The 230686-nt window shown below is 52.5% G+C and carries 192 protein-coding genes and 1 pseudogene (2 of these 193 cut by a window edge); 71 read left to right on the top strand and 122 right to left on the bottom strand.

Annotation, left to right across the window (positions count from 1 at the left end):
* Positions 1 to 1487 carry the 5' portion of an assimilatory sulfite reductase (NADPH) flavoprotein subunit gene (locus ATY27_RS03130; RefSeq protein WP_208932706.1) on the bottom strand. 325 nt of this gene lie to the left of the window's left edge, so only the first 1487 of its 1812 coding nucleotides appear in the window; its start codon is at positions 1485 to 1487; its stop codon lies beyond the left edge, outside the window.
* Positions 1488 to 1803: 316 nt separating this feature from the next.
* Here ATY27_RS03130 and ATY27_RS03125 point away from each other — a divergent pair, with 316 nt between their 5' ends.
* Both ATY27_RS03125 and ATY27_RS03120 read left to right on the top strand, forming a co-directional pair.
* Positions 1804 to 2619 carry a DUF2884 family protein gene (locus tag ATY27_RS03125; RefSeq protein ID WP_208932705.1) on the top strand — a complete coding sequence of 272 codons (816 nt, stop codon included), beginning with the start codon at positions 1804 to 1806 and terminating at the stop codon, positions 2617 to 2619.
* Between the two features lie 145 nt (positions 2620 to 2764).
* Entirely contained in the window at positions 2765 to 3112 is a 348-nt protein-coding gene (locus ATY27_RS03120) for a RidA family protein (protein ID WP_208932704.1), read from the top strand.
* A 12-nt stretch (positions 3113 to 3124) separates the two neighbouring features.
* On the opposite strand, the gene ATY27_RS03115 is transcribed toward ATY27_RS03120, so the two are convergent.
* The 5 genes from ATY27_RS03115 to ATY27_RS03095 all read right to left on the bottom strand — a co-directional run bounded on the left by ATY27_RS03115 (position 3125) and on the right by ATY27_RS03095 (position 6697).
* Positions 3125 to 3718: an ankyrin repeat domain-containing protein gene (locus ATY27_RS03115; RefSeq protein ID WP_244151400.1), complete on the bottom strand. Its 594-nt coding sequence runs from the start codon at positions 3716 to 3718 to the stop codon at positions 3125 to 3127.
* A 142-nt stretch (positions 3719 to 3860) separates the two neighbouring features.
* Positions 3861 to 5381, bottom strand: a complete 1521-nt coding sequence (locus ATY27_RS03110; protein ID WP_208932703.1) for a catalase — start codon at positions 5379 to 5381, stop codon at positions 3861 to 3863.
* 106 nt (positions 5382 to 5487) lie between these two features.
* The gene (locus ATY27_RS03105; protein ID WP_244151430.1) at positions 5488 to 6243 is read right to left on the bottom strand and encodes an alpha/beta hydrolase-fold protein; all 756 of its coding nucleotides are present in this window, start codon (positions 6241 to 6243) and stop codon (positions 5488 to 5490) included.
* A 31-nt stretch (positions 6244 to 6274) separates the two neighbouring features.
* Positions 6275 to 6427, bottom strand: coding sequence for a hypothetical protein (locus ATY27_RS03100; protein ID WP_208932701.1), 153 nt, complete (start codon positions 6425 to 6427; stop codon positions 6275 to 6277).
* Positions 6428 to 6436: 9 nt separating this feature from the next.
* Positions 6437 to 6697, bottom strand: a complete 261-nt coding sequence (locus tag ATY27_RS03095) for an accessory factor UbiK family protein (protein WP_208932700.1) — start codon at positions 6695 to 6697, stop codon at positions 6437 to 6439.
* A gap of 252 nt (positions 6698 to 6949) precedes the next feature.
* Here ATY27_RS03095 and rep point away from each other — a divergent pair, with 252 nt between their 5' ends.
* Positions 6950 to 8965 carry a DNA helicase Rep gene (gene rep / locus ATY27_RS03090; RefSeq protein ID WP_208932699.1) on the top strand — a complete coding sequence of 672 codons (2016 nt, stop codon included), beginning with the start codon at positions 6950 to 6952 and terminating at the stop codon, positions 8963 to 8965.
* Here rep and ATY27_RS03085 read toward each other — a convergent pair.
* Together ATY27_RS03085 and ATY27_RS03080 are read right to left on the bottom strand one after the other, a co-directional pair.
* Positions 8939 to 11536 carry a diguanylate cyclase gene (locus tag ATY27_RS03085; protein WP_208932698.1) on the bottom strand — a complete coding sequence of 866 codons (2598 nt, stop codon included), beginning with the start codon at positions 11534 to 11536 and terminating at the stop codon, positions 8939 to 8941. The genes rep and ATY27_RS03085 overlap by 27 nt on opposite strands.
* A gap of 292 nt (positions 11537 to 11828) precedes the next feature.
* Positions 11829 to 12227 (bottom strand): cytochrome c5 family protein, encoded by a 399-nt coding sequence (locus ATY27_RS03080; protein ID WP_208932697.1) that lies wholly within the window; start codon positions 12225 to 12227, stop codon positions 11829 to 11831.
* A gap of 555 nt (positions 12228 to 12782) precedes the next feature.
* Between ATY27_RS03080 and polA the strand changes: the two genes are divergently transcribed.
* Together polA and ATY27_RS03070 are read left to right on the top strand one after the other, a co-directional pair.
* On the top strand, positions 12783 to 15578 hold the full coding sequence (gene polA / locus ATY27_RS03075) for a DNA polymerase I (protein ID WP_208932696.1): 2796 nt from the start codon (positions 12783 to 12785) through the stop codon (positions 15576 to 15578).
* 66 nt (positions 15579 to 15644) lie between these two features.
* Positions 15645 to 15974, top strand: coding sequence for a hypothetical protein (locus tag ATY27_RS03070; protein ID WP_208932695.1), 330 nt, complete (start codon positions 15645 to 15647; stop codon positions 15972 to 15974).
* A 414-nt stretch (positions 15975 to 16388) separates the two neighbouring features.
* Here the strand turns inward: ATY27_RS03070 and yihA are convergent, their stop codons facing one another.
* The gene (gene yihA / locus ATY27_RS03065; protein ID WP_208932694.1) at positions 16389 to 17030 is read right to left on the bottom strand and encodes a ribosome biogenesis GTP-binding protein YihA/YsxC; all 642 of its coding nucleotides are present in this window, start codon (positions 17028 to 17030) and stop codon (positions 16389 to 16391) included.
* Between the two features lie 171 nt (positions 17031 to 17201).
* On the opposite strand from yihA, the gene ATY27_RS03060 reads away from it, so the two are divergent.
* The 3 genes from ATY27_RS03060 to ATY27_RS03050 all read left to right on the top strand — a co-directional run bounded on the left by ATY27_RS03060 (position 17202) and on the right by ATY27_RS03050 (position 19571).
* Positions 17202 to 17828, top strand: coding sequence for a c-type cytochrome (locus ATY27_RS03060; protein ID WP_208932693.1), 627 nt, complete (start codon positions 17202 to 17204; stop codon positions 17826 to 17828).
* Positions 17829 to 18524: 696 nt separating this feature from the next.
* On the top strand, positions 18525 to 19094 hold the full coding sequence (gene yihI / locus ATY27_RS03055) for a Der GTPase-activating protein YihI (protein ID WP_208932692.1): 570 nt from the start codon (positions 18525 to 18527) through the stop codon (positions 19092 to 19094).
* Between the two features lie 6 nt (positions 19095 to 19100).
* A complete protein-coding gene (locus ATY27_RS03050) occupies positions 19101 to 19571 on the top strand; it encodes a DUF2489 domain-containing protein (RefSeq protein WP_208932691.1) in 471 nt (156 codons plus the stop codon).
* A gap of 70 nt (positions 19572 to 19641) precedes the next feature.
* Here the strand turns inward: ATY27_RS03050 and ATY27_RS03045 are convergent, their stop codons facing one another.
* Complete coding sequence (locus ATY27_RS03045; RefSeq protein WP_208932690.1) at positions 19642 to 20922, bottom strand: amidohydrolase family protein; 1281 nt, start codon at positions 20920 to 20922, stop codon at positions 19642 to 19644.
* Positions 20923 to 21041: 119 nt separating this feature from the next.
* Between ATY27_RS03045 and hemN the strand changes: the two genes are divergently transcribed.
* Complete coding sequence (gene hemN, locus ATY27_RS03040) at positions 21042 to 22403, top strand: oxygen-independent coproporphyrinogen III oxidase (protein WP_244151399.1); 1362 nt, start codon at positions 21042 to 21044, stop codon at positions 22401 to 22403.
* A 21-nt stretch (positions 22404 to 22424) separates the two neighbouring features.
* Here hemN and ATY27_RS03035 read toward each other — a convergent pair whose 3' ends face one another.
* Positions 22425 to 22952 (bottom strand): DUF1285 domain-containing protein, encoded by a 528-nt coding sequence (locus ATY27_RS03035; protein WP_208932689.1) that lies wholly within the window; start codon positions 22950 to 22952, stop codon positions 22425 to 22427.
* A gap of 93 nt (positions 22953 to 23045) precedes the next feature.
* Between ATY27_RS03035 and ATY27_RS03030 the strand changes: the two genes are divergently transcribed.
* The 3 genes from ATY27_RS03030 (at position 23046) to ATY27_RS03020 (ending at position 28784) form a co-directional block, all read left to right on the top strand.
* Positions 23046 to 23894 (top strand): mechanosensitive ion channel domain-containing protein, encoded by an 849-nt coding sequence (locus tag ATY27_RS03030; RefSeq protein ID WP_208932688.1) that lies wholly within the window; start codon positions 23046 to 23048, stop codon positions 23892 to 23894.
* Positions 23891 to 24631: a DUF481 domain-containing protein gene (locus tag ATY27_RS03025; protein WP_208932687.1), complete on the top strand. Its 741-nt coding sequence runs from the start codon at positions 23891 to 23893 to the stop codon at positions 24629 to 24631. Before ATY27_RS03030 ends, ATY27_RS03025 begins: the two co-directional genes overlap by 4 nt.
* A 193-nt stretch (positions 24632 to 24824) precedes the next feature.
* Positions 24825 to 28784: a PAS domain S-box protein gene (locus ATY27_RS03020; protein WP_208932686.1), complete on the top strand. Its 3960-nt coding sequence runs from the start codon at positions 24825 to 24827 to the stop codon at positions 28782 to 28784.
* A gap of 29 nt (positions 28785 to 28813) precedes the next feature.
* Here ATY27_RS03020 and ATY27_RS03015 read toward each other — a convergent pair whose 3' ends face one another.
* The 9 genes from ATY27_RS03015 to ATY27_RS02975 all read right to left on the bottom strand — a co-directional run bounded on the left by ATY27_RS03015 (position 28814) and on the right by ATY27_RS02975 (position 38013).
* Positions 28814 to 31093: a M14 family zinc carboxypeptidase gene (locus tag ATY27_RS03015; protein WP_208932685.1), complete on the bottom strand. Its 2280-nt coding sequence runs from the start codon at positions 31091 to 31093 to the stop codon at positions 28814 to 28816.
* A gap of 60 nt (positions 31094 to 31153) precedes the next feature.
* Complete coding sequence (locus ATY27_RS03010; RefSeq protein WP_208932684.1) at positions 31154 to 31750, bottom strand: response regulator transcription factor; 597 nt, start codon at positions 31748 to 31750, stop codon at positions 31154 to 31156.
* Positions 31731 to 32813, bottom strand: a complete 1083-nt coding sequence (locus tag ATY27_RS03005; protein WP_208932683.1) for a sensor histidine kinase — start codon at positions 32811 to 32813, stop codon at positions 31731 to 31733. Before ATY27_RS03005 ends, ATY27_RS03010 begins: the two co-directional genes overlap by 20 nt.
* A gap of 385 nt (positions 32814 to 33198) precedes the next feature.
* Positions 33199 to 33618 (bottom strand): MarR family transcriptional regulator, encoded by a 420-nt coding sequence (locus tag ATY27_RS03000; protein ID WP_208932682.1) that lies wholly within the window; start codon positions 33616 to 33618, stop codon positions 33199 to 33201.
* Between the two features lie 215 nt (positions 33619 to 33833).
* Entirely contained in the window at positions 33834 to 34709 is an 876-nt protein-coding gene (locus ATY27_RS02995) for a transporter substrate-binding domain-containing protein (protein WP_208932681.1), read from the bottom strand.
* 56 nt (positions 34710 to 34765) lie between these two features.
* On the bottom strand, positions 34766 to 36019 hold the full coding sequence (locus ATY27_RS02990; protein WP_208932680.1) for an ATP-binding protein: 1254 nt from the start codon (positions 36017 to 36019) through the stop codon (positions 34766 to 34768).
* On the bottom strand, positions 36016 to 36720 hold the full coding sequence (locus ATY27_RS02985) for a response regulator transcription factor (protein ID WP_208932679.1): 705 nt from the start codon (positions 36718 to 36720) through the stop codon (positions 36016 to 36018). Before ATY27_RS02985 ends, ATY27_RS02990 begins: the two co-directional genes overlap by 4 nt.
* The gene (locus ATY27_RS02980) at positions 36720 to 37097 is read right to left on the bottom strand and encodes a DUF3019 domain-containing protein (protein ID WP_208932678.1); all 378 of its coding nucleotides are present in this window, start codon (positions 37095 to 37097) and stop codon (positions 36720 to 36722) included. The genes ATY27_RS02985 and ATY27_RS02980 overlap by 1 nt, the downstream gene beginning before the upstream one ends.
* Positions 37098 to 37266: 169 nt before the next feature.
* Entirely contained in the window at positions 37267 to 38013 is a 747-nt protein-coding gene (locus ATY27_RS02975) for a sporulation protein (protein WP_208932677.1), read from the bottom strand.
* A gap of 153 nt (positions 38014 to 38166) precedes the next feature.
* Between ATY27_RS02975 and ATY27_RS02970 the strand changes: the two genes are divergently transcribed.
* A complete protein-coding gene (locus ATY27_RS02970) occupies positions 38167 to 38526 on the top strand; it encodes a hypothetical protein (protein ID WP_208932676.1) in 360 nt (119 codons plus the stop codon).
* 26 nt (positions 38527 to 38552) lie between these two features.
* On the opposite strand, the gene sbcC is transcribed toward ATY27_RS02970, so the two are convergent.
* The 4 genes from sbcC to ATY27_RS02950 all read right to left on the bottom strand — a co-directional run bounded on the left by sbcC (position 38553) and on the right by ATY27_RS02950 (position 44951).
* Positions 38553 to 41891: an exonuclease subunit SbcC gene (sbcC, locus tag ATY27_RS02965; RefSeq protein ID WP_208932675.1), complete on the bottom strand. Its 3339-nt coding sequence runs from the start codon at positions 41889 to 41891 to the stop codon at positions 38553 to 38555.
* Entirely contained in the window at positions 41891 to 43159 is a 1269-nt protein-coding gene (sbcD, locus tag ATY27_RS02960; protein WP_208932674.1) for an exonuclease subunit SbcD, read from the bottom strand. Before sbcD ends, sbcC begins: the two co-directional genes overlap by 1 nt.
* Positions 43160 to 43213: 54 nt before the next feature.
* Positions 43214 to 44098, bottom strand: coding sequence for a CPBP family intramembrane glutamic endopeptidase (locus ATY27_RS02955; protein ID WP_208932673.1), 885 nt, complete (start codon positions 44096 to 44098; stop codon positions 43214 to 43216).
* A gap of 61 nt (positions 44099 to 44159) precedes the next feature.
* Positions 44160 to 44951, bottom strand: a complete 792-nt coding sequence (locus tag ATY27_RS02950) for a thioesterase family protein (protein ID WP_208932672.1) — start codon at positions 44949 to 44951, stop codon at positions 44160 to 44162.
* Between the two features lie 90 nt (positions 44952 to 45041).
* Here ATY27_RS02950 and ATY27_RS02945 point away from each other — a divergent pair, with 90 nt between their 5' ends.
* A complete protein-coding gene (locus ATY27_RS02945) occupies positions 45042 to 45389 on the top strand; it encodes a putative quinol monooxygenase (protein WP_208932671.1) in 348 nt (115 codons plus the stop codon).
* A 29-nt stretch (positions 45390 to 45418) separates the two neighbouring features.
* Here ATY27_RS02945 and ATY27_RS02940 read toward each other — a convergent pair whose 3' ends face one another.
* Entirely contained in the window at positions 45419 to 46039 is a 621-nt protein-coding gene (locus tag ATY27_RS02940; RefSeq protein ID WP_208932670.1) for a glutathione S-transferase family protein, read from the bottom strand.
* A gap of 138 nt (positions 46040 to 46177) precedes the next feature.
* Complete coding sequence (locus ATY27_RS02935; RefSeq protein ID WP_208932669.1) at positions 46178 to 46831, bottom strand: NAD(P)H-binding protein; 654 nt, start codon at positions 46829 to 46831, stop codon at positions 46178 to 46180.
* A 154-nt stretch (positions 46832 to 46985) separates the two neighbouring features.
* Between ATY27_RS02935 and ATY27_RS02930 the strand changes: the two genes are divergently transcribed.
* The 5 genes from ATY27_RS02930 to ATY27_RS02910 all read left to right on the top strand — a co-directional run bounded on the left by ATY27_RS02930 (position 46986) and on the right by ATY27_RS02910 (position 51104).
* Positions 46986 to 47870, top strand: coding sequence for a LysR family transcriptional regulator (locus ATY27_RS02930; RefSeq protein ID WP_208932668.1), 885 nt, complete (start codon positions 46986 to 46988; stop codon positions 47868 to 47870).
* A 69-nt stretch (positions 47871 to 47939) separates the two neighbouring features.
* Positions 47940 to 48446, top strand: coding sequence for a DUF2059 domain-containing protein (locus ATY27_RS02925; protein ID WP_208932667.1), 507 nt, complete (start codon positions 47940 to 47942; stop codon positions 48444 to 48446).
* An 80-nt stretch (positions 48447 to 48526) separates the two neighbouring features.
* Positions 48527 to 49270, top strand: a complete 744-nt coding sequence (locus tag ATY27_RS02920) for a transporter substrate-binding domain-containing protein (protein ID WP_208932666.1) — start codon at positions 48527 to 48529, stop codon at positions 49268 to 49270.
* Between the two features lie 71 nt (positions 49271 to 49341).
* Entirely contained in the window at positions 49342 to 50022 is a 681-nt protein-coding gene (locus tag ATY27_RS02915; RefSeq protein WP_208932665.1) for a glutathione S-transferase family protein, read from the top strand.
* Positions 50019 to 51104, top strand: a complete 1086-nt coding sequence (locus tag ATY27_RS02910) for an acyltransferase (protein ID WP_208932664.1) — start codon at positions 50019 to 50021, stop codon at positions 51102 to 51104. Before ATY27_RS02915 ends, ATY27_RS02910 begins: the two co-directional genes overlap by 4 nt.
* 59 nt (positions 51105 to 51163) lie before the next feature.
* Here the strand turns inward: ATY27_RS02910 and ATY27_RS02905 are convergent, their stop codons facing one another.
* Both ATY27_RS02905 and ATY27_RS02900 read right to left on the bottom strand, forming a co-directional pair.
* Positions 51164 to 52039, bottom strand: coding sequence for a DMT family transporter (locus ATY27_RS02905; RefSeq protein WP_244151398.1), 876 nt, complete (start codon positions 52037 to 52039; stop codon positions 51164 to 51166).
* Between the two features lie 123 nt (positions 52040 to 52162).
* Entirely contained in the window at positions 52163 to 54865 is a 2703-nt protein-coding gene (locus ATY27_RS02900) for a choice-of-anchor B family protein (protein ID WP_208932663.1), read from the bottom strand.
* 87 nt (positions 54866 to 54952) lie between these two features.
* Between ATY27_RS02900 and ATY27_RS02895 the strand changes: the two genes are divergently transcribed.
* Both ATY27_RS02895 and ATY27_RS02890 read left to right on the top strand, forming a co-directional pair.
* The gene (locus ATY27_RS02895) at positions 54953 to 55702 is read left to right on the top strand and encodes an MbnP family copper-binding protein (protein WP_208932662.1); all 750 of its coding nucleotides are present in this window, start codon (positions 54953 to 54955) and stop codon (positions 55700 to 55702) included.
* A gap of 35 nt (positions 55703 to 55737) precedes the next feature.
* Positions 55738 to 56862: an MbnH family di-heme enzyme gene (locus ATY27_RS02890; RefSeq protein ID WP_244151397.1), complete on the top strand. Its 1125-nt coding sequence runs from the start codon at positions 55738 to 55740 to the stop codon at positions 56860 to 56862.
* Between the two features lie 24 nt (positions 56863 to 56886).
* Here ATY27_RS02890 and ATY27_RS02885 read toward each other — a convergent pair whose 3' ends face one another.
* The 8 genes from ATY27_RS02885 to ATY27_RS02850 all read right to left on the bottom strand — a co-directional run bounded on the left by ATY27_RS02885 (position 56887) and on the right by ATY27_RS02850 (position 67599).
* Positions 56887 to 58326, bottom strand: a complete 1440-nt coding sequence (locus ATY27_RS02885; protein WP_208932660.1) for a sugar porter family MFS transporter — start codon at positions 58324 to 58326, stop codon at positions 56887 to 56889.
* Between the two features lie 100 nt (positions 58327 to 58426).
* Positions 58427 to 59515 carry a FecR domain-containing protein gene (locus ATY27_RS02880; RefSeq protein WP_208932659.1) on the bottom strand — a complete coding sequence of 363 codons (1089 nt, stop codon included), beginning with the start codon at positions 59513 to 59515 and terminating at the stop codon, positions 58427 to 58429.
* Positions 59508 to 60083, bottom strand: a complete 576-nt coding sequence (locus tag ATY27_RS02875; RefSeq protein ID WP_208932658.1) for an RNA polymerase sigma factor — start codon at positions 60081 to 60083, stop codon at positions 59508 to 59510. The genes ATY27_RS02880 and ATY27_RS02875 overlap by 8 nt, the downstream gene beginning before the upstream one ends.
* Before the next feature lie 133 nt (positions 60084 to 60216).
* Positions 60217 to 60921: a DUF6445 family protein gene (locus ATY27_RS02870; RefSeq protein ID WP_208932657.1), complete on the bottom strand. Its 705-nt coding sequence runs from the start codon at positions 60919 to 60921 to the stop codon at positions 60217 to 60219.
* 4 nt (positions 60922 to 60925) lie between these two features.
* Positions 60926 to 61654: a SapC family protein gene (locus ATY27_RS02865; protein ID WP_208932656.1), complete on the bottom strand. Its 729-nt coding sequence runs from the start codon at positions 61652 to 61654 to the stop codon at positions 60926 to 60928.
* 18 nt (positions 61655 to 61672) lie between these two features.
* Complete coding sequence (locus ATY27_RS02860; RefSeq protein ID WP_208932655.1) at positions 61673 to 63271, bottom strand: tryptophan halogenase family protein; 1599 nt, start codon at positions 63269 to 63271, stop codon at positions 61673 to 61675.
* 133 nt (positions 63272 to 63404) lie between these two features.
* Positions 63405 to 66602 carry a TonB-dependent receptor gene (locus ATY27_RS02855; protein ID WP_208932654.1) on the bottom strand — a complete coding sequence of 1066 codons (3198 nt, stop codon included), beginning with the start codon at positions 66600 to 66602 and terminating at the stop codon, positions 63405 to 63407.
* 454 nt (positions 66603 to 67056) lie between these two features.
* Complete coding sequence (locus ATY27_RS02850; protein ID WP_208932653.1) at positions 67057 to 67599, bottom strand: lipocalin-like domain-containing protein; 543 nt, start codon at positions 67597 to 67599, stop codon at positions 67057 to 67059.
* Positions 67600 to 67759: 160 nt separating this feature from the next.
* Between ATY27_RS02850 and ATY27_RS02845 the strand changes: the two genes are divergently transcribed.
* The 5 genes from ATY27_RS02845 to ATY27_RS02825 all read left to right on the top strand — a co-directional run bounded on the left by ATY27_RS02845 (position 67760) and on the right by ATY27_RS02825 (position 72082).
* Complete coding sequence (locus ATY27_RS02845) at positions 67760 to 68623, top strand: LysR substrate-binding domain-containing protein (protein WP_208932652.1); 864 nt, start codon at positions 67760 to 67762, stop codon at positions 68621 to 68623.
* 46 nt (positions 68624 to 68669) lie between these two features.
* Complete coding sequence (locus tag ATY27_RS02840; RefSeq protein WP_208932651.1) at positions 68670 to 68951, top strand: response regulator; 282 nt, start codon at positions 68670 to 68672, stop codon at positions 68949 to 68951.
* A gap of 294 nt (positions 68952 to 69245) precedes the next feature.
* A complete protein-coding gene (locus ATY27_RS02835) occupies positions 69246 to 69590 on the top strand; it encodes a winged helix-turn-helix domain-containing protein (protein WP_208932650.1) in 345 nt (114 codons plus the stop codon).
* Positions 69587 to 70957 carry an ATP-binding protein gene (locus ATY27_RS02830; protein WP_208932649.1) on the top strand — a complete coding sequence of 457 codons (1371 nt, stop codon included), beginning with the start codon at positions 69587 to 69589 and terminating at the stop codon, positions 70955 to 70957. The genes ATY27_RS02835 and ATY27_RS02830 overlap by 4 nt, the downstream gene beginning before the upstream one ends.
* Before the next feature lie 42 nt (positions 70958 to 70999).
* Positions 71000 to 72082, top strand: a complete 1083-nt coding sequence (locus tag ATY27_RS02825) for a hypothetical protein (RefSeq protein ID WP_208932648.1) — start codon at positions 71000 to 71002, stop codon at positions 72080 to 72082.
* A gap of 67 nt (positions 72083 to 72149) precedes the next feature.
* Here ATY27_RS02825 and ATY27_RS02820 read toward each other — a convergent pair whose 3' ends face one another.
* The 9 genes from ATY27_RS02820 to merR form a co-directional block, all read right to left on the bottom strand.
* Positions 72150 to 82307, bottom strand: coding sequence for a cadherin-like beta sandwich domain-containing protein (locus ATY27_RS02820; protein WP_208932647.1), 10158 nt, complete (start codon positions 82305 to 82307; stop codon positions 72150 to 72152).
* A 350-nt stretch (positions 82308 to 82657) separates the two neighbouring features.
* Positions 82658 to 83467 (bottom strand): LytTR family DNA-binding domain-containing protein, encoded by an 810-nt coding sequence (locus ATY27_RS02815; protein ID WP_208932646.1) that lies wholly within the window; start codon positions 83465 to 83467, stop codon positions 82658 to 82660.
* Positions 83464 to 84534: a histidine kinase gene (locus ATY27_RS02810; protein ID WP_244151396.1), complete on the bottom strand. Its 1071-nt coding sequence runs from the start codon at positions 84532 to 84534 to the stop codon at positions 83464 to 83466. The genes ATY27_RS02815 and ATY27_RS02810 overlap by 4 nt, the downstream gene beginning before the upstream one ends.
* A 66-nt stretch (positions 84535 to 84600) precedes the next feature.
* On the bottom strand, positions 84601 to 87261 hold the full coding sequence (locus ATY27_RS02805) for a glycoside hydrolase family 3 protein (RefSeq protein WP_208932645.1): 2661 nt from the start codon (positions 87259 to 87261) through the stop codon (positions 84601 to 84603).
* A 109-nt stretch (positions 87262 to 87370) separates the two neighbouring features.
* Complete coding sequence (locus ATY27_RS02800; protein WP_208932644.1) at positions 87371 to 90073, bottom strand: TonB-dependent receptor; 2703 nt, start codon at positions 90071 to 90073, stop codon at positions 87371 to 87373.
* Between the two features lie 922 nt (positions 90074 to 90995).
* A complete protein-coding gene (gene merA / locus ATY27_RS02795) occupies positions 90996 to 92648 on the bottom strand; it encodes a mercury(II) reductase (RefSeq protein ID WP_208932643.1) in 1653 nt (550 codons plus the stop codon).
* A 111-nt stretch (positions 92649 to 92759) separates the two neighbouring features.
* Complete coding sequence (gene merP / locus ATY27_RS02790) at positions 92760 to 93035, bottom strand: mercury resistance system periplasmic binding protein MerP (protein ID WP_208933394.1); 276 nt, start codon at positions 93033 to 93035, stop codon at positions 92760 to 92762.
* Positions 93036 to 93087: 52 nt separating this feature from the next.
* Positions 93088 to 93435 carry a mercuric transporter MerT family protein gene (locus ATY27_RS02785; RefSeq protein WP_208932642.1) on the bottom strand — a complete coding sequence of 116 codons (348 nt, stop codon included), beginning with the start codon at positions 93433 to 93435 and terminating at the stop codon, positions 93088 to 93090.
* Between the two features lie 79 nt (positions 93436 to 93514).
* A complete protein-coding gene (merR, locus tag ATY27_RS02780) occupies positions 93515 to 93919 on the bottom strand; it encodes an Hg(II)-responsive transcriptional regulator (protein ID WP_208932641.1) in 405 nt (134 codons plus the stop codon).
* Positions 93920 to 94682: 763 nt separating this feature from the next.
* Between merR and ATY27_RS02775 the strand changes: the two genes are divergently transcribed.
* Genes ATY27_RS02775 through ATY27_RS02760 form a run of 4 tightly spaced genes read left to right on the top strand, consistent with a single transcriptional unit; the run spans position 94683 to position 101233 of the window.
* Positions 94683 to 96041 (top strand): TolC family protein, encoded by a 1359-nt coding sequence (locus ATY27_RS02775; protein WP_208932640.1) that lies wholly within the window; start codon positions 94683 to 94685, stop codon positions 96039 to 96041.
* Entirely contained in the window at positions 96038 to 97663 is a 1626-nt protein-coding gene (locus tag ATY27_RS02770; RefSeq protein WP_208932639.1) for an efflux RND transporter periplasmic adaptor subunit, read from the top strand. Before ATY27_RS02775 ends, ATY27_RS02770 begins: the two co-directional genes overlap by 4 nt.
* Positions 97660 to 100881, top strand: coding sequence for an efflux RND transporter permease subunit (locus tag ATY27_RS02765; RefSeq protein WP_208932638.1), 3222 nt, complete (start codon positions 97660 to 97662; stop codon positions 100879 to 100881). The genes ATY27_RS02770 and ATY27_RS02765 overlap by 4 nt, the downstream gene beginning before the upstream one ends.
* Before the next feature lie 16 nt (positions 100882 to 100897).
* Positions 100898 to 101233, top strand: a complete 336-nt coding sequence (locus ATY27_RS02760) for a copper-binding protein (RefSeq protein ID WP_208932637.1) — start codon at positions 100898 to 100900, stop codon at positions 101231 to 101233.
* A gap of 127 nt (positions 101234 to 101360) precedes the next feature.
* Here ATY27_RS02760 and ATY27_RS02755 read toward each other — a convergent pair whose 3' ends face one another.
* The 7 genes from ATY27_RS02755 to ATY27_RS02725 all read right to left on the bottom strand — a co-directional run bounded on the left by ATY27_RS02755 (position 101361) and on the right by ATY27_RS02725 (position 109200).
* The gene (locus tag ATY27_RS02755) at positions 101361 to 101714 is read right to left on the bottom strand and encodes a copper resistance protein CopC (protein ID WP_208932636.1); all 354 of its coding nucleotides are present in this window, start codon (positions 101712 to 101714) and stop codon (positions 101361 to 101363) included.
* Positions 101715 to 101761: 47 nt separating this feature from the next.
* Complete coding sequence (locus ATY27_RS02750) at positions 101762 to 104878, bottom strand: CusA/CzcA family heavy metal efflux RND transporter (protein WP_208932635.1); 3117 nt, start codon at positions 104876 to 104878, stop codon at positions 101762 to 101764.
* 9 nt (positions 104879 to 104887) lie between these two features.
* On the bottom strand, positions 104888 to 106132 hold the full coding sequence (locus tag ATY27_RS02745) for an efflux RND transporter periplasmic adaptor subunit (RefSeq protein ID WP_208932634.1): 1245 nt from the start codon (positions 106130 to 106132) through the stop codon (positions 104888 to 104890).
* Between the two features lie 4 nt (positions 106133 to 106136).
* Positions 106137 to 107414: a TolC family protein gene (locus tag ATY27_RS02740; protein ID WP_208932633.1), complete on the bottom strand. Its 1278-nt coding sequence runs from the start codon at positions 107412 to 107414 to the stop codon at positions 106137 to 106139.
* A gap of 51 nt (positions 107415 to 107465) precedes the next feature.
* The gene (locus ATY27_RS02735; protein ID WP_208932632.1) at positions 107466 to 107780 is read right to left on the bottom strand and encodes a hypothetical protein; all 315 of its coding nucleotides are present in this window, start codon (positions 107778 to 107780) and stop codon (positions 107466 to 107468) included.
* A 47-nt stretch (positions 107781 to 107827) separates the two neighbouring features.
* Positions 107828 to 108712 carry a cation transporter gene (locus ATY27_RS02730; protein ID WP_208932631.1) on the bottom strand — a complete coding sequence of 295 codons (885 nt, stop codon included), beginning with the start codon at positions 108710 to 108712 and terminating at the stop codon, positions 107828 to 107830.
* Positions 108713 to 108780: 68 nt separating this feature from the next.
* Positions 108781 to 109200: a Cd(II)/Pb(II)-responsive transcriptional regulator gene (locus ATY27_RS02725; protein WP_208932630.1), complete on the bottom strand. Its 420-nt coding sequence runs from the start codon at positions 109198 to 109200 to the stop codon at positions 108781 to 108783.
* Between the two features lie 90 nt (positions 109201 to 109290).
* On the opposite strand from ATY27_RS02725, the gene ATY27_RS02720 reads away from it, so the two are divergent.
* A complete protein-coding gene (locus ATY27_RS02720) occupies positions 109291 to 109653 on the top strand; it encodes a DUF3703 domain-containing protein (protein WP_208932629.1) in 363 nt (120 codons plus the stop codon).
* Positions 109654 to 109774: 121 nt separating this feature from the next.
* On the opposite strand, the gene ATY27_RS02715 is transcribed toward ATY27_RS02720, so the two are convergent.
* The 8 genes from ATY27_RS02715 to ATY27_RS02680 all read right to left on the bottom strand — a co-directional run bounded on the left by ATY27_RS02715 (position 109775) and on the right by ATY27_RS02680 (position 116964).
* Entirely contained in the window at positions 109775 to 110002 is a 228-nt protein-coding gene (locus tag ATY27_RS02715; protein ID WP_208932628.1) for a hypothetical protein, read from the bottom strand.
* A 58-nt stretch (positions 110003 to 110060) separates the two neighbouring features.
* Positions 110061 to 112301 carry a S8 family peptidase gene (locus ATY27_RS02710; protein WP_208932627.1) on the bottom strand — a complete coding sequence of 747 codons (2241 nt, stop codon included), beginning with the start codon at positions 112299 to 112301 and terminating at the stop codon, positions 110061 to 110063.
* Between the two features lie 152 nt (positions 112302 to 112453).
* The gene (locus ATY27_RS02705; protein ID WP_208932626.1) at positions 112454 to 112717 is read right to left on the bottom strand and encodes a hypothetical protein; all 264 of its coding nucleotides are present in this window, start codon (positions 112715 to 112717) and stop codon (positions 112454 to 112456) included.
* Between the two features lie 26 nt (positions 112718 to 112743).
* A complete protein-coding gene (locus tag ATY27_RS02700) occupies positions 112744 to 114333 on the bottom strand; it encodes an IS66 family transposase (RefSeq protein ID WP_208932625.1) in 1590 nt (529 codons plus the stop codon).
* A gap of 21 nt (positions 114334 to 114354) precedes the next feature.
* Entirely contained in the window at positions 114355 to 114705 is a 351-nt protein-coding gene (gene tnpB / locus ATY27_RS02695) for an IS66 family insertion sequence element accessory protein TnpB (RefSeq protein ID WP_208932624.1), read from the bottom strand.
* Complete coding sequence (locus ATY27_RS02690) at positions 114705 to 114977, bottom strand: IS66 family insertion sequence element accessory protein TnpB (RefSeq protein WP_244151395.1); 273 nt, start codon at positions 114975 to 114977, stop codon at positions 114705 to 114707. Before ATY27_RS02690 ends, tnpB begins: the two co-directional genes overlap by 1 nt.
* Before the next feature lie 262 nt (positions 114978 to 115239).
* Positions 115240 to 116235: an ATP-binding protein gene (locus ATY27_RS02685; RefSeq protein WP_208932623.1), complete on the bottom strand. Its 996-nt coding sequence runs from the start codon at positions 116233 to 116235 to the stop codon at positions 115240 to 115242.
* A 186-nt stretch (positions 116236 to 116421) separates the two neighbouring features.
* Positions 116422 to 116964, bottom strand: coding sequence for a recombinase family protein (locus ATY27_RS02680; RefSeq protein WP_208932622.1), 543 nt, complete (start codon positions 116962 to 116964; stop codon positions 116422 to 116424).
* Between the two features lie 354 nt (positions 116965 to 117318).
* Here ATY27_RS02680 and ATY27_RS02675 point away from each other — a divergent pair, with 354 nt between their 5' ends.
* The 4 genes from ATY27_RS02675 (at position 117319) to ATY27_RS02660 (ending at position 123028) form a co-directional block, all read left to right on the top strand.
* The gene (locus tag ATY27_RS02675; RefSeq protein ID WP_208932621.1) at positions 117319 to 117510 is read left to right on the top strand and encodes a type II toxin-antitoxin system RelB/DinJ family antitoxin; all 192 of its coding nucleotides are present in this window, start codon (positions 117319 to 117321) and stop codon (positions 117508 to 117510) included.
* Between the two features lie 62 nt (positions 117511 to 117572).
* Complete coding sequence (locus ATY27_RS02670; protein WP_208932620.1) at positions 117573 to 118982, top strand: Shedu immune nuclease family protein; 1410 nt, start codon at positions 117573 to 117575, stop codon at positions 118980 to 118982.
* Positions 118983 to 119087: 105 nt separating this feature from the next.
* Entirely contained in the window at positions 119088 to 121226 is a 2139-nt protein-coding gene (locus tag ATY27_RS02665; protein WP_208932619.1) for an AAA family ATPase, read from the top strand.
* A 2-nt stretch (positions 121227 to 121228) separates the two neighbouring features.
* Positions 121229 to 123028 (top strand): ATP-dependent helicase, encoded by a 1800-nt coding sequence (locus ATY27_RS02660; RefSeq protein WP_208932618.1) that lies wholly within the window; start codon positions 121229 to 121231, stop codon positions 123026 to 123028.
* 112 nt (positions 123029 to 123140) lie between these two features.
* Here ATY27_RS02660 and ATY27_RS02655 read toward each other — a convergent pair.
* From ATY27_RS02655 to ATY27_RS02635, 5 genes and pseudogenes are all read right to left on the bottom strand, one after another.
* Positions 123141 to 123368, bottom strand: a pseudogene (locus tag ATY27_RS02655) (DUF1016 domain-containing protein); the annotation flags it as partial.
* 315 nt (positions 123369 to 123683) lie between these two features.
* A complete protein-coding gene (locus ATY27_RS02650; protein WP_208932617.1) occupies positions 123684 to 125552 on the bottom strand; it encodes a hypothetical protein in 1869 nt (622 codons plus the stop codon).
* Between the two features lie 44 nt (positions 125553 to 125596).
* The gene (locus ATY27_RS02645; RefSeq protein WP_208932616.1) at positions 125597 to 127252 is read right to left on the bottom strand and encodes a phosphoethanolamine--lipid A transferase; all 1656 of its coding nucleotides are present in this window, start codon (positions 127250 to 127252) and stop codon (positions 125597 to 125599) included.
* Positions 127245 to 127970: a phosphatase PAP2 family protein gene (locus tag ATY27_RS02640; protein WP_208932615.1), complete on the bottom strand. Its 726-nt coding sequence runs from the start codon at positions 127968 to 127970 to the stop codon at positions 127245 to 127247. The genes ATY27_RS02645 and ATY27_RS02640 overlap by 8 nt, the downstream gene beginning before the upstream one ends.
* 128 nt (positions 127971 to 128098) lie before the next feature.
* The gene (locus tag ATY27_RS02635) at positions 128099 to 130075 is read right to left on the bottom strand and encodes an LTA synthase family protein (RefSeq protein ID WP_244151393.1); all 1977 of its coding nucleotides are present in this window, start codon (positions 130073 to 130075) and stop codon (positions 128099 to 128101) included.
* A 100-nt stretch (positions 130076 to 130175) separates the two neighbouring features.
* Here ATY27_RS02635 and ATY27_RS02630 point away from each other — a divergent pair, with 100 nt between their 5' ends.
* Genes ATY27_RS02630 through ATY27_RS02620 form a run of 3 tightly spaced genes read left to right on the top strand, consistent with a single transcriptional unit; the run spans position 130176 to position 132600 of the window.
* Complete coding sequence (locus ATY27_RS02630; RefSeq protein ID WP_208932614.1) at positions 130176 to 130532, top strand: diacylglycerol kinase; 357 nt, start codon at positions 130176 to 130178, stop codon at positions 130530 to 130532.
* Positions 130533 to 130547: 15 nt separating this feature from the next.
* Positions 130548 to 131216 carry a response regulator transcription factor gene (locus tag ATY27_RS02625; RefSeq protein WP_208932613.1) on the top strand — a complete coding sequence of 223 codons (669 nt, stop codon included), beginning with the start codon at positions 130548 to 130550 and terminating at the stop codon, positions 131214 to 131216.
* Positions 131206 to 132600: an ATP-binding protein gene (locus ATY27_RS02620; RefSeq protein WP_208932612.1), complete on the top strand. Its 1395-nt coding sequence runs from the start codon at positions 131206 to 131208 to the stop codon at positions 132598 to 132600. The genes ATY27_RS02625 and ATY27_RS02620 overlap by 11 nt, the downstream gene beginning before the upstream one ends.
* A 394-nt stretch (positions 132601 to 132994) precedes the next feature.
* On the opposite strand, the gene ATY27_RS02615 is transcribed toward ATY27_RS02620, so the two are convergent.
* Both ATY27_RS02615 and ATY27_RS02610 read right to left on the bottom strand, forming a co-directional pair.
* On the bottom strand, positions 132995 to 133363 hold the full coding sequence (locus tag ATY27_RS02615; RefSeq protein WP_208932611.1) for a hypothetical protein: 369 nt from the start codon (positions 133361 to 133363) through the stop codon (positions 132995 to 132997).
* Between the two features lie 9 nt (positions 133364 to 133372).
* Positions 133373 to 133879 carry a hypothetical protein gene (locus ATY27_RS02610; protein WP_208932610.1) on the bottom strand — a complete coding sequence of 169 codons (507 nt, stop codon included), beginning with the start codon at positions 133877 to 133879 and terminating at the stop codon, positions 133373 to 133375.
* Positions 133880 to 133959: 80 nt separating this feature from the next.
* Between ATY27_RS02610 and ATY27_RS02605 the strand changes: the two genes are divergently transcribed.
* Entirely contained in the window at positions 133960 to 134193 is a 234-nt protein-coding gene (locus ATY27_RS02605; RefSeq protein ID WP_208932609.1) for a helix-turn-helix transcriptional regulator, read from the top strand.
* On the opposite strand, the gene ATY27_RS02600 is transcribed toward ATY27_RS02605, so the two are convergent.
* The 8 genes from ATY27_RS02600 to ATY27_RS02565 all read right to left on the bottom strand — a co-directional run bounded on the left by ATY27_RS02600 (position 134190) and on the right by ATY27_RS02565 (position 144480).
* Positions 134190 to 134486: a hypothetical protein gene (locus ATY27_RS02600; RefSeq protein ID WP_208932608.1), complete on the bottom strand. Its 297-nt coding sequence runs from the start codon at positions 134484 to 134486 to the stop codon at positions 134190 to 134192. The genes ATY27_RS02605 and ATY27_RS02600 overlap by 4 nt on opposite strands.
* Positions 134487 to 134788: 302 nt before the next feature.
* Complete coding sequence (locus ATY27_RS02595; protein ID WP_208932607.1) at positions 134789 to 135235, bottom strand: hypothetical protein; 447 nt, start codon at positions 135233 to 135235, stop codon at positions 134789 to 134791.
* Between the two features lie 48 nt (positions 135236 to 135283).
* On the bottom strand, positions 135284 to 137446 hold the full coding sequence (locus tag ATY27_RS02590) for a hypothetical protein (RefSeq protein ID WP_208932606.1): 2163 nt from the start codon (positions 137444 to 137446) through the stop codon (positions 135284 to 135286).
* Positions 137439 to 139151: a tyrosine-type recombinase/integrase gene (locus ATY27_RS02585; RefSeq protein WP_208932605.1), complete on the bottom strand. Its 1713-nt coding sequence runs from the start codon at positions 139149 to 139151 to the stop codon at positions 137439 to 137441. The genes ATY27_RS02590 and ATY27_RS02585 overlap by 8 nt, the downstream gene beginning before the upstream one ends.
* A gap of 441 nt (positions 139152 to 139592) precedes the next feature.
* On the bottom strand, positions 139593 to 140813 hold the full coding sequence (locus tag ATY27_RS02580) for a site-specific integrase (protein ID WP_208932604.1): 1221 nt from the start codon (positions 140811 to 140813) through the stop codon (positions 139593 to 139595).
* A 389-nt stretch (positions 140814 to 141202) separates the two neighbouring features.
* Positions 141203 to 141883: a single-stranded DNA-binding protein gene (gene ssb, locus ATY27_RS02575; RefSeq protein ID WP_208932603.1), complete on the bottom strand. Its 681-nt coding sequence runs from the start codon at positions 141881 to 141883 to the stop codon at positions 141203 to 141205.
* 14 nt (positions 141884 to 141897) lie between these two features.
* Positions 141898 to 143256, bottom strand: coding sequence for an MFS transporter (locus ATY27_RS02570; RefSeq protein ID WP_208932602.1), 1359 nt, complete (start codon positions 143254 to 143256; stop codon positions 141898 to 141900).
* A gap of 87 nt (positions 143257 to 143343) precedes the next feature.
* Positions 143344 to 144480 (bottom strand): GGDEF domain-containing protein, encoded by a 1137-nt coding sequence (locus ATY27_RS02565; protein ID WP_208932601.1) that lies wholly within the window; start codon positions 144478 to 144480, stop codon positions 143344 to 143346.
* 248 nt (positions 144481 to 144728) lie between these two features.
* Here ATY27_RS02565 and uvrA point away from each other — a divergent pair, with 248 nt between their 5' ends.
* Both uvrA and ATY27_RS02555 read left to right on the top strand, forming a co-directional pair.
* Complete coding sequence (uvrA, locus tag ATY27_RS02560) at positions 144729 to 147560, top strand: excinuclease ABC subunit UvrA (RefSeq protein ID WP_208932600.1); 2832 nt, start codon at positions 144729 to 144731, stop codon at positions 147558 to 147560.
* Between the two features lie 176 nt (positions 147561 to 147736).
* Positions 147737 to 149851 (top strand): hypothetical protein, encoded by a 2115-nt coding sequence (locus ATY27_RS02555; RefSeq protein ID WP_208932599.1) that lies wholly within the window; start codon positions 147737 to 147739, stop codon positions 149849 to 149851.
* Positions 149852 to 149940: 89 nt separating this feature from the next.
* Here ATY27_RS02555 and ATY27_RS02550 read toward each other — a convergent pair whose 3' ends face one another.
* Positions 149941 to 150657 (bottom strand): LytTR family DNA-binding domain-containing protein, encoded by a 717-nt coding sequence (locus ATY27_RS02550; protein WP_208932598.1) that lies wholly within the window; start codon positions 150655 to 150657, stop codon positions 149941 to 149943.
* Positions 150654 to 152201: a sensor histidine kinase gene (locus ATY27_RS02545; RefSeq protein WP_208932597.1), complete on the bottom strand. Its 1548-nt coding sequence runs from the start codon at positions 152199 to 152201 to the stop codon at positions 150654 to 150656. Before ATY27_RS02545 ends, ATY27_RS02550 begins: the two co-directional genes overlap by 4 nt.
* 216 nt (positions 152202 to 152417) lie before the next feature.
* Here ATY27_RS02545 and ATY27_RS02540 point away from each other — a divergent pair, with 216 nt between their 5' ends.
* The 3 genes from ATY27_RS02540 (at position 152418) to ATY27_RS02530 (ending at position 156881) form a co-directional block, all read left to right on the top strand.
* Entirely contained in the window at positions 152418 to 153287 is an 870-nt protein-coding gene (locus ATY27_RS02540) for an ATP-binding cassette domain-containing protein (protein ID WP_208932596.1), read from the top strand.
* Positions 153284 to 156547, top strand: coding sequence for a M1 family aminopeptidase (locus tag ATY27_RS02535; RefSeq protein WP_208932595.1), 3264 nt, complete (start codon positions 153284 to 153286; stop codon positions 156545 to 156547). Before ATY27_RS02540 ends, ATY27_RS02535 begins: the two co-directional genes overlap by 4 nt.
* A gap of 88 nt (positions 156548 to 156635) precedes the next feature.
* On the top strand, positions 156636 to 156881 hold the full coding sequence (locus ATY27_RS02530) for a ribosome alternative rescue factor ArfA (RefSeq protein WP_208932594.1): 246 nt from the start codon (positions 156636 to 156638) through the stop codon (positions 156879 to 156881).
* On the opposite strand, the gene ATY27_RS02525 is transcribed toward ATY27_RS02530, so the two are convergent.
* From ATY27_RS02525 to ATY27_RS02510, 4 genes are all read right to left on the bottom strand, one after another.
* A complete protein-coding gene (locus ATY27_RS02525; protein ID WP_208932593.1) occupies positions 156843 to 157424 on the bottom strand; it encodes a hypothetical protein in 582 nt (193 codons plus the stop codon). The genes ATY27_RS02530 and ATY27_RS02525 overlap by 39 nt on opposite strands.
* Complete coding sequence (locus tag ATY27_RS02520; RefSeq protein WP_208932592.1) at positions 157421 to 160039, bottom strand: M1 family metallopeptidase; 2619 nt, start codon at positions 160037 to 160039, stop codon at positions 157421 to 157423. The genes ATY27_RS02525 and ATY27_RS02520 overlap by 4 nt, the downstream gene beginning before the upstream one ends.
* Positions 160040 to 160233: 194 nt before the next feature.
* Positions 160234 to 160917: a DsbA family oxidoreductase gene (locus ATY27_RS02515; RefSeq protein ID WP_208932591.1), complete on the bottom strand. Its 684-nt coding sequence runs from the start codon at positions 160915 to 160917 to the stop codon at positions 160234 to 160236.
* Complete coding sequence (locus ATY27_RS02510) at positions 160914 to 161876, bottom strand: M14 family metallocarboxypeptidase (RefSeq protein WP_208932590.1); 963 nt, start codon at positions 161874 to 161876, stop codon at positions 160914 to 160916. The genes ATY27_RS02515 and ATY27_RS02510 overlap by 4 nt, the downstream gene beginning before the upstream one ends.
* Positions 161877 to 162156: 280 nt before the next feature.
* Here ATY27_RS02510 and ATY27_RS02505 point away from each other — a divergent pair, with 280 nt between their 5' ends.
* Positions 162157 to 162561 (top strand): hypothetical protein, encoded by a 405-nt coding sequence (locus tag ATY27_RS02505; protein WP_208932589.1) that lies wholly within the window; start codon positions 162157 to 162159, stop codon positions 162559 to 162561.
* A gap of 7 nt (positions 162562 to 162568) precedes the next feature.
* Positions 162569 to 162883, top strand: a complete 315-nt coding sequence (locus ATY27_RS02500) for a helix-turn-helix transcriptional regulator (RefSeq protein WP_208932588.1) — start codon at positions 162569 to 162571, stop codon at positions 162881 to 162883.
* A gap of 21 nt (positions 162884 to 162904) precedes the next feature.
* Here ATY27_RS02500 and ATY27_RS02495 read toward each other — a convergent pair whose 3' ends face one another.
* Positions 162905 to 163213, bottom strand: coding sequence for a hypothetical protein (locus tag ATY27_RS02495; RefSeq protein WP_208932587.1), 309 nt, complete (start codon positions 163211 to 163213; stop codon positions 162905 to 162907).
* 110 nt (positions 163214 to 163323) lie between these two features.
* Here ATY27_RS02495 and ATY27_RS02490 point away from each other — a divergent pair, with 110 nt between their 5' ends.
* The 3 genes from ATY27_RS02490 to ATY27_RS02480 all read left to right on the top strand — a co-directional run bounded on the left by ATY27_RS02490 (position 163324) and on the right by ATY27_RS02480 (position 165497).
* Positions 163324 to 163674, top strand: coding sequence for a hypothetical protein (locus ATY27_RS02490; protein WP_208932586.1), 351 nt, complete (start codon positions 163324 to 163326; stop codon positions 163672 to 163674).
* 48 nt (positions 163675 to 163722) lie between these two features.
* Positions 163723 to 164592 (top strand): hypothetical protein, encoded by an 870-nt coding sequence (locus tag ATY27_RS02485; protein WP_208932585.1) that lies wholly within the window; start codon positions 163723 to 163725, stop codon positions 164590 to 164592.
* Positions 164593 to 164837: 245 nt separating this feature from the next.
* A complete protein-coding gene (locus tag ATY27_RS02480; protein WP_208932584.1) occupies positions 164838 to 165497 on the top strand; it encodes a transporter substrate-binding domain-containing protein in 660 nt (219 codons plus the stop codon).
* Between the two features lie 35 nt (positions 165498 to 165532).
* Here ATY27_RS02480 and ATY27_RS02475 read toward each other — a convergent pair whose 3' ends face one another.
* Together ATY27_RS02475 and ATY27_RS02470 are read right to left on the bottom strand one after the other, a co-directional pair.
* Positions 165533 to 167158, bottom strand: coding sequence for a HAMP domain-containing methyl-accepting chemotaxis protein (locus ATY27_RS02475; protein ID WP_208932583.1), 1626 nt, complete (start codon positions 167156 to 167158; stop codon positions 165533 to 165535).
* Between the two features lie 185 nt (positions 167159 to 167343).
* Positions 167344 to 168771 carry a diguanylate cyclase gene (locus tag ATY27_RS02470; RefSeq protein WP_208932582.1) on the bottom strand — a complete coding sequence of 476 codons (1428 nt, stop codon included), beginning with the start codon at positions 168769 to 168771 and terminating at the stop codon, positions 167344 to 167346.
* Positions 168772 to 168935: 164 nt separating this feature from the next.
* Here ATY27_RS02470 and ATY27_RS02465 point away from each other — a divergent pair, with 164 nt between their 5' ends.
* On the top strand, positions 168936 to 169166 hold the full coding sequence (locus ATY27_RS02465) for a hypothetical protein (protein ID WP_208932581.1): 231 nt from the start codon (positions 168936 to 168938) through the stop codon (positions 169164 to 169166).
* A 26-nt stretch (positions 169167 to 169192) separates the two neighbouring features.
* Here ATY27_RS02465 and ATY27_RS02460 read toward each other — a convergent pair whose 3' ends face one another.
* Entirely contained in the window at positions 169193 to 170428 is a 1236-nt protein-coding gene (locus ATY27_RS02460; protein ID WP_208932580.1) for an MFS transporter, read from the bottom strand.
* Positions 170429 to 170543: 115 nt separating this feature from the next.
* On the bottom strand, positions 170544 to 171059 hold the full coding sequence (locus ATY27_RS02455) for a DUF1993 domain-containing protein (RefSeq protein WP_208932579.1): 516 nt from the start codon (positions 171057 to 171059) through the stop codon (positions 170544 to 170546).
* Between the two features lie 158 nt (positions 171060 to 171217).
* Between ATY27_RS02455 and ATY27_RS02450 the strand changes: the two genes are divergently transcribed.
* Positions 171218 to 171844: a LysE family transporter gene (locus ATY27_RS02450; RefSeq protein ID WP_208932578.1), complete on the top strand. Its 627-nt coding sequence runs from the start codon at positions 171218 to 171220 to the stop codon at positions 171842 to 171844.
* 78 nt (positions 171845 to 171922) lie between these two features.
* Here the strand turns inward: ATY27_RS02450 and ATY27_RS02445 are convergent, their stop codons facing one another.
* The 3 genes from ATY27_RS02445 to yjeH all read right to left on the bottom strand — a co-directional run bounded on the left by ATY27_RS02445 (position 171923) and on the right by yjeH (position 175978).
* On the bottom strand, positions 171923 to 173842 hold the full coding sequence (locus ATY27_RS02445) for a S9 family peptidase (protein WP_208932577.1): 1920 nt from the start codon (positions 173840 to 173842) through the stop codon (positions 171923 to 171925).
* 200 nt (positions 173843 to 174042) lie between these two features.
* Positions 174043 to 174600, bottom strand: coding sequence for a porin family protein (locus ATY27_RS02440; RefSeq protein ID WP_208932576.1), 558 nt, complete (start codon positions 174598 to 174600; stop codon positions 174043 to 174045).
* Positions 174601 to 174730: 130 nt separating this feature from the next.
* The gene (yjeH, locus tag ATY27_RS02435; protein WP_208932575.1) at positions 174731 to 175978 is read right to left on the bottom strand and encodes an L-methionine/branched-chain amino acid transporter; all 1248 of its coding nucleotides are present in this window, start codon (positions 175976 to 175978) and stop codon (positions 174731 to 174733) included.
* Positions 175979 to 176096: 118 nt separating this feature from the next.
* On the opposite strand from yjeH, the gene ATY27_RS02430 reads away from it, so the two are divergent.
* Entirely contained in the window at positions 176097 to 176549 is a 453-nt protein-coding gene (locus ATY27_RS02430; RefSeq protein WP_208932574.1) for an Lrp/AsnC family transcriptional regulator, read from the top strand.
* Between the two features lie 61 nt (positions 176550 to 176610).
* On the opposite strand, the gene ATY27_RS02425 is transcribed toward ATY27_RS02430, so the two are convergent.
* Together ATY27_RS02425 and ATY27_RS02420 are read right to left on the bottom strand one after the other, a co-directional pair.
* Positions 176611 to 178326, bottom strand: coding sequence for a hypothetical protein (locus ATY27_RS02425; RefSeq protein WP_208932573.1), 1716 nt, complete (start codon positions 178324 to 178326; stop codon positions 176611 to 176613).
* 65 nt (positions 178327 to 178391) lie between these two features.
* Positions 178392 to 180017, bottom strand: coding sequence for an NAD(P)/FAD-dependent oxidoreductase (locus ATY27_RS02420; protein ID WP_208932572.1), 1626 nt, complete (start codon positions 180015 to 180017; stop codon positions 178392 to 178394).
* Between the two features lie 190 nt (positions 180018 to 180207).
* Here ATY27_RS02420 and fdxA point away from each other — a divergent pair, with 190 nt between their 5' ends.
* Positions 180208 to 180531: a ferredoxin FdxA gene (gene fdxA, locus ATY27_RS02415; RefSeq protein ID WP_208932571.1), complete on the top strand. Its 324-nt coding sequence runs from the start codon at positions 180208 to 180210 to the stop codon at positions 180529 to 180531.
* 22 nt (positions 180532 to 180553) lie between these two features.
* On the opposite strand, the gene ATY27_RS02410 is transcribed toward fdxA, so the two are convergent.
* From ATY27_RS02410 to ATY27_RS02395, 4 genes are all read right to left on the bottom strand, one after another.
* Positions 180554 to 181474 carry an ABC transporter ATP-binding protein gene (locus ATY27_RS02410; protein ID WP_208932570.1) on the bottom strand — a complete coding sequence of 307 codons (921 nt, stop codon included), beginning with the start codon at positions 181472 to 181474 and terminating at the stop codon, positions 180554 to 180556.
* On the bottom strand, positions 181471 to 182301 hold the full coding sequence (locus ATY27_RS02405; protein WP_208932569.1) for an ABC transporter permease subunit: 831 nt from the start codon (positions 182299 to 182301) through the stop codon (positions 181471 to 181473). The genes ATY27_RS02410 and ATY27_RS02405 overlap by 4 nt, the downstream gene beginning before the upstream one ends.
* Positions 182302 to 182445: 144 nt before the next feature.
* A complete protein-coding gene (locus ATY27_RS02400) occupies positions 182446 to 182649 on the bottom strand; it encodes a hypothetical protein (protein ID WP_208932568.1) in 204 nt (67 codons plus the stop codon).
* A gap of 94 nt (positions 182650 to 182743) precedes the next feature.
* Complete coding sequence (locus ATY27_RS02395) at positions 182744 to 184084, bottom strand: FAD-binding oxidoreductase (protein WP_208932567.1); 1341 nt, start codon at positions 184082 to 184084, stop codon at positions 182744 to 182746.
* A gap of 77 nt (positions 184085 to 184161) precedes the next feature.
* Between ATY27_RS02395 and ATY27_RS02390 the strand changes: the two genes are divergently transcribed.
* Complete coding sequence (locus ATY27_RS02390) at positions 184162 to 184746, top strand: GNAT family N-acetyltransferase (RefSeq protein ID WP_208932566.1); 585 nt, start codon at positions 184162 to 184164, stop codon at positions 184744 to 184746.
* A 252-nt stretch (positions 184747 to 184998) separates the two neighbouring features.
* Here the strand turns inward: ATY27_RS02390 and ATY27_RS02385 are convergent, their stop codons facing one another.
* Entirely contained in the window at positions 184999 to 185952 is a 954-nt protein-coding gene (locus tag ATY27_RS02385) for a LysR family transcriptional regulator (protein WP_208932565.1), read from the bottom strand.
* 155 nt (positions 185953 to 186107) lie between these two features.
* On the opposite strand from ATY27_RS02385, the gene ATY27_RS02380 reads away from it, so the two are divergent.
* The 4 genes from ATY27_RS02380 (at position 186108) to ATY27_RS02365 (ending at position 192164) form a co-directional block, all read left to right on the top strand.
* Positions 186108 to 186254, top strand: coding sequence for a hypothetical protein (locus tag ATY27_RS02380; protein ID WP_208932564.1), 147 nt, complete (start codon positions 186108 to 186110; stop codon positions 186252 to 186254).
* A gap of 237 nt (positions 186255 to 186491) precedes the next feature.
* Complete coding sequence (locus tag ATY27_RS02375) at positions 186492 to 189371, top strand: TonB-dependent receptor (protein ID WP_208932563.1); 2880 nt, start codon at positions 186492 to 186494, stop codon at positions 189369 to 189371.
* A gap of 478 nt (positions 189372 to 189849) precedes the next feature.
* Positions 189850 to 190866, top strand: a complete 1017-nt coding sequence (locus tag ATY27_RS02370) for a 2-oxoglutarate and iron-dependent oxygenase domain-containing protein (RefSeq protein WP_208932562.1) — start codon at positions 189850 to 189852, stop codon at positions 190864 to 190866.
* A gap of 134 nt (positions 190867 to 191000) precedes the next feature.
* Positions 191001 to 192164, top strand: coding sequence for a PLP-dependent aspartate aminotransferase family protein (locus tag ATY27_RS02365; protein ID WP_208932561.1), 1164 nt, complete (start codon positions 191001 to 191003; stop codon positions 192162 to 192164).
* Positions 192165 to 192201: 37 nt separating this feature from the next.
* Here the strand turns inward: ATY27_RS02365 and ATY27_RS02360 are convergent, their stop codons facing one another.
* Positions 192202 to 192861 (bottom strand): hypothetical protein, encoded by a 660-nt coding sequence (locus ATY27_RS02360; protein WP_208932560.1) that lies wholly within the window; start codon positions 192859 to 192861, stop codon positions 192202 to 192204.
* Between the two features lie 153 nt (positions 192862 to 193014).
* On the opposite strand from ATY27_RS02360, the gene ATY27_RS02355 reads away from it, so the two are divergent.
* On the top strand, positions 193015 to 194859 hold the full coding sequence (locus ATY27_RS02355; RefSeq protein WP_208932559.1) for a M2 family metallopeptidase: 1845 nt from the start codon (positions 193015 to 193017) through the stop codon (positions 194857 to 194859).
* Between the two features lie 142 nt (positions 194860 to 195001).
* On the opposite strand, the gene ATY27_RS02350 is transcribed toward ATY27_RS02355, so the two are convergent.
* Complete coding sequence (locus ATY27_RS02350) at positions 195002 to 195508, bottom strand: hypothetical protein (protein ID WP_208932558.1); 507 nt, start codon at positions 195506 to 195508, stop codon at positions 195002 to 195004.
* Between the two features lie 312 nt (positions 195509 to 195820).
* Here ATY27_RS02350 and ATY27_RS02345 point away from each other — a divergent pair, with 312 nt between their 5' ends.
* Both ATY27_RS02345 and ATY27_RS02340 read left to right on the top strand, forming a co-directional pair.
* Positions 195821 to 197206: a sensor histidine kinase gene (locus ATY27_RS02345; RefSeq protein WP_208932557.1), complete on the top strand. Its 1386-nt coding sequence runs from the start codon at positions 195821 to 195823 to the stop codon at positions 197204 to 197206.
* Between the two features lie 3 nt (positions 197207 to 197209).
* Positions 197210 to 198604: a sigma-54 dependent transcriptional regulator gene (locus tag ATY27_RS02340; RefSeq protein WP_208932556.1), complete on the top strand. Its 1395-nt coding sequence runs from the start codon at positions 197210 to 197212 to the stop codon at positions 198602 to 198604.
* A gap of 2 nt (positions 198605 to 198606) precedes the next feature.
* On the opposite strand, the gene ATY27_RS02335 is transcribed toward ATY27_RS02340, so the two are convergent.
* A complete protein-coding gene (locus ATY27_RS02335) occupies positions 198607 to 199026 on the bottom strand; it encodes a VanZ family protein (RefSeq protein ID WP_208932555.1) in 420 nt (139 codons plus the stop codon).
* 131 nt (positions 199027 to 199157) lie between these two features.
* Here ATY27_RS02335 and ATY27_RS02330 point away from each other — a divergent pair, with 131 nt between their 5' ends.
* A complete protein-coding gene (locus ATY27_RS02330; protein WP_208932554.1) occupies positions 199158 to 199376 on the top strand; it encodes a hypothetical protein in 219 nt (72 codons plus the stop codon).
* On the opposite strand, the gene ATY27_RS02325 is transcribed toward ATY27_RS02330, so the two are convergent.
* The 17 genes from ATY27_RS02325 to mioC form a co-directional block, all read right to left on the bottom strand.
* Positions 199339 to 200229 carry a TraB/GumN family protein gene (locus tag ATY27_RS02325; RefSeq protein ID WP_208932553.1) on the bottom strand — a complete coding sequence of 297 codons (891 nt, stop codon included), beginning with the start codon at positions 200227 to 200229 and terminating at the stop codon, positions 199339 to 199341. The genes ATY27_RS02330 and ATY27_RS02325 overlap by 38 nt on opposite strands.
* A gap of 60 nt (positions 200230 to 200289) precedes the next feature.
* The gene (gene glmU / locus ATY27_RS02320; protein WP_208932552.1) at positions 200290 to 201654 is read right to left on the bottom strand and encodes a bifunctional UDP-N-acetylglucosamine diphosphorylase/glucosamine-1-phosphate N-acetyltransferase GlmU; all 1365 of its coding nucleotides are present in this window, start codon (positions 201652 to 201654) and stop codon (positions 200290 to 200292) included.
* 98 nt (positions 201655 to 201752) lie between these two features.
* Positions 201753 to 202265 (bottom strand): hypothetical protein, encoded by a 513-nt coding sequence (locus tag ATY27_RS02315; RefSeq protein WP_208932551.1) that lies wholly within the window; start codon positions 202263 to 202265, stop codon positions 201753 to 201755.
* A 119-nt stretch (positions 202266 to 202384) separates the two neighbouring features.
* Positions 202385 to 202801, bottom strand: a complete 417-nt coding sequence (locus ATY27_RS02310; RefSeq protein WP_208932550.1) for a F0F1 ATP synthase subunit epsilon — start codon at positions 202799 to 202801, stop codon at positions 202385 to 202387.
* A gap of 23 nt (positions 202802 to 202824) precedes the next feature.
* Positions 202825 to 204210 (bottom strand): F0F1 ATP synthase subunit beta, encoded by a 1386-nt coding sequence (gene atpD / locus ATY27_RS02305; RefSeq protein WP_208932549.1) that lies wholly within the window; start codon positions 204208 to 204210, stop codon positions 202825 to 202827.
* A 38-nt stretch (positions 204211 to 204248) separates the two neighbouring features.
* Complete coding sequence (gene atpG / locus ATY27_RS02300; protein ID WP_208932548.1) at positions 204249 to 205109, bottom strand: F0F1 ATP synthase subunit gamma; 861 nt, start codon at positions 205107 to 205109, stop codon at positions 204249 to 204251.
* 55 nt (positions 205110 to 205164) lie between these two features.
* Complete coding sequence (gene atpA, locus ATY27_RS02295) at positions 205165 to 206706, bottom strand: F0F1 ATP synthase subunit alpha (protein ID WP_208932547.1); 1542 nt, start codon at positions 206704 to 206706, stop codon at positions 205165 to 205167.
* 14 nt (positions 206707 to 206720) lie between these two features.
* Positions 206721 to 207254 carry a F0F1 ATP synthase subunit delta gene (gene atpH, locus ATY27_RS02290; RefSeq protein ID WP_208932546.1) on the bottom strand — a complete coding sequence of 178 codons (534 nt, stop codon included), beginning with the start codon at positions 207252 to 207254 and terminating at the stop codon, positions 206721 to 206723.
* 12 nt (positions 207255 to 207266) lie between these two features.
* A complete protein-coding gene (atpF, locus tag ATY27_RS02285) occupies positions 207267 to 207737 on the bottom strand; it encodes a F0F1 ATP synthase subunit B (protein ID WP_208932545.1) in 471 nt (156 codons plus the stop codon).
* Between the two features lie 49 nt (positions 207738 to 207786).
* Positions 207787 to 208020 (bottom strand): F0F1 ATP synthase subunit C, encoded by a 234-nt coding sequence (atpE, locus tag ATY27_RS02280; protein ID WP_208932544.1) that lies wholly within the window; start codon positions 208018 to 208020, stop codon positions 207787 to 207789.
* A gap of 52 nt (positions 208021 to 208072) precedes the next feature.
* Positions 208073 to 208864: a F0F1 ATP synthase subunit A gene (gene atpB / locus ATY27_RS02275; protein WP_208932543.1), complete on the bottom strand. Its 792-nt coding sequence runs from the start codon at positions 208862 to 208864 to the stop codon at positions 208073 to 208075.
* Between the two features lie 2 nt (positions 208865 to 208866).
* Positions 208867 to 209340: an ATP synthase subunit I gene (locus ATY27_RS02270; RefSeq protein ID WP_208932542.1), complete on the bottom strand. Its 474-nt coding sequence runs from the start codon at positions 209338 to 209340 to the stop codon at positions 208867 to 208869.
* A 47-nt stretch (positions 209341 to 209387) separates the two neighbouring features.
* Positions 209388 to 210275 carry a ParB/RepB/Spo0J family partition protein gene (locus tag ATY27_RS02265; RefSeq protein ID WP_208932541.1) on the bottom strand — a complete coding sequence of 296 codons (888 nt, stop codon included), beginning with the start codon at positions 210273 to 210275 and terminating at the stop codon, positions 209388 to 209390.
* A 20-nt stretch (positions 210276 to 210295) separates the two neighbouring features.
* Entirely contained in the window at positions 210296 to 211090 is a 795-nt protein-coding gene (locus ATY27_RS02260) for a ParA family protein (RefSeq protein ID WP_208932540.1), read from the bottom strand.
* Between the two features lie 19 nt (positions 211091 to 211109).
* Positions 211110 to 211727 carry a 16S rRNA (guanine(527)-N(7))-methyltransferase RsmG gene (gene rsmG, locus ATY27_RS02255; RefSeq protein WP_208932539.1) on the bottom strand — a complete coding sequence of 206 codons (618 nt, stop codon included), beginning with the start codon at positions 211725 to 211727 and terminating at the stop codon, positions 211110 to 211112.
* Between the two features lie 13 nt (positions 211728 to 211740).
* The gene (gene mnmG, locus ATY27_RS02250) at positions 211741 to 213630 is read right to left on the bottom strand and encodes a tRNA uridine-5-carboxymethylaminomethyl(34) synthesis enzyme MnmG (RefSeq protein ID WP_208932538.1); all 1890 of its coding nucleotides are present in this window, start codon (positions 213628 to 213630) and stop codon (positions 211741 to 211743) included.
* Positions 213631 to 214224: 594 nt separating this feature from the next.
* The gene (gene mioC, locus ATY27_RS02245) at positions 214225 to 214677 is read right to left on the bottom strand and encodes an FMN-binding protein MioC (RefSeq protein WP_208932537.1); all 453 of its coding nucleotides are present in this window, start codon (positions 214675 to 214677) and stop codon (positions 214225 to 214227) included.
* Between the two features lie 167 nt (positions 214678 to 214844).
* On the opposite strand from mioC, the gene ATY27_RS02240 reads away from it, so the two are divergent.
* From ATY27_RS02240 to ATY27_RS02220, 5 genes are all read left to right on the top strand, one after another.
* The gene (locus tag ATY27_RS02240; protein ID WP_208932536.1) at positions 214845 to 216698 is read left to right on the top strand and encodes a DEAD/DEAH box helicase; all 1854 of its coding nucleotides are present in this window, start codon (positions 214845 to 214847) and stop codon (positions 216696 to 216698) included.
* A 129-nt stretch (positions 216699 to 216827) separates the two neighbouring features.
* Complete coding sequence (gene trxC / locus ATY27_RS02235) at positions 216828 to 217271, top strand: thioredoxin TrxC (protein ID WP_208932535.1); 444 nt, start codon at positions 216828 to 216830, stop codon at positions 217269 to 217271.
* Positions 217272 to 217334: 63 nt separating this feature from the next.
* Positions 217335 to 217871: a YbhB/YbcL family Raf kinase inhibitor-like protein gene (locus tag ATY27_RS02230; RefSeq protein WP_208932534.1), complete on the top strand. Its 537-nt coding sequence runs from the start codon at positions 217335 to 217337 to the stop codon at positions 217869 to 217871.
* Positions 217872 to 217961: 90 nt separating this feature from the next.
* Complete coding sequence (locus ATY27_RS02225; RefSeq protein ID WP_208932533.1) at positions 217962 to 218453, top strand: YbhB/YbcL family Raf kinase inhibitor-like protein; 492 nt, start codon at positions 217962 to 217964, stop codon at positions 218451 to 218453.
* A gap of 116 nt (positions 218454 to 218569) precedes the next feature.
* Positions 218570 to 219907, top strand: coding sequence for an IS4 family transposase (locus ATY27_RS02220; RefSeq protein WP_208931129.1), 1338 nt, complete (start codon positions 218570 to 218572; stop codon positions 219905 to 219907).
* Between the two features lie 32 nt (positions 219908 to 219939).
* Here ATY27_RS02220 and mnmE read toward each other — a convergent pair whose 3' ends face one another.
* From mnmE to rpmH, 5 genes are all read right to left on the bottom strand, one after another.
* On the bottom strand, positions 219940 to 221304 hold the full coding sequence (mnmE, locus tag ATY27_RS02215; RefSeq protein ID WP_208932532.1) for a tRNA uridine-5-carboxymethylaminomethyl(34) synthesis GTPase MnmE: 1365 nt from the start codon (positions 221302 to 221304) through the stop codon (positions 219940 to 219942).
* Positions 221305 to 221380: 76 nt separating this feature from the next.
* On the bottom strand, positions 221381 to 223021 hold the full coding sequence (yidC, locus tag ATY27_RS02210; protein ID WP_208932531.1) for a membrane protein insertase YidC: 1641 nt from the start codon (positions 223019 to 223021) through the stop codon (positions 221381 to 221383).
* Positions 223022 to 223029: 8 nt separating this feature from the next.
* Positions 223030 to 223287, bottom strand: a complete 258-nt coding sequence (gene yidD / locus ATY27_RS02205; RefSeq protein ID WP_208932530.1) for a membrane protein insertion efficiency factor YidD — start codon at positions 223285 to 223287, stop codon at positions 223030 to 223032.
* A complete protein-coding gene (gene rnpA / locus ATY27_RS02200; RefSeq protein WP_208932529.1) occupies positions 223239 to 223610 on the bottom strand; it encodes a ribonuclease P protein component in 372 nt (123 codons plus the stop codon). The genes yidD and rnpA overlap by 49 nt, the downstream gene beginning before the upstream one ends.
* 20 nt (positions 223611 to 223630) lie before the next feature.
* Positions 223631 to 223768: a 50S ribosomal protein L34 gene (rpmH, locus tag ATY27_RS02195; RefSeq protein WP_084164225.1), complete on the bottom strand. Its 138-nt coding sequence runs from the start codon at positions 223766 to 223768 to the stop codon at positions 223631 to 223633.
* Between the two features lie 437 nt (positions 223769 to 224205).
* On the opposite strand from rpmH, the gene dnaA reads away from it, so the two are divergent.
* From dnaA to gyrB, 4 genes are read left to right on the top strand one after another with little or no spacing between them, the layout of a single operon-like run.
* On the top strand, positions 224206 to 225576 hold the full coding sequence (dnaA, locus tag ATY27_RS02190; RefSeq protein ID WP_208933391.1) for a chromosomal replication initiator protein DnaA: 1371 nt from the start codon (positions 224206 to 224208) through the stop codon (positions 225574 to 225576).
* Between the two features lie 12 nt (positions 225577 to 225588).
* Positions 225589 to 226692, top strand: a complete 1104-nt coding sequence (dnaN, locus tag ATY27_RS02185) for a DNA polymerase III subunit beta (RefSeq protein ID WP_208932528.1) — start codon at positions 225589 to 225591, stop codon at positions 226690 to 226692.
* A gap of 3 nt (positions 226693 to 226695) precedes the next feature.
* Complete coding sequence (recF, locus tag ATY27_RS02180; protein WP_208932527.1) at positions 226696 to 227808, top strand: DNA replication/repair protein RecF; 1113 nt, start codon at positions 226696 to 226698, stop codon at positions 227806 to 227808.
* Positions 227792 to 230209, top strand: a complete 2418-nt coding sequence (gyrB, locus tag ATY27_RS02175) for a DNA topoisomerase (ATP-hydrolyzing) subunit B (protein ID WP_208933390.1) — start codon at positions 227792 to 227794, stop codon at positions 230207 to 230209. Before recF ends, gyrB begins: the two co-directional genes overlap by 17 nt.
* Positions 230210 to 230313: 104 nt before the next feature.
* Here gyrB and ATY27_RS02170 read toward each other — a convergent pair whose 3' ends face one another.
* Positions 230314 to 230686: the final stretch of a transporter substrate-binding domain-containing protein gene (locus ATY27_RS02170; protein ID WP_208932526.1), read on the bottom strand. It continues 515 nt past the right edge of the window; only the last 373 of its 888 coding nucleotides appear in the window; its start codon lies beyond the right edge, outside the window; the stop codon is at positions 230314 to 230316.

Below are 230686 nucleotides of genomic sequence, written 5' to 3'. Positions count from 1 at the left end.
AAATGTGGGTTACCGAAGAATAACCAGCTCTGACCGGTGGCACCGGCGTTGTCGCGTTCCTGCAAAAAGGCGCGAAACGGCGCAATCCCAGTGCCCGGGCCAATCATAATGACTGGCGTGTCATGGTCCGGCAGACGGAAGTTGTCATTGTGCTCAACAAAGACCCGCACCTTGCCACCTTCTTCCAGTCGCTCGGCGAGGAAACCGGAAGCGCCACCTAAATGCGTCTGACCAAAGGCATCAAACCGCACCACACCAACAGTTAGATGCACTTCTTCGCCGACTTCAGCCTGACTGGAGGCAATCGAATACAAGCGTGGCTGCACTTTACGCAGGCAATCGACTAAGGCTTGCGCGGTTAACTGGGCTGGATGCTGCAGGATCACGTCGGCGGTCTGGCGCTCGGCCAGATAAGCGCGTAATGCCGTTTTGTCGGCTGCCAGTTGCTGCAGTTCGCTATTGCCGGTTGCGGCGGCATATTTCTCGACAAAAGACGGGTAGGCTTGCGTAAGTTCTAATTCACGTTGCAGCGCATCCTGTAGCGTCAGCGTTTGACCGCCAAGGCTGACTTCGGCATCGCTTACGGTGCCGGTCGCTTGCAGCACGGCATCAACCAGTGCCGGGTCGTTATCAAAAAACACACCCAATGCATCGCCTGGCTGATAAGTCAGGCCGGTGTCGGCTAATGAAATTTCGATATGACGCACATCTTTGGTGGAATTGCGCGCGGTGATTTTCTGGTTGGCCGCGAGTTCTGCCGTGGCCGGATGTTGTTTGTCGTAAGGGCTGTGACTACCGGCGGTTGCCGTGCTGCCAGGCCAGGCAATCACCTGGGCACTGCCAGCGCCAGCAGCTTTTAACAACGGGCTGAATACTTCTAATGCCCCTTGCTGCCAGGTCGCGGCGGCTTCGGCGTAATCGACATCTAAATCAGCGCGGGCAAACAGTCGTTTCGCGCCAAGCGCTTCGAGCTGCTCATCAAAATCCTGCGCTGTTTTACAGAAAAACTCATAGCTGGTGTCACCAAGGCCCAGCACAGCGTATTGCAGCTCCGGCAGTTTTGGCGCTTTTTTACCAAACAGGAATTTATGGAAACTCACCGCCGATTCCGGTGGTTCGCCTTCACCATAAGTCGAAGTGACGATGATCAGGAATTTTTCTTTGGCCAAGGCATTGGTTTTGTAAGAAGCGATGTCCTGCAACTGTACCGCCACACCCTGCGCCTCGGCCGCCGCTTTGATTTTGCTGGCGACGCCTTTGGCATTGCCGGTTTGTGAGGCATATAAAATAGTCAGCACTGCAGCCTGTTGCGGTGCTGTAGCAGCGCTGGCCACGGCAGTGCCGGAAGCGAGCTGGGCGGCCGCTGCCAGATAACCACTGACCCAGGCTTGCTGGATTGGATTGAGCTGGCTGACCAGTTTCTGTAAATCCTGAACTTGCTGCGCACTAAGCGGGCTGGCTGGTGCGATCAGTGAAGTAAACGGCATAACGACACCTGTACTATCAAAATTGTCGTTATTTTATCCATATAGACGGCTAAACAATAAAGAATTGATCTGCAACTCTTATGCAAATTAGTTATATACCAATACTGTCTGGCGATAGTGAGAATTTAGCTAAATATTAGTGAAAAATGCCAACCCAATATAGCCTCCGCTACAGCATCTAAAAATATTATTCAAACAAATCAACATGATAATCTTTGGCACAGCCTTTGCGATGTCCAGGTATCTGTAACAGTCAGCATAGGTTCAGCCGGACCAGGCCTGACGTCATCACCCACAATGAAGAAGGAATGGACTTATGAAACTGTTAATTGCTGCTACTTTATTCAGCTCAATCGCGATGGCACACGAATCTGATCAGAACTGCTCACTGGAATTACACGACGATTTATTAGTGCAACGCGCTGATGTGCAGCTGTTGCGTAGTGACAATCCGCTGTGGCGCATCAGCGATCAAGGGCAACTCTGGATCAACAATCAGTCAGTCGATACCGATGCGTCTACCGCCGTGTTATTACAACAGTATCAGGCCGGCCTGCGTGACAATGCAGAACAAACCGTGACGCTGGTCGCCGACGCCGTGTCGATGGCTTCCGAAGCGCTGACCCGTGTGATGGCCCAATTTGAAGTCGACAACGGTGAAGCCCAGGCCAATATCGACCGTGCCCTGAACAAGATGCGCACCAACCTTGATCAGATTTTGCTGCGCAGCGACAACAGTATCCGCATCAACGGCAGCAAACTGGCAGGCATCGACAACGGTTTTGACGACGAAATGTCCAAAGCCATTGAAGAATCAGTGGCCGAAATCACCGGCAATGCGCTGATGCTGGTGGGCAAAGCGATGAGCAGCGGTGAAGGCAATTTTGAACAACGAATGGAAGCCTTCGGTCAGAAAATGGAAAAATTTGGCGACGAACTGGAAGCGGATATGAATGTCCGCGGCGAACAACTGGAAGCCCGTGGCCAGCAAATCTGCAGCTCGCTGCAACAGTTAGATGGTCTGGAAGCGCAAATTCAGGCCAAAGTACCGGCGATGCAGCAGTTTGATTTAATTCAGGTTTCAACCAAAGAAGACCGGGCTGACACCGACAAAACTAACAGCGCTGAATAAGGTTTATTTCCCACGAGAGTTTGCTGAAACCTCTCAACACCCGTTGCCCCGCCCAAAGCGGGGCTTTTTTTACGCTTGCCAGTACCGCAACCAACTGCTAAAACAGCGCAACTTCAGCGGACAGCAACTATAGCGAAGAGCAATCATGATCCAGCGTATTTTACCGGGAACCCGTTATTCCGAAGCCGTGATCGCCGGCGGTTTTATTTTTTGCGCCGGCATGGTGCCAAACGATACCAGCCTGAATATTCAGGGTCAGACTGCCGATGTGCTGGCACAAATTGATGCCTTACTGGCGGACTGCGGCGCCAGCAAAGCGGATATCGTCGACGCCACTATTTATCTGGCCGATATGGCGGACTATACCGGCATGAATCAGGCCTGGGATGGCTGGGTTGCCACCGGTCAGGCTCCGGCGCGTGCCACGGTCGAAGCACGCCTGGCCGATCCGGCCTGGAAAATCGAAATCAAAGTTACCGCATTTCGCGGTTAAGCCAAGCTGCGCTTAGGGCTGACCGGCGCCAGAGCTCGAAGCGTGCTTTGCTTCAGCTGACTGCAACTGAGTTGCCAGCGCTTTAAATTTCTCACTCTGGCCAAATTTCTCCGCGAACTGTGCTGCCGTCATCTGACTTTTGTCGGTGATGGCGTCTGTTGCTTTTGCGGTATTCGCTTGGTCACAATCAATGGCATATAACTGCCTGGCAATGCCCCATTCGGCTTTGATCATCGCCCCCATTAAAGCGGTATGGCCTCTTTTGTCACGAATACAGGCATCTGCTCCAGCCTTCAGTAATAAGTCCACGGCACTAGCCTGGCCCTGATAAGCCGCAATCATCAGCGCGGTATAACTGCCATCATTGGGCATATCGACCGGAACGCCAGCTTGTAAGAACTCTTTTAATACCGCCGTTTCACCGCTACGCGCGGCAGCAAAAAAATAGCGGCTTAATTCGGCCAGCGTGGCTTCCTGCTGCTCGGTCACGCGCTGTTCTGCGGCCTTCGCTGGTGCCATCTGCGTTGGAGGCTGCAACGGATCCGCTGCCACATCGGCGAACATCAACACGAATAATGCTGCGATCAGCTGTCGCTTTGTTTTCATCTGAAATCTCCCGGAGCTGTTCTGACCAAAAAATGCCTGCGAAGCCCAACCCTAATTGCAGGAAGGAGCCAAAGGGCCCCGCAGGACTTAAACACTCAGAAGGCCCCGCCACCCCTGCCTGTGACGGGACCTGACCATTGGCTTACAGCGTTGCCGCCAGCGCTTTCACAGTCTTGATATCGCCTCTGACCGCTTTGGTCAGCGCAGTGCCGTAATTCACATCGGCCTTGTAAAAATGCGCCAGCATTTTGTGTTTGGTGCTGCTGTCGCGCACTGCGCCTAAATCACCGGCCAGATTACGTACCAGGTTCTGCTGCGCGGTTTTGTCCAGCTGCCGGTAGAACTCGCCGGCCTGACTGAAATTGTCAGTCTTGGCGATAATTTGCTGCTGCACAGTACCCGACAGCGGCGTCGCCACAGCGCGGGCCGCTGCCAGTGCTGGTTTTGGCTCGATGCTGCTCGGCTCGTAGTTCACATTCGATTTGGTGTTGCCATAGTTCATCGCGCCATCCTGATTGTTGCTGTTGACGGCAACCAATGGCCGGTTGATTGGCAATTGCTGATGGTTGGCGCCAAGCCGGTACATTTGCGTGTCGCTGTAACTGAAGATGCGGCCTTGCAGCAGACGGTCTTCCGACGGCTCAATGCCCGGCACTAAATTGGCTGGCGCAAATGCGGCCTGTTCAGTTTCCTGAAAGAAGTTATCCGGCATCCGGTTCAGCGTCATGGTGCCGACTTTAGTCTCTGCCACACCGGGCCACACTTTGGTCGCGTCCAGCGGGTTAAAACTGAAGTCGTCCAGCTGTTCCGGCTGCAGCGTTTGCACATACAGGTCCCATTTCGGGAAATTGCCGGCGTTGATTTCTTTGTATAAATCACGCGTCAGGTGGTTAAAGTCCATGCTCTGCACTTTAGCGACCTGATCTGCATTCAGGCTCTTGATGCCTTGCTGTGATTTCCAGTGAAACTTCACATAAGTCGTCTCGCCTTTGGCATTGATGAATTTAAAGGCATGCACACCAAAACCATCCATTTCGCGGTAGCTGGCCGGCGTGCCGAGGTCGGAATAGACCTGGGTCAGCATATGGGTCGACGCCGGGTCTTGCGACATAAAATCAAACACGCGGTTCGGATCCTGCATGTTGTCAACCGGTGACGGTTTCAGTGAATGCACCATGTCCGGAAACTTGATCGCATCACGGATAAAAAACACCGGCAGGTTATTCCCGACTAAATCCCAGTTACCTTGATCGGTATAAAACTTGGTGGCAAAACCACGTGGATCGCGCAGCGTTTCCGGGCTGTGGTTACCATGGATCACGGTCGAGAACCGCACAAACACCGGCGTTTTTTTCCCGGCTTCAGCAAACAGACTGGCGATGGTTAAATCCGGAATGGCCTGAGTGACGACAAACTCGCCGTGGGCGCCGGTACCGCGGGCGTGGACGACACGCTCCGGGATCCGCTCACGGGCAAAGCGTTGTAATTTCTGGATTAAATGCACGTCTTGCAGCAAGGTGCTGCCGTTTGGACCTGCCGTGATGGAATTCTGGTTGTCACCGACTGCTGCGCCATTGTCTTTGGTCAGGGTTTGCGCCTGGAGGGTGAAACTACCGCTTATCTGAGTGAGTATCGCTATCGCGACTAACGTTTTTTTGTACATGTTGTTGTCCTCTGTCTGAGTCAGCTCATTCCTGCCTGCTCAGCTTAGGGACACTCAATGAATTAAAAAAATGATATAAATAAATATATGCAATCGTTAAATATGATTAATTGTCAGTCGATGCCTTAGTTGTTGCGGGAAAAAAGTGCAGCAGCACATCGTCCAACAAAGGCTGCCAGTTGTGCCAGTTATGGCCAAAACGCACTTCCTGATAAGCCACCGCATAACCTTTTTTCTGCAATAACTGATGGAATTTCCGGCCGGCACCAAGGTTGTCGTTGAGGGTGCCAAAAGACAACGACATCTTCAGCGGCAGCAACGGCTGTTGTTGATAGAGTTTGGTCAGTACCGCCAGATGGTCTTTATTGCCGGGCGATTGCATCGCCAGGTTACCAAACTGATTGGGCAGCAACAGGCCAAAACAAGCGGCATTAATAGCGCCAAAGGACAGGCCGAGGATCACCCGGTCCGTTCGTGCGGTCGATGGCTGATATTGGGTTTGTATGGCGGGCAGCAAAGTATCGCGGAAAAACGCCGCATACTGTTGATTGCACATAAATTGCTGGTGCCGCCGGTTGACGGATAAATCCGCCGGATCGCGCGCATCCACCAACACCAGCAACAAGGGTCGGATCTTGTTTTCATGACGCAATTGCTGGATCAGCTCAGGCAGTTGGCCCGGATCGGCATACCAGGCGCCGTCGGTGACATAAAGCACCGGATCACCAGGCTGGTAACCGGGGCTAGGTATCACCTGATATTGCAGGTCGTATTGCAGTTGCGGGCTGTGGATCCGCTGCCAGTCTGCCGTGGCAGCAAGGCCAGGCACTGACCAACCGGCCAGCAGGCTATAGGAAAGCACCAAAGCCAGCGCCACAGCCCCTCGGGCCAGCTTAGATTTTACAGGCGCCGCCGGCACAATCGTCTTCGTCCGGTAACGCTTCTGCCGCAGCGGCAGCTGCGTCTGCTGCTGCCAGTTTTGCCGCGTTGTTTTCTGCTGCAGCATCAAAATCCAGATGATCTAAATCCAGGTCAAAATCGTCCACGATAGCTCCTTATTCAGTTTTATCAGTGGCTTGAGCAGCCAGCAGTTGTTGCACCTGCAATTCCAGCACTTCGAGTTTTTCACGGGTGCGCAATAACACCTGGCGCTGCACGTCAAATTCTTCCCGTGACACAAAATCCAGCGAACTCAGTTTGGCCTGCAGCACTGCTTTGACCTTGGCTTCGACGTCATCGGCCACTTCACGGAATTTCGGTGGAATAGAGGCGCCAATCTGGCGCGCAATGTCTTCAATTTTTTTCGGATCCAGCATGTCAGACTCCCTGAACTGAGGTCGTGATTGAAGCCTCAGTGTAAGGGCTGTACATGGCGCTGGCGACTGTTTTTTCAAGGCTGGCCCGCTGAATTAAAATGCCGGATCTTCTGATGCTGTCTGCTTTGGGCTACACTAGCGCACTCTTATGCGACAAGGTACGCGACCAGCTGCGCGACCACCAAAGCGCCATCTGCCTGCTACGAGCGGCGCCTGACCGGACCACCCGGCTTTTTGTGACTGAAAACTCTGATGAAACTGAATACGCAACAAAATGACGCGGTGAAATATATCGCCGGACCTTGTCTGGTACTCGCGGGCGCCGGCTCGGGGAAGACCCGGGTGATCACCAATAAAATTGCCTATCTGATTGAAGAGTGCGAGATGCCGGCCCGGCATATCGCTGCGGTGACTTTTACCAACAAAGCCGCCCGTGAAATGAAAGAGCGGATTGGGCATACACTCGACCGGACCAAATTGCGTGGCCTGACCGTGTCGACCTTCCACACGCTGGGCCTTGAGATCATCAAAAAAGAACACAAAGCCATTGGTTATAAAGCCAATTTCACGTTGTTCGATGATCAGGACAGCATGGCACTGCTGAAAGAACTGACCGAAAACGAACTACTCGGCGACAAAGATTTGCTGCGCGCGCTGCAAAGCAAAATCTCCAGCTGGAAGAACGATTTAATGCTGCCGCAGCAAGCGCTGGCCCGCGCAACCGACGCGCAGTCGATTAGTTTTGCCAACATCTATGCGCAATATGCCCAGCAACTGCGCGCTTACAACGCACTGGATTTTGACGACCTGATCATGGTGCCGACTTTGTTGTTTGCGTCCAATGTCGAAGTACGGACGCGCTGGCAACAGAAGATCCACTATTTACTGGTCGATGAATATCAGGACACCAACACCAGTCAGTACGAACTGGTGAAATGGCTGGTTGGCGAACGCCAGCGCTTTACCGTGGTCGGTGACGATGACCAGTCGATTTACTCCTGGCGTGGCGCCAAACCGCAGAATCTGGTGTTGCTTGGCAAAGATTTCCCCAATCTGCGGGTGATTAAACTGGAACAGAATTACCGTTCCTGCGAGCGCATTCTGAAGGCCGCCAATATTCTGATCGCCAACAACCCGCACGAATATGACAAAGCGCTGTTCAGCGAGCTGGGCTATGGCGTGCCACTGAAAGTGTTGCCGACGCGCAACGAAGAAGACGAAGCGGAAAAAGTGGTGGCAGAAATCATTTCGCACCGGTTTTTAAACCGCAGCCAGTACCGCGACTATGCCATTTTGTATCGCGGCAACCACCAGGCCCGGGTGTTTGAAAAAGCGCTGATGACCAACCGCATTCCTTACAAAATTTCCGGCGGCACGTCGTTTTTTTCCCGTAGTGAAATCAAAGACATCATGGCGTACCTGCGCCTGCTGGTGAATCAGGATGACGACAATGCGCTGCTACGGATCATCAACACGCCCAAACGCGAAATCGGCGCTGCGACGCTGGAGAAAATCGGCAGTCTGGCCAATCAGCTGCATATCAGCTTGTTTGACGCCTGCTGTGCGCCAGAACTGTCGGACGAATTATCCGCGAAAAGCCTCGCTTGTGTGCGCCATTTTGCCAACTGGATAGTCGCGCTGGCCGACAATGCGATCCGGGCAGAGCCGGCCGAAGCGGTGCGGGACTTGATCCGCCAAAGCCAGTACGAAGCTTATTTGTTTGAAACCAGTGCCAGTACGAAAGCGGCAGAAATGGCGCTGAAAAACGTCAACGAGCTGTTTCGCTGGATCACCGAGATGCTCAAAGGCGACGAAGAACACGAGCCAATGACACTGGCAGAAGTCGTCACCAAACTGACACTACGTGACATGATGGAGCGACAGGAGCAACAGGATGACGCCGACCAGGTGCAGCTGCTGACCTTACACGCCTCCAAGGGCCTGGAGTTTCCTTATGTCTTTATGGTGGGGATGGAAGAGGGTATTTTGCCGCACCAGACCAGCGTTGATGAAGACAACGTCGAAGAAGAGCGCCGGCTGGCTTATGTGGGTATCACCCGCGCCCAGCGCGAACTGATTTTTACCTATGCCCGCGAACGGCGGCAATATGGTGAAGTGATCAAACCAGAACCAAGCCGTTTTCTCGATGAATTACCACAGGATGATTTGGAGTGGGCGAAAGCGGCACCGGTGAAAACTGAAGAACAGCGCCAGCAAACCGGCCTGGCGCATCTGGACCGTTTACGCCAGTTGCTGAAGAAAGACTGATTCTTGCTGCTGCGCTGGCTGCAACTGTTTCACCAGTTGGCCTTGCAGGTAACAACAACCGGCATTGACCAGCAGTTCACGCACAGCATGATCGTCGATACCGTCGGCGATCATGCGGAATTTATAGTTTTGCGCCAGCGTGATCAGCAAGTCAAGCAACTGACGTTTCTGGCTCTGACGCAGCAGACTGCGGCAAAAACTGGCTTCCAAGCGCACAAAATCAAACGGATAACCGGTCAGCAAGCCAAGCGGCATCATATCGGCGCCGAAATTTTCCAGCGTCAGCCGCACTCCTAACCTTTTCAGATTATGCAGATAACTCAGCGCGGTGTTATTCAGCTTCATCAGTTCAAATTCGGCAAATCCCAGGCTCAACCGATGCAGCACTTGTGGTCGGGCGGCAAGCAGCTTCTGCAAACGATCAAACTGCACCGGATGGGTCAGGTGCTGCACACACAGTGGCAGACAAATCACCGCCGGTTGCGGCTGGCTACTGAGTAAATCCAGAATCTGTTGTAACAGCTGCAGCTCGATTTGTGCCAGCACGCCCGCCTGCGCGGCTTGCTGACAGAAATCCTGCTGCAACCCTAACTGCGGGTGCTGCCATTGCATCCGGGCGGCATAACCCAGCGTATGGTGTTTTTCGCTGCATACGATGGGGTCGTAGGCCACCGAAAATTGTTGTTCAGTCACGGCCTGATGCAGTGCCTGTTCCAGTGATAACTCCTGCAATAACTGCTGACGCATCGATTCAGTAAAAATGACAAACCGGTTGCGACCGAGCGATTTTGCCTGATACATCGCTGCATCGGCATCACGCAGCATGCCGTCGGCATTGGTGTAACTGGCATCATAATGCGCAATGCCGATCGAGGCGCCGGAGTACAGACTTTGACCCTGTAATTCCATCGGCTGACGTACGGCTTCAATAATCCGGTCAGCAACATCTTCTGCATCAGCTTCTTGCTGTAACTGCGTCAACAACACAACAAATTCGTCACCGCCTAACCGTGCGACTAAATCATGCTCACGCACGGTCAGTAATAAACGTTTGCTGATCTCAATCAGGAAGGCGTCGCCGGCATGGTGGCCCATGGTGTCATTGATCAGCTTAAACCGATCTAAATCGATGAATAACAGCGCAAATTTGAGATTCGATTCGCGATTACGCAGCGCAAACTTTTGTTTTAACTGCAGCATAAACATCTGCCGGTTGGCGAGCCCGGTCAGCGCATCATGATTGGCTTCGTGGAATAACTTTTCTTCGGCTTTTTTCCGTTCTTCTACCTGCAGGCGCAAAAACAAATTGGTCTGACGCAGTTCACGTGTGCGTTCAAAGATCTTGCGTTCCAGATCTTCCTGATGCAGTTTTTGTTGTTCGATGTTCAGGCGACGCTGAATCGCCACAGCGATGTGTTGCGAGACAAAACGCAGAATATTCAGCTCGTTATCACCATAAATATAATCCTGGTGATAGGACTGCACGGCGATCACGCCTAAAGCCTGTTGCTCCATCAATAAAGGCGCGCCTAACCAGCTGGTGGCGTGAGGCAGCGGACTACCACCATTGTCTTGCACCAGGCGGATCACTTCGCCCTGCGCCACTAACAAGTCAGACAGCTCTTTGTTGATGAGGCGAGCTTCGCCAACCCGCAGCACATATTCGGTGAAGCCTTTGCGTAGCGGCCGTTCCGTTGCTGGCGGACAATATTGGTCCACGTAGAATGGGAAACTCAGCGTCTTGCCGCTTTCATCCAGCAGGGCGATATAGCAGTTGTCGGCTGGCATCAGGCCGCTGAGGATTTGGTGTACTTGCCGGTAAAATGCCGTCATATCCGGCTCAGTAGCCGTCAGTTCGGAGATCTTATACAACGCCGCCTGCAACTTTTCGGCATTGCTGCGCTCGCGGATCTCACGCTGCAATGACAGATTGGTATTTTGTAACTGACGGGTACGTTCACGTACCGTTTGTTCCAGCAACTCACGGCTTTTCACCCGATCAATGGCTGTCACAGTGTGCATGGCAATTTCAGTCAGCAAATCGACGTCATGCTGTTCATAGAGCCGGCCGTCTTCATAAAGCTGCACGGCCATCACGCCGATCACTAATTGACCCCGGCGCAATGGCACGCCCAACCAATGGTGGCTGGGTGTGCCCTGAGATTCGATATCGCCGGCGGCGATCAACTGGCGGAATTTATTGGCGTCACACAGCAGTGGCTGACCGGTCCGGCAGACATAGCCGGTCATGCCTTTGGCAAAATCGGCCGGGTCGAGCTGTCCGGCATCCAGCGAATCCATTTCATCGGCGTAATATTCAACCTGAAACCGGCCACTGGGCTGATCTATTAACACAACAAAGAAGTTATCTGCTGCAAGATGTTGATTTACAAGACTATGAATTTTTGGATAGAACTGAGCCATATCGGTCAGTGTGCTGGCCAGCTCTGACAAATTCAGCAACGCCTGCTGCACAGCATAGGCAAGCTGGTATTTCTTTAACAGAGATGTCAGGCGACGAATTTGGCCGGAATGCTGCCGGTTCGTAGCGTGTGGAGTTAATTCCTTCAACGGACGCTCTTTTTTTCGTTATTGATCCGGTGGTCGGATCTTTATACAGAACCGGTCCTATTATGCACAAAGATTAAACAGAGGAAAGAGCGCACTGGCGATTTCTGGCTGGATTTTTAGACGTTTTTGTTATTGTTGACGACATGTTGGCGATAACCGGCGTTTGCGTAAATCATATGCAAACGACAGATCGGAATTAACAAGATTTTTACTGACGTCGATTTGACCTGATCAGGCCGCAGATCAGACGAAAAAAAACCGCCGGACGGCGGTTTTTTTCGTTACGGATGGGTTACAGACCTTCCGTCATGAATTTGATGGCATTCATAATATCATCGTCTGAACAATCACCACAGGTACCGCGTGGTGGCATCGCACGGATCCCGTCAATCGCATGTTTGTGCAGCGTTTCCAGCCCTTGCGCCAAACGAGGTTTCCAGGCTGCCGCATCACCTTTTTTCGGAGCGTCTAACGCGCCGGTGGCGTGACAGGCAAAACAAGCGCCCTGATAGACCTGCTCACCAGTGCGTGGACCTGTTGGTTTCGCCGCTACCGGCTCTGAACCTGCCAGATACACCTGACCAACTGGGGCAATGCGCGATTTTAATTCTTCCAGGTTTTTGTCTTCCGCTGGTGTTTGCGCCAGTACGGCAAAACTCAGCATGGCCACAGCAACAGTGATTTTTTTCATTGATCGGGGTCCCCGGGGATTAAATGCCTTACAAATTTCAGGGCATTATAGCGTTGCGCTGACAGAATGTGAAAGCCCTGCAACCGAACATCTGTCGCATCAGTGTGATCTATAACAAAAAACCGGATCAAGGTCCGGATCTTTGCGGATCCCTAATCGAACGCATCGAAAACTGACTCCCAAATCAAGCAAATTATTTTTGATTTTTCCGCTTTGCATTCGCTGTGGTTGTGGTAGTCTATTTTCCCGTTGCCTGCTTTGTGTCTCTAATTTTGACACTAACACGTACCCAGTCAACGAGGTGGAAAAATCTGTTTTCCACAATCAGGAAGTAAAGAATAATAACAAGGGCCCGGTTGTTTCCCCCTTAGTTTTTTCTTAAAAAACATCACTTTACCTTCACATTGTCGATTTTAATCGACGGTGTAAATTCGCATATCAAGAATTTTTTCACAGACATATTCACAAGATATCCACAAGAGCGTGTTAGTGTTTTGACTGGTTGTCTGGTAACGCTTATGGCATTCTTGGCAAAATTTTCCCGGAGTCCCTGCTATGCCGCAGATCCCTGCTGATCCTCTGATCCTGGTCGATGGTTCTTCTTACCTGTTTCGTGCTTACCATTCGCCACCACATCTGACTAATTCCCGCGGCGAAGCCACCGGCGCCATTTATGGTGTCGTTAACATGTTAAAAAGCTTATTGCGTCAGTACAATCCGACACAAATGGCCGTGGTGTTTGATGCCAAAGGCCCAACCTTCCGCAATGAAATGTATGCCGATTACAAAGCACACCGCCCACCGATGCCGGACGATCTGCGCAGTCAGATTGAACCGTTGCATCAGATCATCCGGGCGATGGGATTACCACTATTATGCATTTCCGGTGTCGAAGCTGATGACGTGATTGGTACGCTCGCTGCAACGGCCAGCGCACAGGGCCGGCACGTGTTAATTTCCACCGGCGACAAAGACATGGCACAGCTGGTTAACGCCCATGTCACGCTGATCAATACCATGACCGACACTATTCTGGATCCGGATGGCGTCAAAGAAAAATTTGGCGTCGGTCCTGAGCTGATCATCGATTTTCTGGCGTTGATGGGCGACAAAGCCGACAACATTCCGGGCTTACCCGGTGTCGGAGAAAAAACCGCACAAGCAATGTTGCAAGGCATTGGCAGCATTGCCGAGCTTTACCAACGGCTGGATGACATTGCCGCACTAGGTTTTCGCGGCAGTAAAACTATCGCCGAAAAAATGCGTGAACATCAGGCGCAGCTTGAACTGTCTTATCAGCTGGCAACGATCAAAATCGACGTCGATTTGCCGCAGGCATTTCACGAATTGCATGTGCAGCCTGCCAATCTGGCATTACTGGCCGAGCTGTTTGCCACCTGTGAATTTAAACGTTGGCACAGCGAAATACTGACCCAGCAAAAACATGCAGGCGCTGAGGCTCCGGCTGTCGCTGCCGCAGCAAGCAGCGACAGCCGCGCGGTAGTTGAGACAACCGCCGCCCCTGTCTCTGCCATAGACCGCAGTCAGTACCAGACTATCCTGACCGATAGCGATTTCCGTCAATTGCTGTCTACGCTGCAAAACGCGACTTTAGTTGCCTTTGATACTGAAACCACCAGCCTCGATTATATGCAGGCCGAATTGGTCGGCATGTCATTTGCCATCGCGCCGGGCCAGGCCTGGTATCTGCCGGTCGGACATGATTATCTCGGTGCACCGGAGCAGTTGCCGCGCGATGCGGTGCTGGCCACGTTGAAAACCTGGCTGGAAGATCCGCAGGCCGCCAAAGTGGGCCAGAATCTGAAATATGATAAAAGCGTACTGGCCCGCTATGACATTGAGTTAAATGGTATTTTATTCGATACCATGCTCGAGTCCTATACGCTGAACAGTGTCTCTGGCCGTCACGACATGGATAGTCTATCCGAGCGTCACCTGCAGCATCAGCCAATATCCTTTGAAGACATTGCCGGTAAAGGCAGTAAGCAGCTGACGTTTAATCAGATTGAGCTGGAAAAAGCTGCTGAATATGCCGCTGAAGATGCGGACGTCACTTTGCAGCTGCATTTAGCCATGTGGCCGTTATTGCAGCAGGCTGAAGGCCCGGCGAAAGTATTCCGTGACATTGAGATGCCCCTGCTCAGCGTCTTATCTCGCATGGAACGCAATGGCGTTTTGATTGACGCCGCTTTACTGGGAAAACAAAGTGAATTTCTGGCCGGGCGGATCAGTGAACTGGAGATCCAGGCGCATCAGGCCGCTGGCAAAGTATTTAACTTGTCATCGCCAAAACAACTGCAGGAAATTCTGTTTGATGAACAGAAACTGCCGGTACTGAAAAAAACGCCGGGCGGCGTACCATCGACCGCCGAAGATGTGTTGGTCGAACTGGCACAACAATATGAATTACCGCGGGTTATTATTCAGCATCGCAGTCTGATTAAGCTGAAATCCACTTATACCGATAAATTGCCGCAAAGCATTAATCCGCAAACCGGACGGGTACACACGTCTTATCATCAGGCGGTGGCGGCAACTGGTCGTCTGAGCTCAACCGAGCCCAATCTGCAGAATATTCCGATCCGCACCGAAGAAGGCCGCCGCATTCGGCAGGCTTTTATCGCCCCGGCTGGCAAGAAAATTCTGGCGATTGACTATTCACAAATTGAACTGCGCATCATGGCGCACCTGTCACAGGACAAAGCACTGCTGGATGCTTTTGCGCAGGGCCGCGATATTCACCGCGCGACCGCTGCAGAAGTATTTGGTGTCAGTCTGGATGAGGTAACGACTGAACAACGTCGCCGCGCCAAAGCGGTCAACTTTGGCCTGATTTACGGCATGTCCGCGTTTGGCCTGGCACAGCAACTCGATATCAGCCGCGGCGAAGCGCAACATTATGTTGATACCTATTTTGCCCGTTTCCCCGGCGTACTGGACTATATGGAACGCACCCGCGAGCAAGCGCATGCACTGGGTTATGTTGAAACCCTGTTTGGCCGGCGTTTATATCTGCCGGAGATCCAGAGTAAAAATATGGGCCGGCGCAAAGGTGCTGAGCGTGCGGCGATCAACGCGCCGATGCAAGGTACTGCCGCCGATATTATTAAACGCGCCATGCTCAGTGTGGACGCTTATCTGCAACAACAGGATCCAGCAGAGATCCTGATGATCATGCAAGTGCACGATGAACTGGTGTTTGAAGTCAGTGCAGCGACGCTGGCGGATCACCAGAGCCGACTGGTGCAACTGATGCAAGACGCAGTTCAACTGGACGTGCCATTGCTGGCTGAAGCCGGTTCTGGCGATAACTGGGATCAGGCACATTAAAAACCTGGAAAATTTCGGCGCGGTGCTGAACTTTTCTGCAAGCGGTCACTCTGATTAACGGTGAACATGTCCCGTTCCTGGTACGACACCCATTTAGCCCTGGCGATTGCCGGGGCTTTTTTTACCTTATCCCACTTACCCAGCCAAGAAACTACAAGACAACCGTCGACGGGAAGTATCAAAGAAAGCCGCGCAATAAGCAGGCCGGCACAGGCCAACAGCCAACAACCAACAACCAACAACCAACAGCCAACAGCCAACAGCCAACAGCCAACATTTTGTTTGCCCGCAGCTAAAAGGTTGTTTAATTACGTAAATTCAGCAAAAGACGAAAAAACAAGCAATAATTGTAATTTTATTACGAAATGCGCTTGCTTTTTAAACCGTCATGAGTAGAATCAAAGGCGTAGGGTACAGAGGTAAGATGTTCTATCTTTCGGTGGTTTCAAGCATTAGTGATTGATTCTACATAGAAAGTAGGCTTATTTAGCCGCCCCACTGCTTGCAGTGGGGCGTTTTTTTTTGTCTTTTTCTGAAAATTTATTAGATATTTTAGAGCAAATACTTCAAACAATGGAAAATTGCTGTATAATGGCCCTGTCTTCTTCGTAAGACACCCTGTTGATTTGAAATTTATTAAATAGCTTCTCCCCGTTTGCTATGCCGGCTGTTCTCTGAACCGCCGGTTTTTTCTTTTTGGGGCAAACGAAAAAGTCGTCAGTACCGTACCGGTCTGACGACAACAATTGAAATAGACATTCAAAGCAGAAGCATCAACCTAAAGCCGGTCGATGCTGTGTACAGAAATAATCAGCGGGTTACGTCAGTTGACGTGCTTTCCACCGGCTCATCACTGAACCAACGATCTAGCACTTGTTCCAGCTCAGTTAAGCCAAACTTATTTAACGAACTAAAGGCTTCAACCGTCACATCGCCCATAAATGCCATTGAAGCGTCCCGCACTTCAAGTAAGGTCTTTTTGCGGGGACCCGGGCTTAATTTGTCGGCCTTCGTTAATAAGATCAATACCGACAATCCGGATTGCACCGCCCAATGCACCAGCTGTTGGTCCAAATCTTTCAGCGGGTGACGGATGTCCATCAGCACGACTATGCCTTTCAGACTTTTCCGCTTAATCAGATACTCACTGAGCGACTTCTGCCATTTTTCTTTGACTTCCAGTGGGACTTTGGCAAATCCATAGCCTGGTAAATCGATCAGCCGTTTGTTGTCGGCTAAATGAAAAGTGTTGATCAGCTGGGTCCGGCCTGGCGTTTTACTGGTCCGGGCTAAACTATTTTGCCGGGTCAGCGTATTCAGTGCACTGGACTTCCCTGCATTTGATCGTCCTGCGAACGCCACTTCGATGCCTGAATCGTCCGGCAAGGCCCGAATATCGGGGGCACTGGTCAGAAATCGTGTTTGCTGGTAGTTAAATATTGCTTTGTACACTTCATACTCCGGACTTAAATTTGGCTATAGTTTAGCGGAAATCAATAATCTGCATAAGTATTGGGATTTTCTAACTGCGGGTTTCGTGTAAAATAGGCATAAAAAATAGGGTTATTATCTTCTAAGCCTGCTGCAGTTGGGCAGGGTCACGCAGAACAGAGACAATTAAACATGAGAAAAATTGCAATTCCAGTCATGCTTTTATTAGGGTTGGCCGGCCAGGCTGCTGCGGTTGAAGGCAACGTCGAAGCAGGTAAAGCAAAATCTGCCACCTGCGCTGCTTGTCATGGACCAGATGGTAACAGCCCAACCGATATGTATCCGAAAATTGCCGGGCAACATGCCGGCTATCTGTATAAACAATTGAAAGAATTTAAACAGGGCGCCGCCACAGGTGGTAAAGAAGGCCGCAACAATGCTGTGATGGCTGGCATGGTAGCAGCTTTGTCTGATGAAGATATGAAAGATCTGGCAGCCTATTTTGCATCACAAACGATGAAATCAGGCACAACACCAGAAGACGTGGTAGAGGCCGGACAGAAATTGTTCCGCGCTGGTGACATGCAGCGTGGTATTCCAGCTTGTATCGCCTGTCACGGCCCACGCGGTGTAGGTCACAGTCTGGCGGGATTCCCGAAAATTTCGTTCCAGCACGCCGCGTACATCAAAACACAGCTTGAAAGTTTCCGTGCCGGCACGCGCGCAAATGACCTCAATGGCATGATGCGCGACACTGCACACAAACTGACTGACAAAGACATTGAAGTGTTGTCAAAATACCTCGGCGGTCTGCATTAATCACAGACGTCCTGCCAAAAAGAAAACCGGAGCTTGCTCCGGTTTTTTTGTATTCAGGCATCGGGAATAATATGTTGCCTGAGCGCCAGAGATGCGTACCCGTGCTGATTTGTGAGATATATCTCACAACCCGTGTAAGACATCCGCCTGAAACTATGCAGATAAAATAGGGAAGTCATCGCAAAAATAATGTCAAACATCTGAATTTATTTGACATTAATTTTTGGTTCAGTTTTTTTCTGATTTTTTTTTAAACACAGGCTTGCCATTCTGCTCAATCGGAGTAAATTAAACCCCGTTACTTTTGGTAACAATAAGACAAAACGGAAGTTTTGCATGGAAAGCAGCTGTGCTTTAGTACATTTTAAATGGCATCATCACTGATGTCGGCGTTCTTAACGCGAGCCCCACGGAAGACGAAAAAAGTATTAGGACGATCGCGAATAACAATTTTTGCACGGAAGCGACGCAACAATATACGGAAACTGACCAGACAGGGTGTCTAATACGGTTAGGACGACATAACAAAATTCAGTGCTGCTTGCACAACTTTTCAGACGGCGATGACTTAAAGTGATCGCCGTTTTGTTTTTTTACGGTCCGATTTGCAATGTTCCCGCCGAGATCACCGATAAAGCCATAGGCTTTGTGGCAAAAACTGGTTAAAATACGCGCCCTTTTCTACAGGTACACACCATGACACGCATCAAAAAGTCCCGCACCAGCGGTCAGATTGGCAATCGCCACAAACCCGCAGCCGAAGCACGGCAAACGCGCGAGCGTCCGGTCGAGACCAAGAAAAAAGGTGCTGGTTTAAAATCCGGTAGCCGCAATGCCCCGCAGCCGGAGAAATCACAACACAGCGGTCCGGCCAATAAAGATCCGCGCCATGGCAGCAAAAAGCCCATCGAGCTGCATGTGAATGAAGCCGAACAAAAACTGCTTCAACAAACGCCAGATTTCAAACCCAAAGCCCAACTGGCTAAAGTCAAAGTCATTGCTTTGGCGCCGGAACAGGAACTCGCGGAACTGGAACAGGATGAAAAGTTGCTGGATCTGGTCGAACGCGTCGAAAACGGCGAAATTCTGACTGGTAAAGATGCCAAATACTTCAATGCGAAAACTGCCCGTCATGCTGAATTACTGACGTTGCTGGGTCTGGATGAAGACGAAGAATCAGACGAGACTGATACCGCTGAAGAAGATGCGGATCCGCTGGCAGAGTTTGAGCGTACTGACTGGCGTAAAGATTTACTGGGCGAGTAACATAAAATGACTATCTGGTGGGGTTTGCTGGGCCTCGGTGTGCTGATTGTCAGCGCACTGGCGTTTTATCTCGGACGTTTATTGTCGCAACTGCAAAAACAAAAATTGCAGCAGCAACAAGCCAAAGCAGAGCACCAACGCAAGCAGGCCGAACATCAGCAGTATCTGCTAGACAGTATTGTGTTGATTGGCCAGGCGACGCTGGAAGATCAATGTGAACTGTCGGAAGCTGGTTTGCGGATTTGGGTGTTGCTGGAGAACCTACAGCCGGAACTGGCACAAGCCTGCCGTTACCCCGGCCTATTTGCGATGTACGACTGCGTCAAGGCGATGCCAACGCACGAAGCCCGCAAAGAACTCGACAAAAAAGAGCTACGCCGGCTTGATCATCTCCGCCAGCAAACCGAAATACAGCTGGCAGAGTCGATTAAACAAGATATCCGCCAGTTACTGGAAATTCTAAAATCAGTGCACTGAGACAGAAGCCGCAATTCTGCGGCTTTTTGGTTTGTACTACCAATCCCTTCTGTACTACCCACGCCATCCGTTACTGTTTATAAACTTTACCGGCTTTCATCACAAAACTGACTTTACCCATCACACTGATGTCCTGCAGCGGATTGCCCGGCACGGCGATGATATCGGCCATTTTGCCAGCTTTCAGACTGCCCAGGCTCTGCTCCATTTGCAGCAAACGTGCACCTTCGATAGTCGCACTCAGAATGGCCTGATGCGCCGACATGCCGCCTTCGGTCATATAAACAAATTCGCGCCAGTTATCGCCATGCATGCCGACACCGGCATCAGTACCAAAGGCGATTTTGACGCCGGCCTTCTGCGCTTTGCTGAACGTGGCCTGGATCAAAGGCCCGATAGTCGCCGCTTTTAACCGCACCATTTCCGGGAAATAGCCTGGTTCTTTCGCTTTTTCGGCGACAAACTTACCGGCGCTGATAGTCGGTACAAAATAAGTGCCGTGCTGTTTCATCAGCTTGATGGTGTTGTCATCCATAAAAGTGCCGTGTTCGATCGACGTCACGCCGGCTTTAATGGCTCGCTCCATGCCTTCTTTACCGTGCGCATGCACCGCAATGGTAAAACCATAGTCTTTGGCGGTGCTGACAATAGCTGCCAGTTCTTCGTCGCTGAACTGTGCGTTCATACCACTTTTCGCCACGCTGAGCACACCACCGGTTGCGGTGATTTTGATCAGATCTGCGCCTTCTTTGTAGCGTTGCCTTACCGCTTTACGCGCATCGTCCGGACCATTAATCACACCATCATCCGGGCCTGGGTCACCCATCCGCAAGTAAGCCACGCCATTGGTCGGATCGGCATGGCCACCGGTGGTGGCAATAGATTTGCCTGCAGTGAAAATACGCGGCCCATTGGCATAACCGGCATTAATTGCCTTACGCAGCGCGGTACTGATCAGGTGGCTGTCGCCCAATTCCCGCACTGTGGTAAAGCCGGCCAGCAGCGTTTTTTCGGCATAAGTCGCACCGCGTAACGCCACATCTGCTTCGTTCATCGTGAAGCCTTCGCTATAAGCACCCGGGCTACTTTGGTAAGAAAAATGCGTATGCATATCCATCAGGCCCGGCAACACCGTTTGCTTGGATAAATCAATCAGGGTGTCCGTGGCAGCAGGCTGGCGAAAACCGGCTTCGATGGCTTTGATCTGGTCGTTTTCAATCACCAGCGTTTGTTTTTGCAGAATTTGTTCGCCTTCCGCTGTGATCACAGTGCCGGCGTGGATCAACGTTGCCGCGTGGCCCGTCAGCGGTAACAGACCGGCCAGCAGCATTGCAGTGGTTATTTTGTTCATTGTTGTTCCCGGGTTATGAGGCTTTGCCTCTTATTGAAAGTCCAATCTGTTGTGTTGGATCAATATGCACTTCAACACAGTCTTTATACTGACGCCATTTCCCCTGTGGCAGATGCGATATGATGACGACATTCCGGGACGAAGCCCTGATCAAAAAATACAACGTCAAAGGCCCCCGTTACACCTCTTACCCCACCGCGTTGTTACTGCGCAGCGGCTTTGCGCCAGAGCGCGCTTTGCAGGCACTGGCAGACACCGGGCCGGCACTGAGCCTCTATCTGCATGTACCGTTTTGTCGGGAGCTTTGTTATTACTGCGGTTGCAACAAAGTGATCAGCCGCGATCAAAGCAAAGCCGACCGTTACCTCGACGCCTTAGCCACCGAGATGGCCTTGTATCAAAGCGCCTGTGCGGCGAAACAAGTGCACCAGCTGCATTTTGGCGGCGGGACCCCGACTTATCTGGATGAAGCGCAGCTGCGCCGGCTGATGCAGTTGCTGCATCAGCATTTCCAGTTCCTGCCAGAGGCTGAGCTTAGCATCGAAATTGATCCCCGCAGTTGTGATGTCGAAAAGCTCAGACTGTTGCGTGAACTGGGCTTTAGCCGCGTCAGTTTTGGCGTGCAGGATTTTGATCTGCAAGTGCAGCAAACAATTAACCGGATCCAGCCCTATAGCATGGTCGAAACCCTGGTCAATGCGGCCCGTGAGCTGCAATTCCGCTCAGTGAATCTGGACCTGGTGTATGGTTTGCCACATCAGGCCACTGAGACTTTCAGCCAAACGCTGGCGCAAGTGGTCACTTTGGATCCGGACCGCGTCTCGTTATTCAGCTACGCGCATTTGCCGGAACGATTCGCCGCACAACGTAAAATTCCCGATGCCGCTTTGCCGGGCGCCACCGAAAAACTCGGGTTACTGGCGCTGGCGATGGACCACCTGCAACAAGCTGGTTTTGTTGCCATCGGCATGGACCATTTCGCCAAAGCCTCAGATCCGCTGACCAAAGCACAGCAGGCACATCAGCTGACCCGTAATTTTCAGGGTTATAGTGTCGATGCCTGCGATGCGTTACTGGGTCTTGGCGTTTCCGCCATTAGTCAGGTCGGCAATGTGATCTGGCAACAACAAAAAGAGTTGAAACACTATTATCAGGCGCTGGAACAACAGCAGAAACTCGCCATTGATAAAGGCCTGACGTTAAGCCGGGATGACCAAATCCGCGCCGATCTGATCGCCCGCATCATGTGCAATTTTGTGCTGGATAGCGCCGCCCTGGCGCAGCAATGGCAGATAAATTTTCAGGATTATTTCGCCGGCTCGCTGGCCCAGCTGGCGCCTTGTCTTGACGATGGTTTGGTGCGTTGGCAAGGCGATGTACTGGAAGTGACAGAGCGCGGCCGGCCCTGGGTGCGGATCATTGCTGCGGCTTTTGATGCTTATTTACTGGGGCAGCAGCAGAGTTATTCCAAGGTTATTTAAACGCGCTTTAATACAACAGTTTCAGCCCAACCGGAACGGGTAAGTGCCACTGTGCAGCCAATACTGGCAGAGACCATCGACGGTTTGTTCCTGTGCCTGCTCTGCCAGCCGGTAATATAAAGTCCGGCTGAATTTGGCGCGTAAGCCGCGTTTTAGTTGCAGATAAGGCAGTAACTGGCCGTTGCCGGCTTCTGGTTGCAACAGCACCGGAAAGTCCGGCCCGGCGATAAAACTCTGCTGCAAATTGCTGGTCAGTTGCAGCCGGCCATCCTCCAGCCATTCGGCATCGACCAATAAAAATGGTGCATCGTCGACTTCGATCTGCACTTGCTCCGCCGGCGTCGTCAGCAGATATCGCCCGTCAACACAACTCAGCACCGCCGCAAACAGCCGCACCAGTTCTGGTCGCTGAATAGGGCTGCCATGGAAATACCAGCTGCCATCGCGATCAATGCGGATCGGCACAGGCCCGCAAAAAGCGGGGTGCCACTGCTCCAGCGGGTAGTCCGTCAGAGCGCCAAGTTGCTGTTGTAATGCAAATAAGTCCATGCTCATCCCACAAAAATGCGTCGGCCAAAGCCGGTCAATGATGTTAGCATATTGTACGACCCCGTCGTCACAGACCCTCATGAGGATGCAGCTATGCAACAAGAAGTGCAGGTGATTACGCAGAGTTTAACTTTTCTGCAGAAGAATCAGGATTTGATCATCGGTTTTGGCCTGAAACTGCTGGTCGCTATTTTCATCTTTTATATTGGCCGCTGGGTGGCACTTGGTGTATCGCGCCTCGTTGGCAAAGCGTTGCTGCTCCGTCATGTCGACCGCGCTGTCGTGTCGTTTTTATCCAGTATCGTGTACGCGGCAGTGCTGATCGCCTTTACGCTGATGGCGCTGTCACAATTAGGTATTCAGACGGCGTCGTTCCTGGCCATTCTTGGTGCCGCCGGCCTGGCTGTGGCATTGGCGCTGCAAGGCTCATTATCAAATTTTGCCTCGGGCGTGCTGATCATCGTATTCCGGCCGTTTAAATCCGGTGATTTGGTCGAAGTAGCCGGCATCAGCGGCGTGGTAGAACGCATTGATATTTTTCAGACTATTTTCAAAACCGGTGACAACAAAAAAATCATCGTGCCGAATTCGCAAATTACCGGTGGGGCCATCGTCAATTATTCCGCCGAAAAACGCCGCCGTATCGATTTAACTATCAGCATCAGCTACGACTCCGATCTGCGTCTGGCCAAACAAATCCTGCATGACATCCTGCAGGCCGACAGCCGGGTGTTAAAGGACCCGGAAGCGGTGATCGCCGTCGGTGCACTGGCAGACTCCTCAGTCCAGCTAATCGTCCGCCCCTGGGTCGAAGCCGCCGATTATTGGGCGGTGTATTGGGATTCGCTGGAACAAATCAAATTACAGTTCGATGCTGCCGGTATCGAAATTCCTTATCCGCAAATGTCTTTGCATATGAAACCTCACAAGGATGAAGCATGAAATATCCGCTAATGCTGGCTGCGCTGGCAGCAACCTCTCTGTCCGTTCAGGCGGCTGACGACACCAAACTGGGCTGGAGTACCTCGGCTGAATTAGGTGCGATCACTACGTCCGGCAATACCAAGGGCACCTCGGTAACGGGTAAAATCGACGCCAAACAAGAAATGGTGCAGTGGAGCAATGAATATGTGCTCAGCGCCTTTTTTAAAGAAGATGAAAAAACCGATGTGAACGGCAACCGCTTTAGTGAAAAATCGGCCGAACGTTATTTTGCGTCGGGCAAAGCTGGTTACAAACTTGATACTGATCACGCCAAACTGTTTATTTTTGGCTCACATACCGAAGACGACTTTGGTGCCTACACCAGCTACAGTCTGATCTCGGCCGGTTATGGCGACCGCTTGTATCAAGGCGATGGCATCAGTATTGATGCCGAGATCGGTCCTGGTTATTACAGCGGCAAAACCAGCGGTGATATCACCGAAAAAGGCGCTCTGGTGCGTACCGCCGGCAGTCTGGACTGGGTCATTTCAGACAGCGCGACCTTCCGCCAGTTGCTGAGCCTTGAAGCTGGTTCTGACAACAAAAGAACGCAGTCTGAAACCTCGGTCAGTGCCCGCATTAATGGCAGCATGCAAATGAAAGCAGCGTTTACCGTACAGCACGACTCTGATGTGCCGGTCGGTAAAAAGAACACTGACACACAAACCTCGCTGACTTTGGTGTATTCGTTCTGATTATCTGAGCGCTATGCCAGGGCAAGACGCCTGCTGTTGGCGTCTTGCCGTACCTGATTTGCCGAACGACGGGCTTCGGCTATGCTTCATCAATAGACCTTGCCAGCCAGATCCAGCATTCGGTGCCGGAACTATGTATTGGCACAGCCCTGCCCGGGTGCTGTGTGGGTTGTTATGACAGGGAAGACCACTGATGGCATATTCAGCAACGCAAACCGAACGCGCAAACCGCCGTTTTGAGTCAGCGCTTTTACTGATAATAATTATTGATCTGGTTGTGGTGGGCCTGTGGTGGTTTAGCCAGGATCCGACATTCAGCGCCAGCTACCTGTCAGTCGCACAAGCCGCAGCGTTGCACACGACGCTCGGCTGGTTGCTACCGCTATTCGCCATCCTGCTGCCACTGACCTTGTTCTGGCAACTGCGTGACAAAGCCCAATTCGCCCAACAGATGCAGAACAAGCTGGCCAGTACTTTTGACGAAGCTGCTGTAGGTCTGGCGCACGTGGCCGTTTCCGGCCATTTTATTCAGGTTAATCAGCGTTTTGCTCAAATGCTGCAATACGAACCTGCCGATCTGGCTGGCAGCACTTTTCAGGATCTGACCCACCCCGACGATCTGGCTGACGATTTACAGCAATGTGATGCGCTGGTCCGGGGCGAGCGTGAAAGCTTCGAGATGGAAAAGCGCTATCGGCGGCGTGATGGTCTGTTTATCTGGGCTCACTTGTCCGTCTCATTTCACCGCAGCCCGGATCCTCAGCAGTGTTATTTTGTCTCGGTGGTCGAAGATATCAACGCGCGCAAACAGGCACTGATGGCACTGCAGGCCAGTATGGCGCAAGTGCAGTTGCTGCTGGATGCCACCGGCGACGCTATTATTGGCGTTAATCGCAATGCTGAAATTACCTTTGTAAATCAGGCAGCTCAGCAGCAGCTTGGTTATGCCAATATCAGCCAGCTGATTGGCTTACCACTGCAAACCCTGGTCAGCAAGCAAAAAGCCGCGTTGGCACTGTGGCGTGAGATCCATAAGGCGCTGGAACAACCGCAACAAATCAGTGGCGAAGCTGACCTGTTTATCAATCTGCAGGGCGACACCTTGCCGACAGCCTATCGTGCCATTCCGGTACCGCGTTCGCAGGACGGCACTGTGTTAGTCATTTGCTGGCAGAACATTCGCGAACGCAAGCAACAGCAAATGAAACAACAGGCGCAGAGTTATTTGCTGCACCGTTTGTTGGACGATGCGGCACTGCCAGATCTGCTGACTGAACTGGTGAAATTTATCGAACAACAACTGCCGCATCTGCGCGGCTCGATTTTATTGGCCGATTTACCCAATCAGGTGATGCGGGTGGCCGCAGGTCCCAGCCTGCCGGCAGATTACAATAACAAAGTCGACGGATTGCCGATCCGCTATGGCAATGGTTCCTGTGGCACTGCAGCAGCCACCGGCCAGCCGGTGTATGTGGCCGACGTACACAACGATATGTTATGGCTGAATTTTCAGGATCTGGTGGCGCCGTATGACTGGCTGCAGGCGTGCTGGTCCACCCCATTTTTTGATACGCAGCGGCAATTGTTGGGCACTTTTGGCATTTATCTGGCAGAAAAACGTGACCCAACCCCGGAAGAGCGTGATTTAATCCAGTTTACCGCCAGTCTGGCCGCGTTTCTGGTGGAGCGCAGTGACGCCAAAGCCCGGCTTGAGCTGTTTTCCAAAGCGATTGAACAAAGCCCGGTCGGCGTTGTGATCTGCGGTGTAAATGGCGATATTCAGTATTTTAATCAACGTTTTATCAAGCTCAGCTCTATCCCTGCGGCGTTACTGGACGAGTTACCGCCGCTGAAAACCATTTTGCCAGATGACCAGCAGGGGTGGCTCGACAGTGTGTTACCGCAGTTAAAAGCCGGCCATCAGAAAGTCAGCCGGCAGGATCAGCGCCAGTTACCGGACAATACCGCACTCTGGCTGGAAAGCTCGTTATATGCCATCGTCGACCGCAAAGATCAGGTCACCCATGTGTTGCTTGAGCTCGAAGACATCACGATGCAAAAGCAAGCCGAGCAACACTGGATAGAAAGCGAATTAAGATTTCGTACTCTGCTTGATAATACGCCGGAGATCTCAGTACAGGGTTATGAGGCCGACGGTACAACCTTTTACTGGAACAAAGCCAGTGAAGTGTTATATGGCTACAGCAAAGAAGAAGCGCTGGGCAAAAGTTTGCTCGACCTGATTATCCCAGCCCCAATGCGACAAGATGTCAGCACAGCGGTCAGGGCAATGGCAGAATCCGGTGTGCCATTACCTGCTGGTGAGCTGATGCTGCAACGCAAAGGCGGCGAACCTGTACAGGTGTTTTCTGGCCACGCCGTGGTACAGCTGCCGGGCCGGCCGTCGCAAATCTTCTGTATGGATATCGATTTATCAGTGCGCAAACAGCAGGAAGCCAACTTACGCCTGGCTGATGCCGTATTTAACAGTAGCCGCGAAGGCATTCTGATCACCGATATCGATGAAGTGATTATCTCAGTGAACCCGGCGTTGGTCAGGTTATTTGGCTACAGCGACACCGAACTGATAGGTCAAAGACCCGCCATTTTGCGCTCAGGGCAACACAGCGACGAATTTTATCAACAGATGTGGCAACAACTGCGCGAGCAGAACTATTGGCAAGGCGAAGTCTTTAACAAACATAAAGACGGCAGCGTACTACCTGTACAGCTCAGTATCAGTGCGGTGTTTAATGAAACGCAGCAAATCAGCCATTATGCGGCAGTCTTCACGGACTTATCTGAGATCCGCGCCACTGAAGCCGAAATGATGTTTCTCAGTGAACACGATGAACTGACGCATTTACCTAATCGGCAACTGTTCCTGCAAATGGTCGATCAGGCACTGAAAATCGCGCGCCGTGATCAGCTGTTTTGCGCGGTGCTGGTATTGGATCTGGACCACTTTAAAGACGTCAACGATTCGTACGGCCATCGATATGGCGACGAATTGCTGTTGCAGGTGGCCAGCAGACTGAAACAGAAAGTACGGGATATCGATGTGGTCGCCCGGCTGGGCGGTGACGAATTTGCCATTTTACTGACTTCGTTACTGCAGGCTGAAGACGCGGCAGTGGTTGCGAACAAACTGATCCAGCATATGGGCGCACCATGGAACCTCAGCGACGACGTGGAGATCACGCTCGGTGCCAGTATTGGCATCGCGGTATTCCCGGATCATGGCGACAACACTACAGTGTTATTGCAGGGTGCTGATGCGGCGCTGTACAAAGCCAAAGCGGCAGGGCGCAATACTTTTACCTTCTATTCAGATGCTTACACGCTGGCAGCGCGAGATCGGCTGACCGTAGAAGCGCAGTTGCGCAAGGCGATCAAAGCCGGTCATTTACGCGTATTTTACCAGCCGCAGGTCGATATTCTCAGCGGCCGGATCATGGGCGCAGAAGCGCTGGTGCGTTGGTTTGACCCGGAACAAGGCATGATTTCGCCGATGCGCTTTATTCCGATCGCCGAAGCCTGTGGGCTGATCAATGAGATTGGTGAGTTTGTGCTGACAGAGACCTGCCGGCAGGGTCAACAGTGGCTGGAAGCCGGCTTGCCGAAATTGACCTTGGCCGTCAACGTGTCACCCGCCCAATTCAAACGTTTTGATATGCGTAAACAAGTCACCCAAGTGCTGAATGACACCGGATTTCCGCCGCGTTGTTTAGAACTGGAACTGACCGAAAGCGCCCTGATGGAAAATCAGGAAACGGTGGTGCAGGTGCTGGATGAGTTGCGCGGTCTTGGCATCCGCCTGGCAATCGACGACTTTGGTACTGGTTATTCGTCGCTGGCTTATTTAAAACGCTTCCCGCTCGACGTGTTAAAGATTGATAAAAAGTTTATCGACGATATTCCGCATAGCAAAGACGATATGGCGATCGCCACCGCGATCATCGGTATCGCTCACTCACTCGGCTTTAAAGTACTGGCGGAAGGCGTAGAAACCGCACAGCAGCTGGAATTCCTGAAGCAACAACGTTGTGATCAGTATCAGGGCTATTTCTGCAGCCCGCCGATCCCGGCCGATAAGTTTCAGGTCTTACTGGAACAACAACAAAGCAAACAAAATATCCACCTGGTGTCCTGAACGACAGCAGGTGGATACCGGGCAACGATTCAGCGCCGGCGTTGCCAGCCGCACCACAGTAAAAAGCTCAGCAAACTCAGGCCAAAACTGCCTCCGGAGGACTGACTGGCCGCCGGTTCCGCTGGTGTAACGACCACTGGGGCTGTCACACTGATATTGATTGTTTTCTGCACTTGCTGCCCGGCACTGTCAGTCGCCAGCGCCACGACGGGATAGGTGCCGGCCGCACTGAAGGTTACGCTGACACTGTTGCCGCTGAGCGTCTGGTTATTCACCGTCCATTGCACACTGCTGATCGCGCCGTTGGCGCTGCTGGCAGTCGCATTCAGGTTACAGCTCAGCGCCTGACAACTGTGGGTAAGTTCCATCACAGGTTCAGCATAAACCTGCAGCGTTTTACTACGTGATTTTGCCGGTGGCGGCGCTGATATATCCGCTTTCACGGTCAGTGCCGGTGTATAGCTGCCTGGGGCCGGGAAGGTAAACACCGGGTTGGTGTCGTTGCTGCTGGCGGTTGCAGTGAACAACCAGCTGAATTGCAGCGATGCTGCGGCATCCCGCACTGTGGTGTTGCGGAACTGGCAACGCAGGAACTGACATTCCACGCTGAAATCCGGCTCTGGCAATACCAGTTCCACCGGCGCGGTCACAGTAAAATACTGCGCATACACAGGTCCGGTATTGCCGGCGCTGTCTTTGGCGCGCAGGTACAGCGTATGGCGGCCTTCACTGAGGTTGGTTACATCCAGCAAATGGTTGATGTTTTCACTGGCGCTGTCGTATTTGCCATCGGCAGCTTCGATCGCGACAGTATTTGCCCCAGACACCTCCGGCCACTGATCGAGTGTCATTTCAACCCGGCTGATTGGCTGACTGGCCACGCCGCCACTAAAACCGCTGGACTGATTGTCGCGGGCCACTGCTTTGAGCTGCAGCAACTGATTACGCGGAATATTGCCCGCCGAGGTATTCAGACTGAGTTGCGTCAGATCCGGCCCGGCCGGCAGCAGATAGGGGGCGGTGTTGACCCGAAGCGCGTAATACAAGGCTCGCAGGTTGTCCGGCAACACGTTCGCTTCGTAGTTGGCGCAGCTTTCAAAAAACGCCGTGCCAATCTCAAAGGTGATCGCTGCCACGCCAAGTTCGCCATAACTGACCCCATCACTGGTGCCATCGGTTGGGTACAAACCAATCGACTGGGTCGGCACATAGCCATTAAACCAAGCGAGCCGGTGGCCAAGTGCTTTTAACGCTGTGCCGTTGGGCGCTGGTGTTTCTGTATCGCCCCAGGGCCACAACACCAGCTCACTGAAACTGTGGATGTCGAGATGAATACCGGCCGTGTCAGCTGGGGCAGCATCAGTGCGCGCTGGCCCGCGTTGATCCGGATACAGACTGCGCGCATAAGCCTGCAGCGCCTGCACTTCCGGTTCGGAACCGGCACTGACTCCGCGATAGGTCAAATCACAGCTGTTGGCACTGCTGCCGTTGGGAATACTGAACCAGCCAAAACTGAAGTTCCGGTTCAGATCAACACCAAAAGTACTGCTGTTACAGGCTGTGTCATTGATGTTTTTACGCCAGGACACGCCGGTTTCAGCAATTTTCCGGCCTTCCGGATTGGTCTGCAGCACCAGGTGCACTTCATTTTGCTGCAGCATCCAGTCCACATCGGCATCGCTGCCGGCTTTGCTCAGCAAGTCTTTGGCAAACGCCAGTGTCAGTGCCGCCGTGGCATATTCGCGGGCATGAATAGCGCTGTTGATCAACAGTTTGGCTTTATTGACCGGGCCGGCTTTGCGGTTGCTGATCTTCAGTACATACAGGTCGTAGCCGTTGTTATTTTTGCTCTGGGACCAGCCGCTACCAATCTTCTGCCAGCTGGCATAATCGGGATAGTCCCGCACCAGCTGTTCGGCCTGACTGTAGGTTGCTTCGACTGTGGCATAGCAGGGGAAACCTGGGATCGTCGTGGCGCTGTCCGCTAAGGCCTGCGGCTGAATGGCGCTTTGTTGTTGCTGCCAGACATATGCCGGGGTGATAGACACCGCATGCGGTGCCAGCCGGGCTTGCGCCTGCGCATCCAGTTGCAGGATCAGCGTGCTGTCCTGCCAGCGACCGGCCAGCAAGGCATCATGCAAGCTGATTGCAGCGAGCCGCGCCTGCGCCGGGTTGGCAAACCGCACCTGCATGGCGTTGTCATGACTGAGTTGCTGTAAATTGGCCAGCTGTGACACTGACTGATGTGGACTGGCGGCCAGACCGCTGATCAGGCTGGCAGCAACAACAGATACCGATGACAACAACATAACGCGCCCCTTGCCGATAATTTAACCTGAAGTTAACACGTTGTCAGGCGCTTGGAAATCTCAGAGCCAGCCTTTTTGCTGCGCGATGCGCGCCGCCTCGACCCGGTTCACTGCGTTGAGCTTGGCCATCGCTTCAGACAGATAATTGCGCACAGTACCCTCGGCGATAAATAACAGCGTGGCAATTTCGGCGGTGGATTTGCCTTCGCCAGCCAGACGCAGCGCACGGCGTTCTTTGTCGCTGAGCGGATCCTGCTCCCCCAGCGCCAGCAGCGCCAGTTCACTATCGATCACCCGCTTGCCGGCCAGCACTTTATCGATGGCGGCCAGCAAATCGTCGACCGGCGCGTCTTTGAGTAAAAACCCGCTGACGCCACAATCCAGGGCCCTGCGCACGTAACCACTGCGGCCAAAAGTGGTGATCACAATCACTTTGATTTTACTTTGTTGCTGCTGCAACCAGGCGGCCAGTTCCAGCCCGCTGCGGCCCGGCATTTCGATGTCGGTCAGCAACACGTCAAAATGTTCTGCTTTCAGTAATTTCAGCGCACTGTCGCCATCGGCGGCTTCCACCAGTTCATGGCTGCTCGACAGGCGCAATAAAGACGCCAGCGCCCCGCGCACCATCGCCTGATCTTCAGCCAGTAAAATTCGCATGTTCAGTTCCTTTTGGCAGCCAAATCTGTAACTTACAGCCGGCATCCAGTTGATAATCCAGTTTTGCCTGCAAGGCGTTCAACCGCTCAGTAACCCCGGTCAGGCCATTGCCAAAACCAAAACTTTTTACTTCGCCGTTGTCGGCCACTTCCATCAGCCAGCCGCCATCCTGCTCGCGAAAGCTGATGCGGCAACTATCGCCTTTACTGTGACGCAAGATATTAGTGACCAGCTCGGTCAGCACCAGGATCAGCGCCGATTCTTCCCGCGCCGCCAGTTTCGGTACTTCGCCGTCCAATGTCACGGCGAACCCATGTTCACGCAGGCGCTGCGCCAGATTGCTGACTTCAGCCAGCAAGCCCTTATGTTTATAACCGGAAACGGTCTGGCGCACCTGCGACAATGAATCGCGCGCCACCTGCGCCAGTTCAGTCAGATGCTGAGCCGCATCCTCAGCTTTACCGGCTTTGAGCAGAGCCTTCGCCAGATCGGCCTTCAGCACAATACTGGACAAACTGTGGCCCATAATGTCATGTAAATCGCGGGCGATACGCTCGCGCTCCACCATTTGTGCCAGCTGCGTGATCTCTTCCTGACTGCGTTGCTGCTGGCGTAAACGAATTTGCCGTTGTCGCTCCAGTAAACCAAAACTGGCCACCGCCACCAGTAACAAGCCGCCATACAATAAGAAATACGGCCCTTTAAAACCCTGCCAGCTATTCAGTGCCACCATGATCAGCAGTACCGCAGTCACCGCGGCAATCGCCTGACGCAACGGCCAGGCAAAACCAAGGAAAAAACCGATATAAGCAAATAACGAAATACTGCCGGGATTCAGCGGCGTTACACCGACCGACAACGTCAGCATCGCCAGCACCGGCCAATGCATCTGCCGGGTCGGCACCCGGTACGCCCAGAAATAGCACCAGATAAAGACCAGCAAAACGGCCACCGCCACCGCAATTTGCCAGGGTTCCAGCGGCAGATAAAATAACGGTACCAGATAAAACACCAGGTTCACCAGATACACCCAGCTCCACTTGCCATCCAATTGCACCGACATCCCCCGCCTCCCGAGATCGCACCGCATAGATTGATGGCCCCAGCTTAACGCAGACGTTACTCCGGCAACAGCCTGGTCTGTCAGCGGAAAGGGATGACATTTGTCATAGCCGGCGGGTCAACACAGGGTATTCAGTATCGTATCGCCGAAGCCGTTCCAGGTTGAATTTGCCCGGCGGTCGACAATGTACGGCGACGCTTCGCTTGCCGCTACCGACTATCCTGGTCGAAAGGTTGATGTACAGTGAATATTCAAAGCTTTCCATTTTTGCAGCTGGGGCTATCTGTGGATGTCCGGCATTACACGTAATAACATCATCGACAGTGCCATTGCCAAACAATGGCACTGTCCTGGACTTTGAGTTACATCAGTCATGGCGTGACGATCAGAGTCGAAGCAGCAATTCACTCAGTGTTTCTTGCTGACGCGATGTCAGTGGTGCGACAAACTGACTGGCAAAAAAATGGCACGTTTGTGCAGCTTCAGAATAAATCTGCTGACCGGTGTCTGTGAGCTGAACCAGACTGACACGGGCGTCGCGCGGATTGAGCGCTTTTTCCACCAAATGAATTTTCTCCATCGGTTGCAACAAGCGGGTGATCCCTGAGGCGCTCAGGCTTACGGCGCCAGCCAGCTCGATCCGGCTGAGACGTTGCTGTGGTGCTTCATGCAGGCGGTGTAAAATACAAAATTCAGTGAAACTGATACCATGCACACTCAGTTGCAGATCGGCTTTTTTCACCATTTCAGACCAGAGCAAAGCACTTTGCAGCACCAGCCCGAGTGCAGTATTTGTTGTTTCCATTGATTTTTCTGTAATTCCCGATTATCCGACAAGATGCAATATTGCATGATCAATACTTGACTTGTCAACCATCAATCATGCATTAATAACGCTTTAGAATAGGCCTGAATCTTTTGCCGCGCCCGTTGGGCTGCAGGTCAGTAATATCGGTTTAACCGCAGAAACTCAAAAACAATCAGTTACAACGTGGCTTTTGTGTGAAGGGCTGCAATGCATTACTTAACCGTCACGTCCGCCGGTAGCAACGGATTTTCTAACGTGATGCGGCTGCGTTGTTCCAGCTGTAAATGCTGTAACGCCGCGCCGAAGTAACGCTGGAACAACTTGTCGAAACTGCCGTCCCGCTCGGCTTGTTGCAGGCCTTGCAGCAGCGCTGCTGCCAGTGCTTGGTTGTCTTTGGCGACGTAAAACCAGGTGGCGGTTGGGTAGACCAGCAGCAGGTGCGGGTCGATCATCAGATCGGGGTTAGGATGTTTGTGCAGCTCCTCGGCGATTTCCAGCACTGATAGCGGGAAGTAGTCAATGCGTCCGCGTTGCAGCATGCCGTACAGGCCATTGGCGTCACTGCTGGTAGCAACGAGCAGGCCGTTGTGGCGCAGGATCTGGGTATCACTCCAGGTCAGGAACTGGCCGGCACTGAGTCGGCTTAAATGTTGTTTGCTGTGAATACCCCGCAATATGTCGGGGCTGTGGCGGTTGATCAGTGCGACGCGCCAGCCGTTGTAACCGCGCAGAATAGGAAAAGGTACGCCGCGATAACGTGCCAGCCGCTCGCGGCTGACGCTGCCAAACAGCACATCAATGCCTTGGTGGGCGTTCATCAGATCAAAAGCGCGTTGTTTCGGTAAATCGAGGCCGGATGCCTGCAGTTCATAGGTCTGACCGTTGGCGTAACTCAGTGCCAGTTGCAGTAATTCGGTGTAATAATCCCGGCGCGTGTGGCCGCCGTACAGCACTTTCTGCACAGCCTGCTGTGTTGGCCCAGACTGCGCTGTATCAGCGTTGCCGGCAGCAGCCACACCAGGCATCGCGATGCCGCAGAGCAGCAGGCATGTGCGCGCAAACCGGGGCAGATGGATACTGAACAACATTGCCTCCTGCCGGTGCATCCAGCGATGCGGACCAGGCTGACCAAGAACCAGCGTTATTATGTCGCAGCGACTGTGTCAGCACCAGTGTCGCTCGCCGTATCGCCAGTGGTATCTGCGCTGCCCACCGGCAATTGCAGCCGGGCAATGGCGCCGCCACCGGGCCGCTCCAGCTGCAGCAGTTCACCGCCATGCTGATGGGCCACCCGACGTACGATGGCCAGGCCAATGCCGTGATGGGACACCAGATCGTCGCTCGGTGCACCGCGATGCCAGCCGGCGCCGTCGTCGCTGATGTCAATCAGACAGTCGGCGCCGTCGAGGCGTAATTCCACCCACACCTGCTGCTGACAATACCGCAGCGCATTACTGAGTAAATTCGACAACGCTCGGCTTAACAACTTGCGGTCGGCCTGGATGGTCAGCCGGATGTCGCCTTTAAGCTCCAGCTGATGCTCAGTATTGGCGCGGAATTTATCCAGCAGTTCCGCCAGCAAGACTGCCAGTTCCACCTGACTAAGCTCTAAATCGGCGCGAAAATCCTGCTGCGCCAGTCGCAGATAATCATAAATATTGTCTTCAATTTCCTGCAGATTGCGTTGCACCTGGGCGTACTGGCCATCGTTCATCTGCCGCTCCAGCCCCAGCATGATAAAACGCAGCCGCGCCAGCGGCGTTTTGATGTCATGGCAGACAGTGTCGGCCATTTCCCGTTGCAGCATATTCAGGTTGGCGATGGTCTGGTTCATCCGGGTCAGCGACCGCGCCAGCGGCTGCAGATAGGATTGTTTGCTCAGGCGAAAATCCGGCAGATGGCCGAGTTTGATTTCCTGCAGCGCACTGACGCGCAGCGTTTCGACGTCTTTAAACACATTCCGGCTGAACCAGAACAGTGCCAGTAGCAGCAGCACCAGAAATACGTGTACCAAATCGATACTGAAATCTGCGCCTTGCGGCATATTGAGCTGACTTAAACACATCAGGTCGCCATTGGTCATTTCGGCGCACAATGACGCTTTGCCCTCGCCGTCACGTAGCACTTCAATGGCATAGCTGACACCGGGCTGCGGTTGCCACAGCGTTTTGGGGATCAGTACATACAGACTGCCGGCGCAGTCATCATCCAGGCTTAACCGGCAATGCAGCTGATGGTCGGCCTGACTGTGCTGATAGACGTTATGCAACATGGTCTGGGCGGCGACAGTCATGTCATCGCGCTGATACACCCAGCTGTACAGCTGGTTCAGGCTGAAAAACAGCAGCAGCACCACCAGTACCACACCGAGGTAAAAGCGTAATAAAGTCGCGCTCATGACGACTCTCCGGCGTCGCTGGCACAGCTGATACTGTAGCCCTGTCCCCAGACATTGCGGATATTCCAGCGCGGGTCGACTTGCTGCAGCTTTTTCCGCAGTCGTGACGCGCGGCCATCAATAGTGCGATCCGCACCGTCATATTCACGGTTCAGCTGTTCGCGAAACAACCGCTCACGGCACACCGCCAGCGGAAAATGCTCAACCAGGCTGATCAGCAGCTGCAATTCGGCATTGGTCAGGCTTAACGTTTCGCCAGCCAGTACGACCTGACCCGCCAGTTTGTCGATGCGTAAATTGGCATGCTGCAACAGTGGATTGGCCACCACGTTTTGTTGCGGCAACGGCAGAAACACGCGGATCTTGGCCAGCAGCACCCGCGGATCGATCGGTTTAAGCAAATAATCCTGCGCACCCAGCTCCAGGCCCTGCAACTGCGAAGCGACTGTGGTTTGCGCCGTCATAAACAAAATCGGCCCTTTAAACTGGCTACGAATTTGTTGAACCAGCTCAAAACCGCTGCTGCCTGGCAACATCACGTCGCAAATAATCAGGTCAAAGCCTTGACTGGCCAGCAGTTTTTTTGCTTTTAACGTATTGCTGCAACTGACCACTGTGTAGGCTTCGCTGTGCAGATAATCCGCCACCAGCCTGGCCAGTTCCTGATCATCTTCGACCAGCAGGATATGTTGTGTGCCCATCACATGCCCCACCGGCTGCGTTTCAGCAGCTGATCACCGGCGTTTAAATCAATGGTCAGCACTTTGACCTGGCGCTGTGCCAGCACCGTGGGGCTGTTAACAGCGCGCAGCACAAACTGGCTGTTTTTATGCAGTTGTAACGGCAGCTCCTGTGAAAATACTGCCGGTCCACACAACAGCGGTGTGTCGGGCTGATCTGATAAGTACAGGCAGGACGGGCTGGCTTGTTGCCAGCGCACTTTGAGCGTGACGGCGCAGTTGTGGTTTTTCTGCTGCACACACAGCAGTGGCGTCAGCACAAATTCAGCAGCACAGGCCGAGCCGGCTGACAGCCACAGCGCCGGCAATAACAGGATAAACAGCAGCGGGACACGCATCTGTCAGGAACTCCCCACAAGCACAGAGCAACAATCAGCGAATGTTATTAGTTGTACCGGTGAATACATTACTGTGCAAGAGGGCGGCGCGGGGGCGGGCAGAAGAGCCGGCAACAGCACAGACACTACCGGCAGGCAGCGTCTGGCTGGCTGGTCTGAAAATCAGCGATTAACCGAGGATGTTGCGTAGCGTCTGTTGGACCTGTGCGACGCTGGCATGCGGTGCTAAACGCAACGTGCGATAGCTGTCGCCGCGGAAACTGCGGTCGACTTCGACTAGCACCAGCGTGTCAGCACCATCCGGAATAAAAGATAATTCGACTTCTTTAATGCCGGACAGCCACTGCCGCGGCCGGAATTCAAACTCCTGATAACAACCGCTTTGGCTACGCTTGCCCGGTACTTGCAGATAACCTTTTTCTACATCGACTTTTTGCAGCTGATATCCCAGCTCCAGCATGGCACTGATGCAATTGAGTACCAAAGGCGAGGCGTCAATGCGCAATAAATCGTTATCCGATGGGTCGAGCGCCATCGCAATATCGGCCTCGGTACACAACCAGACTTTACCGACAGTGTGATGCGGCAGATGCGTCACCGGCAGCTCGGCACTCAGACGTAAATCAAACGGCAGCTGGTGCCGGGCACCGGCTTCGACCAACATCGATTCACTGAGACGAAAACGTTGCAGACAAAAATTCTGATAATGCTCGCCATTGTCGGTTTTCACTTTCACCCGGGTCATCAGTGCCAGGCTGAAGCCATTGATTTGCTGCGCGACCGCACCGCCCTGGATCAGGATCTGACCACTCAGGCTGCCACCCGGCACACACTGATTATTGGCCAGCTGCGTATCAATTTTACAGGCGCCGATCCCGGCAGAGGCAAGTAGTTGTTTTAACATCATATAATCCATTTACACCTGAAGAGTTCATCACTGCAGTTTATTTATGGCCGCAGTCATGCTTTCACAAGTTGCGAATGAGCTTTATTTGTTAACAGATTTTACTTTTAAGGCAGATTGCAGTACAAGACTGGAAGTTTCCCGCTGTCGCCTGAGGTATTTCAGATGTTACCGTCACAGCTTTATGAAAGTTTGCCCTACTTGTATCTGGCGGCCGGCGTAGCCTGTTTTGCCTTGTTGCCGCACCCGATTGGGGCCTGGGCCGGCGTTTTGCTGATCAACGCCGGCGCACTGGTCTGGATCATGCGGGCCGAACGGCGCCGGCTCAATCATAAATCCGGCGGGGACGGCGTATGGCATATACCGTTCTGGTTGTATGAGCTGCAGCCATTTGTTTATTTTGGCGGCGGGACTTTTCTGTTTTTCCGTTTCGACAACGAATTTTTGTATCCGTCAGCCTTTATCCTGTGCCTGTGTGGCCTGCTGATTTGGCGGTTACGTTACCAGAGTCGGTTTAAAGAATAACCATGCAACACTGCCGGCGTTGGCTGTCACCACAGCGCCGGCAATTCAATCCGGCTCCAGCCGGAACCCGCTTGTTTGTGCACTTTAATTTGCACCGGAATGCGTTCCTTCAGTGCTTCAACATGGCTGATGATGCCAATCATTTTGCCGCCTGATTGCAGCTGATCGAGCGCCGCCAGCGCGCTTTCCAGCGTGTCGGGATCGAGCGTACCAAAGCCTTCATCGAGGAATAACGACTCCAGCCGGGTTTTATGGCAAACCAGTTCCGACAACGCCAACGCCAGTGCCAGACTGACCAGAAAACTTTCACCACCGGACAGAGTTTTAGTGTCGCGCGCACTGTCGGCCTGCCAGCTGTCCAGCACCTGTAGTTCCAGTTCGCTGTCAGCTTTACGCGCCAGCTGGTAACGGCTGTGTAGTTGTTGCAACTGCCGGTTCGCCAATTGTACTAACTGCGCCAGCGTCAAGCCCTGGGCAAACCGGCGGTATTTAGCGCCATCAGCCGAGCCAATCAGACTATTCAGCTGTTGCCAGTCCTGGTACAGCGCTTGCTGCGCCTGAATTTTTTGATATAACCCGGCCTGTTGCTGCGCCAGTTCCTGCTGTTGTTTCAGCTGCTGATTCAGCTCGCCCAGTTGCTGCAGCTGCTGTTGCTGTGCTTCAGTCGCAGTGCTAATCAGCCCCGCCAGATCAGCGTGCGCGGCATCCGCCGGCTCTGCCCCGCGTAGCTCTTGTTCCTGTTGTTGCGCTTGTTGTAATAAAGCGCTGGCCTCGGTGCGTGCCTGCTGGATCTGCTGTTGTTGCGTTTCCAGTTCGGCTTTTTGCGCTTCGCTGAGCTGCGCCATCAGATACGCCATTTCGCTGGCAACACCAGCCTGTTGCGCCTGTGCAAGCCAGTCCTGTTGCAACTGCGCACTTTGTTGCTGCCATTTACTCAGCTGCTGTTGTTGCATGGCGGCGCTCGTTTGCAACCGCTCAATCTGCTGTGCCTGCTGCTGACATAACTGCAGGCTTTGTGGCTGCGGTGGTTCGCTGCTGTAAGACAGCTCTGGCAGGATCACGGCCTGTAGTTGTTGCCATGCGGCAAGCTGCTGCGACGCCTGTTGCAGCTGTTGCTGTGTCTGCTGATTTTGCTGTTGCGCCCGCTGTTGCTGCTGCTGTAGCTGCCGGATCCACTGCAGTTGCGCGGCGCCTTGTTGCAACGCCTGTTGCAGCAGGGCCTCTTCGCCAGCACAGCCCAGTGCGCCAGCCAGTTGCTGTAACAGCGTTTGCTGACTGTTCTGTAGTTGTTCGACCTGCGTCGTCAGCTGTTGTTGTTGCTGTTGCAGAGTCCGGTACTGCTGGCGTTGTAACTCCAGCGCGCCTTGTAACTGCTGCAGCTGTTGCTGCGCCTGTTGTATTTCCGTTTGTTTAACGAGCTGCTGCGCCTGCAGCTGTTGTGCGCTGCTGGCCTGTTGCTGTAACACCTGGATCTGTTGCCGTAATTGCGCGACCGCGTCATCGAACAAAGAACTTTGCCCCTGGGCAAACCAATGCTGCTGCTCGTCGTTCAGGCTGGCCTGCAGCTCGCTCAGCTGTTGCTGCATCTGTTGCTGCTGGTGTTGCAACGCCTCCAGCCGCGCCGTCAGCGCTGCGCCTTCATTACTGAGTTGTTCCAATTGCTGGCGCAGGACAAGCACTTGCTGCTGCTGCGTGGACGGCTCAACGTGCTGATAATGCGTGACCGCTGGATGTTCAGCGCTGCCACAGAGCGGGCAGGCTTCACCGGCTTTTAACGCCTGCCGGTATTCACTGAGTTCTTTAATCAGTTGCTGCTGTGCCAGAATGGTTTCTTTATCGTTGAGGCTGGCCTGTAACTCTTTGTACTGCAAACGTTTTTGGCTGCGAAGCTGCTGCAGTTCCGCCTGTTCAGTCTGGCCGGCCTGTAGCTGCTGTTGTAGTTGCCAGCCCTGTGTGGCCTGCCGGGCGGCAGTTTGCAGTTGCTGTAATTGCGGATGCAGCTGATTTAGCTGTTGCTGCAATTGTTGAGGCGCCAGCAGCACGAGCTCGGCGGCCAGTTGCTGCGCCTGCTGTTGCGCGCTGGCAAGCTGCGCCTCTAAGGCAGGTAATGTCGTTTTGTGTTGCTCAGCTAGTGTCACGCAAGCCTGCAGCTGTTGTTCCAGCACGGGCTGCTGCTGTCGCAGCGCATCCAGTTGCTGTTGCTGCTGTTGCCAGCTGGTGAATCCGGCCTGGTGCTGCGCCAGTTGTGCCGCCAGCACGGTCGGATCCGGTTGCTGGCTCAGCTGCAGTGTCAGTTGCTGTAACTCAGTATCACTGTGCTGTAGCTGTTGTTGCAGGCTCTGGCTTTGCTGCTCACTGTCGGCCAGCCCCAAGGCCCGCCCGGCAGCGAATAACGGATACAGCTGCGCTAACCCGCTGTTGCTGCCAGCCAATTCCTGTTCCGCCTGAGTGCGTTGCTCGCGCAGTTGCAGTAGCTGCTGATAACCCGGCCGCAGCTGCAATACCTGTTGGTGCAGCTCCAGCTTGGCCAGCCCTACTTTGCCGGCTTCCGCCTGCGCATCTGCAGCGGCCAGCTGTGCCGCAGCGCTTTGCTGCAGTCCCTGGCTTTGCGCCAACTGGTGTTGCCACTGCTGCGCCTGCCGCAATGCTTCGAGACGCTGCGCGCTGTGTTGACTGTCCGCCTGCAGCTGTTGTTGCTGGGTTTCCAGCGTCGCTAGCTGTTCGGCAGACAACAAAGCGATGCCTTGCAGCTGCGCCTGTAAAATCTCCTGCTGTTGTTTCAGCGTGCGGCATTGCTCAAACACTTGTACCGATAACTGCCCGTAAATCTCAGTACCGGTCAGCTCTTCTAACAGCTCGGCGCGTTCATTGGCACTGGCATTTAAAAACGCGGCGAAATTACCCTGCGATAACAACATCGAGCGAGTAAATCGAGCGAAATCCAGGCCAGTCAGCTGCTCAGTTAATTTGAGTTTTTCATTGGATTTATCGGTCAGGATCTCACCGTCGGCACGCGCCAGTTCGACCTTTGCCGCCTGCAGGTTGCCATCCAAAGCGCCGCGCGACCGGCGCTGACTCCAGAAAGCACGGTACTGCTGGTCATGCACCGAAAATTCCACTTCGGCCATACATTCAGCCGTGTGGCGGCTCATCAGCTCGTTACTGGTCTGACTCAGCACTTTTAAGCGCGGCGTCTGATGATACAGCGCCAGACAAATCGCATCGAGCAGGGTACTTTTGCCGGCGCCGGTTGGGCCTGTGATGGCAAACAGGTTACTTTGCGCAAAAGCCGGATCGCGAAAATCGATAAACCACTCGCCACGCAGCGAATTGAGATTTTGTAAACGTACTGACAGGATCCGCATCAGACCGGCTCTCCCGTTGTGCTAACCACAGCATCTGCTTGTTGTAACAGTGCCAGCGCTTCCTGATGCAGCTGCTGCAGGCGCGTCTGCAACTCTGCCGTGATGTCTTCCTGTACCAAGCGGGCGGCAAACACATCGGCCGGCGTCAGCTCCTGCAGGCTCAGGCCACTGCCGGCGATAGTGGCTACATCGGCTGGCCGCTGCCGGCGCAAGCGCAATAAGTCGACCGGTAACAGCGCCAGTAATTGCTCCAGCTGCACCTGCACATCGGATAACAGCGCACTGTCGCCGGTCAGCACTAATTCCAGCCACAACCGCTGGCCGTCGGATAAGTTCTGTAATGCCGGCGCCAATAAAGCCGGCAGGCTGACCAGGTCCGATTTCAGCGACAGCAGCGGCTGAAAACCGGGTAAAGGCAGCGCTTCGACGCTGATATCCGCGGCGCCCAACGTAACTTCCAGGCAATATTTCTGCTGACGCGCTTCGTCAAAACTGAGCGCCAGCGGCGCACCGCTGTAGCGGATATGTTCAGTGCCACCTACTTTTTGCGCCTGATGAATATGACCAAGCGCCACGTAGGCAAAAGGCGGAAAACCACTGGCCGGAAACGCATCCAGCGTGCCGATATAAATCTCGCGCACCGACTCGCTGCTGCTGGCGCCAACCGTGGTTAAATGCCCAGTAGCGAGCAGCGGCAATGGCGTATCGGGCGATAACTCAGTGGCAAGTGTTTGCGCCGCCTGATACAGCTCCTGATACACCACACTGATTTGTTGTTGTAATTGCAGCTGTTTTTCACCGGCTTCAACACCGGCGCTGCTGCGAAAATCATCGCGCTGCGACAGATCCCGCGGCCGCAGAAAAGGCACTGCCGCCAGCACTGCGCCTGGCTTGCCGTCGCGATTTTTTAACACCAGCAGATGTTGCGACGGATCGCACTGATAACCGGGGATCACATGGGTATTGAGACAGCGCAGCAATTCGGCACTTTCTTTTAATACGGCGACTGAATCGTGATTGCCGCCAAGCACCACCAGCTGTACGCCAAGCGGCTGCAGATCAACAATCAGCTGATGATATAACTCGCGGGCATAACTGGGCGGGGTGGTGGTGTCAAAAATGTCACCGGCTACCAGCAACACATCAATTTGCCGTGCCTGGATGGTGTCACACAGCCAGCGGAAAAAAGCACGGTGCTCGGCTTCACGGCTTTTGCCGATAAAAAACTGGCCTAAATGCCAGTCAGAGGTATGCAGAATGCGAAGCATAAACCGGAAGATCCCTGTCAGTAGCGCGGCAAAAGTCTGATGATACCTGAGGCTCTAGCCATCGCGCAGCATCGGATACGTCAGCAGGGAAAAATGCAGCAGATTGACGGTAAAATGCGTCAGTACTGCCACTTCGATCCGGCCGCTGCGCTGGTAGGCCCAGCCGTAACCAACACTGGCGACTGCCGCGACACAGGCATAAGCCCAGCCGCCGGCAAGATGGACCAGACCAAACAACAGGCTGATCAGCGAGATGGCCAGCCAGGCGGCAGCACCTTCGCGAACTCCACGCCCTAGCAAAGCATCCCGCAGCGGCCGTTGCAACAGACCGCGGAACAAGGCTTCTTCGGCCACACAAGTCAGCAGCAGATTACAGGCGATAAAACTGAGCCAAAACTCCGGCAGTTTCGGCGCAGGCTGCACCAGACCAAAACCCAGCGCCAGACCCAAGGCCGCGATCACCGTCAGCGGCAAAACCGGCCAGAAACCACGCTGGTAGCGCAGCCACAAATCGCCTTGTTGCTGACTGGGCCACAACGCCAGCAACAGGCAAAAACCAGCCCAACCTTTGTCAAAATTGGCATAAAGCGTGTAAGGAATGGCGTCGGGCGTCAGTTGCTGCGCATCAACTAATAATGGGTTCTGAATGCCGGGCAGCCAGTGCAAAGCGGTCGCCAGCGCGAGCAGCACCAGCAGCACCCAGCCAGCGCCGCTGAGCCAACGCGGCGCACTGCCAAGCACCAGCCACAGCGCCAGCGCGGCTTGCAGCAACAATACAGCAGCTGCGCTGAGTGAGACCAGCCCGGCTTGCCAGGCCAGCCCTAACGCCAAGAAGGCAAACCCTAAAGGTCCCAGCGGCAGCGCACCGGCTGCCAGCCGGACCCGGAGTCCAAGCGTCAACATCGCCAGTGCCAACGCGATAAATGCAAACAGCGTCATGATATTCCTCCGTGAAAAACGCTGCCAAGCTTAACAAATTCAGCAATTTAGGGCGTGATTTTCAGGCGAACACCGTCACCGTTTGCCGGCTGATAGCGATTAACGAGCCATCCGGTGCCCAGCATTTGGCTTCGATATGGTGATAACCGTCGGCGCCATGTTCGATGTTGGCCAGATAAGACCACCAGTCACTGCCGCTGAATGTCTGGGTTTGTGGCAATAATTCCAGTGTCCAGGTCAGCGAACTGGCTGGTGCTGGTCCTGGCATCAGCCCAAGGCTAACTGGCGGCCAGGCGTCGACCAGCGCCAGCAGTTCCGGTACACCAACCTGCGCCGAAAATTCACCGCGAAAGCGGATCTGGCCACCGAGGGTACGGCTTTTGCCGCCACTGAACGGCGCATTGCCTTGTTGGATCTGATAATCAAAATGCCGGGTAAATTCCGGCGCCATCTCGCTGTCTGGCAAGCGGATCCCGGGCGTTTGCCAGTCGGGTGCACGCGGGGCCGCCACCTGCAGGGCCGACTGACGCGGCGCGCCAAAGCTGGCCAGTGCGACCAAAACGATCTGGCCTTGCTGCTGGATCTCGACCTGCGCCTGCACCACAGATTTCCCCTGCCGTAGAATCCGCCGGCGCAGCACCGCCTCACCACTGTTCAGCGGCGCAACAAAAGACACTGAGACGGAGCGCAGCGGAATAGCTGCCGGGATCGCGCCTTGCAGATGCGCCATGCCCAGCGCGGCCGCCATGCCACCAAAGACAGCGCGGCCCTGACCCCAATGCGCCGGCACCTCAATCACCCGCTCGTCGGCCGCATCAGCGGCGAATTGTTGCATCACATCAGCAAACTTCATGGTAAATTCCCCCGCTTTTCCCAGACCCCTGGTCTATCCCAAATTTTCGGGCACCAGCCTGCATTGATTAGTCCCGATAAGGAACCCTTCATGTCAAAAAAAGTCTATTGTCTCGCCCAATTCCAGCCAAAGGCTGGCAAAGCAGCTGAGTTATTTCGCGTCTTACAGGGCTTAGAACCCAACACACTGCGGGAAGATGGCTGTCTGCAATATCGTGTGACACGGCAGATCAGCTCCGACTTTGCGCCAGGCTCCGGTTTCCCCATCGTCTTTAACGAAATCTGGGCTGACATGGCGGCGTTTGAAGCACATTGTCAGCGCGCTGAGATCCAGCAATTTTTTCAGACCTATTGCCTGGCTGAAGATGGTCTCGCTGCAGACTGGAACGTTTGTGTCTACAGTGACGAGCCAGAACAGTACGACGCGCCGGCATTGTAACAACCGGCGCATGGTCGACTTAACCGGCGTTATTGGCCAGCAAGCAGCGCCTGATCTAAAGCGCGGGCGCGTTGCACGGCAGGCCGGGCCGAAAACCGTTCCAGGTAGGCGGCAATTTCCGGCGTGGCTTCAATAATGCCAAAGCGCGTCATCCAGCCCAGTGCAGTGCCCCACAGGCAATCCGCAGCAGTAAAGCGCTCGCCGAGGAACCAGGGGCCAACACTTAACTGCGAGCGCAGCCATTGTTCCACTGCGGCCACATCGCCATACGGGCTCATGCCGCGCTGACCAGAGTCACGCTTTAGTGCTTTGTCGATCATCGCCGGCTCAAAACTGCTGCCATAAAATGCCAGCGCGCGCAGGTAAGACCCACGCAGTGGCTCACCTACCGCCGGACTTAAGCCCGCCTCAGGTTTAAGTTCCGCCAGAAACTGGTAAATCGCGACTTGTTCAGTCACGACTACGCCATCGGCGATCAAAGTTGGCACTTTGCCCAGTGGATTGGCGGCCATTAGGGCCGGACTTTTTTCCGGCGCTTTAAAATCGACCAGTTCAAATTCTGCCGCTAAACCCAGCTCTTCCAGCAGGATCCGTACGCCAGCCGAACGGCTTTGCGGGTTATGGAATAATTTCAGTTGTGGGTTTTGCATCGGACACTCCATTGGCTAGCACTTTGCTCAGGACAGTCAGCATGCCGCAGTGGCGTGACAAAAAACAGAGTGATCAGGGTCAGCCGATGGCAATTTTCACCCGGCTTGTGACCCTGCTGCTGGAATACCTGCCCGAACTTAATACGCCACACTAAAGCGCCGACCGGTGTGCGCCGGCTGCTCGGCTTCATTCAGCATCGCCACCGCATAGTCACCGGTAGAGATCCGGCTGTGGCCTTCTGTATCGGTCAGCAGCATGTCGCCACCCAGACGGAACTGACCGCTGGCAGCGCCTGGAAAAATTTCGGCCGCCGGTGATAAATAACTCCAGGCCAATCCGGTTTCGCTGCGCAATTGTTGTAAAGCGGCATAAGCGCCTTCTGCTGTACCACGATAGGCCGCCGGAAAGTTCGGGCTGTCCAGCAACTTGCTGCCATCCGGCAATTGCAAAGATGCCGCGCCACCGACCAACAGAAAGCGCTCCACTGCACTTTGTTTGACGGCCTGCAGTATGCTGGCGAAACCACGCTGGTAGTAGCCGGACACGTCGGCATCACTATGACCACTGAACGCGCTGATCACTAAAGGTTGCTGCTGCAACCAAGGCAGCAGCGCCTGGCTGTCCAGCACGTCGACACTCACCACTTCAAGTTGCTGCGGATATTGCTGCTGTAACGCGGCCAGTTTGCTGGTATCCCGCACCAAGGCCCGAACCTGATGACCGCGCTGTAATGCTTCTGCAGTTAACGCACTGCCGATAAATCCACTGGCACCAATAATGACGATTTGCATGATTCCACTCCGATAATTGCGACTGAGTTTGGCTGGCACCCGCTGGTGCTCACCGTGATGGACGCTATTATCGGCAGTTGATTAATGATGAAAAATAGCTCAATCTGCAATTCACTGTCATGATTATCAAAACAATCACATGGCAGGATCACAGATGCTGGATTTAAACAGTCTGCAACTGGTGCAGGCGTTGGCCCATAGTGGCAGTTTCACCGCAGCGGCCGAACGCCTGGGCTGTACCAAAACCAAAATCAGTTTACAAATCAAAACGCTGGAACAACAGCTTGGTGTGGCGTTGTTTCGCCGCACTACACGGCAGGTCAGTCTGACCGCAGCCGGCGAGCAACTGGTGGCGCAATGTTTGCCGTTATTTGATCAGCTGCAACTTGAATTACAGCAGCTGCAGCACCCTGACACCGCCTTAAGTGGCAAGCTGGTCCTGACTGCACCGGAAGATTATGCCAATCAGATTCTGTTACCGGTACTGCTGGAATTCAGCCAGCAACATCCGGCACTGCAGATTGAACTGCGTAGCAGCGATCAGGTGCGGGATTTAGTCCGCGAAGGCATAGATTTGGCGATCCGCGGCGGCTGGCTGCGCGATTCCAGTTTAAAAGCGCACAAACTGGGTAACTTTGATCAGTGGCTGGTGGCCACACCACAATATCTGGCGCAGCACGCGCCGATAAAGCAACCGGAAGATCTCAGCTCCCATTCACTGATTGCGTTTAATCAGTTACGCACCCCATTGCACTGGTCCATGCGCAAGGCCGACCAGCTGGCCGAGCTGCAGTTTCACAGCCGCTTTACTGTCAGTTCAACCGCCAGTATTCAGGCGTTGTTATTAAACCATGCCGGATTGGGTATTTTAACGGATTACACGGCGCAACCACTGATCGCAACCGGGCAGTTGGTGCACTTGCTGCCGGACTGGCATTTACCTGCCGGCGGCATCTATGCAGTCTATCCGCCTGGCCCGCACCGACCGTTAAAAGTGCGGCGTTTTGTCGAACTGTTACAACAGCGGCTGCAACGCTGATCGATAGTTGCAAATTTGTTAAGCTTCCAGCAAAGTAACAGCTGCAACCAACCGATAAGGGAAAGTCGAATGCGTATGAAATTATTCAGCTGTGCCGCAGCCCTGTTATTCAGTCTGCAGGTACAGGCAGAACCCGCCACCCGCGCCACCATTGAAAAGTTCCTGCAGGTCACTGAAGCTGCCAACATGATGGATCAGGCCTATCAAAACATGGATCAGATGACAGCACAGATGTTGGCCAGCAGTGGCCTTGATATCACCAAAGATCCACAAGTCCAACAGGATATGCAGGAAATGAATGCACTGGTCCGTGCGGAGCTGTCATGGGACAAGATGGAAGAGCCTCTTATCGCCTTGTATGGCAATGTATTCAGTGACGCGGAACTGCAGGACATTATTGAGTTTTATCAGTCGGCCGCCGGTCAGAAAATGCTGAAGCGCCAGCCGGAGCTGATGCAGGGCACCATGGTGATGATGCAGCAGCAGATGCAAACTCTGATGCCGAAAATAAAAGCATTAACTGAAAAACAATCCGCTGCGCGCAAAGCGGCACAACAAAAAACGACTCAGCAATAATTGGTAAAGCGGCCGTGGTCATTCACGGCACACTGAACTAGGCTTGTTTCATTGCTCCCTCTGCGCTGCCGGAGCCAGCCATGAAACATATTTGCAGCGTCCTGCTGCTCTGCCTGAGCAGTTGTTTGTCTGCCCATCCGGTGATTATTGAAACCAGTTTGTGGCCCGGCTTTACCAATGCCGACGGCTCTGGCGCTTATTTTGCGCTGGCCAGGTTGGTATTACCGGCAGCGGACTATCCGCTGGTGATCCGGCATAATCATCTGGGCCGGGCCTGGCTCGCCGTGCAACGTGGCCAGGCGGATTTATCTTTTGGCCTGACCGAGGCGGATATTCAGGCCTTTGCGCTGGAATCATCCAGTCGGCCTTATGATGCGGATACACTGTTGGCAGTATTTCAGCCCACCCGGCTACACCTGACCGACCTGACTACACCCCGGCTGTCGTCTCTGCATCTGGGCTGGGAAAAATCATACAATTACGGCGCGGTGCTGAAGATCAGTAATCAGGGCTATGAAGTAGACAGTCCGGCGCACGCCATTCAATTGTTAGTGGCCGGCCGGATTGATGTTTATCTGGCCGAGCGTGGCGATCTGGCCACGCCAGAATTACAACAGCAACTGCAAAAATCCGGTTTGCAGCAACAATGGCTGGCCACAGTGCCGGTGTATGCCGGTTTCAGTCCGTCCGATAAAGGCCGGCAGTTAAAACAGTTGTGGGATCAGCGGATCCAACAGCTGGAGAAAAGCGGCGAATTGCAGCGTTTTTATCAGAGCTATCCGCTGTTACAGCTACCACCGCCTTCATCCCCGCCACCACGCTGAGTGGTGGGCTTGAATCCGTCATGCCCGCAGCGTATGTTAATCGGCTGTATCAGCCTGCGCAGGATCAAACCATGTATCAACTCTTTATCGCCGACAAAAACTATTCATCCTGGAGCCTGCGTCCTTGGTTGTTGCTGACCGAACTTGGTATCGCATTTACTGAGCAACAAAGCCGCTTTGACGGCCCGGACAATCAGCTGAAATTCCGCGGTTTTGCACCGAACGGCAAAGTGCCGTGTCTGCATCATGACGGTCAGGTGATTTGGGAATCGCTGGCGATTATCGAATATCTGGCCGAGCGGCACCCGGGCGTCTGGCCGGCGGACAGCAAAGCGCGCGCCTTTGCGCGGTGTGCCGCCAGTGAAATGCACGCCGGCTTCAGTACCTTACGCGGTACCTGCCCGATGAGCGTGGGTATCCGGGTAAAACTGCACCAGATCAGCCCGGCGCTACAAGCCGATTTAGATCGGATCAGCGAATTGTGGCAACAAGGATTACAGCAATTTGGTGGCCCATTTCTGGCCGGTAGTGCTTTTAGCGCTGTCGATGCGTTTTTCGCGCCAGTGGCATTTCGGGTGCAAAGTTACGGCTTGCCATTACCCGCTGCGGCCCAGGCTTATGTCGACCGGTTGCTGCAGTTACCAGGCATGTTGGTCTGGCAACAAGCTGCATTGGCCGATCCGTACCGCGAAGCGTCGCACGAAGCAGGGCCACTACGACATGGAGTTTTAACCGCAGACTTGCGATTATGAACAGGCAGCTATCGCTGTATCTGGACATATTTCGGTTTACCGCAGCAGCCCTGGTATTTTTGTCACACTTGCCGCACTTTGTTGACGGTTATTTCTGGCAGCTGGCGGGTTTTGGCCATGAGGCCGTGGTGTTCTTTTTTGTCCTGTCTGGTTTTGTCATCGCCTTTGTCTGCACAGAAAAACAAGAATCGGCCTTTGACTATGTCATCAACAGAACGGTGCGAATTTATTCAGTGGCCGTGCCGGCCATTCTGCTGACTTTCATGATCTATGCCTTTATTCAGGCCTACAACCCGGCCAGTATTGCCGATCTGCAACCTTCGTTCTCCAGCCTGCCGCAAACCCTGTTCAGCGCCCTGACATTCACCAATCAAAGCTGGATCCCGACGCGTATCCTCATCGATATGCCTTATTGGTCAATGGGATACGAAGTATTGTATTACCTGTTCTTTGGCGTGGTGTTTTACATGACTGGTTGGCGTCGCTGGTGCTATCTGTTGCCAATTCTGCTGTTGATGGGATTCAGTATTTTGTTGTATTTGCCAGTCTGGCTGGCCGGCGTCTGGTGCTTCCGGATGAAAGACCGGTTGCAATTGAGCCTGCCTGTCGCCGTGACCGGATATGGTTTATCGGTGGTCGCTATTGCGATAGGGTCAACCGATGGATGGGAGCACAGCTTCAACCTGACGGCAAATATTACCGGCCAATGGCTGCAACAAGGTTTGCTGCTGGAAACTGCACAACATTTTTTCACCGATTATTTTTTAACGCTGTGCATCGTTCTCCACATTTTGTGTGCGAACAACATCTGCAAATCCGTCGACTTTAATTTATCAGCCCGGGTGCAGCGCTGGATCAGGGAAATATCAGCCCATACCTTTTCGCTGTACCTGTTGCATATGCCATTGTTATATCTGGTGAAAGCGGTATTTCCGGCGACAGAACAGCTTGCAGCCGCAATTGTGGCGGCCGTATTGTTGGTCCCCACGGTGATCTGGCTCATCAGCCGGCAAATTGAATCGGCCAGAGCCGCGCAGCGCAATTGGCTGGGTCGTCAGCTGACGCGGGTGTGGCAACGTTAAGTTTGTGTAGTCCGGGAGAGCGGAGTTTTGTTAAGCGCCAAGACTCCGTCGCGTCTTACTTAACTGCGCTGTTGCTGCCAAATCAGATACAAGCCACTGAGCATAATCACCGCCGCCCCCAGCATCATGCTGGCGGTGGGCCAGACTTGCCACAGCACGATATCAAAGCCTAAACCCCACACCAGCGCAGTGTATTCAAAAGGTGCAATCACCGAAGGCGGTGCCAGCCGGAACGCTTCAGTAATAAACACCTGGCCGATAGCGCCGGTGATGCCAATCGCCAGAAAATACGGCCACAGCGCCCATTGCAGCGGCTGCCAGTCTGGCAGCGCCAGCAAACCGGCGCCGATGCCAATCATCGTCATCAACCAGAACACCATATTGCCGGCATAATCCGATTTTGCCAGCACCCGCACCGTGATCGCCGAAATGGCGTAACACAAGGCCGACAGCAGCGCCATCAGCGCGCCGAGGCTCAACAGCCCGTCACCAGATGGCTTTAACATATAAATCACTGCCGCCAGGCCCACCACAATTGCCACCCACTGCCGGCTGTTGACCTTGTCTTTCAGCCACCAGACCGACAGCAACGTGATGATCAGCGGCGCAGCAAAGAAAATGCTGTAAGTGTCTGCCAGCGACAACAAACTGACCGCATGGATAAAAGACGCCAGCATCACAATGCCCAGCACGGCGCGCAGCAGATGCAATGACCAGCGCGCCTGCAACAAATGCTGTAGCCGGCCTGTGGTGGCGAGCCAAACCACAATAAAAGGCCAGGCACAGGCGGCGCGGAAAAAGGTGATTTGCATGGCGCTGTAGTGTTCGGTCAGCGTTTTCATCGCCGCGTCCATGCCGGAAAACATCAGCACCGCCAGTAACATGGCCAGAATGCCTTTAATTGGATGGTCCTGCGGTTGCGTAGAATGAGACAAAGCGATACTCCGGCAAAAAACGCAAGCGTATCACAGTGGTTATCTGTAGACATTAAGCGCTATCGCCCGGCGCGCTCAGTCCGCGAAAAAAGCAGCTGAGCGACCGGCGCTTTGATGGAAGGGTTAACTGCGGCGTCTGAACAACGCCAGTAACAACACGGCAAAACCCAGCGCCCCGCCGGAACCACCAGAACTGCTGGTATTCACCGGCGTCGTGGTGACAGTACCTTTCACTTTAACCGAAAAGGTCACCACAGTGCCCAAACCGCGACTATCCATCACGCTGACGCTGAATTGCAGATCAGCATCGCGATTGGGCGCAATAAAGCTGGCACTGTCGGTCGTCGCATTGCTCAGGGTCACACTATCGCCACTGACCTGAGTCCAGCTGTAAGTCAGCGCATCGCCATCCGGATCTGTCCCTTCCGCTTTTAATGTGACCTGCGCGCCGGCATTCACTTCGGTTGGGAAGCCAACTTTCACTTCCGGCTTACGGTTTTGTTCGTTGTCGCGAATTTTCACCAGCAAGCTGGCGCGATCGGTAACGACAGTGCCGCTTAATTGCAAAGTCAGCTGCTCTTCGTTTTCCAGCAGGCTGTCATCAATCGGCGTCAGTGTGATCGATTTATCCGCTGTATCACCATCGGCCCAGCTCAGTTCGCCGCTGCTTTGCTGAATGTCCATACCGGCTTTGGCACTGTCGTCTTTGAGTTGATAACTGACAGTCAGCGCGCCACTGCTACCGGCAAAGCGGCCAATTTTCACGCTGACCGGGCCACCATTTTCTTCCAGCGTCACTGTGCTGAGCTGAAAACCCGCCGCACCTTGTTGTGCTGCAGCGCTGCCGACCGTCACCTGATGATAAGACGGCGCCCCCAACGTCAGACCGTTTTGCGGGTCAAATAAACGCACAAAATAACTGGCATGCGCCGCCCACTGGGTATTGCCGGCGACAAGGATCTCCTTGTCGGCATGATCGTCGGCCGCCCAACTGAGCCGGCCTTTGCCAAGCTGTGTGGTCTGACTGATGCCAAAGCCATTTAACGTCTCCCAGCCGACACTGACAGCGCCGCTGCCGGCCGGCCGGCGTACCTTGAGTACGGCCGCTTCACCGGCTTTCAGACTGCTGGCGGCAGCGGCAAAGCTAACCTGACCGGCGGCGCTTTGTTTGGTCTGATCACGCAGCACAAACAAGCCACTGTTAATATCTGCGGAGATCACCAGGCCTGAGGGCAAGTATGGATAAGTGCCCCACACGCCATTAAACGCTGCGTTGTCGCTGGATGGGAACGAATCAAAAAAGCCGGCTTCAACCGGATTGGCCGGGTTGGTGATATCCAGAATTGTGGTACCACGCTGATAATTCGAAATGTAATAACGGTTGCCGCGGGTATAACCATTGTGGTCGATAGCGCCGGTCGGCCCGGTCCATTCTTTGACAATCACCGGTTGTTTCAGGTTGTCGACATTCATCACCCGCACTGTGGTATTGAGGCCGTGGTCACGCTCGTCCAGTTCATCGTGAATAAACACAAAACGTTTGTCTTCACTCCACCAGCCGGAGTGCACATAGCTCGCTTGCGGATAAGTTAAATCTGCCAGTGCACCAGCCCCGGTCAGGGTGGTGATATCCCATAACCGCACCGATTGTTCGTTAAAGTCCATCAACACAGTACAGCTGTTGCGCTGACAGCCCTGCTGCGCGCGGTTGTCGTCGACCACCATCGATGCCGCATCGTGGGTGTAGTCGCTGCGCAGGCCATTGCTATGCAGATAATACGGCGTTAGCGCTTCCGGATTTTTCAGGCCATAAGTGGTAAAAGCACCGCCGACGGCTTTTTGGCCAACGATGTGTAACGTTGGTTCCAAACCATCCAAAGCGGAATTGGTGGTGTAATCGACATGGCTGATATAGACGTTATGTGCTGAAGTGACGGCTTTGTCGGCAGCCACCAAACGTACCGAGCCCGGTAACTGATTTAAATCCAGGATCTGAACATTGTCCGACCCCTCCGAACTGACATAAGCATAAGCCCGCCAGCGCGCCAGGCTGTTGTCGTAAAACTGCAGCACTTTGATATCACGCCAGGACGTGCGGCTGCCGGCAATAGCACCGACTTCCTTTGGTGCCGCCGGATCAGCCAGGCTAAACACGGCGGTGCCATTATCCAGGCCAATAATGGCGTATTCAGTGCCGGTATTCAGGTCAGTATGGCCCCAGATATCATTGGCGGCGCCTGGTTTCAGGCTAATATCCGCCAACGCGACATGGCTGACTAAATCAATGTTTTTACACGGATAAATACCAGCTTTACCATCGACACAAGGCGTCGGTCCCTGACTTTGCTGCAATTGTTGCTGCGTCTGTTCCAGTGCAGCGCTGTCGGCAAATCGCTGCGAAAAGCCGTCATTGACCACCACAAAGCCCTGCAGTTGCAGCTGGCCGATATAAGCTTCCGGTACGCCAGTCAGAATAGTGTTATTGATGCCGGGCGCCTGGTCGAGAAAATGGTCAAATTTGTTATAACCGCCAAGCACCGGCACTAATTTGCTGGTCAGATAAAATAAATCGTCGGCATCCTGAATGGCGTAACGACCTTCAGCCACTAACACCCGGTCGCCTTTACTGGCTTGCTGCACGGCATAGCTGATGGTCTGACAGGCCCGTACCGGGCTGTCACAACGCCCTGCATCCTTGCCGGTTGGCGCGACAAAACGGGCGCGGTCATGTTCAGCATGGCTGAAGGCCGCTGCGCTGAATAGCAAACTGGCAGCCAAGGTAAACTGACTGAACTTAAACGGGCAAAAAGTGAGACGATGCGACATGGTTCTTACTCCGGCCAAACGGGTAAAAGCGTTGCGTTTTACCAAGGTTTTGTTACTGTGACAGCAAAGCTATATATAAATACGAAAATGCAAAACAGTAAACAAATTATTAATTATTGTGCAGTTTTTCTGCTGTGCTTCCTTGCCGGTTGCCAACCGCAACGCCCGGCACCACTGCAATTACAGCTGCAGTGGCAAGGACAGCCGCTGCGCTGTGATTCCAACCTGACGCTGAACGGCCAGACTTTTCAGCTGGCGCAGTTACAGCTGTTTTTAAGCGATTTCAGCCAGACTAAGCCCATCGCGCTGACGCCCGGCCCTTATAGCAATGACCAGCTGGTATTACTCGGCATCGACTGCCAGAGCAATGATGCCGGTCAGTGGCAAATTCCGCTGGCAACAGCCTTAACGCCAGGTCCGATCCGCTTCACGTTGGGGGTGCCGGCCTCCCTGAATCATCAAAACCCGTTGCAGGCACAAGCGCCACTGCAACAAACCGACATGCACTGGAGCTGGCAACACGGCTATAAATTCCTGCGGCTGGATTTAACCGGCGCCGCCAACTGGTCGCTGCATCTGGGTTCGACCGGCTGCAGCGGCCCCAGCGTCATGCGTGCTCCAACCACCCCTTGCCAGCAGCCCAATCTGGTGCAGGTCAACTTGCAGTATAGCGGGCAGCAGCAGTTGGTCCTTGACCTCGCACCGTTGCTGCAGGATTTTGGGGCAAACGGGGAGAATTCCTGTATGTCAGACCCGCAGACCAAGAGTTGCCGGCAGTTACTGCCGCGGCTTGGTGTTGGCAGCAGCGCAGTGGCAGGCTTATGGCAATTACGCTAAGACTGTTTAGGTTGATGCAATGCGCAGCCTTGCTGATGCTGCTGAGCAGCTGCACGCCGGCGCCACAGCCATATCAGTGGTCATTGCCTGAGGGCTTTCCCAAACCGGCAGTACCGGCAGACAATCCGATGTCCGCCGCCAAAGCTGAACTGGGCCGCTATTTATTTTATGACAAAGCCCTATCCGGTAACGGTCAGCAAAGTTGTGCCAGTTGCCATCAACAGGCCTTTGCCTTTGCTGAACCTCAGGCCGTTTCAGCAGGCAGCACCGGCGAGCGTCACCGGCGCAATGCCTTAGCTTTGGTCAACGTGGCCTATAACAAAACGCTGACCTGGGCGCATCCGGACCTGCAACAGATAGAGCAGCAGCTGCTGATCCCAATGTTTGGCGATCAGCCGATAGAACTCGGCATCAGCGGCCATCAACCACAAGTGCTGCAGCAGCTACAACGTGAACCTTATCCGGCTTTGTTCGAAGCCGCTTTTGGTGATGAAACAGTCGATTTTCAGCGCGTCACCCAGGCTTTAGCCAGCTTTGTCCGCAGTCTGGTGTCCTTGCAGGCGCCCTTTGACCGTTATGCCTATCAGGGTGATGACAGCGCCTTAACGCCGCAGCAAATCAACGGCATGAATCTGTTTTTCTCGGAACGGCTGGAGTGTCATCATTGTCACGGCGGTTTTAACTTCACCCAGTCCACCAGCCATGAAAAGCAGCCGCTGGACCGGCGGCCTTTTCACAACACCGGCTTATATTTCACCGGCCGCCAGCAGGTGGCAGGGCAGGGTTATCCGGATAAAGACCGTGGTCTGGCTGAACTGACCATGCAACAGAGCGATGATGGCCGCTTTCGTGCGCCGACGCTGCGCAACATCGCTTTGACTGCACCTTATATGCACGACGGCAGTGTTGCGACACTGGAGCAAGTGCTGGATTTGTATCAGCAAGGTGGGCGCAACACCACACTAGGGCCATGGCAAGGCGATGGCCGTTTACATCCGGCCAAAAGTAATTTTGTTAAAGGTTTTGATTTAACCGCAGAAGAACGCGCCGCTGTGTTGGCCTTTTTACACAGCCTGACCGACCCGCACTTTATCAGCAATCCGGCGTATGCCGACCCTTGGCCGGCATCACCAGCGGCAGGCTCCAGGTCCCAACCCTGACGCCGGCCTGACCCTGCCACTGCGTTACATCTCTTCGAGTTGCTTGCCACGTGTTTCGCGGACAAAACGCATGACAAAAAACAGACTAATCAGCGCCGATAACGCATAAAAACCATAAGCCCCGGCGAGGCCCACCGAGCCCAATAAGATTGGGAACGTCATCGTAATCGCAAAGTTCGCCAGCCACTGCGCACTCGCCGCCACGGCCAGTGCCGCACCACGAATGCGGTTATTAAACATTTCGCCAAGTAAAACCCAAACCACCGGCCCCCAGCTGATGCCAAAAAACACCACAAACAGATTGGCCGTGATCAGTGCCAGCAACCCGGTTTGGTCGGTCAGTTGCAGCTTCCCGGCCGCATCGAGGCCGGCGGTACCAAAGATAATCGTCAGTACAGCCAGACTGATAAACATGCCAAGACTACCCACCAGCAACAAAGGCCGGCGGCCGACTTTATCAATCAGTGCAATGGCGACAAAAGTGGAAACTATATTGGTAGTGCCGGCTAACACATTGATAAATAAAGATTGAGACTCATCAAAACCGGCGGCCTGCCATAATTCCGCACCGTAATAAAACACCACATTAATGCCGACGAATTGCTGAAACACCGATAAAGCAATGCCAACCCAAATTACCGGCTGCAGCTTGCGGCTACCGGCGATAAGAAAATCAGCCAGACCCGGTTTGGTTTCACCAGCCAATGAATGCTGCACCATAGCGATTTGCGTCGCTTCGCTGCCCGGACAAATCCGGCTGAATACTTGTTGCGCCTGCAGCAGCCGGCCTTGCGCCACCAGATAACGCGGCGATTCCGGAATAAAAAACACGCCAAGTAAAAACAACAACGACGGTAATAACTCCATCCAGAACATCCAGCGCCAGGCCGGCAATCCGAGCCAGAACAGTGCTTCAGCACTACCGGCGCTGGCGGCGATCAGATAATTGCTGACAAAAGCGGCAAACAGGCCCAGTACTATCGCCAGTTGCTGCAAAGTCGCCAACCGCCCCCGGTAGGCCGGTGGTGCCACTTCAGAGATATAGGCCGGCGCCAGCACCGACGCCGCGCCAATGCCAAGCCCGCCTAATAACCGGTACCAGATAAACGCGGTCGCGCTATTGGCATCGCCTGAACCCCAGGCGCTGATGGCGAATACCAGCGCCGTGATCAGCATCACCGGTTTACGGCCATATCGATCCGCCGCCGGCCCTGCCAATAAAGCGCCCAGCGCACAGCCTAATAACACCGACGCCACGTTAAAACCGGTGGCGACCGCATCCGACTGAAAGGCTTTGCTGAGTGCGGTGACTGTGCCGTTGATCACGCCAGAGTCAAAACCAAACAGGAAACCGCCAATTGCGGCTACGGCGGAGATAAAAGTGATATACAGCAGCGTGCCGCCGGAACTGGCAGGGGGCACAACAATCGGGCGCGACGGCGCGCCAGTGACGGATAACGTCATCGGGTAGGTTCCTTATCAAGCGATTGAAGACAGCGGTGTGGAGGCTGATACCAGACTGCCTTCCGACAGTCCGGTATCAGGGTTTGTTCACGTTTGCGGTTTAACCAGCGTATTTCAGCAGAATTTTGTCACGACTCAGCCGCTCATGGCTGATGTTAAAATTACTGCGGAAGATCTCCAGTAGCCCATTCACATCACCCGTTTTAAACATACCGGCGACATGGATAGTTTTCAGCTTGGCATCATCGGCCAGCTCAAACTGAATATCGGTATAGCGGCTGATTTCGGCCAATGCATCCTGCAGGTTTTCACCGCGGAAAATCAGGTTGCCGGAGCGCCACGACAAACTGGCAGCCAGTTCCACCGCGTCGATTTTCTGCACCTGTTCGCGCGCTTTGCCACGAGGGTCCAAATCAACCCGCTCTCCTTTGGAAATGGCCAAAGCGGTTTGTGGCAACCGTTTTGCCAGTGCCTGCGGCGTAGGTATGTCGACACCGGCATTGCTGCCGACCAATACTTTGCCGTCAGTGACAATCAGTTCAACATGATCCTGGCGTAAATCAACGTTAAACGCCGTACCGACCGCCTGAATGATCTTGCCTCCGGCAATGACACTGAGTGGCCGTGACGTATCATGCGCGACATCGATATTGATTTCACCGCGTTGCAGCTCGATGACCCGGGCGCCGGCGCTGTAACGCACCACAACAAAACTATTGGTATTCAGCACCAGCTTGCTGTGGTCGGGTAATTCAATGGTATTGTTTTCACCAACGCGCGTCTGATAAGTCGCCTCCATCGCCACCACGGCGGATGCCGGTGCTGTGCTGAGCTGATTCAGGTCCCCCCGATAGAACAAAGCCCCGAGCAGCAGTACAGCAGCCGCCGAAGCCGCCATCGCCAGACCCGTCAGTGGCCGGCGTTGTTGGCTGATTTTCGGCTCTACCGCCGGAAACAGCGCCGATAACCGACTTAGTGCATCCATTTTGTCCCATAACTTGGCGACTTCAAACAGCGTTTGCTGGTTTAACGCAGACGCGGCCAGCCATTGCTGTAACGCCTGCTTTTCTTCAGTTTGCAGTTCCCGGTCAATCCGGGCGATCCATTCACAGGCCTGTTCCAGACGCTGCGCCTCCAGCACTGATTGCTGGCGTTTCGACTGCAGATGGATCTGGTGAATATTACTCATAGGATCCTCCTCTTGATTGTCGCTTCGCGTGTTGCTGGCCCTGTCCGGTTTCGCCACCCGTTGCTTTACGCATAAACAGCGTGCAACTTTTTAAGCCGGTGGCGATATGTTTTTCAACTGTGCTTTCACTGATCCGTAAATTGGCGGCAATTTCCCGCTGCGAATAGCCATAGACCTTTTTCAGCACAAATACTTTGCGGCACTGCAACGGCAGTTGCCGTACCGCTTCACAAAAATGGCCAAACTCGCTGCCCGACAAGACCTGGTCATACACTTCATCCCGGCAGTTGTCTGATAATAGCTGGTCCAGCAGTTCAGCATCTTCAACGTGGTCCACATGGCGTACATTGGCCTGTTTGTGGTAATCCAGCGCCAGATTGCGCGCCACGGTAAACATAAAAGATTTCGGTGAGCTGATTTGCGTTTTATCTTCAATCTGGCAAATCCGCACATAAGTTTCCTGCACGATATCTTCGATTTCGTGCGGCGGCACTATTCTGGACACCGCGCGGTAAATGCCACGCCGCGATGCCAGATAGATCTTGTAAAACAATGAATCGTTTGACATTTTTCCCCGTTTTTTCTGTTTTTTTATTGGTTATCAGGCCAAAATTTGCAGTTGTTGTTCTATGCAACGAATCTGCTTATCAGCTACAGACGAAACAGCCGGGGAAAATCCGCCAGTGCGACCGTAAATATTTTTAAAATAACTGCAAAAAACTACTGATGGTCAGCCGGCCCTGCGCCGGATCGGCGGCGGAAGCAGCCAACTCCCTGATATTTCCTGAATGTAACAGGTTACCCGGATAAATCACCGCCCGGTTAAAACAGGCTTCAACCTCACCGATTTGCTGAAACAACGCAGAACTGCCGTGCATATAACGCGGTGCTTCATGCAGCCGGGCTGCCATGGCTTGTTGTTTTAACACCGGGCCATAACTCTGCAGCCGTTCGGCGCTGATCCGCTCAAACCCACTATAACGATGGCGATAAAAGGCCGTACCGCCCTGCCTGGCATCACACAAATAATGCACCATCGCCAGCTGATGCGGTTCCACCGTATCAAAATGCGGCAACATTTGAATAGGCTTCAGCTGCTCAGCAGGTTTACAGGCCAGCGAAAACGCCGAACTGAGCACTCGCAGATGCTGCGCCTGTGGCGCATACACTTGCTGCAGCAGGGGCAACAGGTTTTGCAGCGCATCCTGATACGACTGCGGTGTCGGCGCCCGCACGCCCGGATAAAAATTGGCCGGATCGGCCTGATAAACGCCGTGCTGTGCCTGCTGCCATAACCAGTCACAGGCCGGAAATAAATGGTCTATCACCAATAACGGCGTCTGCTCAGTGCCAATCAGCTGACAATGGACGCTGGGCTTTAGTTTTAGCTGTGCTTCGGACTGCATTCGTTTACCCAGCCAACTGCTGATTTTTACGCGCGATTAAGCCGTAGATTTGTGCCGCTGAACCGAGAATGGCGTAGATCGCCGCCAAATGGCCCTGTTGATGCAACTGCACCACCTGCTCCGGCGTCAGCGCCGCCAGCTTGTCAGCATCAATGGTGTAGAGACCGTTCAGCCGGGTCGTGCTTTGGTCGGCAAAAGTGATATCAAGCGACATCGGCTGTAACAACTGGCATTGCAGCAACACCTCAATCAGCGCATCGCGTTGTTGCTCGCCTTGCAGTAACTGCACCAACCGCTGTTTCGCCTGCCGGTAGAACTCGGTCTCGCTGCCATCGGCTAAAAACAACGGCTCGGCGCCCGCCGGTAATGACTGGTTCTGACCGGTGGCTGGACTCTCCATATCTATACAGACCACATAATCGTCGGTATCCGGCGTCGCCTTGCCAACAAAAAACGGCTGACGCTGGATTTGCAGCGGCAGATACAAACCCAACCAGCGGCCTTGCTGCAGCAGTAAATTTTCGTTCGCCGCAAAGCCGGTTAATGCCGCCAGCACAAACTGACCGGTCTCACCACTTTTCGCCAGCACCAGCGGCAACTGCGTGGCGACATGGGTCAGCTCGGCTGGCACCACCGGGATCAGATTCTGCCCGGCGGCATGAATATCCACCTGCTCAGGTAACACACACAGCTGTTGATGCCGGGCCGGTTCTATTGCAACTAAATGAGCCATGACTTGCTTTCCTGCTACTCAGATGGTTTGAAAACCATACTGACGAATTTTGTTGATAAGCTCGCGGTGCGTCGGTAACAACGTCAGCGCCTGATCGATCATTTTGCGGTTTTGCTGCAACTGCGCTGTGGCAAAATCCCAGTTAGTCAGCTGATGGCGCAGGCGGCTGGTATCACTGCGAAACCCCATGCCATACAACACATACTGATAACTGGCGGCCGGGAACACCTCATTATTGCTGGTGAAATCCAAATCGCCCGGCGCCCGGTGCGCCCACAGCTGCATCAGATCCTTTAGGCTTTGCGGAATAGTCGCCGGGTCGCGATTGTCACGCCAGAAGGCGCTGTCAGTGCGCTGACTCAGAATGTAATGCAGCTTCAGAAAATCGATGATTTTGTCCCAGCGGTACAAAAAGGTTTCGTTAAAACGCCGCGCCACGATGTCCATCACACCGCGGGTGGCAGGCAGCTGTTCCGCAATCATCTGGGCCGACAATTCCACCAGCACCAGTGCCGAGGCTTCCAGCGGTTCGAGAAAACCGGCCGACAAGCCGACCGCAACACAGTTGTTCTGCCAGAAGTGCTGGCGATGACCACTGACAATCGGGATCTTGCGCACCGCAAGTTCCGCGATTTTTGGCCCGACATAAGCCGCTAAAGTGTCACGTGCCTGTTGTTCGCTGCAATAGCGGCTGGCATAGACATACCCCACACCCCTGCGGTGCTGCAGACCGATATCCCAAATCCAGCCGCAATCCTGCGCGGTCGAAATGGTATGCGAAGCGATCGGCGCATCGGGACTGTCGTAAGGCACCTGCACGGCGAGCGCCGTATCGATAAACAGCACATCGTCACAGCGCTTAAACGGCACCTGATAATGCTCGCCCAGCAACAGCGATTTAAAGCCGGTGCAATCGACAAATAAATCACCGGCGATCGGGCCATGGTTCTGAGTCTGGACGGCAGCGATATCCCCGTTGTCAGCGCTTTGCACGGCGATCACATCATCCTGAATATGTTCCACGCCCAGTTTTTCGATACAGTGGCGCTGCAAGAACAAGCCAAACTTGCCGGAATCGAGGTGATAGGCATAATTGGCGACGGCAGCATATTCGGCATGCCGGATAGTTTTCGGCGCCAGCCCCTGCTCACAAATGGCTTCCTGATAACATAAGTCGTTCGAAAAGGAACTGAGCGGGCCGGCCAAATCTGTGGCGGTTTTGCCCTGCAGCCAATAAGCCGCCATATCCGCTTTGCCAAAACCCTGCGGCAGCACCAGCGGATGATAATAGAAATCATCAGTCGCGCCATTGACCCAACGGGCAAATTTGGCGCCTTGTTTAAAAGTGGCGTCACATTCACGGATAAATTCGGTTTCACTGATGCCAAGTGCCAGCAATGTGCTGCGCATCGTTGGCCAGGTGCCTTCGCCGACACCAATCGGCGGTACACCCGGTGATTCGATCAAAACCACTCTGATCGCACCGGCCTGACAATTATGTTTGGCCGCAATGCGGCCGGCGGTCAGCCAACCGGCATTGCCTCCGCCGACGATCACGACAGTCTGGATCGGTTGCTCTGCCGTGTTGTTGTTTTTATGTTGAGGCTGAGATTGCATGAGGGACTTCCTGCTTTGCATCGCAAAAAAGGAGTCAGCCAAGCATGCGCTGACTCCGCAAAGAGCACAGTCACAGCCCCGGGATCGGCAGTGACTGCGTATCAACTAAGTACAAATTACACAATAATCGCGATTAGAACGAACCACGCACCCCAAAGGCGACACGCCGGCCGCTGTCTTCAATCAACAGCAGCTGGTTAGCAAAACGACCGCGTTTGTGCACGTATTCATTGGTCAGGTTGATGCCTTCAATGACAACGGCCAAATCCGGCGTGATGTCATAGCTGGCACTGGCGTCAATCTGCGCATAGTCTTCAACAATGACCACACCGTCGCCGTTGCTTTGAGTCAGCGACTGCACAAAAGCATCACGCCAGTTGTACGCGATACGTGCCTGCAACGGGCCTTGTTCATAAAACGCCACCAGGTTGTAGGAATCACTGAGACCGGTTAACGCAAACACCTGATTGATGTCCGCCGGATCCAGTTCGGCATTACTGTCGACCAGTGTGGCGTTCGCCATCACGCCAAAACCCGACTCAAAGGTATGTTGCAGCGCCAGTTCAAAACCGTCGACAATCGCCGATTCGCCGTTACTTGGCAGCGTGTTGCTAAAGACTGCCGTGCTGTCGGCACTGTCCGGCGCGCCTGAATTGGTGCCGGTCGACGGATCGGTCAGCAAGCCGCCATTTGCCAGCGTGAAGGTTTTGTCTTCAGTGATGTTGATGATGAAGTTCGACACGTTTTTGCGGAAATAACCGCCCGATAAATAACTGGCATCGCTGTAATACCATTCCAACGACAGGTCGAGGTTAGTCGCGCTGAACGGTTGCAGTTCCGGGTTACCCGAAGTGGAAGTTAAGTCACCGCCTTGCCGGGTGGTGCCAATCACCGTGACTGGTGACATGCTTTCCAGCGTTGGCCGGGTCAAAGTTTGAGACGCAGCAAAGCGGCCGACCAGGTCGTCAGAGATATCCAGTTTGACGCTGAAGTTTGGCAGAATGGCTTCGTAGCTTGAGCTTTCTTTGATCGGCTGGGCAGCGCCGAACTGTGCCAGCATCTCGGTTTCATCGAGGATACGCAGACCGCTGACCGGCGCATCGGTACCGTCCACATCGACACTGGTACGCTCATAACGCACACCGGCAGTGCTGGTTAACGGCATACCGGCTAACGTGCCTTCAAAATCCAGTTCCAGATACAAAGACGCCGTATCCTCACCCACTTCAAACGACTTGTTGCGTTTAACCGCATCAAAGCTAATCGGCTTGCCGATTGAAGCCGCATATTGTTCGAGGAAAGCGAAGTTGGCTTCACCGTCATGCGCCAGCCAGGAGGTTGGCATCCGGCCACTGCCGCTGACGCCGCTTAAGAAATCGCTGCCGGCATTAAAGACATATTGCGGGAATCCGGCCATATTCGGCACATCCGGATAACCACAGAACGTACAGTGAATGCCAACGCCTTCGTTATCCCAACGCTCCAGGCTCTTGGTTTCGGTCGAATACATAGCGCCAAATTTCACTTTGGTTAAACCGCTGGCGGCATCTTCATTCCAAACGCTGTCCCAGCGCAGCTGATTCAGATCATCTTCCACCGCCCAGCCGCGGCGCAACATCACGTGGGCCCGGCTGTTTTTCGGATCCAGATGATTCGACACGCCATCCGGTTTTACACCCGGTTGGTAAGCCGTGCCGTTTAGTTCCTGCTGACCGCTGTAGATGTTCGGATTCGCGCCGGCAAATTCGCTGGCGTAAGGCAGGATGTTGTCGTCAAGCTGGAAACGGACGCGGTTGGCATAACCAATCAAGGACAGCTGATCCCCGCGGCCATTGTTCGGTTCACGCTCAGCGCTGGAATGGCTGAAATCGAATTTCATATTCAGATTGTTGCTAACGTCCCAATCGGCATTCAGGCCAATCGACAGCGTGTCGGTCAGGCGGTCAAACTTCTTCGCGTGCATGTCGGTAGCCAGACCCACTTCCTGATACAGGTCAACTACAGTGCCGTTCGCATCGACAACCGGCCCTTTGGCGCCGCCAAACCCAGTGATATTCGGCGCGGTAAACCAATGGCCGTATGAGGTGGTATCGGCTTCGACGTCAAAATCGGAATAAAGCGCATCTGCGGTCAGTTCCAGATTGTCGGCCGGTGCGTACTGCAACACCAGATTGGCGTTGGTGCGGCTACGCTCTTCAAAAGTGACTTTATGGTCGTAGTTACGCGGTGAAAAAATATTGCCGCTGTAAGCTGCACCGCTTTGCGTGACCGGATTTGGCACGCCAACGTTTTCCAGCCAGCCGTCAATTTGCGCCTGATTCAGCCGCGTGTCGCGCTGCTGATGCGACACGGCCAGCAAAGCACCAACCGAGCCGTCTAAAAAGGTATCGCTGATCAGGCCAGAGACCTGTGGCGAGGTTTTTTCGCTGTTTTCTTCGTAGACGCCTTTGATACTGCCGGCGACTTTAAAACCACCGATGGCAAAAGGCCGCGCGGTATTGACGTTGACGGTCGAACCAATACCACCGGATTGCTGCGTTGCCGTGGAGGTTTTATGCACATCAAGGCTACGGACTAATTCCGCCGCAATAGTGTCAAAACTAAAAGCGCGGCTTTGGTTTTCCGACGCCATTTGCCGGCCATTGACCAGCACTGTATTAAATTCCGGGCCAAAACCACGTACGGTGATCAGCTGGCCTTCGCCACCGGAACGGTCAATCGACACGCCGGTGATGCGCTGCAGCGATTCTGCCAGGTTAGTATCCGGGAACTTACCAATGTCTTCCGCGGAAATGGAATCGACCACACCGCCAGCTTCGCGTTTGGAATCCATCGCCCGGCCAAGTGCACCACGGATGCCGCGCACTTCAATGACTTCTGTTTTTGTCTCTTCTTTGTCCTGTACGGCAAAAGCCGGTGATACCGCCATTGTGCTGACCACTGCCATCACTGCTGTTGCCACTTTGTTTTTCTTATAATTCGCCATGTCGTCATTACTCTCGAAAGTCGGATCTATCAAAATAGATACCTGCCCACTTTCGCTAATCACCGGCTTCAAACCGGTCCCCTGCAACAGAATGCGCAGGGCTTCGTCGAGGTTGTACTGACCACGGAGCGGATTGGTCACTTTGCCTGCCATCTTGTCGATGGGAAACAGCAAGGTAATGTCAGCCTGTTCAGCAAAACTGATTAGCGAGAGATCGGCTCTTTGTTCCGGAATATTGAAAGCAATCTCAGACGGCTTTTCATCGGCCAGCGCTGCAGCAGATAAGTTGCAGACCAGCAACAATGACAACAAAGGCCGTCGCGTGCGTCGATATCCCCCCCGCATGTGCTTACGCCATGCAGAGAACCAAGACGACAGAGCGCGAATTTTCCGCCATATCCTTTTAAACAAGCTGTGAAACAATTGGTGTGTCCTCTCCCCGGTCCAAGTCGATCTTTTTGTTTTTATTATGTTTTTATTGTGTGCTTTTTTATGGATGCAAGGTCAGGTTGATTTGCATGCTGCACTGACAATCAGGCTTCGACAACGCCTGCACCAGACCGGTGACAGTGTTGCACCAGAATGACAATTTCCCATCAAACCTGAATTACCGGGAAGTTTCAAGCAAGGAACTAGCAGGGATCTGGCAAGGGGGAGGTTGAAACCAAGCTGGCAGCGCTGCAGCACTCTCTGCAGTATGGCCTGCCGCGGTGGCTACACAGCATAAAAAAACGCAAGCCCGGTCGGCGCGGGCTTGCGCTATTGCCCACTTAAAGCAAAGACTGCTTCAGCAGCTGGTTTATGGCAAACGCCGCCACACCGAGTAGGCAATGGTGCCATTGCCGGATGCTGCTGCAGGTACTGCGTAACTCAGCACATTGTTTTTCAGCGTGAAATCACGCACCTGGGTGGTGTGATTCCAGTTTGGATAAGACGCCGCTTCGATATGAAACACCAGCTGCTGTGCTGTTGGATCCAGACTGATAGTGCCGAAATGGGTACTCGAGCCAATCACTGCATCTTTAAATTCTTCAGCACTTGCACTGGCTTTGCTGCCAGCGAATTTCTTCCGCTTAGGATGGAAAATTTGCAGCGAATAGCGGCCATTGGCATCGATAAGCAGCAAACCGTCAGGATGTTCGGTGTAAGTGGTAACACGTCGGCCGTCGGCCAGCGTCTCCCAGGCCGAGTCCATTTGCCAGCTGCCGACTAACGGATGCGGCTCAGGCGCAGCCATGGCGCCGGCTGAGGCTATGATCGTCGTCAGGGCCGTGACAGCGAGAATGCGGGATAATACTGATTTGGCGGTCGAGGATTTGATGATCGCAAATTTGGTGAACATAGAGAGCTCCGGAAACAGTAACAACACCAGTCAGGCGCTGGTTCGCAGCGGCACTATAAAACTGCACCATCAAGCGGAAAAACGATTAATCTGCCAGCTCAGTGTTGAGGTAAACTCAACACCAGCGACAGTGGTCAACGCAGCTCGGGCGGACTTTGATGTGAAATTACCTTCTCTGCATAATTTGTATGTATTTTCCGTGGCGGCGCAACAACACAGTTTCCGTCAGGCGGCTGCCAAGCTTTATGTCACGCCGGGCGCAGTCAGCCGGCAGGTGCGGGCACTTGAAGCAGAACTGGGTGTATCGTTGTTTCAGCGCGTCAACCAACGTGTAGTCCTGACGGCCGCTGGCCAGCAATTCCAATTGCAGTTGCAACAAGCCTTTGCGCTGATCGCCACTGCAAGCGCCGAAGTTCAGATGAATGCCACTCGTGAATCAGCCACACTGCGCCTGACCGTTTTGCCATCGGTGTATCAGTATTTCCTGGCAGAGCGTTTGCCACAATTTCGGCAGTTACACCCGGAGATAAAAGTGACAGTGGTGCCGACGATGGCTGTTTTGGATCTTGCTGAAAAACAACTGGATTTTGGTATCCGCAACGGCCATGGCCATTGGCCGGGACTGATGGCGCAGGCGCTGCAAACCGAAACTTTATTCCCGGTAGTCGCAACTTCTTTGTGCCAGGCAGAGCCGGTAACCACACTGCTGCACACCCAACCGCTGCTGAATCCCTATGATGACTGGGCCCGCTGGTTCCGTCAGGCCGGTCTGACATTGCCGCAACAACCGGATGCTGCCAGTTTTCCGGATAAATCAGCCTTGCTGGACGCGGTACTGGCACAACAAGGCATCGCACTGTTGCCTGAACTGCTGTGCCGCGACTTGCTGGCCAGCGGCCAGTTAAGCCGAATTCCGGGACCGGCGATCCCGGCGTCCCGTGCCTACTACCTGGTCTGGCCGCAGCGGCCTTTGTCCGCTGAAGCTACTTTGTTTCGCGATTGGTTGCTCGGTTTGTTTGTGTAGGGGCTGTTTTGGCTTTGCTTAAGGTTGGCATGGCTATAATGCTGGCATGCACATACTTATCATTGAAGACGATCTGGATTTAGGCTTTGCGTTGCAACAGGCGCTGAAAGCCGAGGGCATTAGCAGTGTCTGGTTGCGTCGATTTGCCGACGCGCCCTGCATCGCCGCCGATCTGGACTACGATTGCGTCCTGCTTGACGTCGCGCTGCCCGACGGCTGCGGACTGGATCTGCTCGCCCGCTGGCGCAGTAGCGGATTGACGTTACCCATCATCATGATCACCGCCCGTTCCGGCCTCGATGACAGGCTAGCTCGGAGCACCATATAGCTTAATGAGCGAACAGCAGAGCTGCCTGCAATTGCCTCAGGCAAGGCGACACGGCGAAGGAATAGTGGTGCTCTTTCGAGCTGTGGCAACGTCGCATGAGACAATTGCAGGCGCTCCCGTACGGGCGATAGCAGAATGGCCGGATGCGGCGTTAAATTTTCTCGCTTTAGAATCACTAAAGCTTCGAAAATCTGCCTTGCCTGCGGCCATTCTGCTTATCGCTGCTGCCGCTTCATTAAGCTATATGGTGCTCTAGACGGCGGCGCCGACGACTTTATTATCAAACCTTTTGCCATGGCCGAGCTGCTGTCGCGGGTCCGGGCGGTATTACGCCGCTACGCCCAGCAAGCCAGCGCGTTATGGAGCATCGGCCAGTTACAAATCGACCCGCGCGCGCACAGAGTCTTATTGGCTGGTGAGGAGCTTGATTTGTTGCGGCGGGAATTTCAGCTACTGCTGGAACTGGCGCGTGAACCCGGCACTGTGGTGCCAAAGGGCGTGTTAGCACAGCGGCTGGAACCGCTGGGTGATGCACTTACCTTTAGTTTGCTCGAAGTCCACATCTCCAATCTGCGCCGGAAAATCGGCGCGCAACGTGTCCGCACTGTTCGGGGTGTGGGCTATATGTTGGTGCCATGATTAAGTCCACTACACAGAATCGTCCGACCCTGGTCCGGCGCGTGATCCTGACACTTTCCGCGGCAGCGGTGCTGGTCTGGCTGGTGTTAATGGCTTTTTATTACTGGCAGGAAAGTGGCCCGCAGACCGTTGATGCGCGTCAGCGCCAACGTGGCGAAGCGGTGTTGATGGTGCTGAGTCAGATTAAAGATCCAGCGCAGGCGCAGCAAGCCGTGGCGCTGTATACGGCGCTGTTTAACAGCCTGTATCAGCGGGCCGGTCTGCCACAGCGGTTTTTAGTCCAGCTGACCGACCGCCAGGAACAACCGCTGTTTAGTTCGATGCCGGCAAGCGAACTCATATTATCCGGCGAGAGCGGTGACGTGGTCACGGGCACTCTGAACGGTACGCGTTATCAGCTGTTTCGTGGCGAAACGTCCGACTGGAGATTGTTACTGGGCGAACCGGCGGCGCCCGCTGGTCTATTGCTGGCGCGCATCAGCAGCAACCTGACCGTCTCGGTGTTGATTGCATTACCGCTTTTTCTGCTGCCGGTCTGGTTTGCGGTCACCCGCGGCCTGCGTCCGCTGCGCCGGCTGTCCGATGCCATAGCAGCACGGGGCCCGGATGATCTGACGCCGTTGGCGCTGGATGTGACTTATGCCGAACTGACTCCGTTGACTCATGCCCTGGACCGTCTGTTCAGCCAGTTAAGGGCCAGGATCGCGCGCGAGCACGGCTTTGTGCAGGACGCCGCCCACGAACTCAGAACACCAATCGCCGTGATCGCCGCGCAGGCTCATGTGATGCAGCGGGCGGAAGATGCGCAAACGCGCGGTGAGGCCGCGACGCATCTGGACGCGGCGATCGCGCGAATGTCTCACCTGATCGAACAACTGCTGGATTTGGCCCGCATCGACGCCAGTCTGATGACAACCGCGCCTTTGCTGGATGTTGCACAGTTACTGCGCCAGGAGCTGGCCAATGCCGCGCCGGCCGCAATGGCACGACAAATTGAATTATCGCTTGAGGCGCCGGATCAGTTAAGCCTCCGGCTGGACCCACAGGCGCTGTTGTCGATTGTACAAAATCTGCTGTCAAACGCGCTGCGCTATACCCAGGATGGCGGCGAGGTCGCCGTTGACCTGTCGGAACAGCAGGGCAAGCTGCGCCTGGCGGTCGCCGACAACGGCCCTGGTATTGCGCCGGCTGAGCAGGCGCTGGTGTTTGAACGGTTTTATCGGGTCGCTGGCACAGACGTGGCCGGGTCCGGTCTTGGCCTGGCGATAGTGACGGCGGCAGTGGCGCGTTTGCGCGGTGCTGTCCGGCTGGAGCGTGGCCTGCACGGACGTGGCTGCAGCTTCATCATTGAGATCCCTGTGGGCTGATGCAGCTCGAACTTTACCTCATATTTATCCGGAGTGATCCTTATGCACAACCCAATATCACCACTAACCCACACAACAACGCGCCCATCCTTTGGCAAAACGCTGCTGAAATGGAGCGGAATCATCTTTCTTACCTTGTTGCTGTTAGCCGGATTGCTGGTCAGCACCTTTTACTGGACCGCACTGCGTACTGAGCAGCCGGTTGGCTTTCAGGCGGTGCGTGCCGTTGATGCCGACGGTAAGCCATTTGGGCTGGGGATTTGGTATCCGACCACAGCAGCCACCTCTGCCAGCTGGACCGGCAGCTTTTTGATGCAGGTCGCAACTAATGGCCCCGTCGCCGGGACTGATTTACCGCTGGTGGTCATTTCCCACGGCACCGGCGGAGGCATTCCCAGCCATGCCGATTTAGCCATGGCGCTGGCCGCCGCTGGCTACGTGGTTGCCGCGCCGATGCATAGCGATAACCATCTCGACATGAGTTCAGTTGGCACCCCGGCCTATTTTACCGGCCGCAGCCAGCAGCTGCGCTCGACCATCGACTTTATACTGAACCAGTGGCCAGGCCATGCGCAGGTTGACGCCAACCGGGTCGGCGCTTTTGGCTTTTCCATTGGTGCCTTTACGGTGCTGACCACCGCAGGTGCCAAACCGGATCTGCGTGGTGTCGCGCAATATTGTAAAGATCACAGCGAATTTGTCTGCGACATGCTGTGCCAGTCCAACTCTTTCCTGCTGGGCCCAGATCTGCCGGCCGGTTTTGATAACTTTGCCCAAGATCAGCGGATTAAAGCCATCGTTGTCGCCGCACCGGGTCTCGGTTTTACTTTCAGCGGCAAAGACGCGCTGGCCAACGTCAGTGCGCCGCTGCAGCTATGGCAAGGGGATCAAGATATCAACGTACCGGACGCGACCAACGCCAAACTGATCCGTGATGTGCTGGGTAACCGCGTTGAGTTTCACTCTGTGGCCAATGCGGCGCATCTGTCATTTCTGGTGCCCTGCGGTGTGCTGAAAATGCTGACAGTCTGCACAGATCCGGCGGGCTTTGACCGGCAGGAGTTTCATAACACCATGAACCCGCTTGTGGTGGCATTTTTTAATAAACAGCTGGCAAAACCATAAACAGGATCGACGGTGCAGGCGCTGGACAACCCCAGCCTCCTGCACCTGATACTGTATCAGGTCATGTTCAGAACTGATAACTCAGCCGTAGCGTCATCAAATCTACGTCATTGTCCTGCACCTGAGTCCGTTGCCAGCGTGCTGACAGGCTCAGCTCATTGGTCAGCTGGTAACCGGCCGACACGGCATAATATAAATCGGTGCCATCAAATTTGCTGTTCAACACAGTTCCGCCCATCGCACTGCTGATCTCGGACTGCCAGTTCAGCACCCCGGCAGCAACATCCAGTTGCCACTGTTCCTGCTGCAAGACGGTAAAACGGCCGCCGGCGCCAACCGCCTCTCCCAACACTGGGCTGACTTGTTTGATCAGTTCATGGTAACTGGCCGGCGTCAGGCTACTTTGACTGATGTCGGCACTGGCCTCACCAAAATCCCAATAACTCAGCTCGACGGCGATAGCATCGGTGATCTGGTAACCAGCTCCCAGGCCAAATGCACTGTCTTTTTGGTCCAGGCCCACTAAAGTACCGCCGCTGAGCTTCGCCTTGATATCTGCAGCACTGCGATCGGCTTTGGCCTGACCGGCCTCGACAAATCCGTACCAGTCACTGGCTTGTGCTGCGGCCGGTAACCACATTAACAATACCAATGTTGCTATACCGCGCCGCCACGCCGCGACCATTAGCAAGCCCAACCACAACATGCCCATCGCCCCCCCGCTTGATTTATTGTTCACAATCACATCCTTATATGCCTTGACTGTAATCACTACTTGCCCCTGCGCCTGCATCCCCTGACTATCAGCGATGACATACCCCACAGTATCAGTGCCTTCAAAGCCCGTTTTTGGCTGATAACGCAGTGACTTATCAGACTGAATAGTGACAGTTCCCTGTTGCGCGCTGGCCGATAATACCGTCAGCACATCCCCATCCGGATCCGAATCATTTGCTAGTACCGCGATTGTGACCGCGGTTTTATCATCGGTCGACGCGACGTCGTTTACCGCAACAGGTCCGTTATTCGGCAACACTGTCACTGTCAGCTCACTGCTACCAGTGCCACCTTTGCCATCTGTGACACTGTAGGTCACCCGATCTATGCCGGAGAACTGTGGCGCTGGCGTATATCGGAGCTGTTGGTCGGCCATAATTTCGACCTGACCAAATTGGGCACTGACCTGACTTACTTTCAATACATCGCCATCGGCATCGCTGTCATTGGTCAGCACTTTCACTTCCACCGCAATACCGATACGGGTGGTGACTGCATCAGGCTTCGCCACGGGCAGACTGTTGCCATTGTTGCGGATACTGACGCCACTTGGGTCGACAATAGTGCCGTTTGCGATGCCATCAGCATCATTCGGGCCGCCATCCTGTACCGACACCTGCACACACCAATGTCCTTCAGTCAACCCTGCGCTCCAGCGGGTATCGCCAGGAGGTGGACAGAAACCACGTTCACCGGCACTGGACGAAACAAAGTTCCGGCTATTGCTGACAAAATCAACCCAACCAGTCACTACATTGTATTTCCGGTAGATTGCATTGGCCGGCACCGGCAGCCGTTGTGGCAGTACCAGTTGATAGGTTTGACCAGGTACTGGCAGACCGTAGGCGATAAAGTCAAAGATACCGCCAATATTCGCCGCTGCGGTGTCAGTTTCCACCTCAGTTTGCAGCAACTGCAGACCACCGGTCTGGCTCAGCACGGAATCCTGACCGCGGCGCAAACAAACACCCGGTGAACCTTCAGCTAGGAAACTGACCTGCTGCTTGCCTTCTTCCGGTACCACGTTGCAATCGGCAATCACATCGAGATAGTCGGCTATACCATCGCCGTCGGTGTCGGCAAAACCTTCTTCATTATCCGGAATTAAGTCGCCGTCAGTATCGATGGCGGTCAAGCCTGGTAATGCATCGACCACGACAATGTACATCTGATCGGTGGTAGTCAGAGCCGGCGCACCGTTGTCCGTTGCTGACATGCTCACCATGTAAACACCGGTCGCCTGTGAGGCCGGATCAAACTGCAGTTCATCACCATCGATGTCTGCGCCATTCAGACCCGCAGCACTCCACTGCAGACTCAGCACATCTGGTGCGTTCTGATCAGCCACTGTGGCTTTCACGGTCACAACACCCTGGTTTTTCGCCACGATTAAGCGGTTTTCATCATTCTGGCTGACTGCCAACTGTACGGTCGGTGCAATATTGCCTTCGCTGATGCTGACCTGCATAACGGCCTGACTACCCAGATTCAGCGTTGGATCCAACGCGATCTGAATATTTTCAGTGCCTTCGGTCTGCGCATCCTCAAACACGCTGAACTGAATCACCCCAGTAGTCCCGCTGGCTATCTCGACCACTCCCGCAGTTAGCGAATGGTCATTGCCATTGGCTGAACCCGCTACTGTAAATGGCACCTGCACCGGATAAGTTGGCGCCGGACCATTCAGTAACACCTGCACTGTGACGTCGCTGCCTTCGGTGACCACCGCATCTTTGCTCAGCGAGACCAGTGGTTTCACTCTGACACGCTGACCTTTGGTCGCCTTATTGCCCTGACTGTCCGTGGCCTGCCAGTAAGCAATATGCTCGCCCGGCGCAAAGAACGTTTGGCCATCAACCAACGACACCGGCAACGTCAGGCCGTTCCGGTCCACTGCTGTTGCCACCCCCAAATTAACTTTGGTGTACAACGCAGTCGCGTTCACTTCCACATCAGCAGGCAGGGTTATGACCGGCAAATTACCACCGGCAGTACCGCTAATTTGCAACCGGACTTCCGCCGAAGCACGCCCTTGCTGTCCATCAGAGACGCTATACCGCAGGTCGACTTGTCCCAGATATCCTACCGGCGCCTGATAAATCAGGCCGGCACTGCTGAAAGTGACGGTACCGGTACTGGCAGTCGCACCATCAATGGTCAGGCGGTCGCCATCGACATCAGTGTCGTTACTCAGCACAGTCAGGGTATAGCGATCGGTATCCAGTCGCGCCACACTGAAACTATCTGCAACTGCCATCGGATTATCATTGACCGGTGTAATGGTCAGACTGACGGTCGCGGTGGCAGAGCTGAATTCTGCATCGCTGGCGACAAAACTGAAGCTGTCGCTACCGTGATAATCCGTAGCCGGCACATAACGGTAACCTGCGCCTTCGGCAATCAGACTGCCATGAGCTGGTTGTTGGGTGATGGCAATTTTCAGCAGATCCCCCTCAGCATCAGAGGTTTGCAGAGTAATTGCTGCTGGCTCATCTTCACGTAACGTCATTTCAGAGTTTTGTGCGACCGGCGCAGTATTGCCGTTCAGTACTTCTATATTAAACGCTGCCAATGCCGCGCTGGCAGTGCCATCCGACACCCGGATCACAATGCCGTTGGTGATCCCCACATCAGTAAGGGTTGGCGTGCCGGTCAGTTGGCCCGTCACAGGGTTAAAGGTCGCCCAGGCCGGTTTGTTGCTGATACTGAAGGCAAGAGTGGTGCCGACATCAATATCTGCAGCCACTGGTGTGAAGTTGTACAACACCCCCTGAGTGACTTTGGTTGCCGGTGTGCCGCTGATTGTCGGCGTGTCGTTGACATTGGCAACAGTGATACTGAATGCCGGTAATGCGGCGCTTAAAGCACCATCACTGACACTAATCACAATACCGTTATGACTGCCGACATCGCTGTTACCCGGTGTACCGGTCAATGCCCCTGTGGCCGTATTAAAGGTCGCCCAGCTGGGTTTATTGCTGATATTGAATACCAGCGTGGTGCCAACATCCACATCCGCCGCGACCGGGATAAAGCTATAAGCAATATCCTGGGTGGCCGTGGTTGCAGGCGTGCCGCTGATGGTCGGCGCGTCATTGCTATCTACCACACTGATGTTAAACGCAGCCAACGCCGTAGTTGTGATGCCATCACTGACGCTGATCACAATATTGCTGTAACTGCCAATATCGCTGTTTGTCGGTGTGCCGGTTAACGCACCAGTGGCTGTATTGAAGGTCGCCCAGGCCGGTTTGTTGCTGATACTGAAGACCAGGGTAGTCCCGACATCCACATCTGCTGCCGTCGGCACAAAGCTATACAGCACATCCTGCGTTGCCGTGGTTGGCGGCGTGCCGCTGATCGTCGGCGCATCGTTCACATTGGCAACAGTGATATTGAATGCCGCTAATGCGGCGCTTAAAGCACCGTCGCTGACACTTATGACAATACCGCTGTGACTACCCACATCACTGTTACCCGGTGTGCCGGTTAACGCGCCCGTCGCGGTATCAAAAGTCGCCCAGCTGGGTTTATTGCTGATGCTGAATACCAGCGTGGTGCCGACATCCACATCCGCCGCGACCGGGATAAAGCTATAAGCAATATCCTGGGTGGCGGTGGTTGCAGGCGTACCGCTGATGGTCGGCGCGTCGTTGCTGTTTGCAACGCTGATGTCAAACGCAGCCAGCGCAGTGGTTGTGATGCCATCACTGACGCTGATCACAATATTGCTGTAACTGCCAATATCGCTGTTTGTCGGTGTGCCGGTTAAGGCGCCAGTGACGGTATTGAAGGTCGCCCAGGCCGGTTTATTGCTGATACTGAAGGTCAGGGTAGTCCCGACATCCACATCTGCTGCCGTCGGCACAAAGCTATACAGCACATCCTGCGTTGCCGTGGTTGGCGGCGTGCCGCTGATCGTCGGCGCATCGTTCACATTGGCAACAGTGATATTGAATGCCGCTAATGCGGCGCTTAAAGCACCGTCGCTGACACTTATGACAATACCGCTGTGACTACCCACATCACTGTTACCCGGTGTACCGGTTAACGCGCCCGTCGCGGTATCAAAAGTCGCCCAGCTGGGTTTATTGCTGATGCTGAATACCAGCGTGGTGCCGACATCCACATCATCCGCGACCGGGATAAAGCTATAAGCAATATCCTGGGTGGCGGTGGTTGCAGGCGTACCGCTGATGGTCGGCGCGTCGTTGCTGTTGCCGACAAGGATGCTAAATGCAGCCAGAGCATTGGTGACTACACCATCACTGACACTGATCACGATATTGCTGTAACTGCCAATATCGCTGTTTGTCGGTGTACCTGTTAAGGCGCCGGTGGCTGTATTAAACGTGGCCCAGGCCGGTTTGTTGCTGATACTGAAGACCAGGGTAGTCCCGACATCAACATCTGCTGCCGTCGGCACAAAGCTATACAGCACATCCTGCGTTGCCGTGGTTGGCGGTGTGCCGCTGATAGTCGGCGCATCGTTCACATTGGTGACATTGATGCTGAATGCCGGCAATGCCGAGCTTAATCCACCGTCGCTGACACTTATGACAATACCACTATGACTACCCACATCACTGTTACCTGGCGTACCGGTTAATGCACCGGTTGCGGTATCAAAAGTCGCCCAGCTGGGTTTATTGCTGATGGAGAACGTCAGGATTGACCCGGCGAATGGATCTGATGCTGATGGAGTAAAGCTGTAAGCTGCGTCTTGCATGACGCTATTCGCCGGAGTACCGCTAATCACCGGCGCTTCATTCACATTCGTCACTACGATGGTATAGGTTTTGGTTGTGCTGTCTGCGGCTGTGACGACCACAGTAATAGTGTTGGTGCCAACCGTCAGGGCAATAGCTCCGGATGCCGCGCCACTGCTGACAGACACGCCGTTTACAGTCACTGTTGCTGTACTGTCTGCCGTAGTCGGAGTAATCGTGATGCTGCTGGTGGCGTTACTGACCGACGCTGTATAGCTGGTGGTCCCTGCCGCAAAACCTGGGCTTAAACTGCCGCTGCTTGGTGTTAAGCCGGACAGGTCGGCATTACTGCTTAACGCCCGGGTCACAGTCACTGTATAGGTTTTGGTGGTGGAGCCGTCTTCGGCAGTGACAACAACAGTCACCGTATTAGCACCAACATTAAGCGCAATAGCACCGGATGCGGCACCACTGGTCACTGTCGAGCCGTTGACAGTGACTGTCGAAGCGCTGTCGGCGGTGGTTGGGGTGATGGTGATACTGCTGGTGGCATTACTGACTGACGCCGTATAGCTGGTGGTCCCTGCCGCAAAGGCTGGGCTTAAGCTGCCACTGCTTGGTGTTAAGCCGGAAAGGTCAGCATTACTGCTTAGAGCCCGGGTCACAGTCACTGTGTAGGTTTTGGTGGTAGTGCCGTCTTCGGCAGTGACAACAACAGTCACCGTATTCGCACCAACATTAAGCGCAATAGCACCAGATGCGGCGCCGCTGCTTACTGTCGAGCCATTCACCGTCACCGTTGCGGTGCTATCAGCCGTGGTTGGAGTGATAGTGATACTGCTGATGGCATTACTGACTGACGCCGTATAGCTGGTGGTGCCTGCCGCAAAGCCTGGGCTTAAACTGCCACTGCTTGGTGTTAAGCCGGCAAGGTCAGCATTGCTGCTGGCCGCCCGTGTCACTGTCAGCGTATATGTCTTGGTGGTGGTGCCATCTTCGGCAGTCACCACGACTGTCACTGTATTCGCACCAACATTGAGCGCAATGGCACCGGACGCCGCACCACTGCTCACAGTCACTCCGTTCACGGTAATTGTTGCAGTACTGTCTGCGCTGGTCGGGGTGATCGTGATACTGCTTGTCGCGTTACTGACCGACGCCGTATAGCTGGTGGTCCCTGCCGCAAAGCCCGGGCTTAAGCTGCCACTGCTTGGGGTGAAGCCGGCAAGATCGGCATTGCTACTGGCCGCGCGGGTGACGGTCACTGTGTAAGTCTTCGTCGTGGTGCCATCTTCCGCAGTCACTACCACAGTGACAGTATTGGCACCCACAGTCAGGGCAATAGCGCCGGACGCGGCACCGCTGCTCACAGTCGCACCGTTGACGGTCACAGTTGCAGTGCTGTCTGCTGTTGTTGGGGTGATGGTGATACTGCTGGTGGCGTTACTGACCGACGCCGTATAACTGGTGGTGCCTGCCGCAAAAGCCGGGCTTAAGCTGCCGCTGCTTGGTGTTAAACCCGCCAGGTCGGCATTGCTGCTGGCCGCACGGGTCACCGTCACTGTGTAAGTTTTGGTGGTAGTGCCGTCTTCAGCAGTCACCACCACAGTCACCGTATTAGTACCAACATTAAGCGCAAGAGAACCGGATGCGGCGCCACTGGTCACAGCCACGCCATTCACCGTCACGGTTGACGCACTGTCTGCTGTCGTCGGGGTGATGGTGATGCTGCTGGTGGCATTACTGACCGATGCCGTATAGCTGGTGGTGCCGGCTGAAAAGCCTGGGCTTAAGCTGCCGCTGCTTGGCGTTAAGCCCGACAAGTCGGCATTTGTACTGACCGATCTGGTGACAGTGACAGTGTACGTTTTGGTCGTAGTGCCATCTTGCGCCGTCACAACGACGGTCACGGCATTGGCACCGACATTGAGCGCAATAGCACCAGACGCCGCACCACTGCTGACAGTCACGCCGTTGACGGTCACTGTGGCTGAACTGTCTGCGGTAGTCGGGGTAATGGTGATACTGCTGGTCGCATTATTGACTGACGCCGTGTAGCTGGTCGTTCCCGCAGCAAAACCAGGGCTTAAACTACCGCTGCTTGGTGTTAAACCCGACAAGTCAGCATTGCTGCTGGCCGCCCGGGTCACTGTCACTGTGTAGGTTTTGGTGGTGCTGCCGTCTTCAGCAGTGACGACCACAGTCACGGTATTGGCACCAACATTAAGCGCAATTGCGCCGGATGCCACACCACTGCTGACGGACACACCATTCACCGTTACCGTCGCAGCACTGTCTGCCGTGGTTGCTGTGGTGGTGATGCTGGTGGTCGCGTTGCCGACCGAAGCGGTATAGCTGATAGTACCCGCGGCAAAACCAGGTGATAAAGTGCCGGAACTCAGGCCTAAAGCCGATAAATTTGCATTTGTGCTAAGCGCTGTAGTGGTGAAGGTTTCAGTCGTACCAGCACCAGTCCCATTGGCATTTAAGGCGTATGCCGCAACACTATACTGGCTGCCTGCAGTCAGCCCGGAAAGCCCGATCGAATAAGCGCCGGTGGTACCACTGGTTGTGCTCTTAAACACTGTGGTGCCATTCACTTCGGCATAGGTTGGGGTCGGATCGGCCGTGGTTAACGCATAGACCACCCCCCGTTCCGTCACCGCTGAACCCGCATCAGAGGTCACATCACCGCCAACGGTCGCAGTTGTTTTGGTAATGCTGGACGCGGCTGTCGTTGTCACCGTTGGCGCGTTATTGACGGCAAACTCCACATTGGCCAGCATGCCAGACACACTGACAAATTTGACGCTGTTACCATCTACGGTGCTGCCGGTGTAATAACCGACACCATCCAACGCGGTTGTAGTCCAGGTTGCACCTTCATCATCGGAATCAATCAGATATGCCGGGTAGCCGCTATCTGCCACATCATTCAGCACGCCCACAATATGGCCATTGACATAACGGAGTGCCCCCTGATTCCAGTCTGCAACAATTTGGCTGCCACCGGGAGCGCCGGAAATCAACGCTTTGGCACTGTAACTGGCTGGATTGGTTGGTGTGGTAGTTGAGGTACTGAAAAAGGTATAAGTACTGCTGGCATAACTGGTACCGGTCACGACATATTTACTGCCGGTCCAGACAACATCATTGTAATAATAATTGCTGCCCGGCAGCACCGGGGTATTGTCAGTCCAGGTGATGCCGTCCGGCGAGGTATAGACCACCCCTAAGTAACTGTTATTGTCGTAGCCAACGGCAAAAAAAGTACCATTTTCATACTTCACGCGGAAAAACCAGGTATCCAGTGTCTCGACGACGGTCAGACTGGACAGGTTTGAACCGCGCCAGAATTTCCACTGATTGCTCGCGTCATGACCAGACACCAAATAATTGCCGCCCTGATACAACACAGAATAATACACATTGCCCGCATGGGTACCGGCATTGGTCCAGCTGCTGCCATCGGCGGAAGTTGCGATAACCTTTTCACCGACCGCAACATACTGGCTGCCATTCCATATCACATCATTAAAGGATTTAGTGCCGGTGCGGGTCGCCAATGCGCTGAGTGTTGGCCAACTGGACGAAGTTGCAGAGACCGCAGAAGAGTCATTTCCCTGAGCGCCCACTAATGAAAAACCGCCAGTACCGTTGGTGGCAATGCTGTTATAACTGCCTGTAACAAAATGGTAGGTCAGGCCGTCGTCAGACACCGCCAGGCCTTCATTACCCCATTGAAAATATTTGCCATTCAGTAAATCAGCACCCTGCGCCACGATAGAGGCCGTCGGAGCCACCATCGTATAAGTGCTGGCATTGGTCGAGCGGATAATAGTGCCGTAGCCATAAGTTCCGCCGGAACCAAATAACAGGTAGTTGGTACCGTCGTGATAACCGCGGAACATTTGATTGGGCGAGCCCAATACAGTGGTCGAACTATCCGGTTTGGTCACCGACGTCGAGGTGATTTCAGTCCAGGTCGCGGCATCTGTTGACGTTTCTACCCGGGTTCCTGCGTAAAAGGCGTAAAAGCGATCATTCAGGAAATAAGCGCCGTTGGTGGTGAAATCAAGCCCAGTGCTGATACTCCAGGAATTCGAAGCACCGGTGGATGAACGATAAAATGTAGAAAACGCTGAAGCAGGACGTGCCGCAATAACCAGCAAACCATTACCAGAGGTTATCGTCATCAGGTCATCCGTGGCATTGCCGACGTTCATCGTCACAGCCGACCAGGTCGTGCCATCGGTTGATGTGATCACAGCCCTGTTGCCACCAGCCGCATATAGCTTGCCGGAATACGCTTCCATCGCGTACAAATTCTGCGACGTGCCAGACGTTTGTTGGGTCCAGGTCACCGCATCAGGTGAGGTATAAATAGCTCCCGCGCCACCCGCCACTACAAACCGGCTGTTGAAATAAATCACCCGTCGCGGGCTGGTGATATTGATTGCCGAGCTGTAGGACCAGGCCTCGGCATCCGTTGACGTGTAAACCTTGCCGTAGCTTGATATTGCAACATATTTCCCGCCGCCATAGGTCACATTCGCAATCGAGGTGCCATAAGGAATGCCGGTCACTTCGGTGACTGTTGGTGCTGCGGCCTGGGCAGTGGACATTCCGCAAGCACAAATTCCGAGCAGCAATGCGAACAGCCATCGGCTGACAAAGTGGGTGATCTGTTGGGTCATAATGCGAAAATCCTGCAGGAACTCATGGAAAAACAAAGACATTTGTCACTCTCCTTGTCTGAAATTTGACTGCCGTTGCGCGGCAAATGCAAAAAAACACATCGAAGAAATCGGGTCTGGCGCTACCAGTATAAAAGGCTGTTAAAAAAACAGGAAAAATTTCCAGCTAAATATTTGGCACAACAGAGAATCGTCGCAATACGCCAGCTTGGTAAACAGTAGAAGCTTATTGGCTGTAACCGGATTAATTGCGTTCAACAGCGCAGTTATTCCGTTTAACGCCGGGTTGATAACGCACTTTTACTGCAGCCGTTAACGCCCGGAAATAACTACATCAATCAGGTTTTTTGAATTGAAAAGGTTGTGATACACAGACTGTCTGCCTGATTTCACTATAGCGACAGTCGCTCTTTGATAGTGCGTGCATAGGTCCGACTGACCTTCAGCACTTTTGAGTTAACCAGTACAGCATTGTATTCTGAATTACATAAAGGCTGCATTTTTACAATGTAATTCAGATTCACGACGGTCGATTTATGGATACGCACAAACACATCAGGCAAACGTTCGTTAATCAGGCTCTTTAACCGGGTCCGCATCACATGCGTTTCGCTGTGGGTATGCACACACATATAGTCGCCGGCGGCGTCTATCCACAGAATATCCTGATAAGGGATCAACTGGATTGGACTGCGGCCGTCTTGGATCACCAGTTTTTGTCTTTCAATACAATACTTTGTTTCGATTTCAGCTTGATCACCGGCAGTCACTGCAGTCCCCGCTGTGGCGGTACTGATTTGCACCACCGCGTCCAGCAACTGTTCTTTACCGGCGGAGCCGTCACGGGCGCGAACCCGCGCAATGGCATCGGCCAGCCGTTCCTGTTTAACCGGTTTAAGCAGGTAGTCCAGCGCCCGCACTTCAAACGCCTGCACCGCATGCTGATGGAAGGCGGTGACGAACACGATCGCCGGGCATAACTCGGGCTGCAGCTGCCGGATCAGATCAAAGCCACTTTGCTCTGGCATTTCAATATCCAGAAAAATCAGCGCCGGCTGATGCTGTGCAATGAGCACCAGTGCTTCGCGCACTGAACCAGCTTCAGCAACCACCTCAACATCGGCAAAACCCTGCAAGCGCAGCCGTAGCCCTTCAATCGCGGCCGGTTCGTCATCAACAATCAACGTGCGTAGGGTGTTCATCCAGCCTCCGGTTTTTGTTCTGCCCCGGGTTGTAGCGGGATGCGGATATGGATCCAGGCGCCTTGTTCCGGCCTGTTACCAAACTGAAACAGACTCTGGCCGGGATACAACAGCGCCAGCCGCGCTTCACAGTTCTGCAAACCGATGCCAGGGGAAGCGTCAGGGCTAAAACCACTGCCATTATCCAGCATCGCAATCACCAGAAAATCATCCTGCCGGCTGAAACTGACACTGACGGCATAATGTTGCTGTGCTTGTTGCATGCCATGTTTCAGCGAATTTTCTGCCAGCGGCTGTAACAGTAACGACGGCATCAGCAGCGGTCTGACGTCGTCATCGGCGCTGACAGTGACGGTCAGTTTATCGCGAAACCGGCACTGCTCGACGGCAAAATAGGTTTGCAGAATGTCGATTTCTTCTGCCACAGTGACCTTGGCCAGCGGGTCGGTATACAGACTGTAACGCAACAGATCGCAGAGTTTTTCCAACATCGACACCGCATGTTGATTGTCCTGCCGCAAAATCAACGTACAGATCGCATTGATGCTGTTAAACATAAAATGCGGGTTCAGCTGATAACGCAGCATTTTCAGCTGCGCTTCTTTGGCAAGATCCATCGCCTCTGCGGCTTTTTGTCGTTGCTCCATAGTTTCAAATGTCGCTTTGTAGGCAAAATATAACGCGGTCCAGGTCAGTAAAATCGTTAAAGACGCAGAGTGCCAGGTGCCGACATCAAACCAGGTCATTGTCTGCCAGACCTGGCCGTACAACCACTGTAAGGTTAGCCACTTCCACTGGGTCCAGACCAGACATCCAAGCAGTAATACGCCCAGGTGCGAGTAGATTTTCTGTCGGGTGCTTTGCTGGCTTAAACGGCGATAACAGACCCGCAGCAGCAGGGTCAGGCCAAAACCAAAGCAGGTATCCAGCAACAAATGCGGCACGTTGACCTGCCAGGGTTCCTGGCTGGGGATTTTAATCATCAACTCGGTCAGCACGGCGTACACCGCCCAGCCACCGCATTGGCACAGCCAGAATAATTGATTGCGTGTGAAGGTTTTAACCACTGTGAAACCCCGGAATAAAACGGCAGCGAATTACGCTGCCGCTTTCAAACTCTGAATGATACGGCGTCAACGAGCCGGCGGCCGTGACCATGATTTTAAGGCGGCAGGTTTCAGTCCCACCTGCGCCGGGGCGCAACCCAGCCGAACCACTTTATCGTCAGCCTGACTGCCCTCGGCCAGCACCACATCAGCCACCGCCAGACTCAGACGGCCACTGGCGCTGAACACCACGGCATCCTGCAACGGCTGAGTAAGCGCTGGTTTTGCCGCACAATCCAAAGCCACTTCGACCTGTTGCCAAAGACCCGGGCTGAACCTCGCCAGTGTCTCGCTCAGGCTCAACTGGCGCTGGCAAACCCCGGCGGCATCACACAACACCGCCAGCTGCAGATTGGCCGGCACCTGCTGGTCCAGCCGCATATTCAAACGCAGCACCTTGGCAGTCGCATAATCTTTGGCAGCAGCCGACTTACGAAAACGCAGGCTGGCCTTGGCACTTTGCGCCGCGTCCCAGCGTAGTTGCCGCGCATCTTCCTGATAGGACAAATTAACCGACTGCATCGCCAGGCTTTTGCCATCGTTGCTGACGCCAAAAGGCGTAGTGACTGTCACGGCGCTGCCGCTGCTGTCGGTCAGGGCAAAAGCCAAACCCGGCGCCAGATTGCGCAAAAACAACGGGATTTGTCCGCCGGTGTTTGTTGCAGTGGTTACTGCAGAACTTTGCTCAGGCAACAGTGCCAGTTCGCTGTGGTCTGCGTAGGTTAACCCATAGCCATAAGCAAACAAAGGGTCGTAAACGGTATCGCCCTGATTCAATACAAACTGTTGATCAGTGCGCGGCCAGGAAAAGCTCAGTTTGCCATGGAAGTCAGATTGCACCTGGCCCTTCGCGTCACGCAGCAGCACATCGGCCACGCCCTGACCTTCGGAGCCCGGTAACCAGGCTGCGACAAAAGCGTCGGAGGCATTCAGTTCCGGATTCACCCACAGCGGCCGGCCGCTTAAAAACACCGTCACTACCGGGATACCCTGTTGTTTTAGCTTACGCAGCAAAACGAGGTCCCGTTTATCACCATGCTGATATTCCAGCTGCTGAATATCACCAAACCACTCGGCGTAAGGGCTTTCGCCAATCACCACGACCGCCACATCAGGCTTGTGCCGGTAATCGCCATCGACGGCCAGCTCCACTTTTCCGCCCGCCGCTTCAACCTGCTGACGAATGCCCTGATATACCGAAGTGGCATTGGGGAAATCGTCGTTACTGTTGTCAGTGCCCTGCCAGGACACACTCCAGCCGCCGGCCTGTTTGGCGATATTTTCGGCGCCATCGCCGGCGACTAAGATGCGGCTTTTCGGCGACAGCGGCAGTAGTTGCTGGTTATTTTTCAGCAAGACCAGTGACTTACGTACCGCTTCCCGCGCCAGTGCCTTGTGTGCTTCGCTGTTAAAATCGTTTGGCTTAGACTCAGCGCGACTGGACGGCTTGTCGCGTTGCAGCAGGCCCCAGCGAATTTTGGCGCGTAAAAAACGCCGCACCGCGTCGTCAATCCGGCTTTGTGGGATCAGGCCCTGTTCCACCTGACGGATGGTATTGTGGTAAAAGGCTTCAAAGTGTTCCGGCACCATCAACACATCGACACCGGCATTAATAGCGCCGGCGCACTGGGTTAAATCGCAGCCTTCAACAAAAGTGTGACCGTTCCAGTCACTGACGACAAAACCGTCAAATCCCATCTGTGTTTTCAGCACGTCGGTCAGCAGATACTGATGGCCATGCAGCCGTTTGCCGTTCCAGCTGTTAAACGACACCATCACGGACTGCACACCGGCCGCGATCGCGGTTTTGTAACCGGCGGCATGAATATCCCGCAGGCCCTGCTCGTCAATCAGCGTGTCACCCCGATCGACGCCTTTTGCCGTGCCACCGTCACCGACAAAATGTTTGGCGGTAGCGATCCGGCCGGCGCCCTGTAAAAAATCCCGGGCCAAAGTGCCCTGCAGGCCTGCCACCATCTGACCGGCATAAGCCTGCACTATCGCCGGATCTTCAGAGTAACTTTCGTAGGTGCGGCCCCAGCGGTCATCGCGCACCACGGCAACAGTCGGCGCAAAGCTCCATTCGATACCGGTCGCAGCCACTTCTTTGGCGGTTGCCACGCCGATACGGTGAATGAGTTCAGGGTCGCGGGCAGCGCCGAGGCCAATATTGTGCGGGAATAACGTCGCGCCAAACACATTACTGTGGCCATGCATGGCATCAGTGCCCCAGATCGCCGGAATACGGCTGCCATCCAGGCTGGCGTCTACGGACGCTTCGTACATCTCATCAGCATATTTCAGCCAGACCGACACCGGCGCACGTTTTTTGCCATACGGCGCGGTGTTGCCGCCATTGAGGTAAGAGCCAAAACCATATTTGCGCATCTGCGCGACGGACAGATAACCAATTTCCGGCTGGATCATCTGCGCTACTTTTTGTCCCAACGTCATCCGCGCCAGGATTTGATCAAGCAAATGCTCCAGCTGCGGGTCACGCGGCAAGCCGGTGTTGACATAAGGCCACGCAACTTTTGGCAAGCCGGCGGCGCTTGTACCAGTGTTGACGCTGCTGGCCGCCAAACCAGCCTGAAGGTCGGCAGCAAGCGCAGTCGTGGAGACAGTCGCAGCTAACAGCAACAGGCTGGCACTATAAAGAGAGAGTCGGGGAGATGGGGTCAAGCGCATATAAAAATCCTTCGTGATCACAACATCAATCGCTGGCAGATAAAAAGAAACCGCTCGCCAAAGGTGAGCGGTTCACAGCCAGGACAGTCAGCTTCAAATACGTTTAATGTCAGAAATTAAACCCGGCCCGCACACCGTAATAACGCGGCATGCCAAAGCTGCCTTTCGGGAAGCCTTTGCCGGTGTTACTCCAGTGCTGCACCAGTTCATCGGTGGCATTGCTGATAAACACCTCGGCATACCAGGCCTGACCGACCGGCTCGTATTTGAGAGAGGCATTGGCCGAGGTATAAGCGTCGCGGCGGTCATCGATATACCGCGTTGCGTCCGCTGACACCGCAAACTGCATGTCGTCCAGATGGCGGTCGACGTTCCAGATGGTGTTGTAGGATTTGTCTTTCCAGCTCAGGTTAAACCAGCCATGGATAAAGCCGAAGCGGCCCAAATCCACGCTGTGGGTGTAACTTAAATTGGCGGTGAGCTCAGGCACCATCGCCAGCTGATTGCCTTTGAGGTTGGTGCTCAGCAGGCGGTTGTTCGGGTCAATCGACTGCTCATACGACAGCTTAAACAGATACTCCGGGTCGTAATCCCATTTGGTGATCCAGTCTTCGGTGATGCGGGCGTCGGTCCAGGTGACATAACCGTTGATACGGCCACTTGGGTACGGTTTCCAGTCAAACTCCAGCTCAATGCCTTTGATGGTCGAACCCGGCACGTTTTGCGTGTAATAGGCGATCACCGGCATATTGCGGTAATCCAGCAATGGCTTGCCGTCCGGCCCCAATACCGGGCTGCCGTCCGGGTTTTCCACCGCGGCCAGCCGCTCTACGTTGCCGATAGAACCGACGGATGCATATTGCATGTCGGTGTAATCGGTATAAAAGAATACCGCCTGTAAATTCAGCGAGTTATCCAGCAGGCTGGTTTTAGCGCCCAGCTCATAAGTCAGTACTTGTTCCGGGTCAAACTGAGTTTCAAAACGCTGCACCTGGCCGGTTCTGTCATTGACTACTTCAAACACGTCACCGATGCCGCCGGCTTTAAAGCCTGAAGCGACATAGCCGTACAACATAGTGTCAGCGCTCAGGTCGTAATCCAGCCCCAGCCGGAAATCGTGGTTACGCCAACTGCCTTTATTGTCATTGGCAAAAGACGATTTATAAATCGCAGGATTTTCAAAGGCATTGGTTGGCAAACCTGATAACTGCGTGCGGTTAAACCAACCCGGTGCGCAGCCGTCGGCATTGGAGCAGCGCAGTGTGCGGCCACCTTTGTCCTGTTTGGTCTCGTCACTGAAACGATAACCCAGGGTCAGATGCGTCGCCGGAGTCAGGTTGTAAGTGGCCTGACCAAAAGCGGCCAGCGCGTCGGTGGAGCGATCCGGCTGGTCCCAGAACGCTTTATCGTCCATCGGGTTATCGTAATAGCCAAAGGTGACGGTTTTTTCGTGGAACAGGTTCACCCCGGCGATCCAGACTAAATCGCCACGTTCATCCGACTGCAACTGCAATTCGGTCGAATACGAGCGCGCGCCGGTGCCGTCGAGGAAAAACATCGCGCCGTCCCAGACATCCAGCCCAACTTCGGTATCCTGCGCCGACTGACGCTGCATATCTTCATAACCGGCCAGCCAGACCAGATCCAGTTCGTCGGTCAGTTCATAGTTCAGCGTGTTACGCAGGTAAGTGATATCCAGTTCCAGTTTGCCCGGCACGTTCACCACGGCCTGATAGGTGTTGTCACTGGGTAAAAAGCTGGCGCAGTCGCCACCGAGCTCTGCGGGTCTGCCGCGTAATTTGTCGCAGTTCACCATGTCGACCGAGCCGGCACTGTCATTTTTGTAATACTGAAATACCGTATGGTTGGTGAAACGACCGGTCGACGGTTGCCATAAAGTACTGACACGGAACGAATGTTCGTTGGCGTTATTGTAAAAGTCGCTTTTGTTGGCCGGTGTTAAAGCCCGCACTTTTTGCGCATTCGGATTCGTCCCGGCGGCATCGATCCACCAGTTTTCGCGTTGGGTTAAGGTCTGGCCGACGCCCGAATAAGAATTTTCAGCAATGACTTCGCCGTCCAGCACGCCAGCCGGTAAGTAACGGGTGTCATACTGATTCGGGTCCCAGTAACCTTCGACATAAGAATCGCGTTTGAGCGTTTTGCCAGAAAAACGCACGGCAAAGTCATCAGTCAGCCCCAGGTTGAACATGCCGCCAAAGCTTTTGGCATTAAATTTACCCAGTTCGGTATTGGCGTTGCCATAGGTACTGCCAATTTCCGGTTTGGCCGACAGCACATTGATACTGCCCACGGTCGAATTGCGGCCAAACAGCGTGCCCTGCGGGCCGCGCAAGGCTTCCACCCGCTCGACGTCGTACATCAGCGCCAGCGCGCCCTGCATCCGCGGTGAATAGATACCGTCCAGATGCACACCGACGGCCGGATCGCCAAGCTCAGTAATATTGGTTGAGCGGATACCGCGCATCGTGATCACCGGCGCCGCCTGCTCTGAGGCCACCGAGATATCCAGCCCTGGCACTAAATCGGCGATATCCACCACACTGTTGACGCCATGCTGCTGCCGCTGGGCATCGCTGATGGCGGAAATCGCCACCGGTGTTTCCATCAGTTTGGTTTTGCGTTTGGTCGCTGTGACTGAAATGACTTCCAGTTCAGTGGTGCTGTTGGCTTTTGTAGCTGCGGTACTGCTTTGAGCGCTGCCAGCCGTACCTTGTTGGACGGCTGCCTGTTGTGCCAGTGCCGGAAAGGCGCAAGCCATCGCGATCGCAAGCGCGTTACGTTTAAACATGTTCTACCCCTGTCTGTGTGTTTTTGCTTTTGTTTTAGTGGCAAATCGGACTGCTGGCTGTTGCCACAGGCGGTACCTTAAAGCTGGGGTAGGAACGAGAGATAGACAGATTCGACAAGGCGAGCCGGCGGCACTACAACCCGAAGACCTGTACAAATCTCAGAGACAAAAAGTGACGAAAATCTGGTAAAACCAGCATACAGGGCAGATTTAATCAGATCAGACAGTCGCGGTGATGGTGCAGTGATAGTTCCAGCCCGCATCACAATGCTATGGAATAAAAAAACGCAGGGAATTCCTGCGTTTTTTTATTTGGCATTGAGACCGGATCAGAAGGGTAGTACAAACCTTTCCGAAGAAAATAACGTTAGAACCACCGTCAATACTGGGTTTCGGCCACTTTTGAGGGCTCGGCCCACAAAAAGTATCACCTATCGGGCTTTAACACGGTTTTACGTTATAAATTGCCTAAATCGATTGTAGCCGTACAACGAACTCTTTTTAACTGCTTGGTTTGAAACAAAAAATCTATATGTTATTTTTTTGTTTCAAATATCCAAATCGAACTGCCCTTCATTGTGGCCTATTTTTACGCTCATGTGAGTTGTGCCAGTTAACTTTTTGCACTGAACGCCCTTGCTCCTTGCGAGTACACATTCAAGCCACCGAGCAACGAAAACGCAGCAATAGAACAAAACTTTTATTATGTTACATAGGTTTATTGCAAGTTGGTTACCTTCAGTCTCACTTCTAATCGCCGCTAAAGGTGAAACAAAATGCCATAAGCAAACCTATTGGGATCGAGTGTTCATTGTCACTTGAGAATGTTCTGATTGATGACAAGGTAATGAACGTATTATTTATAGGGCCAAAACAACCTGGTGGCTATAGAAGTGAAGTGCATTATACAGCGGAGTCAATTTCATCCAGCACAGCAGGACAACTCATTCACATCTTTGTGAAAGGTTTGGGCGCAGAGCTTGATCCCTTCAACCATGGTCAAATATGGAAACAACTGGTCAGCTAACTCAGTGATAGTCATCCGATTGCGGATAGCTAGAGCTGCAGTTTGGATCATTTCTCCGCCTTCATGGGCCAAAAGTTGTGCACCAATCAGTCTTCCTGTGGTCTTTTCAATCACCAGCTTGATAAAGCCGTCAGTTTCAAAATTGGCCAGTGCTCTGGGTACATTTTTCATGTCGAGTACCCGGCTGTCCGTGTGAATCCCCTGCTGTCTGGCCTCAACTTCAGTCAGTCCGACGGTTGCAACCTGCGGATCGGTAAAAATGACCGCAGGCATCGAGGATAGATCAAGTTTACTCTCGCCACCGGTCATATTCATTCCTGCGCGGCTACCAGCAGCCGCAGCGACATACACAAACTGCGGCATAGTGGAACAATCACCTGCGGCATAAATCCCTGGAACGCTTGTTTCCATCAGCTCGTTAACGATGATCGCACCGTTTTTGTCTGTCCGGATCTCAACTGCATCGAGGTTAAGACTGGCCGTATTTGGATGACGCCCTGTGGATATTAAAAGCTTGTCACAGCTTAAAGTACCTGCATTGGTTTTCAAGGTAAACTGCCGTCCGTCATGAGAAACGTTTGACGCCTCGGTATGGGTTAGAACCCTGATACCTTCATTCTCAAAGCAGTCTGTTAATTTTTCGCCGAGTAACGGCTCATCGCGATAAAGAAGCGTATGTCTGGCCAAAAGGGTAACATCACTGCCTAAACGGCGATAAGCCTGAGCAATTTCCAGCGCAACGACAGAAGATCCAATGATGACCAGATGTTGTGGTCGTTCTGTCGCAAACAGCGCCTCAGTAGAAGTCCAGTACGGGGTTTCGCTCAGACCTTCAATAGGCGGGATGGTCGGGCTCGAACCGGTAGCAATGAGCACCTTGTCGGCGTGTATTTCTTGCTGGGAGCCATCACTTTGGCTGACGATCAAAGTGTTCGCGTTTTTGAAAGTAGCCCAACCTTTGATCAAACTCAGTGCCGGATTGATATCCAGAATATTTTGGTATTTTGCCACGCGCAATTCTTCGACAAGCGTTGTTTGCTGCTCCGTCAATAGTGCGCGATTAAGCTGTGGCGAATGATTTACCAATCCGGTAAAAGGGTTGTTTCGTTGTTGCTGCGCCAGTTGTGCGGCGCGGATCAGGATCTTAGACGGGACACAGCCGACATTGACACAGCAGCCGCCAATAACATCCGCACCTTCGATAAGCGTAACCTTAGCTCCTCCGTCAGCAGCTTTAATCGCACAGGCAAACGCACCAGAGCCACTGCCAATGATCACCACCTGTTGTGGGCTGATATTTTCTGTATTGCTGGTTTTTGTGTTGTCAAAACAAGTTTGAGGTTCTGGTTTGACTTGTGCGGCATAACCCAGAGTTTCAACCGTCTTGACGAGATCCGCGACACTTACCTTCCCGTTTGTGGTGATCGCTGCGCTGGCGTTTGCATAGGAGATCTCAACGTAATTCACGCCTTCGGTCGCATCGAGCGCATCTTTGATATGGGCGACACAGCTTGGGCAAGTCATCCCTTTTATCGATAGCAAGATCATTTTCGTTCCTCAATAGCGAAGAGGTATTTTCTGTGATTGTTAATTATCGTAACCAATGCGCTCAGCTTATTGCCGAAACAGGGGCCGTAATCGTATGTGTATTTCCGCGCTTTACTCTTTGACCGTTGACGGATAACCCGCGTTAGTGGTGGCTTCAGTCAGTGCTTTCACCGTGGTTTTTTCGGTATCGAAGGTGACTACTGCTAACTTGGTGTCAAAGGTAACTTCAGCTTTACTGACGCCCTCTACATTTTGTAAGGCTTTTTTGACCGTAAACGGACAAGTGACGCAGTTCATGGTTGGAACTTCCAACGTAACCGTTTTCGTTTCGGCTATAGCGCTCAGGCTGGTCAACGTTAGCAAAAACAACAAGGTGATTTTCTTCATCATTCTCTCCAATAACGTATAAAACGTTAATAAAATTGAGGGTAAAAAGTATTCAGGCGAACCAGACAATCCAATAATTGCTGGTGACTAACATTAATGCTGTGAGTGCTGATAACCAAAAGATCACCTGCCGACGTTTTCGCACTAGGGGAACTGCACAGACTGTTCCTGGAGCGCACATGTCAATAGGTCGATAGACCTTCCAGCCAGCAAATCCAAACGAAGTTAAAACCAGCAGAATAAAAATAGGGCGATAAGGTTCTAACATGGTCAAATGACCAATCCAGGAACCACTCACCCCAAGTAGCAACAAAACGAAAGGACCGGCACAACAAACGCCTGCACCAATGGCCGCAACTATTCCACCGATAACGGGGAGATTTGACTCTTTTATGGACACGTTTTACTCCTACGATTAGAGCTATCGGTGTCAGTGTAGATGCCGTACCATAGTACGGAGTCAAGCCCAATCGGTGGGTTTAGTTGTTATGTGGTTGCAGGGATTCGATAATGGGGCAATGGGTCTGATCCGGATTGGATGCGCATTGGTTCAGCAAATGATGAAGAACAAGTTCCAGACTCTGCAGATCTGCGATCTTTGAGCGGACATTGGCAAGCTTGAGTGTGGCCACGTCTTGGACGCCCTGACAGGGAGTATCATTCAGTGTGAGCAGATGATGGATTTCTTCCAGTGTGAACCCTAACTCCTGCGCCCGCTTGATAAATCGAAGCCGATTCAGGGTAGTGACAGGATACCGGCGAAACCCCTGTGTCGGTTTACCAGGCTGTTCAACAAGACCACGGCGTTCGTAGTAACGGATAGTTTCAACGTTAACGACAGCTGCATTGGCTAATTGGCCGATTGTATACAAAATGACATCCATTTACCGTACCTACATACGGTTTACTATAATCCAAAATAGACTCACGCAAAAAATTTTCGTATGTGTTGCTATTTGTCACGCACGGGGCGAGCGGCTAGCCCACACAGACCCTCAGACGATTATTCATCAATCTCCTGTCCAACCACTTCGGCCGAAAGTCGGTGAAGGTTTAAATGGTATAGCTTCGAACACAATTTTTCAGTCGAAACGAGATTTCGTTCTTGTTTTTTAGATTGAGAAAGGAAGATTGCAATCACCAATGTCGAAATACTGTTCAAATGTGCGGTGATGTTTGCTACCCTAATAAAATGCACAAAAAATTGCTTGCTTATTTACTTTGCTTATTCGTTGCCTTTCAGGGCAGCGTGAGTGCGCATGTCTTTCAGAAGCCATGCCCCATGAGCGATATGAGCAGCGTTTCCATATCGTCCGACTCTACTACTCAATCAAAATCTGATTGCTGCAACGATGACGAAACTTTTGAAGAAACTGGCCAGCTTTGCAAGTCGGACAAACGGTGTGCTTTCTCAAGTACTCTGATTACTCCGCCGCAGAGCTCGCATATGCCATTCACATTCGCATCGGATCACGTGCCGATGCTGATAACTCATTTCGCTTCGTTTGAGCCCTCGGGTGTCTGGCGACCTCCATCCTTTAGCTAATTCCGTGTAAATACGATGTAACTGAAAGCCTTGTTAAGGTTCGCAGTTCTTTTGCCGTGCGCAACCAACCGCATGGCATTCATGACACATGGAGTTAGACAATGCATTCACGCCCCTCTTTGGGAGGCTCGCCGCTTCCTGTTCGCGGTAAACATCGTGACTGGCTGCACAAGCTCGGCACTCTGATCACGGTCGTTGTTTTAGTTGGCATGGCCAACTTTGTATCAGCGCAACAATCGTCCCATCCCCTCACATTGGATGCTGCTTTAACTGCTGCGCAATCTCGTTCAGCGTCACTGCAAGCTCAGGATGCCGCGACCCGTGCTGCACGGGAAATGGCTGTTTCTGCCGGTCGTCTGCCAGATCCTGAGCTGCGTTTGTCCGTGGACAATCTCCCTATTGAGGGGCCGATGCGCTACCAAATCGCAAACGACTTCATGACCATGCGCTCCGTTAGCCTGATGCAAACCTTTACGGGCATTGAAAAACGCCAGGCACGCGCCACACGTTACGAGCGCGAAGCCGATGCAGCAACCGCCCTGAAGTCCTGGCAGAAGACCAGATTACTCGCTCAAACCGCAGGCGCATGGTTCGATCGCTATTTCCAAGAACAAGTACAAGAACTTTTACTGCGTCAACATGAGGATGCTCAAAAAGTCAGCACAGCGATTGAATCAGCCTATCGCAGCGGGCGCAGCAGCCAGGCAGATGTGCTTGCTGCGCGTACTTCGCTTGCACAAATTGACGAGCGATTACATCTCGCGGATGCAGAGCTTGCGACGACCCGGGCGCAACTGAACCGCTGGGTGGGTGATATAGGCGAGCGGCCACTGGGTCTCTTGCCCAAAATCAGCCATACCCGACAGGCAGAGCACCATGACATCGACCGGCATTCTGACATCGCCGTGATCACTGCCCGCGAACGGGTGGCTCAAGCCGAGGCTGATGTTGCAGCACAAGAAAAAAACGCTGACTGGAGCTGGTCATTAATGTACAGCAAACGCGGTAGCCAATTCGGTGACATGGTGTCGTTAGGCGTTTCTATTCCACTGCAATGGGATCAGACCAATAAACAAGACCGTGAGTATTCAGCAAAAATGCAGTTGGTGGAGCAATTGAGGTTTGAACGCGAAGAGATGCGGCGTGAACTTCTGTTCGATTTACAGCAGCTACTCGCCAATTGGCGCGGCAACATAAATCGCCTTGCCGACTACGACAGAACCTTGATCCCACTGGCAGCAGAACGCGTTCAAGCGCTGGAAGCCGATTTTCGAAGTGGCAAAGCACCACTGTCTGCAGTCCTTGAAGCCCAGCGCATGGTGACGGATACCCGTCTGGAACGGCTGCGTATCGAAAAACAGACGGCCGCCTGGTGGGCCGAACTTGAGTTCCTGTTCTCTCAGGAGCAACTGACATCCGACCATCCGTTAAATCACCTGAACCCGGAGCAATCACCATGAACAAAAAAATCCCGATGCTTGGGCTACTGGTTATTGTTGTGCTTATAGGAAGCGGTTTTGGTCTCTACCAACTGGGGCTTTATAACGGGATGGCACATGCGCCAAACCCTGCCAGCACTGAAAGCGAGGGCGCACCAGCAACAGCCGTCATCGACCCGTCAGGCTGGGGTATCCCTGAGGGCAGCGCCGCCACAAAACGACATATTGAAACGGGACTTAAGGCCGGTGATGTTGATCCAATCACCGGTCGAAAAATCCTTCATTATCACGACCCCATGGTCCCCGGGAAAAAATTCGAAGCCCCCGGCAAGTCACCCTTTATGGACATGATGCTGGTTCCCGCCTATGCCGGCGCCGAAGGGACCGACACCGGCACACTATCAGTCAGTGCCCGCACTTTGCAGAATCTGGGGATACGGACAACCAAAGTCATATCCGGGCAATTAGCACCCGATGTATCAGCTGCCGGTATCGTAGCCTGGAACGAGTACAGTCAAATCATCGTGCAGGCTCGCGCCACTGGCTTTGTGGAGAAGTTGCATGTGCGTGCTGCGCTGGACCGGGTGAAAAAAGGGCAACCGCTACTGGAGCTGTATGTGCCGGACTGGATTGCGGTGCAGGAAGACTACCTCACAGCCAGGCAGTTACAAGGGAGCGGGCTGGAGACGCTTGCTCATTCCGCACGGCAGCGGATGCGACAATCAGGGATGAGTGAGATGCAAATTGCCATGGTTGAGCGCAGCGGACAAGTACAAGCCCGCGTGACCCTGACAGCACCAGTGTCCGGCGTAGTCACAGATCTGATGGTTCGTGAGGGCAGTACCGTGATGACTGGGGATCCGCTGATGGGGATCAACGACCTATCCTCGGTCTGGGTGCAGGCCGAAGTGCCGGAGAGTCAGGCAACGCAGGTTCTTACAGGCGCTCAGGTCATTGCAAAGACCGCGGCTTGGCCCAGTGAGGTATTCCGCGGCGAGGTGCAGTCTTTGTTACCTGAGGTCAGTCCAACAACGCGTACCCGTAAGGCACGCATGTTACTTGTGAACACCAAAGAGGAACTGGTACCCGGCATGTTCGTGCAGATGCAACTCAGCACAGGCGGAGCGCGTGAAGCCTTACTGGTACCCAGTGAAGCGCTGGTTCGCACCGGGAAACGCACACTGGTGATGCTCGTCGACAACGGCGCATTTCGTCCGGTAGAAGTACAAGTAGGACGCGAACAGCATGGCCAAACCGAGGTCCTGTCTGGCCTTCTTTTGGGCCAGGAGGTCGTGGTGTCCGGACAGTTTCTTATTGACTCCGAAGCCAGCCTCAAAGGCATGGAGGCACGATTGTCTTCGGATAAGGAGTCTGCGCCTGTGGACGCCAGCGCCATGCCGCAGCTCTACCACACCACCGCGCGTGTGGAAGCTGTATCCGGTAGCACGGTGACGCTGACACATCCTGATATTCCTGCGCTGAAATGGCCGGGAATGACAATGGATTTTTTACTGGCACCGGATGTGTCGCACAAGCTATTTGCCGGGGATGAGATCCGCATCGAGTTTATCATCCGCGAGGGCGACACACCGCAAATTGTGCGCTGGCAACCGAATAACGCAGCCCAGGGAGATGTACAATGATTGCCCGTCTGATCTATTGGTCTATCCACAACCGTTTTCTCGTGCTGATCGCAACCCTACTGTTGGCAGCCTGGGGCGTGCTGTCGCTGATCCGTACACCGCTGGATGCGTTGCCTGATCTGTCTGACACTCAGGTCATCATTCGCACCACCTGGCCAGGACAGGCGCCGCAACTGGTCGAAAATCAGGTTACCTATCCACTCACCACCACAATGCTGTCGGTACCGGGTGCCCGGGTCGTGCGCGGCTACTCGTTTTTCGGGGACAGTTATGTGTATGTGTTGTTTAAGGATGGTACCGATCTTTATTGGGCCCGCTCTCGTGTACTGGAATACCTCAGCCAGGTCCAATCGCGCTTGCCCTCCGGCGCGACGTCAGCACTGGGGCCGGATGCAACCGGCGTCGGCTGGATTTACCAATATGCACTCATCGACAAAACGGGTCAGCAGGATTTATCCCAACTGCGTAGCCTGCAAGACTGGTTTCTGAAATTCGAGCTAAAAACGGTGCCCGGCGTGGCGGAAGTAGCGACCATAGGGGGGATGGTGCGCCAATACCAGGTGGTTCTGGATCCGGATAAGCTGGCTGCTTATCGTATTCCTCACAATCAAGTGATTGAGGCCATCCGCCGCGCCAATCAGGAAGCAGGTGGTTCAGTGCTTGAAATGGGCGAAGCCGAGTTTATGGTGCGTGCGTCCGGATACCTGCAAACGCTGGACGACTTTCGGGCAATACCGCTCCTGACCAGCGATGCCGGAATTTCAGTGCTGTTGAGCGATGTCGCTTTAGTTCAGATTGGCCCTGAAATGCGACGTGGTGTTGGCGAACTGGACGGTGAAGGTGAAGCGGTCGGTGGCGTGATTGTAATGCGTTCAGGCGAGAATGCGCTTGCGACCATCAAAGCCGTCAAAGAAAAGCTCACGAGCCTGAAAACGAGTTTGCCGGAAGGCGTCGAGATAGTGCCAACCTATGACCGCTCTGGCCTCATCGGGCGCGCGATCGAAAACCTGAGCCACAAGCTGGTTGAGGAATTTATCGTTGTGACCATCGTTTGCGCGCTGTTCCTGTTTCACCTGCGTTCAGCGCTGGTCGCCATCATTTCTCTGCCTTTGGGGATCCTCGCGGCATTCATCGTCATGCATTGGCAAGGTGTCAACGCCAACATCATGTCATTAGGCGGTATCGCCATCGCTATCGGCGCTATGGTTGACGCCGCTGTGGTGATGATTGAAAACGCTCATAAGCACCTGGAAAAATGGAAGCATGACCATCCAGATGACCAACTTCACGGCGATGCCCGCTGGCAGGTGATTGGCGATGCAGCTGCCGAGGTGGGGCCAGCCCTGTTTTTTTCCTTGCTGATCATCACCCTGTCGTTTGTGCCAGTCTTTGCACTGGAAGCACAAGAAGGCCGGTTGTTCTCGCCGCTGGCCTTTACCAAGACCTACGCCATGGCGGCAAGCGCAGGCTTAGCGGTGACGCTGATCCCCGTGCTGATGGGCTACCTGATCCGGGGGCGCATTCCGGACGAGCAGAAAAACCCGCTCAACCGCCTCATGATCGCCCTTTACCGACCGTTGCTGAACATCGTACTTCGTTTCCCCAAAACTGCCATTGGCGCTGCTGTCTTGCTGTTCTTTGTGAGCCTTTGGCCCTTGCAACATCTGGGCAGCGAGTTCATGCCTCCCCTTGACGAGGGGGATTTGCTCTATATGCCAACCGCACTGCCTGGCCTGTCGGTGAGCAAAGCAAGCCAGTTACTGCAACAAACCGATCGGCTGATCAAGGCAGTGCCCGAAGTGGCCACTGTGTACGGTAAGGCAGGCAATGCGGTGACGGCCACGGATCCTGCACCCATCGAGATGTTTGAAACCGTCATTCAGTTCAAACCCAGAAGCGAATGGCGACCAGGCATGACTCCCGAGAAGCTTGTTGAAGAGCTGGACAATACCGTGCGGGTCCCGGGGTTGACCAATATCTGGATCCCGCCCATTCGTAACCGGCTGGATATGCTGGCCACAGGCATCAAGAGCCCGGTTGGCGTGAAGGTACTGGGCAGTGACCTGACGGTCATCAACCGGCTCACCGGCGAAATCGAGCGCGCCATCAAGCAAGTACCCGGGGTTACCAGCGCGTTTGCCGAGCGCCTCACCGGCGGGCGTTATATCAATGTCAACATTCAGCGGGAACATGCGGCCCGTTACGGACTGAACATCGCCGACGTGCAATCGGTGGTGGCAAGTACTGTGGGCGGGATGAACATCGGCGAAACTATTGAGGGTTTGCAGCGGTATCCGATCAACGTGCGTTATCCACGTGAGGTGCGTGATTCGCTCGACAGGCTACGTCAATTGCCAATCGTGACCCAACGTGGTCAACAGCTGATATTGGATGATGTGGCCGACATTCACATCGACGATGGTCCTCCGATGCTGCGTAGCGAGAACGCTCGTTTGGCTGGTTTCGTCTATGTTGACCTGCGCGGTCGTGATCTGGGCTCGGCGGTGCACGACATGCAGCAAGTGGTTGCTGCTCAGGTAAAGTTACCGCCTGGTTATTCGGTGTCGTGGTCCGGGCAATTTGAGTTTCTGGAGCGTGCCACCGCCAAGCTCAAGCTGGTGGTACCATTCACACTGCTCATCATTTTTATCTTGCTGTACCTGACCTTCAAGCACTTCGGTGAAGCCTTCTTGCTGATGGCAACACTGCCATTTGCGTTGGTGGGTGGCATCTGGTTGTTGTATGGACTGGGCTACAACCTGTCAGTTGCGGTCGTCGTGGGCTTTATCGCACTCGCCGGCGTCGCGGCCGAATTCGGCGTGATTATGCTGCTTTACCTCAAACAGGCCTGGACGGCACGTATCGCAGAGCACCTGACCAGCGAAGCAGACTTACTCGACGCCATCCGTGAAGGCGCAGTCCAGCGCGTACGCCCCAAGGCGATGACGGTCGCGGTGATCCTGGCTGGCCTGTTACCCATCATGTGGGGTGGTGGTACCGGCAGTGAAGTGATGCAGCGTATTGCGGCGCCCATGGTCGGGGGCATGGTCACGGCGCCGCTCTTGTCGATGTTTGTGATCCCGGCAGCCTACTATCTGATGCACCGGCGTCGGCGGAAGCCGCATGCAGTTGAGCCTTCTCTTCAAGAGCGCAATCACCTTGATACAAAACCCCGATCTCTGGATTTACCAGAAACCGGTATGCCACCTTCACAATAACTGGAGAACATTGAACATGAAGACACGATTAACTCACTTATTTGCAGCCATGCTTGTATTGTCGCCAGCTGTAGCAACTGCACAGTCAAAGGCGATGGAGGACATGCCGATGGAGACGGTCCCGGCCACTCAAACAGTCCATGTAGCAAAAGGCAAAGTAACTAAAGTTGATATGACTGCCGGTGTCGTCACTCTGACCCATGACCCAATCCAAAGCCTGAATTGGCCCGCGATGACCATGGGATTCAAGGTTAAAGATAAAAGATTACTGGACAAGCTCGTTATCGGAAAGATTGTAATTGTTGAACTTGCCCACGTGGATAAAACGTACGTTATTACGAATGTTAAGTAAAATTTCGCTTTCTGATACAGAGCAGACGAGAGCTGTGCTCGTCTGCTCATTTGAGCGAAGTGGTCTCTGAAACGTGCGCGACGGTACAAGGTCACGGCGTAACAGCAGTACCTGGAACCGCCGCAAATTATTTCACAGTGAAGCTAACTTTATTGGTTATCTCGTGTAAATCCCGTCCTTTTACCATATAACTGATCGTGTATTGGCCTGCCGGTAAACAAGGCAGCTGAACACGATGCTCCCAATTCGTAGTCGTCCTTGGCTGAAACCCGACGTCAATAGGTGTCCCTTTCGCATCTGAAAGCATGAACTGCTTTAGTTTATGCTTTTGCGTGAATCGGACATAGAACGTATCCGGACATGTTGGAAACACGTCGCCATCAGCAGGAGAGACTTTCCGGGTGATGGGGTGCGCGTAGGTAATATTTGGCCACAACACTAAAGCCATGGTAACTATCAACAGCAGTTTGATAAGACGCATACATCCTCCTTTGAGGATAAAACGCAGCTTTCGCTGCGTTCATTAGGTTACTTGTTAGACCGGATAAGCCGACATAACGCGGGCAATACCACCAGGGTAAGCAAGGTTGACGAAATAATGCCGCCAATCACCACTGTTGCCAGTGGCCGCTGAATTTCCGCACCGGTCCCAGTGTTAAATGCCATGGGCACAAAACCAAGACTTGCCACCAACGCCGTCATCAGTACCGGTCTTAAGCGGGATAAAGCGCCATTTTCAATTGCCTGACGCCATCGCTGACCTTCCTCCTGCAGCTGCTTAATAAAACTCACCAGCACGATACCGTTCAGTACAGCGATCCCCGACAGCGCAATAAAGCCAACGGCCGCAGAAATAGACATAGGCATATCACGCAGCACTAAGGCAAAAACACCGCCGGTCAATGCCAGTGGCACACCACTGAACACCACCAATGAATCCCGCCAGGAATTTAACGCGCTATACAGAAGGGCGAATATCAACAGCAGCGTCAACGGCACAACAATGGATAGTCGTTCCGATGCAGACTGCAGTTGCTTGAAGGTGCCGCCATAATCCACCCAATAGCCATCAGGCAGGGCAACATCGGCCATCACCTTTTGCACATCCTGGATAAAACTGCTGATATCCCGGCCATCAACGTTGGCGGTGACCACCACATTACGTTTGCCACTTTCCCGGTTGATTTGGTTTGGACCCACAATTTCATTGATCCGCGCAATTTCACCGAGTGGGACATAACGCAGCTCCGCCGAATCATCGACCGGCAAGGCCACAGGGATTTGCGCCAGTGCCGATGGATCTTCCCGCAGCGATTCCGGTAAGCGCATCAATAATTTAAAGCGCCTGTCGCCTTCATACATCAGGCCCAGTTCCCGACCGCCAATGGCGGTCTGAATCACCTGCTGCATCATCGCGACATCCATACCCACCAATGCCAAATGGTCACGCTCCGGCTCAATCGAAATCATCGGTAAACCACTGGCTTGCTCCATCCGGGCATCAACCGCCCCCGGTACATCGGCAAGCACAGCAGCTACTTTCGCGCCGACGGCATTCAGTGCATCCAGATCATCACCGTAAATCCGAATGGCTACATCGGCTCTGACCCCGGCGATGAGCTCGTTAAAGCGCATCTGAATAGGCTGCGTGAACTCGTAATTGTTGCCGGGGACTTTTTCCACGATAGCCCGGATACGCCGCTCTACATCCGCTTTGGTGTCCGAAGGCTCTGGCCACTGGCTACGCTCTTTGAGCATGATGAAGGTATCTGCGACATTCGGTGGCATCGGATCGGTCGCTATCTCCGGAGTGCCAATTTTAGAAAATACCCGTTCCACTTCAGGCACCTGTGCAATTTTTGCTTCCAGCGCCAATTGCATCTGTACGGATTGCGCGAGGCCGGTGCCGGGAATACGCATGGCATGCATCGCAATATCCCCTTCATCGAGCTGGGGTAAAAACTCACTGCCCATTCTGGAGGCCTGCCACACAGAGCCACCGACCAGGAGCAGGGCTGTAATGGCAACAAGCAACGGCTGACCCAATGCAAATTTCAGCATCGGATGGTACAAGCGACGCACGGCAATCATCAGGCGGTTTTCTTTCTCAGAGATAGGACCACTGACAAACAAACCGATGGCCGCTGGTACAAAGGTCAGAGCCAGGATCATGGCACCCAATAATGCAGCAATCACCGTGAAAGCCATTGGCTCGAACATTTTGCCCTCGACACCACTGAGCGCAAAAATCGGCAGATACACCAGCATGATGATAAAGACACCAAACATTGCGGGCGTGATCACCTCTTTCGTGGCGTGATAGACAATCTCCAGCCGTTCAGACAGCGTCAGTAACCGGCCATGATGATGCTGGGCCATGCCTAAGCGGCGAAGACAGTTTTCAACCACGATCACCGCACCATCGACAATCAGGCCAAAGTCAATCGCGCCAAGACTCATCAGATTGCCGCTCATTTTATTGGCTGCCATGCCAGAGATAGCAAACAGCATACTCAAGGGGATCACCAGTGCCGTGATAATAGCGGCGCGGATGTTACCCAAAAATAAAAACAGCACGACAATCACCAGCACCGCGCCTTCAAACAGATTGCGCTTCACCGTATCGATGGTTTTATCAACCAACACCTCCCGGTTGTAGCTGATTTCCGTTTGCACGCCTTTGGGTAACCGCTGATTAATATCTGCAAGCTTCTGGGCAACATCCTGTGACACGGTTCGGCTGTTTTGGCCAAGCAACATCATCACCGTACCAAGGACCACTTCCTGTCCGTCCTGCGTTGCGGCACCGGTGCGAAGCTGTTTGCCGATAGCCACCTGCGCGACGTCTTTGACCCGGACCGGGGCATCATCGCGTTTGGCCACGACCAGCTCTTCAATCTCGGCAATGGATTGCAGCTGACCTGGTGAGCGGATCAACCATTGTTCCCCATTGCGTTCAATGTAGCCTGCACCGATATTGGCATTGTTGCGCTCTAACGCATCTGCAAGATCATCCAGCGTCAGCTTAAACGCCAGTAATTTGACCAGATCAGGGGCAACCTGATACTCGCGGACAAAACCACCAATGGTATTGATTTCCGTCACGCCTTTGACTTTCAGCAGCTGGGGTTTGATCACCCAATCCTGAATGGTTCGCAGATCTTCAGCGGTATAAGGCTTGCCATCTGTGTTCAGTGCCTCGCCGGTGGCTTTGACAGTATAGGAAAAAATCTCGCCAAGCCCTGAGACAATAGGCCCCATTTCCGGCTCGATGGATGGTGGAATATCCTGACGAGCCATCTGTAACCGCTCGCCCACTTGCTGTCTGGCCCAATAAATATCTGTGCCTTCTTCAAAGACGACGGTCACCTGAGACAAACCATAGCGGGATAACGAGCGGGTGTATTCCAGCTGTGGCAGACCCGCCATCGCGGTTTCGACCGGATAGGTGATGCGCTGTTCAGATTCCAACGGCGAATAACCAGGCGCAGCCGTATTGATTTGGATCTGCACATTGGTAATGTCGGGAACCGCATCAACCGGCAGTCGTAATGTCTGCCAAACGCCCACGCCGAGGATCAGCAGTCCGAAGACCATCATCATCCACGGGCGACTGAGCGATAGTCGCAATATATTCTGGATCATGGTTGGCTCCTAGTGTTCATGGCTGGCGCCAGACTTCAGGATGTCGGCTTTGATTAAAAAACTATTCTGGGTGACGACCTCAACTTGTTCTTCCAGACCTGACAACACCTCGATAAAGCTGTCGTCACTGGCACCAAATTCCGGCATTCGCACTTCATAAATATCGCCAACCCGGATGAACACAACGGTTTCACCGTTAAATTCCTGCAGGGCTGATTTCTTCACGATTTGGCGTGCTTCCACCGAGGCCACTTCCACATCAGCTTTAACGTGCATGCCCGGACGCCAGTACCCGTTGTCATTGCGCACAACGGCACGGGCCCTGGCGATATGGCCACCGGTCATTTGTGGTGCAATATATTCAATCTGGCTGGACGTTTGCTCTTCGCCATGAACATCACGCACGACCACCGGATTGCCCCGCGCCATTTTGGCGGTATCCCCCGGAAAGGCCGACATTTCGACATACACGGTGGATAAATCACTGATCTCCACTAACGCCTGGTCCGATACCTTTTCTCCGGGATTCACAAACCGGTTAGTAACTTCACCGTCCGACAACGCCTTAATACTGTAATTTTTTAATGTCGCTGCGTTTTGTACCGTGGCCACAACCTGACCCGCTTTGACCTTGTCGCCAATTCGCACCGCCACACTTTGCACGACGCCCGGATAGACCGCACTGAGCCTGCTTTGCTGCTCAGGGATCACCGATACCACACCAAACAAATGCGCCTGAGTGCGAATACGACCTGAAGTCACAGGCTCGCTGATTAAACCGGATTCTTTTGCCACATCCGCTTCAAGTTCAGTACGTCCCTCGTAGGACTCAAAGTGCCAGGTATGATTTTGGCCTTTGGCACTGAATGCAACTTCCACTTCAAATGAATGCGGCTCTGCGACCGGCTCCTGACTGACCAACATGTCACCACGTGGGCGCAAAGTCAGCACATCCCGACGACCTCCCAGACGCTCCAGTGTCAGTCCGGCCTGATAAGTCTCGGGAGCCAGAGGCTCTCCATTATCAGATGCAAACAAACGAAACTCTGGTTTGCCGCCGTTTTCACTGAGCACAACTTCCAGTGTCAGCGAGCCTTTTTCCAGTAAATGCCCGCCATTGGGGCCTTTTTTCTCTTCGGTTTGTGCGTGTTCGTCAGCATGATCATGCTCTTCGCTGGCTTGTAACGGGCCACAAAACCCGGTGAATGCCGTTAATAGTAAAGCCGTCGATATAAAACGGATGTAATTCATCATATTGTTATTCCTTCATGCGGGATGGTAATGCAGCAGGTCCGTTGACCACTAAAGGCATTCCCACCAGACGTTCGAGTTCGACTAACTGACGGTGAAACTGGGCCTGAGCGTCAATCATGTTGCGTTTGGCGCTAAGCAAATCTTCATGGGCAGAGAGCAAATCAGTCATATCAAAGATGCCGGTCTCATACCCTTTAAGTGTGCTTTGCACGACCGACTCCGCCGCCGGAAGAATGGCCTGTTGCTGATCATGGATTTGCTCTGAAAGCAGGGTTAATTGCTGATATAACCGGCCCGTAGAGAGCTGCAATTGCTGACGACTGAGCTTTAACTGATGCGCTGAACGCTCTGAAGTCACCCTCGCTGCTTCAATCTCACCGGCATTGGGGTTTGAAAGTGCCAGAGGCATGCTGACACTGAGCACAAACGCATTCTCATTCAGCTGCTCGTTACGGCGCACCCCAGCCCCGACTGTAAGGTCGGTTTGTCCATTGGCGATCGCCAGATTTTGCAGCGTGCCCGCCAAACGCTCCTGTGTCAGATAGAACCCAAGTTGTGGCGAGCTATCAAGTGCTGCCAACATCTCATTGAGGGATGGCAGCATCGGCAACACTGCCAACTGCCCCTGCACCGTATCGAAATCCGGTTCATTGGACCAATTGGCGGCTAACTGGCGTACTGCAACCTGCAGTTCGGCTTTGAGCGCTTTTAAATCCATCTGGCTTTTGAGCACCCGACTTTTCAGCCGCAATACATCAGCGTCAGTGACCAGTCCTGCCCGTGACCGCTCTGTAGCAACCTGCAGTGCGTTTTGTTCCATCACCAGGCGTTCAGCGGTCCAGCTGCGCACCGTCTGCAATTCCAACACATCCAGATAGTCGGTCATGGTTTTGGCCAGAACATCCACCCGGTCGAGTTCGTATTGCGCCTGTGTCAGTGCTTTACCTAGACTTGCGCTCTCCAAACGGCGCTGACGCTTGTCGCCAAGTTCAATAAGCTGACTCAATGTCAGCGTGAGCTCTGCGCTTTTAACGCCACTGAGGCTGCCATTTCCAAGGACGTTCTCCACAGAAACACCAAGCTCAGGGTTTGGTTTAAGACCAGCTTGTAGGGTTTTAGCTTCATCAATCCGAAGCTGATAAGGATAAAGTTGCAGTTGTGGACTGCTCGTTAAAGTTCTTTCTAACGCTGTAGTGATCGCAAGCTCTTGCGCCGTCACCGAAAAAGATGCGACACACAGCAATGCCAAGGCAACAGCGCCTTTGCAATAAGGGCGAGACATAGAAATTCTCCGTCAAATGTAAAATCACGTTGTTAACTAAAAACAATGATCTCAGGCATTTGGCGGGGGCACAGCAGGGGCATACGTCATGCTGAAGGCTTCAGCACGCGAAAACGGGACGATGGTCTGAACAACGGACTCCGCCGCTGCGCTTGTCATATAAGCGACAAAACACAGCACATGTGCATGAGGCTCATGTGGGTCGTCAACATCATTGACGGCTTCATTGGCGTGGGACGTTTGATGTTCATTGTGTTGGTGCGCAGCGTTATCCCCGAAAGAAATCAGATTATGATGTTCTGTAGGCAAATGCACGACGATGCTGTCACAGGCTACAAAAGCATGATTAAGCATAATCGTGAGCATAAACCACAATATCCATCGGGAATATTTAGACACAGCAAACCTTTATGTTAAGCGCGTAGCGCTAATATACGTCTTGCACCATCAAGGACAATTATCCCAATGATACCGCCAATCACTAAATCCGGATAGCCCGATCCCGTCCAGGCGACTAAGCCACCGGCAACAATCACCCCGATGTTCGCCAGAACATCATTGGTCGAGAATATTTTGGTCGCTTTCATATGCGCACCGTCACTGCGTGACTGTGAGATGAGATAAAGACATAAAGTGTTAGCTATAAGCGCCACACTCGCCATCACAATCATCAGCGTCGACATGGGTTCAGTGCCAGCCCAAAACCGTCGTGCTACTTCGAACAACACACCGGCTGCAAGCAACACCTGCAACCAACCAGAAAGATGGGCGGCCCTGACTTTTTTGGTGGCGCTGAGGCCAACAGCCAGCAAGGCAACGCTGTAGACGGCGGCATCGGCCAGCATATCTAACGAGTCGGCAATAAGACCGGTGGATTGTGCCCAGACTCCGACAATAAGTTCAGTAACGAACATCACGGCATTAATTGCCAACAATCGCTGCAATAGCTTACGTTCGTCTGCATCGGCTTTGCTGTTATCAGCAGACACTGTTGGGTCGGCCTGAAACGGCGCTGAGCTTTGCAGTACTGCACCTAAATTTAATGTTTCCAGACGTTGGGTGATGGCGTCCGTGCTTCCTTGATGCACCACATCAAGCTGCCGGTCTTGCAGGAAAAACTGCAATTGTTGAACCTGTGGCAAAGCGCCAAGCGCCATTCGAATAAGATTTTCTTCTGAAGGGCAGTCCATCTTGCGAATGTGGTAGCTGGTTTTGTGGTGCAAATCTGATGCAGAACACTCAGGTAATTGAGCATTTTCAGAGGCTTGCACCTGGGCTTTACATTGGCAATCTGACATAGTGGCCTCACTTTGAACAAGATACCGCCATTAAAAACTATAAAGCCACTTTAAGGTCAACAGTTTTTTCACCGATGTTGTACACAATCACTGGCACATGGATGCACCAGATTTTTCAGGATCTCGCAGTCTTTGGCCTGATGGTCATCCTGGCAAAGCTCTCGTAACGCCTGTAAATCCGCTTTTAATTGATGAAGTTGGGTTAATTGCGTGTCTAAATTCCCCAATTGCTCATCGATCAGCGTATTGACCTGCCCGCAAGGTTGGCTGGGATCTTCACGAAACTTCAGGAGTTGCCGGACCAACGACAGACTCATATCAAAGGCCCGGCAATGCCGAATAAATTGTAAATCTTCGAGATGGCGCTGCTGATAGGTCCGATATCCGGAGGTGGTTCTTGCTGGAGCGGCTAACAATCCCTGTTTTTCATAAAATCGGATGGTTTCCGTTTCACATCCGGCCAGCGCCGCCAGTTCACCAATTTTCATTGCCTTTCACCAACTCTAAAGTTACTTTAAGCATTGAATGTATCATAATGCAGCCAGCAGAAACTGCATTTTAATTGACCAGGGATAGTGATGGAACCAAAGGTATTGCTCGCCTATTTTGAATACCTGGCGCTGGCCGACCAAGCTCGCAAGTCAAAGGACTATGAGAGAAGCTTTACGTACCTGGAGTACGCCCACATCCTTGGTCAACAAGACGTTTTGTGTCATTTGCATGTGCGTTTGCAGATGCTCTGGTTGGCCCTTTGTACCGCAGACTGGCGCGAACTGGCAGGCCAAAGCTATCGGTTGTTGTTAACACCTTTTGGTCACCTGTTTAATCGATTGCCGCTTGGCAATACTGGGCGTTCGAACGTCAGTGCCTTTAAGCCGATGGCCATACCGGAAGAGCTCAGAGAAATATTAACGCTTGTAGGGAAAAAGCAGGACTCGTAGTCCTCACCCTGTGCGCGTAAATACACTTGAGCTATTCCTGATTCATTTGCGACGATGACTAAAAATTACTGAGTCGTCTTTCTACTGGCACCTAAAGTGAGCCGAGTACGATGACTGGTACTTATTCATTCCACTTTTTGCCCGCTTGATCATAATGGTTGCCATCGATGTTTTTGGAGTAAGTATTGCCATTGTAATCCTCCCAATCGCCATAATGGAGAGGGTCAGATCTAGGGTTATCTAACCAATCAATCTGTTTCTTGTCGTCCGAATTTGCTTGTGCAGATGTAAGTAGCCAAAAGAAAACCTTTAGAATCAACGTCAGGAACAATGTTATATATTTCATCATGAATTCCCCCATAAACCTCTGGTAGCCTGGCTACGAGCAGACTGATATCGCCGAAGGCCTACTCGATAACAACTTCCACACCAATCATGTTCGCAATAGGCGTGTATAAATCTACATCGACATCAGGCGCATGAATAGAAATAATCAGAGAGTACCTTACCCGCTGACCATATCTTTCAAGTGCAGGCCTTGTTTTCCACCAACCAAGTGAAGGATAAACAGCTAAAACGCCCCGACTCGCCAACTCTGCCGCGCTGCCCACCCAAATATCTGAATGCAATGAGCCTTTATGTCTGTTCTTCTTTCCTATTAACCAGTTAGCGTCTGTATCGTTACTAACAATTCGATCTTCATCATCTCTGGCTGCTGCATTTATCCGGGAGCGAAATGCGTCCTCGCTCTCGGTCGGCCGCTTCACATCGAAACGAAGGCCATGTGATTCATATCTGTATCGAGAGGTAACACCTCTAGCAGACGGGTTGGGCTCAATAAAATAAGACAGTGTCACCCTCATTTCGACTTGCGTTTCTCCAAGCGCCTCCAATTCGGCTAATGGCCATGGCAAACGATGCAAATTCATATCGCGCAGCTTGGGTTCTTCTCCCTTTTCCCGCCTAAATGGCTGCAAAAACTCCTGACAAATCATTGTCAACGAGCTATCAGCGCTCCACATGGCCCTGTCGATGCTAGGCTCTCCAAAGCCGCAATGCCTTACCAATTGTGTTGTTTGTGCTTTCGTGGGTTCACCCCGAGGAGGAAGAAACATACGTTTCATCGCATCGGTCCACTTGGCAGAATGCACAATTAAGCCCCGAATACTCTCAGTCCATAGCTCTGGGTACCGGGCCATTAATTGTGCGGCCATGCGTGCGCAAAGAGCAGAAGCCGCGCTTGTTGCATTGCTCGTTGTGAACAGACGTTCTGTTGGGTTTGCATGAGTCGTCAGGAGGCTTAAGCTGCTCATCCAAAAAGCGCCTAAAGCATCTTTTGCCGCGTTACCTCCTTCGAACATCACATCAGGCTTTAACGGCCAATGAGGTTCCCATGTCTGGGAAGTCGTGCTGAAAGGACTTAAACCACCTATTTCTGCAATAGGGGAATAATGCAGCGCATCTGCTTCAGTGATCCTTACGAGGTTGGTCATCGCACCGACAGTTAGTGCATTCCAGGCTTGTGCAGGGTCATGAATACCGTCAGTTGTATTACTATCAGGATATGTTATCCACGCATTTGGGTCTCTGATATTGCCTGCCGACACAACAAACAGTTTTGGAGTCTCACCTTGTGCATCACCATCATAAGCAAGTCGATCAATAGTTGCTGACCAGGCCGAAGGGCGCCCACGATCACGGTTATCTCTGGCTGTAATCGCCATGCTGAATACTCGCTTTCGATGTGGTGCAGTGATAGCTGGGCGATCTACCGCTTCGGAAGTCAAGTAACCATGAAGATGCGCGTCTCCACCGTTGGCGCCGTTTTCATGTAGTAGTTTAACGGACTCCAAACGATATGGGATAGAAACCGGCCCGTGCTCTGATAGCACATCCGTCAAATTTCCGAATAGGGCAAGTCCTGCCATTTCAGTACCATGCCCTTCCGCATCATCCACTCCCCAAGCCGGCTCCACAGTGTGCCTATCGTCGTTGGATAAAGCATGTTGTAGTAGTGGATGTCCATTGTTAACACCGGTATCAAACAAACAGACATGTGGAGCATCGGCGCCATCTGCAGGAAGTGTTAAACGTCCATTGAGTTCAGCCGCCCATTCGGGTTGCTCTTGCGGAGTCAGTTGATCAAAGAACTCTGCGGTTTCCTTAGCACGACGTAACTCAGCGATGCTGTTTAAAGTCATCATTGAGCGCTTCATCTGGCCGACAGAGCCATATACCAACAATACGGAACGCTCTGGAAAGTGAAGCACTCCAGGCGCATTGCGAAAACCTAGTCCGGCCGCCATACCTTTAAATTGATCTACTATCCCTTGCCTGTCACCTCTGGTTGGCAACCAAACTTCCCACCATAGATGCTCATCATCTCTCGTCGGCATAGAATCTGGAGTATCAGTCCATAGGGCCTGTAATGTCGCAGCACGAATTTCAGAAATAGCATTGATCAATTTGCTATGAGCAGGACCGCTCTTTTTATCGTTATTTTCGTCCAAATAATCGGTGATAAGTTTCTCGAAAAACTCCAACTTTCCATCTGGAACAAACACAGTAGCGAAAGTTTTGTTGTTGTCTTGTCTGACATTCCGCAGTTCTATGCCAGAGCGCTCTCTGGCAAGAGATTCAAAGGCCAACTCAACATCAGGAAAGCTTTCAAACTCAATTTGCAGACCGATGCCTTCTCCAACACCCGCCTCTCGCTGTAGAGCAGCCGCTTCGGCCAGTACGGGAGTCAGTTGATGGGTAACCGTTCACTCTACGGCGTATTGACTGGTCAGATTAACAGCTAAACACTTTTCACTACATTGACCATTGCAGGCGGCACTTTCCATTGTTTTTTGTCTTCGCTGACGATCACCACTGATTTTTTGTTGAGTTTGATAAGGGTTCCGAACACCCGGCCTTCCGGTGCCATAAAGTTCACCTGTTGACCTAAGCGAAGCTGACTGAGCATCAGCATATCGTTGCGAGCCCGCAGATAGTCTATCCGCAGGCAGATTTGCTCGTTTAAATCTAACAGTTCGTCTAAAGACAGGTCGTCAATGTGCATGCGGCCTCCGACTTGGTTTTTGGCTGTTATTCTACCGCAGCATCGGTTTGGGTAAACAGCTCTGAGCGCAGTAGTGAGCCTGCAAACCGCTCTTTCCATAATCTCGGCGTCAGTTCGTGCACCTTGCTTGCGGGATGGTGGTTGATGCGCAGCAGCACGTCCGTCAGGTAGTCATAGACATTGATATCATGCAATTTGCAGGTGCTGACCAGGCCTTGGATGACGCCTACATGCTCAGCGCCAAGTTCCGTCCAGCAGAACAACCAGTTTTTTCGCCCCATCGGAATGGGGCGCAGCGCCCGTTCCAGGTGATTGGTGTCTATCGGGACATCGGGGTCTTCTAAGAAYACTCGAAGCGCGGTTTCTTTACTTCGCACATAGTTGATAGCTTTAAGCAGCGGGTCTTTGGGTAAAAACCTCTTGGTTTCAATCAACTGCAAGCTCCAGTCGAAGAAGCCATCGACCACAGGCTTGCTATGAAGTAGCCGGTATTCGCGCTTCTTCTCGCCGCTGAGTTTTTGTTGTTTGATATTTTCTTCAACTTGATACAGCTTCGCGATTTGGCCAATGGCCTCTGCGGCAAGCTCAGGCATGTCTTTTTCGGCTTCAATAAACTGCCGGCGACTGTGCACCCAGCATTGTGCGTGAATGAGCTCATCGTTGGCTTTGGCATAACTGGCATAGGCGCTGTAACCATCACTGATTAACGTACCTTTGAAGCGGGATTTCAGTACCGTTTCAATATGTTGCCGGCCTCGGCTGGTCGAGAAGGTAAAGGCGATTTCATCTTTATCGCCATACACAGGCCAGAAGTAGCTCTGTTTGAGTTTACCGGGCCCGGCTTTACCAGCCTTAATCGGCGTTTCATCCATTGCCAGCACTTTACTTTCAAGGATGCTGGCCAGCTGCGCATCGGCGATTGGGTACAGTAAATCAATAGCGCGGCGCACCACATTGGTCAGTGTTGTGCGGCTCAACATGATACCCGCATCTGTTAAACGCTGATGCTGACGGTACAATGGCAAGTGATACTGGAATTTATCAACCAGTAAACCTGTGAGCAAACTGACATCGGCAATGCTTTTATCCAGCACATTAAATGGCGCAGGACACGGCAATATCGCCTCACTGTCTTTTTTCTTCAGCACCTGCCGGTCAAACCGCAGCACCACGAAGCTCGCTGGACGCTGCGATAACCGGAAGGTGCTTTTGGTGCCAATCACTTCATACTGGTCCGCATCTGCACCCTTCAATTCATCCGGGATGATGGTGATGATTTTTACCGGCACCTTGTCGCTAAAGCGCAGGCCGCTGTCGTTCACACAATCATCCGGCCGCTGTTTCTGGTTTTTCTTGCGGATGTAGGTGATGTGTTCGTTTTCGCCTTCAGGCTCAGTGATGAGAGCCGATGTGTCCCCCAGCAAACTGAGCTGCGCGGCGTCAATCTGCGGGCGCTTTTCACTTTTTTGACCAAACAACTGATTTTCAAACCAGGCGACACGGCGCTTCAGGGCGTCGTTTTCTTCTTGCAGCAACGCTTTCTCGCTGGTGAGTTTCACCAGCGCTTCGGCTTGGGCTGCAAGAGCTGCGGATGAGATATCGGTGCTTGTTTTCATGGCGGCAATGCTACTAAAAAGTCATTGTTTTTGATGCAGATAACGCTTCGATTGTTTGTGTGTAAGCACCGTGATCCCGTCAATGATCATGTGCAGGCCGCTGGTACTGAGTGGACACTGCCCATCGACATGCGACTTCACTGGGAATTGGCCTTGCTCGAGTCGCTTGGCCCAGATGCAATAGCCAGAAGGCTCGAAGTACAGCACCTTCATCTGGGTTTTGCGCTGGTTAACGAAGACAAAATAATGGCCACTTTGCGGTTCAAGTTTCAGTTGATTACGTACCTGTGCAATTAAGCCTTTAAAGGATTTACGCATATCCACCGCGCGGGTACAGAGCCAGATTTTTTGTTGGGAAGCAGCAGTAAACATCAGAGCTGATTCAATTTAAGTTCAACACCGTTACCCAAACTCAGCACGATAGTCCAGCGGGCGGAGCCTGTGGGTTGCGTCAGCGTTGATAAATCAATAAATTGGGTGGGTGAAGTGTGTCGCTGATCAGTCTCAAATTGCTGGCGCCATTTGCAAAAACTGACGTAACCCAGGTCATGTGTTTTACAAAACTGCGCGGCACTTTGTCCAGACGCCCGCCATAACTCAACAAAATGTTGCCACTGCGCGGCGCTGCGATGACTTCTTGCCATGATCGTTCTCCTGTGAAATTCAGGAGTTCAGATTATCGCGCGGGAATTGAGGCAGGAAGACGGCGGAGAATGGACGGTTACGTTGATGGAGCTTTTCAAGCAAGCCTCCACCGTGCGAGTTTCTGTCTTTGGCTGGGATATCAGAGACGCCGCCTCCTGTGGGTGGCGATTTGAAACTTTCTACGCGAGCACTATTTTGGAATATAAAATGCGGGTGGTTGTTCTGTTCCCTTTCCGCCATGGAATGTCCTTTTCGTTTTTATTAACCGATTTTATTTAGTCGATTGGATAGTTTCCTGCGCTCTTCAATGGCCTGAGCAACATCTTTTTCTGAAATCGTTTCGACCCGTTCAATCAGAGCAGTTTTAAGCACCTCATCAGCTGCCCGAGTCAACTCTGCATAGCTCAACCCTAAAGCCTTGTAAGCCAAACGTTTCCAAGAGGTATTTTTGATTGCCATGCGACATAAACGGGACTTAAGCACGCTGGCAATACGAGCCTCATCAGGTAGTTCGTAATGCAACAAATCATCGAAACGACGGAACAGCGCACTATCCAAAATGTCCGGATGGTTAGTAGCGCCGATGATCAGACTGTGTGAGTCATCCTGCTCTATCATTTGCAGAAAGCTGTTGAGTATACGCCGTACTTCACCAACGTCATTTGCCAAACCACGTTGAGAACCAATAGCATCAAATTCATCGAAAAAGTAGACACCACGGGCATGATGGGTGGATTCAAAAATCTGCCGCAGCTTTGAAGCTGTCTCGCCCATAAATTTGGTGATTAACCCATCCAAACGAACCTGAAACAAAGGTAAACCAAGCTCACCAGCAAGCACGGATGCAGTCATCGTCTTGCCTGTGCCAGGAGGGCCTACCAACAACAGTTTACGTCTCGGGGACAAACCATGCGATAAGATTTCCGCAGCATGACGCTGCTCACGAATAATCCGCTCCAACTGTTGGGTCAGTTCGCCATTCAGTACCATATCGCCCAACCGTGATTTGGGATAACTCACAGATAACAGATTAGCCAGCTCGCCTTTTGGCCTACTGATAGGTACGGCTTTATTATCCGAGGTTACAGCACGGCGGGATTTTGCCTGATCAACTAACAAACGCAACTCTTCGGCAAGCTTACCGTGGCCGCGCTTTGCTTCATGAGCCGCCACTTGCATGGCAACGGAATAAAAACGATTTTCGTCGCCCTCCAAATGTGACTGGAGCAGCGCTTTTAATTGGTCAGCACTTGCCATAATGTAGTCCTCCTCGCTATGAGGTTATTGTATCTTGTTGAGCAAGCAATCACGATAAAAAACACTAAGCCGTCGTTCGCCATCAACAGACTAGACACTACCCAGCTACTTTTGGTTACTGTTTTCATACTCTACCGGTGATAGCAGACTATTGGAACCACGCTTCCATTTTCGGATCATTCATAATCATCCGCAAATTTTGTAAACGGTGGATCGACCAATAGAAAGCTCGCGTGATATTTCCGTCGCAGATTTGCCTGCAGCCCTCATATCAATAACTTTGGCTTTATCGATTTTTGGCTTCCGACCAAACTTAACGCCCCGGGCTTTTGCTTCCTGCCGTCCTTCATTGGTCCGCTCCAAAATACGATGCCGCTCTGCCTGGGCAACAGCTGACAGAATCGTGACAACCATTCTGCCCATTTCGCCTTCTGTGTTGATCCCGTCATCAATGAAACGAACACCTACCCCCATGTTGTCGAATTCCTTGATGAGATTGATCATGTCTGCGGTGTCACGACCCAACCGGTCGAGTTTTTTGACAAGTACCTGATCGCCTTTCTCCACCTTCATTAACAGCGTTTGCAACCCCTCTCGTTTGAGGTGACTGCCAGATTCTTTATCGCTGAAGATCCTATATGGTTCAACACCATGCTCAGCCAAAGCCTTCAGTTGAATATCGAGGGACTGCTGACTGGTTGAAACGCGAGCATAACCAAAAAGTCGCATCTGAGTGTCTCCTAAATCGAATAGTAGACAAACTGTCTACTAACTACATGATTGACGATTTAATAGACAGTATAAGAGGTGGATTTTAAAGTGTCTACTAATTTATGACTTTTGAGACAATAAAAAATGGCCAGTGTCAAGCTAACCTAACGCCGCGCGCAGGCCAGGAGCGAAGAGACTGCCGGAGGCATCAGGGATCAAAGCCGCATGGCCGCAACTCGTAAGAGGCGCGGGGCAACGCCCGCGAGCCCGACGGCGCCACGCCGGGATGCTTTACTGTTCACAACAAAATGTAAGTGACGCAATAGGACTTATGGGCCACAATGTAGCTACATCTATTGTGAGCACTCAACAATGGCGAGTAACGACGTCGTTCGTGCCCGGATTGACGGGCAGATTAAAGAAACCGCAACTGTTGTTCTGGCAGAAATGGGGTTATCAATTTCGGACGCGATTCGAATGCTGCTGACCAGAATCGCGGCAGATAAAGTACTTCCCTTTGACATCAATCGAGTGTCGTCCGATTCTGATGGAAAGACACTATAAGGTTGTGCGGAAGCCAAGGCCCGCAAATCGATTTTCTGAACAGTAGGGATCAAGAATCGTTCATGGCATCTATCAGACCTTCAGCATTCAATCAACGGGAACGTTTGGACGGCGGCCCCTTCCTTATCATCGAAGCAGCCGAACCGGAAGGTGAAGGCATTAACGTTTTCTTCACTGATATTCCCGCAGCGGAGCGCAAGCCAGATTCACCGATAGCGTTACTGCTCAATGTCTGTCCCGACAGAATGACCATTTGGCCTCTTAATGTTCGAGAAGATCGGGATGATTACCTGCAACCTAAATACGGCACCCTTGAACGCATCGTCGTCGCTCGGCCTGTAATCGAGCCCTACATACTGCCAGAGACCACTGACGATGTCGTCGGGCTTCTTGAGCAGCTGCCGGATGGGTTTGCCAAAGATTTTCGATTCGGTTTGGGGCTACTGTGGGAATACCGACAAATTTGCGAAACAGCCGCCAGCTTAGAGAACGTAAGCATACTCATTGTCCACCAAGGAAATGACGCGAAAATTGATTCGCCGTTCTTTATTCTTGGCATAAAAAGATTTCATGAATTAAGAAAAGAATTAAATCGCATCGCGTCTCGCCATCAGCGAGACGCGCGCAAGGACAAGCAATTTCATGTCTACCAGACCTTATTACATGCTGCGGATTCAGCACAATTTCCCGCTCTTAAGAAGAGCGTGAGACCTGATGCACTAACGGAAATGACCGATGGTGGGCGGCAGCATGTGACGCTTTCCAAGCGTGATCGGCGCGCCGCTGTTCGCATGGTTCAAGACAATATGAAAGCATTGGCGGTATCTGAGCCGCACACGCTGCTGGCATTAAAGAATGATATTGAGCTCATCACACTGAATCAATTGATTGAGCGATACCAAGACATGCTTGGAAAAGGACTGGCGGAAAGCAAGTGGCAAAGCTTCTTTCTGGAAAATCCTTTCATACTTAGTCTTGCATTTGCCGTTCCAGCAATGCTGGTTCAGGGGCAAGCTTATGCAGGTGGCAAACGACTTAACGGGTCCGGCGGAAAATTTTCAGATTTTCTGTGCGCATCCGCTTCAACGGGAAATCTTGGCCTCATTGAGATAAAAAAGCCGCAAACCGAACTGCTAGGCAAATCGCCCTATCGTGGAGATGACGTTTTTGGTCCATCGACAGAATTGGGTGGGGCGATTGCTCAAATTCTCGATCAGCGTTTCAAATTGCAGAGTGAGCTACCCGTCATAAAAAATAACATGAACAGATACGATCTCCACAGTTATGCGGTTCGCTGCATAGTTGTCGCTGGTATGACGCCACAAGAGCATCACCAAAGAAAGTCATTCGAGCTCGTTCGAAATGCGTTTGCAGAGATCGTGATCGTGACTTTCGACGAACTACTTGCAAGGCTAACCGAGATTAAAAATGCGCTCCAACCTATTCCTACCGTAGACACGGTGCTGTTCTGAAACCAACTGACAGTTGACCTTCCCGTAGTTGGGATCAATGACTGTATTGTTCCACCAATCCATCAGCCAATCGGCCTGTGGATTTCAACAACAAGATTGAATCAAATGCATATATCCAAGCTCAGTCTGGTCAACTACAGAAACTTTCCCAACACGAAGCTGCTGTTCAAGAAGGGTATCAACACTGTCATCGGCGAAAATGGATCTGGCAAAACCAATCTCTTTCGCGCAATCAGATTGCTGCTTGATGACAACATGATTCGCTCTGCCTACCGGCTGGAGCAAGCCGACTTTCATCGCGGCCTAGGGCGCTGGCAGGGGCATTGGATCATCATCAGTCTTGAATTCGAGGAAATCTCTGCGGATGAATCAGTGCAGGCGCTCTTCCGACATGGGACGGGCGTAATTGAGGAAGAGGCAAACGGCAAGGCCACTTACAACCTGATCTTTCGTCCGAAGAAGGAAATCAGACTGCGACTTTCTCAATTAAACGATGGCGATCAGGCAGGCCTCGACGCTATCTTGAATCCGGTCACCATCGACGACTATGAGACGATTTTCACGGGTCGGAGTGAAGCCGACTTCAACGACAAGGCCTTCTATAAGGATGTGGTCGGCGACTTCGAGAATGTTCGATTCAATGAAGAGGTTGAATTTCGTGTTATCGGCGCGAAGATTCCGAATGTGCTGTCCGTCTCCAAAGAAATCTCTTTCACTTTCATCCAGGCGCTACGGGACGTCGTCTCGGAATTTCACAATAACCGGACCAATCCGCTCTTTTCGCTTCTGAAGGGCAAGAGCGGCGATATCGACCCCGTGGCGTTCCAGGCCATCACCGATGGGGTAAAGGCATTGAATGACTCCATCGAAGCGTTGCCGGACGTGCAGGTCGTCCGGACGGATATCAGAGACACTATCAAAGATGCGGCAGGCGAGGCGTATTCGCCGTCTTCTCTTTCTATCAAGTCGGATCTGCCGGACGAAGCTGACAAGTTGTTCCAGTCGCTCAAGCTGTTCGTTGGCGAATCGGGGGAGAGCCACGAAGGGCCGATCCACGAGCTGAGTCTTGGTGGAGCGAACCTGATATTCCTCACGTTGAAACTGCTTGAATTCAAGTATCAAAAGGCTAAACAGTCGATCGCCAACTTTCTGCTGATCGAAGAGCCGGAAGCTCACATCCACACTCACATTCAGAAAACACTGTTCGACAAGCTCAAATACGACGACACACAGATCATTTATTCGACCCATTCGACGCACATCTCTGAGGTCAGCAATGTTCAGAACGTGAACATCCTCGGCAGAGAAGGTGGTCGTTGCGAGGCCTACCAGCCTGCAATTGGCCTGAACCCAGAAGAGATTGGCAACATTCAACGCTACTTGGATGCTGTCCGAAGCAACTTGTTGTTTGCCAAGAGCATCCTCCTCGTGGAGGGCGATGCCGAAGAAATTCTCGTCCCAATTCTGGTCAAGAACGTGTTGGGTCTAAGCCTAGACGAACTCGGCATCAGCTTGATTAATATTCGTAGCACCGGTTTCCAGAACGTCGCGGTTCTCTTCCACGATGACCGAATTCGGAAGCGATGCAGCATTGTCACGGATCTTGATAAGGCCATCATTGACACAACGCCGACGGTGGGAGACTCTGAGGGGCTGCTCCGACGCAAGAGCAAGTATCAGGCATCCCAGGAAAGAGGGATCGCCAGGAAAGCGTTATTGGAAGATACCTTCAAAGACAACACTTGGGTTTCTCCTTTCTTTGCTCCCCATACATTCGAGGTCGACTTCGTTGCCGCCGGCAATGCGCGTAAGGTCGTCGGTATCCTTTCTGATGTCTACAAGGATGCTCCAACCATCGCGACGGCCAAGGCGGAGCTTGAATCAGCGGACATCGCGTTGTTTGGTCAGCGCGCATTGACCATGGCGGATAACTACGGCAAGGGATGGTTTGCCATCTTGTTGGGAAAGAAGATCGATCCGCAGACCGCCATCCCAAAGTACATCTTGGACGCAATCGCTTTTGCGCATCCGGTAGTCACTAAGGAAGTCTGGTTTAACGTGCTGAGCTACCGCGTGAACTACATCGACGCAGAGGATGTCTTCACTGCATCTGCCGTCTTCGACGACTTTAGGGCCAAGCTGCTGGCATTCCGAAATGGAGACATCGATTTCGTCGGTATCCGGAACGAGATGCTTGCCACGTTCCCCCATGACCGCATCAACGACGTTCTCGCGGTTTTCTGATCATGTTCATGTGGAACAAAGATGATCTGAATCCCGAGCAGGAAGCGGCCATTCTGAAGCCAGGGAGCGTCTTTCTCATCGCTTGCCCTGGTAGCGGGAAAACACGCACACTGACCTACAAAATTGCCTATGAGTTGTCCAGGCTGAAATCGAACAAGCAGTTCGTCGTTGCCATCACTTATACGCACCGTGCCGCCGACGAAATCCACGAGCGCATTGAAAGTCTCGGGGTGGATACATCCAGACTATGGATAGGAACAATACATTCGTTCTGTCTTGAGTGGATATTGAAACCGTACGGCATCTATCACGAAGCGTTGGATCGAGGCTTCCGTGTGATCGATCAACATGAGCGCGAGAAAATCTTAGAGGCCCTGTGCAAGCCATACCAAAAGCCCAAAATAACGTTCTGGGATTGTGAGTTTTATTACACCGAAACTGGCTACGTGCTCTCCTGCCCACAAGATTGGAAGCATCCCGGTCTTCACGTCATATTGGGCAAGTATTTTGAGATTCTGCACGAAAGTCGACAGCTAGACTTTGAGCTCATTCTCTATTATGCGCACCAACTAATCGCACGTCATCCTGCGATCAGCACTCTTCTGGCACAGTTGTTCTCTTTCGTGCTGATCGACGAGTATCAGGACACCAAGCGAATTCAGTATTCGATCATCACTGCTATTCTGAGAGCTGGTCAAGGTACGACCAAGGCTTTTATTGTAGGAGATCCTAACCAAGCGATTTATCAATCGCTTGGCGGATATCCGATTGCCTTCGAGGATTTCAAGGCAATGGCCAATATCGATTTGGAAGAACTCGAACTGTCGCGGAACTATCGTTCCTCCGACCGCATCATTGACTACTTCGGAAACTACAACGTCTACAACACGCGCATTGAAGCCGCATCCGAGGACAAGGCGTACCCAAGCCTTATTTCATTCAACGACACAGTAAGCAAAAATGATCTAGACGCTGAGTTGATCCGGCTCATCCGTTTCAACATTGAGACTATGGGCATCTCACCTCACGAGGTGTGCATTCTCGCGCCACAGTGGACACATCTTGCAAGCATTACGCGTCGTTTGGTCGCCAGCATGCCCGAGTATTCATTCGACGGCCCCGGTATGGTTCCCTTTGCACGGGACACAGAGAATTTCTGGTACAGGCTTTCTAAGATTGCACTTACTCAGGCATCGCCTGGAATGTATGTGCGCAGACTGCGATGGGCTGGGGAAATTCTGAATGACTTGGAGGCGGCCGGGGCAAGCGTGTCAAATCTCACGCGGCGGTCCCTATTGAGGGAATGCAACGCAATCAAGATCGATGAAACAGATGGTCTTACCTACTTGAGCGCATTCTTCGATCAGCTGTTTGCAAATTTAGTTATCGACTTTCGCCTTTTCACACTGCTTCAAGAGCATCATGTTGCGTTCTTCGACAGTTCGCAAGCCCGGGTAAATCGATTGAAGAGTGAAGGCAGCGAATTTATAGGGGATATTGAGACATTCAGGAAGGTATTCCAGCAAAGGACTGGAATCACCATCTCGACGATTCATGGCGTCAAGGGGGCTGAGTTCGACGCTGTGATCGCTTATGCATTATTAGAGGATATGGTGCCGCATTTCAATGATCCGAATGGCCAAGAAAGTGCAATGAAATTGCTGTATGTCATCGGTTCGCGCGCACGAAAGAACCTGCATCTTATTTCGGAAAGAGATCGAGTTCGCCAGTATTCTGGCGAAGAGTACCAAGTAACTCACAAGCTCGCCGCTTGCAGTTTTGGATACGATCAAATTCCATAGAGATCACGGGTAACGCCGCCGCGCATCCCAAAAGGATGCCTTGCAGCGTTATTCATCGTTTGGCCGAATCACCTGCGTGCTGCTCGATGTGCGACTGCAATCGGCGAGTCGCCTATTGTAGCCGCTCCACCAGAACGCCCCTCGGCTACAATGCAGTCAGATACTCGGCGACGTGGATGCCCGACTTATCCAATTCCAGCAGCTCGATCTGCTCGGACTTCTTGCCAGTGCAAAGAGTGATGCCCAGCGGCGAAGCTTCCCCAGGCTCCCATTCCTGCTTGTCGAGCCAAAGGAGATAGAGCTCCATCTACCCTTTGTACACCGCCTTGAATTCACCGACTGTAAAACGTCAACTCAATTTACCGCCAGTTGCACTTTCATGTAACCACCAGTTTCAGCAATCATCCAGTTAATTGAGCGTCACCTATGAGCGAATTGCAGATGTTCAGATCAGGCGCTCTTGAATAAACGAATCTCTGCTTTGCTTTAATTTGCAGACATTCGTTTTTTCGTGAGCTTTGAGTTTGACACGTTCGTCAATTTTCAGGTGCTGTACAAACGCCAGCCAGGCTGGCGAAATCTGAGCATTATTGCAACGATTTGAGAGAGTGCTTAATTATGCTGCTAATGAAGTTGTGATGGTCGTATTACTACTTCAGAACCGTTGCTCTACCTTCAGTTGCAGCTCGTAAGAGTTGACATCATTTCCAGCTCCAACAGGCTTGGCCAAATCCAAGTGAATGACGTTGTCATTGGCTGAGCGGGCAGAATAAAAACGCGCCCCTATGCCAACGGCTCCTAACCAGGATTGCTGACTATTTGGGGTTATTAAGTCAAAACGATGTTCTGTGGTTGTATCAATCGGGACAAATGGGTTACTGACTTTGCCTCCTGAAATCCGTCCAGCATCGGCAAAAGCCACAAAGCCAACATCCACCAGTTGATAAAGAGTTATTTGCGGATACCAGCGCAGTTCGGCAGTGGCCAACGCTCTGCGTAAGCCATGCTGGTACTGCACCGGATAGCCACGGATACCGCCATCGGTGCGAACCCCATCTTCACTGCCAAGCGCCAGTGGGTCGTCAAGATAGTTCTGCTTGCGCTGGTCATATCTCAGGTGACTGTAGATTGCCCAGCGTGGGGTCAGGCGATAAACATCCTCTATTTCCAAACGGAGTTCGGTCTGATTACCACTATCTGCACCAGTTTGCAAAGATAGTCGACTATTCAGTAGCGTGAGGTGGTTCTGATCACCAAAACCTTTACTTGCCTGCCACTCAAAGTGATACCCAAGTTGTTTCTCCGGTGCAAGATCGGACGTTTGTACACCTAAACGGACCTGATGGCGCCAACCCAGATGAATATCTTCAGTGTGATTAATCAAAAATACATCCGACAGCGTTTTGTATTGATGCTCCATGTATTCAAATCCAACCCATGGATATTGGTAGAGCCGGTTTTGAGGTAACGCCGCACTCTGATGCAAAGGATCTTCCATAAAACGATGACTATCTTCGGTATACCCTAGCAATAAACGCCAACTGGTCTGATCGCTAAAGGATAGCAGCCGACCGTAAGACAACTCGGTTTGTTTTTGCTCCGTGCGGAACTGATTTTCCAGTGCATTATTATGAAAAATTTGTTCAAGCCGGTCGTAACGCATCCAGCCTAAACGCCACATTAGTTCGGTATCATCCTTATAAAACGGATGTTCAAGCTGGAACGCCTGTCTAGAACCATCATCATTATCGACCCATTCAAGCCAGGCATAGCTGTGCTCCAGGCCATTGATTTCAAACAACGACAACGGAATTTCATTCCTGAACTCATAGCCGGTTCGCAGGTAATTGGACTGATACTTCAAGCTGGTCCTGACACCAAGGCCCAACAGATTTTCTTCTTTAAAACCGAAAGAGTATTTATTGCTACCGCCACTTCGACCAAATCCTAAGGTCGGCAACAAGCTCCAGGTGTCCCAGGTCTCAACCTGCACATTGCGACTGCCATCGGCATTACATTCCGGCAGAACCTTGATCCGGCTATCACGCAGGTAGCTTTTATGTCGCAACAATCGCTCTGCTTCGAGCAGATCAGTCGCACTGACTTGCTCGCCCGTGTTAAAAGGTAATTCACGCTCCAGCACCCATGGTTTTGAATTGATATGGATCCAGTTGGCAAAGCGGTGCAGCCAAAATGTGTCAGGATCAGTCTCGTCAAAAATCGGGTTCACACGAAAATCAATTTGTCCTACTTGCAGGGTCGAAGGCCAGTCGGGGCGAGTTACGGTGGTTTCATCTGATTGCTTTGAGGGGACTGACATCCCACACAGATCTGCCAGTGTCACTTCCTGTTGGTCTTTGTCTGGTTGGGCACTATTATTAACAAAATCTGTCGCTACTGCAGCCCCCGTGGTTTCAGCGCTTAACGCAGTACCTGGCAGGCCCAAGAGAAGGCACATCAGCATGACGTGCTGTGCTTGGCGCTTGGTATCGCTATTGACCATTGTGAACTGTCCGATTGTCATATCCCACCGCCGTTGGTTGTTTGCTGCCATGCTATCTGTGTACGCTAATCGCTGATTCTGCAACCGCTGAACATATCGAGTGATTGTTGGTAAAGGCTGGTTTTTACAGAAAAAATACCAAGCAGGCTGTGAAACAGATAATCATGGCTGAGCTGTTTATCACGGGATTGCGCTAAACAATCGGCGTTTAATTTGGTGATCGCCTGATAACCACTACTCATCCACCAGATTAACGGAATGTGGGTTTGTTCCTCAGGTGCCATAAAATAAGGCAACCCGTGTAGATACACGCCATTTTCCCCCAGGGACTCGCCGTGATCGGACATATACAGCATGGCGGCATTGTAATCTTCCTGCTGCTGGAGCTGTGCGATGATGGTCGCTAGCAACCGGTCCGTTGCAACGATACTATTGTCGTAAGCGTTGATTATTTCAGCGCGGTCACAAAGCTGTAGCTGTTTGTCCTGGCACTCAGGGGCAAAAACTTTATCTGACCCAGCACTTCGTTTGAAGTATTCAGGGCCGTGGCTCCCCAATTGATGAATAACAATAATGCGGTCACCATCGGACTTACTTGTGAGTGCACGGGCAAGCCCATCTAGTAAAACATCATCAAGGCACTGACCATCTTTACAGCGGGCGTCGGGCTGTTGAAACAAAAACTCCGACGGGATCCGGTCGCAGACACCTTTACAGCCTGAATTGTTATCGAACCAGCTAGCAGTAATACCCGTCGCTTGTAGGATATCCAAAATATTACTACTGGCTTTTGCTGTTGCCTCATCGTAGTTATCGTGGGTCATCACTGAAAACATGCAGGGGACAGAATGTGCGGTAGCGGTCCCGCATGAACTCACCTGACTAAAACTCATCACAGGGAGTTTACTGAGCAAAGGGTTGGTTGCACGTGGATAACCATTGAGCTGGAAATGATCGGCCCGGGCAGTTTCCCCAACCACCAATACCAATAGCTTTGGCCGGCCTGTTGACTGCTGACGCGTCGCATCACTGGCCAGCACATGAAATTCATGCGGCACTTGCGCTTTGACTGATTTCGCCGCCAGAGAGATACCGGCAATGATCGGGCTGACAGGCAAAGCCAGATGTTTTACCGCTCTGAAATTTCGAAAAAAGGAAGCAAGCTCGGCGTATTGTGTTGCGCCTACGGCAGTCAGTGTGACAATGAATAGCGTGCAAGCAACCAAAAGGTGCTGCCAATACATCCTGCGCGATAAACGTTGCACACGCACCAGGCTGACGAGCAGTAAAGGAAAAAGCATCCACTGCAACAAGTGAAGCACAAGTCCGCCGCTGAGCAGTCCGCGGGCTTCCGCTGGATCGGTTTCAATGGCGTTTTGCAGCATATCTTTGTCAATAAGCACACCAAAAGCCTGATTAAAATACAGGCTCAAGCTGCCAGCTAAAAATAGTAACAACACAACCGGCTTCAGCATACGGCCGTGCGCAATCAACAGCAGTAACATCAGATTGAGCAGAAACACCAAAAAAATCAGTGTCAATTGCAAACCGGCTTGACCAAGAATATGTGCCTGCAGTGCAGTATAAAAGGGACCATTGAGCATCAACGTCATGCTTGCAGCCGCGACCAGCATCAATAGGAACGGATGCCAGCTTTGTGCCGGGCGTTGGATATCCGGCACTACGAGGCTGGGATAATAGCGGCGTAAGTATTTATACATAATGCTGTTCCTGAGAGGTTTCGTACGATGGAGTCATGCGATTTGGATAAGTCAGATACACTAGGCTACTGACAACCCAGCAGAGCCAAAGCGTGGTCAAGTCGTGTGAGAGAAAATGTGCGCCACGCAGTTGCTGCGTAACACCAAGTAATAAACCAAGCAGTAAACCGGTAGTGAGGCCAATGCGAGCCTTTCTTGGGCACACCGGCAAAAAGTAAAAGTACAAGGCAACCCAGGCATAGCCCACACTGGCGTGGCCGGCCGGGAAACATTGTGTAGGATGCATGGCGGCGGGTCTGTCTGCAAACACACCAATAAATGGCAAATTGCCGCCAAATTGTTGCAGGTCCCAAGGGCATTCAGCCGGCAGCATACGCTTAAGCAGGGCGACGATAGAAAAACTCAGCAGCAAACTGACAACTAGTTTGGTCAAGGCAATGGTGCGTTCAGAGCTGCTCTTGCGGGATAACTGTTGGTATAGCCAAAAACCCAGCAAATTAGCGAGGATGATGTTATTGAGAAGGCGGCTGCCGCTATGTAACACATCACTAAGCAACCAATGGTTAGTTAATCGCCATTGGCCGCCTTCGAGTTCAAAAATGGCAGAAGCCAGCACAAAGTCGAACCCGGCCCCATAAAAAATGCCAAAACCAACGGCAAAAAATGCGGTCGGCATCACAATATGATTTAACAAGTCCCGGAATTGAATTTGCTGCATGCCCTGACAAGATGTTGTGTTCAGATACATGCAGCCTAAACAGTGATACTTAAGATTGACTTAAGTTGAACATTTTTTTGACAGCCATCTGTCGCAAACGAATTAGTGTCCAGGGCTCAATCATGTGCTCACTGGCATTTGACACTGCTGCTGTATTTCCGCTCCCGGTAGAGGTAGGACGGCAGCTGCACATGGGCTAAAGCCTTTTGCTGCTTCAACTCGTCAGCCGCGCCGGATTTGAGGTTTAGCTGCCGCGTTATCTTATCGTAATGACCAATCAGCGCCGTGTCATTTGGCCGTAAAATGGTCAAATCTTCGTCTGTCATCAAGGCAAACAAATTATCGAACTGGATAAGCGCTCGTCCTGGGCTTGCTGGATCCGCAATAAAGTCCCTGCCATCCATCGGATGACAGGCAGAAACACCTGCAAGGCTCAGCAAAGTGGGCGCCAAATCAATTTGACTTGCCAGAGGCTCTATCACGCCAGCATTGATTTGCCCTCCGAGGATAAGCCCAGGAATATGGAATTTCTCCACAGGGATCAAATTACTGCCGTAGACTCGGTTGTCATGGTCTGCAACGACCAAAAACACTGTATCCTGCCAATATGCACTCGCTTTCGCTTTATCAAAGAATTGACCCATCGCCCAATCCGCGTATTTGACGGCGTTGTTTGCCGTTGACTTGGGTTCCTCGTGCAATTCAATCCGTCCGTCCGGAAACTCAAAAGGTTCATGGTTGGTTGAGGTAAAGATCAGACTGAAAAATGGCTGGCCTTTAGCATGCATCTGTATTAACTGTTGATGTGCAGTATTAAACAAATCCTCATCACTGGCTCCCCAGCTACCAACAAACTGCGGTGCTTTCATCCGTGGCAAATCGACGACATCGCTAAAACCATTACCGGTGAAGAAACTGCGCATATTGTCAAAATGGGCTTCCCCACCATACACAAACTGCGTCTGATAACCTTGTTGCTGTAAGACCGATGCCAGCGTGGCAAAGCCATTCTGACTATTGGATAGTTTCACCACACTCTGCGCCGGCGTGGGCATAAAACCCGCGACCACCGCCTCAATACCTCTGACTGAACGAGTCCCGGTGGCGTATAAATTATTAAACCAAATACCATCGGCTTTCAGTTTTTCAAGATGCGGTGTGACTGGTACACCGCCAAGTGACTCCACAAAAGTCGCCCCTAAACTTTCTTGCAGCACAATAACTATATTCAGTGGCTTTTGCCGGCTGACTTGCGCTTGCTGCCAGTGCAATGTCGGATATTCCGGATTGGTGTACTGGTAGTCTTTCAGCCATGGCCAGTCGCGTGTTTGTGCAACCATCGCATCTTCTGGCAGTTTACCGTAGACCTCAGTGCTTCTGGCTTCATGCTTGAGGCTGTAGATGGCGTACAGGACCGAATAGCCAGAGTTGATCACCAGTGAATTGACCATGGCATCCGCGGTGATGGCAAACATGGCCGGATTGGCAGGACGATGCTGGGTAGTCGAGCGGATCCCGGCAAAAACGATAAAGACTGCCAGAGGCCAGATTAATGTATGCAGGTTGACCGGCCATAGTTGCAGATCCGCATCAGCAACCCGCAGTAAGCGCCGAAATAGCAGGGCAAGACCTACTGTAATCGCAATCCCAAGGACCAAGGGTAATCTGAAACCATGCCATAAGGTCGAAAACACTTCTTTAGGGTATTTCAGGTATTCAACGTAAAGACGATTGGGCCTGATATCGTATTGCAGTAAAAAAGACGGCGTGGAGAGTTCAAGAAAGACAACGGCAATTAAGACCACCAGACTCCAGCCATAGGTAAAACGGAACCAACTGCGTTTGAGCGGCGGCCAGGCCAGAAACAGCGACAGTAGTACCGGGATAGCCGCCAATAAGCACATTAAAATGAAGTCGGCTCGAACCCCTTGCAACATAATCATACCGAATGACTGCGTCGGCTCCACCCGCTCATATTGCCATAGCACCAATGCGAGACGACTGACGCTTAAACTGAATAATCCAATCCAAATCATCCGGACCAGGTGCACATAAGGCCCCCAGATAGAAGCACTCATCAATTTGTTAAAAACACCATGCTGCATTCATTTCGTCCTTTTTTCACCACGATAGGTAGCCTAAACACCCAAACTTAAGATTCCCTTAAGGCTAGTGATTTAACATAGAATAAACGGAGTTAAAAATATGAAAAATCATCATCAGGGCTGGCGCAGACTTATCAGTGCGGCCAATTATTCAAAACAGGGTTTTATCAGCAGTTGGCACTCTGAGGCTGCGATCAGACAAGAACTGATGGCATTGCTGGTGTTGCTGCCATTTGCTTTTTGGGTTGATGTCAGCGCGGTTGAAAGAGCACTGTTAGTGTTAAGCCTAATGCTAGTATTGGTCGTTGAACTCCTGAACACAGGACTAGAAGCCGTTGTTGACCGGATTGGCTCCGAGTATCACGAGCTTAGTGGCAAGGCAAAAGATATAGGCTCAGCAGCAGTATTAACCATGCTTGTCACAGCGCTCTTAGTCTGGAGCATTATCCTGATCTAAATTGGAGTCAGCTTTATGCGTATTTTATTGGTCGAAGATGATCAGTTGCTTGCGCAAGGTCTGATCGTTGCGCTTGAACGATTGCACTATCGCGTAGAGCATTGCATCTCTGGGAAGCAGGCTTTGCAGGCTGCTCAAAACAGTACATTTGATGTCATGATCCTCGATCTTGGCTTGCCTGATGGGGTCGCACTGCCGGTGATTAGAACCCTCAGGTCCGCACAACTATCACTGCCAATATTGGTACTGACCGCGTGGGATCATCTGGAAACCAAAATTGAAGCGCTGGATGCCGGAGCTGACGATTATGTGCTTAAACCCTGTGATGTCAGAGAAATTGAAGCGCGCTTGCGGGTCATTCTTAGACGGCATCAGCAGCGACATCAGGATATTCTGATGAGTCATGAACTTTTGTTAGACATCCAGCGACATAGCTGCACCTTTAAAGATAAGCCCGTCCACCTGACCAGTCGTGAGTTTTTGCTACTCAAAGAGCTGATGTTACATCAGGGAAAAATTGTCTCCAAGCAGCATTTGGAGGAAATCAACACAGGTTGGAATGGTGATAACGAGGGCAACTCGTTGGAAGTCCATATTCACAATATTCGAAAGAAAACCGCCGCTTATGTGATTAAAACAATCCGCGGTTTTGGTTACACACTGAAGAATCACGATGAAAATTAAAAGTTTGCGGCGCATGCTGCTTCTGAGCATTAACGGCGTCATTTTGCTGTTGATGAGCGTGACCGGCGTCAGTACTTTTTATAGCACTCACCACGAATTGGATGAGTTATTTGATGCGCAGCTTGCCCAGTATGCAAGGTTGGTCCGTCACTTGTTACTCGAAAGAACAGTTGCTACCTCCGTTTCAAATACCGTTATTGAAGTGCCGCGGATTATTGAAGATGGAATCGAGCGCACTTCTGCACAGGAGCGCCACCCAGAAGGGCACAAATATGAGAGTAAAATTGCTGTCCAGGTATGGAGTCAGGACGGGCAGCTACTGTTGCGCTCTGCGAATGCCGGCACGCATCCATTGCAACCAATGGAAGTCGGTTATCATGTTGTCAATTTTGATGGCTATGAATGGGTTGGCTTTAGCTTATTTGCTGAAGACTTAAAGGTCTGGGTATTTACAGCACAACGTGAGGATGTTCGTGGTGAACTCAGCTTTCATCTAACCATTGATCAGTTATTACCACTTAGTTTTGCTGTAATTCCCATTTTTATACTGGTGTGGCTGACAGTCTATTTGGGAACAAGGCCAATCAACGAATTATCCGAAAGACTTGCCGGCAGTGATCCTGCTGATTTAAAGCCTGTAAAAATGGAATTACCCAGAGAGCTGCAGCCTATTCAGCATGCGGTGAATACTTTGCTGGGTGAACTCAAATCTTACATAGCACAAGAAAAACGGTTTATCGCCGATGCATCCCATGAACTTCGAACGCCCCTTAGCATTCTTCAGCTTCACACAGATAACTTAGCCAAATCGCAATCAATGGATGAGATTATGTTGGCAAATGAAGCTATACAAAAAAGTACTAAACGCCTGTCACATTTGGTTTTCCAACTGATGGAGATGCAGAAGCTAGAGCATTTAAGTCATCTGGACAAAAGGCAGATACCGTTGTTAGGAATGATTTCCGATGCAATGGCACAAATCGATGGCAAACACCTTGATAATGTCTGCTGGGATATTCACGTTGGCTCAGAAGTCATATTGTTTGTTGAACCCGCCCTATTTCAGTGCGTCTTGCGCAATCTGCTGGACAATGCAGCAAAATATGCCCGTCCAAATAGCGTGGTCCAGGTGGTATATTCGGAAATGATCACGCAAAACAAACTGACCATTACTAATCAGTTCCCCGATAATTCGAAGCCTGAACTAAAGAGATTAGGAGAGCGTTTTTTCCGGCATGCAGCTCATCAGGATATCGCCGGGTCTGGTCTTGGGTTATCCATAGTACGAAAAGTAGTAGAACTCCATCGAATGAATTTGGCATGGCATATCAGTGATGATAATTACTTCAGCGTTGTGTTAGAAATCCCTGAAAATGTCGTTTAGTTGACGAGTGGTGGGAGTATAGTGGTCTACTCATTCAGGCCTTTTTTTCATATCTGACTTTATAAATACAGGATGCTCGCTGTTTTAACGTTCTGGCAATACGCCGATCTCTCAAGTTTTCGAACGCTGCAGTTCACTTTCAGAGGCAATCATATCCGCTTTCTGTGAAAAGCTGCGATTCGACCATCTCTATTACCATCGTCAGCGATTGGCACTTAGCCGCCTATGGTGGGCTGACGATAAGATTGCTTAGCCTACTGGTAAGGACACGCTTCTTGCTCTGGTTTAAAGCTGTTGCAGGATATAACTGCTATCGCCTTTCGTTCATTTATTGAACTAACCACTAATAGATCTGATAACGCCATGAATCGTAGTCAGCTTATTGATAAACGGATTAACTACAAGAAGATGCCAATTTCAAGTCAACATACGTAAGTCCCGCACAGCACCTGGGACACACAAAAATCAACTTCTGCTGCGGCAGCACCGACAGTCCGTGACCAAGTAATTCAATGAGGTCAATGATCCCTGACTCTGGCGAAATGTCGGCATCTGCTGATTTCAGCAGTATGGTTCTAGTCCCGAACTCCTCCAGATAGCAACACCATCCGTCAGAGAAATCACCGCTCAGTGACGTTTTGGTTACTACCACTGGTCGATCGTTTGCCAGACCATATGAATATGCCAGTCGACTGATATCAATCAACACCAGTCCGTTTAATCCCTTACGTTCATGCGCAGGAACCGCAGTGTAGATATCCATGTGAAGTCCTCACGAATCCAGACGGGGCCCACCGGTATTGGCAACCCACCACTCGCAAAACTCACGCACTGGGTGCGTATAGTCGTCCGGCGCATTCACTAAAAACCACTCCAACACGTGCCGGCAGATCTCGTGGAACCAGTAATTTCCCCAAAAATACGAAAATTCACGCTCGAACCCGGGGTCTCGGTGATGGATTAAAAAGGCCGAGATCCCAGCAAACAAATATTCCGCGCTTGCGAGTGGGCAGATGACCCGCGGTGTTCCAATGTAATCAAACGATAGGGAATACCCAAATAATAACATCGCCGGAATACATCCAAGGTGCGCCAAATGCTGGCAGAATGCCTGCTGTTCGACGGTTTCGAGTGGAAAAAAACCGATCTCACCTTGTTTTGTATATGGGTACAGAAACCGGTTGTGGGACCGATCTTGTTTAATCCCCCGAGCGATTTCATGTAACTGGTCTTCTGACACCAGATTTCCGAGCCAACAGAGCTGCGTTTTTAATTCCATGATTGTATCCACCACATCACTTTGTTCGATGTTCCTGCTCTGTAGTTTTGTGTATCATCCGTTCATCACAGGAGAACAATATGATCCGCTACTACCTACGTCGCTGCATGGACGATTACGAGTTCAAAAACGACACAACACTCACGATCATCCAACTGGCAGAGGCGACAGGGATCCACAGAGCCACTCTGTCAAAAATGTTGCACGAGCGTGGCAGTAACCTGACGACAGATGTCATCGACCGGCTGTGCACATTTTTCGACGTTCCAGTCCAGCAACTGATGGAACATGTTAAATCCGAGCCGGACCACTAATCACACCAAGAACCAATACAGCGCTCCAGGTGATGCCGCAGCTCATGAGCGATCTGCTCCGTTGAAAACGAATCCAATCGCTGTTCACAACAAATGGATTTCCGCATCCAGGCGATCAGGGCCTCACGGTTAGTGCGCTCTTCACCTGTGCCACAGGCCATAATCAGCTGCCGCCCACATGGGTCAATGTTCAGTGCAGCTAACAGTGACTCAACAACGTTCTGAATACGCCGCGAGAGTTTTTGACGTTCTTGCATGTTGATGAACATGCTCATGGTCGTGATTTCTGTCATTTGTACGCTCCCCTCAGAGCAAGTTTCAAATGAATGTCCGTCATCAATTGATGTTCAACACCACGATTGCCTCCTGCACATTACACAACTCACGCTACTCAAAGCGGTTGAGAGTGAAGGTCAGCTATTCGTTACTGTTGAATGCGGATATGTTTGTGTTCGGGGGGGCTCTGGGTTTCATAGATGGTGCTCCTAGTCAGTACCATCCATGGTGTTCAAAACGTTATCGGTCTGAGGTCTCTTGGCACGTCGCCTCCTCATAAAGGTAGATCAAAATAGACGCATGTCAATTATAATCGACATTATTTTGCTATTTTGACGTTATTCCTCTTTCTGACAGCATGTTTGACGCTCTCAGGCATTGGATCCTCCAACCTCTGAGCGTTAAAACCCATTGCGACAACGTTGTGAGTATATTGAACAAACCGCAGCTCATACTGTCTCAACTTTTCTTGCAGCGCGGCATTTTGCGCTTCGAGTAACAAGCACTTTTGTTCTAACTCCGTCGTCTCCAAACGACGAGCAGGCTTTACAGCGGTTTGAGCCCCACGCATTTTTTGTAATGCCTGCTTTGCTGCGCGATATGCTTCTTTTATTTGTGGATGTTTACAAAGCGTCTGATAGGGCATCCCACAGACGCTCTCTAAATCCTGCCAGCTGAACCGATCGCCTAAAGCGCCACTTGCATACGTGTTACAAAGATGTACCAGTTTTCCGACCACGGCCTTGGTTAATTTTACGGTTGGCATAGAGCCTCCTGAATACCGGCGCAACGCGCCGGTAATTGCACCAGTGGATTAAAACGCTTCACATCTGTCGCGACCATTGGGGAAAATCGTTACGATTTGCCCCACTTCATACTGGTCATCTTGCTCAATCGCCAAGGCTGCCTCACACCCAGCAAGAAACCGTTGATGGTGAGCTAACCAGACATGAGCATTCGTCAGTCCATCGTCTACATCAAACTGTGCAGTCTCGATCTGCAACTCCGCCTGCGCTTTCATCTCGGTAATTTGTGCAACTTCTGCCGGGTTACCCTTTTGCCTCCTGTAATGCTTACACTTGTTGAGGCAGGCATAGTGTTTGCCACAGGGCTCCTGAGTATAATCATGCCTACATCGTCCGATACTCATGAAATGGCTTGAGCCCCTCGACTCCAGTTCGGCCATCAACTCATCCGGCTCCAGCAGTGGAAACCGGCTGATCAATCCAACCACCTGTGCAGCATCCAACTCGCTATTCTTCGCCTCGTATTTTGGCGCAAACTTGCTCTGGAACTCATGCAACCCCCTTGCAGCCTCTACCGCGTGCTGCTCAGACGAGGAATGGTCATACCATTGATTGTCGCGCACGCCCGCTCGCAAGAAAAATTTGGCAATATCTTCCTGTGAGAACTGTGCTGACTGCTGCATAATGGTATTGAGCAGGTGACGGAATTGATGTGTTCGGATACCACCTGGTTCGAGATTCAAACCATCAAACTGATAACGCTCAAAGATGGTCTGGATCCGTTTTTCCTGCTTCGACAGCCGGCTGATATAGTTCCGTCCACGAAAGCCATCCTGGATCTGAGTGCCTGCCAGGGGGAGCGGGAACATTTTAAGGGAGCCCCTGCTGTGCTCGAACTTAAACTGTAGCGTGAGCAGCTCCCAAAAATGGACCGACTGGGCTTGCGGACCAAACCCAGCGGCCATGTTCCCTAATTCCTGCCGATATGCGCGAGCCACCCCATGGTGAATATCCCGAATACAAAAAGTGGTTTTTTTCGATGCCGAGCTGACATGCCGTACAATACCCAGTCGTTCCAACTGCGTGATGAGATTGGACGTTTTATCAAAATTGAAATGAGCCGCCAGTTCTGTCGCAAGCACAATGTCGTCATCATCAAAGCCGTCCAGAGCAGGCCAACGGGATTCGTTCAGCAGCATCGAGCAATAGTATCGGGCTTCGCTACTCAGGATCTTCAGTCGTTCAACCGCCAAGAACGCCGTATCTGTCAAACTGGCTGGGATGATCTTGGAATCCCAAACAAATCGTTTTCGCGCTAACACCCCCATCCGCAACATTTTGCCGGTACGGCCGTCAAATGTTATCTCAAGAGGGGCTTCGTCGAATTCGTCTTTGCTCGGAATACATCCCACATGCAAACCACAAAACTCATCCATACGAAGACCTGTGCACAGGAGAATAGCCCCCATACATACCAGCATTTTATCAGCCTGCTCCAGCTCATCATAATGCTGCCACAGGGCCGCCAAATGAGTGAGATAGGCAGATTTGGGGAGCTGCTCGGCTTCTAGTACAGTCGTTTTTTTGCGGACATGCCGTTGCTCTGTTGTCCCTGTGTTCTGGGGGCGAGGTATTGGATTGTGCCATTCAAACACCATGCAGAGTTCAAACAAATTGAGCTTTGCAGCAATGGCCCCCAGATGCTCGCCGGTTCGATACAGTGTTGACTGCTGCTCACCCCGATCCATGGCCATCTTCAACGCAAGGTCAAAGTGGAGCCCATTAATTTGATGGATCGCCGTCAGCTGGTATTGAGAGAACACGACATCCAGGTATCGGAATGCACGCATCCAAATCATATGCGCACCATGGGTGATCGGACTGGAGAGATGATTCAAAACAACCGTTCCTTTAACGAGGTCCAACAGCGGTTGAGAAAAAGGCTGCTGTGCCTCCACAGCGGCTTTTTGTTTCTTCCCTAATCCATTGAACTTCGTGAACAAAATATTGCTTTTGTGCGAGGCTTGTCTGGCCGATTGGGTCGACTCGTAAGCCGAGATCTCCCAGACATCCTGGCTCCAATCAACCGTTGGAAAGACATGGTTAATTTGTTGCTTCGCGTAGTGAACAAACTTCTCATAACGCGCCACATCGTTGTCATTTGGTGACCACAGTTGTTTAAGCTCTGCAGAAATGACGTCTACTTTCAATAAGGCGTTTGATTTACTCATGGCGAGCCTCCAATGTGTTCACTAATTCTTCGCATGCTTTGATGTGCGGTGCATTAAAGAGCTCTGGAGGTGCATCATCGCCAAACCAGATTTTCACGTCGGTTTTCATGCTATCCAAAACTTCCCGATGACGTTTGGAATCATTACACGCTTCGAATTTCGGACAGACATAACAAGCATTCGGTGGGGTCAAATCACATGGTGCCCCCTTGGCACACATCCCAATGCCAACCAAACGACGCAATTTGTCGGGTCCAAACACGGTGTTGGGGACCGTTTTGTCGATCAAGGTATTGAGGCTGATTTGGCCTCTGAAGTAGGACAAAATGTCCTTAAATTGCTCCTGAAAAACCAGATCGAGTTTTTGTGCAAATGACATCCCCAGCTGGTAATACACCATCACATGTTGAAGATCTTCATGATCCAAAAGCTCCGCCAACTCTACGATTGGAACGCCAAGTGCAGCGGCCTTGGTTGCAAATGTTTTGCGTAATCGACGCGGCGTGATTTTGATGTCAAAGGGGGTTTTACCTTCTCTGGCCCGCGCCACGTTAATCACACCAAACAACTTTCTCAACATGGGGATGACAGATTCTGACCCGAGCGTTTGAACATAGGGCCGGTGCACTTTGCCGTCCTGATATCTTCGCTTCAATCTCACCCGTGAAATTTCAAAGATAGGCTGTTGAGCAAACGGCAGGAGCTGGTGACCAAAGTCAGCGCACATCGCGAACGACTTTGCGCGCTCTGCTTCTTTGTAACGGATGAACTTCTCCAACATTTCGCCAAGAAATGTCGGTAACTGACGGGATTTGAACCTGGAGCGTGGTAATTCATGCCGTTTCTTCACTGACGGAACGTTCAGCACATAGGTTCGTGTTCCGGTCTGTTCATCAACGTTGACTAAAAAATCTGAGTTCATCAGCAAAACCAGTTGCTTACTGCGAAGCCCGAGAGTGATAAACAACCACACACTGAGCAGCCCCCGATAGCAGTCGTGATCGACGTCAATACGACATTCACGCAACACCTGATTCAATGCTTCAAGCTCCTGAGCTCTGAGCGGACTCCGATGAGGGAAATAACTGAGAATATCTGCGCCTTTTAGATTTCCGCGGAATCTGAACACTCCCAGAGCTTGTGCGGTCTGGTAGTCGAATGAAGATAACCCCATCACATAACTGCGTCGGTACCAGTAGCGCAGGGCATTGAGGGCATGCTCATCCCGTTGAGTGCGGTTGAGATAGATGTATTCAACGAGTTGGTCACTCAAGAGATCGGTCAGTGATTCCTCATCCAAATCTCTCCAACTACATTGTGAGAGGAATCGGGAAACAGCATCGAAAGTATTCCTGATAGTCAAAGGTGATTTGCCAGGTAACTCTCGGGCAAAGAAATGTTTAAGGTTGTTCAGCAATTCGTCAGGGATCAAGTGTGACACTTGTTGGCTGCCAGCTTCTTCATCCGTCGGCGTGGTCTCAAAGAGGTCGCTTTGTTGATGTTCGGGTAGAGATTTAAACGTGATCTCTAACCGCTTGAAGTTGAGGGATACAGGAGCAGTTTCGCCGATGTTCCAAGCATCTCCGGATGTAATAATCGGCCGTAGTCTGGATTCGACAACGGGGATATTAAACGGTTTGTATGGACGGCGTTCAATGAAGGGTAAATGGCGACTTTTGCGGTCGATACGATCGAATTGCATCATAGTTACTTCTCTCAGCAATTAGACCACCAATGACATTCGAAAGAATGCCATACAAGACGATGAGCATATTTATGGATGCCCAAACGGCCTGGTAGTCTAGGAATTACCAGACGAACCAAAGTTCGAATGGCTTTTTTCGCTCCACCAGTCTTTCAACCGGTTTAGCGACCCTCGTGAACCATCTAAGGTTCGCGTGCCAAGAGTTGCGTGATGCACACTCTATACGTCTAAAATTAACAGGAGCGTATTGCCCTAGTTCAGTGTTACTGACTATTGATTACGGGGACCGATAAATCCCGACAACCAGCCAGCGTCCTACACTTTCGCTTTTGATTGATAACCCTGTGTATTTAACAATACACGACCATTTTTATTCTGTCATTCCGGACAGAACATACATCATATTTTCGTCGATGGAAAAAAACAAGTAAGTCGGGCGACTCACTTGTCATATTTAACCATAAGATGCTCATGGACTTTTAGCAAGGCCAAGTGCGCAGAAAAAATAATTTGTTTTGCCGTATAGAGTTCATGCTGATTGCTAGTCGGCGACCAACCACCCATGTAACGGAGAACTTGCTTCCAATTTTCCTCGGCCTCTTTACCGCCTTTATCGCTTTCACCGCCTTTTAGAACTCTCAACAATTCTTCCATCATTGAGTACCGGAATCGGTGAGCCTGGATTTTTGAAAAGACAGGTTTTGCAGCATTGCCGACAGACTCTATCCGCGACAATATTTTGTAAAGTCCCCCGATACTTAATGGTGCTGGAGATTTATCAGAGTTAAGGAACAGAAAGGCGGCAGCACGCTGCGCTGCGCGTCCCCGGAATCGTCGACCATTACGGATATATTGATCAATTCTTTCCGCCAATTTTTCAGAGATCGGCAGCTTTCTTGAGGTCGTTTTGGCTTCCGGCGGACGACTACGTGGATCTTCATCGAGGTACACGTTTTGGTTTACGACGAGAAAATGCAGCATCCCGAATTGAATATCTAACTCTTTGACCACCGCATTACAACGCAAAGACAGCAACTCGCCAACCCGGATCCCGGTTTGGAACAGTATGTTGATGATTAACCAATTTCGCTCCCGAACTCGTTGTTGAAATGGATTTTTTTCATTCAATGGGTGGATCAACTCCAGCATCGCTAACCGCTCAGGATGTGAGAATCCCTCCCTTCTATATGGAGGCATTCTTACATGGTTACTCATCAAAAAATCGCGCAAATCGTAGAGCCAAGCCTGTACCCGCATAATGTACTTATCTCTCTCACGGCGCTGATTACCGAAAGTCCGCATCAGAAACGATAAGAATTTCAGGATCTCTCGACATCGGTCCCTGAACATATCTGCACTCACATACAAATCGTCCTTGGTCGGAGTTGCCCGATAGCGCATCTTAATCAGTAGTGCTTGCTGTTCAAAGTCCTCCAATCCTTCTCCTGACTTGACCCGATCCAACAAATCGATTTTTTGATCTTGTGCCCAATTCAAGAGTTTCACCACGGTACTCGCTCGGCGAGTCTTCGTGTTGTATGACTGGTTATGGATCTGGGCAAAATAAAGATTGGGCAACAATGGCGGGAGCCCTGCATCATCATTGATCAGAACCTGCCGCTCGCCATTTTCCAACACCACACTGTCAAGGACATATGCCATCTCGGTACCTCCTGATGCGCCTGTCAGGACTTTAGCACTATCGGATGAAAAGTCAAAAATACAATTAAAACATGAACATACTTTTATTATGTTACACAGGTTTTTGATGAAATCCTGAAAAGGGCAAGGCAAACGGTTGAAACAACGGTGTAGAACAGGGATGAAAAACGGAGAGGACTTTTATAATAATGCAGGACTTTTTGAGCAAAAATCCGCAAAAAAGGCGGTCAAAATTATACGTTATAAAATAAAAGGTAACGCTACCACGATTGTTAGCAAAATGTTTGGTTATACTTTTTAAAACATAACGTAGCAGGTAAGTGATTGATTTATCTGCTTACCTGCGTTAACCATTTTGGTTTTACGTTATAATATTATAAAGGTTGGAGTCAGAACGGAATATCGTCATCAAAATCGATTGGCGGTTCCATCGGGCCACGTTGCTGGCCAAAACCGCCTTGTTGTGGCTGGTTAAAACCTTGTTGTGGCTGATTGTAGGCCGGTTGTGCCGGCGCCTGGTTATAGGCTGGCGCTGCGGCAGCCGGAGCTGGCTGGTTAAAGCCTTGTTGGGCTGCAGCCGGTGCACGGTTATACCCCTGTTGCGCCGCCGGAGCTGCCTGTGGTGCGCGATTTTGTGGTGCCTGGTAAGCTTGTGCCGGAGCAGCCATGCCGCCCATTGCCGCGCCTGCGCCCATACCTGGTGCGCCACCCATTTGAGCACTTTGGCCTTCGCCACGGCCGTCTAACATTTGCAGTTCGTTGGCGATAATTTCAGTGGTGAAACGCTCAACGCCCTGCTGATCCTGCCACTTACGCGTACGCAGACGACCTTCAATATAAACTTTGCTGCCTTTACGCAGGTATTCACCGGCGATCTCGGCTAGACGCTGATAGATCACCACACGGTGCCATTCGGTCTGTTCTTTTTTCTCATTGGTTTGTTTGTCAGTCCAGGACTCAGAAGTTGCAATGGTGATATTGGCCACTGCACCGCCGGTTGGCATGTAACGAACTTCAGGATCTGCACCTAAGTTACCGATCAAAATGACTTTATTAATTCCACGCGCCATGCGCATTCTCCTGATTAACTGTGACGACTCAGCAGCGCTTCGACCTGTTTCGGGTCAAAACCGGCGGAGCTGACTTTTAAATAACAGCGTTGTTCGTTGACGACCACTGTCGCTTCCAGCACACCGTTGAGGCTGCTGAGCTGGCTGACCAGCGTTTTGGCGGTGGCGTCATCGACGTCACCAACCAGATAAGATAAGCGTTGGGCCCGCTGCGGGACTTGCATGCGGCGAGCCAGAAAAAGCCATATTAAACCAATTCCGCCAGCGAGGGCAAACACGCTTGCTGCACCAAACTGGCCGGAAATAATGCCACCGAGCACACCGCCTAAAAAGGCGCCAAAAAACTGCAAACTGGCATAAATGCCCATCGCGGTGCCTTTCTGACCGGCCGGTGCAATCCGTGACACCAGCGCTGGCATACTGGCTTCCAGATAGTTAAACCCAGTGAAAAAAACCAGCAGCGCAATCGCCAGCGACCACAACCCGCCATTAATCATTAACAATAAACTTACAATCAGCAAGCCAATCGCGAATAAAAAATAACCTTTTTCCTGTTGCCGCCGCATCGACAAGATCATCAGCGGCACCATCAGCACAAATGCCGCGACAAATACCGGCAAATACACCTGCCAGTGTTCTGGCGCAGCCAGGCCATCGGCCTGCAATTGTGAGGGCAGTACGACAAAAATCGCCGTCAGCAATAAATGCAAAACCAGCACACCCAGATTCAGTAAACGCAGCTGTGGATGGCGGAACAATTCCAGAATAAAACCAGGCCGGGCCAGCGCTTCACTGTCGATGGCCTGTTGCTGCGTTTTCGGCACTATGGTCAGGACGATCACGATGCCGGCCAGCGCCAGCGCGGCAGTAAACCAGAAAATGGCACTGAGCCCACCGACGGCGGCAATGGCCGGGCCGGCAATCATCGACACCGCAAAAGACAAGCCAATGGTCGCGCCGATCACTGCCATCACTTTCGGTCTTTGTTCTTCCCGCGTGACGTCGGCCGCCAATGCCAGCACGGCGCCGGAAATAGCGCCCATGCCCTGCAAAATACGTCCGATGGTGACGCCATACACAGAATCAGCCAGCGCAGCAACCACAGAGCCCACGGCAAACATCGTCAGGCCGAGTAACATCACCGGGATACGGCCGATCCGATCCGACAACCAGCCCATCGGGATCTGCAAAATGGCCTGGGTCAGGCCATAAGCACCAATGGCGAGGCCGATCCAGAACGGCGAAAAGCCGATAAGGTCTTTGCCATAGATAGCAAACACCGGGATCAGCATAAATAATCCCAACATACGGAACGCAAATACCAGCGCCAGCGAAATCGCGGCCCGCCGTTCCAGTGCGGTTAAATTTTGCATCAGTGATGGATCTCAAATCGATTCAGACAGCGCCAGCGGCAGAGAAAAGCGTGGCGACAAAAGAGTGGACGATTGTAACACAGGCGTTTAGCTGTCGGCAGCAATGCCGGCGAATTCGATACGGTCGCGGCCATTCTGTTTGGCACGGTACAACGCCTGATCCGCCAGCCGTAACTGGCGGCCAAAATCATAATCCGGACCAAACACGCTGACGCCAATACTGATCGTCAGCTGATAATCTTCCGGCATCGACGCCGGCCACTCCAGCTGACGGATACCATCTAACAAACGCTGAGCGGTGACTGCCGCCATGTCGCGATTCGCGGCCGGTAAAAAAACCAGGAACTCTTCACCACCAAACCGCGCCAGCACATCGCTTTGGCGCAGCATGGTCTTGATTGCCAGCGCCGTTTGCACCAGTACCAAATCACCGCCGTCATGACCAAATTGATCATTGACCCGCTTAAAGTGATCCAGATCGAGCATCAACAATGCAGCCGGCTGCTGGTGCCGCTGTAAATAAGCCAGACTGCTATTAACAGCTTCCGTCAGGCCACGCCGGTTTAGCTGACCGGTCAGCGGGTCCAACACCGCTTCCGCTTTTAAACGTTGTTGGGTTTCTTCCAGATAACCGGTAATGACAAATAGACCGTAGGCCGCCATGATGCCGGGCCACAACACCTGAGATACCAAATAGCCGGACAAGATCCAGTCTTCGTGGATCTCAACAGTGACGGTTCGTAACACACAAACCAGAAACCAACACAACATCACCACGGCAAAGCCCTGATCCGACACGGTACGGTTGGGCTTCTGATACCAGAACAGCCAGGCGATCGGCAACGCGACAATCGCCGTGATCAGCGTCATAAAGTGCAACGAGGTATATTCCATCTGCTGCAGATTCAGCCAGGTATAAATACCGGCCTGCAGCAGGATCATCAGCACTAACAACGGCCATGGCACCGTTTTATTGCAACGACTGAAAGCAAAAGCCAGCAATAACCAGAAGTTGGTTGCCGCTGCCAGACTGGAAATCAATAACAACAACGGCTGCATTGGCCACAAATAAAATAACCAGCTCAATGCATCACAGCCAACAGCGAGCTGAAACAAGCGTAAACTGCGCACATCAGCCTGTGGTGGATCGACCCGCGTGCTGGCAATTAAAATCACCAGAGCCAGCTGCATCATGGCTAAGGTGTAAATCTGTTCTGTCGTCATATCTGTCGTTGAACTACCTGCAGAAAAAAGCGTTAACAATTCACCTTAGGCGCAGGGCCCGACAAAAGCAACAGAGCGCGCCTCTTTGTGCGGTCCGACTTGCTGAAAGGGTTGTATTTATATACAGTGTTCTGACAAATAACAGTGTCTGGTCTGATCCGACCGGCCGCTGCGCGCATAGCCGTCTGACCATCCCGGATCAGTGGCTGTGCTGACCGGCTTTGACTGCACTTTTGCCTGAGAATCTTATGCACAAAATTGACATCCGCGGCGCCCGTACTCACAACCTGAAGAATATTTCGCTGGAGATCCCGCGCGACAAACTGATTGTGATCACCGGCTTGTCCGGTTCGGGTAAATCGTCATTGGCCTTTGATACACTGTACGCCGAAGGCCAGCGTCGTTATGTCGAGTCGTTATCGGCGTACGCCCGCCAGTTCCTCAGCCTGATGGAAAAACCGGATGTGGATCATATCGAAGGCCTGTCGCCGGCTATTTCGATTGAACAGAAATCGACGTCACACAACCCGCGTTCGACCGTCGGCACTATCACCGAAATCTACGACTATCTGCGGCTGTTATTTGCCCGCGTCGGTGAGCCGCGCTGTCCGACCCACGATCTGCCGCTGGCCGCGCAAACCATCAGCGAGATGGTCGACAAAGTGGTGTCATTCCCCGAAGGCAGCAAACTGATGGTGCTGGCGCCTGTGGTGCAAGAACGTAAAGGCGAACACGTCAAAACGCTGGAAACCTTAGCGGCCCAGGGTTATATCCGCGCCCGCATCAATGGCGAAGTCTGTGATTTATCCGATCCGCCAAAACTCGACTTACACAAAAAACACACCATCGAAGTGGTGATTGACCGGATCAAAGTACGCGACGACATCAAACAACGCCTGGCCGAAAGTTTCGAGACGGCGCTGGAGTTATCCGGCGGTATCGCCAAAGTGGCGTCGATGGACGACCCATCGGCTGAAGAGCTGATTTTCTCCGCCAATTTCGCCTGTCCAACCTGTGGTTATTCGATGGCTGAACTCGAGCCGCGACTGTTTTCCTTTAACAATCCGGCCGGTGCCTGCACCGCCTGTGACGGCCTGGGTGTGAAACAATATTTCGACGCCAATAAAGTCATTGTTGATGCGGCGCTAAGTCTGGCCGGCGGCGCTATTCGCGGCTGGGATAAACGCAATTTCTATTATTTCCAGATGTTGAAGTCACTGGCCGAGCATTATGGTTTTGATGTTGACGCGCCTTTTAGCAGCCTCAAAGCAGAACAGCAACAGGCCATTCTGAGTGGCAGTGGACGTAAAGAGATTGAATTCAAATACTTAAACGATCGTGGCGACATAGTTCTGCGCAAACATCCGTTTGAAGGCATTTTGCCGAATATGGAGCGGCGTTATCACGAAACCGAATCCAATGCGGTGCGCGAAGAGCTGGCGAAATACCTCGCCACCACCACTTGCCCGGTCTGTGAAGGCTCACGCCTGCGGGAAGAAGCACGTCATGTGTTTATTGGCAAAACCAATCTGCCCAACATCGTCGAGCTGTCGATTGGCGATTGCCACCAGTTTTTCGTCGCGCTGACACTGACTGGCCAAAAAGCCAAAATCGCCGAAAAGATCCTGAAAGAAATTCAGGATCGGCTGATGTTCCTGGTCAATGTCGGCCTGAACTATCTCAATCTGTCGCGCAGCGCCGAGACTTTATCCGGTGGCGAAGCGCAGCGTATTCGTCTGGCCAGTCAGATTGGCGCCGGTTTAGTCGGCGTGATGTACGTGCTGGACGAGCCGTCGATTGGTTTGCATCAACGCGACAACGACCGCTTGCTCGGCACCCTGACGCACCTGCGTGATCTGGGCAATACCGTCATTGTGGTCGAACACGACGAAGACGCGGTGCGCCTGGCCGACCATATCATCGACATCGGCCCCGGTGCCGGCGTGCACGGCGGTTATATCGTCGCGCAAGGCACTTTGGCAGACATCGAGGCGGCGCCTGAGTCGCTGACCGGTCAGTATCTATCCGGCACGCGCAAAATCGCCGTACCAGACACGCGGCACAAAGGTAAAAAAGGCAAAGAACTCAAAGTATTGGGCGCGACCGGCAACAACCTGAAAAACGTCGACCTCAGCATTCCGTTTGGCGTGCTGACCTGTATCACCGGGGTGTCCGGTTCCGGCAAATCGACGCTGATCAACGACACGCTGTTTCGCGTCGCGCACAAAGTGCTGAATAAAGGCGAGGGCGACGACCCGGCCGCGCACCGCGCCATTGAAGGCCTGGAGCATTTTGATAAATGTGTCGACATTGACCAGAGCCCGATCGGCCGCACGCCACGTTCCAACCCTGCCACCTACACTGGTATTTTCACCGCGGTGCGCGATTTATTCGCTGGTACACAAGAAGCGCGTTCACGCGGTTATCAGGTCGGCCGTTTCAGTTTTAACGTCAAAGGCGGACGCTGCGAAGCCTGTCAGGGCGACGGGGTGCTGAAAGTCGAAATGCACTTCCTGCCGGATGTGTACGTACCTTGTGATGTCTGTAAAGGCAAACGTTACAACCGCGAAACGCTGGAAGTGAAATACAAAGGCAAAAACATCCACGAAGTGCTGGAAATGACTGTAGAAGATGCGCGCCAGTACTTCGACAGCATTCCGGCCATTTCGCGCAAATTACAAACCCTGATGGATGTGGGCCTGACCTACATCACACTCGGCCAGTCGGCGACGACACTGTCCGGCGGCGAAGCGCAGCGCGTCAAACTGGCGCGCGAACTGAGTAAACGCGATACCGGCAAAACGCTGTATATCCTCGACGAACCGACCACAGGCCTGCACTTCTACGATATTCAGCAACTGCTGAACGTGCTGCATAAACTGCGCGACGCCGGCAATACAGTAGTGGTCATTGAACACAATTTAGACGTGGTTAAAACCGCTGACTGGATTGTCGATTTAGGCCCGGAAGGCGGCAGCGGCGGCGGCGAAATCCTGATCGCCGGCACCCCGGAACAAGTGGCCGCCTGCGACAAGTCTTACACCGGACAGTATTTAAAGCCGTTGCTGGCAAGAGGGTAATCTCAGCAGGCACGCGATATCTATCATTCGCGGGAATAGCATATTCCCGCTGCTTTTCCTGCCATTTTTCAGCCACTTCCGGTTGCGGCCCCGCGTAAACAATGAAATATTGATACATCTGCTCCAGGCGCCGCGTGGGTTTAGCTGGCGCCGCGTCATTTCATAAGGAAAGTTGCATGGCACATCAATGGCGTTTTTTCCGCTCCGGCGGTTTTGATCAGGTCCGGCTGGACAAAATTGAGGACTGGCAGCAGCTGTCGTCTTTGGATCCGAAACTGTGGGCGGCGCTGAGTTGCCCGGTCAAAGGGCTGGAGTTTGATCCGCGGACTATGGCGTATTTAGACAGTGATAATGACGGTCGGGTGCGGATTGATGAAATCAAAGCGGCGGTGAGCTGGGCCTTGTCAGTGCTGCAAAGGCCAGAAGTGTTACTGCAGGGGAACGAACTGCCATTAAGCGCGATTTGCAACCAAAGTGAAGCCGGCCAGAAGTTGCTGGCATCCGCCAAACGTATCCTGCAAAACCTCGGTAAAACCGACGCGACCCAGCTGACGGTTGATGACACTGCGGATCTGGCGCTGATTTTCCCGGCCGATCAGCTGAATGGCGATGGTATTGTCACGGTAGAACTGGCCGGCAGCGAGGCGCTGAAACAGCTGATCAGCACCCTGCTCGAGCTCGGCATTCAAAGCACAGACCGCAGCGGCGCTCTGGGGATTAATCAGGAACAGCTGGATCTGTTTGTCGCCGACGGCCTGGCTTTGACCGCGTGGCAACAAAGCGGTGCCGACATCCAGACCACGCTGGGCGCGGCAACAGACGAAGCCTGGCAACTGCATAGCAGCCTGCACGCCAAAGTGACCGACTATTTCACCCGTTGTCAGTTGGCTGCATACGACGCCAACGCCACAGTGGCACTGAATGGCAGCGCCGAAGATTATGCTGCGCTGTCGCGTCAACTGTTGTCACAGGCATCCAGCGACACCAATCATTTACCGCTCGCCACCGTCAGTGCTGACGGCAAGCTGGCACTGCACAAAGGCGTGCATCCGCACTGGGCGGAAGCACTGGCCCGTCTGGCCGAACTGGCCGGCGCGCTGTGGGGCGACGTCAAACACATCAACAGCAAAGACTGGCAACAACTGACCGATACACTGCAGCCCTATGCCGACTGGCAGGCGCTGCGGCCGGTCAGTCAGGCTGCCACGCTGGCGCCTGAGGTATTAGCGGCGTGTCTCGATACTCAGGTGGTCGCTGCAGCCAACGAATTAATCGCACAGGATCTGGCGCAGCAGACTGAAGCCGAATCGGTACTGGATGTCGACAAACTGATCCGTTATCAGGCGTATTTACGCGATTTATTGCGTAATTTCGTCAGTTTTGAGAGTTTCTATAGTCTGGAAAAACCAGCGATTTTCCAGAATGGCCGCTTGTATATCGACGGACGCAGCTGTGATTTATGTCTGAACGTCAATGACGCCGGCAAACACGCCAAACTGGCCGGTTTAAGCGGCATGTATCTGCTGTATATCGATTGTGTGCGCAGCAACGGTGAGAAAAAATCTATCGTCGCCGCAATGACCGCCGGCGATGCCGGCAATCTGATGGTCGGCCGCAATGGCGTGTTTTATGACCGCGCCGGTGCAGACTGGGATGCGACCGTGACCCAGATTGTCAGCAATCCAATCAGTATCCGCGAAGCTTTTTATACGCCTTATCAGCGCATCGGCCGGATGATTTCTGATCAGATCCAGAAGTTTGCCGCTGCCAAAGACAAAGAGATTGAAAGCAAAAGCGCCAGTGGCGTCGGCGAAGCCGCCAAAGCGGCCGAAACACCGGCGCCGGCCAAGCCGCCGGCACCTTTTGATGTGGCCAAATTCGCCGGTATTTTTGCTGCCATTGGTTTAGCTATTGGTGCCATCGGTACGGCAATGGCGGCGGTCGTCACCGGTTTCCTTGGGCTGGTCTGGTGGCAAATGCCGCTGGCGCTGCTCGGCCTTGTGTTGTTTATTTCCGGCCCGTCGATGTTAATGGCCTGGTTTAAACTGCGCGCGCGTAATCTGGCGCCGCTGTTGGATGCCAACGGCTGGGCGGTGAATACCAATGCCAAACTCAGCATCAAATTCGGCACCCGCTTAACCGCATTGGCAAGCTTACCAACCGGCGCCAGCCGGTCGCTGACCGATCCGTTTGAAGAGAAAAGTAACTCGGGCTGGTGGCTGATTTTAATCGTGATTGTGGTCGCGACCTGGGTGTTCTGGCGGCAGGGCTTGTTGGCGGCGTGGTTGTAGTGATGACCGACGGGCTCTGATCGTACGCCATGTGATGGCCAGCGGCTGCGCTTGCACGTACCTATAACCCGTTGATTAATAAGCATGACTCAGCGCGGCGTGAATATGCGCCGCGCCTGTTCTTTAAAGGCTTCGCCGATGCGGATCTGCTGCTGGTTACTGAGCCGCAGCATCTGACTGTCGAGGCTCTGTACCTGACGCGGATTCACCAGAAATGATTTATGTACCTGGACAAAGCCATAGCCAGCGGTCTGTTCGCTGATGGCTTTAAGCGTGGCGCTGACCAGCGTCATCCGCTCGCCTTGCCACACTTTGACGTAGTTGCCATAGCCTTCAAAACAACAAATCGTCTCTAAATCAAAGCGGCGTAATTCACGGTCGACTTTCAGTACAATCTGTTCGTTCCCTAATGCCGCTGCGGGCACAGCCACTGGTACCGGCAACCCGGCGCGCCGCCGCACTTTATCCAGCGCCAGTGCCAGGCGTTCACCGCTGAGCGGCTTTAACAGGTAATCGGTCACATCCAGCGCAAAACCATCAAGGGCGTAGTCGGCATAAGCCGTCACCAGAATCACCTGTGGCGGTTTTGCCAATAGCTTCAGCATCTGCAGGCCAGTTAATACCGGCAGCTGAATATCCAGCAACAACAGGTCTATAGGGTCCGTCGCCAAGGCAGCCATTGCCTCTGCTGCGCTGTAACAGCGGCCAGCCACCTCCATATCCTCATGTACGGCCAGATGATGCAACAACACCTGATGGGCTAATGGTTCATCATCGACGATTAATAGTTTAAAAGGCGCACTCATGGCAGCTCCGGCCACAGCGGCAGCTGTAATTCGGCATGCCAGCATAACGGATTGTCCGGGGCCGGACCGCTCTGCAGCATAAAATCAGAACCGTATAACAACTGCAAACGCCGGCGCAGATTCTCCAGCCCCATGCCCGCACCAGTCGCGCCTGCAGCCTGATCTGGCAGCGTATTGCGGCAAATAAACACCAGCCGCTGCTGCGTAACGGAGGCCGACAGCCAGATTTGACTGGGCGCAGCGCTTGTCTCCACACCATGTTTATAGGCGTTTTCAACCAGCATGATCAGTAACAGCGGTGGCAACTGCCAATGGCTTTGCGCCGCAGAAAAATCGATATGCACACTGGTTTTATTGCTGACCCGCAGTTGCTGCAGATCGAGATAATGCTGCAGATAGTCCAGCTCCTGCGCAAGCGTCACACGCGCCTGCTGGCCCTGATACACCACATAACGCAGCAAATCCGCCAGCTTCAGCACCAGCTGCGGCGCCGCGTCTGACTTCAGCAAACACAGCGCATACAGGTTATTTAACGTGTTAAACAAAAAATGCGGATTGATTTGCTGTTGCAGCAATTGCAGTTCAGTGCGGACCTGCTGATGACGTAGCTGTGCCAGCGCGTTGTCCTGCTGCTGGCGTTCAAAAGCCAGTATCAGTGGCGTCGAGAGCAGCCACTGCAGCAGCATGTAATTAAAATTGTACCAGTCAAAAGGGTTGTGATCTCCGCCCGGCACGGCGGGCACTGCCACGCCATGGTTCATTGGCAATTGCAACAACAGCCAGCTCAGCGGCGCGTAGCTCGCTAAAATCAGCAATATACTCAGCAGCACAAAAGTCAGCAGACCCTGCTGCGCCAACACCTGGCGGATTAAATAATATCGCGTCAGCCAATAACAACCGAACATCACAGCCGCCATCACAGCAAATTGCCACAGATACCACAGCCACAGAACCGGCTGTGCAGCTATCCGCGACCAGTCAACACGCGCCGGGATCGGCTGCACAGCAAAGCCGGGCGAATGGGAAGTCAGTAAACAAGCCCAGGCCAAAGTCCAGAGGCCAAGTAACAGCAGCAGCGCCGCATCGAGCGACCAGAGCCGCGACCAGCCGGTCAGCGGCCCGCTGCGTTGCCGGCGCTGATAAGCCAGATGGCACCAACACAATAACGACAACATGCTAACCAACAGCCAGTCTGTTACCTCGAAGCGAAAGGCCAGCGTGCTGCTTTGGCTCCAAAACCACCAGCACGCCGGATATAACAGAAAAGCGGCGGACCAAATTAAAACCAGCTTTGTCGTGTGTCGTCTGGATATCGCCGCGCCGTCGCCCGGTTGCACGCATACACTGAGCCAACCCTGAGCGAATAACATCGGCAGGTACAGCAGCGCTGATTGCCATGCTAATGTCCGGAACGGTGTGATCGGACTGTAGGCGGCCACATCTGCCGGCAGCATCTGCGGCGAAATCAGCACCCACAGCCACGCCACCAGCACCGGCAATAACGCTAACAGATGTTCCGTTTTTATCAGATCAGCAAATTTCATCAGTACCGAGAGTCCAAGAGTAATGGCCTTATGCTGCCTGCCGCCAGCGTGCTTGTCATCTGTCTGCTGACAAAAACCGGTTTTGGCCTGACGAACCGGCTTCCTGCGGTTTTTTTGACTTGGTCATCCCAACAGGCCGGTTGGTCATTGCCAGCTTGAGCCACCACGCACTGTGGTTTTAGCCTCAACTGCATGAACCACAAAAAGAGCCGCCAGATGTTACAGATCCAACAACTCTCCAAAACCTATGCCGACGGCACCCAGGCACTACGTCAGCTGACCCTGACGGCCGACCGCGGGCTGTTTGGCCTGCTCGGGCCCAATGGCGCCGGTAAATCCAGTTTGTTACGCACCATTGCCACGCTGCAAAGCGCCGACAGCGGCACGCTGCTGTTTGATGGGATTGATGTCCAGCAAGAGCCGGAGCGGCTGCGCCGGCAACTCGGTTATTTACCCCAGGAATTTGGCGTCTATCCGCATCTGTCGTGTCAGGCGTTGCTGGAACATATCGCCGTGCTCAAAGGCCTGCATCAGCCCACAGCGCGGCGCGAGCAGATAGCGCAGTTGCTGGCGCTGACCAACCTCAGCGCCGTGGCCGGTAAAACGGTGGCGCTTTTTTCCGGCGGCATGCGCCAGCGTTTTGGTATCGCGCAGGCGCTGCTCGGTGACCCGAAACTGTTGATCCTCGATGAACCCAGCGCCGGGCTGGACCCGCAGGAACGGGCCCAGCTGCACAACGTGTTGTGTGAGATCAGCCGCGACCGGCTGGTGCTGCTGTCGAGCCATATTGTTGATGACATCGAGCAGCTCTGCCCGCAGGTCGCCATCCTGCTGCAGGGCCAGATTGTGCTGCAGGGCGACACCCAGGATTTAATCAGCCCGCTGAACGGCCAGATTTGGCAGGCTTTTGGCTCCGATATCGACCTGCCGCCGCAGGCGCAACTGCTGCAGCGCAGTTACCAGCGTGGGATCCCGCTACAACGTGTGTTTGCACCGCAATGCCCCGGCCCGGATTTTTCGCCGGTCGCCGCCACTTTGCAGGACCGCTATTTTCTGGCGCTGGCGAAGCAGGAGGCCACGCAATGAAACTCTGGTCCCTGCTTTTGAATGAATGGCGGTTTTACCGGGTGCAGCCGCTGTTTTGGCTCAGTATGCTGCTGGCGCTGGCATTTGCCGCGCTGGTCAATCTGAACCCAGGCGCCGTCGATGCACAGCCGGTCAAAGCGTTGCTGCTGCGTCATAGTATGCTGCTGATGACGATTCAGCCGCTGTTGATTGGCGTGTTGGCTCCGCTACTTCTGTTACGTGACAGCCAGCATGGCATCAGCGCACTGATTGACGTGACGGCACAAAGCCGCCGGCAGCGGCTGGTGGTACGCGCGCTCGGGCTCTGGCTTGGTGCGGCGCTGCTGCAGCTGTGTTTTGTGCTGATGGTTGCGCTGGTGTTTTCGACGACCTATACCGACGCAACAGGCATCTGGCGCTGGTCCTGGCAGTTATTGCTGGTGCAGCAATTGCCGGCGCTGGCACTCTTAACCGCGCTGGCCTTGTGGTGCAGTTGTCGCAGTCAATCACCGATAGTGCAGTATCTGCAAGGTGCTACGGTCTGGCTGGGATATATGCTGCTGGCGGCTGCGACCGGTTCGCCGCTGATGGCGAACAGTCAAAGTCTGTCGCCGCTGCTCAGCCAGCTGATGTTGTATCTGGACCCTTATGCGCTCACACCGGTGCTCGCGCAGTTGCGCCAAAGCGGCGAGATGCCGGCCGGCCTGAGCCAGCTGGGAACAACCTTCTGGCTAAACCGGGTGCTCATCATCACCTTAGCCGCGTTGTTATGCTGGCGCGCATTGCTGCAAGGGCCGGTTGCAGCAGGCCATGCTAAACCACGAGCGAGTGCTGACATCCCCGTAACTACTGCAACAGCGCAGTACCGGCCTTGTCCGCCAAAGGCAGCGCGCAGTTGGCCAGTCCTTGCGGCCTTGCTGCGTCTGCAGTTGCAGCAGCTGGTTTATCAATACGGCACTTTGCTGGCGCTGTTGGCGCTTAGCTTGCTGATCTTCAGCGAGGTCTATACCGGCCTGGGGTATGCCGAAACTTTCAGTCAGCTGGTACCGGACAGCCGCGATGCATTAAACCGGGTCAGTGGTGATGTGATCCCCAGGTTTGGTCTGCTGCTCGTGGCCTTCTGGGCGCATCAGGTAGCCTGGCTGAACCGCCAGCAGCGGATGGACGGGCTGGTCGCCGCGACGCCGGTGTCATCTGCGCTGTTGCTGATGAGTCAGTTCGTCACGTTATCCGGTCTGGTTGTGCTGCTGATCACGCTGAGTCTGGCAGCTGTCGCGATTGCGCAGTTCATGTTACAGGTGCCGTTGAACCTGACGGAATACAGCCAACAAGGCTTGTTACTGTTGCTGCCGCTCTGGTGCTGGACGGTCTTATTACTGGCCTGTCATGCGTTATGGCGCCAGCCGCTGTGGGCCAATCTGGCGGTGGCTGCCTTGCTGGCCTTTGGTTTGTCGCCACTGCCGGATTTACTGCAGCTGCAACACCCGCTCTGGCGCATTGGTCAGAGCCAGTTACAGCTGCCGGATCATGTATGGGGCTATCAGGGTACATTGGGCAGTACAGCGCAAAGTTTTGCTGGCAGTCTCAGCACGGGCGGGTTCTGGCCTTATCTGTGGCTCTGGGCTTTGCTGGCCATCAGTCTGTTGGCCCTGGCGCTGCAGTTTTATCACCGCGGCACCGGTATCAGCCGGCTGAAACTGCCTGCTGTTCTGACGCCACTGACAACCTGTGCCACTGTCTTCGCTGTGCTGGCTGTGTTGCAGGGCTGGTCTTTGCACCAACAGCTCGATGCGGCCGGTACACTGCAAAGCCGTGACGAGCGGCTGGCGAAACGCGCTGCCTATGAGCAGCAATATCAACACTGGCGCGCCCTGCCACAGCCAGTGGTGCAACAAGTGACGCTGCAGGTCAGCCTGGACCCGCACAGTCAACAGGCGGGCATCACCGCCACACTGCTGCTATATAACCCACACCAGCAGCCTGTTTCAGAACTGTTAGTGGGGTTCCCTGGCCTGCAGCAGCCCGCCGAACTCCAACAGCTGCAACTGCAAAGTGCCAACGTTGCGGAATTAGACAGCGGGCTGGGACAACAGGTATTCAGCCTGCAATTGGCGCCGGGTGGCAGCACCGAATTGCAGCTGACCTATCAACTGCGGCAACAAGGCCTGGCACCGGCACCAACACATCAAATCATCCGGCCTGAATTCAGCTACCTACGTTTATTGCAGCTGTTGCCACAGATTGGTTTTGTGCCGGAGCTGCGGCTGTGCGACGACGCCGACAGGGCGCGTTTTGGTCTGGCTGCGCTGCCGGCATCTGAGACTCAACCTTCCGTGCTGGCCGCGCAGCACACACCCGCTTCAGCGCGTTATGACTGGGCCAAACTCGACACGACTATTGCTGTACCGCTGGGTTATCAGGGCATAGCCGCGGGCGCTTTGCTCAAAAGCTGGCAGGCGGATGGCCAGCAGTTTTTCCACTACCGCACCGAGGCTCCTGTACGCAATTTGCCGGCGTTGATTGCGGTGCCGTGGCAGAAGCAAAACAACAAAGCGACCGGTGTCCCACTCGAGATCTACAGCCCTGAATTTAATCAAGCGACTGATTTAACCATGCAGGCGATGCAGGACACTGTGCAATGGTTCAGCGCCAACATCGGCGCTTACCCAGGCGACGCGCTGCGGCTGGTGATGATGCCCGACATTGGCCCAACCGGCTATGCGCTGCCGCAGCTGGTGCTGATTAATCACCGCGTTGGCCTGCGCGCGAAGCCCAGCGCTGACGCACCTTTTAGCCAGGTGTACCGGCGCGCCGCGCATGAAGTGGCGCATCAATGGTTTGGTCATGGCATCGGTAATGGCGTGGCCGGTGACAGTGCTTTTCTGGTGGAATCCGTGACCAAATATGCCGAGCTGGTATTGCTCGAGCAGCAGTTTGGCGTGGCCGCGATGCAGGGCTTAGTCGAATTTGAGCAGCAACGCTTTGCCCGCGCCCAAGCCGGCAGTCTGGCCGCCGCCAGCAGTCTGATTGATGCCGAAGAGTCTTATGACCAATATTCCCGCGCCACGCTGGTGTTTGCCAGGCTGAGGGCTGAACTGGGGGATGCGGTGATCGTGGCGGCACTGCGTCAGCTTTGGCAACAGCATCGTTATCCGTTGCCGCCGGCCAGTGCGATGGATTTTGTCCGGGCGCTCAGGGCGCAAAGCCCGGCCAGCAAGTTGCCGCTCATCAATCAACTACTGCTGGGGACTGATATCAGGCCTTTGCTCAACGAAGAGTAACGAACGGCCAGGCAAGCTGATATACTGCGCTGGTTTTTTAACCAGCGCGTTTACATTTACCCCATCAACAGCTACAAGGAGTCTTTTGATGAAAAAACCACTGCCGCATCAGCATCAGCGCGGCGAAATTCAGGACAATATGCTCAAAGCCGTTATCACCAGCCCGCTGTTCAGAACCCGGGTGGTCAAAGCGAAAAAAGGCAAAGGTTCGTATAGCCGAAAAGACAAATACGATAAAAAGGGGCGACAATCGCAAGATTTCGCCCCTTTTTGTTGGCTGTTTTTTTGCCAGTATTTAGTTTTCGTCCAGACCTTCAGGCCACTGCCGCACTAACTGCACTAACTGCACTAACTGCACTAACCGCGTTATTTTCACATCACTGAGTTGGCGATAGTCCAGATAAGGACAAACCAGCAGCCGCAATCTTTTCGCCACAGCAAACTCGTCATCCAGCCAGACCAAGCCGCCGGTTAACGACTCAGGTAATAGCCCTGCAGCCAGTAAATCCCGCGCATGCTGGCGGCCGGCGATAATATGCAGCATGGTGTCTTCAGCAGCAAAACCAACCTGACCAAACAGCAAGGCGGTATCAGAACCAGCCTGCAGCAAAACCCGATCCCGCCATTGTTGCCAGCTCGCCGCGCCTTGCAGGTCTGGCTGCCAGGGTGTTGGCAAGGCCCAGACCAATTTGGCATAGACGTTAAACACCTTGCGCCAGCCATTGCCACAGTGCTGGTAAATCTGATCGATTTGGCCCGGCAGCAGAGGCTCGCAGGAATCAAGCCCGGCGAACTCGGCCATCGGCGGCGCTTTGGCGACATAGACGCGCAAGCGCGCCTGTGCGTCGCCTAAGCCAGCTTGCTGCAACAGGGTCACAGCTGCTGCGTTTTCAGCCAGGCGTCAACCTGCGCCGGGATGCGTTTGACGCGATCTAACCGGCGTTCGATACCGGCAGCCGCTTCCAGATAAGCTGTTTTTACTGGCTTCGTTTTAGCCGCTGCCGCTTTTTGCCGTAGCAAGTTTGCGGTGGCCACATCGCGGGCTGAACCTAACAATGAAGCATCAAAACCGTCGCGGCGCAGCGGATCCAAGCGCTCGTCAAAAGCCGCCTGATTGGCCAGATAAAACTCATAAGCAAGTTGTGTATGTTCCAGCGCCACGCGGTTTAACAAGCCCGGACCAAATTGTTTTGGCGTTAAATCGGTCAGTAACAGGGCCAGCGCCTGTTTTGCCAGTGCAGCGTCTTTGGCCGACGCCAGCGCGCCTAACAGACGGCGTTTTTCCGTGCTGTTGCTGGTGTTAGCGGCCAGCGTTTTCAGCTGCGCAAAGTCAGCAGCCGTGGCCTGGGCACCAACAATTTTCAGCACCACGCCGTATAAATCGCCAGGTAATACATTTTTATCGGTCTGACTGGCAGCAAATCTTTTCCGCGCTTCGCTAATGACTGTTTGATCGCCAAGCTCTGCCAGTACACCAATCAGGCTGCTGCGCAGGATGCTGGTGTTATCAGACTCACCGGCCTGTTTTTCCCAGCCGACTTTGGCAAACAACGCCTGCGCTTTTTTCAGTGCAAAAGCTTTATAAGCCTGCTCGCCCGGTAAACCACGATATAAATCGGTGAAGCCTTCTAATTGCTGCACCACATCAGTGGAGATAATAGGGTTGGCCTCAACCGGCAGTTGCTGGGTCAGTGCCAGATAACGGCTGATATCGCTGTAGCCGGCATAACCCAGTGCCACACTGTCTTTCAGTAAACCAAGTTGATCAACCGCTGGTAACTGGGCAAATGCTTTTACCACATCAGCAAACAAAGTGTCGCTGTAATCCACGCGGTAATAACCGGTCTGGCCGGCGTTGACCGTCACTGCACCACAACCCGGCAAAGTCATGGTCTGTGGGGCGTCACCGCGAATTTCGGCACGGGCCGCCGCCTGGCCTGTTACCTGTGCGGTCACCGGTACTGTCCACTGCTGTGCTTGTTTTGACGCAGCATCCAGACCAAAGCGGCTCTGGGTTAAGGTCAGCGTTGTGTTGCCCTGCTGACATTCAGCTCTTAACGCTGTGATTAAAGGCACACCCATCTGGTTGGTGAAATCCTGGGCTATGGTCTCCACCGGCCGGCCAGAGGCCTGCGCCAACGCCTGCCACAGGTTGCTGGTGACTGTATTGCCATACTGGTGTTTTTGCATATAAGCACGCACACCGGCGCGGAACGCCTCTTCACCGAGATAAGCTTCCAGCATGGTGATGACCGATAAACCTTTGGAATAAGTAATGCCGTCAAAAGCCGCATTGGCTTCTTCCAGATTACGCACCGGCTGGACTATCGGGTGCGACGTTTCCTGCGCATCCTGGAACATGGCGTAATTACGCGAGCCGACAGCGCCTAATTCAGCATGCCACTGCGGATAAAAATGCTGACTGGCTTTGGATTCCATCCAGGAGGCAAACCCTTCGTTCAGCCATAAATCATCCCACCACTGCATGGTGACAATATTGCCAAACCATTGGTGCGCCATTTCGTGGCCGACCACAGCAAACACTTCTTGTTTGTCACTGGTATTGGAGAATTGCGGGTCAAGCAATAAGGTGCCTTCGAAATACATCACAGCGCCCCAGTTTTCCATGGCGCCAAATCCACCAGCACCCGGCACCGCAATGTGATCGAGCTTTGGCAGCGGGTACTGCACACCAAAATAGTCGTTGTAATAATCCAGCAATTGATATGAGGCGTTTAGGGCAAATGCGCCTTTGACCGCATCGCCTTTTTTCGCCACGACGCCATGTTCAATGCCACCGGAGCGGCCTGAGATGCGTTCATAATCGCCGGCGCCGACATACAGCAGATAACTGCTCATTTTCACGCTCGGTGCAAAATCAACCCGGGCGCGGCCATCCGGTAATAACTGCCGGCGTTGTTCCGGCATATTCGACAAGGCCAGCTGGTTTTTCGGTTCAATAATACTGATTTTAAACACGGCTTTGTGCGCAGGCTCGTCCCACATTGGCGCTAACTTACGCGCATCACCCGGCTCAAACTGACTGGACAACATCCGGCCTGTGCTGCCATCCGGCTTGCTGTAGTCGGTGACAAATAAACCAGCCGATTGTTCGTAGATTTTGCCGTGATAGCGCACGCGCAGCTGGTGTTTGCCAGGGCTTACCGGCGTTTTGAAGTGCACACGCTGCGTGGCGGCGACCACTTCGGTGTCGACCTTGTTACCGTCGATACTGGCGTCGATAATGGTTAAATCCAACGCATTGAGCACCAGCTCATTGAGCGTTTGACTGGCGGTAAAATCCAGCGTCAGTTCGCCCTGAAAGCTCAGTTTCTGTAAATCCGGATCTATCGTCAGTTGATACAGTTGCGGGCTGGCACCAGCCGGTAACACGTCGCGTTCGGACGGCACTGCAGCCAGAGCAGCAACAGACCAAAATAAACTTGCGCTGACGGCGAGCGCCAGTGGCGTTTTTAAAAACAATGCGGACATAAAATTAAAATTCCATGCTGGGTCAGAAGGTTGCTGTAGCAACCTTTCAATGAATAGGGTGATTGCACAGAGTTAACATAATGAAAAATAAATGTGAGGTCACTTGTTTTTTTCACCAACGCCGCCGGCTGCGCTCAATGGCAATCCGGCTGCGGCGAAATCACGGTGATGCAATAATAAAACCACAGCGGGCTTCACGCTGCAGAGTTCATCTCCGCAGCGATTTGTTTGAGTGTCTCTGCCAGCTGAGCCGGCTCCTGCGCACCGGAGATCAGGTAACGCTGGTTGATGACAAAAGCCGGCACTGAGCTGATGCCGGCCTGTTGGTACGCCGCCTCTTCAGCGCGTACCTCATCCGCAAACTGCGTCGATGCCAGCACTTCGCGCGCTGCATCGACATCGAGCCCAGCGGCTTCGACGCAGTGCAAGAGGACTTGTGGTTCGCTAACCTGCTCGGCCCGGCCAAAATAAGCCTCAAACAACGCCAGTTTTAATGCCGTTTGCGCCGATACCTTTTGTGCTGATGTGACCGGATAAGCCGCTGCTGCCCATTTCAGTAAGCGGTGCGCGTCAAAAGTATTGCAGGTCAGCCGCTGTTCCATGCCACTGAAATTCAGTCCCAGTCCGGCCGCTAATTGCATCAGCATCTGCTGCGACTGCTGCATTTGTGCCGCTGGCACGCCATATTTGCGGCACAGCGCCGGCAGGATTGGCTCTGGCACTAAGGCCGGATCCGGATTCAGTTCAAACGCGCGCCAGTGTAAATCCACCTCAATCGTGCCCTGTAAACTCTGAAGCGCCTGCTGCAAGCGGGCATACCCAATGGCGCACCAGGGGCAGGCGATATCTGAAACTAAATCAATCCGCAGCGTGGTCATAACGCGCTCCCGGTCGTCGCCAAGGCGTAATCAAAACCGGCACAAATCACCGCCACCTGCGCCTGGTTGCATTGCAAAGGCGTGGCACGCGGGCTGTCCGGATACACTTCAGTGGTAGTGACATACAGCGCATCTGTCATACCGCCACACAGTGCTAATGATTTTTTCGCATAGTTGACCACACCAAATTGCTGTAGTTTTTCGCCGATCAGGCAGCCACTCTCATCGGCTTCCGCCACATGGGTGATGTTACTTACTGCTTCAATCATCACGCGCTGAAATTCAGCGGCAGGTTTTTCCGTGTCACCGACCAAATAAAACCCATCAGGAATATTCCAGTTGGTGTTCACAGTGCCGTCACGCGCCGCTTTGGCCGGCCGGAACTCGCTGTTATCTGAATCCGTGGTTTCGTGCAAGTCGATATGGACCAGCGGCGTAGGGAATTGACGCAGCAGCGCCAGCACCGCATTGGCTTCCTGCGACGGGCCGCCGGCGACAAAAGAGCGGTTCGGATCAACGGCATCCGGGTTCCAGCGATTGATGGTTTCATAGCCCCAGGGGCTGATACACGGCAGCACCAGCAGATTGGCCTGCGTCGCATAGCGGGCAAAATGTTCACGGATAAACAGCAGCGCGCCTTGCACGCCACTGGTTTCATAACCGTGCACACCACCAGTGACTAACAACAGCGGTTTGCCAGCAGCAAAATGGCGGCTTTTGACCGCATACAGCGGATAAGTGCCTAACTGGTGCGAGCTGTAATCCAGTGTGCCGTAGCACAACAGTTCAGCGCAGTCCGCCAGCTCTGGCGCTGTCAGCAGCTGTTGCAACGGCGCCAATACTTCAGCCTCGTAGCTGCGTTTTGTTGGCTGCTGGCTGAGCCACAAGGCTTTTTCCGCCGCGCCCCAAGGGGTGCCAACGGTGCCAATTGGATAAATACGTTGCACAGATTCAGTCATTACGGGAAGCTCCGGAACAGGAAAAAGCAAAGGCGTACTATATCATCGCCGCCCGGCCGGAAAACAGGCCGGCGGGAACACCACTGGCATCGCAAAGTGTTTTTTGTTAATAATCAGTACATTAAACAATGTGACAGCGCGACTGTCAGCTGACAGTGCACGCCATGACATGGCAAAGACGTGACAGTGACGCATGACTGTCGTCACGCCGTGGCCGGATCCAGGTTACAACCAGCTCAAGCAATATTGCTGTGTCAGTCCAACAGAAGGAAATCTGCCGATGAGCAAAAAAAATGCCCGGATGATCAGTGTGTTTGATTACGCCGACCATGTGATCCGTCTTGAAGTCTGCCTGTTCAGTGGCCGTGAATGGCTGTATCTGGACGAGCAATTACTGGAGCAAAAATGGAATCTGCTGTCCTGCCACAGCCGCTACCATTTTGTGCTGGACGGCAAACCAGCCGAAATAAAACTGGCGGCAAAAGGCTTCAGCGGGGTGTTACGGGGCGCCTACGACATTCAGTTGTTCGTGGACGGGCAGCTGGTCGACACGGACCAGTTTGATTATATGGCGATGCTGCAACAACCCGGCCCGAAACGACGCCAGGCGCTGCAACAATTTGCGCTTTATGTCATCGCCGGATTTGCCTTTGGTTTTGCATTGTCCTGGCTGATTAAACACTGAGGCCACTATGCAATTGAATCTGCATCTGATTAAACAGCTACGCAATGAACGCGGCTGGACCCAGCAACAGCTTGCCGACATTTGTGCCGTCAGCTTGCGCACTGTCCAGCGTGTCGAAATGCAGGGCGTGGGTTCGCTGGAAACCTGTAAAGCGCTGGCTGCCGCTTTTGTTATCGAGCGTGAGCACTTACTGGTCCGCCCCGACAACGCGAACGACCTGAACTCCACCGGGCCGCTGCCGCGTTTGTCGTTATGGATTGGCGGCGCTTTTGCGCTGGGTCTGACAGCCGGCATGTTACTGACGCTACTGCTCAGCAGTTGACGATTTAACAGCTCTGGGCTGCTAATCCGGCCGGCGCTGGCGCCACCACTGCCACAAGCCGGATAAAGGCAGTAGCAACAGTGCTGAACCCAATGATCCAATCAACAAACTTTGGGTCAGCATCCAGATGTCAGCAAAACTCTGCCGCCAGCCGCTGTACCCCAGCGCCAGCAGCAAACAGACCAGAGTCCAGCGCCAGGCCGGCCAGCGGAAATAACGCGGATACATGTGTTGCAGGCTTTTACTCAGCAGGTAACAGGGCGCCAGCACTGTGGCCAGTAACAAGGCCAATGCCGCCAGAAAAAAAATCGCGGATATCAAAGTTTGCATACGCCCTCCGTGAAATCAGCATGGTAATTCAACAGCACTGGACGATGGAAGTCCGGCAGCATCACAGGATTTTTGGCATACTGCGGTTTTTGCTGCCTGAGGAGCGACTGATGCTCAATGCCACCCGTTATCTGGCCTATTGTTTTGTATTGAGTTTCCTGTTTTGCCTGCTTTATGTCGGCGTGACTAAAGGCACTGTGTATCAGGACCCGCTGCATTTGCAGTACATGCTGATGAGCCTTGGCCTTGCCTATCTGGTGCAGTTTGTTCAGAGCCAAACTATGCTCAGTGTGGTATTTGCCGTGATGTTGACGACGCTGGTCAAGTTGTTCACCCAACTCTATGGCTGGCCGATCTCCGAGCGTGCCGTCGGTGGTTTGAATCTGAGTTATCTGATCGCCTACGGCATCTGCATTCAGCAGCTGATGCAACTGAAAAAGCAGTATAAACCGCGGCAATAGTGAAACAGTGAGGGCAGGATGCCTGTCATGATCTGACGGGAGTCTGTGATGCGGCAATCTGCAGGCTGGTGCCTGATAATCACGCTGATGTTGATGCAGTGCAGTAACTCGCCGCTGCAGGCTGAACCACTGCAACTGGTCGATACCTTGGCCAGCCTGAAACCGCGTGCGGGTGAGATCCCCGCTGAAGCGCAAATTCTGCAACAGTTGTTGTCTTTATACCCATCCCCCTATCAGCTGGTCGATATCAGCCGGAACCGCGCGCGCGAATGGACCAAAACGGCTGGCAATGCCTGTATTCCCTGGTTACGAAAAACGGCTGAACGCGAACGTGATTATTTGTTTACCTTACCCTACATGCTAGAAAGCGCCATCGTGCTGATATCGCTGCCCGATTCGCCCTGGCAGCGTCAGTTGGAACAACTACAGGACCACAGCGGCCGGATCAGTCTGCAGCAGCTGTTGCTGCTGCACCGCCCGCCGTTATTGGGGGTGGAAAAAAACCGTAGTTATGGCGCAGAGATCGACGCCCTGCTGCTGCAACACCATAAAGCGCTGTATACCCGCAGCACTGCCGGCGAATTTGTCGGCAGTATGCTGCCGATGCTGCAAAAGGGTTTTGTCGACCTGATGCTGGAATACCCGAAAATTGCCCGGCGCAGCAGTACCGCCTTGCGGTTTTGGCCACTCTCTGAAGCTGAGCCGTTTAATCTGGTGCATTTTGCTTGCTCCCGCTCAGCGCAGGGCGAAAAAATTGTCGCATTGCTCAATCAAATCATCCGCCAACAGGCAGGCCAACCGTCTTATCATCAGCTGATGTTCAAAACGCTGGCTCCGGCCGAACAAGCTGCCGCATTGCACTATTGGCAACAGGCGCTGACCATAACGCCAAAAGCGCAGACCCCGACCGCGCATTGACCGCCCGCATCTCTGATACCACTGTTGGCCCGAGTTGGTGGCCATCTGTTTACAAAAATCACACCAGTATCCCGAATAGAAATCCACCTGCGCGGACGATGACACAACCTGCTGGCGCCAGCGCGAATCGCCACCTATGCTAGGCCAATGCACAGGTTAAACAGATTTCTCTTATGCAATGGCGATATGGCATCTGGCTGAGTGTGTTTTGCTGTACATGGTTACAGGCGGCGCCGGTCCAGTTGGTGACAGAAATATTCCCACCCTATCAGCAACAAAACGCCGATGCGGCGCTGCATGGCTGGTCGGTGGATATCGTGCGGCAAATCATGAATGCGGCGCAGCTGTCGTACAACATCGACGTAATGCCGTGGGCGCGCGCCTATAAAACAGCCAGCAGCCAGCCGGACACCCTGATTTTTTCATTGCTGCGTACTGAAGAGCGCGAGGGCAAGTTTGCCTGGATTGCGCCGTTATGCCCGATGCGGGTTTCCTTTTATACCGGCGCCAACCGCACCGATGTTCAGGCAGCTGATATTCAGTCCGCATTGAAATATGTGGTTGGCGTCGAAAACGGCCAGGCCAACTACCGTTACCTGCGTGAGCAGGGTTTTCGCGAAAGCCGTAATCTGGTGGTGGTAGGCCATAATCATCAGCTGCAACAAATGCTCGAACTGGGCCGCATCGACCTGATGCTGATATCCGATTTGTATGTTGCCCAACTGCCGGACCACGGCGCAAATTTGCGCCGGGTCTTTACCGCGCATGCGTTGGAAAAATATCTGTTTCTGGCCGCACATCCGGCGACCGATCCCAAGCTGCTGCAGCAACTACAACAAGCCTGGCGGACAATTCGCCACCAGGCGTTGCCAGACTGTCAGCTGATCAGTAAGCCGCCGTTCTGACCTGCTAACATATGGCAAATAACCCGCGAGAGTTCTCAGGTCTTAAAGCGATTCACCAGCGAATTCAACTCTACCGCCAACCGGGATAACTCATGCGCCGAAGCGCTGGTCTGATTGGCACCTGCCGCGGTCTGTGCCGCCAAATCGCTGATGTTAACGATATTGCGGTCAATTTCTCGCGCGACTTTGGCTTGCTCTTCGGCCGCACTGGCGATCACCAGATTATTGTCGCTGATGCTGCTGATTTGACTATTAATCGTTTCCAATGCTTTGCCGGCCGATTCAGCGACGGACAGCGCCTGACTGGCTTTTTCGCCACTTTGTTGCATCGCCTGCACGGCGGTGCTGGTGCCGGCGCGGATTTTTTTGATCATCTCTTCAATTTCGCGGGTTGATAACTGAGTACGGGCCGCCAGTGCCCGCACTTCATCAGCGACCACGGCAAAACCGCGACCGGCATCGCCGGCCCGCGCCGCTTCAATGGCTGCGTTCAGCGCCAGCAGGTTGGTTTGCTCAGCAATAGCCCGGATCACATCCAGCACTTTGCCGATATCCTGTGCCTGCAAGGCCAGTTCCTGTACTACTTGCGCGCTTTGCGCCACATCTTCGTTCATATGAATAATGGCATTGACCGTCTGTTGCACCTGGGTTTTACCAAACTCGGTATTACGGGCCGATTCAGTTGAACTTTCTGAGGCGCGTAACGCGGTTTCCGCCACTTCGTCGACGGCGGAACTCATTTCGGTGATCGCCGTCGCGGCTTGTTGGATCTCATCATTTTGTTGCTGTAAGCCACGGGAATTGTCTTCGGTCACTGAATTCAGTTCTTCCGCTGCCGAGGCCAGCTGATTGGATGAGTTGGAAATATGCGCCAGCGTATCGCGTAAATTCTGCTGCATCCGCGCTAAGGCCTGCATCAGCTGCGCGGGTTCGTCGCTGCCACTGCTGTCGATGCGCGAAGTCAGGTCGCTGTCAGCGATTTTTCCGGCCAGCTGGACCGCACCTTGTAATGGCGTGGTGATACTGCTGGTCAACACCACCGCAATAAATACCGCGGCACCGATGGATACGGCGATCAAACTCCAGGTCGTCAGCTGACTACTGCTAAAACCAGACGCTGATTCGGCAGAGATTTCTTTCGAGTGGTTTTGGTTCAAGCTGCTCAGCTTTAATAAGGATGCAGTGATTTTGTCGGCAATTTCGCCCATGACGGTATTTTGCAAAATAATGGCTTCGTCCTGTTTGCCGTTCTCGGCTAAGGCAATCACCTGTTCCTGATTGCTGATATAGCCGGTGACGGCCGCACTGAAAGCCTCGAACTCTTCCCGCTCGCCGAGAATCGAGATCAGTTTTTCATAATCAGCTTTTTGCGTGGTGATGGTGTCCCGCAACTTGATAATTTGCGCTTTGGTTTGTGCTTTGTCGTCTGCTGTATTGGCGATTAACAAGCGCAGGGTATAGATCCGTAACCGGCTGGCGGTTAAATTCAGTTCAGCCAGAGTCTCCAGACTCGGGATGGTATTTGTTTCTAATTCAACAGTCACGTCCCGCAGCTCTGCCATAGTGCGCAGTGACATCAACCCCTGCACCAGCACCATCAACCCCAGCAATAAAAACCCGGTCAGCAGCCGGTTCCGGATACCTGTCGCACGAATTTCCATAATGATTCCCCATGATAAAGCCTGAAACCTGTGTTGCAGCCGCACCGTCAAAGCCACAAATGCAATATGTGCGGTACAAACTCAGTGTAGGGCAGAGATTAGAATTTGAAAAAAATGCACACGGATTTAATTGCGTGTCTGCGACTTCCGGCGCCATTAAACCTGTTGCGGTATTCGCAGCCTTGTCAGTGTTCAGCGCCAGCCCACTCGGTTTGTACCGCACAATTCCGGCCATTGGCCTTGGCCCGGTATAAGGCTTTATCCGCCTGTGCCAGCCACTGCGCGGCGGTCTGTCCACGCGCCGGCACCTGACAAAGCCAGCCAATACTGACGGTTAAATGGCTTTGTTGTTGGGCCAGGGCCACCGGCACAGCGGCCAGTGCAGTAACAAACTGCTGGAGCATTTGTGCCATCGTGGCCGCATCAACACCCACACTGACCAATACAAATTCCTCGCCACCAAACCGCACCAGCATGTCTGCCGGCCGTTGAAAATGTTGCTGTAGCAAAGCCGCAAACTGACGCAGGCACTGATCGCCAAACAGGTGGCCATGCAGATCGTTGATTTGTTTAAAATGGTCTAAATCTAACACCGCCAGCGTCAGTGGCATCTGCTCACGCTGGCACAACGACAGACAAGCCGGTAATTTTTCATCCATAAAGGTACGGTTATATAAGCCGGTTAAACCATCGTGCAGGCTCTGATGGGCCAGCCGGGCATTGGCCTGCAGCAGCTGGCGATTCAGTCGCCGCACCTGCAGATAGGCCCAGACCAGCGCCGACAGCACCAGCAAAGCGGCAGCAGTAACACTCAACACCAGCCGGTAATCTTCGGAGGTCTCCATGCGCACCGACAGCCAATGATTATCGATTTGCTGCTGCAACGCCGGATCTATCTGGTCGATTAATAACTGACTGATTTCATTAAGCAATGGCTCGTCATTGCGGCTGGCAATACTGAGTTCACTGTCACCGGGCAGCCGGCCGGCAATTTTCAGATTGGTGATTTTGTATTGCTGCAACAGATAACCAAGACTACCCATATTGCCAAACATGCCCGTCAGCTGGCCGCTTTGTACCATCAGTAGCCCTTCTTCATAACTTTGCACCTCGACCAGCTTTAGCGTTGGATGTAACTGGCGATACAGTTCGGCAAAGCCAAAACCACGGCGGATGCCATATTGCGCATTGCCCAGTTCTGCCACGCTTTTGACCCGGGGGTGATCAGTCCGCGTCACAATGACGCTGGGGATCAGCAGATAAGGCTTGGTGAAGTTCATAAACTGACGCCGGCTGGGCGTCGGCATTGCCAATAGCAACAGGTCACAACGCCGTTGTTCAGCGGCGGCCACTGAATCAGGCCAGCTGGTCGTGGGTAGTAATTCGAGTGGGATCGGCAACTGGCTGCGGAAAAAGCTGACGTAATCTGCCGACATACCTCGATGCTGACCGTCCGGGCCGACACTTTCAAACGGTGGCCAGCTCGGATCGATGCAATAACGCAGTGTTTGTTTCATCTGCAGATAGTCTCGCTGCGCGTCAGTCAGTACCAGAGGCTGGGCTTGCAGACACGCCGCACCTAACAATAGCAACCAGCAGAACCAGCGGTTCATAACGGACCCCGTAATGCATGCAGGAGGCAGGAAATCAGGCTACGCAGCACTAAACTCTGACGTGGGGCCGGGCTACAGCTCCGAGCAGACTGATTTGCTGATACATATCAATTCAACCTTAGCTGAAAGGATCTACATTAGACATGTCTGATGGGAGATTTGCGATGACTGAGCGTCAAACCCTGCGGTTGCTGAAGATTGTGATGTTGTGCGGCATCAGTTTATTGGTGTTGGGACATTATTTGTGGTCAGGGTTAAAACTGCATGAAACCATGGGCGTGCAGGGCATTATCCTGATTGGTTTATGCTGTGCGCTGGGGCTGATTCTGTCGCTGCCGACCAAAATCTATCTGACGATCTTGCTGATGAAACGCGAATCCGACCACAACAAATAATGCCGGCATCCCAATCCTCTCAGACGTCAGGCGGTAGCGGCAGACCGCCGCTGCTCCCGTACCAGCATCAAAGCAGCCAGCGCAATAAACATAGCCCCCGTCCAGAGGATCCAGCTGGCACCAAACAATGCAATGACACCGCCAGCCAGCGCAATAATCACATTGCCGGTACACATCAATAATGTCAGTAAGCCCATCACCCGGCCAAGCCCTAACTCGCCAAAATGTTCGGTGCAATACACCTGAAACCAGGCGCTGAACATCGCATTGGGTACACCGCAAAGCACTAACCAAACCCAGGCCAGCTTGCCACTGGTAAAAGGTAACAGGAACAACATCAGCGCCACACAGACCGCAGCGATTTTGGCACCATGCAGCGCCGGTAAACGAGATCCCAGCCTGGCCATGCCAACGGCGCTGACGGTGGTCATCACCGCGCACAACACTGCGGTGATCAAGCCAATCTGCAGCCCGCTGAATTGCTGCTGCTCGACTAACCACAGTGGATAATATTCATAAAACGCATTTAACCCGATGGTGTACAATAACTGCGCGGCAACCACCAGCCGCAACAACGGCAGACGGACTAAGCGCAGTGAATTATGTTGACGCAGTTGCTGCCAGAACGGTTGATGCTGCTGCAGCGGTAAGTCTGGTGGCAATAAGAAATACAGCATGCATAAACAAGGTACCATCGCCGCTGCCGCGATCAAAAACGGCACAAACGCGCCGAGATGCATGGTCAGCCCGCCCACCAAAGGCCCCACCAGCCAGGCCGCATATAAAGCACTGTTCATCCAGCTAATGGCGACGGTGCGCTCAATTTGCGGATGTAAATCAGCAGCGATAGCCCGGCAGATACTGACCGAGCCTTCACATAAACCGGTCAGAAAACGAAACAATACAAAGCCCGGATACCACTCTGCTGACAGCGCCCAGGCCGAGCCTAAATACCCTGCGACTGCCAGTGTCAGCGACAATGCCAATACCCGCCGCCGGCCATAATGATCAGATAACGCCCCCAAAGTCGCGCTGCCAAACAACATGCCCAGCGGATTAGCAGCAAGCGCAATGCCTAACAGAATTTCCGGGGCGATGCCGAGCCAGTGATTAAAGTCATTGAGTGCTGTCGCTGCGAACAGCGGCGCCAAAATTGGATAGGGTAAAGCGATACCTGCGACTGCAATCAACGCGATCAGGCAAACGACCCACAAGACGGCCTGCGGATGGGTGTAGCGGACAGAAACAACAGATGAGGACATAACAACTCCGGAGTGGGGTTGTTATGCTAAAACGCGCTTATGTCAGGCGCAAGCGCGGAACGACCCGGTGCGACCAAAACAGGCCGCGCCGGGTTCAATCTGGGGTTAAGTCTAATCAGGCCGCGCGGTAAGGCATTGGGCCCAGATAGTCTTTTTTCCCGACCTCAACGCCGTTGTGACGCAAAATGGCGTAAGTCGTAGTCAGGTGAAAATAGAAGTTCGGGATCACATGCTGCAGCAGGAACTCTTCGCCGCTCAGCGTTTTGCCTTCCCAGCGTGGCTGGGTGATCACTTGTGTCGCCGCATTGGCAAAATCAGCTGCGCTGAACGTCGCCAGATATGCCTGCGTATCACGGATACGCTGCTGCAATTGCTCCAGTGTAGTCTCGTCATCGGCATGTTTTGGTGCCTGATCGACAGTACCGGTTAAACGCGCAACGCCGAGTTTGGCGGTATCGCAGGTAATTTGTACCTGACGGATCAGCGCAAACTGGTCCGGCGCCAACCGGCTGTTCAGCAGTACTGTCACATCAAATTTTTTATCGTCGGCATAAGCCGCCGCTTTTTGCAAAATGGCGCTGAGGTTGTCCAGCATTTTGCTGAATTGCGGCACTGTCAGTTGGTAAATCATGTCTCTCTCCGGTTAGGGGCTGTTGCCTTTGCAATAGAGATGGGCGCGCAGTCGGGTAATTTCAAGCAGCTGCCAACGTGATTCGTCGCTTGCAGCGCGCCACAGTGCAGGGTAATTTGTTGTTTCTGCTGTTTCGGCTTATCTGTTTGAGGACACCAATGGATGCAATCTGGTCAGCCCTGGCGATCGCCAGCGCTTTAGCGGTCGGCGCTGTCAGCCCCGGCCCGAGTTTTATTGTGGTCGCCCGCAATGCGATTGCGCTGTCGCGCCGGCATGGTCTGGCCACCGCTTGTGGTATGGGTCTGGGCGCCGGTACTTTTGCCGTTTTAGCCTTGTTAGGCGTGCATGCCGTGCTCACTGCGGTGCCGATGGCGTTCTGGGCATTAAAAGTGGCGGGCGGATTGTATCTGCTGTATCTCGGCTATCTGATTTTCCGTGGCGCCAAAGCACCTTTACAAGTGCAGACTGAGAGTCCGGTCGCGATGATCAGCCTGCGCCGTGCCTTTTTAGGCGGTTTGCTGACGCAGCTGAGCAATCCAAAAACCGCGATTGTATTTGCCAGTGTATTTTCCGCATTGTTGCCGGCCACTATCCCGCTTTGGTTTTACGCGGTACTGCCGCTGTTGGCGCTGATCATCGATGGCGGCTGGTATATTCTGGTGGCGTATTTATTGTCGGCAGAAGCACCGCGGCAGACTTATCTGAAATTTAAAACCGGCATTGACCGCACCGCCGGCACTGTGATGGGCCTGCTGGGCTTAAAACTGGTGACCAGCCTGCCGTAAAGGCATCCGTGTCACTTCTGCGGTTTTCATAAAAGAACAGCGCCTTTGGCGCTGTTCTTTATTGCAGAGAGAACGCTGTTACAGATAAGTCTGTAAAAACTTCAGATAGGCTTGCTGCGCACTGATGCGGTTGGCTTTTTTGACAAAACCGTGGCCTTCATCCGGGAACAATACATATTCGACCGGCACGCCGTTTTTCTTGATCGCGGCAACCATTTCGTCGCTTTCAACCTGCAACACACGCGGGTCATTGGCACCTTGCACCACCAGCACCGGTTTTTTCACTTTATCCCCATGAAACACCGGCGAGATGCGGCGCAGGCGTTCGCCGTCTTTGGTTGGATCACCAAGCTCGGCATACAAAGATTCGCGGAACGATTCCCACCACGGCGGAATACTTTCCAACGTGCGGACCCAGTTGGTCACACCAAAGATGTTGATACCGACCTTAAACTCGTCAGTGAACGCCATCGCTGCCATCGTCAGATAGCCACCATAACTGCCACCCATCACGCCGATGCGGTCGTCTGCAATCCAATCCAGCGATTGCAGGTATTTTTTGCCAAACACGATGTCCTGCAGATCATGCTCACCATGTTTTAAATCATCAAGGTGGAAAAAGGTTTTACCGTAACCGCTGCTGCCGCGGTTGTTCACCGCCAGCACCGCATAACCCTGATTCACCAGATGCTGAATGGAAGCACTATAACCGGTACGCGACTGACCACCAGGACCACCGTGGATCCACAGCAAGGCCGGCACCTGTGCAGTATTTGTGGCCTGCTTAGGTTTGTACAGCAGCGCCGGAATTAGCAGACCATCAAAGCTCGGGAAACGCACCACTTCACTGACTACCAACACAGACTCATCAATCGCTTTGTCGAGCGCCTGAGTTAACCGCTCAGCTTTCGGGCTGCCGATCGCCCAGACATACAGATTGGACGGGCTGTTGTCAGCATTTAAGTAAAAACTTAGCGTCTTGCCGTCATCAGAAAATTCAACACTGCGTAAGTCACCAGCCGGTAATGCTGGCAACGTCAGCGGCTGACCACTTTGCTGATCAACGATGGTCACTTTGGTCGCCGCATCAGCATTGACGCCTTCGACGCGGAATTTATTGTCTTTGCTAAAGCCAATATACATGATGTCCCAGTCGGCTTTGCTAAACAGCGTGGCTTTGCCCGATGCAATATCAAATGCCATGGCCTGACTGAATTCTGATTGCTCATCGGTGCCAAAAATCAGCGTTTTACTGTCGCGGCTGAAACTGTACACCTGATGGGTGATATTGCCCTGATGCGGGGTGACCAGGGTTTCAGTTGGTTTCTCTACCGACAAATCAATTAAATGCACGTTGTTATCAGCATTGGTGCGCGACTTGATTGCCGCAAGATAACGGCCATCAGGGCTGATGCCGGCGACGTCATAGCCAGCGTCATTCTGATAAACCAGGCTGCGCTGATAACTTTTGCCATCGTATTTATACAGGTCAAAAAACTTAGCGTCGCGTTCGTTGGTCAGCACATAAAAACTGCCATCGGCCGCCCAGTCGACAAACATTGCTTTGAGTTTGTCACCCGGCGTCAGGTCTTTCACTGAACCATCTAATTCACGCACGTACAGATGATCCAGCTCGTTGCCGCCCTGATCGGCGCTATACAACACGCGGTCGTCCTGCGGGAACCAGCTAACCGGCATGATGGCGTCGGTAGTGGATTGGGTCAGCGCTTGCCAGTTTTTGCCGTCCATGCTGACTTTGTACAGGTTAAATACGCCGGTTTCGTCCGAGGCCACCAACATGGCATCGCCGCTGACGTTGATATCGTTGCCCAGATAAGATTTGGTGGCATAAAACTGCTCAGGTGTGTATTGGCTTAATTTGGCAGGCGTCGTGGCCGCAGCAGGTGTTGCTGTGCTGGCCGGCGCCTCCGGCGCTTTGCCGCACGCCAGCAATAAGCCGGCCGTCAGGGCCAACAGTGGGTAACTCATTGTTTTCATAGCATTCCCTTTATATGTAGTCTGGCAGGAACAAAGCGGCTGTCACGACAACGACCGTCTGAGCCAAACTAGAGCAAAAAAGCAGCAGGCACAATCGTTAAAACAAATATTTAACACTGGATGGCACCAAGCGGAATGTTCGGCGCGGAACATAAAAAAACCGCCCGAAGGCGGTTATTTCAGCAGATGAACTGGCGGCATCAGAATTTAAAGGTTGCGGTCAGACCAAAACCACGATGATTGGCTTTGAGTTCTTCATCTTCCAGGTCCGGACGCACCAGATATTCCAGGGCCAGAGTGAATTTATCATTAACCGCGTATTGCGCGCCGACACCATAAGCAAAGCCATTTTCACTGGTGTCGGCATTTTCTGGTTTGCCATCTACAACAGCATCAGCATTAAATTTGGTGTAGTCATAACCCGCCAAACCGTAAACATCGACGCCTTCAGCTAATGGAAAGCTGGCTTTGGCAAACAATGCATAACTGCGATCAATACCGACTGTCAGGCTATTGCCTTGCTCACCGACTTTGTCGTCGTTGGCACCCACAGCAATCCGGCCTTCAACCGCCAGATATGGGTGGAACTGGTATCCGCCTAACGCACTGAATGTTGTCTGATTCCAGTTGAGCTCTACCGGACCGGCATCTAATTCGATAGTTGGGCGGTGAAACGCCAGACCAGCATAAGCACCAGTGTCAGCCGCTTGTGCACCTGCAGCAATGAGCAATGAGGCGATAGTAAGTTGTTTGAACATGGAAATTCCCTTCATGATCTGTTTAATGTGGTGGCCGCAACAATGCGACCCGAGCGGATAATAACCCGGCAAAGATAAACAGAAAATGAACAAGGTAAATTACTGTATTTAATTGTATATTTTTTGTTTTTTATTTCTCTGTACAAACAACGGGCTGTTGCCGGCGTTGCTGCCACCACAGCAATGGCGTGGTCAGCAGCATAATTGCTACGGCATACCATAACAAAGTCCCCAGCGTCAGCATCAAACCCAGACATAACAATGCACTGACGATGGCTATCGCACGATAGCGGCTTGGCAGTAACTTCAGAGCAGCCAGCATAGACGCCAGATAAATCACCGCAAACACACCGTTGACCCAGCCAATCAGTGCTTCCAGTTGTTGTGGAAATGGCGAAGACCCGAGGATCACGGCAGCCATCAGGCCGATGATCAGATACAACGCCCGTTCCGGCACCTGATGCCGGTTCAGTGGCTGAAACCAGCCCGGCAACACACCTTGCTGGCTGAAACTCCAGGTCAGCCGCGCCACACTGGCGGTGTAGACATTGACTGTTGCCAGGCCACTGCACAGACCAAGGATGCCAATAACCCATTGGCCAAAGCCGCCGCAAAGCCGGTCAAAGGCCTGCGCCATCGTCAGCGATTCACCGGGCCCCGCTAAAGCCCACAACAAGGCGCTGCAACCAAGATAAATCATGCCGACCAGCAACAACCCAATCAGCAATGCCGGCACCATATCCCGCGCCGGATCGCGAAAATCCTGCGCCAGATGGGTCATCGCTTCAACCCCAAGAAAACTCCAGAACCCCAGAGCCAGTGCCGCACTGATACCACTCCAGGCCGGCAATTCCAGCACGGGCGCTGTGAGCGGCGCGCCTTGCCAGAAAAACGCTGCGAGCAGTAGCAACACGACAGCGACAATAGCCAGGGTTAAACCAAGCTGCAGGCGGGCAGACAGTTGAAAGCCCACCCGGTTCAGCGCAAACAACACGCCAAGAAACAGCAACTGGCCGGTCAACTGATATTGCGCCCCAAACCAGGGCTCGATAAACGACCAGGTCATCAACAACGCCGCCGAGCCACCGACCGGCACCACCAGCAAAAACAGCAGACCCATCACCCGACCGGCCACTGCACCAAAGGCTTCGCCAACAAAATGAGCAGGGCCTGCCGCATTCGGAATGGCGCCAGCCAGCGCGCCAAAAATAACCGTGATAGGGACCGCTAATAAGGTCAGCACTAACCAGATGCCTATTGCCGCACCACCAGCTTGTTGCAACGACACTTGCGGTAAAATAAAGACACCGGTACCCAACAGGGTCGTCGCGAGCAACGCTGCGCCCTGATAACGGCCAATACCACCTGTTGCTTTCATCGGATGCTTCCGTTCAAATAGCAGAAAAATGCATTGTAACGCAGCCAGCGCCGCCAGTTTGTCAGGTCTTACCGGCAAAATGACGGAGCCACCGGCAATTTCACCGGAGTAGCCCCAAGTGGATAAATTTGATCAGCAGATCCTGCAGCAACTGCGGCAAAACGCCCGGCAAAGCGTCTCCGACATCGCTGCGGCCGTGCATCTGTCCCGCAGTGCAGTGACTGAACGGATCCGAAAACTAGAGCAGCAAAAAGTGATCCTGGGTTATCAGGTCGTATTACGTGCAGCCACAGAGGCCAGAGTCCGGGCCTATTTTGAATTGCAGCACAAAGCCGCCCGTTGTCAGGAGTTGATCCCATTTTTACGCAGTTTTTCTGAACTGAAGTCCTGCCACGGTATCAGCGGGGAAGTGGATTTGATGCTGTTTGTCGAAGCCGACAGCATGGAACGCCTGCATCAGATCCGTGAGCAGATTGATGCACATCCGGATATTATCCGGATCAGAACCCACATGGTGATGAGCCAGTGGTTTACCCCGCAAACTGATGAAATGGCTGTGGTTCCGGCATAAACCGCAGCGCGGTGCACCGACAAAAAAGGTCCGCTTACGGACCTTTTTCATCAAGTTTGACTTACTTAGCCATTTGCATCGTTGACTGCAGCAGAATACCTTGCGGTGCCATTTTCACCTGCATACCGACTTGCATATTGGTTTGCATCAGCTGCGCCAGTTCAGCCGGGACCGGCTCGCCAGTGCTTTCCAGCGTGCCTTTTAACACGCTGAAGAACTGCTGATAATCCATACCAAACGCCAACAGACCCGATTTATTCAGCGGCTGTGTGGTCAATTCTTTGGCTTGCTGCAGCGCTTTGTCACCACTGTAAATCACCAGATGATGTTCGGAAGCCATCAGGCTCGGTTTGACGCCTAACATCGCCAGTTGCGGGATTTTGTCAGCCAGTGGCAGACTTTCGCCGGCAGCCGGCAGTTCCAGTGTCGCTAATTCCGGTTGCAGAGCCTTCAGGCTGGCAAACAGCTGTTTGATGTTGTTGGCGCTTAATACAAATAGTGCATCAGCCGTTTTTGGTACTTGTTGTACCGCATCAATTTCCAGCTGATTCACTTTCAGCGAAAAACCCTGCACGCCGGCGGCCATACCCGCCATCATCAGCATTGGCATTGGGTTGTTTTGTTTCAGTGCCTGTTGCCATTCCACGAGTGGCGCACATTGATACTGCGTCGTGGTCAGGCTGTCCCATAACTTGCCAACAGCGGAGGAAAGCTGACCAACGTCGAGGCCAAGCGCCATTTCCAATAACGCAGTCTGTCCGTTGATTTCACCCAAACCGGCCGGAACAAAACCCTGCAACTGTTCCAGTGCGGCGATCGTTTGCGCGTTTTCGGTTGGGATCAGTAGTTTGCTGTGTACTGTGGTTGCTGTCGCAGCGATGTTAAAACGGTTCGAGGCAAATAAACCTGGCCAACTGGTGGCAATCGCAGCGACGTCAGTCTGGCAATTGGCTTCGCGCCATGGCGCCAATGCGACACCAAGCTCAGTGCCCATAATGGCTTCAACATCTTTCGCCAACCGGTTGCCGTCTTTACTGGTCAACACTTTACTCAGCTCAAGACTGCTGACATAACCAACAGAGCCCTGCTCTAACTCATATTTTTTAGTGACTTGTTGTAAGTACTTCGTGCTGTGCAGGCTCTGTTCCGGTTTCTGCGTTCCCAGCGCGATGGCCAGGTGCGCCGGATCGAGTTTGTCAGAGGTCAGGGTTAACGTCGCCCAACCATCTTTGACACTGACCAATAAATCCAGCGCCAGCTCTTCATGGCTGAGTTTGTACTGCCGGTACTTTTGTTCACTGAGTTGCTGCGGGCTATGGCTCAGACCACTTTGTTGTTCTATCGCATCAAACATGGCCCAGAAAGCTTTTTCATCGCCCAGCTCCACTTTCAGCACAGGCGCCAACCCCACCAGATACAGCAGGCTGCGCATCTGAGATTTGATGCCGGTCTTCGCACTGATGTCCGCTGGCGTTGCCAGTGCTGACAAATACTGCTGGCCCAGCGCCAGCACAAATTTTTCGCTGCTGCTTTGGGCGGCCTGCAGCTGCGCATCCAGCTGCGCCAACGCCGCAGCGCTGTAATATTGCGGCCCCATGCCGATGCTGCTCAGGTAACTCGGCAGATCAACCGGCTCCAGCTGCGCGGAAAATACCGCGGTATCCGCCGGTACATATTCCAGTGCACCCAGCTGCGCTGCGCTTTGCGGCGCGCCAAATTTGTACCAGGCAAAAACCCCTGCTGCAATCACGGCTGCAGCGATCAAACTTTTCCGCATTCCTTACTCCTTCGTTAATCGCCGGTAGTTGCGCCGGTCACGCATCAAATCTTTTGTATTAATTGTTACCGGCGGCCCGTCGGCACCGGTTGTCCCAGCATGGCCAATGCAACCGCTTCGGCCACTTTAATCCCATCAATACCCGCAGACAGAATACCGCCAGCATAACCTGCACCTTCACCGGCTGGAAATAACCCTCTGGTATTCAGGCTCTGATAGTCTGGGCCGCGTTTGATACAAATTGGTGATGAAGTGCGGGTTTCCACGCCGGTCAGCAGACCTTCGTCCCGGGCAAACCCCTTGATTTGTTTATCAAATGCCGGGATCGCTTCGCGAATAGCGGCAATAACAAAATCAGGCAACACGTTCGACAGGTCAGTCAGTTTGACGCCTGGTGTATAACTGGGTAATACATCGCCGAGTTCAGTCGACGGCACTCCCGCAAGGAAATCGCCCACCCGCTGCGCCGGCGCATCATAATTGCTGCCGCCAAGCACAAAGGCCTGTGCTTCCAGTTTACGCTGCAGTTCGATGCCGGCTAACGGATGGCCCGGATAATCACGTTCCGGATCTATCCCCACCACAATTGCGCTGTTGGCATTGCGTTCATTGCGTGAATATTGGCTCATGCCATTAGTGACCACCCGGCCTTCTTCTGACGCCGCCGCCACCACAGTGCCGCCCGGACACATACAGAAGCTATACACTGTGCGGTTATTGCTGCCGTGGTGCACCAGTTTATAGTCAGCCGCGCCCAACAATGGGTGGCCAGCGCTGGCTCCAAAACGACATTCATCGATCATCGACTGGCGATGTTCAATGCGAAATCCCACCGAAAACGGCTTGGCTTCGATATAAACACCGCGCTGATAGAGCATTTCAAAGGTGTCGCGCGCGCTATGCCCGACCGCCAACACCACATAACGGCTATGTAGCTCGCTGCCGTCGCTCAGACGCACGCCAGTCAGTTGTTCGCCGTCCCGCAGAATGTCATCCACGCGGGTGCTGAAGCGGATCTCGCCACCGAGCTCAATGATACGCGCGCGCATTTTTTCCACCATCGTCACCAGCTTAAAGGTGCCGATATGCGGTTTGCTGACATACATAATTTCTTCCGGCGCGCCGGCTTTGACAAATTCACTCATCACTTTACGGCCGTAATGTTTCGGATCTTTGACCTGGCTGTAAAGTTTGCCATCGGAGAACGTGCCGGCACCGCCTTCACCAAACTGCACGTTGGATTCCGTATTCAGCGGTTTTTTCCGCCAGAAGCCAAACGTATCTTTGGTGCGTTCGCGCACCTCTTTGCCGCGTTCCAGAATGATGGGATTAAAGCCCATCTCTGCCAGCAATAAACCGGCGAACAAGCCACAAGGCCCAAGACCAATAACTATCGGACGCTCCGACAGCTGTGCAGGCGCTTTCGCGACAAACTTATAGCTGGTATCCGGCGCCGGACGGATCTGCTCATCTTTGCTAAATGCTGCCAAGACACGTGCGTTGTGATCGGTATCGACATCCAGCGAGTAAGTGAGTTGAATATCAGTTTTTTTCCGCGCATCGACGCCACGTTTAAATACGCTGAACTGTAGGAGTTGTTCAGGCTGCAGTTTAAGACGGGCGCAAATAGCGGCAGATAAATCGGCTTCGCTGTGATTGAGTGGCAACTTTAATTCGTTAATACGGATCATTGGACCTTCCTGTTGGTGTCATGGCGAAATCGCAGCGCGTTTTCGCTCACAAAGCAGAAATAAAACCGTTATTTTACGTGAAACCGGCACTTTTGTCCGGTTTTCTGCCAGTCCTGCAGCCCTTGTAATTTCATTGCGCTGCATTACAATTCGCCGGATCCAACCGGTATTAACTTCAGGAAACGCTGTCATGGCTTTTGTAGTGACTGATAATTGCATCAAATGCAAATACACCGACTGCGTGGCCGTGTGCCCGGCCGATGCGTTTTTTGCCGGCCCCAACTTCCTGGTGATTAGCCCAACCGCTTGTATTGATTGCGCTTTATGCGAACCCGAGTGTCCAGCGCAGGCGATTTATCAGCAAGATGCGTTACCGCCTGGCCAGGAGGCCTTTCTGCAACTGAATGCCGAACTCAGTGAGATCTGGCCCAATATCACCGAAGTTGAACCGGCGCCGGCCGATGCCGACGCCTGGAACGGCGTGCCAGACAAACTGAAATATCTGCAAACCTGACCAGATCGTTGCTCCGGCGACTTCAGGCCTGTTTAGCTGTCACAGCAAACAATTGTTGTTCCAGCGTCTGGCCTTTGGTCAGCATGCGGTAACGCCAGCCGTGTTGGCGCAGCGCCATCAACAGAGTCAGGTCAAAGTCGGGCGCCAGCTCGGCATCAAACTGCAACACATACTCGTGCTTCTGGCTATCACTGACACTGATCACACCGGGAAGCTGCCTGAGGATCGGCAACACATCACTTTGGGCACCGGCTTCTAAGGTCAGCGTCAGATAACCCTGGGTCGCCGCGCTGTGCACCTGACTCTGCTGCACCAGTTTGCCATGTTCCAGATACAACACTGTGCCGCATAGCCGTTCCAGTTCAAAAATATTGTGTGAACTGATAATAAAACTGGCTTCATTCGACAAATTTGCAATCAACTGACGCACTTGCAGAGCATTGACCGGATCCAGGCCGGCCGTTGGCTCATCCAGCATCACCAGCTCAGGACTGCCCATCAGCGCCTGTGCGATCGCGACACGTTTGCGCATACCGTGACTGAGCGCTGTGGCTTTTTGTTCCGCATTGGCCGCGAGGTCAACCAGACTCAGCACACGCCGGCTTTCTGCCAGCGCCGTTGACTTGCTCATGCCTTGCAGCTGACCAAAAAAGCTCAGCTGAGTCAGTAAAGAAAAATTCGGGTCCAGCATCGCGTCTTGTGGCAAGGCACTGACACGACCAAACAAGGCGCTGCTGCCGGGTTTGTGACCTAATACTTTTAACTCGCCGCTGCTGGCGGGCAGATAACCACAGAGCAAGCTGAACAAGGTGGTTTTACCAGCGCCATTCGGGCCGATCAGCGCTATAGGTTCACCGGCCGGCAGACTGAAAGTCAGGTCCTGCAATACTGCTTTCTGACCAAAAGACTTACTTAAATTCCGTGCTTCAATCAGATAACTCATAATGCTTTCTCCTGCATCACGAAACGACCGGCAATCAACAACACCACCGTCTGCATCAAAGGTAACCCGCTGTGTTTCAGCGTATCCCAGCCCTGAGCACCTAATAACATTGGCAATTGCGCACCAGGCAGATACTCCAGCACCCCACGCAGATCCGGGAAGTGCCAGACCAGATACCCCAACAGACCGGCGACCGCGCCGATACTGACAATCGCCAGGCTAATGGCCAGCCGGCTGGAACGCACTAACGCTGAGCACAGCGCCATCAGTGCAGTAAAAGGCATTAACACAATCAACAAATTCAGCCAGATCACCAACGCCGCATTCAATGCCGCCGCCGGCAATTCACCGACACGCCATACCGCCAGCACTAAGGTCGCCAGCAGGCTCAGACCGATCAGCAGCGCCTGCACCAGCAACTGACCGATAAAGCGGCCGAAAAAGATACTGTCCCGGCTGGAACGTAAAGTCAGAAAACGCAAAGTGCCACGGGAGCGATCGGTACAGGTCTGATCGGCAGCAGAAAACATCACGGCTAACGGCATAAAAAATACCGTCATGGCCCAATACACCGACAATTCCGGCAACGACCAGTTCAGCAGATTGTACATGCCCACCATACCCAGCATGCCACTGAGCATTTGTTGGATCTCTGGCTCCTGCAGCTGCACGCTGGCCTGATAGATTGGATAACGCAGCAGGAAATACCAGATCGTGGTGAAAGCGGCCAGCGCAAACCAGCCGCGTGGGGTCATAAACAAACGATGTAGTTCAAAACGGCTGTACAACCAGGTCTGGCGGAACAACAGAGGCAAGGGGCCGGACATAAGGACTTCCTTTTTACAGTTCAGATTGTTCTGTCTGGCAAGGATAGTACCAAGTGCTAACTAAATGAAATCAAATAAGTTTATCTTTCAAGCGCAGCACCGTGTGACAAAAAATAACTAAAAATTAGTCATTTTCACACCAGATCACAATAAATCACCATATTTCAACTGGCGCTGACTCAGCCAATAACCAAGCCATGACAACAACAAGCAGGGCAATAATGCCAATAGGCGCTGCCGTAGTTCATGTTGCACATCAAGCATTGTCAGCAGACAAGGCGCATACACGCCGTAGATGAAGCAAAACGTGAGGACAAAACCTGACCAGTCCATGGCCAACAATTCCATTGTGACACCCCTTAATCCATAAAGAGATCTCACCATAGCGTTGGCCTTCAACATTTGCAACAATATATTTACCAAATTTACTCTGGTGAAATAATCACCACCATTGGTCTTTTAACTTTCCATAGTGAAAATACCCCCACTGACCCACCCGGCGCAGCGGTGCCAATGGAAATTTCGGCAATGCTGACTGAAATAACGGTAAATCCGGTTGTGCCAGTCCCATCACTTTGTCCGCCAGCCGTTTCCCTGCCTGCACTGAAAATGACAAGCCGCTGCCACAATACCCCATGCTGTACACGACATCAGCATGCGCATCAGCCTGATATATATGGGGAATATCATCTAACGACATGCAAATCCAACCAGACCACTGGTAGTCATAGCGCAGGTTGTGCAATGCCGGGAAACTCAGCTTTAATACCTCGAGCAGACGTTCAGCATAAAACGGATTTTCCGCATCCCGGCCGGTAATAGCCCCACGCCCGCCAAACAAAATCCGGTTGTCAGGCAATTTACGGTAATAGTATTTCAGCGCCCGGGTGTCCATCACCACCTGACTGGTCAATAGATTACACGCCGCCAGCTGGGTCGCGCTGAGTGGTTCTGTCACAATAATTTGCGACAACACCGGCAAAGTGCGGGATTGCACGCCCGGATGCAGTTGTTTCGGTGTATAACCATTGGTCGCCAGGATCACCTTGCGCGCCCGCACTACCGCTTGTGGTGTATGCAAAACTTGCGTGCGACCGTCCGTCTGCCATTGCTGTACCGGGCTGGCAGTATGGATCATCGAACCGGCGTTGCGGGCCAGTTGCTGATAACCCCAGGCCAATTTCAGTGGATTCACACCAAACGCATCGGCAAAACGTAACGCGCCAAAACTTTGCTGGTCAGCGACATACTGTTGATGCACTTCACTGCGGCTTAACAGTTCCACTTCCGCGCCAAAGGTTTGTTGCAGCAAACGGGCCTGCGCCTGCAATGTCGGCACCATTGACGGTTTATGCGCCATCCGCAAATAACCGGGTTCCTGCTGGTCGCAATCAATGCCGAGACTAATCAGCTGGCGCACCCGGTCCAAACCGGCATTAAATTCCTGATAAACCCCCCGCATCACCGCTTCACCCCATTGCTTCTGCATCTGGGCATAGGGTTTGCGACCACTGGATTTCAGCACAAAACCAGCGTTGCGTCCGCTACAGCCCCAGGCGGTCTGATTCGCTTCCAATACCAACGCTTTGACGCCGTGTTCCGTCGCCAGATGGTAAGCCGCGGATAAACCGGTATACCCGGCGCCGATAATCGCGACATCAACAGTGCAATCCTGCGTCAGCGCGCCATCGTCGGCCGGCGCTGGTCCGGAATGAGCAGCCCAATAGCTGTCTGGGTAAGGCTGACCCTGGCCGGGTGACAGGTCGTGAAGCGGATCGTACATAAGAAAACCCTGATTACTGCAATTCCTGCTGCATCATGGCAAGATAAAACGCAATTTCCAAGCCATTCGGATCTGTTATGTCACAGGCTCAGCGCTGCAACGCCACCATCGAATATCAACCGCTGTCACCGGCACATTTTGCTGCGGTCATTGCTTTAGGTAACCAGGTGCATGGCGATGGTTATCTCAACGATGAACTCATCGCTACTTATCATCAGCAAGGCCTGAAAAAACACCACAACGCCGGCGTGGTGGCGCTGGACAGTCAGGGCTTAGCTGGCTTCCGGCTCGCCTTTGCACCGGGTCAATGGCAGCCAGATCAATGGTGTAGTCCAGCGCTGTGGGGGATCCCTGTAGCACAAGTGGGCTATTTCAAATGCAATACGGTGCGGCCAGATCTACAGGGCAGCGGTATCGGTGGCGCGTTGTTACAGTTATCGATACAGGCTTTTGTCGCTCAGGGTGCGTTGGCCGGCGTGGCGCATTTGTGGGTGCAAAGCCCCGGTAATGCCGCAGTGCGGTATTTCAGTAAACATGGTGGCGAGCTGGTCAAGATCCACCCGGACAAGTGGCGTGCAGACAGCCTGAATGGTTATGAATGTGTGCGCTGTGGCTTTGATTGCCATTGTGATGCGGCAGAAATGATATTGCGACTGCGCTGAAAAAACAGTTTCCTCTGTTTGCCGGGATGACAAACGGCAGGCAGAGGAAACTGCGGGGGAGCCGGAAACTGAATTGGCCAAAGTCGGTATCTGCGATACAGACAACACATCACACCGTTTCACGTGGAACCCGCTTATGCCTGTCGAACTGCTGGTGCCGGGACGCAACACAGCAAATGTAAGCGGTTACATGAGGTTTTAATATGACAGAGCGCTTGGTGCTATGCAAGCGCTTACAAAAGGTTTTTCTGCTTAACTGACGAGGTCGACCACCCGTTCTACCACTGCTTGAGTGGTGGTCTGGCCATGGGTTTGCGGGCTGAGCCGGCATTGCAAATACTGCAGCACAACTTTCACGCCGGCTTTCATATGCACCCGATGCGGATAGACCAAATGTACAGGGAGCGGCTCTGGCATGTATTCGGTCAGAATGGGCACCAACCGGCCAGCGTCAATTTCATTCGCGACCTGATACCGCGTGACGTACATCAGCCCCACGCCGGCCAGCACGGCTGGTTTCAGTGCGCGATTGCTGTTAGCGTGCAGCGGGCCCTGCGTCAACACTTCCAGCGGCTGACCTTGATCGGTAAAACGCCAGTAACGCTCTTGCGGACTGTTGTCGGTACTGAGGCAACTATGTTGGACTAAGTCACGCGGATGCTGCGGAATACCGGCCTGCGCCAGATAGGACGGCGCACCGACCAACACTATCGGTAGTTTGGTCAGCGGTCTTGCGATCAGACTGGAACTGACCAGCCGGCCGAAGCGGATCGCGACATCCACTTCTTCGCCGACCAAATCAACCAGCCGGTCGGTTAAATCCAGTTCCACTCTTAATTTCGGATAACGCTGCAGCAATTCTGGCAACAAAGGCGCGATGATTTTGCTGCCATAAGTCACCGCCACACTGATGCGGATGGTGCCGGCCGGTTCGTCACGCATTTCATCCAGATGGTGCTCGGCCTGATCGGCCTGCCGCACCACTTGCTGGCAATAAGCAAAAAACGCCTGGCCTTCCGCAGTTAAGCGGATTTGCCGGGTGGTGCGCTGCAGCAGTCGCACCGATAAATGCTGCTCCAGCCGGCTGATAGCTTTACTGACCGCGCCTTTGGACATTTGCAGCGCTACGGCCGCTTGGGTAAAACTGCCGGTTTCGGCCACCCGGGCGAAAATCGCCATATCACTTAAGCGTTGCAGTAATGACATCAAAACCTCCAAAGCAGATCATTTCGGCTAGTGTATCAAAAGAAAAATAGCCTGATTGTTTCTTGTTGGAAACAATCTGTCCTGAAATGACCCGCTAATCAGCGTCACTTGCGATGCGTATCATTGCGCAGAATTTGTTCAGTGGAGGAAAAGTGATGTTTCTGCAGATTTTATATGCAATCGCCAAAGGATTACTGGAAATGGACGGCTATCAGCTCACCAGCAGCAAGCAGGCGCCAGCCGAGGTGACGCAACCAGACGAACATGCCGCCTCCTGCGACGAGACAAAATGTTACAAATGACAGGTTTAATAAATCACTTGTTAATACAATAATTGCTAAATTGCCAAAAAACGCACTTAGCGTGTGTTTTTTGTGCAATTAACGCAGGGATATATGGCATTGACCGCATTCGGTCTGGCCTTTGCCCATTTTTTATATAGAATCCGCCGCCCCGAATCAGGGCAATTTTATCAAAGCAGCATTCGCCGGCAACTGATCCTGCACAGGATCGGGCACGGCAGGCATTCAGAGGTACACATGTTCCGTCGTCCAATACTTACCCAGGCCATCAGACTGAGTCTGACCGCCGCCGCCACTTCTGCAGCATTTTTAAGCACTGCTGCCATCGCACAGCAAACCAACGCCGCTGAACCTGTTGAACGTGTTCAGGTCACCGGCTCCCGTATCATGCGCGAAGGTGCCATTGCGCCATCTCCGGTGACATCTATTTCTGGTGCTGAACTGATGGAAACCGGTGCGATGAACATCGGCGAGGTACTGAATGAGTTACCAGCACTGGCTTCAACCTATTCAATGGCCAACTCAGGTAACAATATCGGTACTGCTGGTTTAAACCTGCTGGACTTACGTGGCATGGGCGCAGCACGGACCCTGGTATTAGTCGACGGTAAACGTCACGTATCTTCCAGTTCCGGCGAGGCATCTGTGGATACCAACACTATTCCGACCTCATGGGTTGAATCGGTAGAGATCATCACCGGCGGCGCTTCTGCCGTATACGGTGCCGATGCGGTCACCGGTGTGGTCAACTTCAAATTGAAGAAAAACATCGAAGGCCTGGAAGTCAGCGCAACCGCCGGCAAAGCCAATGACAATCCGTACAACAACCACAAATTTAACTTCTCTTACGGCAGCGATTATGCCGGTGGCCGTGGTAATGCTGCATTTGCCGCAGAAGTGTCAGGTCAGCGCGCGATCAATGCAACTGAGCGTTCGTTAACCCGCACGCCATATATGGATGTGCGCAATCCTGCCAACAAAGACAAAAAAGACCCGGTGACGGGTGCCACTATTCATGACGGTATTCCGGATCGGATCACTTTGCCAAACACCGGCTGGTATGACTCTTCAATCAAAGGCAACTTCTACCTGGACGAAGCCAATGGCACCAACTGGTACACCTTTAACAAAGATGGCTCAGTGCAACTGCAAAACGTCGGTACCACTTATGGTGAATGGGGCCGCTGCAGCAACTGTGACCTGTTAAACCTGAAAGAATACCAGGACTTACAACCAGACTTCAGCCGTTATAACCTGAATGCAAAAACCAATTTCGAGCTGAACGATAACCACACCTTAAGTGCTGAAGCCAAACATGTGGTCAGTGGTGGTGATACTGCCGGTCAACCGTCGTTTTTTGAATACGATACCGCACTGGAAATTAAAGCCGACAACGCTTATATCCACCCGTCGCTGGCTGCATTGATGGCGAAAAACGGTCTGGATGCCGTTTACCTGCACCGTTTTAACAAAGACGCCGGCCGCCGCATCGAAGAAAATACCCGCACCACGAACCGGGCTGTGGTTGCATTAGATGGCAACCTGAACGACGACTGGAGTTATGAAACTTATGCAGTCTATGGCCAGACCAAACTGGAACAGGAAAACTTTAACAACCTGATCCGGAAAAACTTCGCCCAGTCATTTGATGCGGTGAAAGACGGCAACGGCAAAATCGTCTGCCGTGATGCTGCAGCTCAGGCAGCCGGTTGTGTACCAACCAGCGTGTTTGGTTATGGCGCAGTAAACCCAGCCGCCAGCGCCTGGTTTAATACCAATTCGCTGTCTACCAGCACCATCAAACAACATGTTGTCAACGCCAGTGTCGCCAACAGTGCATTGTTCGAATTACCAGCCGGTATGGTGGGTTTTGCTGCCGGTACTGAATACCGCCGTGAACAAAGTGACTCTACGCCAGACGCTTTTGCAGCCACAGGTGCAACATTCTTAAACGCTCTGCAGGAAGAACACGGTAAATTTAACGTCAAAGAAGCCTTTGCCGAGATCACTGCCCCTATCGTGTCGGATCTGTTCTTAGTACAGGACCTGACCATGGATGCAGCAATTCGTGTGGCAGACTACAGTTCGACCGGCAATGCCACCAGCTGGAAAACTGGTCTGGACTGGACCCTGAACGACGAAATCCGTGTTCGTTCAACCTATTCAGTTGCGCTGCGTGCACCGAACATCAGTGAACTTTATGGCCCACAAAACCAGACTTATTTCAGCGTCTACGACCCATGTGGCAAAGAGTACAACCAAAGCGCGCTGCGGGTGAAAAACTGTCAGCTGCTGGGTATTCCTGCAACATTTGACCCAACTGCAACAGCTTCAACCATTGAAGGTCTGCAAGGCGGCAACCCGGCACTGAAACCGGAAGAGTCTAAATCTTACACCGTCGGCGCTGTGTACCAGCCTGAACTGATTGAAAACCTGACATTCACTGTCGACTACTGGTCTATTGATATCGACGATGCGATTTCATCAGTATCAGCCCAGAATATTCTGGATAAATGTGTCGATAACCCGAATGGTATCAACAACCAGTTCTGTGCCCTGGTCAAACGGGATCCAACCAGCAAAGAGCTGAAACTGATCACGTCTATCACGCAAAACGTGGCGGCGCAAACCGCTGAAGGTGTGGACTTTGAGATTGGCTATGATTTTGACGCTGTTGGCGGTCGGATCAAAACCAAACTGTTAGGTACTTACCTGGATTCACGCAAAACCTTCTCATTCCAGGACAATCCGTCTGTGTATGAAGAGAATGCCGGTACAGAAGGCGAAGCGGTATGGCAGGAGAACTTCTCTGTCGCTTATACCCGCGATGCATGGACGGCCTCATGGAAAACACGCCACTTAAGCGCTGTCAGCCGTTACACCGATCAGGAACTGGAAATTAACCCGGATCGCGTTGACATCATGGGCTACGGCAGCTACTTCATCACCGATATCAGCCTGGGTTACCAGTTTGAAAACGGTCTGACTTGGTCTGTTGGTGTCGACAACCTGTTTGATCGCAACCTGCCAGGTGTGTTAACTGGCACAACGACTGAAGGCGCCAGCTACGACAATATCGGCCAGTTCTTCTACACCACAGTGTCTTACAAAATGTAATTCCGGTTAAAAGAACCATTAAGGCGGGGATATCCCCGCCTTTTTTTGTCAGCAGAAATTGCTGAACATCGCCCGAATGGATTGCGCGTGCTCCCGTTATGGCCGACGCGCGGCCAACAGTCCATAACAAGACGTCTCAGTGGCTTATGCTACTTTGTTCTGAATAAGTCGGCGTGGTTGTATAGAGAAGTCTGAAAGTCTGGCCGCTGAGCATGCCAAAGATGTCAGAGCCATCTAAATATATTTTTAATTTTCAATTACTTAAAAATACCACACGGCAACCTTGCGCTGTATTGCCCCGCTTTATCACATATAACCAGATTATTAATTAAACCGCTAAACACCCAGACATCCGGTTATAACCAAAACATCTGAGTAAGCAGCAATTGCTGCTTTTTCAACACTTCATCAACTGATTAAATGCGCCGCAATGAGCGCCGTACAGATACTGCGGCAGACTGAAGATGCGGAGTTGATCATGGCCACAGCCACTTTACCTATGCTGGATTTAGCGCAATACCACGGCGAACACCGGGCGGAGTTTTTACGTCAGCTGCGTGTTGCGTCGCGGGACGTCGGCTTTTTTTACCTGACTGGTCATGGTATCAGCCAACAAACCCAACAACAGGTGCTGGCGCTTGGCCGCGAATTTTTTGCCTTGCCGCTGGCCGATAAAACCCAGGTGCAGATGCTGAACTCGCCGCACTTTCGTGGTTATACCCGCTTAAACGGCGAGCTGACCCGTGGTCAACCGGACCAGCGCGAGCAGTTTGACATCATGCGTGAAGATGCTGTCGTGGGCCTCCCAACCAGCAACGCACTGTGGCGCCGTTTAGTCGGACCGAATCAATGGCCGACGGCCTTACCGGCATTAAAACCCGCTTTACTGGCTTTTCAGCAGCAGTTGACCGACGTTACTGTCACTTTATTACGTGCCATGTTAGAAGCGCTGGCGTTACCGGCCGATGCGCTGGATCACACCATTGCTGGTCTGAATGGCACGGAAGGCCCGTATCAGCACATGAAAATAGTCCGCTATCCTGTGGCTGCTGCGAATGCCAGCAAACAGGGCGTTGGCGCGCATAAAGACCCGGGTTATCTGACGCTTGTGATGCAGGATCAACAGGCCGGCCTTGAAGTTGAAACCGCCGACGGTTGGGTGCAGGCAGAACCGGTACCCGGTGCTTTTGTGGTCAATATCGGCGAGTTGCTGGAGATGGCGTCTAATGGCTACCTGAAAGCCACCACGCACCGCGTCACCAGCCCGCAACAACAAGACCGCTACTCGGTTGCATTTTTTATGGCGGCACAGCTGGATGCCACAGTGCCGCTGCTGCCACTGAGTGCCGAGCTCGCAGCAGAGGCACAAGGCCCGGCGACAGATCCGGCCAATCCGCTACTGCGTCAGGTCGGTGATAACACACTCAAAGGCCGGCTACGCTCGCATCGTGACGTCGCAGCCCGACATTATCCGGAGCTGGCACAAGCCAGCTAACAGTCGTCACAGGCCCGCCGGACGCAGCCGCCAAGCAAGCTGCGCGTCCGGACGGCTCGGTTTTTTCCACTAAATTCGTTAGGCTGACCAGCATCTATCCCGGCTGGGTCGTCCCAGAATACAAGGTACCCCCAATGAAAATGCAAACGCTGGCAGTGCACGCCGGCCAACAACCAGACCCGTCCACCGGCGCGTTAAATACCCCGGTCTATCTGACCAGTACTTATAGCTATGGCACCGCGCAGGAAGGTAAAGACCGCTTTGCCGGTAAAAATCCGGGTTATATCTACAGCCGTTTTGCCAATCCAACTTCAAGTGCACTGGAACAGAAACTGGCGGCACTGGAAGGCGCTGACGAAGCCATCGTGGTCGCCAGCGGCATGGCAGCGATCAGTTCGATTGTCTACGCGCTGACACAACAAGGTGATGAAGTCGCGTTTATTGACCCGGTTTACGGCGGTACTGACGCGTTTTTACGCAATACCTTAGTGCGCGCCGGCGTCAAAGTGGTCAGCTACAGCTCGGACGATGATTTTGTCAGCCGTCACAATCCCAATACCCGCCTGGTGTTGTGGGAGCCGGTCACCAATCCAACCCTCAAGGTCGTCGACAGCCGCAAAATCATCGCTGTGGCGAAACAAATCGGTGCTATTACGGTCTGTGACAACACCTTCCTGACCCCGGCGCTGTTTCAGCCACTGAGCATCGGCGCCGATTTAGTGATGCATAGCGGCACCAAGTACCTGTGTGGCCACGGTGATATTATCGCTGGTGTCATTGCCGGTAACGGTCCGCTGATCCAGCGCGTGCGCACCGTCGCGCTGAAACATATCGGCGTGCCGATGGGGCCACAAGAAGCGTATTTACTGCAACGCGGCGTGAAAACACTGCCACTGCGGATGCGGGCACATTGTGACAATGCCAGAGCGGTGGCGGAATTTTTAAGCGCGCAAGCCAAAGTCGCCGCAGTCTATTTCCCGGGTTTACCTTCGCATCCTGGCCATCAGGCCATTGCCGATACGGCCGCTGGTTTTGGCGGCATGGTGGCGCTGGAGCTCCATGGCGGTTTTGACGCCTGCGCCCGCTTGCTCGATAACCTGACCCTGTTCGCGCAGGCCGTCAGTTTAGGCGATTTGGAAAGCCTGGCCTGTCACCCCGCCAGCACCACGCACGCCGCGATGACGCCGGCCGACCGCGACCGCGCCAACGTCACCGACAACCTGGTGCGCTTAAGCATTGGTGTCGAGGATATTGAAGATTTGCTGGCAGATTTAGCCCAGGCGCTGGCAAAGGTCTGAGCTGTTTGCAACTAAGCAGATAAAGACTGAGCGATGCTCAGTCTTTTTTCATGCCGGACAATAATAAGTAGAAATTCCCCAGTTCAGAGCCTGGTTTGGTCAGATCCATGATCATCATATTGGTATTGTTGGAGTGGAACTTGCGCAGCTGCCGATCCAATGCATCCAGGGCGGCAGGGTTCAGTGAAGTGCCATACATCTCGCAAGCATTTTGTCGGCATTGCACCCGCTCCACCTGTAAAAACTTCAGCTCTGGTTGTGTGACCAATAAATCCTGTACTTGCTGCTCTGTGGCCTGCGCCCAGTCGGCATCCACTTCGGTTTGCTGAAACGCCTGCATCTGCTGCTTCACCGGATCTGGGAACGCGGATAAATCCTGCTGCAGCCGTTTGGGATACTGCTGTTCGACAATAGCCAGCCAGTTTTCATCCAGCGTTGATTGTTGCCGGGCCGGCTCTGATACCGCTGGTGATTCGACTATTGGTTGGTGCTGAGTCTCAGCCGGAGGCTGCGGTGACACAGCGATTGTTTCGGTTGACGGTACTACACTGTCAGACGAAACGGCAGCAGGGACAGGTACCGACACCTGATGTTCCGCGTCTGACATTAACAAGACCGGTTGCTGCCACTGTGCCAACCCATAGCCAATAGCAATACCAACCAGTACACACCCGCTGTAACGCATGATCCCTTGCATAAAAGTCCTGTTAACTTATTGAAAAGCATCAGTACATTAGCATGCGTCTGCGCAGAAAAAAATTGCCCAACTGATCAGATTTGCTTTCACCTGCCTGCAGGCCAATACTGGCAGGGCTCAAGGGCCCTTCATAATAAAAACTCAGGAACATTTATGAAAACATCTTTCCAACCTACGTTAATAGCAGTGCTGGTCGCCGGCGCTTTGCTCGGTTGTCAGCCGGCCAGTAAACCGGCCACAGATGCCGCTGTCGCACCGGCACAGGCCGCGGCGCCAACTGCAGAAGAAGCCAAAGCTTTTGTCGCAAAGGCGTCAGAACAAACCCGCAAGTTGTTGCTCGAAGTCAACCGCGCCGACTGGATCGCCAATACTTACATCACCGAAGACACTGAAGCGCTATCCGCTGATTACAACAAAAAACTGACCGAAGCGGTGGTCGCGCTCGCGAATGAAGCTGCCCGCTTTAATGACACACAGGTTGATGCCGACACCCGCCGCCAGCTGGATAAGCTGAAACTGGCGCTGACGTTAGCGGCACCAAAAGATCCGGCGAAAACCGAAGAATTGGCGGGGATTGTCGCCAAACTGAATGCGATGTATGGCAAAGGCAAATACACCAACGCTGCCGGTAAAGAGATGGCACTGGGTGAAATGTCGGCGGTGATGGCCAGTTCTCGCAGTTATGATGAACAGCTGGAAATGTGGAAAGGCTGGCACGATACCGCAGCACCAATGAAACCTTTGTATGTGCGGCAGGTAGAACTGGCTAACGAAGGCGCGAAAGAGCTGGGTTATGCCGATACCGGCGCGATGTGGCGCTCCAAGTATGATATGGATGCAGACGCATTCGCGGCTGAACTGGATAAACAATGGGGCGCCGTGAAGCCGCTATATCAGGCGCTGCATTGCCACGTCCGCGCCAAACTCGGCGAGAAATATGGCACCGACAAAGTGCCGCAGGACAAACCGATCCCGGCCCATTTACTCGGTAACATGTGGGCGCAAACCTGGGGCAATATTTATGATTTAGTCGCCCCGGAAAACTCAGATCCGGGTTATGACGTCACCAAGCTGCTCGCTGACAAAGGCTACGACGAGCTGAAAATGGTCAAAGGTGCTGAAGGCTTCTTTACCTCTTTGGGATTTGCACCGCTGCCAGAAACGTTCTGGAGCCGCTCGCAGTTTACGAAGCCGCGTGATCGCGACGTGATTTGCCACGCTTCCGCCTGGGATTTAGACGCCAAAGACGACTTACGCATCAAGATGTGTATCGAAAAAACCGGTGAAGAATTTGCAGTTATCCATCATGAATTAGGACACAACTTCTATCAACGCGCCTACAAACATCAGCCGGTGTTTTATCAGGACAGCGCCAACGACGGTTTCCACGAAGCCATCGGCGACACCATCGCTTTATCTGTCACACCCAAGTACCTGCAACAAATTGGCCTGCTGGAACAAGTGCCGGACGAATCCAAAGACATTGGCCTGTTGATGAAAATGGCGCTGGATAAAGTGGCCTTCCTGCCCTTTGGTTTGTTAGTCGATCAGTGGCGCTGGCAGGTGTTTTCCGGTCAGGTGAAACCGGAGCAATATAACGACGCCTGGTGGAAGTTACGGGAGAAATATCAGGGTGTGTCTGCACCAGTGGCCCGCACTGAAGCCGACTTTGACGCCGGCGCTAAGTTCCACGTTCCGGCCAATACGCCTTATACCCGTTATTTCCTCGCGCATATTCTGCAGTTCCAGTTCCACAAAGCACTGTGTGAAATCGCTAAAGACGCAGGTCCTATCCATCGTTGTTCGATTTATAACAGCAAAGAAGCCGGCACCGCATTAAACGCGATGCTGGAAATGGGCGCGAGCAAACCTTGGCAGGAGGCTTTAGCGACCCTGACCGGTAAACCGGAAATGGACGCTTCGGCCATTCAGGCTTATTTTGCGCCGCTGCAAAGTTACCTGGACGAACAAAACAAAGGCCGCCAGTGCGGCTGGTAATAGCGGTGGAAACTTCAATCCGCTAATAAATAAAAAAGGGCAGCGCCGGCTGCCCTTTGCTTTTGGTGCTCTAGGCCATCAAACAAGCATTTAGCCAGCACAACGCCAGGTCCAGGTTTTCCAGACGTTGCTGCAGGGCCGTTCAGAATTTACTGTCGAGCTGCTTTTGTAACTCCTGTAGCTGTGCTTTGCTGAACTTGCCTTTGGCCAGCAGCTTTTTAATCAGCTCAAACTCATGGCCTTCACCGGCGACCATTTTATGCATCACCACTTTGTCGGTGATCACTTTGACGTCCACATCGAGGTCATCACCATCTAAGGTTTTCACCAGCACATGAGGTTCACCCGGTGTATTGGCTTGCATGTGTTCGACTATTTTGCGGATTTTATCGCGTTTTTCTGCCGGCAGTTCCGCCAGCGCTTTATCCAGTTCTGCCGGGCTTTGGCTGCTGTCCCATTTAAATGTTTTGCCGTCGGCGTCATTCAGCACCAGGACCTTCGTTTGTTTTTTCTCAGTGATTTTGTCCGGGCTTTTGTCAGCCGGTTCAGGCACGGCACCGGCCTGGGCACAGGCCGTCAGTGACAACAACAGCAGCGGGAATAGTATCTTCGGTAACACTTTCGGTAAAAACTGGCCAGATTTTTTCATCGTTTCACTCCTTGGGATTTAGAGTCCGGCGGCGGACTCTGACCCATAGTCATAGGAAGTTTGATGCCAAAATTTTTATTGTTCATTTTCATGCACTTAAAATTTGAAGCTTGCGAAGTGCTGGAAAATATCCCGAAATGAGGAGATCAAAGTGCTGATTTGCGCCACCTGTGGTGGCAGGCGCTGACATCTTTTTATAAAAATGTTTTATTTCAGCATGTTAATCAATGAAAACGCACAACGGCACTGGCATCGAATTTGCCATAAGATCCCAACAGCGGCCTGCCCCGGGCCGCAGCAACAGGAATATCCATGTCATTTAGTTTGCCCAAAGCCCTGATCCTCGGCGTTTGTAGTCTGTTTGTGCTGATGGGCCTGAGTCAGGCGCTGACTCTGTGGTGGTTTCAGCAGCAACTACAGCAACAGCTCAGTGAACAAAGCCAGGCACTAAGCCGGCTGATTCTGGCGCGCACCGCTGAAAAGCTGCAGCACCAGTTTGTGTTTTCGTCCGACGCTAAGGTTCAGGTGTTCAGTACTGAGGCCAATGTGCCGACAGAGGCACTGGCAACACAACAGCCATCCACACCAGCCGTAGAGCGCCAGGTCGAAGTGCGCAAACTGGAAAATGGCATCACCATAGTCCAAATGAAACAGCACGACGATCAGGCAGGCAAAGCCGCTGCAGCAGTCGACGTGGATTTAAATCTGCAGCTGGAACAAACCTTGTCTGAATTAAAACAACCAGGCACAGCGCAGCAACATTGGGTCAGCCAGTTTAAATTAAAAACCAGTGGCTCCAGCCAACAATTGATCAATCAGTACCTGAGTTATCAGCTGCTGGCGCTGGCGCTGTCCACCGCGCTGGCCCTGCTGTTGCTGCTGTGGTTTGGCGCGCGCCTGTTACAACCGCTGCAGCAATTGGTGCGCGGCTTGCGTGCCTTAGGTCAGGGCGAAGCCGGTATTCAGCTGGATACCCGGGCACCACTGGCGGAATATCGGCTGGCGCTGCAGCAGTTTAATCAGGCCAGCACTGAACTGGCAGCCTTGCAACAGCAAAAAGCCGAGTTGGCCCGCCAGCAACAGCTGGTAGAACTGGGGGAAATCAGCCGCGGGTTGGTGCATGCGCTGCGTAACCCAATTCATACCATGGCCTTAGCGCTCGAACAGTTGCCGGGCAATGACCCGGCATTGCAGCAGCTGATTGAACAGAAAATGCAGCATATCAACCGTACCCTGACCACCCTGCTGACCCTCAGCTGTCAGGGCGTCGACCGCAGCACGTCGGTCGCGCTGAAAACCGTGCTGCAGGACCTCTGTCTGGAATTCTCGGCACAACAACTGCAGCTGGACGCGCAGGAACTGTCTTGCCTGGGGGCTGAAGCAGAACTGCGCTTTATTCTGCATGTGCTGGTCAGCAATGCAGTAGAGGCCAGCCCGCAGCCTGGTTCTGTTTGCCTGAAGTTGTGGCGCGGATCCAACCAGATTTGCTTCGAGGTCAGCGATCAGGGGCCGGGCCTGAGTCCGGAGGTCGCTGCCAGTCTGTTTCAGCCGCATATCAGCAGCAAAGCCGAAGGTGCCGGTATGGGCCTTTATCTGGCCCGGCGTCTGCTACAAATGTATTACCAGGGCGATATTCAGCTGCAAAACAGAGCGGAAGGCGGCGTATTGGCGCAGTTAAGGCTTGGAATTGAGGCTTAACCAATGAATATCTCAGAACAGCCACATCAACCCTTGTCGTTACAGCAACCGCAGCTGTTGGTGGTGGAAGATGACCAGAGCCAACGTCAGCTGGTTACCGAGTTATTGCAGGCGGAGGGCTATCGTGTCTGCAATGCCGACAGCGTTCCGGCAGCCATTCTGCAGTTACAGCAGCAACCGGACATAGCGCTGGTATTCAGCGACTGGAAGCTGGGTAGTCTGAGTGGCCTGGAGTTACTGGATTATTGCAAAGCGCATTATCCAACCACCGGATTTGTGATTGCGACGGCCTACGGCTCAGTCAGTCATGCGGTGGAAGCTATTCAGGCTGGTGCTGATGACTATCTGGCTAAGCCATTTAAACGACAGGAATTGTTGCTGGCGGTACGCAAAGGTCTGCGCGCCCGCAGCCTGCGTAAACAAAATCAGCAATTAAGTGCCGCGCTCAGTGAACAACAACAACTGGTGGATATCATCGGTCACGCACCTTGTATGCAGCAGTTGTTTCAGCGCATTCAGCGCATTTCCGGTACTGATGTGACAGTGCTGATCAGCGGGGAAAGTGGCACTGGTAAAGAACTGGCGGCGCGCGCGTTACATCAGTTATCACCACGCCGGCAAGGTCCATTTATTGCGCTGAACTGCGGCGCTATTCCGGAAAGTCTGGCCGAAGCCGAATTATTTGGCGCCGAAAAAGGCGCGTTTACCGGCGCGCACGCGGCGAAAGCCGGCAAGTTTGAAGCGGCAGAAGGCGGCACTTTGTTTCTCGATGAAATCGCCGAGCTCCCCCTCAGTTTACAGGCCAAACTCTTGCGGCTGTTACAACAAGGCACTGTGACCCGCCTGGGCAGTCATCAGGAAATTAAACTGAACGTGCGGATCATTGCCGCCAGTCATCAGGATTTAGCCGTGGCGGTGCGCGAAGGGCGTTTTCGCGAAGATTTGTTTTACCGGCTCAATGTAGTCCCGCTGCATATGCCGGCACTGCGTGAACGCAGCGAAGATATTCCGCGGCTGCTGGAGCATTTTCTGCAGCAACATCAGCAGCGTTATCAACAACAGGCGCCGGCGCTCAGTAAACAAGCTCTTAAGCAACTACTCGGCTACCGCTGGCCCGGCAATGTCCGCGAACTGGCCAACCGGATTGAACGTTATGTGCTGTTGCAGGATGAACAGGAACTGCTGGCGGGTTTGCAGCCAGACGCCGGCAAAGCCCCCGCCAGCGGCTTTATCCTGCCACCAGAAGGACTGGCATTTGAGACGCTGGAAAAAAGTTGTTTGCAGCAGGCGCTGCAGCGCTGTGATGGCAATAAAGCCCAGGCCGCGCGTTTGCTGCAACTACCGTACAAAGCCTTTTTATACCGGCTGGAGAAGTTTGGCTTAACCGGCGGATCCTGAATTCAGTCGTCCGTCGGAGCCAACACAGCCACAGCGCGACGCGCACGGTAACGGGCTCTGAGCTGATAAAAAACCTTGGTTAGCAAGGTTGCCAGCGTCACACCCAGTAAGTCAGCCAGAATATCCAGCAGTTCAAAGCTGCGTGATGGAAACAACAGCTGACTGCCTTCCTCCAGCAGGGCAAAGCCTAAAGTCAACACGACGCCGACATATAACCGGACTGCGCCGAATGCCAATTGCTGGGCTTTCGTAGCAAAATTCAGCAGTAAAGCCAGCGCAGCAAATAACAGCACATGACCAATTTTATCGCCATAAGGCAAAGATCCCGCCAATTGCAGAAAGTAATTCTGCCGGCCTGAATCTGCTGCCACTATGACCCAAATCAGAAAACTAAAAAACGCGACTGCAGGTAACCAACGCATATTTTCCCCTGTCATCCCGCAGTGATGCGCGATGGTCACAACAAAAACGATTTATTTTCGCATTCGGCCTAAACTTTTTTTCGTACTCACGCGACCAAAGTTCAGATTCAACATACGCAAGGATATTCATCATGGCCCAAAGTTCTGTCAATTCAGATCTGATCCAGTCACCGGGCTGGCGTCAGGCCGGCCAGGTTTTTCTGTTGTTTATCCTGGCAATGTTGTTTGCCAATGCTTTGTTGCTGTTACTGGAAAGCAGACTAGGCCTCTATAGTTACTTCGCTGCACCGCAGTTACAATTACTGACCCAACCTATTCAGTGGTTTTGTCAGGTGATGACTGAGCTTTAGCAGCTTCTACCTGATAGCCGGCTTGTTGCAGCAAAGCCAGCAGGCCGTCAGAGCCCGCTAAATGACCTAAACCCACTAACACCAGTTCCTGCTCTTTATTTCCAAACAACGCCTGAATTTGCGGTAACCAGGCCTGATTACGGCCGACAAACATTTGCTGATAAGTCTGAGCGTCTGCAACCTTCACCGGCGCTAATACCAGCTGCTCAACCTGAGTCAGATCACCGGCACGCCAGGCACGCAGTGTTTTATCCATCAAATCAGCACTTTGCTCGACATCACTGAGTGCATGTTGCAAAAACAAATCTTCCCGGCCCGTGCCTAAATCACCCAGCAACTTCAGCTGGAACTCCACCGCTTCGAGATATTTCAGCGTTTTGTTCTGCTGTAATGCCAGTGTCAGGAAATGCTGATCGACGCCCGGTGAACTGAAGCCTTGTTGTTGCAGCTCCAGTAACGTTAACTGGGTCACCAGCATGCCCGGTTTAAACTGTTCGATCTGCGGCAGCGTCAGATGATGTTTTTGTAACAGCGCCTGCAATTGCTGGCGGGTGGTTGCCGTCAGTTTGCTGCTGAGTGTTGTACCGGCCGGATACAACAGATACTGCTGCAACATAGCTGCACTGCTGCTGTCCTGCATTTTGCTGAGGTCCGTTTCTAACACCAGCACATCCGTTTGTTGATAAACAGCATTAAATTCGGCGGGTAGCGGATACTGCGCCGGCGGCAACAGATGGACGGTGCCGCCAATCCACAGCTGATCAGTGCCTTTGCTGACACGCCAGACCGAACTTTCGGCATGGGCCAGCAGACTACAGAGCAGCAGAACGCCAGTTAAAAACGGTTTATACATCGGATAGCTCCTGCTCCGGCGGCGCCGAAAAAAAGGCCAGTCTGACTGGCCTGATTGGGATTATTTTTTGATTTTCTGCGGCCGTTGCCAGCCACTGATATGCCGCTGCTTGGTTCGTGCGACAACCAACTCGTCAGCAGCAACATCGTGTGTCACTACTGAGCCAGCACCGACAGTGCTGTTTTGGCCTAGCGTCAGCGGGGCCACCAGCGAACTGTTGGAGCCGACAAAAACGCCGTCTTCAATAGTTGTCTGGAACTTGTTGGCACCGTCATAGTTACAAGTGATAGTTCCGGCACCGACATTCACTTTACTGCCGATCACCGCATCACCGAGGTATGTCAGGTGGTTGGCTTTGGAGCCTTTGCCCAGACGCGTTTTCTTCAGCTCGACGAAGTTGCCGACATGGCTGTCATCGGCCAGCACTGAATCCGGCCGGATCCGGGCAAAAGGCCCGACTGAACAATCGGCACCAATAATGGATGACTCCACCATGGAATTGGGCTTAATCTCAGTATTGTCGCCAACAGTACAGTCTTTCAGAATACAGTTGGCGCCAATCACCACGCCATTGCCCAGCACGACTTTGCCTTCAAAAATGACATTGACGTCGATCATCACGTCCGACCCTACTGTCACTTCGCCACGCACATCAATGCGCGCCGGATCACGCAGGTTTGCACCGTTCAGCATCAGCACTTCAGCCTGACGCGCCTGGTAAGCCCGTTCCAGCTGCGCCAGCTGCACGCGGTTATTCGCGCCTTCGGTTTCAATCGGATTAGCCGGATGCGCTGTCGTGATATCTACGCCTTCAGCATGTGCCATGGCGATAATATCGGTTAAATAGAATTCGCCCTGCGCGTTATTATTTTGCAGTTTACCCAGCCAGCTTTTCAGCTGTTTGCCTGGTACTGCCATGATGCCACTGTTCACTTCAGTGATTTTCAGCTGCTCAGCATTGGCATCTTTTTGTTCAACAATACCAACGACTTTACCGTTTTCGCGCACCATCCGGCCATAACCGGTTGGGTTTTGCAGATGAACAGTCAGCACGGCCAGACCATGTTCACTGCGTGCTGCCAGTAATTGCTGCAGCGTTTCTAATCGGGTCAGTGGCACATCACCGTATAACACCAGCACGACGTCTTCATCAGCCACATGCGGCAGCGCCTGTTGTACGGCATGACCGGTGCCCAGCTGCTCAGCTTGCAGCACCCAGTTTAATGGTTGCTCGCCTAAACCAGTTTTCAGCTGGTCTGCACCATAGCCATACACCAGATTAATCTGTGCCGCATTGAGCTGACGGGCGGTATCGATCACATGCTGCACCATAGGCCGCTCTGCAACTTTATGCAGTACTTTTGGTAACGCTGATTTCATCCGGGTGCCTTTACCGGCTGCCAGGATCACGACATTTAAAGCCATCTGAGCCAATCCTTTTGATATTGATACGCCATTCTAACCGAACAGCACTGAAATTACAGGGCCGGCGCAAAGTGCCGGCACAGAACCTTAATTTGCTTCTATTCATTCGCCCAGGAAGCAACAAACTCTTCGCCATATAAGGACTTGTAGTGCAGGGTGATTTTCAGTGTTTTTAGCAGTTGATCAAACTGTGCTTGCGTTAATGTACAGGGTTCATCTGCAGCACGGATCACCATTTGCCGGTCGCCGACTTTATAAAACCGCGCGACATTGCCGGCGCCAAAACACATCTTTGTATTATCAATCCCCAGTGCCGGCCAGATACCATGTGCTGTCTGTGGACGCTGACCGGCAACTTCAATGCTGACATTTGTGACCTCAGCAGGCCCCAGGCCGTTGTTATTCACCAGCAAGACCAATGCAGTACGACCATCTGCAGCCGGGTCCATATTTGCTTCGAATTCCAGGTAAGGCCGCAATGACAGCTTATTGTGCTGCTGAAAGGAATAGCCCTGCCAGACGGATGTGACCAGCGCGCATAACGCCATCACCACAGTACTGACTGCAGTCCATTTTTCCCAATGAATTGATTTGATGTTTTGTGGGTCCATTTGCGGTTCCGTTTAGCTGGCGTCAGGTAAAGTGTCCTGACTATCTGAAACCCCAGATTAACAAAGATATAAGGCAAAAAAAAAGCCACCCGAAGGTGGCTTTTTCAGCAAGAAACAACTTACTTTTTGCGCAGTTTCTGGATCAGACGCAACTGGGCAATCGCTTCGGCCAATTGGGCCGCCGCTTCTGCATAGTTGAAGTCGGCGCCGGCATGTTGCATCGCTTCCTGGGCTTTTTTCTGAGCCGCCAGCGCTGCCTGCTCGTCCAGGTCTTCAGCACGGATCGCCACATCGGCCAGCACTGTCACTGTATGCGGTTGTACTTCAAGTACGCCACCGGCTACATAGATCAGATGCTCTTCACCGAACTGTTTTACGATCCGCACCATGCCTGGCTTGATGCCAGTCAGCAGTGGAATGTGACCAGGTAAAATACCCAGCTCACCTTCGCTACCAGTAACCTGAATGGACTCAACAAGGCCGGAGAAGATACGCTCTTCAGCACTTACCACGTCCAACTGTACTGTCATCGCCATTTCGCTCTCCTAAAGCTGTAAAATTACAGCTTCTTCGCTTTTTCGATCGCTTCGTCGATAGAACCAACCATGTAGAAGGCTTGTTCTGGCATGTGATCGAACTCACCGTCCAGAATGCCTTTAAAGCCACGGATAGTATCTTTCAGTGAAACGTATTTACCTGGAGAACCAGTGAATACTTCAGCAACGAAGAATGGCTGTGACAGGAAACGCTGGATCTTACGGGCACGGAATACTGTGGTGCGGTCTGCATCTGACAGTTCGTCCATACCGAGGATCGCGATGATGTCTTTCAGCTCTTTGTAACGCTGCAGCACTGACTGCACGCCACGGGCCACTTCATAGTGTTCTTTACCGATCACCAGTGGGTCCAGCTGACGTGAAGTTGAGTCCAGTGGGTCGATCGCCGGGTAAATACCCAGAGAAGCGATGTTACGGCTCAGTACAACGGTCGCATCTAAGTGAGAGAACGTGGTCGCTGGTGACGGGTCAGTCAAGTCATCCGCAGGTACGTATACGGCCTGGATAGACGTGATAGAACCAGTTTTGGTTGAAGTGATACGCTCTTGCAGAACGCCCATCTCTTCCGCCAGCGTTGGCTGGTAACCTACTGCTGAAGGCATACGGCCTAACAGTGCAGATACTTCAGTACCGGCCAGCGTGTAACGGTAGATGTTGTCCACGAAGAACAGTACGTCACGGCCTTCGTCACGGAACTTCTCGGCCATTGTCAGACCGGTCAGTGCCACGCGCAGACGGTTTCCTGGCGGCTCGTTCATCTGGCCATAAACCAGTGAAACTTTGTCCAGAACGTTGGAGTCGTTCATTTCGTGGTAGAAGTCGTTACCTTCACGGGTACGCTCACCTACACCGGCGAATACTGAGTAGCCGCTGTGCTCGATCGCGATGTTCCGGATCAGTTCCATCATGTTAACGGTTTTACCTACACCGGCACCACCGAACAGACCTACTTTACCGCCTTTGGCGAACGGACAGACTAAGTCGATAACCTTGATACCGGTTTCTAACAGTGCGTTAGAAGCAGCCTGGTCTTCGTAGCTTGGTGCTGCACGGTGAATTGGCATACGCTCTTCTTCACCGATTGGGCCAGCTTCGTCGATTGGCTCGCCCAGTACGTTCATGATACGGCCCAGTGTGGCTTTACCCACAGGGACGTGAATAGCTTTGCCAGTGTTGGCAACTTCAGCACCACGACGCAGACCGTCTGTGGAGCCTAACGCGATGGCACGTACAGTACCGCCACCCAGCTGTTGTTGTACTTCAAGTACCAGACCAGCCAGATCGCCGCTTGTTACGTTTAACGCGTCATAGATACCAGGTACCGCATCTTGTGGAAAATCGATATCCACAACGGCGCCAATGATTTGGACTACCTTACCTTGACTCATGTTAATTCCTCTAATTTCTCAAACCTGTTAACCAAGCATTAAACAGCTGCAGCACCGCCGACGATTTCACTCAGTTCCTGCGTAATGGCTGCCTGTCGTGCCTTGTTGTAAACCAGTTTCAGTTCGTCCATCAGGCTGCCGGCGTTGTCGGTAGCGGCCTTCATTGCCACCATCCGCGCTGCCTGCTCGCTCGCTGCGTTTTCTACAACGCCCTGATAAACCTGAGACTCGATAAAACGATCCAGTAACTGATCCAGGATGACCTTCGGATCTGGCTCGTAAATGTAGTCCCAACTGTGTTTTCTGGCTGACATCTCTGCTTTTGGCAAAGGTAAGAGTTGCTCGATCACTGGCTCTTGTTTCATGGTGTTCACAAACTTGTTGTAAACCACATATAAACGATCGATCTTGCCTTCTGAATATGCATTCAGCATGACACGAACAGAACCAATGACATCAGCCAAACGTGGTGTATCGCCTGAACCCGTCTGCTGCGCCAGCACTTTGCCACCGAAGCGTTTGAAGAAGGCTGTAGCTTTGTTACCAATTACGGCAAACTCAGCTTTAACACCTTTGTCTTTCCACGCTTTGAGGTCCTGTGCCACACGCTTAAATTCGTTGGTATTCAGGCCGCCGCAAAGGCCACGGTCTGTAGATATCACAATGTAACCAACACTTTTCACTTCGCGCTCCGTTAAATACGGATGACGATATTCGATAGTGCCGTTTGCGATATTACCGATCACTTTGCGCATAGCTTCAGCGTATGGACGGCTGTGTGCGACCCGCTCCTGCGCTCTGCGCATTTTGCTGACCGCAACCTTTTCCATAGCGCTGGTGATCTTACGAGTATTGTTAATACTCCCGATCTTACTTTTTATCTCTTTTGCGCCGGCCATGACTAATCTCCGAAAATTTCAACGTATCGGGTGATGTCGCCATCACCCGCATCAGTTACCAGGTCTGAGTCGCTTTAAACTTCTCAATCGCGCCTTTGATGGTCGCTTCGATCTGGTCGTTGTAGTTACCGGATTTGTTCAGATCAGCCATGAACGCGCCGTGCTCTGCGTGCATATAAGCCAGCAGCGCCGCTTCGAAGTCCAGGATCTTGGCAACTTCTACGTCTTTCATAAAGCCTTTCTCGATGGCAAAAATCGAAACACCCATATCAGCCACGCCCATTGGCGCGTACTGCAGCTGTTTCATCAGTTCTGTCACTTTCTGACCGTGGTCCAGCTGCGCACGGGTCGCATCGTCCAGGTCTGAAGCGAACTGCGCGAACGCAGCCAGTTCTGAGTATTGTGCCAGCGCCAGACGGATACCACCGCCGAGCTTTTTGATGATCTTAGTCTGAGCAGCACCACCAACCCGCGATACCGAAATACCAGCGTTAACTGCTGGACGGATACCGGCGTTGAACAGGCCTGATTCCAGGAAGATCTGACCGTCAGTGATTGAAATCACGTTAGTCGGAACGAATGCAGACACGTCACCAGCCTGAGTTTCGATGATTGGCAATGCGGTCAAAGAACCGGTTTTGCCTTTCACTTCGCCATTGGTCAGACGCTCAACGTAGTTGTCGTTGACGCGTGATGCGCGCTCCAGCAGACGGCTGTGTAAATAGAATACGTCGCCTGGGTAAGCTTCACGACCTGGTGGACGACGTAACAGCAGAGAGATTTGACGGTAAGCAACGGCTTGTTTTGACAAGTCATCGTATACGATCAGTGCATCTTCACCGCGGTCACGGAAGTATTCACCCATGGTACAGCCAGAGTATGGCGCCAGGAATTGCAGGGCAGCAGCTTCTGAAGCAGATGCAACGACCACGATAGTGTGGGCGAGGGCATTGTGCTCTTCGAGCTTACGTACCACGTTTGCAATGGTCGATGCTTTCTGACCGATACAAACATAAATACATTTCACGCCAGTAGTTTTCTGGTTGATGATCGCGTCAATTGCCAGTGCCGTTTTACCGGTCTGACGGTCACCGATGATCAGCTCACGCTGGCCACGGCCGATAGGGATCATCGCGTCGACTGATTTGTAACCAGTTTGCAGCGGCTGATCAACCGATTGACGGTCGATAACGCCTGGAGCAATTTTCTCAACCGGTGCAAAACCAGCAGCGTCAATTGGACCTTTGCCATCGATTGGTTCACCCAGGGTGTTGACCACACGACCTAACAGACCAGGACCGACCGGAACTTCCAGAATACGGCCAGTGGCTTTTACTTTAATACCTTCGCGCAGGTCCGCATATGGACCCATCACTACTGCACCAACTGAGCTGCGCTCTAAGTTCAGTGCGATAGCGTAACGATTACCAGGAAGCTCGATCATCTCACCTTGCATACAGTCAGCCAGACCGTTGATGCGGATGATACCGTCTGTTACAGAGACGATAGTACCTTCGTTACGAGCTTCACTGACAACTGCAAACTGTTCAATACGTTGTTTGATCAGTTCTGAGATTTCAGTGGAATTCAGTTGCATGCTCTAATCCCCAATTATGACTGCAGCGCAGTGGCTAAACGGTCTAATTTACCGCGAACTGAGCCATCAATAACCATATCACCGGCTTTGATTAACATACCCCCGACAACTGCCGGGTCTACGCTACAGTTCAACTTAACTTTGCGGGCTAAACGCTTGGATAACGCCGCGATCAGTTTTTCCTGCTGGGCAGTGCTCAGTACAGTTGCCGAAACCACATCAACAGTGGCTTCTTTTTCGTACTCAGCTTTTAACACCAGATAACCGTCCAGTACGGCAGGAAGTGCCGGCAGACGCTGGTTTTCTGCCATGACCTTAATCAGGTTCTGACCGTGTGCATTCAGCTGTTCACCACAAACCTGGATGAAAAAGGCTGCCTGTGCTTCGGCAGCGCTGTTGCTTTGCAGGCGCTCGGCGACTACTGGATTTTTCGCCACTTCCGCAGCGAAAAACAGCATATCAGCCCAGGCCGCCAAAGCGTTTTGTTCGACCGCAAAGTCGAACGCCGCTTTGGCATAAGGACGAGCGACATTCGTCAGTTCAGACATGGCTCTTCCTCTTTACAGTTCTGCAACCAGTTTATCCAGGATGTCGCTGTGAGCAGCTTCATCAATTGAACGTTGAAGGATCCGCTCTGCGCCGGCAACGGCGAGGGCAGCGACCTGCTTACGCAGTTCTTCTTTCGCCCGGATGCGTTCAGCGTCGACTTCAGCTTTAGCCTGAGCCAGGATTTTTTCCCGTTCAGCCTGCGCTTTAACCGCAGCTTCTTCGATGATCTGCGCTTCGCGTTTTTTCGCCTGGTCGATGACAACAGAAGCTTGCGCCTTTGCGTCGATCAGCTGTTGTTTTGCTTTCTCTTGCGCCAACCGCAGGTCTTGTTCGGCGCGATCACTCGCGGCCAGACCATCTGCGATTTTTTGCTGACGAGTTTCAATCGCACCGATAATTGGTGGCCATACATACTTCATACAGAAGAGTACGAACACCAGGAACGCGATTAACTCACCAATGAGAGTGGCGTTAATATTCACGACCGCTTCTCCTTAAATGACATAAGTAAATGTTCTGGTTCGCGACCAATTAGATTGCGAACAGCATGTACAGCGCGATAGCAACACCGATCATTGCGATGGCGTCGATAAGACCTGCTACAACGAACATTTTACCTTGCAGGCTAGGAGCCAGCTCTGGCTGACGAGCTGCAGACTCGAGGAATTTACCGCCCAGAGTACCGAAACCGATTGCAGTGCCTAATGCACCTAAACCGATTAACAGGGCAACTGCGATGTATTTTAAACCGATAACGAGTTCCATAACGTTCTCCAAAGTTACTAATGTTAAAGTTAAAGTTAAAAAGAAATCTTTATTAATGATGTTCGTGCGCCATGCTCAAATACACCACCGTCAGGATGGTGAAAATAAACGCCTGCAGTGGGATAACCAGCAAGTGGAACACAGCCCAGACGAAGTGCATTGGCAGCTGATACAAGCCTGTCATCGCGATCAGGATGAAAATCAGCTCACCGGCGTACAGGTTACCGAATAACCGCAGTGCCAGAGACAACGGCTTGGCCAGCAAGGCAACTACTTCCAGAATGAAGTTGAACCAGTATAACCAAGGTGTGTTAAAAGGCTGGGTGGTCAGTTCTTTGATAAAACCGCCGACGCCCTTCATTTTAATTGAGTAGTAAATCATCAGGATAAACACGCCCAGCGCCAGGGCGATAGTCATGTTCAAATCTGTTGTCGGAACAGCTTTCATGTAGACGTGGTGCGGGTCATAGCCCATGGCAGCACCAATCTGTTGGGCAGTCCATGGAATGAAATCAACCGGCACTAAGTCGATCAGGTTCATCAGCAAGATCCAGACAAAAATGGTCAACGCTAAAGGCGCGATGATTGGATTTTTGCCATGAAAAGTACTTTTAACCGTGTTTTCAATGAATTCGACCACCATTTCAACGGCACATTGCCATTTGGTTGGTACACCGGCATTGGCTGTTTTTGCCACTGCGCGGAAAGAGAACAGGAAAATCAATCCCATAAAGATTGACCAGCCTAAGGTGTCGACATGAACGGTCCAAAAACCTTCGCCGACGCTCCAGTTGGTCAGGTGGTGGGTAATATAGTCTTTGCTCGTAAGCTCACCAGATGCCATCGTTAGTCCCAATTATCGTAGTTAATCAAAATCGGTAACAACGCCTGCATGATCAGGGCGAACACCAGTCCGCCAAAAAACAACCAAGGGATCATCAGAGCGTGTTTCAGCGCTGTTGCAACTAACAACGCCAACAATAAAAATTTTAGCGACTCGCCCCTGTAAACCGATTTCAGCACCAGATCAGGCTGGATGTCTGCACGGAAGCGAAACACGTACCACGTAAAAAGACTGTGCGGCACAACAACACAATAAACGCCAATCAGAACAGATTTTGCGGCCAGCTTATCCCAAGCTGCCAAACAGAGCGCCGCCAAAGCAAATCCTGCCAGCGACTGCCACAAAAACGTCTTAAAAATCAGTTTATAACGTTGTTTTGTTGTGGTTAAAGACACAATGCACCACCTGAATAAATGCAAAACAACAGTACAAAAAGCTCGCGCAAGTATACTTATCTGCCTTATTTTTGCAACCAAAAGCCGCGCCAATCCTACGAATGTCGAACTTACTGAAAGCTGACCGGTTAATTTTCAGTCTCAGAGAGGCCCAATTTATGCAAGATACCGTCTAATTCAGGCAAACTGCTGTAATTGATGACTAATTCGCCTTTGCCTTTTCGGTTGTAACTAATACTGACCGCAGCACCAAAGCGTTCACTCAATCGCAACTCTAATGCCGCTACATCCGGGTCTTTGGTCTTGTTTTCTTTCACCGGGGCAGGTTCCAGCAAACGCCGGACCAGACTTTCCGCTTCGCGCACAGTCAGCTGTTTGGCCGCTATCACCCGACCGGTATCCGGCTGCTGATCAGCCGGCAGAGCAAGAATGGCGCGGGCGTGGCCCATTTCGATATCGCCATGTTCAAGCAGCGTTTTGACTTCATCCGCCAATTGGTTCAGCCGTAACAAATTCGTCACTGTAGTTCTGGATTTACCAACTGCGTCAGCCACTTGCTGATGGGTCAGTTCAAATTCACTGAGCAGACGCTGTAACGCTACCGCTTCTTCCATCGCATTCAGATCTTCGCGCTGGATGTTTTCAATCAGCGCAATGGCGACAGCAGCTTCATCCGGCACGTCTTTGAGCATGCAAGGCACTTCAGCCAGGCCCGCCAGCTGTGATGCACGCCAGCGACGTTCACCGGCGATAATTTCATAACGGTCTGTACCGACCGGACGCACTACGATCGGCTGGATCACGCCCTGTGCGCGGATGGAACTGGCTAATTCTTCCAGTGCATCCTGCGACATGTCTTTACGCGGCTGGTATTTACCCGGTTGTAACCACTCGATCGGTAGATTCTGTAACTCTGACTGACGACTTTCAACTTGGCTTTCAGCTGCACTGACAGGTTTTCCAGTCGTTAACAAAGCATCCAGACCCCGGCCCAGGCCACGTTTTTTCAAAGACATTCGCAGGTCATTCCTTCACATCACACCGCAGGGGTGGTTTTTTGTTGTTTTTTGTCGGCACGGCGCAGAATTTCGCCGGCAAGAGCCAGATAAGCTTTGGCCCCTGTCGAGCTTTTGTCGTAATACATCACTGGCGTGCCAAAACTGGGCGCTTCAGCCAGCCGCACATTACGTGGGATCACGGCCCGGTAGACCTTCTCACCAAAGTGGCGTTTCAACTGCTCAGAGACATCATTGGCGAGGCGATTGCGCGGGTCATACATAGTCCGCAGAATACCTTCAATCTTCAGGTCGGCGTTGATCACAGCAGCCAGTTTATTGATGGTATCAACCAGTGCTGTCAGACCTTCCAGCGCGTAATATTCACACTGCATCGGCACCAGTACCGAATCAGCCGCAGCCATTGCATTGACAGTCAGCATATTCAGTGACGGCGGGCAGTCGATAAAAATAAAATCGTATTGGTCGCGGTAATTTTTCAGGGCGTTACGCAAACGCAGTTCGCGGGCGAAAACATCGAGTAAGCGGACTTCGGCTGCAGTTACATCCGAATTGCCGGCGATCAGGTGATAGCCGCCCGCGGTATCCTTTACTACGACTTCCGGCAATGGTTTTTCCTCAACCAGCAGCTCGTAGGCTGTGGCGTGGACTTCGTATTTGTCGACCCCGCTGCCCATCGTCGCGTTGCCCTGTGGGTCTAAATCAATCAACAGGACTCTGCGTTTGGTCGCGGCCATAGATGCCGCCAGATTGACCGCGGTTGTGGTTTTGCCCACACCACCTTTCTGATTGGCTATCGCGATGATTTTTCCCACAAAGATCCCTAGTCCGTATTCAGACTGCTGTTTTTTCCAGCACCAGCAGATAACGTTGGCCGACCAACTCTGGCACTGTCAGTTCGACATTGCCGACAACTTTAACAAAATCGGGCAAAGCTGCAATTTCTTCCTGCGCCTGCGCACCTTTCATGGCGAGAAACTGGCCAGAAGACGCTGGCAGATGCTGGCACCAGTGCAACATATCACCTAACGAAGCAAATGCACGGCTGATTACGCTGTCATAAAGTTCATGATGATCTTCAACCCGGCTTTGCACCGGCTGGATATTGGTCAGGCCCAGCTGCAGTTTGACCTGATTGAGGAAACGAATGCGTTTTCCCAGGCTATCCAGTAAGGTAAATTCTTTATCCGGGCAACAAATCGCCAGCGGCACGCCAGGCAAACCCGGCCCGGTGCCGACGTCAATGATTCGATCGCCGTGCAAGTATGGCGCAACTGCCAGACTGTCCATGATGTGTTTGACCAGCATTTCGTTCGGATCACGCACTGAAGTCAGATTGTAGGCGCTGTTCCATTTATCCAGTAACTGGACGTACTGCACCAGTTGTTGTAACTGCAGATCCGATAGTTGCAGTTCGGTTTGTGCAACCAGTTTTTTCAATTTTTCAAGCATGTAGCGTCCTGACTCAGGCTGATTTACGTAACAGGCCCTGTTTTTTCAGATAGACCAACAACAACGAAATCGCCGCTGGCGTAATACCGGAGATCCGTGACGCCTGACCCATAGTTTCAGGTTGTGCCTGGTTTAGTTTCAGCACCACTTCGTTGGACAACCCTTTTACCACTGAATAATCAAAACCAGCTGGCAAGCGCGTGCTTTCATTGCGTTCCTGCTTAGCGATTTCGTCTTGTTGCCGGTTGATATAACCTTCGTATTTGATTTGGATCTCGACTTGTTCCGCCGCGTCCTGCAGCAGTAAGCCAGGACCGACGCCTTCGATCTGCATCAGATCTTTATAGGTCACTTCGGGCCGGCGGATCAGATCCTCCAGACTTGCTTCACGGCTTAAAGGCATTTTCAGCAAGGTATTCACCTGAGCAAGCGAGGCATGCTGCGGGTGGATCCAGCTCTGTTTCAGGCGCTGACGCTCCAGTTCAATCTGTTCGATTTTTTCGTTAAACATGGCCCAGCGCACATCATCAACCAGACCCAGCTCACGGCCTTTGCTGGTCAAGCGCAGATCGGCGTTGTCTTCACGCAGCATCAAACGGTATTCAGCCCGGCTGGTAAACATCCGGTAGGGTTCTTTGGTGCCTAAAGTCGTCAGATCGTCAACCAGAACGCCGACATAAGCCTGATCTCTGCTTGGTACAAAAGCGTCTTGTTCTTTCACCAGCAAAGCTGCATTGAGGCCTGCCAGCAAACCTTGTGCGCCAGCTTCTTCATAGCCAGTTGTACCGTTGATCTGACCAGCAAAAAACAAGCCTTTGATGTATTTAGTTTCCAGTGATTTTTTCAGATCCCGCGGATCAAAGAAGTCATATTCAATGGCATAACCTGGTCGGGTGATATGTGCGTTCTCTAATCCTGGGATCGAGTGAACCAGCGCAAGCTGTACATCAAAAGGTAAGCTGGTTGAAATGCCGTTTGGATAGAGCTCATGGGTAGTTAACCCCTCAGGTTCAATAAAGATCTGATGTTTGTCTTTGTCCGCAAACCGATTGATTTTGTCTTCGATCGATGGGCAATAGCGTGGACCGACGCCTTCAATCACGCCGGTATACATCGGCGAACGATCCAGACCACCACGAATGATGTCATGGGTCTGTTCGTTCGTATACGTGATGTAACAGGGAACCTGACGCGGGTGATCGCTTTGTTTGCCGATAAACGACATCACTGGCAGTGGCATGTCGCCTGGTTGCGGCTGCATTTTGCTGAAATCCACGCTGCGCGCGTCGATACGGGGTGGTGTACCAGTTTTTAGCCGACCAACCCGGAACGGTAGTTCACGTAAACGACGGGCCAATGCCACCGATGGTGGATCACCGGCACGACCACCGCTGTAATTTTGCAAACCAATATGGATCTGACCTGCGAGGAAAGTTCCGACCGTCAGCACGACTGCTTTTGCACGGAACTTTAATCCCATCTGCGTTACTGCACCAACAACCTGATCATTCTCTACGATTAGATCATCACAGGCTTGTTGAAAGATCTGCAGGTTAGGCTGGTTTTCCAGGATTGAACGGATCGCGGCGCGATACAGCTGCCGATCTGCCTGAGCACGTGTCGCACGTACTGCAGGGCCTTTAGAGCTATTCAGTGTGCGAAATTGGATCCCGGCATGATCTGTTGCAACGGCCATGGCGCCACCCAGAGCGTCGATCTCTTTGACCAAATGCCCTTTGCCGATCCCACCGATCGCGGGGTTACAAGACATCATGCCCAGCGTTTCAACGTTGTGGGTTAACAACAAGGTTTGCATTCCCATACGGGCAGCTGCTAAAGCAGCTTCAGTGCCGGCATGTCCGCCACCGACCACAATCACATCGTAACTTTGTTGAAACAACATATCTGCCTCATCGCCTTTGCAACAGCATAAAAAAGGGCACGCATTGTACCTCAGATCCTCAGTGAAACGGAATGTTTTAAACGAGTTCCGGATCCTATGTGATCCATATATATAAAGAAGATCTTTAAAGAGATCTTTCTTATTATTCTTACTACTATAGAGGCTGTTTCTGGTTGATAAGCCATTTTTCCCTCTTAGGATCAGGATCTTACAAAGGATCTAAGCTGTGATCTGATCCGGATCTGCATCGGATCAACCTGTGATCAAATAGCCTATTTATCCACAGGGTCAAATGCGAATAATTCCATCAAGAGGATAACATCAGCTTATACACTGGGTTATTCATGTTTTATCCACATGTGTGATCAAGTTGGGATCTGTCTGTGGACAACCATGTATAGTTGGATCGGGTTTTTATCAGCGATTTATCAGAAGATTATTAAGTAAATAGATTACCAAACCCAGATGATTAGTTTTGTTGGTTTTAGCAGCCAACGTACCACCGTTAGATATCCAGTTTCTGGACAGTGACTTGTGTATTTATGGGGGACTTCGGTCCCCCTTTTTTTAGCCAAAAGATCGGGCTGAAGAATCTCAGTCAATGAGTGGTGCAGACAATTTTGAAATGAATTGTGGCAACCAGGCCAAAGCCAGGTCCTCCGGTAAATCAGCTTGTTGTGCGTCAATTTGCAGGCTCAGATCTAAATTTCTAGCCGAATTTTTTTTCAGTAATTCCGCTATTTTGCTGCCGGCCAGACAAAAAGTATCGTAGCTGGAGTCACCTAAAGTGATCACGGCATAAGAAACTGTGGTAAGATCTGTTTGATCTTGTGCTAATTGATCCGCAAAGGGTTGGATGTTATCGGGCAGATCACCCGCACCATAGGTCGAGGTGATCACTAACCAGGTTGAGCTTCTGGTCAGTTGTTCTAATACGGGCGTCAGATGTAATCTGACAGGAAATCCCGCTTGTACCAGTGTTTCAGCCACTTGTTCTGCTGTGTATTCAGCAGCGCCCATTTGGCTGCCCACGAGGATCTCAATCATCTGTACGTCTCTGGTCAGTTAAATGATTGGCTATACTACTGGAATTTGTGCCTGTTGAGCATCGCTCACAACAGGCGCCGGGTATTTTTACTGCAATGCAGGCTCAGTAAAACTACAATAGCACATACCTTTGAAGCGCCTGCGTGTTATTGAGGTTAATACAACATATGTCCGAGTCCCTGACTTTTTCCCAGCTTGATCTGCCAGAACCATTACTGCGCGCGGTCACAGAATTGGGTTACGAAACACCGTCTCCTATCCAGGCGGCCGCAATCCCAAAACTGTTAGCTGGTGAGGACTTATTAGGCCAGGCACAAACCGGTACCGGTAAAACTGCCGCCTTTGCATTGCCATTACTGGCCCGGCTTGATCCCGCACAGAACGAGCCGCAAATCCTGGTGCTGGCACCTACGCGCGAGTTGGCGATCCAGGTTGCAGAAGCGTTTCAGGCCTATGCCCGCTTTATGCCTGCATTCCATGTGCTGCCTTTATACGGTGGCCAAAGCTACACCAACCAGCTGAAATCATTAAAACGCGGATCGCAAGTCATTGTAGGTACGCCGGGTCGTATTCTTGATCACTTGGATCGCGGTACGTTAAAGCTGGATAAGCTGCGCGCCATCGTATTGGACGAAGCCGATGAAATGCTGCGGATGGGTTTTATCGATGACGTACAAACTATCATGGATGCCACGCCAGCAGGCCGTCAGGTTGCAATGTTCTCTGCAACTATGCCGTCGCAAATCCGCGCCATCGCACAGAAGCATCTGAAAAATGCTCATGAAATTAAAATTGAATCTAAAACCAGTACCGTTGAGCGGATCACTCAACGTTATGTGATGCTGGACGGGAATCAAAAGCTTGATGCGTTAACTCGGGTACTGGAAGGCGAAGAATATGATGCCAGCATCATTTTCGTCCGGACCAAAAGTGCTACAGAGGAAATTGCCGAAAAATTAGGTGCTCGCGGTTATGCAGTCGCTTGCCTCAATGGCGATATGAACCAGGCCAACCGCGAACAAACTATTCGCCGCTTAAAAGCCAGCCAGATCGATGTGATTGTTGCAACTGATGTTGCTGCACGCGGTCTGGACGTTGAACGGATCAGCTTAGTTATTAACTACGACATTCCGTACGACAGTGAAGCTTATGTCCACCGTATCGGCCGGACCGGTCGTGCTGGTCGCGAAGGCAAGGCGATTCTGTTTGTGTCACCACGTGAACGTCGTCTGCTGCGTACTATTGAACTTGCTACCCGTCAGCCGATTGAAAAAATGTCGCTGCCAACAGGCGAAGTGATTGAACAGCGCCGGATCGAATCGTTCCGCGAATTGCTGGCCAACACTATTGAAGCGAAAAACCTGAGCTTCTTCCAGGATCTGATCAATGATTGGCGTGAAAAACTGGAAACGACTGATGCTGATTTAGCTGCTGCGCTGTTGTTTATGGCACAAAAAGGTCAGCCGTTAAATGTGGCTGGTCAGTTCCCTGAGATCCGTGAACCACATGCACGTGGCGAACGTCCTGAACGTGGGGATCGTCCGGCGCGTACAGGCGACCGTCCTGAGCGTTCTGGTGATCGTCCCGAGCGTGGTCCACGTCCACCACGTCGTGAACTGCAAGGTAACTATATCAACTACCGGATCGAAGTTGGTAAAGAGCACGGCGTTCGTGCCGGTGATATCGTAGGTGCTATTGCCAATGAAGCTAATATTGACAGCCAGTTCATCGGTAACATCAAGCTGTTTGATCATTTCTCAACAGTAGAATTGCCGGGCGATATGCCAACTGAAGTCTTCCAGCATCTGAAGAAAGTCTATGTGCGGAAACAAAAACTGAACATCAGTGTGGATTCTGGTGGTCCAGGTTCAGAGCGTGGCGAACGTCCGGAACGTTATCAACGCAGCGGTGCTGATCGTGCCGAACGCAGCGAGCGTCCAGATCGCGCTGCTCCGGCTGCAGGCACAGGCCCACGGCCAGGTGCTGCACCGAAAAAACCACGGACCCGCGAAGGCTCATAAGTCTAACTGGTTTGGTTGGTAATCCGAGACCCCGCTTTTGCGGGGTTTTGTTTTTTTGGATCCTCGTGTTGTCCCTTGATGTTCAGCTGATAATCCCCAGATCATCACAAAGTTTAAGAGGATCCCATCATGATTGTCGCCTGTCCCCATTGTGCCGGCCTAAACCGTTTACCAGCCAGCCGGCTCGATCAAGCTCCGGTGTGTGGTAAATGCAGACAAAGTTTGTTTACTGGCAGTCCCGTCGACATCACCACAGAGAATTTTGCTAATCTGGTACAAAAATCAGATCTGCCGGTGGTACTGGATTTCTGGGCGGCCTGGTGTGGACCCTGCCAGAGTTTTGCCCCGACTTTTGCACAGGCTGCACGGGAACTGGAACCTGGTTTTCGCTTTGGTAAAATCAATACCGAAACCGAACAGCAATTGGCGGCGCAGTTTCAGATCCGTTCGATCCCAACACTGCTGCTGGTGCATAAAGGGCAGGTGATTGCACAGCAATCCGGCGCGTTACCAAAAGCCCAGTTTTATCAGTGGCTGCAACAACAAAGCACCCGCTTATCCCAGCCTGACTAGGCAGGATCAGCGACTGCTGAGAGAACAACGGCTGCGAATAAGTTTCAGACTCAGGAGAGATTGATGAAAAACATGCTGTTATCCGTTTTGCTTGCAGCTGCTTTACCGTTGTCTGCGCTGGATCTAACCAGCCCGGATCTGCGTGAAGGGCATTTCCTCAGCAAAACTTTTGAATTTAACGGCTTTGGTTGTAACGGCGCCAACAAATCACCGGGACTGCAGTGGTCTGATTTACCGGCCGGTACCAAAAGTATTGCGGTGACCGTCTATGATCCGGATGCGCCGACGGGTTCGGGTTGGTGGCATTGGCTGGTAGCGGACATCCCTGCGACAGAGAAAGGCTTGGTGCAGGGCGCAGGTTCTACTGGCGGTAAGTTACCGGGTGGCAGTCGTAGTTTTATCAACGACTTTGGCACCCATGATTTTGGTGGGGCTTGCCCGCCAGTCGGTCATGGTATGCACAGATATCAGTTCACTGTCTGGGCGCTGCCGGTAGAAAAACTGCAAGTCCCGGACAACGCCAACGCCGCAGTGGTAGGTTATACACTCAATGCCAGCGCGCTGGCGAAAAAAACGCTGACCGCGACTTATGCCCGTTAGATCTGGTGTCCGGGTATAAATACTACAGGCTTGCTGTTCCCGCATTGCCACGCATACTGAGTTGCAGCTCTTGATAAACAGAGGTGAAAGATGAGTAATGCTAAGTTCAGTCTGACCAGCCCGGATATTCAGGAAGGTCATTTCATGGCAAAAACTTTTGAATTCAATGGTTTTGGTTGTGACGGTCCTAATTTGTCGCCGGCGCTACACTGGCATAATGCGCCTGCTGGTACTCAGAGTTTTGCCATTACAGTATATGATCCGGATGCACCAACAGGTTCCGGCTTCTGGCATTGGCTGGTGTTAGATATCCCTGTAGACGTCAACGGACTGGCTCGTGGTGCCGGCAATGGCGCTTTACCAGCTGGTTGCCGTTCCTTTAATAATGACTATGGTATCAAGGAATTTGGCGGCGCATGTCCACCAGAAGGCCATGGCATGCATCGTTATCAGTTTACGGTCTGGGCATTGCCGACGGCCGCATTAGGCGTTCCTGATGGTGCCAGCGCTGCGGTAGTTGGTTTTATGCTGAACGCCAGTGCACTGGCAAAATCGACATTAACAGCGACCTACGCCCGCTAAGGGATTCATGCTTAAAAGGCCAGCATCATAGCCGCAATGCAGATCAGTTAAGAGTACTTGACCGATCCTGGCAGTGTAGGAAAATCCGGAACCCGTCATAGGTTCCGGATTTTTTTATGCCGTTAATTCAGGATTTAACCGAAGTCATTGAGATGTCCGGGGAGCCCGTCGCCCGGATGGAAGTATTTGCCAACCATATTCCAGATGAATGGGTCCGTATCGCCGCGGCCTTATCCGACAAGGTCACTATCCGCCGCAGGCGATTGCCCGCTGATATGGTGTTGTGGCTGGTGGTCGGTATGGCTTTTTTTCGCAATGAACCTATCTCAGAAGTCGCCCGTCATCTGAATATCTGTGCTGATGGTCTTGCCAACGATGTGCTCCTGGCTGACAGTGCGCTGTCGCAAGCCCGTCAGCGGCTTGGCGAACAACCGGTTGAATGGTTATTCCGTCAATGTGCGCAAGTCTGGGGTCATGAGCGTTATCCTGCTGATACATGGCATGGTCTGCAGGTATTTGCCGTCGATGGTGCTCTGTTCAGAACGCAGGATAATCCTGAGCTCAGAGGCCATTTTGGTTCGGGTAACACCGCTACCAACCGTCAGACGCCTTATCCGATGTTGCGTCTGGTGGCGCTGATGAATGTGCGCTCGCATGTGGTGGTCAACGCAGCCATCAGTCCTTATCGCAAAGGCGAAATCCCGTTGGCCCGCGATTTCATTCAATCCTTGCCGGCGCACTCCGTGACGTTACTGGATAAAGGTTTCTTCAGTGCGGACTTGCTGCTGGGCATTGCCGATGAAGAAACTAACCGGCACTGGCTTATCCCCGAGCGTAAAGGGCTGGTGTATACCGAAGTCGAACGCTATGGCGATGGCGACCGCTTGTTGCAGATGAAAATCTCCCCACAGGCGCGTAAAAAGAACCCGGCATTGCCGGAGTTCTGGCAAGTCAGGGCTGTGACCTATGAAATTGCAGATGGCGAGAAAACAGTCTTCACCTCATTACCTGCGACAGAGTTCACGGCACACCAGGTGGCGACGCTCTACCATGAGCGCTGGGAAATAGAATTAGGCTTTCGGGATATTAAAAGCTCGATGCAACACAATACCATCACGCTTCGCAGCAAAAAGGTGGCGTTGGTGTATCAGGAATTATGGGGACTCTTGCTGGGATACAATCTGGTCCGAAGAGAAGCCAGTCAGGCAGCAGTCGCGCACAAACGAGCCCCTGATGAAGTCAGCTTTAAGTTTGCCTGTCAGTTTATAGCCAACAAACTGGCGATGATGGCAGGCGCTATCTCACCATCGCACACGGCAAGAAGACTGTCAGAGCTGCGCGGTTGTATCGGCAATCTGTTTATAGAAAAACGCCCCAGGCCAGCAAGGCCCAGGGCGGTGAAGATATCCAAAACCCGTTATCCGGTAAACCGCAATGCGGCTCCACTTAAGTGAAGAGCATTGGCATCATAGCCGGCCTTTTTTGCTTATTTGCCGATACAGAAGCTGGAAAAGATCCGGCCTAACAGATCATCAGAGCTGAATTCACCGGTTATTTCATTTAGGTGTTGCTGGGTCAAACGCAATTCTTCCGCCAGTAGCTCGCCGGCTAAATGATCATGCAATTGCTGCTCACCGATCGACAGATGTTCAGAAGCCCTTGCCAATGCGTCAAGATGGCGGCGTCTGGCAATAAAACTGCCTTCATTCCCTGCTTCAAACCCCATACAGGCTTTGAGATGCTCCCGAAGAGCTTCCAGCCCGGTTTTATCTTTCGCAGACAGTCGAAATAACGGGTATTTGCCACTATCTTCGCCGCCGACCGGCTCACCGGTTAAATCGGCTTTATTGCGGATCACGCTGATCCCTAATTCTGGCGGAATATGCGCGATAAAATCGGGCCAGATCTCGGCCGGATCTGTCGCTGCAGTTGTGGTGCTGTCGACCATAAAGAGTACCCGATCGGCCTGTAAGATTTCCTGCCATGCGCGTTCGATGCCAATTTGCTCGACTTTATCGGTGGCTTCGCGCAGACCGGCGGTGTCGATAATATGCAGTGGCATGCCGTCGATATGAATATGTTCACGCAGCACGTCGCGGGTGGTACCAGCGATCTCTGTGACAATCGCCGCTTCACGGCCCGCTAACGCATTCAGCAGGCTGGATTTACCGGCATTTGGCCGGCCGGCGATCACGACTTTCATGCCTTCGCGCAGGATACTGCCCTGAGTGGCCTGTTTTTGGATCTTTGTCAGATCGGTGCGAATATCTGCCAAATCGCCAGACACTTTGCCATCGGACAGAAAATCAATCTCCTCGTCCGGGAAATCAATGGCGGCCTCGACATACATCCGCAGATAAATCACTTTCTCTACCAGCGCGTGGATTTGCCGGGAGAACTCGCCCTGCAATGATTGCATCGCGCTGCGGGCCGCCTGTTCGCTGCTGGCGTCAATGAGATCAGCAATCGCCTCAGCTTGGGTCAGATCGAGTTTGTCGTTCAAAAATGCCCGTTCAGAAAACTCGCCAGGGCGGGCGATGCGTAGATCAGAAATTTGCAGAATACGTCGCAATAGCATGTCGAGTAGCACGGGTCCGCCATGGCCTTGCAGTTCCAGCACATCTTCACCGGTGAAGGAATTGGGCCCAGGAAAATATAAAGCGATGCCCTGATCTAACACCGACTGGTCATCGGCGCGAAAGGGTAAATATTCCGCCACACGGGCTTTGGGCACACGGCCCAGCACCGCTTGTGCAACGGCTGAGGCCTGCGGGCCAGACACCCGGATAATGCCAACCCCGGCGCGTCCCGGAGCTGTGGCTTGTGCAGCGATGGTATCAGTGGCGTACATACCCTATTCCTCTTCACTTCAGATAAAAAAATGGCCATTACAAGTGTAACGGCCATTGTCGGTTCAGTCAGAGCGATCAGGCGTTACGCACATGTAAGCCTTTTTTCTCCATGCCTTTGTAGATATACAGCATTTGCGCCAGTGAGATCAGGTTGCTGACTACCCAGTACAGCACCAGGCCGCTTGGGAAAATGATGAAAAACAGACCAAACACGACCGGCATCCACAACATGATTTTTTGCTGCATCGGATCTGTAACTGTAACTGGTGTTAGCTTCTGCATTGCATACATACTGACGATATACAGAATTGGCAGGACCAGATATGGATCCATCACCGATAAATCTTTGATCCAGAAGATAAATGGTGCCTGACGTAATTCAATACTTTCAACAAACACAAAATACAGTGCCAGAAAGATTGGCATTTGGATCAGCATCGGCAGACAGCCACCCATCGGGTTTACTTTCTCTTTGCGATACAGTTCCATCATCGCCGGGCCCATCTTCTGTTTGTCGTCTTTATAACGCGCCTGCAGCTCGTCGATTTTTGGCTTCAGATTACGCATCTTTGCCATGCCCTCGTACTGGGCTTTGGTCAGAGGGAACATGGCCAGTTTAATCAGTAAGGTAATGGCGATAATGGCCAGGCCCCAGTTGCTGACTAAATTGTGGATTTGCTGCAGCAACCAGAACAGCGGTTGCGAGATAAACCACAACCAGCCGTAGTCGACGGTGAGATCCAGACCATGCGCAATCTTCGCGAGACTGGCCTGATCTTTTGGACCTGCGTAAAAGGTTGCAGTCAGCGTTTTACTTTCGCCAGCTGCGATGCTGCTTTGCGGACCACGGACGCCAATGATACCTTCATTGTTGTTGACCAGACTGAACAGCTGATTTTGTTCTTCTGCCTGTGGTACCCAAGCAGAAACAAAGTAGTGTTCCAGCATGCTGACCCAACCGCCTTTGGTTGCCAGGTCCAGGTTTTGGTCCTGCATATCTTCAAAGGCAAATTTTTCATAGCGCTGATCGGTGGTGGAATAGGCGCCACCGCGATATACCGGCATCATCATATTGCCGTCTTTACCATTCTCGATGGTTTGAGCCAGATAATGATAAGGCTGGATGACTTTGCTGCCGGTACTGGTGTTGGTCACGATATAATCAACCCGGACATCATATTTGCCAGCGCTGAACGTATAACGTTTTTCAATTTGCAGGCCATTGTGTTCCAGTTTCAGACTGACATTCAGTTCAGTTTGGCCTTCAGCCAACGCAAATTTATCCTGAGTGACGCTATATACTGGTTTGGCCGTGCGTTTTTCATCAGGGCCGTCACCGAGCAGACCGCTTTGCGCTGTGTAGTTGAAGCCATTGAGTTGACGCATTAACGGATATGGCGTGTTGTCTTCAAGGCTCAGCGTGTATTTCGGCAGAACCAGGCTGATAATATCGCCACCACGGGTGTCAATTTTGACATTCACTACATCAGTTGTGATTTCAATAACTTTGCCCTCGTTGACCACTGCTGCAGCTGTAGTGGTGCTGCTCAACGGGCCTGAGGCTGATAATTGCGGTTCGGCGCTGGCATTGGGGCTATTGATCGCGGTTTGCGCCGGAACAACTGGCTTTGGACCATAATCTTTCTGCCAGTCTTGCCACAGAAAAAAACTGACGATTGCGAAGGCAATCACTAATAAACTACGTTGCGATTCCATGTGTGAGCTTATCTCTTTTGCTTGTCAGGAACTGGGTCTTCACCACCCGGATGTAAAGGGTGACATTTTAATAGACGTTGGGTGGTTAACCAACTGCCTTTTATCACGCCAAAGCGTTGTAATGCTTCAACAGCATAATGTGAGCAACTGGGGGTAAAACGGCAGCTGGGCGGAAACAGCGGGCTGATACATCGCTGATAACCATAAATCGCTGTGATCAGGATTTTGGTTGGATAGCTTTGTACTGGCGGGCGATTTTGCTCCATAAGCGCTCCAGTTGCTGGTGTAGCTCTGCGTTGTCAGTGTTGCTGATATCGCCTTTCACCATCAGCACCATATCGACCGGTGGCAGTTCGTGCTGATGCAGCCGGAAACTGTCACGGGCACAACGTTTGATGCGATTCCGATGGACGGCCAATTTAGCACGTTTTTTGGCGATCGTCAGACCAATCCGTGGATGTTCAGATTGATTGGCTTTACACAGGATAGTGAAGAGTGGGGAAGCGACCCGGAACGGGTTCTGGAATACATTGTCGAATTCGCGGGGAGTTAACAGACGTAACTCCCTGCTGAAGGTATAGCTGACCACGCAGCGCTTTAAATAACTGACTAGACAGTTAAGCGCTTGCGGCCTTTCGCACGGCGACGTGCTAATACTGCGCGGCCATTTTTATCTGCCATGCGTGCACGGAAACCGTGGTTGCGTTTCTGTTTTAAAACGCTTGGTTGAAAGGTTCTTTTGCTCATTTTCTTCGTCCGTCCGGTCGATAGTTACTAACTGAATCTGAGTTTTAGTAAGTACCAAAACGCAGCGATTTAAAAAAGAGCGCGAATTCTAAGTATTCTGCCCCTGCTTGTCAATGCGATCCTTGGTTATTTCCTACTCAGATCCAAGATCTTTCACAGTTGTCCACAGGCTGGGCTTTGTTCTGGGATAATATGTGTATGAATCTACGTGACGACTGCGGATATACCAGAAAAATCGAAGCTGTTTTGTCGGTATTATTAAATTGTCTATAAGATAAAAAATCATATAAAACAAAGCAGTATACTGGATCTCTTCGAATCATTCGTTTTTTCAAAAAGTCAATATTGCAGTTGTGGATAAGATCGGCTCATAATGCGGGTCTTTCCCTAACACCTGCCTTGTCCAATACTAATTATTCGGGGCTGCTGGAGATATGGTGTATCAGTCAGTTTGGCAAAATTGCCTGGAAGCGTTGCAGTCTGAGCTGCCAGCACAACAGTTCAGTATGTGGATCCGCCCACTGCAGGCCGACAGTTCCCATGACGCGTTAACGCTTTATGCACCAAATCGTTTTGTGTTGGATTGGGTTCGCGATAAATATCTGAACCGGATCAATGAGTTGATCCACGACTATTGTGGCGATCATTCGCCCCGTCTGCGTTTTGAAGTCGGCAGCAGTCAGAAAGCTCCCAAGGTCAGCCCGGTAACCACTAGCCGGATTGCCCCAGTCGCTGCTGCTCCTGCTGCGTCAGCTGCAGTGGCAGAGCCGGCACCAAAAACTATTGTGCGTAGTAATGTGCGGGCGAATTATACCTTTGAGAATTTCGTTGAAGGTAAATCGAACCAATTGGCCCGTGCAGCTGCAAGTCAGGTTGCCGACAATCCGGGAACTGCTTATAACCCGTTGTTTTTATATGGCGGAACCGGTCTCGGTAAGACTCACTTGTTGCATGCCGTAGGCAACGGGATCCTGGCAAAAAAACCTGATGCAAAAGTCATCTATATGCATTCCGAGCGTTTTGTGCAGGATATGGTCAAAGCCCTGCAGAATAATGCCATTGAAGAATTTAAGCGGTATTACCGCTCTGTTGACGCCTTGCTTATCGATGATATTCAGTTTTTTGCGAAAAAAGACCGCTCTCAAGAAGAATTCTTTCATACATTCAATGCCTTACTTGAAGGTAATCAACAAATCATCCTGACGTCAGATCGCTATCCGAAGGAAATTGATGGTGTTGAAGAGCGCTTGAAGAGCCGATTTGGCTGGGGCCTGACTATCGCCATCGAGCCACCAGAGCTGGAAACCCGGGTAGCGATTCTGATGCGCAAAGCGCAAGAGAACAACATCCGGTTACCAGAGGAAGTAGCGTTTTTTGTCGCTAAACGGCTGCGTTCAAATGTCCGCGAGCTCGAAGGTGCATTAAATCGTATTACCGCTAACGCCAATTTTACCGGCCGGCCTATCACAATTGATTTTGTCCGTGAGTCGTTACGCGATTTATTGGCGTTGCAGGACAAACTGGTCACGATAGAAAATATTCAGAAGACAGTCGCCGAGTATTATAAAATCCGCGTCGCAGACCTGTTGTCGAAACGTCGTTCGCGTTCTGTTGCTCGTCCGCGGCAGATGGCGATGGCGTTATCAAAAGAGCTTACCAACCACAGTCTACCGGAGATTGGTGATGCATTTGGCGGCCGGGATCATACAACCGTATTACACGCTTGCCGGAAGATTGAGTCTTTGAAAGAAGAAACTCATGAGATTAAAGAAGATTTCCAAAATTTAATCCGGACATTGTCATCTTAATAGGGACTTGTTATGCATTTTATAATTGAGCGTGACGCTTTATTAAAACCCTTACAAATGGTGTCTGGTGCGATTGAACGCCGCCATACACTGCCTATACTGTCGAATGTATTACTCGATGTGACTCAGGATCAAATCGCGTTAACCGGGACTGATTTAGAGATCGAACTGGTAGCCGCTGCCTTTCCGCAGCAAGTGATCACGCCGGGGCGAGTCACTATTCCAGCGAAAAAGCTGTTGGATATCTGCCGGTCTTTGCCAGAATCCTGTGTATTGACGCTGCAACTGCAAGGTGACAATTGTGTTGTCAGCACCGGGAAAAGTAAATTTACCCTGGCGACACTGAGTGCGAATGATTATCCGAATCTCGAAAGCTGGCAAGGTGAAGTTGAATTCGAACTGAGCCGTATTCAGCTACGCAAGTTGATGGAAGATACCGCGTTTTCGATGGCAAACCAGGATGTGCGTTATTACCTGAACGGTTTGTTGTTTGAAGTCGACAATGGCACGTTACGGACTGTTGCTACAGATGGACACCGGCTGGCATTGAGCTCGATTGAACTTGGGGTGACTGCAGGCCAGCAAAAACAGGTCATCATCCCGCGCAAAGGTGTTTTAGAACTGATGCGTTTATTAGCCGCTGATGACCAGTTGATCCGCCTGAGTATTGGTCAGAACCATATCCGGCTGATGGATAGTCAGTTTAGTTTTAGCAGTAAATTGATTGACGGCCGTTTCCCCGATTATCGCAGAGTGTTGCCACGCAATAGTTCACGTCAACTCACCGCGCATCGTTCGGTGCTGAAAGACGCCTGTGTGCGGGCTTCTATTCTTTCCAACGAAAAGTATCGTGGTGTGCGATTTACGCTGAATCCGCAAGAACTGCAAATTGTCGCCAACAACCCTGAGCATGAACAGGCTGAAGAAGTGATTGAAGTTGAATACAACGGTGGCACTCTCGAGATTGGCTTCAACGTTGGTTATGTGCTGGATGTATTAAACACGCTCAATACTGACCTGGTAGTGATGCATTTAAGTGATGCCAATTCCAGTTCGTTGGTCGAAGGGGTTGGCAACCCGGGTGCCTTGTATGTTGTGATGCCAATGCGGCTCTGACGCATGGCATTAACGTCGTTGCACCTGCATGATTTTCGCAATATCACGCAGGCGCAGCTGGATTTTCATCCAGGCTGGAATTTGATTTTTGGTGCCAATGGCAGCGGCAAAACCAGCTTGTTGGAGGCGATTTATCTGTTGGCGCACGGTCGGTCTTTCCGTACCGGCAAGCCCTATAAAGTGATCCGGCACGAGCAGGCGCAATACACTTTGTTTGCTCGTGTTGATTGGTCAATGCAACAGATTGCCTTGGGGATGCAACGGGATCGACAGGGCGACTGGCAGGTCCGGTTAAACGGTGAAGCGGTGCAACGGTTGGCAGATTGCGCCAGTTTGTTACCGGTCCAGCTTTTACAGCCTGAAAGTTTTCGCTTGTTTTTTGGTGGTCCGAAAGAGCGGCGGCAGTTTTTTGATTTGGGATTGTTCCACGTGGAACCTTCCTTTTATGATATCTGGCTGCGTTTTCATAAGGTATTAAAACAACGAAATGCCTTATTAAAAAGCAGACAAGCGTATGGTGCCCAGTATCAGTATTGGGATCAACAATACGTAGAACTTGCGGTGCATTTACAGCAGTTACGACAGCAGTACCTGCAGACGCTTTCAAGCGCCTTAATGACACTGACAGCAGACGTTCCTTGCCTGGCAGGCCTACAGTTGGAGCTTGCCCCGGGATGGCAGGTCCGCAGTGGTGAAGCTGCAGAGTTATGGCAGCAACTGCAAGACAGCTTCAGCAGTGATCTGAAAGCTGGTTATAGTCAACTAGGACCACAAAAAGCAGATTTGCGCCTAAAAGTTGATGGTGAGTATGTAGATGACCTGTTGTCACGTGGTCAGTTGAAAGTACTGCTATTTGCACTGAAAGTTGCACAGAGTAACGTGATTGCGCAACGTGGGCATAAACAGCCTTTGTTGTTAATCGATGATCTGGCGTCTGAGTTGGATGACCAATCCAAACGCCAGATCTTCAAATTTTTAGCTCAACTCCAGTCGCAGGTGTTTATTACTGCGATTGAACCTGACCAGATTTTGCCGCACCTGACCCAGGAAGCGGCATTGTTCCACGTGGAACATGGGCAGATAAAACGGACGGATAATGATGGCCGAAGAACATAATTACGATTCCTCGAGTATTAAAGTACTGAAAGGTTTAGATGCAGTTCGCAAAAGACCAGGTATGTACATCGGGGACACCGATGACGGCTCAGGCTTGCACCATATGGTGTTTGAAGTTGTCGATAACTCAATAGACGAAGCATTAGCTGGTTACTGTAGCGATGTGTTTGTCACCATTCACAGTGACAATTCAGTGTCAGTCCGCGATAACGGTCGTGGTATTCCGACCGATATGCATGAAGAAGGTGTCTCGGCAGCTGAAGTCATCATGACCGTATTGCACGCCGGCGGTAAGTTTGACGACAACTCGTACAAAGTATCTGGTGGTCTGCACGGCGTTGGTGTGTCGGTAGTGAACGCGCTGTCAGACAAACTGGAACTGACGATCCGCCGGAAAAATAAAGTACACAACCAGATTTATCGTTTGGGTGTACCGGACGAACCGTTAAAAGTAATTGGTGAGACCGATAGTACTGGCACCGAAATTCGTTTTTGGCCGAGTGATACAATATTTACCGACATCAACTTTCACTACGACATTCTGGCTAAACGCCTGCGCGAGTTGTCATTTCTGAACTCCGGCGTCAGCATTATTCTGAGTGACGAGCGCGACGATAAAAAAGACCACTTCAAATACGAAGGCGGTATCGAAGCTTTTGTGCAGTATTTAAATCGCACGAAAACAGCAATCCACCCGAAAGCATTCTACTTTTGCTCATCACGTGAAGACGGTATTACCGTTGAAGTTGCGATGCAGTGGAATGACTCGTTCCAGGAAGGCATTTATTGTTTTACCAATAATATTCCACAGCGCGATGGTGGTACGCACTTAGCAGGTTTCCGCTCGGCGTTAACCCGGGTTCTGAACACTTACATCGATGCTGAAGGTTATGCCAAGAAGATGAAAGTGTCGGCGACCGGTGATGATGCGCGTGAAGGTTTAACCGCAGTTATCAGCGTGAAAGTGCCGGATCCTAAATTCAGCTCGCAGACCAAAGATAAGCTGGTATCCAGCGAAGTGAAATCCGCGGTCGAAAGTGTGATGCACGAGAAACTGAACGAATATCTGCTGGAAAGCCCGAACGACGCCAAAATCATCGTCACCAAAATTGTTGACGCAGCCCGTGCGCGGGAAGCGGCGCGCAAAGCGCGTGAAATGACACGACGCAAAGGTGCACTGGATATTGCTGGTTTGCCAGGTAAATTGGCCGATTGTCAGGAAAAAGACCCGGCATTGTCTGAACTGTATCTGGTAGAGGGTGACTCTGCGGGCGGGTCTGCTAAGCAGGGCCGTAATCGTAAAAACCAGGCGATCCTGCCATTGAAAGGTAAAATCCTGAACGTGGAGAAAGCTCGCTTCGACAAAATGATTTCTTCACAGGAAGTAGGTACGCTGATCACTGCATTGGGTTGTGGTATCGGCCGCGAAGAATACAATCCGGATAAAACCCGTTACCACAGCATCATCCTGATGACGGATGCGGACGTCGACGGTTCTCACATTCGTACTCTGTTGCTGACCTTCTTCTATCGTCAGACGCCTGAGTTGATTGAGCGCGGTTATATCTACATTGCGCAACCGCCACTGTATAAAGTGAAAAAGGGTAAACAAGAGCAGTACATCAAAGATGATACTGCGATGACCGAATACCTGACCACGCTGGCATTGGACGAAGCAACGTTGCACGTTAACGCGGATGCCCCGGGCATTGGCGGCGCGCCGCTGGAAGCGTTGGTCAGCCAGTACTACAAATGTAAAACTACCATCGATCGTTTGGGTCGTAAGATCCCGTTAAATCTGCTGAACGAGTTGGTTTATGTTCCTGGTATTACAGTGGAAATGTTAAAAGACGCAACTCTGACTAAAGAGTGGGTTGCTAAACTGGCCAAACGTCTGCAAGACAAAGAAGGTGATGGTTCCAGTTATACCTTTGATGTGACCGAAGACCGCGAACGGAATCTGACATTACCAAAAATTGTGATCCGCCAGCATGGTATCGACAATGAATATGTGCTGCATTATGACTTTATCACGTCAATTGATTACGGCCGTATCGCTGCTTTGGGTGATTCCATCCGTGACCTGATTGAAGAAGGTGGTTATATCCGCCGTGGTGAAAAAATCAAACCAATCAGCAATTTTGTCGAAGGTCTGGATTGGCTCATCACAGAATCGAAAAAAGGTCTGTATATCCAACGTTATAAAGGGTTAGGCGAAATGAACCCTGAACAGTTGTGGGAAACGACGATGGACCCGAATACCCGCCGCATGTTACGGGTCACTATTGAAGACGCGATTGGCGCCGATCAATTGTTTAATACGTTGATGGGTGATGAAGTAGAACCACGTCGCGCCTTTATCGAAGAAAACGCACTGCGTGTGGCGAACCTGGATATCTAAGTTTCTGGGCTCAGCACCATAAAAAAGCAGACTTCGGTCTGCTTTTTTTTGCGAAATCCGGATTGGAATGCATTGAAAAGAACGGCGCGGGAAGTCGTAGCGATTTATTTTGCCGGTGTCGGTCTATACCAAAGTTCAGCTCGATTTAATGGCGTTGCTGCTGGTAGGAGCGGATTTCGTAATTGAATTACGTGGCGTTCTGCCAGCTTTGACCGTGCGATAGCGTCGCCAAATTCTTGCATAAACATAGCCTCGAACTCGCCGCTTTTGAGCATCAGCTCTAAGCCTCGTTCGACCTGATGTGCTAATTCCTGTTGTTCGCGCGAGAAAAAATAATACAAGGCGGTCGGATAATACAGGATAAGACTGGATTCAATCGGTAGCTGAACTTTCGCTTCTGTTTGCTCACGCCAAATTTCCAGCACAGATCGCGGAAAAGCATCTACCCGGCTGCTGGCAACCATTTCGAACATGGAT

It is taken from the genome of Rheinheimera sp. F8 (assembly GCF_001518915.1).
The sequence above is the reverse complement of the archived record's forward strand: the minus strand, read 5'-3'. Positions and strand labels throughout refer to the sequence as shown.

Bases quoted from the DNA above. Each gene is read 5' to 3' on its own strand.
- ATY27_RS03125 (WP_208932705.1), top strand. From the start codon at position 1,804: ATGAAACTGTTAATTGCTGCTACTTTATTCAGCTCAATCGCGATGGCA.
- ATY27_RS03120 (WP_208932704.1), top strand. From the start codon at position 2,765: ATGATCCAGCGTATTTTACCGGGAACCCGTTATTCCGAAGCCGTGATC.
- ATY27_RS03115 (WP_244151400.1), bottom strand. From the start codon at position 3,718: ATGAAAACAAAGCGACAGCTGATCGCAGCATTATTCGTGTTGATGTTC.
- ATY27_RS03110 (WP_208932703.1), bottom strand. From the start codon at position 5,381: ATGTACAAAAAAACGTTAGTCGCGATAGCGATACTCACTCAGATAAGC.
- ATY27_RS03095 (WP_208932700.1), bottom strand. From the start codon at position 6,697: ATGCTGGATCCGAAAAAAATTGAAGACATTGCGCGCCAGATTGGCGCC.
- rep (WP_208932699.1), top strand. From the start codon at position 6,950: ATGAAACTGAATACGCAACAAAATGACGCGGTGAAATATATCGCCGGA.
- ATY27_RS03080 (WP_208932697.1), bottom strand. From the start codon at position 12,227: ATGAAAAAAATCACTGTTGCTGTGGCCATGCTGAGTTTTGCCGTACTG.
- polA (WP_208932696.1), top strand. From the start codon at position 12,783: ATGCCGCAGATCCCTGCTGATCCTCTGATCCTGGTCGATGGTTCTTCT.
- ATY27_RS03070 (WP_208932695.1), top strand. From the start codon at position 15,645: ATGTCCCGTTCCTGGTACGACACCCATTTAGCCCTGGCGATTGCCGGG.
- ATY27_RS03060 (WP_208932693.1), top strand. From the start codon at position 17,202: ATGAGAAAAATTGCAATTCCAGTCATGCTTTTATTAGGGTTGGCCGGC.
- yihI (WP_208932692.1), top strand. From the start codon at position 18,525: ATGACACGCATCAAAAAGTCCCGCACCAGCGGTCAGATTGGCAATCGC.
- ATY27_RS03050 (WP_208932691.1), top strand. From the start codon at position 19,101: ATGACTATCTGGTGGGGTTTGCTGGGCCTCGGTGTGCTGATTGTCAGC.
- ATY27_RS03045 (WP_208932690.1), bottom strand. From the start codon at position 20,922: ATGAACAAAATAACCACTGCAATGCTGCTGGCCGGTCTGTTACCGCTG.
- hemN (WP_244151399.1), top strand. From the start codon at position 21,042: ATGATGACGACATTCCGGGACGAAGCCCTGATCAAAAAATACAACGTC.
- ATY27_RS03035 (WP_208932689.1), bottom strand. From the start codon at position 22,952: ATGGACTTATTTGCATTACAACAGCAACTTGGCGCTCTGACGGACTAC.
- ATY27_RS03030 (WP_208932688.1), top strand. From the start codon at position 23,046: ATGCAACAAGAAGTGCAGGTGATTACGCAGAGTTTAACTTTTCTGCAG.
- ATY27_RS03025 (WP_208932687.1), top strand. From the start codon at position 23,891: ATGAAATATCCGCTAATGCTGGCTGCGCTGGCAGCAACCTCTCTGTCC.
- ATY27_RS03020 (WP_208932686.1), top strand. From the start codon at position 24,825: ATGGCATATTCAGCAACGCAAACCGAACGCGCAAACCGCCGTTTTGAG.
- ATY27_RS03015 (WP_208932685.1), bottom strand. From the start codon at position 31,093: ATGTTGTTGTCATCGGTATCTGTTGTTGCTGCCAGCCTGATCAGCGGT.
- ATY27_RS03010 (WP_208932684.1), bottom strand. From the start codon at position 31,750: ATGCGAATTTTACTGGCTGAAGATCAGGCGATGGTGCGCGGGGCGCTG.
- ATY27_RS03005 (WP_208932683.1), bottom strand. From the start codon at position 32,813: ATGTCGGTGCAATTGGATGGCAAGTGGAGCTGGGTGTATCTGGTGAAC.
- ATY27_RS03000 (WP_208932682.1), bottom strand. From the start codon at position 33,618: ATGGAAACAACAAATACTGCACTCGGGCTGGTGCTGCAAAGTGCTTTG.
- ATY27_RS02995 (WP_208932681.1), bottom strand. From the start codon at position 34,709: ATGTTGTTCAGTATCCATCTGCCCCGGTTTGCGCGCACATGCCTGCTG.
- ATY27_RS02990 (WP_208932680.1), bottom strand. From the start codon at position 36,019: ATGAGCGCGACTTTATTACGCTTTTACCTCGGTGTGGTACTGGTGGTG.
- ATY27_RS02985 (WP_208932679.1), bottom strand. From the start codon at position 36,720: ATGGGCACACAACATATCCTGCTGGTCGAAGATGATCAGGAACTGGCC.
- ATY27_RS02980 (WP_208932678.1), bottom strand. From the start codon at position 37,097: ATGCGTGTCCCGCTGCTGTTTATCCTGTTATTGCCGGCGCTGTGGCTG.
- ATY27_RS02975 (WP_208932677.1), bottom strand. From the start codon at position 38,013: ATGGATTATATGATGTTAAAACAACTACTTGCCTCTGCCGGGATCGGC.
- ATY27_RS02970 (WP_208932676.1), top strand. From the start codon at position 38,167: ATGTTACCGTCACAGCTTTATGAAAGTTTGCCCTACTTGTATCTGGCG.
- sbcC (WP_208932675.1), bottom strand. From the start codon at position 41,891: ATGCGGATCCTGTCAGTACGTTTACAAAATCTCAATTCGCTGCGTGGC.
- sbcD (WP_208932674.1), bottom strand. From the start codon at position 43,159: ATGCTTCGCATTCTGCATACCTCTGACTGGCATTTAGGCCAGTTTTTT.
- ATY27_RS02955 (WP_208932673.1), bottom strand. From the start codon at position 44,098: ATGACGCTGTTTGCATTTATCGCGTTGGCACTGGCGATGTTGACGCTT.
- ATY27_RS02950 (WP_208932672.1), bottom strand. From the start codon at position 44,951: ATGAAGTTTGCTGATGTGATGCAACAATTCGCCGCTGATGCGGCCGAC.
- ATY27_RS02945 (WP_208932671.1), top strand. From the start codon at position 45,042: ATGTCAAAAAAAGTCTATTGTCTCGCCCAATTCCAGCCAAAGGCTGGC.
- ATY27_RS02940 (WP_208932670.1), bottom strand. From the start codon at position 46,039: ATGCAAAACCCACAACTGAAATTATTCCATAACCCGCAAAGCCGTTCG.
- ATY27_RS02935 (WP_208932669.1), bottom strand. From the start codon at position 46,831: ATGCAAATCGTCATTATTGGTGCCAGTGGATTTATCGGCAGTGCGTTA.
- ATY27_RS02930 (WP_208932668.1), top strand. From the start codon at position 46,986: ATGCTGGATTTAAACAGTCTGCAACTGGTGCAGGCGTTGGCCCATAGT.
- ATY27_RS02925 (WP_208932667.1), top strand. From the start codon at position 47,940: ATGCGTATGAAATTATTCAGCTGTGCCGCAGCCCTGTTATTCAGTCTG.
- ATY27_RS02920 (WP_208932666.1), top strand. From the start codon at position 48,527: ATGAAACATATTTGCAGCGTCCTGCTGCTCTGCCTGAGCAGTTGTTTG.
- ATY27_RS02915 (WP_208932665.1), top strand. From the start codon at position 49,342: ATGTATCAACTCTTTATCGCCGACAAAAACTATTCATCCTGGAGCCTG.
- ATY27_RS02910 (WP_208932664.1), top strand. From the start codon at position 50,019: ATGAACAGGCAGCTATCGCTGTATCTGGACATATTTCGGTTTACCGCA.
- ATY27_RS02900 (WP_208932663.1), bottom strand. From the start codon at position 54,865: ATGTCGCATCGTCTCACTTTTTGCCCGTTTAAGTTCAGTCAGTTTACC.
- ATY27_RS02895 (WP_208932662.1), top strand. From the start codon at position 54,953: ATGCAAAACAGTAAACAAATTATTAATTATTGTGCAGTTTTTCTGCTG.
- ATY27_RS02890 (WP_244151397.1), top strand. From the start codon at position 55,738: ATGCTGCTGAGCAGCTGCACGCCGGCGCCACAGCCATATCAGTGGTCA.
- ATY27_RS02885 (WP_208932660.1), bottom strand. From the start codon at position 58,326: ATGACGTTATCCGTCACTGGCGCGCCGTCGCGCCCGATTGTTGTGCCC.
- ATY27_RS02880 (WP_208932659.1), bottom strand. From the start codon at position 59,515: ATGAGTAATATTCACCAGATCCATCTGCAGTCGAAACGCCAGCAATCA.
- ATY27_RS02875 (WP_208932658.1), bottom strand. From the start codon at position 60,083: ATGTCAAACGATTCATTGTTTTACAAGATCTATCTGGCATCGCGGCGT.
- ATY27_RS02870 (WP_208932657.1), bottom strand. From the start codon at position 60,921: ATGCAGTCCGAAGCACAGCTAAAACTAAAGCCCAGCGTCCATTGTCAG.
- ATY27_RS02865 (WP_208932656.1), bottom strand. From the start codon at position 61,654: ATGGCTCATTTAGTTGCAATAGAACCGGCCCGGCATCAACAGCTGTGT.
- ATY27_RS02860 (WP_208932655.1), bottom strand. From the start codon at position 63,271: ATGCAATCTCAGCCTCAACATAAAAACAACAACACGGCAGAGCAACCG.
- ATY27_RS02855 (WP_208932654.1), bottom strand. From the start codon at position 66,602: ATGCGGGGGGGATATCGACGCACGCGACGGCCTTTGTTGTCATTGTTG.
- ATY27_RS02850 (WP_208932653.1), bottom strand. From the start codon at position 67,599: ATGTTCACCAAATTTGCGATCATCAAATCCTCGACCGCCAAATCAGTA.
- ATY27_RS02840 (WP_208932651.1), top strand. From the start codon at position 68,670: ATGCACATACTTATCATTGAAGACGATCTGGATTTAGGCTTTGCGTTG.
- ATY27_RS02835 (WP_208932650.1), top strand. From the start codon at position 69,246: ATGGCCGAGCTGCTGTCGCGGGTCCGGGCGGTATTACGCCGCTACGCC.
- ATY27_RS02830 (WP_208932649.1), top strand. From the start codon at position 69,587: ATGATTAAGTCCACTACACAGAATCGTCCGACCCTGGTCCGGCGCGTG.
- ATY27_RS02825 (WP_208932648.1), top strand. From the start codon at position 71,000: ATGCACAACCCAATATCACCACTAACCCACACAACAACGCGCCCATCC.
- ATY27_RS02820 (WP_208932647.1), bottom strand. From the start codon at position 82,307: ATGTCTTTGTTTTTCCATGAGTTCCTGCAGGATTTTCGCATTATGACC.
- ATY27_RS02815 (WP_208932646.1), bottom strand. From the start codon at position 83,467: ATGAACACCCTACGCACGTTGATTGTTGATGACGAACCGGCCGCGATT.
- ATY27_RS02805 (WP_208932645.1), bottom strand. From the start codon at position 87,261: ATGCGCTTGACCCCATCTCCCCGACTCTCTCTTTATAGTGCCAGCCTG.
- ATY27_RS02800 (WP_208932644.1), bottom strand. From the start codon at position 90,073: ATGTTTAAACGTAACGCGCTTGCGATCGCGATGGCTTGCGCCTTTCCG.
- merA (WP_208932643.1), bottom strand. From the start codon at position 92,648: ATGATCTTGCTATCGATAAAAGGGATGACTTGCCCAAGCTGTGTCGCC.
- merP (WP_208933394.1), bottom strand. From the start codon at position 93,035: ATGAAGAAAATCACCTTGTTGTTTTTGCTAACGTTGACCAGCCTGAGC.
- merR (WP_208932641.1), bottom strand. From the start codon at position 93,919: ATGGATGTCATTTTGTATACAATCGGCCAATTAGCCAATGCAGCTGTC.
- ATY27_RS02775 (WP_208932640.1), top strand. From the start codon at position 94,683: ATGCATTCACGCCCCTCTTTGGGAGGCTCGCCGCTTCCTGTTCGCGGT.
- ATY27_RS02770 (WP_208932639.1), top strand. From the start codon at position 96,038: ATGAACAAAAAAATCCCGATGCTTGGGCTACTGGTTATTGTTGTGCTT.
- ATY27_RS02765 (WP_208932638.1), top strand. From the start codon at position 97,660: ATGATTGCCCGTCTGATCTATTGGTCTATCCACAACCGTTTTCTCGTG.
- ATY27_RS02760 (WP_208932637.1), top strand. From the start codon at position 100,898: ATGAAGACACGATTAACTCACTTATTTGCAGCCATGCTTGTATTGTCG.
- ATY27_RS02755 (WP_208932636.1), bottom strand. From the start codon at position 101,714: ATGCGTCTTATCAAACTGCTGTTGATAGTTACCATGGCTTTAGTGTTG.
- ATY27_RS02750 (WP_208932635.1), bottom strand. From the start codon at position 104,878: ATGATCCAGAATATATTGCGACTATCGCTCAGTCGCCCGTGGATGATG.
- ATY27_RS02745 (WP_208932634.1), bottom strand. From the start codon at position 106,132: ATGATGAATTACATCCGTTTTATATCGACGGCTTTACTATTAACGGCA.
- ATY27_RS02740 (WP_208932633.1), bottom strand. From the start codon at position 107,414: ATGTCTCGCCCTTATTGCAAAGGCGCTGTTGCCTTGGCATTGCTGTGT.
- ATY27_RS02735 (WP_208932632.1), bottom strand. From the start codon at position 107,780: ATGCTCACGATTATGCTTAATCATGCTTTTGTAGCCTGTGACAGCATC.
- ATY27_RS02730 (WP_208932631.1), bottom strand. From the start codon at position 108,712: ATGTCAGATTGCCAATGTAAAGCCCAGGTGCAAGCCTCTGAAAATGCT.
- ATY27_RS02725 (WP_208932630.1), bottom strand. From the start codon at position 109,200: ATGAAAATTGGTGAACTGGCGGCGCTGGCCGGATGTGAAACGGAAACC.
- ATY27_RS02720 (WP_208932629.1), top strand. From the start codon at position 109,291: ATGGAACCAAAGGTATTGCTCGCCTATTTTGAATACCTGGCGCTGGCC.
- ATY27_RS02715 (WP_208932628.1), bottom strand. From the start codon at position 110,002: ATGATGAAATATATAACATTGTTCCTGACGTTGATTCTAAAGGTTTTC.
- ATY27_RS02705 (WP_208932626.1), bottom strand. From the start codon at position 112,717: ATGCACATTGACGACCTGTCTTTAGACGAACTGTTAGATTTAAACGAG.
- tnpB (WP_208932624.1), bottom strand. From the start codon at position 114,705: ATGTTTACTGCTGCTTCCCAACAAAAAATCTGGCTCTGTACCCGCGCG.
- ATY27_RS02690 (WP_244151395.1), bottom strand. From the start codon at position 114,977: ATGGCAAGAAGTCATCGCAGCGCCGCGCAGTGGCAACATTTTGTTGAG.
- ATY27_RS02685 (WP_208932623.1), bottom strand. From the start codon at position 116,235: ATGGCAAGTGCTGACCAATTAAAAGCGCTGCTCCAGTCACATTTGGAG.
- ATY27_RS02680 (WP_208932622.1), bottom strand. From the start codon at position 116,964: ATGCGACTTTTTGGTTATGCTCGCGTTTCAACCAGTCAGCAGTCCCTC.
- ATY27_RS02675 (WP_208932621.1), top strand. From the start codon at position 117,319: ATGGCGAGTAACGACGTCGTTCGTGCCCGGATTGACGGGCAGATTAAA.
- ATY27_RS02670 (WP_208932620.1), top strand. From the start codon at position 117,573: ATGGCATCTATCAGACCTTCAGCATTCAATCAACGGGAACGTTTGGAC.
- ATY27_RS02665 (WP_208932619.1), top strand. From the start codon at position 119,088: ATGCATATATCCAAGCTCAGTCTGGTCAACTACAGAAACTTTCCCAAC.
- ATY27_RS02660 (WP_208932618.1), top strand. From the start codon at position 121,229: ATGTTCATGTGGAACAAAGATGATCTGAATCCCGAGCAGGAAGCGGCC.
- ATY27_RS02650 (WP_208932617.1), bottom strand. From the start codon at position 125,552: ATGACAATCGGACAGTTCACAATGGTCAATAGCGATACCAAGCGCCAA.
- ATY27_RS02645 (WP_208932616.1), bottom strand. From the start codon at position 127,252: ATGTATAAATACTTACGCCGCTATTATCCCAGCCTCGTAGTGCCGGAT.
- ATY27_RS02640 (WP_208932615.1), bottom strand. From the start codon at position 127,970: ATGCAGCAAATTCAATTCCGGGACTTGTTAAATCATATTGTGATGCCG.
- ATY27_RS02635 (WP_244151393.1), bottom strand. From the start codon at position 130,075: ATGCAGCATGGTGTTTTTAACAAATTGATGAGTGCTTCTATCTGGGGG.
- ATY27_RS02630 (WP_208932614.1), top strand. From the start codon at position 130,176: ATGAAAAATCATCATCAGGGCTGGCGCAGACTTATCAGTGCGGCCAAT.
- ATY27_RS02625 (WP_208932613.1), top strand. From the start codon at position 130,548: ATGCGTATTTTATTGGTCGAAGATGATCAGTTGCTTGCGCAAGGTCTG.
- ATY27_RS02620 (WP_208932612.1), top strand. From the start codon at position 131,206: ATGAAAATTAAAAGTTTGCGGCGCATGCTGCTTCTGAGCATTAACGGC.
- ATY27_RS02615 (WP_208932611.1), bottom strand. From the start codon at position 133,363: ATGGATATCTACACTGCGGTTCCTGCGCATGAACGTAAGGGATTAAAC.
- ATY27_RS02610 (WP_208932610.1), bottom strand. From the start codon at position 133,879: ATGGAATTAAAAACGCAGCTCTGTTGGCTCGGAAATCTGGTGTCAGAA.
- ATY27_RS02605 (WP_208932609.1), top strand. From the start codon at position 133,960: ATGATCCGCTACTACCTACGTCGCTGCATGGACGATTACGAGTTCAAA.
- ATY27_RS02600 (WP_208932608.1), bottom strand. From the start codon at position 134,486: ATGACAGAAATCACGACCATGAGCATGTTCATCAACATGCAAGAACGT.
- ATY27_RS02595 (WP_208932607.1), bottom strand. From the start codon at position 135,235: ATGCCAACCGTAAAATTAACCAAGGCCGTGGTCGGAAAACTGGTACAT.
- ATY27_RS02590 (WP_208932606.1), bottom strand. From the start codon at position 137,446: ATGAGTAAATCAAACGCCTTATTGAAAGTAGACGTCATTTCTGCAGAG.
- ATY27_RS02585 (WP_208932605.1), bottom strand. From the start codon at position 139,151: ATGATGCAATTCGATCGTATCGACCGCAAAAGTCGCCATTTACCCTTC.
- ATY27_RS02580 (WP_208932604.1), bottom strand. From the start codon at position 140,813: ATGGCATATGTCCTTGACAGTGTGGTGTTGGAAAATGGCGAGCGGCAG.
- ssb (WP_208932603.1), bottom strand. From the start codon at position 141,883: ATGGCGCGTGGAATTAATAAAGTCATTTTGATCGGTAACTTAGGTGCA.
- ATY27_RS02570 (WP_208932602.1), bottom strand. From the start codon at position 143,256: ATGCAAAATTTAACCGCACTGGAACGGCGGGCCGCGATTTCGCTGGCG.
- ATY27_RS02565 (WP_208932601.1), bottom strand. From the start codon at position 144,480: ATGACGACAGAACAGATTTACACCTTAGCCATGATGCAGCTGGCTCTG.
- uvrA (WP_208932600.1), top strand. From the start codon at position 144,729: ATGCACAAAATTGACATCCGCGGCGCCCGTACTCACAACCTGAAGAAT.
- ATY27_RS02555 (WP_208932599.1), top strand. From the start codon at position 147,737: ATGGCACATCAATGGCGTTTTTTCCGCTCCGGCGGTTTTGATCAGGTC.
- ATY27_RS02550 (WP_208932598.1), bottom strand. From the start codon at position 150,657: ATGAGTGCGCCTTTTAAACTATTAATCGTCGATGATGAACCATTAGCC.
- ATY27_RS02545 (WP_208932597.1), bottom strand. From the start codon at position 152,201: ATGAAATTTGCTGATCTGATAAAAACGGAACATCTGTTAGCGTTATTG.
- ATY27_RS02540 (WP_208932596.1), top strand. From the start codon at position 152,418: ATGTTACAGATCCAACAACTCTCCAAAACCTATGCCGACGGCACCCAG.
- ATY27_RS02535 (WP_208932595.1), top strand. From the start codon at position 153,284: ATGAAACTCTGGTCCCTGCTTTTGAATGAATGGCGGTTTTACCGGGTG.
- ATY27_RS02530 (WP_208932594.1), top strand. From the start codon at position 156,636: ATGAAAAAACCACTGCCGCATCAGCATCAGCGCGGCGAAATTCAGGAC.
- ATY27_RS02520 (WP_208932592.1), bottom strand. From the start codon at position 160,039: ATGTCCGCATTGTTTTTAAAAACGCCACTGGCGCTCGCCGTCAGCGCA.
- ATY27_RS02515 (WP_208932591.1), bottom strand. From the start codon at position 160,917: ATGACCACGCTGCGGATTGATTTAGTTTCAGATATCGCCTGCCCCTGG.
- ATY27_RS02510 (WP_208932590.1), bottom strand. From the start codon at position 161,876: ATGACTGAATCTGTGCAACGTATTTATCCAATTGGCACCGTTGGCACC.
- ATY27_RS02505 (WP_208932589.1), top strand. From the start codon at position 162,157: ATGAGCAAAAAAAATGCCCGGATGATCAGTGTGTTTGATTACGCCGAC.
- ATY27_RS02500 (WP_208932588.1), top strand. From the start codon at position 162,569: ATGCAATTGAATCTGCATCTGATTAAACAGCTACGCAATGAACGCGGC.
- ATY27_RS02495 (WP_208932587.1), bottom strand. From the start codon at position 163,213: ATGCAAACTTTGATATCCGCGATTTTTTTTCTGGCGGCATTGGCCTTG.
- ATY27_RS02490 (WP_208932586.1), top strand. From the start codon at position 163,324: ATGCTCAATGCCACCCGTTATCTGGCCTATTGTTTTGTATTGAGTTTC.
- ATY27_RS02485 (WP_208932585.1), top strand. From the start codon at position 163,723: ATGCGGCAATCTGCAGGCTGGTGCCTGATAATCACGCTGATGTTGATG.
- ATY27_RS02475 (WP_208932583.1), bottom strand. From the start codon at position 167,158: ATGGAAATTCGTGCGACAGGTATCCGGAACCGGCTGCTGACCGGGTTT.
- ATY27_RS02470 (WP_208932582.1), bottom strand. From the start codon at position 168,771: ATGAACCGCTGGTTCTGCTGGTTGCTATTGTTAGGTGCGGCGTGTCTG.
- ATY27_RS02465 (WP_208932581.1), top strand. From the start codon at position 168,936: ATGACTGAGCGTCAAACCCTGCGGTTGCTGAAGATTGTGATGTTGTGC.
- ATY27_RS02460 (WP_208932580.1), bottom strand. From the start codon at position 170,428: ATGTCCTCATCTGTTGTTTCTGTCCGCTACACCCATCCGCAGGCCGTC.
- ATY27_RS02455 (WP_208932579.1), bottom strand. From the start codon at position 171,059: ATGATTTACCAACTGACAGTGCCGCAATTCAGCAAAATGCTGGACAAC.
- ATY27_RS02450 (WP_208932578.1), top strand. From the start codon at position 171,218: ATGGATGCAATCTGGTCAGCCCTGGCGATCGCCAGCGCTTTAGCGGTC.
- ATY27_RS02445 (WP_208932577.1), bottom strand. From the start codon at position 173,842: ATGAAAACAATGAGTTACCCACTGTTGGCCCTGACGGCCGGCTTATTG.
- ATY27_RS02440 (WP_208932576.1), bottom strand. From the start codon at position 174,600: ATGTTCAAACAACTTACTATCGCCTCATTGCTCATTGCTGCAGGTGCA.
- yjeH (WP_208932575.1), bottom strand. From the start codon at position 175,978: ATGAAAGCAACAGGTGGTATTGGCCGTTATCAGGGCGCAGCGTTGCTC.
- ATY27_RS02425 (WP_208932573.1), bottom strand. From the start codon at position 178,326: ATGCGGAAAAGTTTGATCGCTGCAGCCGTGATTGCAGCAGGGGTTTTT.
- ATY27_RS02420 (WP_208932572.1), bottom strand. From the start codon at position 180,017: ATGATCCGTATTAACGAATTAAAGTTGCCACTCAATCACAGCGAAGCC.
- fdxA (WP_208932571.1), top strand. From the start codon at position 180,208: ATGGCTTTTGTAGTGACTGATAATTGCATCAAATGCAAATACACCGAC.
- ATY27_RS02410 (WP_208932570.1), bottom strand. From the start codon at position 181,474: ATGAGTTATCTGATTGAAGCACGGAATTTAAGTAAGTCTTTTGGTCAG.
- ATY27_RS02405 (WP_208932569.1), bottom strand. From the start codon at position 182,301: ATGTCCGGCCCCTTGCCTCTGTTGTTCCGCCAGACCTGGTTGTACAGC.
- ATY27_RS02400 (WP_208932568.1), bottom strand. From the start codon at position 182,649: ATGGAATTGTTGGCCATGGACTGGTCAGGTTTTGTCCTCACGTTTTGC.
- ATY27_RS02395 (WP_208932567.1), bottom strand. From the start codon at position 184,084: ATGTACGATCCGCTTCACGACCTGTCACCCGGCCAGGGTCAGCCTTAC.
- ATY27_RS02390 (WP_208932566.1), top strand. From the start codon at position 184,162: ATGTCACAGGCTCAGCGCTGCAACGCCACCATCGAATATCAACCGCTG.
- ATY27_RS02385 (WP_208932565.1), bottom strand. From the start codon at position 185,952: ATGTCATTACTGCAACGCTTAAGTGATATGGCGATTTTCGCCCGGGTG.
- ATY27_RS02380 (WP_208932564.1), top strand. From the start codon at position 186,108: ATGTTTCTGCAGATTTTATATGCAATCGCCAAAGGATTACTGGAAATG.
- ATY27_RS02375 (WP_208932563.1), top strand. From the start codon at position 186,492: ATGTTCCGTCGTCCAATACTTACCCAGGCCATCAGACTGAGTCTGACC.
- ATY27_RS02370 (WP_208932562.1), top strand. From the start codon at position 189,850: ATGGCCACAGCCACTTTACCTATGCTGGATTTAGCGCAATACCACGGC.
- ATY27_RS02365 (WP_208932561.1), top strand. From the start codon at position 191,001: ATGAAAATGCAAACGCTGGCAGTGCACGCCGGCCAACAACCAGACCCG.
- ATY27_RS02360 (WP_208932560.1), bottom strand. From the start codon at position 192,861: ATGCAAGGGATCATGCGTTACAGCGGGTGTGTACTGGTTGGTATTGCT.
- ATY27_RS02355 (WP_208932559.1), top strand. From the start codon at position 193,015: ATGAAAACATCTTTCCAACCTACGTTAATAGCAGTGCTGGTCGCCGGC.
- ATY27_RS02350 (WP_208932558.1), bottom strand. From the start codon at position 195,508: ATGAAAAAATCTGGCCAGTTTTTACCGAAAGTGTTACCGAAGATACTA.
- ATY27_RS02345 (WP_208932557.1), top strand. From the start codon at position 195,821: ATGTCATTTAGTTTGCCCAAAGCCCTGATCCTCGGCGTTTGTAGTCTG.
- ATY27_RS02340 (WP_208932556.1), top strand. From the start codon at position 197,210: ATGAATATCTCAGAACAGCCACATCAACCCTTGTCGTTACAGCAACCG.
- ATY27_RS02335 (WP_208932555.1), bottom strand. From the start codon at position 199,026: ATGCGTTGGTTACCTGCAGTCGCGTTTTTTAGTTTTCTGATTTGGGTC.
- ATY27_RS02330 (WP_208932554.1), top strand. From the start codon at position 199,158: ATGGCCCAAAGTTCTGTCAATTCAGATCTGATCCAGTCACCGGGCTGG.
- ATY27_RS02325 (WP_208932553.1), bottom strand. From the start codon at position 200,229: ATGTATAAACCGTTTTTAACTGGCGTTCTGCTGCTCTGTAGTCTGCTG.
- glmU (WP_208932552.1), bottom strand. From the start codon at position 201,654: ATGGCTTTAAATGTCGTGATCCTGGCAGCCGGTAAAGGCACCCGGATG.
- ATY27_RS02315 (WP_208932551.1), bottom strand. From the start codon at position 202,265: ATGGACCCACAAAACATCAAATCAATTCATTGGGAAAAATGGACTGCA.
- ATY27_RS02310 (WP_208932550.1), bottom strand. From the start codon at position 202,801: ATGGCGATGACAGTACAGTTGGACGTGGTAAGTGCTGAAGAGCGTATC.
- atpD (WP_208932549.1), bottom strand. From the start codon at position 204,210: ATGAGTCAAGGTAAGGTAGTCCAAATCATTGGCGCCGTTGTGGATATC.
- atpG (WP_208932548.1), bottom strand. From the start codon at position 205,109: ATGGCCGGCGCAAAAGAGATAAAAAGTAAGATCGGGAGTATTAACAAT.
- atpA (WP_208932547.1), bottom strand. From the start codon at position 206,706: ATGCAACTGAATTCCACTGAAATCTCAGAACTGATCAAACAACGTATT.
- atpH (WP_208932546.1), bottom strand. From the start codon at position 207,254: ATGTCTGAACTGACGAATGTCGCTCGTCCTTATGCCAAAGCGGCGTTC.
- atpE (WP_208932544.1), bottom strand. From the start codon at position 208,020: ATGGAACTCGTTATCGGTTTAAAATACATCGCAGTTGCCCTGTTAATC.
- atpB (WP_208932543.1), bottom strand. From the start codon at position 208,864: ATGGCATCTGGTGAGCTTACGAGCAAAGACTATATTACCCACCACCTG.
- ATY27_RS02265 (WP_208932541.1), bottom strand. From the start codon at position 210,275: ATGTCTTTGAAAAAACGTGGCCTGGGCCGGGGTCTGGATGCTTTGTTA.
- rsmG (WP_208932539.1), bottom strand. From the start codon at position 211,727: ATGCTTGAAAAATTGAAAAAACTGGTTGCACAAACCGAACTGCAACTA.
- mnmG (WP_208932538.1), bottom strand. From the start codon at position 213,630: ATGTTGTTTCAACAAAGTTACGATGTGATTGTGGTCGGTGGCGGACAT.
- mioC (WP_208932537.1), bottom strand. From the start codon at position 214,677: ATGATTGAGATCCTCGTGGGCAGCCAAATGGGCGCTGCTGAATACACA.
- ATY27_RS02240 (WP_208932536.1), top strand. From the start codon at position 214,845: ATGTCCGAGTCCCTGACTTTTTCCCAGCTTGATCTGCCAGAACCATTA.
- trxC (WP_208932535.1), top strand. From the start codon at position 216,828: ATGATTGTCGCCTGTCCCCATTGTGCCGGCCTAAACCGTTTACCAGCC.
- ATY27_RS02230 (WP_208932534.1), top strand. From the start codon at position 217,335: ATGAAAAACATGCTGTTATCCGTTTTGCTTGCAGCTGCTTTACCGTTG.
- ATY27_RS02225 (WP_208932533.1), top strand. From the start codon at position 217,962: ATGAGTAATGCTAAGTTCAGTCTGACCAGCCCGGATATTCAGGAAGGT.
- ATY27_RS02220 (WP_208931129.1), top strand. From the start codon at position 218,570: ATGCCGTTAATTCAGGATTTAACCGAAGTCATTGAGATGTCCGGGGAG.
- mnmE (WP_208932532.1), bottom strand. From the start codon at position 221,304: ATGTACGCCACTGATACCATCGCTGCACAAGCCACAGCTCCGGGACGC.
- yidC (WP_208932531.1), bottom strand. From the start codon at position 223,021: ATGGAATCGCAACGTAGTTTATTAGTGATTGCCTTCGCAATCGTCAGT.
- yidD (WP_208932530.1), bottom strand. From the start codon at position 223,287: ATGGAGCAAAATCGCCCGCCAGTACAAAGCTATCCAACCAAAATCCTG.
- rpmH (WP_084164225.1), bottom strand. From the start codon at position 223,768: ATGAGCAAAAGAACCTTTCAACCAAGCGTTTTAAAACAGAAACGCAAC.
- dnaN (WP_208932528.1), top strand. From the start codon at position 225,589: ATGCATTTTATAATTGAGCGTGACGCTTTATTAAAACCCTTACAAATG.
- recF (WP_208932527.1), top strand. From the start codon at position 226,696: ATGGCATTAACGTCGTTGCACCTGCATGATTTTCGCAATATCACGCAG.
- gyrB (WP_208933390.1), top strand. From the start codon at position 227,792: ATGGCCGAAGAACATAATTACGATTCCTCGAGTATTAAAGTACTGAAA.